Origin of the sequence: Pseudolactococcus plantarum (genome assembly GCF_002441715.1) — a bacterium.
GTDB lineage: Bacteria > Bacillota > Bacilli > Lactobacillales > Streptococcaceae > Pseudolactococcus > Pseudolactococcus plantarum.
Genome location: NZ_JXJX01000003.1, coordinates 1 through 184,329 on the forward strand (window position 1 = coordinate 1; position 184,329 = coordinate 184,329).

161 protein-coding genes, 1 tRNA gene and 1 pseudogene are annotated in these 184,329 nt (G+C 36.7%); 139 read left to right on the top strand and 24 right to left on the bottom strand.

What is annotated here, in order from left to right:
• Positions 1–280 precede the first annotated feature (280 nt).
• On the top strand, positions 281–2,104 hold the full coding sequence (locus tag RU87_RS02065; protein WP_068160581.1) for a DUF4365 domain-containing protein: 1,824 nt from the start codon (positions 281–283) through the stop codon (positions 2,102–2,104).
• A gap of 65 nt (positions 2,105–2,169) precedes the next feature.
• Here the strand turns inward: RU87_RS02065 and RU87_RS02070 are convergent, their stop codons facing one another.
• The 3 genes and pseudogenes from RU87_RS02070 to RU87_RS02080 form a co-directional block, all read right to left on the bottom strand.
• Positions 2,170–2,661, bottom strand: a complete 492-nt coding sequence (locus tag RU87_RS02070; RefSeq protein WP_068160578.1) for an AAA family ATPase — start codon at positions 2,659–2,661, stop codon at positions 2,170–2,172.
• A 187-nt stretch (positions 2,662–2,848) separates the two neighbouring features.
• A pseudogene (locus tag RU87_RS09970) lies at positions 2,849–3,194 on the bottom strand (ImmA/IrrE family metallo-endopeptidase); the annotation flags it as partial.
• Position 3,195: 1 nt separating this feature from the next.
• Positions 3,196–3,543, bottom strand: coding sequence for a helix-turn-helix domain-containing protein (locus tag RU87_RS02080; RefSeq protein ID WP_068160575.1), 348 nt, complete (start codon positions 3,541–3,543; stop codon positions 3,196–3,198).
• A gap of 1,036 nt (positions 3,544–4,579) precedes the next feature.
• On the opposite strand from RU87_RS02080, the gene RU87_RS02085 reads away from it, so the two are divergent.
• The 38 genes from RU87_RS02085 (at position 4,580) to eno (ending at position 39,230) form a co-directional block, all read left to right on the top strand.
• Positions 4,580–4,888, top strand: a complete 309-nt coding sequence (locus RU87_RS02085) for a type II toxin-antitoxin system RelB/DinJ family antitoxin (protein ID WP_068160574.1) — start codon at positions 4,580–4,582, stop codon at positions 4,886–4,888.
• Positions 4,881–5,225, top strand: coding sequence for a type II toxin-antitoxin system PemK/MazF family toxin (locus RU87_RS02090; RefSeq protein ID WP_068160572.1), 345 nt, complete (start codon positions 4,881–4,883; stop codon positions 5,223–5,225). Before RU87_RS02085 ends, RU87_RS02090 begins: the two co-directional genes overlap by 8 nt.
• 63 nt (positions 5,226–5,288) lie before the next feature.
• Positions 5,289–5,564: a hypothetical protein gene (locus RU87_RS02095; RefSeq protein WP_143471364.1), complete on the top strand. Its 276-nt coding sequence runs from the start codon at positions 5,289–5,291 to the stop codon at positions 5,562–5,564.
• Between the two features lie 372 nt (positions 5,565–5,936).
• Entirely contained in the window at positions 5,937–6,185 is a 249-nt protein-coding gene (locus RU87_RS02100; RefSeq protein ID WP_031367056.1) for a hypothetical protein, read from the top strand.
• Between the two features lie 123 nt (positions 6,186–6,308).
• Positions 6,309–6,620 (top strand): hypothetical protein, encoded by a 312-nt coding sequence (locus RU87_RS02105; protein WP_068160567.1) that lies wholly within the window; start codon positions 6,309–6,311, stop codon positions 6,618–6,620.
• Complete coding sequence (locus tag RU87_RS02110; protein WP_068160564.1) at positions 6,620–7,150, top strand: hypothetical protein; 531 nt, start codon at positions 6,620–6,622, stop codon at positions 7,148–7,150. Before RU87_RS02105 ends, RU87_RS02110 begins: the two co-directional genes overlap by 1 nt.
• 318 nt (positions 7,151–7,468) lie before the next feature.
• Entirely contained in the window at positions 7,469–8,767 is a 1,299-nt protein-coding gene (locus RU87_RS02115; RefSeq protein ID WP_197456613.1) for an FtsK/SpoIIIE domain-containing protein, read from the top strand.
• A gap of 304 nt (positions 8,768–9,071) precedes the next feature.
• Positions 9,072–9,272 carry a hypothetical protein gene (locus tag RU87_RS02120; RefSeq protein WP_068160559.1) on the top strand — a complete coding sequence of 67 codons (201 nt, stop codon included), beginning with the start codon at positions 9,072–9,074 and terminating at the stop codon, positions 9,270–9,272.
• On the top strand, positions 9,250–10,512 hold the full coding sequence (locus RU87_RS02125; RefSeq protein ID WP_068160556.1) for a replication initiation factor domain-containing protein: 1,263 nt from the start codon (positions 9,250–9,252) through the stop codon (positions 10,510–10,512). The genes RU87_RS02120 and RU87_RS02125 overlap by 23 nt, the downstream gene beginning before the upstream one ends.
• On the top strand, positions 10,505–10,828 hold the full coding sequence (locus tag RU87_RS02130; protein ID WP_068160553.1) for a hypothetical protein: 324 nt from the start codon (positions 10,505–10,507) through the stop codon (positions 10,826–10,828). The genes RU87_RS02125 and RU87_RS02130 overlap by 8 nt, the downstream gene beginning before the upstream one ends.
• Positions 10,829–10,905: 77 nt before the next feature.
• Complete coding sequence (locus RU87_RS02135) at positions 10,906–11,190, top strand: hypothetical protein (protein WP_068160549.1); 285 nt, start codon at positions 10,906–10,908, stop codon at positions 11,188–11,190.
• 45 nt (positions 11,191–11,235) lie between these two features.
• Positions 11,236–11,733: a hypothetical protein gene (locus tag RU87_RS02140; RefSeq protein WP_068160544.1), complete on the top strand. Its 498-nt coding sequence runs from the start codon at positions 11,236–11,238 to the stop codon at positions 11,731–11,733.
• Positions 11,734–11,814: 81 nt separating this feature from the next.
• On the top strand, positions 11,815–13,032 hold the full coding sequence (locus RU87_RS02145) for a conjugal transfer protein (RefSeq protein ID WP_068160543.1): 1,218 nt from the start codon (positions 11,815–11,817) through the stop codon (positions 13,030–13,032).
• 1 nt (position 13,033) lies between these two features.
• Positions 13,034–13,264 carry a hypothetical protein gene (locus tag RU87_RS02150; RefSeq protein WP_068160541.1) on the top strand — a complete coding sequence of 77 codons (231 nt, stop codon included), beginning with the start codon at positions 13,034–13,036 and terminating at the stop codon, positions 13,262–13,264.
• Position 13,265: 1 nt separating this feature from the next.
• The gene (locus RU87_RS02155) at positions 13,266–13,640 is read left to right on the top strand and encodes a hypothetical protein (protein WP_031367045.1); all 375 of its coding nucleotides are present in this window, start codon (positions 13,266–13,268) and stop codon (positions 13,638–13,640) included.
• Between the two features lie 4 nt (positions 13,641–13,644).
• Positions 13,645–16,128, top strand: coding sequence for an ATP-binding protein (locus tag RU87_RS02160; RefSeq protein WP_068160538.1), 2,484 nt, complete (start codon positions 13,645–13,647; stop codon positions 16,126–16,128).
• A gap of 21 nt (positions 16,129–16,149) precedes the next feature.
• Positions 16,150–16,323 (top strand): hypothetical protein, encoded by a 174-nt coding sequence (locus RU87_RS09610; RefSeq protein ID WP_156470241.1) that lies wholly within the window; start codon positions 16,150–16,152, stop codon positions 16,321–16,323.
• A complete protein-coding gene (locus RU87_RS02165; protein WP_068160535.1) occupies positions 16,320–18,737 on the top strand; it encodes a hypothetical protein in 2,418 nt (805 codons plus the stop codon). Before RU87_RS09610 ends, RU87_RS02165 begins: the two co-directional genes overlap by 4 nt.
• Before the next feature lie 112 nt (positions 18,738–18,849).
• Complete coding sequence (locus tag RU87_RS02170) at positions 18,850–19,908, top strand: phage tail tip lysozyme (RefSeq protein ID WP_068160532.1); 1,059 nt, start codon at positions 18,850–18,852, stop codon at positions 19,906–19,908.
• A gap of 3 nt (positions 19,909–19,911) precedes the next feature.
• A complete protein-coding gene (locus tag RU87_RS02175) occupies positions 19,912–20,427 on the top strand; it encodes a hypothetical protein (protein ID WP_068160529.1) in 516 nt (171 codons plus the stop codon).
• Positions 20,428–20,532: 105 nt separating this feature from the next.
• A complete protein-coding gene (locus tag RU87_RS02180; RefSeq protein ID WP_068160526.1) occupies positions 20,533–20,757 on the top strand; it encodes a hypothetical protein in 225 nt (74 codons plus the stop codon).
• 13 nt (positions 20,758–20,770) lie between these two features.
• Complete coding sequence (locus tag RU87_RS02185) at positions 20,771–21,973, top strand: tyrosine-type recombinase/integrase (RefSeq protein WP_156470812.1); 1,203 nt, start codon at positions 20,771–20,773, stop codon at positions 21,971–21,973.
• Positions 21,974–22,162: 189 nt separating this feature from the next.
• On the top strand, positions 22,163–23,056 hold the full coding sequence (gene miaA, locus RU87_RS02190; RefSeq protein ID WP_068160613.1) for a tRNA (adenosine(37)-N6)-dimethylallyltransferase MiaA: 894 nt from the start codon (positions 22,163–22,165) through the stop codon (positions 23,054–23,056).
• Positions 23,043–24,296: a GTPase HflX gene (gene hflX, locus RU87_RS02195; RefSeq protein ID WP_068160520.1), complete on the top strand. Its 1,254-nt coding sequence runs from the start codon at positions 23,043–23,045 to the stop codon at positions 24,294–24,296. The genes miaA and hflX overlap by 14 nt, the downstream gene beginning before the upstream one ends.
• Positions 24,283–24,945, top strand: coding sequence for a hypothetical protein (locus RU87_RS02200; protein ID WP_068160516.1), 663 nt, complete (start codon positions 24,283–24,285; stop codon positions 24,943–24,945). The genes hflX and RU87_RS02200 overlap by 14 nt, the downstream gene beginning before the upstream one ends.
• A gap of 7 nt (positions 24,946–24,952) precedes the next feature.
• Positions 24,953–25,846 carry an SPFH domain-containing protein gene (locus RU87_RS02205; protein WP_068160513.1) on the top strand — a complete coding sequence of 298 codons (894 nt, stop codon included), beginning with the start codon at positions 24,953–24,955 and terminating at the stop codon, positions 25,844–25,846.
• A 178-nt stretch (positions 25,847–26,024) separates the two neighbouring features.
• Positions 26,025–26,096 (top strand) — tRNA-Arg (locus RU87_RS02210).
• A gap of 211 nt (positions 26,097–26,307) precedes the next feature.
• Positions 26,308–27,243, top strand: a complete 936-nt coding sequence (rnz, locus tag RU87_RS02215) for a ribonuclease Z (protein WP_068160511.1) — start codon at positions 26,308–26,310, stop codon at positions 27,241–27,243.
• Positions 27,240–27,977 (top strand): SDR family NAD(P)-dependent oxidoreductase, encoded by a 738-nt coding sequence (locus RU87_RS02220; protein ID WP_068160508.1) that lies wholly within the window; start codon positions 27,240–27,242, stop codon positions 27,975–27,977. Before rnz ends, RU87_RS02220 begins: the two co-directional genes overlap by 4 nt.
• Entirely contained in the window at positions 27,974–30,199 is a 2,226-nt protein-coding gene (recJ, locus tag RU87_RS02225; RefSeq protein WP_068160506.1) for a single-stranded-DNA-specific exonuclease RecJ, read from the top strand. The genes RU87_RS02220 and recJ overlap by 4 nt, the downstream gene beginning before the upstream one ends.
• Position 30,200: 1 nt before the next feature.
• Entirely contained in the window at positions 30,201–30,713 is a 513-nt protein-coding gene (locus RU87_RS02230) for an adenine phosphoribosyltransferase (protein WP_068160503.1), read from the top strand.
• Between the two features lie 103 nt (positions 30,714–30,816).
• Positions 30,817–31,374, top strand: a complete 558-nt coding sequence (gene rpoE, locus RU87_RS02235; RefSeq protein WP_068160501.1) for a DNA-directed RNA polymerase subunit delta — start codon at positions 30,817–30,819, stop codon at positions 31,372–31,374.
• A 145-nt stretch (positions 31,375–31,519) separates the two neighbouring features.
• Positions 31,520–33,007: an endolytic transglycosylase MltG gene (mltG, locus tag RU87_RS02240; protein WP_068160609.1), complete on the top strand. Its 1,488-nt coding sequence runs from the start codon at positions 31,520–31,522 to the stop codon at positions 33,005–33,007.
• Between the two features lie 156 nt (positions 33,008–33,163).
• Complete coding sequence (greA, locus tag RU87_RS02245) at positions 33,164–33,646, top strand: transcription elongation factor GreA (RefSeq protein ID WP_068160497.1); 483 nt, start codon at positions 33,164–33,166, stop codon at positions 33,644–33,646.
• A 382-nt stretch (positions 33,647–34,028) separates the two neighbouring features.
• Positions 34,029–34,475, top strand: a complete 447-nt coding sequence (locus RU87_RS02250) for a CtsR family transcriptional regulator (RefSeq protein ID WP_068160494.1) — start codon at positions 34,029–34,031, stop codon at positions 34,473–34,475.
• 97 nt (positions 34,476–34,572) lie between these two features.
• A complete protein-coding gene (locus RU87_RS02255; RefSeq protein ID WP_068160487.1) occupies positions 34,573–37,014 on the top strand; it encodes an ATP-dependent Clp protease ATP-binding subunit in 2,442 nt (813 codons plus the stop codon).
• Positions 37,015–37,095: 81 nt separating this feature from the next.
• Complete coding sequence (gene hpf, locus RU87_RS02260) at positions 37,096–37,647, top strand: ribosome hibernation-promoting factor, HPF/YfiA family (protein WP_068160483.1); 552 nt, start codon at positions 37,096–37,098, stop codon at positions 37,645–37,647.
• A 257-nt stretch (positions 37,648–37,904) separates the two neighbouring features.
• Positions 37,905–39,230, top strand: coding sequence for a phosphopyruvate hydratase (gene eno, locus RU87_RS02265; protein WP_068160481.1), 1,326 nt, complete (start codon positions 37,905–37,907; stop codon positions 39,228–39,230).
• A 118-nt stretch (positions 39,231–39,348) separates the two neighbouring features.
• Here eno and RU87_RS02270 read toward each other — a convergent pair whose 3' ends face one another.
• Complete coding sequence (locus tag RU87_RS02270) at positions 39,349–40,311, bottom strand: asparaginase (RefSeq protein WP_068160476.1); 963 nt, start codon at positions 40,309–40,311, stop codon at positions 39,349–39,351.
• A gap of 150 nt (positions 40,312–40,461) precedes the next feature.
• Here RU87_RS02270 and RU87_RS02275 point away from each other — a divergent pair, with 150 nt between their 5' ends.
• Positions 40,462–41,376, top strand: a complete 915-nt coding sequence (locus RU87_RS02275) for a magnesium transporter CorA family protein (protein WP_068160473.1) — start codon at positions 40,462–40,464, stop codon at positions 41,374–41,376.
• 197 nt (positions 41,377–41,573) lie between these two features.
• Positions 41,574–43,874, top strand: coding sequence for a formate C-acetyltransferase (gene pflB / locus RU87_RS02280; RefSeq protein WP_068160470.1), 2,301 nt, complete (start codon positions 41,574–41,576; stop codon positions 43,872–43,874).
• Positions 43,875–44,021: 147 nt separating this feature from the next.
• On the opposite strand, the gene RU87_RS02285 is transcribed toward pflB, so the two are convergent.
• Positions 44,022–44,327 carry a DUF1827 family protein gene (locus RU87_RS02285; protein WP_068160467.1) on the bottom strand — a complete coding sequence of 102 codons (306 nt, stop codon included), beginning with the start codon at positions 44,325–44,327 and terminating at the stop codon, positions 44,022–44,024.
• A 238-nt stretch (positions 44,328–44,565) separates the two neighbouring features.
• Between RU87_RS02285 and coaE the strand changes: the two genes are divergently transcribed.
• From coaE to RU87_RS02325, 8 genes are all read left to right on the top strand, one after another.
• The gene (coaE, locus tag RU87_RS02290) at positions 44,566–45,144 is read left to right on the top strand and encodes a dephospho-CoA kinase (RefSeq protein WP_068160465.1); all 579 of its coding nucleotides are present in this window, start codon (positions 44,566–44,568) and stop codon (positions 45,142–45,144) included.
• A gap of 169 nt (positions 45,145–45,313) precedes the next feature.
• Entirely contained in the window at positions 45,314–46,519 is a 1,206-nt protein-coding gene (locus RU87_RS02295) for a multidrug efflux MFS transporter (RefSeq protein WP_096835798.1), read from the top strand.
• Entirely contained in the window at positions 46,509–46,655 is a 147-nt protein-coding gene (gene rpmG, locus RU87_RS02300) for a 50S ribosomal protein L33 (protein WP_082782121.1), read from the top strand. Before RU87_RS02295 ends, rpmG begins: the two co-directional genes overlap by 11 nt.
• Positions 46,656–46,896: 241 nt before the next feature.
• Entirely contained in the window at positions 46,897–48,156 is a 1,260-nt protein-coding gene (locus tag RU87_RS02305) for an FtsW/RodA/SpoVE family cell cycle protein (protein ID WP_068160461.1), read from the top strand.
• A gap of 101 nt (positions 48,157–48,257) precedes the next feature.
• Positions 48,258–51,671: a pyruvate carboxylase gene (locus tag RU87_RS02310; RefSeq protein WP_068160458.1), complete on the top strand. Its 3,414-nt coding sequence runs from the start codon at positions 48,258–48,260 to the stop codon at positions 51,669–51,671.
• 189 nt (positions 51,672–51,860) lie between these two features.
• Positions 51,861–52,757 (top strand): class II fructose-bisphosphate aldolase, encoded by an 897-nt coding sequence (locus RU87_RS02315; RefSeq protein ID WP_068160452.1) that lies wholly within the window; start codon positions 51,861–51,863, stop codon positions 52,755–52,757.
• Between the two features lie 366 nt (positions 52,758–53,123).
• The gene (locus RU87_RS02320) at positions 53,124–54,311 is read left to right on the top strand and encodes an MFS transporter (RefSeq protein ID WP_068160444.1); all 1,188 of its coding nucleotides are present in this window, start codon (positions 53,124–53,126) and stop codon (positions 54,309–54,311) included.
• A 163-nt stretch (positions 54,312–54,474) separates the two neighbouring features.
• The gene (locus tag RU87_RS02325; protein WP_082782120.1) at positions 54,475–54,594 is read left to right on the top strand and encodes a DUF4044 domain-containing protein; all 120 of its coding nucleotides are present in this window, start codon (positions 54,475–54,477) and stop codon (positions 54,592–54,594) included.
• A 48-nt stretch (positions 54,595–54,642) separates the two neighbouring features.
• Here the strand turns inward: RU87_RS02325 and RU87_RS02330 are convergent, their stop codons facing one another.
• The 3 genes from RU87_RS02330 to yycF form a co-directional block, all read right to left on the bottom strand.
• Positions 54,643–55,449: an MBL fold metallo-hydrolase gene (locus tag RU87_RS02330; RefSeq protein ID WP_068160439.1), complete on the bottom strand. Its 807-nt coding sequence runs from the start codon at positions 55,447–55,449 to the stop codon at positions 54,643–54,645.
• 142 nt (positions 55,450–55,591) lie between these two features.
• Positions 55,592–56,995 carry an ATP-binding protein gene (locus tag RU87_RS02335; RefSeq protein WP_425268478.1) on the bottom strand — a complete coding sequence of 468 codons (1,404 nt, stop codon included), beginning with the start codon at positions 56,993–56,995 and terminating at the stop codon, positions 55,592–55,594.
• 37 nt (positions 56,996–57,032) lie between these two features.
• A complete protein-coding gene (gene yycF / locus RU87_RS02340) occupies positions 57,033–57,740 on the bottom strand; it encodes a response regulator YycF (RefSeq protein ID WP_068160436.1) in 708 nt (235 codons plus the stop codon).
• Between the two features lie 216 nt (positions 57,741–57,956).
• Between yycF and RU87_RS02345 the strand changes: the two genes are divergently transcribed.
• From RU87_RS02345 to RU87_RS09615, 15 genes are all read left to right on the top strand, one after another.
• Positions 57,957–58,697, top strand: coding sequence for an amino acid ABC transporter ATP-binding protein (locus RU87_RS02345; protein WP_068160434.1), 741 nt, complete (start codon positions 57,957–57,959; stop codon positions 58,695–58,697).
• Positions 58,698–58,763: 66 nt separating this feature from the next.
• Positions 58,764–59,573, top strand: a complete 810-nt coding sequence (locus RU87_RS02350) for a transporter substrate-binding domain-containing protein (RefSeq protein WP_068160433.1) — start codon at positions 58,764–58,766, stop codon at positions 59,571–59,573.
• Positions 59,574–59,685: 112 nt separating this feature from the next.
• A complete protein-coding gene (locus tag RU87_RS02355; protein WP_068160430.1) occupies positions 59,686–60,369 on the top strand; it encodes an amino acid ABC transporter permease in 684 nt (227 codons plus the stop codon).
• Positions 60,370–60,383: 14 nt separating this feature from the next.
• Positions 60,384–61,052: an amino acid ABC transporter permease gene (locus RU87_RS02360; protein WP_068160428.1), complete on the top strand. Its 669-nt coding sequence runs from the start codon at positions 60,384–60,386 to the stop codon at positions 61,050–61,052.
• 251 nt (positions 61,053–61,303) lie between these two features.
• Positions 61,304–61,939 carry a dTMP kinase gene (gene tmk / locus RU87_RS02365; protein WP_068160426.1) on the top strand — a complete coding sequence of 212 codons (636 nt, stop codon included), beginning with the start codon at positions 61,304–61,306 and terminating at the stop codon, positions 61,937–61,939.
• Positions 61,939–62,802 (top strand): DNA polymerase III subunit delta', encoded by an 864-nt coding sequence (locus RU87_RS02370; RefSeq protein ID WP_068160421.1) that lies wholly within the window; start codon positions 61,939–61,941, stop codon positions 62,800–62,802. Before tmk ends, RU87_RS02370 begins: the two co-directional genes overlap by 1 nt.
• Positions 62,803–62,834: 32 nt before the next feature.
• Positions 62,835–63,605, top strand: a complete 771-nt coding sequence (gene ricT / locus RU87_RS02375) for a regulatory iron-sulfur-containing complex subunit RicT (RefSeq protein ID WP_068160415.1) — start codon at positions 62,835–62,837, stop codon at positions 63,603–63,605.
• Entirely contained in the window at positions 63,605–63,943 is a 339-nt protein-coding gene (locus tag RU87_RS02380; protein WP_068160414.1) for an initiation control protein YabA, read from the top strand. The genes ricT and RU87_RS02380 overlap by 1 nt, the downstream gene beginning before the upstream one ends.
• Positions 63,943–64,803 (top strand): 16S rRNA (cytidine(1402)-2'-O)-methyltransferase, encoded by an 861-nt coding sequence (rsmI, locus tag RU87_RS02385; protein ID WP_068160604.1) that lies wholly within the window; start codon positions 63,943–63,945, stop codon positions 64,801–64,803. Before RU87_RS02380 ends, rsmI begins: the two co-directional genes overlap by 1 nt.
• Positions 64,804–65,028: 225 nt before the next feature.
• Positions 65,029–65,865, top strand: a complete 837-nt coding sequence (locus RU87_RS02390; protein WP_068160411.1) for a transporter substrate-binding domain-containing protein — start codon at positions 65,029–65,031, stop codon at positions 65,863–65,865.
• A gap of 177 nt (positions 65,866–66,042) precedes the next feature.
• The gene (locus tag RU87_RS02395) at positions 66,043–68,199 is read left to right on the top strand and encodes a Tex family protein (RefSeq protein ID WP_068160408.1); all 2,157 of its coding nucleotides are present in this window, start codon (positions 66,043–66,045) and stop codon (positions 68,197–68,199) included.
• Complete coding sequence (locus tag RU87_RS02400; RefSeq protein WP_068160405.1) at positions 68,189–68,641, top strand: SprT family protein; 453 nt, start codon at positions 68,189–68,191, stop codon at positions 68,639–68,641. Before RU87_RS02395 ends, RU87_RS02400 begins: the two co-directional genes overlap by 11 nt.
• 7 nt (positions 68,642–68,648) lie before the next feature.
• Complete coding sequence (locus RU87_RS02405; protein WP_068160397.1) at positions 68,649–69,488, top strand: DNA/RNA non-specific endonuclease; 840 nt, start codon at positions 68,649–68,651, stop codon at positions 69,486–69,488.
• Positions 69,489–69,501: 13 nt separating this feature from the next.
• Positions 69,502–70,518, top strand: coding sequence for an adenosine deaminase (add, locus tag RU87_RS02410; protein ID WP_068160394.1), 1,017 nt, complete (start codon positions 69,502–69,504; stop codon positions 70,516–70,518).
• Between the two features lie 121 nt (positions 70,519–70,639).
• The gene (locus tag RU87_RS09615; protein ID WP_156470811.1) at positions 70,640–70,813 is read left to right on the top strand and encodes a hypothetical protein; all 174 of its coding nucleotides are present in this window, start codon (positions 70,640–70,642) and stop codon (positions 70,811–70,813) included.
• Between the two features lie 1,084 nt (positions 70,814–71,897).
• Here RU87_RS09615 and RU87_RS02425 read toward each other — a convergent pair.
• The 3 genes from RU87_RS02425 to RU87_RS02435 form a co-directional block, all read right to left on the bottom strand.
• A complete protein-coding gene (locus RU87_RS02425; RefSeq protein ID WP_068160385.1) occupies positions 71,898–72,272 on the bottom strand; it encodes a VOC family protein in 375 nt (124 codons plus the stop codon).
• A gap of 139 nt (positions 72,273–72,411) precedes the next feature.
• Entirely contained in the window at positions 72,412–74,109 is a 1,698-nt protein-coding gene (gene rnjA, locus RU87_RS02430) for a ribonuclease J1 (protein WP_068160383.1), read from the bottom strand.
• A 73-nt stretch (positions 74,110–74,182) separates the two neighbouring features.
• A complete protein-coding gene (locus RU87_RS02435; RefSeq protein WP_068160380.1) occupies positions 74,183–74,413 on the bottom strand; it encodes an RNA polymerase epsilon subunit in 231 nt (76 codons plus the stop codon).
• A gap of 195 nt (positions 74,414–74,608) precedes the next feature.
• Here RU87_RS02435 and tsaB point away from each other — a divergent pair, with 195 nt between their 5' ends.
• The 12 genes from tsaB to RU87_RS02495 all read left to right on the top strand — a co-directional run bounded on the left by tsaB (position 74,609) and on the right by RU87_RS02495 (position 86,058).
• A complete protein-coding gene (tsaB, locus tag RU87_RS02440; RefSeq protein WP_068160377.1) occupies positions 74,609–75,316 on the top strand; it encodes a tRNA (adenosine(37)-N6)-threonylcarbamoyltransferase complex dimerization subunit type 1 TsaB in 708 nt (235 codons plus the stop codon).
• A complete protein-coding gene (gene rimI / locus RU87_RS02445) occupies positions 75,276–75,857 on the top strand; it encodes a ribosomal protein S18-alanine N-acetyltransferase (RefSeq protein WP_231860424.1) in 582 nt (193 codons plus the stop codon). The genes tsaB and rimI (RU87_RS02445) overlap by 41 nt, the downstream gene beginning before the upstream one ends.
• Positions 75,858–75,870: 13 nt before the next feature.
• Positions 75,871–76,290, top strand: a complete 420-nt coding sequence (gene rimI, locus RU87_RS02450) for a ribosomal protein S18-alanine N-acetyltransferase (protein WP_068160598.1) — start codon at positions 75,871–75,873, stop codon at positions 76,288–76,290.
• Complete coding sequence (gene tsaD, locus RU87_RS02455) at positions 76,287–77,303, top strand: tRNA (adenosine(37)-N6)-threonylcarbamoyltransferase complex transferase subunit TsaD (protein WP_068160374.1); 1,017 nt, start codon at positions 76,287–76,289, stop codon at positions 77,301–77,303. The genes rimI (RU87_RS02450) and tsaD overlap by 4 nt, the downstream gene beginning before the upstream one ends.
• Before the next feature lie 69 nt (positions 77,304–77,372).
• A complete protein-coding gene (locus tag RU87_RS02460) occupies positions 77,373–78,107 on the top strand; it encodes a MurR/RpiR family transcriptional regulator (RefSeq protein ID WP_068160371.1) in 735 nt (244 codons plus the stop codon).
• Between the two features lie 161 nt (positions 78,108–78,268).
• Entirely contained in the window at positions 78,269–79,714 is a 1,446-nt protein-coding gene (locus tag RU87_RS02465; protein WP_068160368.1) for a 6-phospho-beta-glucosidase, read from the top strand.
• A complete protein-coding gene (locus RU87_RS02470) occupies positions 79,715–80,662 on the top strand; it encodes an ABC transporter permease (RefSeq protein WP_068160363.1) in 948 nt (315 codons plus the stop codon). It abuts the gene before it with no gap.
• A gap of 86 nt (positions 80,663–80,748) precedes the next feature.
• A complete protein-coding gene (locus RU87_RS02475) occupies positions 80,749–81,570 on the top strand; it encodes a carbohydrate ABC transporter permease (protein ID WP_082782125.1) in 822 nt (273 codons plus the stop codon).
• 34 nt (positions 81,571–81,604) lie between these two features.
• Positions 81,605–83,233: a sugar ABC transporter substrate-binding protein gene (locus RU87_RS02480; protein WP_197456610.1), complete on the top strand. Its 1,629-nt coding sequence runs from the start codon at positions 81,605–81,607 to the stop codon at positions 83,231–83,233.
• 36 nt (positions 83,234–83,269) lie between these two features.
• Positions 83,270–84,322 carry a GDSL-type esterase/lipase family protein gene (locus RU87_RS02485; protein WP_068160356.1) on the top strand — a complete coding sequence of 351 codons (1,053 nt, stop codon included), beginning with the start codon at positions 83,270–83,272 and terminating at the stop codon, positions 84,320–84,322.
• Between the two features lie 61 nt (positions 84,323–84,383).
• Positions 84,384–85,010, top strand: coding sequence for a DUF624 domain-containing protein (locus RU87_RS02490; protein ID WP_068160353.1), 627 nt, complete (start codon positions 84,384–84,386; stop codon positions 85,008–85,010).
• Positions 85,011–85,119: 109 nt separating this feature from the next.
• Entirely contained in the window at positions 85,120–86,058 is a 939-nt protein-coding gene (locus tag RU87_RS02495) for an ROK family protein (protein WP_068160350.1), read from the top strand.
• 52 nt (positions 86,059–86,110) lie between these two features.
• Here the strand turns inward: RU87_RS02495 and RU87_RS02500 are convergent, their stop codons facing one another.
• Complete coding sequence (locus tag RU87_RS02500) at positions 86,111–87,295, bottom strand: BaiN/RdsA family NAD(P)/FAD-dependent oxidoreductase (protein WP_068160349.1); 1,185 nt, start codon at positions 87,293–87,295, stop codon at positions 86,111–86,113.
• Between the two features lie 313 nt (positions 87,296–87,608).
• Here RU87_RS02500 and RU87_RS02505 point away from each other — a divergent pair, with 313 nt between their 5' ends.
• The 5 genes from RU87_RS02505 (at position 87,609) to RU87_RS02525 (ending at position 93,485) form a co-directional block, all read left to right on the top strand.
• Positions 87,609–89,195, top strand: coding sequence for an FtsX-like permease family protein (locus RU87_RS02505; RefSeq protein ID WP_068160346.1), 1,587 nt, complete (start codon positions 87,609–87,611; stop codon positions 89,193–89,195).
• Positions 89,196–89,200: 5 nt separating this feature from the next.
• The gene (locus RU87_RS02510; RefSeq protein WP_068160344.1) at positions 89,201–89,872 is read left to right on the top strand and encodes an ABC transporter ATP-binding protein; all 672 of its coding nucleotides are present in this window, start codon (positions 89,201–89,203) and stop codon (positions 89,870–89,872) included.
• Positions 89,865–91,262, top strand: a complete 1,398-nt coding sequence (locus tag RU87_RS02515; protein ID WP_068160340.1) for a PASTA domain-containing protein — start codon at positions 89,865–89,867, stop codon at positions 91,260–91,262. Before RU87_RS02510 ends, RU87_RS02515 begins: the two co-directional genes overlap by 8 nt.
• A 285-nt stretch (positions 91,263–91,547) precedes the next feature.
• Positions 91,548–92,897, top strand: a complete 1,350-nt coding sequence (locus RU87_RS02520) for a glucose-6-phosphate isomerase (RefSeq protein ID WP_068160338.1) — start codon at positions 91,548–91,550, stop codon at positions 92,895–92,897.
• Positions 92,898–92,996: 99 nt separating this feature from the next.
• Positions 92,997–93,485, top strand: coding sequence for a thiol peroxidase (locus tag RU87_RS02525; protein WP_068160335.1), 489 nt, complete (start codon positions 92,997–92,999; stop codon positions 93,483–93,485).
• Between the two features lie 45 nt (positions 93,486–93,530).
• Here RU87_RS02525 and RU87_RS02530 read toward each other — a convergent pair whose 3' ends face one another.
• Positions 93,531–94,727 carry a cation diffusion facilitator family transporter gene (locus RU87_RS02530; protein WP_068160332.1) on the bottom strand — a complete coding sequence of 399 codons (1,197 nt, stop codon included), beginning with the start codon at positions 94,725–94,727 and terminating at the stop codon, positions 93,531–93,533.
• A 286-nt stretch (positions 94,728–95,013) separates the two neighbouring features.
• On the opposite strand from RU87_RS02530, the gene RU87_RS02535 reads away from it, so the two are divergent.
• From RU87_RS02535 to RU87_RS02575, 9 genes are all read left to right on the top strand, one after another.
• Positions 95,014–96,720 (top strand): ABC transporter ATP-binding protein, encoded by a 1,707-nt coding sequence (locus RU87_RS02535; protein ID WP_068160327.1) that lies wholly within the window; start codon positions 95,014–95,016, stop codon positions 96,718–96,720.
• A complete protein-coding gene (locus tag RU87_RS02540) occupies positions 96,720–98,624 on the top strand; it encodes an ABC transporter ATP-binding protein (RefSeq protein ID WP_068160325.1) in 1,905 nt (634 codons plus the stop codon). The genes RU87_RS02535 and RU87_RS02540 overlap by 1 nt, the downstream gene beginning before the upstream one ends.
• A 244-nt stretch (positions 98,625–98,868) precedes the next feature.
• Entirely contained in the window at positions 98,869–100,134 is a 1,266-nt protein-coding gene (gene murA, locus RU87_RS02545; RefSeq protein WP_068160322.1) for a UDP-N-acetylglucosamine 1-carboxyvinyltransferase, read from the top strand.
• 191 nt (positions 100,135–100,325) lie between these two features.
• Entirely contained in the window at positions 100,326–102,668 is a 2,343-nt protein-coding gene (locus RU87_RS02550; protein ID WP_068160320.1) for a helicase C-terminal domain-containing protein, read from the top strand.
• A 12-nt stretch (positions 102,669–102,680) separates the two neighbouring features.
• Positions 102,681–103,106 carry a cell wall elongation regulator TseB-like domain-containing protein gene (locus RU87_RS02555; protein ID WP_068160317.1) on the top strand — a complete coding sequence of 142 codons (426 nt, stop codon included), beginning with the start codon at positions 102,681–102,683 and terminating at the stop codon, positions 103,104–103,106.
• A 223-nt stretch (positions 103,107–103,329) separates the two neighbouring features.
• The gene (locus RU87_RS02560; protein WP_068160314.1) at positions 103,330–104,508 is read left to right on the top strand and encodes a pyridoxal phosphate-dependent aminotransferase; all 1,179 of its coding nucleotides are present in this window, start codon (positions 103,330–103,332) and stop codon (positions 104,506–104,508) included.
• A gap of 92 nt (positions 104,509–104,600) precedes the next feature.
• Entirely contained in the window at positions 104,601–105,938 is a 1,338-nt protein-coding gene (asnS, locus tag RU87_RS02565; protein WP_068160310.1) for an asparagine--tRNA ligase, read from the top strand.
• Positions 105,939–105,953: 15 nt separating this feature from the next.
• A complete protein-coding gene (locus RU87_RS02570) occupies positions 105,954–106,835 on the top strand; it encodes a polysaccharide deacetylase family protein (protein WP_068160306.1) in 882 nt (293 codons plus the stop codon).
• 106 nt (positions 106,836–106,941) lie between these two features.
• Positions 106,942–107,328, top strand: a complete 387-nt coding sequence (locus tag RU87_RS02575; protein ID WP_068160303.1) for a RidA family protein — start codon at positions 106,942–106,944, stop codon at positions 107,326–107,328.
• A gap of 60 nt (positions 107,329–107,388) precedes the next feature.
• Here RU87_RS02575 and RU87_RS02580 read toward each other — a convergent pair whose 3' ends face one another.
• Both RU87_RS02580 and thiD read right to left on the bottom strand, forming a co-directional pair.
• Positions 107,389–107,979 (bottom strand): ECF transporter S component, encoded by a 591-nt coding sequence (locus RU87_RS02580; protein WP_068160301.1) that lies wholly within the window; start codon positions 107,977–107,979, stop codon positions 107,389–107,391.
• A 17-nt stretch (positions 107,980–107,996) separates the two neighbouring features.
• Positions 107,997–108,812 carry a bifunctional hydroxymethylpyrimidine kinase/phosphomethylpyrimidine kinase gene (thiD, locus tag RU87_RS02585; protein WP_068160298.1) on the bottom strand — a complete coding sequence of 272 codons (816 nt, stop codon included), beginning with the start codon at positions 108,810–108,812 and terminating at the stop codon, positions 107,997–107,999.
• 182 nt (positions 108,813–108,994) lie between these two features.
• Between thiD and RU87_RS02590 the strand changes: the two genes are divergently transcribed.
• The 6 genes from RU87_RS02590 to glmM all read left to right on the top strand — a co-directional run bounded on the left by RU87_RS02590 (position 108,995) and on the right by glmM (position 120,882).
• Positions 108,995–110,404 carry an aminotransferase-like domain-containing protein gene (locus tag RU87_RS02590; protein WP_068160295.1) on the top strand — a complete coding sequence of 470 codons (1,410 nt, stop codon included), beginning with the start codon at positions 108,995–108,997 and terminating at the stop codon, positions 110,402–110,404.
• Between the two features lie 123 nt (positions 110,405–110,527).
• Positions 110,528–113,353: an excinuclease ABC subunit UvrA gene (gene uvrA / locus RU87_RS02595; protein ID WP_068160292.1), complete on the top strand. Its 2,826-nt coding sequence runs from the start codon at positions 110,528–110,530 to the stop codon at positions 113,351–113,353.
• Between the two features lie 406 nt (positions 113,354–113,759).
• A complete protein-coding gene (nifJ, locus tag RU87_RS02600; protein WP_068160290.1) occupies positions 113,760–117,428 on the top strand; it encodes a pyruvate:ferredoxin (flavodoxin) oxidoreductase in 3,669 nt (1,222 codons plus the stop codon).
• A 166-nt stretch (positions 117,429–117,594) separates the two neighbouring features.
• Positions 117,595–118,482, top strand: a complete 888-nt coding sequence (gene cdaA / locus RU87_RS02605) for a diadenylate cyclase CdaA (protein WP_068160287.1) — start codon at positions 117,595–117,597, stop codon at positions 118,480–118,482.
• Complete coding sequence (locus tag RU87_RS02610) at positions 118,472–119,431, top strand: CdaR family protein (protein ID WP_068160283.1); 960 nt, start codon at positions 118,472–118,474, stop codon at positions 119,429–119,431. The genes cdaA and RU87_RS02610 overlap by 11 nt, the downstream gene beginning before the upstream one ends.
• A 95-nt stretch (positions 119,432–119,526) precedes the next feature.
• Positions 119,527–120,882, top strand: coding sequence for a phosphoglucosamine mutase (gene glmM / locus RU87_RS02615; RefSeq protein WP_068160280.1), 1,356 nt, complete (start codon positions 119,527–119,529; stop codon positions 120,880–120,882).
• A gap of 208 nt (positions 120,883–121,090) precedes the next feature.
• Here glmM and RU87_RS02620 read toward each other — a convergent pair whose 3' ends face one another.
• Positions 121,091–122,371 (bottom strand): 2-hydroxycarboxylate transporter family protein, encoded by a 1,281-nt coding sequence (locus tag RU87_RS02620; protein ID WP_068160276.1) that lies wholly within the window; start codon positions 122,369–122,371, stop codon positions 121,091–121,093.
• Between the two features lie 15 nt (positions 122,372–122,386).
• Positions 122,387–124,009, bottom strand: coding sequence for a malolactic enzyme (locus RU87_RS02625; protein ID WP_068160274.1), 1,623 nt, complete (start codon positions 124,007–124,009; stop codon positions 122,387–122,389).
• Between the two features lie 160 nt (positions 124,010–124,169).
• Here RU87_RS02625 and RU87_RS02630 point away from each other — a divergent pair, with 160 nt between their 5' ends.
• The 7 genes from RU87_RS02630 to RU87_RS02660 all read left to right on the top strand — a co-directional run bounded on the left by RU87_RS02630 (position 124,170) and on the right by RU87_RS02660 (position 133,192).
• Positions 124,170–125,075 carry a LysR family transcriptional regulator gene (locus tag RU87_RS02630; RefSeq protein WP_068160271.1) on the top strand — a complete coding sequence of 302 codons (906 nt, stop codon included), beginning with the start codon at positions 124,170–124,172 and terminating at the stop codon, positions 125,073–125,075.
• Between the two features lie 254 nt (positions 125,076–125,329).
• Positions 125,330–126,061, top strand: coding sequence for a gamma-glutamyl-gamma-aminobutyrate hydrolase family protein (locus tag RU87_RS02635; protein WP_068160267.1), 732 nt, complete (start codon positions 125,330–125,332; stop codon positions 126,059–126,061).
• A 2-nt stretch (positions 126,062–126,063) separates the two neighbouring features.
• Positions 126,064–127,461, top strand: coding sequence for an APC family permease (locus RU87_RS02640; RefSeq protein ID WP_068160262.1), 1,398 nt, complete (start codon positions 126,064–126,066; stop codon positions 127,459–127,461).
• Positions 127,462–127,513: 52 nt separating this feature from the next.
• Positions 127,514–128,653 carry a trans-sulfuration enzyme family protein gene (locus tag RU87_RS02645; protein WP_068160259.1) on the top strand — a complete coding sequence of 380 codons (1,140 nt, stop codon included), beginning with the start codon at positions 127,514–127,516 and terminating at the stop codon, positions 128,651–128,653.
• Between the two features lie 288 nt (positions 128,654–128,941).
• On the top strand, positions 128,942–129,982 hold the full coding sequence (pheS, locus tag RU87_RS02650; protein WP_068160256.1) for a phenylalanine--tRNA ligase subunit alpha: 1,041 nt from the start codon (positions 128,942–128,944) through the stop codon (positions 129,980–129,982).
• Positions 129,983–129,991: 9 nt separating this feature from the next.
• Positions 129,992–132,364 carry a phenylalanine--tRNA ligase subunit beta gene (gene pheT / locus RU87_RS02655; protein WP_068160253.1) on the top strand — a complete coding sequence of 791 codons (2,373 nt, stop codon included), beginning with the start codon at positions 129,992–129,994 and terminating at the stop codon, positions 132,362–132,364.
• Between the two features lie 45 nt (positions 132,365–132,409).
• A complete protein-coding gene (locus RU87_RS02660; RefSeq protein ID WP_068160251.1) occupies positions 132,410–133,192 on the top strand; it encodes a PHP domain-containing protein in 783 nt (260 codons plus the stop codon).
• A 92-nt stretch (positions 133,193–133,284) separates the two neighbouring features.
• On the opposite strand, the gene nox is transcribed toward RU87_RS02660, so the two are convergent.
• The gene (gene nox / locus RU87_RS02665; protein ID WP_068160249.1) at positions 133,285–134,619 is read right to left on the bottom strand and encodes a H2O-forming NADH oxidase; all 1,335 of its coding nucleotides are present in this window, start codon (positions 134,617–134,619) and stop codon (positions 133,285–133,287) included.
• A gap of 172 nt (positions 134,620–134,791) precedes the next feature.
• Positions 134,792–135,508 carry a trehalose operon repressor gene (gene treR, locus RU87_RS02670; protein ID WP_068160242.1) on the bottom strand — a complete coding sequence of 239 codons (717 nt, stop codon included), beginning with the start codon at positions 135,506–135,508 and terminating at the stop codon, positions 134,792–134,794.
• A gap of 168 nt (positions 135,509–135,676) precedes the next feature.
• Between treR and RU87_RS02675 the strand changes: the two genes are divergently transcribed.
• The 13 genes from RU87_RS02675 to argF all read left to right on the top strand — a co-directional run bounded on the left by RU87_RS02675 (position 135,677) and on the right by argF (position 151,798).
• The gene (locus RU87_RS02675; protein ID WP_068160240.1) at positions 135,677–136,549 is read left to right on the top strand and encodes a Cof-type HAD-IIB family hydrolase; all 873 of its coding nucleotides are present in this window, start codon (positions 135,677–135,679) and stop codon (positions 136,547–136,549) included.
• 137 nt (positions 136,550–136,686) lie between these two features.
• The gene (locus RU87_RS02680) at positions 136,687–137,676 is read left to right on the top strand and encodes a LacI family DNA-binding transcriptional regulator (protein WP_068160238.1); all 990 of its coding nucleotides are present in this window, start codon (positions 136,687–136,689) and stop codon (positions 137,674–137,676) included.
• A gap of 399 nt (positions 137,677–138,075) precedes the next feature.
• Complete coding sequence (locus RU87_RS02685; RefSeq protein WP_068160234.1) at positions 138,076–139,578, top strand: ABC transporter substrate-binding protein; 1,503 nt, start codon at positions 138,076–138,078, stop codon at positions 139,576–139,578.
• A gap of 377 nt (positions 139,579–139,955) precedes the next feature.
• Entirely contained in the window at positions 139,956–140,870 is a 915-nt protein-coding gene (locus tag RU87_RS02690; protein WP_068160232.1) for a carbohydrate ABC transporter permease, read from the top strand.
• Positions 140,867–141,715: a carbohydrate ABC transporter permease gene (locus tag RU87_RS02695; protein WP_068160229.1), complete on the top strand. Its 849-nt coding sequence runs from the start codon at positions 140,867–140,869 to the stop codon at positions 141,713–141,715. The genes RU87_RS02690 and RU87_RS02695 overlap by 4 nt, the downstream gene beginning before the upstream one ends.
• A 91-nt stretch (positions 141,716–141,806) precedes the next feature.
• Positions 141,807–142,694 carry an AraC family transcriptional regulator gene (locus RU87_RS02700; protein WP_068160226.1) on the top strand — a complete coding sequence of 296 codons (888 nt, stop codon included), beginning with the start codon at positions 141,807–141,809 and terminating at the stop codon, positions 142,692–142,694.
• A gap of 126 nt (positions 142,695–142,820) precedes the next feature.
• Complete coding sequence (locus RU87_RS02705) at positions 142,821–143,891, top strand: Gfo/Idh/MocA family protein (protein WP_068160223.1); 1,071 nt, start codon at positions 142,821–142,823, stop codon at positions 143,889–143,891.
• Positions 143,892–143,907: 16 nt separating this feature from the next.
• Entirely contained in the window at positions 143,908–144,621 is a 714-nt protein-coding gene (locus tag RU87_RS02710) for a ThuA domain-containing protein (protein WP_068160219.1), read from the top strand.
• A complete protein-coding gene (locus RU87_RS02715) occupies positions 144,618–145,586 on the top strand; it encodes a sugar phosphate isomerase/epimerase family protein (RefSeq protein ID WP_068160217.1) in 969 nt (322 codons plus the stop codon). Before RU87_RS02710 ends, RU87_RS02715 begins: the two co-directional genes overlap by 4 nt.
• 134 nt (positions 145,587–145,720) lie before the next feature.
• Complete coding sequence (locus RU87_RS02720) at positions 145,721–146,755, top strand: Gfo/Idh/MocA family protein (RefSeq protein WP_068160214.1); 1,035 nt, start codon at positions 145,721–145,723, stop codon at positions 146,753–146,755.
• Between the two features lie 238 nt (positions 146,756–146,993).
• Positions 146,994–149,012, top strand: a complete 2,019-nt coding sequence (gene treP / locus RU87_RS02725) for a PTS system trehalose-specific EIIBC component (RefSeq protein WP_068160212.1) — start codon at positions 146,994–146,996, stop codon at positions 149,010–149,012.
• Between the two features lie 67 nt (positions 149,013–149,079).
• Complete coding sequence (treC, locus tag RU87_RS02730) at positions 149,080–150,690, top strand: alpha,alpha-phosphotrehalase (RefSeq protein ID WP_068160211.1); 1,611 nt, start codon at positions 149,080–149,082, stop codon at positions 150,688–150,690.
• A 106-nt stretch (positions 150,691–150,796) separates the two neighbouring features.
• The gene (argF, locus tag RU87_RS02735) at positions 150,797–151,798 is read left to right on the top strand and encodes an ornithine carbamoyltransferase (RefSeq protein ID WP_068160208.1); all 1,002 of its coding nucleotides are present in this window, start codon (positions 150,797–150,799) and stop codon (positions 151,796–151,798) included.
• A 117-nt stretch (positions 151,799–151,915) separates the two neighbouring features.
• On the opposite strand, the gene RU87_RS02740 is transcribed toward argF, so the two are convergent.
• Positions 151,916–154,417 carry a cation-translocating P-type ATPase gene (locus tag RU87_RS02740; RefSeq protein WP_082782117.1) on the bottom strand — a complete coding sequence of 834 codons (2,502 nt, stop codon included), beginning with the start codon at positions 154,415–154,417 and terminating at the stop codon, positions 151,916–151,918.
• Positions 154,418–154,967: 550 nt separating this feature from the next.
• Between RU87_RS02740 and RU87_RS02745 the strand changes: the two genes are divergently transcribed.
• Positions 154,968–156,383, top strand: a complete 1,416-nt coding sequence (locus RU87_RS02745; protein ID WP_068160201.1) for a Cof-type HAD-IIB family hydrolase — start codon at positions 154,968–154,970, stop codon at positions 156,381–156,383.
• A gap of 147 nt (positions 156,384–156,530) precedes the next feature.
• Here RU87_RS02745 and RU87_RS02750 read toward each other — a convergent pair whose 3' ends face one another.
• Positions 156,531–157,877: an aspartate kinase gene (locus RU87_RS02750; protein ID WP_068160198.1), complete on the bottom strand. Its 1,347-nt coding sequence runs from the start codon at positions 157,875–157,877 to the stop codon at positions 156,531–156,533.
• A 207-nt stretch (positions 157,878–158,084) separates the two neighbouring features.
• Here RU87_RS02750 and RU87_RS02755 point away from each other — a divergent pair, with 207 nt between their 5' ends.
• From RU87_RS02755 to der, 11 genes are all read left to right on the top strand, one after another.
• On the top strand, positions 158,085–158,726 hold the full coding sequence (locus RU87_RS02755) for an HAD family hydrolase (RefSeq protein WP_068160195.1): 642 nt from the start codon (positions 158,085–158,087) through the stop codon (positions 158,724–158,726).
• 139 nt (positions 158,727–158,865) lie between these two features.
• The gene (locus RU87_RS02760) at positions 158,866–160,818 is read left to right on the top strand and encodes a GGDEF domain-containing protein (RefSeq protein WP_068160194.1); all 1,953 of its coding nucleotides are present in this window, start codon (positions 158,866–158,868) and stop codon (positions 160,816–160,818) included.
• A gap of 45 nt (positions 160,819–160,863) precedes the next feature.
• Complete coding sequence (rplI, locus tag RU87_RS02765) at positions 160,864–161,316, top strand: 50S ribosomal protein L9 (RefSeq protein ID WP_068160191.1); 453 nt, start codon at positions 160,864–160,866, stop codon at positions 161,314–161,316.
• Positions 161,317–162,678 carry a replicative DNA helicase gene (gene dnaB, locus RU87_RS02770; RefSeq protein ID WP_068160188.1) on the top strand — a complete coding sequence of 454 codons (1,362 nt, stop codon included), beginning with the start codon at positions 161,317–161,319 and terminating at the stop codon, positions 162,676–162,678.
• Between the two features lie 77 nt (positions 162,679–162,755).
• On the top strand, positions 162,756–163,025 hold the full coding sequence (locus tag RU87_RS02775) for a Veg family protein (protein ID WP_231860422.1): 270 nt from the start codon (positions 162,756–162,758) through the stop codon (positions 163,023–163,025).
• Between the two features lie 43 nt (positions 163,026–163,068).
• Positions 163,069–163,869 carry a phosphotransferase family protein gene (locus tag RU87_RS02780; protein ID WP_068160183.1) on the top strand — a complete coding sequence of 267 codons (801 nt, stop codon included), beginning with the start codon at positions 163,069–163,071 and terminating at the stop codon, positions 163,867–163,869.
• A 110-nt stretch (positions 163,870–163,979) separates the two neighbouring features.
• Positions 163,980–164,648: a tRNA (guanosine(46)-N7)-methyltransferase TrmB gene (gene trmB, locus RU87_RS02785; RefSeq protein WP_068160181.1), complete on the top strand. Its 669-nt coding sequence runs from the start codon at positions 163,980–163,982 to the stop codon at positions 164,646–164,648.
• Positions 164,623–165,075 (top strand): transcriptional regulator NrdR, encoded by a 453-nt coding sequence (nrdR, locus tag RU87_RS02790; RefSeq protein ID WP_068160180.1) that lies wholly within the window; start codon positions 164,623–164,625, stop codon positions 165,073–165,075. Before trmB ends, nrdR begins: the two co-directional genes overlap by 26 nt.
• Before the next feature lie 85 nt (positions 165,076–165,160).
• Complete coding sequence (locus tag RU87_RS02795; RefSeq protein ID WP_068160178.1) at positions 165,161–166,351, top strand: DnaD domain protein; 1,191 nt, start codon at positions 165,161–165,163, stop codon at positions 166,349–166,351.
• Position 166,352: 1 nt separating this feature from the next.
• Positions 166,353–167,240 carry a primosomal protein DnaI gene (gene dnaI / locus RU87_RS02800; RefSeq protein ID WP_068160176.1) on the top strand — a complete coding sequence of 296 codons (888 nt, stop codon included), beginning with the start codon at positions 166,353–166,355 and terminating at the stop codon, positions 167,238–167,240.
• A gap of 156 nt (positions 167,241–167,396) precedes the next feature.
• On the top strand, positions 167,397–168,707 hold the full coding sequence (der, locus tag RU87_RS02805) for a ribosome biogenesis GTPase Der (RefSeq protein WP_068160174.1): 1,311 nt from the start codon (positions 167,397–167,399) through the stop codon (positions 168,705–168,707).
• A gap of 58 nt (positions 168,708–168,765) precedes the next feature.
• Here the strand turns inward: der and RU87_RS02810 are convergent, their stop codons facing one another.
• Positions 168,766–169,725 carry a calcium/sodium antiporter gene (locus tag RU87_RS02810; RefSeq protein WP_068160172.1) on the bottom strand — a complete coding sequence of 320 codons (960 nt, stop codon included), beginning with the start codon at positions 169,723–169,725 and terminating at the stop codon, positions 168,766–168,768.
• A 278-nt stretch (positions 169,726–170,003) separates the two neighbouring features.
• Here RU87_RS02810 and rimP point away from each other — a divergent pair, with 278 nt between their 5' ends.
• The 6 genes from rimP (at position 170,004) to rbfA (ending at position 175,486) form a co-directional block, all read left to right on the top strand.
• Positions 170,004–170,477 (top strand): ribosome maturation factor RimP, encoded by a 474-nt coding sequence (rimP, locus tag RU87_RS02815; protein ID WP_068160594.1) that lies wholly within the window; start codon positions 170,004–170,006, stop codon positions 170,475–170,477.
• Positions 170,478–170,510: 33 nt separating this feature from the next.
• Positions 170,511–171,608, top strand: a complete 1,098-nt coding sequence (nusA, locus tag RU87_RS02820) for a transcription termination factor NusA (RefSeq protein ID WP_068160169.1) — start codon at positions 170,511–170,513, stop codon at positions 171,606–171,608.
• A gap of 27 nt (positions 171,609–171,635) precedes the next feature.
• Complete coding sequence (gene rnpM, locus RU87_RS02825) at positions 171,636–171,962, top strand: RNase P modulator RnpM (protein WP_068160163.1); 327 nt, start codon at positions 171,636–171,638, stop codon at positions 171,960–171,962.
• A gap of 8 nt (positions 171,963–171,970) precedes the next feature.
• Complete coding sequence (locus RU87_RS02830) at positions 171,971–172,288, top strand: YlxQ-related RNA-binding protein (RefSeq protein ID WP_068160158.1); 318 nt, start codon at positions 171,971–171,973, stop codon at positions 172,286–172,288.
• A gap of 134 nt (positions 172,289–172,422) precedes the next feature.
• Positions 172,423–175,068, top strand: coding sequence for a translation initiation factor IF-2 (gene infB, locus RU87_RS02835; RefSeq protein WP_068160156.1), 2,646 nt, complete (start codon positions 172,423–172,425; stop codon positions 175,066–175,068).
• A 67-nt stretch (positions 175,069–175,135) separates the two neighbouring features.
• Positions 175,136–175,486 carry a 30S ribosome-binding factor RbfA gene (rbfA, locus tag RU87_RS02840; RefSeq protein ID WP_068160155.1) on the top strand — a complete coding sequence of 117 codons (351 nt, stop codon included), beginning with the start codon at positions 175,136–175,138 and terminating at the stop codon, positions 175,484–175,486.
• Between the two features lie 131 nt (positions 175,487–175,617).
• Here rbfA and RU87_RS02845 read toward each other — a convergent pair whose 3' ends face one another.
• Positions 175,618–176,136, bottom strand: coding sequence for a DUF4865 family protein (locus RU87_RS02845; protein WP_068160152.1), 519 nt, complete (start codon positions 176,134–176,136; stop codon positions 175,618–175,620).
• A gap of 105 nt (positions 176,137–176,241) precedes the next feature.
• On the opposite strand from RU87_RS02845, the gene RU87_RS02850 reads away from it, so the two are divergent.
• Positions 176,242–176,979: a LysR family transcriptional regulator gene (locus RU87_RS02850; RefSeq protein ID WP_068160150.1), complete on the top strand. Its 738-nt coding sequence runs from the start codon at positions 176,242–176,244 to the stop codon at positions 176,977–176,979.
• A 49-nt stretch (positions 176,980–177,028) separates the two neighbouring features.
• On the opposite strand, the gene RU87_RS02855 is transcribed toward RU87_RS02850, so the two are convergent.
• Entirely contained in the window at positions 177,029–177,928 is a 900-nt protein-coding gene (locus RU87_RS02855; protein WP_068160148.1) for a diacylglycerol/lipid kinase family protein, read from the bottom strand.
• 168 nt (positions 177,929–178,096) lie between these two features.
• Here RU87_RS02855 and RU87_RS02860 point away from each other — a divergent pair, with 168 nt between their 5' ends.
• The 4 genes from RU87_RS02860 (at position 178,097) to RU87_RS02875 (ending at position 184,233) form a co-directional block, all read left to right on the top strand.
• Positions 178,097–179,443, top strand: a complete 1,347-nt coding sequence (locus RU87_RS02860) for an MATE family efflux transporter (protein WP_068160146.1) — start codon at positions 178,097–178,099, stop codon at positions 179,441–179,443.
• On the top strand, positions 179,385–181,352 hold the full coding sequence (gene ligA / locus RU87_RS02865) for an NAD-dependent DNA ligase LigA (RefSeq protein WP_068160144.1): 1,968 nt from the start codon (positions 179,385–179,387) through the stop codon (positions 181,350–181,352). Before RU87_RS02860 ends, ligA begins: the two co-directional genes overlap by 59 nt.
• Entirely contained in the window at positions 181,349–182,374 is a 1,026-nt protein-coding gene (locus RU87_RS02870) for a diacylglycerol kinase (protein WP_068160141.1), read from the top strand. Before ligA ends, RU87_RS02870 begins: the two co-directional genes overlap by 4 nt.
• Positions 182,375–182,913: 539 nt before the next feature.
• Positions 182,914–184,233 (top strand): MFS transporter, encoded by a 1,320-nt coding sequence (locus RU87_RS02875; protein ID WP_068160592.1) that lies wholly within the window; start codon positions 182,914–182,916, stop codon positions 184,231–184,233.
• The last annotated feature ends 96 nt before the right edge of the window (positions 184,234–184,329 follow it).

Sequence of the window (184,329 nt, forward strand, 5' to 3'; positions counted from 1 at the left end):
TAATTGGTAGTTATTAGAGGTGCCCTTAAGTTCATCAATTATGATATCGATTCTAATTTTTAAGGATAACATCAAAAAATTTTACAAAACAGTCTATAAAATCAAAAAGAGCTTCCCTCTTGATACAGAGATAAGAGAAAATATCTTTTTGATATCATATTTTAAAAAAAATTCAAAAAGCATTGTTCAACTTCGCTTTATTTTTGTATTACTTTATTCTAAAATAGGTTTGTAGAATATTTTTTTGATATGATAAATAAGAATATGAGGTAAGTTAAAGGTGGATTCTAATGCTATAGAGAATATTTCCGTTTCAAAGTTAAAAATGGTATTAATGCTAAATGACTACTTAAGCCCATTCATCAACGAGGGGGATAAGGAACCTTCATGGGATGGAAATATCTATCTTTATAACAAAAAAGGGAAAAAGAAAAAAGATATTAAAGGAAGAGTCAGTATTCAAGTTAAGGGGGAAGAAAAAAGTATCACAAAAAAAAGTGAGATAAAATATCCTGTTAGTGTTGTAGATTTAAGGAATTATCTTTCAGATGGTGGGGTTATCTATTTTGTTGTTTATGTGGATAAGCAAGGGAATAGTAAAATATACTATTGTGCAATGGAACCATTAAGGATTCAAGATTTTTTAAAAGAATTAAAAAGAGAGAGTCAGAAAACAAAGAGTATAGCGTTTAGAGCATTACCTGATGATAAAGAAAAAGTAAGAGATATTTTTTTTACCTTTCAGTTGAATAGTCAAAAACAGATAAGCTTTGTTAATACAAAGCCACTTTCTTTTGAAGATGTCCAAAAAAAATATGGTAAAGATGGTTTTGAAATTTCTTTTCATGGGTATGGGTTAAAAGACATTTCAGATTTTCAAGAATTTAAAAAGTATAACAACACTTATTTATATGTAAACGTTCCTGACTTGGATATTTCAATCCCTATGGATGGTCATGTATCAGACATTTTTTCCTATGAAGAGGCAAACATTTCCGTAGGAGTTAGCGGAAAAATATATTACGAGAAGGTTATACGTGAACTTCATGGAAAAAATGAAGTAATATTGCAATTATCTAAATGGATGAAAATAATCTTCAATGTCTCCAAAGTACAATTTAAAGTAGAAATTACATCTTCTCCATTCATTAAAAGTGCTGTAAGAGACCTTTCCTTTTTTTTGAATGCTCTTAAAGATGAAAATGTTGAATTAAACGGTACTCCTATTAAAATTATAGAGAGTACGAAAAATATTCAAGGATTTAACTACAAATATGAAGAAAAGAGACTTAAAATATTCAAAGATGTTGTTAAACTAATGGACTTATTTGGGATTGATGGCGATATTGATTTGACCAAAATGAGTGATGAAGAAAAAAATAATCTGGATATGCTGACAGCTGCACTGATAAATAAAAATCTAATTCGAGGTTTAAAAAATAATCTAGAAATTTTACAGTTAGTAAAAATTGAAAATCATAAATTTGCCTGTGTTTTTCAAAAGGTTGATAAAAAACAGGGAACATATAAAATCTTTGACATATTTGATTTCCCATTATTTTTACAATTTGAATATGAGGATGGTTTGATTTGCCCACTTCCTATAATTACACTCCTTGATTCTCAAAATTTGACCGAGATTACCAATATACAATTTGAAAAAATGCTACCTTCCTTTCAAAAAGTAGTATTGAATAGCTGTGTTTTAGATAATGCTAATCATTTTGCTCTAAAATTAATTGGAGCTGCTGATATTGTGGATAATACAAACCCAGATAAAAAAAATAAATTTCTAACAACTGCACAATCTTTTATTAATTGGATTCATAGTGTAGATGAGGATAGCCATTATTTTACGAAAGAAATTTTATTTCTGAATAAATTTCAAATAAATAAACGACTTAAGGGATTAAAGAAGCAAGAATTACAAGAGATATTGAGAATCGCAGAGAATATTGAAATGGATACAACTTTTCGATTTGCATCATACGTATTACTAGAAAATAAGATTGGAGCAGATATACAGCTTGAGTTACTATTAGAAAAAGACAAAGAAGAGTTAATGAGCTATCCAATTTGGCATTTGTATACAATGCTTAAATAAAAAAATAAAGTCTATCAGCAAGAACTGTAGACTTTATTTTATACACAAAATGTATCTTATTTTGATTAAGATAGTTTCAAATCATTTAGTATAAGTTCAAGTAAATTATCTTCAGATATATCTTTAGTGATACTTTTTTCATTTTTTATACCTAATAAATCTTTAGGAGTAAACCATTTTAACATATCTTCTGTATTAAAATCTACATTTTTTTTGGTTATATGTCTTTTAACCGTTTCTTCAAAAGATAAGTCATAATAATAAGCATACACATTATCTGCCATTGTTACATTTTCGCGTAACATTTTTCCATACTTATTATTGCTCAGTATTCCTTCTACAATTGTGTAATCACAATTTCGAATACCATACTTTATCATTGAATCTAATAATCCAATTGCTAAGTTATTTGGTTTGTCTTTAACCTGTAACATGGTTCGGCGTACATAATCTTGAGAAATTAGTAAGTTTCCTTCTCCTAATTCTTTATGTAATTTATTTGCTACTGTCGTTTTTCCACTTCCTGAGTTTCCTCTTAATACAATTATTTTTGACATATAGTATAGTATCTCCCATCAGTTAATTTGGATTTATAAACCAACATCTTTCTAACATATAATTATGTAAGGATATTTTAATATCAAATTATTAAATGATTTTATTCATAGAAATAATCTGTTTCATAGTAAGGAATTATACCAAATTTATCAGCTATAATGTTATTAAATTCATCAATTATAATANGATAGGGAAGATTTAAACTGTCAATAATTTTTTGATAATTTGTCTCTGGTGTAAATTCATATTTTTCATCTAGTAATTTCATGACTCCTTGTATCATATATTTGTTGGCTTCAAATTCTAGGTTATCGTTTTGAAAATGATTTGTGATATATTTGTCACAATCTCCATTAAGAAAGTGGGCTGTCTCGTGTAATAATGTGAGTGAAGTTTCTATTTTGTTTAATCTTTCGTCTATAAAGAGAATAGGTTTGTCATCTTCTATTCCAAAAAAGCCGTAACCGTCAAAAAAACCGTACTCAATATCTATGCCTAGCTCTTTAATTTTTCTAGTGATTTTTTTGAGCATATTATTTATTTTCTTGTTGCTCTCGTTCTCTTTGCCTTCTTTTTAAAATTTCTCTTATGACTTCACGGTCTGAGTCAGTCATAGGTTTACCGTCAAAAGACCTTACAGTATCAAGTGTTTTATTTAAGTCAGTTTCTAAAGTTCTGCTTTTAATATCTGTATTACCTAAAAGGTAATCAGTTGAAACATTGAAAAAGTCTGCTAGTGTTTCTAAACTTTTAGAGCTTGGTTGAGTTCTTTGTGCTTCCCATTGTGCATAACTACCACGGCTGATGTTTAGTTTTTCTGCTATTTTTTGTTGTGTTAGATTTTGTTCTTTTCTTAAAGATTTTAACCTTTCAGCAAACATTATTTATCCTCCAAAAAAATTATTTAATATTTTTATCAAAAGTAGTTGACAAACTACAAAAATGGTTATATACTTAGATTGTAGTTAAGTAACTACAAAACCTCTTGAAACAAAAGGCTACTTATTATAATATAAATAGCCGATTGGTTCAAGAAACACTATTCAAAGATTAGCTTGTAGGTCTTGATTATTTATCCTGCAAAGGAGACAAAACAAAAATCAAGTCATACAAAAATCAAACTTTGAATAATTGAACTTTGAAAAATAAATCATAATCATTGAGATAATGACCTACAATCAAATAATAAAACTTACACACTTTTATTATAACTGATTGTATAGCCGTTGTCAAAATGATGATGGCGGTGGAACCGTAAAAAGCCCATAGGGGATTGTAGAGTCCTCAGAACACTGCATAGACTTAGTGAGCCAAGACCTTGAAAAAGTGAGCCACAAAGTAAATCTCGGTCTATGTAGTAAACCTGTCTAACAAAGGAACGCATGGCGCTCGAAAAATGACTAAAAGTTTTTCGTATGAGTAAGATGTTAGCTGATCTATGAAAGTAGTTCAGCCTTGTATATAGCAAGTACAAACGGTGATAGGTTCAATTTTACTATGTCTTGAAAATGAAAGACTAGAGATTATATTGATTATAAATGTAACACAAAATATACGGTATCAGTCATTCTGATACTTTTTTAATTTTCGGATAGAAAGCACCTGCTGAACATCATACTATATGAATGTGCTTGTTTCTATTAAGTCAGGAAAACAATTATCAATGAGTACCAACTTCGGTATGTTTGTTTCTTTAGTGATAAAGAAAATAATTGTCAATGAGTATCAACTTAGATATGCTTGTTTCCTGTGAAAATGACAATAGACAATGTTTGTCTGTTGTAAACTGCTTATAAGTATTTTCCCAACTTTCCTTGTAAGTAGTTTAGAGCAGATGAATTTAAAAACAAATAAACACGTTTACTCACAAAAAGTACTCATTTGTGATATAATAATGTTAATTAAGGAGGGTATATCATGACTACGATACAAATTTCTACAAGAGTTGACGACCAAATAAAAGATATGGCTCAAAAAGTTTTCGAACGCCAAGGTCTGGATATTTCAACTGCTCTCAAAATGTTTATTACTAAAACAGCTTATGAACAAGAAGTACCACTATCTCTTAAAAATAGTGAAATAACTACTCCTTATCCTAGTGATTGGTTTAATGACGAAAGGATAAGTAATAGAAAAAAGATTACTGATCTGGCTTTCAAAAATTCTCAAGTTCAAAAACTAGACTTATCCAAAAAAGAAGATATAAAGGAATTTTTCAATGACTAGAGATGTCAGAGAGCATAGCATTATGATTGCTAATTTAGCATATGACGAGGGCAGGGAATTTGGTTCAAAAACCAGACCTGCTTTTGTTTTGAAATACGATAACGAGATTATTAGTTATTACAATATCACAAGTCAATTTAGTTCAAAGTCTGATTACTATCAATCTAAGTATTTTGAGATAAAAGATTGGGCTTATTCTGGCTTGAATAAACCGTCTTGGATTGATACATTTAAAATTAGGCAAGTTGAGGAAGAATATGTTGTGATAAATTTTGTAGGCTACCTATCTTCAAAAGATGAAGCAAGGTTTATAGATTTTTTGACAGGTATTAAATAAGTTGTTTTGACTAGAGAAATCTGGTCTTTTTTTGTTATTTAAATTGATAGGGGAATGATTAGCTTGATTACACAAGAACAAATTGAAGAAAGTGAATACCTTAATTCAAAGGTAGACTATTGGTCTGCTGAAGTTAATAGTAGTCGGTTTTCAACATATCCTAACGGTTTGGTAGTTGAAAGAGTTAGGTTTAGCGAGGAATATCAAGAGGTAGAAAGACAGCTTAATTTTTGGTTTAGGAGATTGAGAGAATTTAACAGTACTTTGACTAATAAGCAAAAAAAGGAATTGAATACAATATTTAGGAGAAAGAGACTTTTAAAAAAAATACTGACCTGAGCAAGTCATGAAACTGTATTAACTTGTGGAGGTATAGAAAATGTCAAACTGTTTTGGTTGGTTACAAAATATTATTTTTTCGATTTTGACCTGAACATGTCATAAACTGTTTAGCCATATATAAACGAGATTAATGACTGATTATATCACTTAAGGCTAGGACAGGGTCTTATATACTGTCTAATAATTGAATTAACTGAGATTGAAAACAAGGTATTGAATATCTTGTTTTTTTAGTGGCTTTTCTTAATGGTAAGATTATACGTTTACAATATCTAGCGTGTTTTTGGTTCAATGTATAGCAGGTTCAATCCCTGAAAGTTACATAAAATAAAAATTACGAGAGGTTAGATATATATAAAATGGTTGCTGATGAAGAATAAAAAAATTGAAAACATGACTAGAAAAGAGATTGAAGCACTTAGTGTTGAGGAATTAAAAGACGGTATGAGGTCTGTTTTTCGTGAAGCTGAGAAAAAAAGACGCTGGCAAGAAATAGATAATTTGGTTAAAAAAATAAATGGCTTTAAACCTGAGCCTATCAAAGAAGATGAGTTTTCATTTATATTCAATCATATTTTTAGTTCTTGGGTAAAACAATGGGAGGACGAGAATAAGTAAAATTTTGACGATATTGACCTAAGCAAGTCATTAAACTGCGTGTCGTGAAGTTAAACTAATCAAATGGCTGTGCTTCCAGTTCTTTTATTTTTGATTACAATGATTATTTTTAGGAGATAACATATGTCTGCATTAAAAACACTTTCAGTAAAGCTGGAAGAAATTGTCGAGGATAAGAAGATTTGGATCAATCCTAACCCGACTAAACTCAAGAAAACTATGACACAACCTGATTTGTTAGTCTATAGTGCTAGTGGTTTAGATGAGCCTAATTTCCGTGTGGTTGTACCTGCTAATAAAGGCTTTGTGCCTGACAGTCGTGTACAAGTGAAAGTGATCAAACCCAAACTAGGTGGCTTCATGTTTGATGAGGGTATTGCTGGTGTAAAAGATTCCGCTGTCATTTTTGCGGATAGTGTAGAGGAGATGAAATAATGGCAAAAGCAAAGAAAAAATATGGTCTTGATACTTTCAATAAGGAATATTCTGTTGATGTTGAAGCAACTTATGGCGGGTTAACTTATCTTGATACGATTGCTTCGGAACGGTTCAATTATGAAGATACTGAAACTGGTGCAATTTATGACAGTCAAGCTGAACTGGATAAAGAGCAACCTGATAAAAACTTACAAAAAGTTGAAAATACACATAAAATTGAGCAACTCTATGTGCAAGTTTATTCAGAAGTCCAAAAAGACAATATGGACATTCGTGTCCCATTAGACTTTGATGACACTAAATTCAAAATGAATGATCGCGTCCGTTTGACTGGTAAAGTTATTGCTCGATTACAAACTGGCACAAAACGTGTTGAAGTGACTACCGCAAATGGTAGAACTCGTCAAGAAGTAGTGCCTGATTATTATTTCACGGTCTCTTCTGAAGGCTTGGGAAAAGTAAGTGACCACTCAACTGCTCCTGCACCACAACCACCCAAACCAAAAGAAGAAAGTCAAAAGAAATAATCTTTGATTTTTAGGGAGTGGTGTTAAATGAAATTGTTAAAACAGATTTTCTATTTTAGAGGTATAAAAATAGGCAAAAAAGAAAAAGTAGTATCAAGAATGACGGTTACTTTTTTACTTTTGCCTTTTTTGCTTTTATTTGGACTTTTGACTTATCTTTTATTTTCACAACTGATTTCAAATTTATATTTCTTACTTGTTTACTTTCTTTTTGTAGTTCTGGTGAGTTTTATTGGTACTTTTATTTTGTATCGGTTGCTTCATATCAAATTTTGGTTTTTTAAAAAGCTATCCAATAGAAGATTATTATATCGTCATTTGCTAGAAAATAAAATTTACTACGCTGTAAAACGTAAAGATAGAACAGATAAAATTAAACTACCTAATGTCTATCTAAAACAAAATAAGTACACTATTGTGGTAACTTTTCAGTTAGAGGGTAGACAATTTCAAGATAAGTTTTTAAACATTGGCGGTGCTTTAGAAGTGATGTACTCTGCAGATATGATGGGTAGAATAGATGAAAAAGGCTATATTAGCTATGTTTATTCTGCGGACACTATCTTAGGTCGCATCTCAGCTAAAGATGTACGTGTGGTTGACAAAGGACTTATCCTTATGGAAGATGTCTTTTGGGACTTTGTGCATAACCCTCATCTGTTAATTGCTGGTGGTACTGGTGGTGGTAAAACGGTTCTCTTACGCTCTATTTTAAATGGACTGCTTAGAGAGGGTCTTGTCGAGATACTAGACCCTAAACAAGCTGATTTTGTTTCTTTAGCTGAATTACCAGTCCTACAGGATAGGGTGGTTTTTGAAGTAGCTGATATGATTAATAAAATTATTGAGTTTAAAGAAAACATGGAAATTCGTTATGCGACAATGCGTCAACTTCAAAAAGAAAAAAATCAAAAAGAGCTAGGAAATTTTCAAGAATATGAATTGAAACCTGCTTTTTTGATCATTGATGAGTTTCCCTCTTTACGTGCTATGATGTCAGAAGATAGAGAAATGATGTTAGAAGCTGAGCGGGCTATGGGAGCTTTAAAACAGATTATCTTGAAAGGTCGTCAAGCGGGCTTCTTTGCGATTATCGCAACTCAGAATGTAAAAGCTGATGATTTACCGTCCACCTTTAAAGATAATATCATGACACGTATTTCAGTTGGTCGTTTGTCTCAATTCTCATATGAGGTTATTTTTGGAGAAGAAAACAAAAATAAATACTTTAAGTATATTGAACAAATTAATGGCGAACGTGTTTATGGTCGTGGTTATTATGGTGTATTTGGTAGTCCTGCTAGAGAGTTTTTCTCTCCTGAATTGCCTGATGTTAAAGAATTTTCATTTTATGATGAGTTTGAAACTTTAGAAAGACTTGATTTAGAATTTAATAAACAAGATGTTGTGATTAAAACTTATACGGCTAAAGAACTATCAGATGAACTGAAACTTGATTATCGAGTTTTCAAAAAGTATAAGTCTGAGTTTGAAACGGCTGGTCAAGAATTTGATAAAACATTTAGTATGTCTGATTTAATTATGTTTGAAAGGGCAATTAGCTATAAGTCGAGTGGTAAAACTTACCAAGTAGCTATTAGTGAAGCTATATTATGAGAAAAGAATCAAAAACAGGAACCTTAGAGCGGTGGACTTGTCTGTGGAACGAGACCGTAAAAGACGTGGCGAAAAGCGGAGCCGTAAGGCGGAAGCGTATTGAGTGCGGTTTTTACGGTCTTGTTACGCAGTTACAAGACCTTTGCCTATGCCCGCAAGGGCATAGGCAAAACAGCTTACACCCCGAATTGTAATACGGGGTGTAACAATATAACCAACTTAACAAACTCTTTATTTAAAGGCTTCTAGGCAAGCTTGATTGGTTATATGGAAATCAAGAAAAAATTAGAAAATAGGTTTAAATATGAAATATTATGCGGTTGTTGTAAAAGGCGAGATGAGTATTTTTGATGAAGCATACGTGATTAGCGCTAATAGCTTAATGGAAGTCGAAAGTGATATTAGCACTCATTATTGTGGTAATAATTTTTCTTTAGCACACTATCAGATAAAAGAAATTACAGAAGAGGAATATTTGAAACATGACGATAGACGAAAATTTTGATTTAAAAGGTATTATGAAAAACTACCTTTTATCTCAAAAAGATGTAGGTAAGATAGTTGGTGTTTCACAAGTATTTATTTCTAATGTGCTTTCTGGAAAAAAGACATTAAGCTCTAAAAAGAAGCAAGTTCTACTTGATTATCTGAGTTACAATTCAAAATATGAACTAGAAACAAGTGTTGACTATCTGAGAATTAGACTTAAAACTTTAAAATGGTTTGAAGTGATTGAAGATTTACTCCTCATGGATAGTAACTTATTCAATATTGATGTATCAAGTATGCACAACTACAACATGAGCATGTCTTACGGTAGTATCCGTATTTTACGACATAGTGAAAATATTGATATGGGTACACTTGTAGAATTTAATGGTGGCGGTTGTCGTGAGTTTGAACAGGAACTCAAAGACCAAAATAGAACATGGAAGCAGTTTTTTCAAGATTGTTTCCATTTTTCTATGAAGAAAAAACAGGTAACTGATTTTGAAGATTTAGATGATTACTTAAAATTCACTCGTCTTGATTTAGCGACTGATGAAATGTATTCCAAAAAAGGTAACTATGACTTACGTAAACTTTATGACAAAATGTTGGCAGGTCAAATTCAAACACCTTTCAGGCAGTTTTCTTCAAATGAAAGTTTCTTATATCAAGACGGCGAGTTTATTTCAACTGGCTTATCATTGTATTTTGGGTCACGTAAAAGTAAGTCGATCTATATCAATTTCTATGAAAAAGATAAAGAACAGTCAATGGCACGTAATTTATATCTTGATGAAATTCATGAATTATACGGTTATAAAAACCGCTATGAGATAAGGTTATTTGGGGACAAAGCAACACAAGTTATTTTTGATTTCTGGTATAACGATATTCCACTACAAAATTTAGCAGGCCAAATTATCTCTCATTACTTGGATATTAAGGACGATACAGGTAATTGGGATATTGAATGGTTAGATGTTTTTGGTTCAGATAAGAGTTATGGCTTTGTCAATAAACCTAGGGAAGTCAGTTATGACCGAACACTAAAATGGCTTGATTCATCTGTTTTTGCTTCTTTGAAAAGAAACATGGAGATCGATAGATTAACTGGTTCTCGCAAAACAATGGAGCTGTTTGACGAAAAAGAACTTGATGAAAAAAATCAACATTTAGTAGATTCTATTGTTAAACAGAAAAAGGAGAGGGCATTTTATGACAATTTCCATGAAATGAGTGAACTTGAATATGACTGATTTAACATTATCTGATATTGAAAAAATCAATGAAGCACGTGAAAGACGATTGATTGAAACTTCTTTAAAGGCTAGTACCCAAAGTTTTCGTGGCAGTTATGAAGCCAAAAGAAAAATCATGATGAAAAATATCAATAGTGAAGCGTGTCGAATCATGCGTATCAAAATTGATATTTTGTGTGATCATAACTATTTGCGACATGACAGAAGAAAATTTAATTATGGACATCTCTATTATGGTTGGACTAAGGCCCAAAAACTGCAAGAACTCAAAAGGTTAAACATTGAATATGACAAATTACTCTATCGGGAGTAAGTGATTAAAATAATGATTGGGCGGGTATTGAACTTTTAAATAAACTAACTTTTAATAAAAGAAAAGAGGTATAACCTATGGCAAATGCAACACAAGAATATCCAAAAATTGACCCTAAAAAAACTAAACAGTTGATTAGTACTTTAGGGGAGCTGGTAGAAAAACACAATTTTGATGAAGCGTGGACGATTGCAGGACAGCTAAATAGTATTTTAAAAGAACAGGCTGAGAATTTAAATGGGGCTGAGTATAGCGCTTTAGAGGGTGTTATCAAGTCCTATTATTCTCTTAATGAACAATACAAAAAATTCAGTCAACGTACCTATGCTTTTGCACGTAAGGCAAATGATGTAGCGAGTTAATCTGAATGTGGGTGGTATTATTTTAATCAATAGAAAGAGGACAAAATGCAAATTAATGTTTATGAAATGATTGAAGATGATAAATTCTTCATCGGTAGTTATCCTGACAATTTTTCAAAAGGTCGGTGGTTTACTGTTGAGGAGCTTATTTATTCTAGTTATGAAAAAATTGAAGCTGAGTATTTAGATAAATACAATACTAACGGACAGCCTGAGTTAGAACTTGGTGTATTTGATGTAGATAATGCTTCTGGTCTATGGAGTGGGGAGTATGATGTTTCGTCTCTGATTGATAAATTACGTGAAATTGAGTCAACTGGATATTATGAAATTGACTTAGAGATTTACGAATTTACAGAAGAATTTTTTGAAGAAACTGGTATGTCAATTTATGATGTCGCACGTGCAGTTTATTTTGGTAATATCAAAGGCTGGAATGATGATTATATCGGTTTCAATGGTTACGGTAACTTTGAGACTTATTCTGAAACAGATTACCAGTCACAAATTGATATGTATGTAAAAGACTTAGGTCTTTTTTAAATTAAGGGGCGCAAATGTCAAAATTTGCGTTCTTATAATAGCAAAACAGAAAGGTTTGTTATATGAAAAGGAGTAAAAAAATTGAGTGAACAAGAAGAACTCTACTATGAATTAAGTGATATTGCGCATGAAATGAAAATCAGAGTAAGTGATTTAATTATAGTTGCTAAAGAGTTAGAGTTTGGTGAGGTCAAACCTGACGACTTATTTACTTTATCAGAAGCTAAACAACTCATTGCACGGTATGATGAAAAACAAAACGAGCCTGAAAAAGTGCCTGAGAAAAAAGACAAAGGTTTACTGAAAAAACTCAGAACTAAGAAAGATGAATTGTTTGCGCCTAAAGATGATAAGAAAAACAAGAAAACTGTTACTTTCATCAATAAGCCCAAGAAAAAATTCACACTTAAAGGTTCTGGTACTTTCAAAAGTAAAGTCCTTGTCTATGGCACAATTGGCTTATTATTGAGCTTGTCAGTTGGCGCAACAACTTTATCCATTATGTCACGGTCAAAAGCCTTATCTAAACCAACTGTCTCAGTTGTATCTGATAAGCGTATATTGAGTGAAACAGACAATAAAGTCAATGTTTATATGACTAGCTTTATTAATAGTTATTTTAACTACTCGTCACAAAATACTGGCGATTATTCAAAAAAATTAACTGAGTATTTTGGCGATAATGTCAATATGACTTATCTACCTGAAAATAAAAGTGATATGAAATTAGTATCAAGTACTTTACTTAAAATTGAAAACAATTTAGCTACATATGTTGTCAATTATCAAGTAAAAGAAAAACCAACTGATAAAAATAGTAAATGGTTTGATAAATCAGTAGAATTTAATATTCCGTTTGCTAGTAAAGCTGACAGATTTTATGTGTCAGACACACCTTTTGTGACTGCCCTAAGCGAGTTACAAGGTATCAACGCTAAAGAACAAGCTCTGACAAAGCAAACACAAGACTATACAGAAAGTGAAGTTAAAAAGTTTGGTACGTTCTTAGAAGCCTTTTTCACGGCTTATACAACTGATGATAAAACACTTGCCACTATGAGTGCTGATATTGTCGGTATAAAAGGCTATAAGTTTGATAAGTTACTCTACACTTACTATGCCAAAGGTACTTCTGGTACAACAACTGCTGTTGTGACAGTCTCTTTCAAAGACAGTCTCAATTCAACTCATAAAGAAAATTTTGAGTTGTCAATTAAGAAAAATGGGGATACTTGGTTTGTCAAAACATTAAACCACGGTGTCTCACAAGATTATTTTAAAGAAGAAAAGGAAAAATAAAATGACTAATATTTTAAACGCTGTCGCATTACTTATTCTAATCGGTGCTGGTATTGGTGCTTTGAAAGCCTTTGCGAAAGGCGATAAGACAAACGCATTAATGACTGGCTTAATAGGACTTACAGTGTCTAGTATTCTAAGTCCAACAACATTTGAAGCATGGAAAGTAGTGATTAGTTCTGTGATTTCTGGAGTTGGTAAACTAATTAACGGTATTTCTGGTGCTTTGTAATATGGAAGATAAAGAAAGATACCCTGATAGGGATACATTTTCATACCAATTATCATTAGAAGCACCCTCATATTTACCACCAATACCTTTGGTTGGCGAAAAGAAATTATCATGGGCTTTCTATTTGATTTTAGAGTTTACTTTGTCAATGCTTTTCTTTTGGAAAGTATTGTTTTTCTTTTCAGTATATTGGGCATTTATATTTTCGGCTTTAATTGCTTGGAACTTTGCTGACCCTGTGGCTGATTTAAAGATTGACGGTAAATTCTTTCATAGATATTTGTTTGATAAAATCATGTATTGGTTGATTTACGGTAGAAGAAAAAACACACATTACCTATCACAAGGTAATCTTATAAAGAAAATAAGGAGTTAGAAATTTGAATAAAAGAAATGGGATTGTTGCTTTTCACGGTAATTTGATGTTACGGTCAAATCTTGATGTCTATGCAATGTATGAAATTCCTGAAACGATTGTTAATACAGTAGATATTACACTAAAAAATGAGTTTAAGGACTTGGTAGCTGATACCTTATCTGATTTAGAAATTTTTGGTGGCTTTGAAGTCTCAACGATTCCATTTTCTACAGAAGCAACACATAATTATAAGTTTCTGGAACAGGATTTAGCAGAAGATACTAAACCATTTGGCTTATACCTTATGAAAAGACAAGCAGAAGAACTTAAAAAGCAAATTGGCGAAGTGTCTGAGGATAGATTCTTTTTAACCATACCGCTTAGAAATAATCATGTGTCGCTTGATTTTAAAGACGGTCTTAAAACAGCTATTGCTGATTTTTCAAATAGAGTAATGGCAACAATTGGTTCTGATGTTACTTTTGATGAAGATTGGTATGAACGATTTGAAGAACTCAATCATGAAATTTATCAAACACTGTTACCACTTAATGGCTATATGCCAACGAAAGACCAAACAATTTTTGTCAATACTGTTCAATACTCACGTGGTATGTCGGTTGATAAAGAACTTGAAGTAATTCAAGTTGAAAATAACATTGATAATTTTGGCAGTGCTGGTGTTAGTTTTGAAAATTATGGCATTTTAACTTTAAGCGACGGTGCGCAAACAACTTACTTAGCTATATTGCCGATTGCCATACCACCGTCAAACTTATCTTATAATCACTTTATCGAAAGACGGCGATTACTAGGTTTTGATACAGAGGTACAGACAAAAGCTGTCTTTGCTAAGAAGAATGGCTTTAATTCAATGCAACAACGTGCCAATCGTGCTAAGCAAAAACATAAAAAAACAAATGAAGATATTGCCATGAGAAATGGTATTGTCCGTGATGAAATTGGACAAGCAGAAGCCCTTTCAGAAGATTTAGTAAAAAAATCAAACCGTGGCGAAACTATTATCTCTTATCTTCAATCACTGTTTATCTATGATGATGAGTACGACCGCTTACAAGAAAAAATAAAAATTGTCATGCGGAATTTCAAAAAAATTGGTATTGAATTGGCACGTGCCAAAGACGACCAAATTTATCTCTTTTATAAACATAGATTGACTGAGCCTTTATTTGAGAACGAACGTAGATACTTACAAACAACCACAATGGCAGGTTTTGCGGAAAGTCTATTTTTTACTGGTCAAAAAGTAGGTTCTGATGTTGGCTTGTATATGGGTAGAGTAGATTCAAGATATGACCGTTGGTCTGGCGGCTATAAAGAAGCACTCCAAAATTCGAGAAATCTTGTCTATTATAATCTGTTACAAGCTAATAAGTTAGATGTTGAGGGTAAAATTAGCTTTGACGGTCTTGTAAAAGTAACAGGTCAAATGGGCATGGGAAAATCATTCTTTGTTAAGCAAACGTTCGTCATGAATAGTATTTTGAAAACAAAATTGCTTTACTTTGACCCCAAAGCAGAAGTTAGAAAACAATTCATGAAAGTTTTACATGAGTATGAAAGTCAAGGTATCTATCCTGAAATTTGTGACTATATCAAACAGATTAATTTTGTGACCATTGACGCTAGAAATTCTGAAAATCATGGTGTCCTTGACCCGTTAGTATTCTTGACAGGTCAAGAAGCTAAAAACTTGATTATTTCTATGATTGGCGAGTTTTACGATTTGAAACAAAATGAACAATTTGAAAAAGAATTGTTACAAACGATTGAAAAATATCTTGTCTTGCGTGAAAATGGCGAAAAAGTCGGTACTAAAAATATCATGGAAGCCCTCACGAAAAGTGATACTGACAGAGTGAGAATTACGGCGGAGTTACTACTTGAAAAAATGAGTAACTCTACTTTATCTCTTTGTTTCTCTAATGGTCAAAATAAAGCCATTAGTATGTCAAAACGTATTTCAATTATTGAAGTAACTGGTCTTGAATTACCGACAAGTGAAACAAGTATTACTGAAAATCAAAGACAGTCTCTAGTCGCTCTTTATGCCCTAGGTCAATTCTGTTACAAATTTGGTTCTGAAAGCAAGAAAGAATCAATTACTTTCATTGATGAAGCATGGTTCTTTAATATTACTGATGTAGGTAAAGAAATTATCATGAAAATCAGACGAACTGGTCGGTCGTTTAATAATTTCTTGGTATTCGTTTCTCAATCTCACAAAGATTCTAATTCAGAATTAGATGATACTGGTTTTGGTACATTGTTTAGTTTTAACTCTCCGACTGAGACAGATTTAATCTTAGATACTCACGGTATTGTGAAATCAGAAGAAACACGTAAATGGGTGTCTAGTATGTCAATGGGGCAATGTCTCTTTACTGACCCGTTTGGGCGTACTGAACGTATTACAATTGACGGTATTGTTTCTGAAATCAATCCATTGTGTGACACAATCGAAACAGAATTAGTCGCTGTATAAAGACTTGAAAGGAAAATATCAATGAAAAACAAAAAATCACTTGTGGATATGGTATTAGGTGTTGTCATATTCCTTGTATTCTTTTTAATGATGTTGAAAATGACTGGTCTTTATGAACCGTTCATCAAGACAATTAGATACTTACCAGATTTTCTGAAAGATATTGGTAATTCTTGGAAAGCGGGGCTTAAATGAAAAAGATTTTAGTTGCGCTAACCTTTTTAAGTCTGTTGTTTTGTGGTAGTCAAGCCTACGCTTTAGACACAGGTAATGCAGTTGTCACTAATGATACTATCGGTTCTGATAGTGTTTTTAAAGCACCTGAGTTTGTAACAAATGCCCAAGGCGATATTGTTAATACTCCAGAGTATAAAGCAGTTCTAACAATTATTAATGAGATTAAAAATCTAAGTAATCAAACACAAGGTAATAATGCGATTCCGATTACAGAAGAAACTTATCAAAAATATAATCTACTCTATCAAGGGGCTATTTCAAAGTTATCAAATGCGGGATATGATAAAACAAAAACTGCTTCTGCTATTACAACATTAAATAATGCTTATAATAGTGCTGTTTTAACAATGGCTGGTACAATTGATAGTTCAAATGATTATCAAGAAGCACTAGCTAAAGAAGCAGGTGCTATTAATGCAAAAGATATGTCAGCCTTATCAGCTTATACAAGTTATATGTATATTGAGGATAAAGGTTTTTTTGGTGCTAAAGAAGCGTTCCCTAAAATCATTAATTGGGTAGTACAGTTGATTTTTGCAGGTTCAAAATTGATGTTTCTATTAGATTCATTGATTTTATCGGCAGTATCTAATATTGATATTTTTCAGTATTTAGATGATTTTGTATCTAAAATGCAGGCTATTCTGCAAGCACTACTCTTACCTGTTATCTTTCCAATGGCTATGGTCTTTGTGGGTATTAGTGCTTTCAAAGATTTGTCAGAAGGTAAACCGTTTGGTAAGAAAATTCTAGGTGTTATACTTCGTATAGTTGTAGCTGGTGTTTTTTTCTTACCAGTTTCAAGCGGAAGTGGTGCATATAAAGGGACACATGTTATTACTCGCATTGTTTATGTGACTAAAAGTTTTACAGACACTTTTACAAGTTCTTTGATTAATAACTTATCAAAGGTAACAATCGCAAATGATACGACTGAAAAAACTTCTACAACCAATTTCACGGCTAATGTTTCAACGACAAATGATAAGGTGTCTGATCCTACAATTAATGCTTTGAAAACACAATTATTTAATGTCATTGTAAAAGAACCCTTTAAGGAAATGAACTTTGATACCAATAAGTTACCTGAAAATTCGGTACAAAGTGAACAAACGGCATTACTTGCAACAAAAGGCGATGCTGATTCGGTTAGTAAATATGCTAAGAAAAATAAAGAAGCTGGCTTCACAAAATTAGGGTTTTCAAGTATAGCCGATAAATTTATGGTTGCATTAGCTTCTCTGTTTAAAGGTTTTGTTTTAACTGTGATTACAGTTGGTACATTAATGTACACGTGGGTGTTACAGTTAATTGTTGTTTTTGCGATATTTGTAGCACCTATTATATTAGTCTTGTCTATTTTGCCACAATTTGAACACATGGCTGGTAATTTGGCAAAAAGAATCGTCGTGTTTACGGCTTTATCAGTATCTGGTCTATTAGGTGTGCAAATGGGGCTTATCTTTAATAGCTTTGTGGAAATGGCATTTAGAAATGTGTCACATTCATATTATATTTCAATTTTCATACAGTTCGCTTTGTATTTCCTTTTGTGGAAACAAAGAGATAAGTTGACTTCTCTATTTGATACAGCTAAGAAAAGTGTTTCTGAATTGGCAAAAGGTAGTCTTGATTCTGTCAAGTCATTACCAAGTCTGTCTAATGCCAAAAATCCATTTAACTTTAACAAAACACCTGCTCTCTCAACTTCTAGTGGTAGTCTATCAAGTAATGGTCTATCTACTCATAATCAAATGTCGAAAAGCAAAGTTGACGGTCTGAAAAAGGCAGGTACTGTTGGCAAAACGCTCACTAAAAAAGGTGTCAAAGGTGCTGTTAAAACAAGTGACAACCTGCGTTTCGGTCAAGATGAAAAAGCTAAACAACTTGCCATAGCTAAACGAAAAGAGACAATGAGCAACTTAAAAGGTAAGTGGGAAAATACAAAAGGTGCTTTTTCAGATACTAAACAAGCTCTGACTGATTCTAAAGATAAATTGAAAACTAAATTTTCAAGTTCTGTTGGTTTAATGCCTAAAAATGAAGCTGAAAAGAAACTTGCAAAATTTGATAGCAATAAACTACAACGTTCTGAAAATAAGGTTTTGAGAGATAAAACATCACAAGCTATCAATTACCAAAAACGAAAAGATGAGCTTAAAGGTAAGTTTTCGGACGGTATAAAAGCAGATATGCCAGCAAGAAAAGCCAGACAAAAAGGTCAAGTTGAACGTTTGAGTAAAGAGTTGTTTACTGAAAAGCCCCAATTACCGACTTCTGACAATAGTCAAAAACGAGATATTAAAATCAAAACCGCCAACGCAAAACGTGGTATTTTCGATAGCGGTATTATTGAGAGGAAAGGAAAATAATTATGAAAATTATCAAAACTATTTTTGTTGGGATAGTTGCTATCCCTGTTTGGTTTGTGGTTAGTTTATTTAAGAAAAAGTGAGGTAGCAACATACCTAGAAAGAAAATCAAATGAAAAAGAAAAAACATTTATTTCTGATAGGTATGTTTATACCTATTTTTTTTATATTTTTACTTGTCATTGTGGCAGGTGGCACTTCATCAAGTGCGGATAGTTTTTCGAGTTCTGCGGGTAGTCTAAACATCACATCAAAAGACCTAGCAAGTAAGGCTAATATCTCAGAAGAAAAGGCTCAAAATGTTATTGATATAGCTAACTATCTTATGAGTAAAGAACGCTTTAGCATTCAAGGTGCAAGTGGTGCTTTAGCAGTAGCTGAAAGGGAATCAAGTTTTGATCCAGAAGCTGAAAACCTTGGCGGTGGTGTTGCGGGTATCTTCCAGTGGTCGGGTTGGTCTAATAATGTCAATGGCAATCGTTGGTCTAAGGCTGAAAGTAGAACCCTTTCAATGGACGTTGAGTTAAAACTTGTGTCTACTGAACTAAACGGTGCATACAAGAAAACAAAAGACCTTGTGAGCGTTTCTACCGACCCTAAACAGGCGAGTTTAGACTGGTCACAATATTATGAGGGTGTCGCTTTAAGTGACGGTCAAACAAAGGCTGACAAACTCCAAGAGGACGCCCAAAAGTGGTATGACTTACTCAAAGATTATGTAGGTTTTAGTAGCGAAAATGGGCAGTCTGTCAATGGTGTGATGTCAACTGATGTGCCAAGTGGTTGGTCTATTGACACACCATTTAGCGGTCAAGCCTATAATGGCTCTGGTTCATATCCACAAGGTCAATGCACATGGTATGTGTATAACAGGGCTTATCAGTTAGGCATTAAGTTTGATAGTTTCATGGGCAATGGTGGCGATTGGGCAAGCAAGGCTGGCTATTCTGTGTCTCATGAGCCTAAACTCCATACCGCCCTAAGTTTTGTACAAGGTCAAGCAGGTTCTGACCCAACATATGGTCATGTGGCATTTGTAGAACAAGTCAAAGATGATGGCTCTATTTTAATTTCAGAAATGAATGTGACAGGTCTACCACCATTGACTGTTTCTTATCGTACATTTTCAGCTGATGAAGCTAAGCAATTTTGGTATGTAGAGGGGAAATAATCAATGAATTTAACAGAATTTAGAATGCGAGCGATGAATGATGAAGTCCAGATGATAGAGGACTTCAATTTTTTTGAGCAAAAAGTCGCAAGTTTTAAAAAAGACTTGTATCTATCGCCTTATGCCAAAATCAATGAAATTTTAGCATGGTGTGAGTTGCTCATCAAGTATGAAAAACAAATTGATTTATTGTGTCTTGAAGCAAAACAAGCGATACAAGATAAGTTGAATAAACTCAATCCTGATACAATTGAAAGCCACGCAAGTGTGGACGACAAGACAATCAGTGTCTGGTCTGATTATGTTTTAGAATTACTAGAATTAGATAGGCGCTATCAAGATGTTGTCTATAGTTTCTGTGTCTCTGTTGATAATTGTGTCAGATATTTAGTGTCTTATACTGATGAATTAGCAAAGTACGGTTTCAGCTTGCCACAAATTATGGTTAAAGTTCGAGACCTTGGTACATTTCACTGGTTAAACAAACAATCTAAAGCTCAATTATTGGGCTGTATTTAAATATTAGCGTACCTTTAGTTTAATTGTAGAACACTCACGATGTGGGCGGTGCATATTCGTTATATGCAAGGTATATAAAATACAAAAGAAAGGAGCGAAAGAAATATGGATATAAACAATTTTCCAGATAAACTTTTTACAAAAAAACAGTTGTTAGAAAAGTTTTTTCCTGCGATTCATAAGAGTACTCTTGAAAGATATATGCGAGATATTAATAAAAATGATGATTTCAAAGAAATAATTTCAAGACCAACATCACAAATGACTTTAATTAATGCTAAAGGCTTTTTTTTATATCTTAAATACAAAGAAAACCAGTTGCATAAATGAAATGGTATAATTAGTGTATTCAACTAATGATATACCAGAAAGGTGGGGTATATTGTTCTTTAAAAGATTGGATAATGGTAAATACCGTTATTATGAAAAATTCTATGATGAAAGTGAGGGGAAGTGGAAACAAGCAAGTGTCACTTTAACATCTAAAACTAGGCAGGCGCAAGGAGAAGCGAGACGAAGGCTTGGGGTTAAAATTGACAAAAAAATACTTGAACATGATGAAAGCTATAAGCAAAAACAGAAATTTCAAAAAATGACAGTCAGAGAAGTGTATAATGAGTACAAAATATTTAGGAAGCAGGAGTTGAAGGATAGTACATATGCTGTTCAATCTGTGATGTTAAATAGTGTTTTAAAAAACATTCTTGATGATTTGATAAATAATGTTTCTGCAAGTTATTTTCAAAGATACTTTATGTCAAGTCCTAATTCGTTGCGTTACAAAAAATCTCAAAAGTCTTTGATTAATTTGTTTTTTAAATATGTTTTAAAGTTAGGTTATATTGAATATAATCCTCTTGAACGTGTAGAATTGCCAAAACAAAGAAAAACTATTGAGGATATTCAAAAAAAACGAGAAAAATTTTTATCAATTGATGAGATGAAAAAATTCAAACAGTCATTTGAAGTAACTCCTCGTGAAGTCAGAATGAATTGTTTGATAGAGTTTATGTATTTGACAGGATTGCGAATTGGGGAAGCATTGGCTTTGATGTGGGAAAATATAAATTTAATTGATAGAAAGTTGTATATAAAATACACTTTAGATAAGAACTCAACAAGTATTATGGAATTTAAGCTAAACTCACCTAAAACGATTGATTCATATAGAGTTGTTTCAATTAATGATAGGTGTGTTGAAATTTTGAACACTATGAAGCAATTGAATACTGAGGTAAAAAGGAAAAATGAATTATTTGTATTTTTGAGCTTAACAGGTACTTTGATTAACCCTGATACATTAAATATATATCTAAAAAAAATAGCTAAAAAAGCAAACATAAAAAATAAAAAACCTGAAATGTTTTCAAGTCATATGTTAAGACATTCTCATGTTAGTTTGTTGACTGAGTTAGGGGTTCCTATTAAAACAATAATGGAACGTGTAGGTCATAAAGATGAGAAAACGACATTACAAATTTATACTCATGTTACTAAAAAAATGAAAGAAGATGTAGATGAAAAACTGAATAATTTGGAGTTGTGACGACTAACCAAAAACTAACCAAAAAGTTTGGTTAGCGTTACGTATCTTTGAATATCTATGTGCTATATTTCAATTTAAAGAGTGAATAGATTCATTTATATCAAGGTTTATGAGTATATATGAGTATCTATGAATACTTGTGTATGCTATAATTTAATCATAACAAAAAAACAGAAAAAAGTGAAAAAATTGAGAGATAATAAAGTGATTATTATTGCTGGACCAACCGCTATTGGTAAGACAGCTCTATCTATAGCATTGGCAGAAAAATATAATGGTGAAATCATTAATGGCGATAGTCAACAAGTTTATCGTGAAGTTCACATCGGAACAGCAAAAGCAACTAAAGCAGAACAAGAAGCAGTTAGGCATCATCTCATTGATATCAGAGGGGTATCAGAGACATTTAGTGCGTTTGATTTTGTAACAGCTGCTAACGAGGCGATTGCAGACATCTTATCAAGAGATAAATTACCAATCATCGTAGGGGGGACAGGACTCTATCTGCAGAGTCTGATAGAAGGCTTTCATCTTGGTGGGTCAAATAACCATGAAGAGATGCAAGCCCTACGCCAAGAACTTGACTTATTAACGGATGAAGCAATATATAGCCAATTAGCAAAAGAGGAGATAGAGGTGGCACAAGTGAATCGTAGACGTGCCATCAGAGCATTAGAATTATCTAGATTTTCAAATCAAGCAGAAAATAAAAAATCTGATTATTCTTTTTTGGTCATTGGCTTGAATACCGAACGTACCCGCCTTTATGAACGTATTAATCAGCGAGTGGATATGATGATGACAGCAGGACTATTATCAGAAGCTAAATTTTTATATGATGCATTTAGTGATGCACAAGTTTCTAGAGCAATCGGATATAAAGAGTTTTTCCCTTATTTTGCTGGTCAAGATACATTAGCAACTGCGGTAGAATTAGTTAAGCGAAATTCTAGACGATATAGTAAGCGACAAATTACGTGGTTCAAAAATCGGATGAATGTTTCATTTATAGATGTATTTTCTGATCATTTTGAAGCGGATGTCACAGGGAAAGTAGAAAGATTTTTAAATGATAAAAACTGAAGAGCTACAAGAGAGAGTTATCCTAGTAGGTGCTGAAACCTACGCTAACCAAGCGACATTTTCAGTCTCTATGTCAGAGTTAGCTAGCTTAGCCAAAACTGCTGGTGCGCTAGTTGTTGACGAGTTTACACAAAAGAAAGAACGCTTAGATGGTAAGTATGTCGTGGGGGTTGGCAAACTCGAGGATATTAAGCTGATGATAGAAAGCGATGATATCGATACAGTCATCTTTAATGACAAGTTGACACCACGTCAAAACGTTAACTTAGAAAGCTTTCTCGGCATTAAAGTCATTGATCGGATGCAGCTGATTTTAGATATTTTTGCACTTCGTGCTAGATCACACGTTGGCATGCTACAAGTAGAGTTGGCTCAGTTAAAGTATCTTCTCCCTCGTTTATCTGGTAGTAAAGGATTAGAGCTCAGCCGACAAGCAGGTGGGATTGGTGCAAGAGGTGCAGGAGAAAGTCAATTAGAAACTGATCGTAGACATATTAGACATCGATTGAGTATCATTGAATCTCAGCTTAAAAAAGCAGAAAAAGTGCAAGAAAATAGCCGCCAAAAACGTCAAGATGCTTCAGTGATAAAAATAGGTTTGATAGGCTATACGAATGCTGGGAAATCATCTATTTTCAATGCCCTAACTCAGAAAATACAATATGAAAAAGATGAGTTGTTTGCAACCCTAGATGCAACTACGAAAGAATTTTCTTTAAAAGATGAATTTATGGTAACGCTAACTGATACAGTAGGCTTTATCCAAGATCTACCAACGGAACTTGTTCAAGCGTTTAAGTCAACTTTATCAGAATCTCAAAATGTAGATTTACTCCTTCATGTGATAGATGCTTCAGATCCAGCACATACGATTCATGAGGATGTTGTTTCAGGTATCATGAAAGAACTGGGGATGTCTGATATACCAGTACTACCAGTTTATAATAAACTAGATTTAGCTGAAAATTTTGCACCGACGGTCTTGCCCAATATTCAAATTTCAATTAAAAATGAAACGGGTGTAGCAGTTTTAAGACAAGCGATTATCGATAAAATTAAGACATTATTTGTCTCGTTTGATATGACTATCCCCTATAGTGAAGCCTATCGGATTCCTATGTTGAAAAAAGTTGCGATCATTGAGTCGATCATCGCCCAAGATGAGGATGAAATATACCAGCTTTCTGGCTATATCTCAGAAAAAGAAAAATGGAGAATTACAAAAAATGAACTATATTGAACTGGCCATAAAATCTGGTGGTTTCATGGAAATGGACAGCGTATTTTTGAAAAATCGTTTAGCGTTATTACCAAGTCATGAAGCAAAATTAGCGTTTATTATGCCACCTGCTAGTGTCGTTAACGCCTATTTTTCAGAAATATATCAAAAACAAGGTGCAGATGCTGCTTGTGATTACTTTTTAACACTTTCTACTCATTTTGATGGGTTTTCGAGTGCACCTAGTTTTGCATTGGAAGGCAGTGAGCAATGCCCAACACTTAGAATTATAAGGTTGAATTTACTGGGCAAGTCGTTTGGATTCGTATTTGAAGATCCTAGCGGTCATGCGCTGGTCTTTAGTGAATTAGCTGATGAGGTGATCACAAATCAAATATTATTTGAGATTGCACAGCTTTTCCCACAATATGTTGTGATAGCTCAAGAAAATAAGATTCAGTTGCGTCAACTCGAGTTTGCTCCATTCACTAATCCAGTAGATATGAGTGCGCTAAGCACGAAAAGTGAAAATGATGCGTATATCCAAATTAAGACATTGAACACTGAGGATGGTCTCGCGCATTATGAAGAATTGAGTCAAGATTGCGTAACATCTGAAAAGATGTTACAATTTAAGGAACGAGAATTCATTTTTTATATAAGAAAGTAGGAAAAACATGGTTGCTATGACAATATTTCTCATTATCATTATTTGCTTGATTTTAGCAAGTCTATCTAGTTTATTCTTTGTTGTCAAACAACAAAGTGTGGCTATTGTAGAGCGTTTTGGTAAATTTCAATCGTTGGCACACTCAGGATTTCATTTCAAATTACCTTTTGGAATTGATCGTATCGCTGCACGTGTACAATTACGTTTACTCCAAAATGATATGAATGTTGAAACAAAAACACAAGATAACGTGTTTGTACAGATGACAGTTGCCACTCAGTATCGAGTGGATGAGCAAAATGTAACAGATGCTTATTATAAACTGATGAATCCAGGAGAGCAAATCAAGTCATATATCGAAGATGCTTTGCGTTCAAGTGTGCCTAAGTTAACATTGGATGAGCTCTTTGAGAAAAAAGATGAAATTGCGCTTGAAGTTCAAAAACAGGTTGCAGAAGAGATGTCAACTTATGGGTATATCATTGTTAAAACATTGATTACAAAAGTTGAACCTGATGCTGAAGTTAAACAATCAATGAATGAGATCAATGCTGCACAAAGAAAACGTGTTGCTGCACAAGAATTAGCAAATGCTGATAAGATCAAAATCGTTACTGCTGCCGAAGCAGATGCAGAAAAAGACAGACTTCATGGTGTCGGGATTGCTGAACAACGTAAAGCAATCGTTGACGGGTTAGCACTTTCAATTAAAGAAATGAAAGAGGCTGGTGTTGATATTTCAGAAGATCAAATTATGTCGATCTTATTAACCAACCAATATCTAGATACCTTGAACCAATTTGCAAATAACGGTAATTCATCTGTCTTCTTGCCAAGTCAACCAGACGGTATAGAGGATATTCGTACACAAATTTTAACAGCACTTAAAGCGAAAGCTTAAGCGTGAAAAATATAAAAAACATTCTGAAGAGATAAAGCATCTCTCAGGATGTTTTTTTGATGTAAGAGATGACCTGAAAACCAGTCATTAGCAACCACGTCATTACGCGTGTATTGAGATATTTTTTTGCCATTTTACTAAAAATCTGTTAAACTAAAGTAGTTGTCTAACAAAAATTCCGTCCTTAGTGTAATGGATATCACGTAAGATTCCGGTTCTTGAGATGGGGGTTCGATTCCCTCAGGACGGATTTTTTTTCTTTTATGCCTCCTCAACTTTGATAGATAGATTGTTGTAATAGGTATCTCTTATCAGGTTAAACATGATTAATGATTGTCAATGTCGCTGACTTTGACAATGACGTTTTTATCATGGGATAGTCAGTATCAAAACAAAGTGGACAGGTTTGGAGTTACAGAAAAACTCCTATTGTGTATTGGTTTAGTAAGCGAAAGGAAATCATGGAAATTCAATTTTTGGGAACTGGTGCTGGACAGCCAGCTAAGCAGCGTAATGTGACGTCAATTGCTTTGAAATTACTTGCTGAACGAAATGAAATTTGGTTATTTGATTGTGGAGAAGCGACACAACATCAAATTTTAGAAACAACGATTAGACCTAGAAAAATTACAAAAATTTTTATCACACACTTGCATGGGGATCATATCTTTGGCTTACCAGGTTTTTTATCTAGCCGTAGTTTTCAAGCCTCTTCCTTAGAAGATCAACAACAAGACTTAGACTTATATGGGCCTGTTGGCATTGAAAAATACGTCATGACTTCTTTAAGATTATCAGGTAGCAAGTTAAGCTATCGGATAAATTTCCATGAGCTTGATGCGAGTCATAGTGGCAAAATCTTTTCAGATGACTCTTTTGAAGTCCATATGTCACCATTAGATCATACAATTTTTTGTATGGGGTATCGTGTGGTTGAAAAAGATAAAAAAGGTGAGTTAGATGCAGAAGCATTAAAAGCTGCTGGTGTCCCATTTGGGCCACTATTTGGTAAAATAAAAAATGGTCAAGATATAGAGCTTGATGGTAAACTTATTAAAGCTGCTGATTTTATTGGGCCAGATAAACAAGGTCGTGTTGTGACGATTTTGGGTGACACAAGACAAACTGATAAGGCAGTTCGTTTGGCAATAGGTAGTGACTTATTAGTACATGAAGCGACTTATCAAGCAAGTGAGGCCAAGATAGCTAGAAATCATGGTCATTCGACAACTAAGCAAGCAGCTGAAGTTGCCAAACAAGCCCAAGTCAAACGGTTGTTGCTAACACATATTTCTGCAAGATATGTTGGACCTTTAGTCAGTCAGTTATTAAAAGAAACTAAGCAGACATTTGATAATAGTTTTGTGGTTAAAGATTTATATGAAGAAATAATATGATGATGAAAAATATGGTGATTACCGGTGCGACAGGGGATATCGCACGTGAAATCATTAATCAAGTAACTGGTTATAATCTGATTTTGCTATCACGTCATACTGAGAGTCTACAAGGGGTATCCGATTACCTGTATCAAGTTGATCTTTCTGATGAAACGTCAATCATGCAGACTTGTCAGGAGATTTCTCAGAAATTTGGCACGATAGATGTTTTAATCAATAATGCTGGGTATGGGATGTTTAACGACTTTTTATCTGAGGGTAACAAAGATATTCGACAGGTATTTGAAGTGAATGTTTTTGCGATGATGACAGTGACTAAAGCCTTCTTACCTGATATGATAGCTAAAAAATCAGGAAAAATCATCAATATCGCATCAATTGCAAGTTATATGGCTACCGCTAAAACAACAAGTTATGCGGCAAGTAAGTTTGCAGTTCGTGGATTTTCAAATGCGTTACGTCAAGAGCTATATACGGCTAATGTTGGCGTATTAGTTGTCAATACTGGTCCAGTCTTGACAAAGTTTCATGCGGACAATCCTGATTATTTAAGTCGCGTTGGTAAACATGCCGTAACAGCTGAATATGTTGCAAAAAAAATTGTTAACAACTTAGAGACGCAAAAAATGGAGTTAAATATCCCTTGGCAATTCAATATCAGTCGATTATTTGCCACAGTGTTTCCAGAGTTAACAGAGAAAATAACACGGAGGTTTTTCAATTTAAAATGATCACACCTACCTATGATTGGCAAGTTAATTTAGATGAGCCGACAACAGAATTTATTAAGTTAGCCAAAAAACAAAAGTTAGATGCACTCTCGGCAAAGCTGCTGTGGCAGCGAGGGATTAGAGAAGCAGACGCGTTAGTTAACTATCTAACACCGACGTTAGATATGTTGCATGATCCATTTTTATTTCATGGGATGCAAAAAGCTGTGAAACGCATTCAAGATGCAGTTGAAAAACAAGAAACGATTTTAATTTATGGTGATTATGACGCAGATGGCATGACCAGTGCCAGTATCATGAAGTCAGCACTTGATGAAATTGGTGCCGAAAGTTTAGTTTATCTGCCCAACCGTTTTACTGATGGCTATGGGCCTAATCTGGACGTTTATAAATACTTTATTGATAATGAAGGTGTCTCACTCATCATTACGGTTGATAATGGTGTATCAGGACATGCTGCAATTGCCCATGCTCAAGAAAATGGATGCGATGTGATTGTGACGGATCACCATTCACTACCGCAAACCCTGCCAGATGCCTATGTGATTATTCATCCAGAACATCCGGATGGCGCCTATCCTTTCAAAGCATTAGCTGGTTGTGGTGTTGCTTTTAAAGTTGTGTGTGCGCTTTTAGAGTATATTCCGTCTGAGATGTTAGATTTGGTAGCGATTGGGACGATAGCAGATATGATGTCGCTCACTGATGAAAATCGTACGCTAGTTAAGTTTGGTATAGAGATGCTTAAACATACCGAGCGTGTAGGTCTAGAAGCGTTAATCAATATCGCAGATCTTGATAAACAGACCATAACAGAGGAGACGATTGGTTTCCAAATCGCACCTAGATTAAATGCTTTGGGACGGTTAGATGATCCAAATCCTGCAATTGAATTGTTAACAGGATGGGATGAGGACGAGACGCGACAGATTGCTGAGATGATCGACGCTAAAAACCAAGAAAGAAAAGCCTTGGTAGCAGAGATGCTTTTAGCATCAGAAAAGCAACTAGATGATAGCCCAGTTCAGTTTATCTATCAAACCGGTTGGCATCCAGGTATACTCGGAATTGTTGCAGGGCAACTTGTTCAAAAAACGGGTAAACCGATAGTGATGCTATCAGAAGAAGATGGTGTGTTAAAGGGTTCTGCACGATCTATACCCGCTTTTAATATGTTTGAGGCTTTATCTCCTCATCGTGATTTATTTATCTCGTTTGGTGGACATGCACAAGCTGCTGGTATGACGTTTAAGTTAGCACAATTACCTGAAATTAAGTCTGTGATTACTGAATATATCCGTGATAATCAGATAGATATGTCTCAAAAAACACCACTCTTAATCGATGATGTCATTAACTTAGATGACGTGAGCTTGGATACAATCAAGTCTCTTGCTAAGCTAGCACCATTTGGCCAAGATAATGCTAAACCTGTTTTTGAGGTTAAGGATTATCAAGTGCTACAAAGTCGTTCTATGGGCCAGGATAATAGTCATCTGAAGCTGAAACTGCAACAAGATAAAACGAGTTTAGAAGCAATTTATTTTGGTCATGGTCGTGATGCCTTGGATTTTGAACAAGTTGCACCAGATTTGGCAGTAACGTTATCGGTTAATATGTGGAATGGCAATACATCTGTTCAATTAATGATTGTGGATGCTAAAGTGTGTGGCAGTCAGTTGATTGATTTAAGAAATAAGCAAAAGCAAACAACTATTCCGAGCGATGCCTGTATCTTTACGAATCAAGTATCAAGTGAGGAGACGACGAGCGATAGCTTGGTGGTTGAAGAAACGCCAACAGATATTGCTGCACTAGAGCGATTGAAGGTGTTAGTTACCACGCATGACTTTAACGCAATTTACTTTAAAAATCAGATTCAAGCTGACTATTATTTGACAGGTGGTGGCACGCGTGAGCAATTTGCCAAATTCTATAGAACGATTTATCAATATCCCGAATTTGAGGTGAGATATAAGTTAGGTAGTTTATCAGAATTTTTACATATACCTGAAATTTTATTAGTTAAAATGATTCAGATTTTTCAAGAGTTAGGCTTCATTACACTTGCCGATGGGGTGATGAGCGTTGATAAAACAGCAGTTAAGCGTGATATTGCTGAGAGCAAAATTTATCAAGAATTGCAAGAACTCGTTACCCTACAGTCGTTTTTTGCCTTATCACCAGTAGGTGATATTTATAAAAAATTGAAAGAGAATTAACATGGATTTAAAAAAATATATTGCAACAATTCCAGATTACCCAGAAAAAGGTGTGATGTTTAGAGATATCTCTCCTTTAATGGCAGATGGTAATGCGTATAGTTATGCGATTCGCGAAATTGTCCAGTATGCGATTGATAAAAAGATTGATGTGATTGTTGGCCCTGAAGCTAGAGGATTTATTGTTGGGTGTCCAGTTGCATTTGACTTAGGTATCGGGTTTGCACCTGTTAGAAAACCAGGTAAACTACCGCGTGAAGTGATTGAGGCTCAGTATGAAAAAGAGTATGGTTTTGATACCTTAACTATGCATGCTGATGCGATCAAACCAGGGCAACGTGTCTTGATCGTTGATGATTTATTAGCGACAGGTGGAACAGTGAAAGCGACGATTGAGTTAATTGAAAAACTTGGTGGTATTGTTGCCGGATGTGCATTTTTAATCGAACTAGATGACTTAAAAGGTCGTGAAAAAATTGGTGATTATGCATATAAAGTATTAATGCATTACTAAAATACATAAGCTTATGGTAAAATAAGAATAGTAAACGTGATAGGCCATCTATAAACGCCGTTTTTAGATAAGATCCTATACTTTGTTTGATGGAGATAAGATATTGAAAATTAAAGCATTTGCAAAGCAAGATTTGTCAGAACTTTCTATGATTGAAGTGGCACATGCCATGTTGGAAGAAAAAGGCAAGGAGATGGAATTTAATGTCCTTGTAAATGATATACAAGATTACCTTGGTAAATCTGATAGCGAGATTCGTGATCGGTTGTCGCGTTTTTATACAGAATTGAATACAGATGGTAGCTTTATTCCACTCGGTAATAACGTATGGGCTTTACGTTCATGGTATGCTATCGATGAGATTGATGAAGAAGTTGTTGCGCTTGATGAGTTAGACGATGACGGTGAGAGACCAGTCAAAAAACGTAAAAAAGTCAATGCTTTTGCAGCCGATGGTGTAGACATCGATTATAGTGATGATGATCCTGAAGATGACGATGCTTTAGATGATGAAGATGTGACTTATGATGATGAAAATCCAGATGATGAAAAGGATGAAGCAGAAGCATTTGACGCAGAGTTAGAAGAAGTTGATCTTGATGTTGAGACAGTTGATGGTCTTGAAGATGAAGACGATGATGAAGATGACGAAGAAGACTAAGTGTTTATAAAAAAGATGGAGAAATCCATGTTTTTTTATTAAATTCTTGATTTTCAAGGATTTTCGTGTATAATCAAATTGATAACTCTTGATCATGACAAAGCTCTGTTTTGTCATGATCATAAGAAAGTGGAAGAAAATTGATTTGAAAGATAAAGATACGCAAAATTTTGAGCGTGAGAGTTTTAAAGATAAGATTCTACGCGAATTAGAAGCGAGCAAACAAGTTTCAGACGAGGAAGTTGATGAGTTTGATCAGGTAAGTGACAACTTACGAGCTACAGATAACACACTTGACGAAAACAATATAGCCGATATTACGTTAAATGAATCTGATTTGATTCACAATAAAAGTCAATCTGCTTCTGATATCGATAAACTTTCAGAAGATGTTGTTGTTGAGGAACAAAAACCTAGGCTAGAGAAGAAGGCGGAAATGTCCAGAAAACCTAGAGAATCTCAGGAGAACCTAAAACGTTCTGCGAAAAAAGCCTCTAAACGTTTAGCTGGAAAAATTATTGCTGTTGTTGCACTTATTTTATTTGTAGTAGGCGGCGCAACTGCTTATTTTGGCTATCGTTATCTGAAGAGTGAGCTTCAACCATATAGTACAACTGATAAGACTATCAAGGCTATTGCTATTCCTAAAGGTGCTTCAAGCAAGGAAATTGGTGATGTGCTCCAAAAAAATAAAATTATTAAAAATGCGACTGCCTTTAAATATTATACAAAGTTAAAAAGTTTATATGGCTTTAAGTCGGGGTATTATAATTTATCTCCTAATATGACGTTGACAGATATTGCGAAAACGTTACAAAAAGGTGGAACTGAAAAACCTGTTGCACCTGTTTTAGGGAAGATAACGATTCCTGAAGGATTTACAATTGATCAGATGTCAACTAAAGTGTCAGAAAATGCTGAATCTAAATCAGAAAAAACACCATTTTCTAAATCAGATTTTCTAAAAGTGATAACAGATCAGAATTTCATTAATAAAATGAAAACAACTTATCCGGATCTTTTTGCTTCACTACCAGATCCATCATCAGGCGTTAAATATCAACTAGAGGGATATCTTTTCCCTGCAACTTATGAATATACCAAGAATTCAACAATGCAATCAGTTGTTGAAGAAATGATTGCGGCAATGAATCAAAATATGGCACCATATTTTGAAGAAATTAAAGCAAAAAATATGACAGTTAACGAAATTTTAGCAATTGCTGCTTTAACTGAAAAAGAAGCAAATAATGATGCTGATCGTAGAAATGTCGCACAAGTCTTTTATAATCGTATTAATGGCGATATGACTTTAGGTTCAAACATTTCAATTTTGTATGCTGAAGGTAAGTTAGGAGAAAAAACGTCTCTAGCAGATGATGCGGCTGTTAATACCAAGCTAGATTCACCATTCAACTTATATTTGAATTTAGGTTATGGACCTGGACCAGTAACAAATCCAAGCCTATCAGCTATTAAAGCAGCAGTCGAGCCTACAGCTAATAGTTATCTCTATTTTGTTGCTGATGTTACAACTGGTAAAGTTTATTTTTCAGAGACACAAGATGAACATGATGCCAATGTACAAAAATACGTTAATGATAAATTAACTAAAAATTCTAGCTCAAACTAAGTCTGTCAAAAAATAATAAATGGCTGACAGTAATTAACATATACTTGCCCAAGAAAGGAAGCAGTCTTACAAACTATATCGGATTAAACTATGTTGCAGTGATATAAAGGTAACAGTGATAACGAAATGTGATTATACGTAGACTCAATATTAATTATGGTAGAAACAAAAACATATCAAATGACCCGTGAGGGATTTGAAGAATTAGAAGCAGAACTAGATCATCTAAAACTTGTGAAACGTGCAGAAATTGTTGAACGTATCAAAGTGGCTAGATCTTATGGTGACTTATCAGAGAATTCTGAGTATGAAGCAGCTAAAGATGAACAGGCCTTTGTTGAAGGGCGTATCGCAACAGTTGAAACGATGATTAGAAATGCCGAAATCGTTGACAATGCAGGTGTGAAACGCAATGAGGTTGCTTTAGGTAAGACAGTCACTTTTGTCGAACTTGGTGAGAAAGACGAAGAAACATATAAAATCGTCGGTTCTGCAGAAGCTGACCCATTTAATGGTAAGATTTCAAATGAGTCACCTATTGCTGCAGCATTAATCGGTAAGAAAACAGGGGATGAAGTTGTGATTCCATTACCTGTTGGTGAAATAAAAGTGGAAATTGTTAAAGTCTCTACAAAATAATGCTGGAAAAGCACCATCATAAACAAAAGATTGTTTAATGTTGATGTGACCCACGAAATAAAAAAACTTTCAAATGTAAAAATTTGGAAGTTTTTTTTATTGTTAAGTTAAGATGTGTCAGTCAGGTATTGTGATGACGATGAGAGATGTTTAACCCTAGCCAACAAGTACTAATATTAGCAAAAAAAGCTGTAAAATGATACAATGGTCGAATAAGGTCAAAGTTATTTTGGCACATGATAATGGACAAAAGATTGTCTAGTTTTATCTAACCTAAGTCATAACAGACTGACTAATAACAGAAAATGACTCAACTGTAACGATCAAATGATAGTTGCAGTCAAGAAATAGATTGATGATATAGCTTGATGAGGAGGGGTTTATGAGAAATACATCAGATATGATTGAGAAGTATCTAAAAGAGCTACTGACTCAAGCTGCTGAAATTGAAATTAGACGATCAGAGTTAGCAGCAAATTTTGGTGTCGTTCCAAGTCAGATTAATTATGTGATCAAAACACGATTCACATTACCAAAAGGATTTGAAGTAGAAAGTAAACGTGGTGGCGGTGGCTACATTAGGATCGTTAGAATACAATACTCGGATGAGCATGAATTTTTAATGGATTTATTGAATAAAATACCCGAGAAGTTGACGATTACGCTGTTAAGAGATTTATTACAGCTACTCTTTAATGAAAACATTTTAGCTGAACGTGAAGGTAACTTATTTTTAGCAACTTTAAGTAGTCCTGTATTGACAGACTTACAGCGTGCGATTTTATTGACAACCTTAGTTCAGGGACTAGACAAGTGTTCAAACGACTAGCCCACCTCTCAGTCATACCAAACTAGCCGATTGGTTAAGTAAGCACAGTTAACCTATTGATCAAAAACGTAGAATATATAAAAGGAACAATTCATAAATGACATCAAATTATACACTGATACTGAATGAAATATTAAAAACAGCACGGATATATGCAGCTGGAAATGGTGCAGACTATGCGGAAACGCAACATATTTTAGCTGGTATGTTATCTATTAGTGATAGCTTTAGCCAAAATATTTTGACGGATCATGATGTGACACTAGATATGGTATTGGATGAGATCGAGCAGCCTGAATTACCAGAAAAAGCAAAAGAAATAACAGCTATCGCTTTTTCACCAAAAGTTAGTCGATTGCTTGATGAATCAGAGTTATTAGCACAGCAAAATAAGCTATCAGAGACTGGATCAGAACATTTGCTATATTGTATCTTAGTGGATGATGATAATGTTGCCAAGAAAATTTTAGAACTTAACAAAATTAAAATTACCGAAATCATCAAAGACTTGGTTGAATTAGGAAATATGTCTGTTAAGAAAATCAGCAGAAAAGCAGTCACGCCTATGGGCAAACGTGATGCAGCTTCGGGTGTATCGCCAAATAGTATCACACCAACTTTGGATTCAGTTGCACGTGATGTGACAGAAGATGCCAGGCAAGGTCGCATTGATCCGATGATTGGTAGAGAAAAGGAAATTGAGCGTGTCATCCATATTTTAAGCCGTCGGACAAAAAACAACCCTGTACTTGTTGGTGAGCCTGGCGTCGGTAAGTCAGCAATCATTGAAGGACTTGCGCAGCGGATGATAGATGGGAATATCCCGGTTAACATGCAAGGCTATAGATTGATGTCCCTCAATATTGCTAATGTGGTTGCAGGAACCAAATTCCGTGGTGAATTTGAAGATCGCATGACAGCCATTGTCGAAGAAGTTAGCCAAGATGCAAATACAATTGTTTTCGTAGATGAATTGCATACGATCGTTGGTGCTGGTGGCGGGACAGACTCTGTAACAGATGCGTCAAATATTATGAAGCCTGCATTAGCGCGTGGTGAGTTCAAGTTAATTGGTGCAACAACGTTTAATGAATATCAAAAATATATTGAAAAAGATGCTGCATTAGAACGTCGTTTTGCAAAAGTGATTGTTGATGAGCCATCATCAGATGAAACGATAGAGATACTTAAAGGATTAAAAGGTAAATTTGAAGCCTTTCATCATGTTAATTTTGATGAAGCAGCCATTAAAGCAGCAGTTGAGTTAAGTGTACGGTATATGCCAAGTAGACGCTTACCAGATAAAGCAATCGATTTACTGGATGAAGCAGCAGCAGCTGTTAAGATTTCAGCTAAAAGTAACTTAGCCCAACAAAGCGAGATAGATAAAAAGATACTCTCACTAGAAGAAAGTTTACAAGAGGCTGTTTTAAGTCAAGCTTTTGATGAAGCAAAAACGTTAAATCAAGACCTGCTCGCCTATGAAGCAAAACGTGAAAAAGTAACAAGCGATACCTATGTTGCATCAGTAAAAGAAAATGATATCTTTTCAGTTGTGTCACTTTTAACAGGTGTCCCAATTACACAGATGACTAAAAACGAGATGAAACGCTTAGTTAATCTAGAGAAACTGCTACATCAACGTGTCATTGGACAAAGTGAAGCAGTTGCCGCAGTAGCAAAAGCGATTCGTAGAAATCGTTCAGGTATTTCTGATGGCAAACGCCCAATAGGATCCTTTATGTTTTTAGGACCAACTGGTGTCGGAAAAACGGAACTAGCAAAAGCCTTAGCTGAAACTGTCTTTGGTGATGAAAACAGTATGATTCGCATTGATATGAGCGAATACATGGAGAAGTTCAATACTAGTCGCTTGATTGGTGCCCCTCCGGGATATGTCGGTTATGAAGAAGGTGGACAACTCACTGAACAAGTTCGTAATAAGCCATATTCTGTCGTATTGCTTGATGAGGCCGAAAAAGCACATCCAGATGTCTTTAATTTACTCTTACAAATTCTAGATGATGGGTTTGTAACAGACGGTAAGGGTAGAAAAGTCGATTTTAGAAATACAATCATCATCATGACTAGTAATTTAGGTGCAACAGCAATTCGCGATGATAAAACGGTTGGCTTTGGTGTATCTAGTAAATCTGTAGATTACATTGCCATGAAATCTAGAATATTGGAAGAATTAAAAAAACAATACAGACCTGAGTTTCTAAACAGAATCGATGAGAGTATCGTCTTCCACTCATTAACTGAGAAGGAATTATCTGATATCGTCAAAATTATGGCACAGCCGTTGATTAAGCGTCTTGCTCAAAGAACTATTACTTTGAAAATCTCAGCAAGTGCGTATCAATTAATCGCTAAAAATGGATTTGATCCTGAGTATGGTGCTAGACCAATTCGTAAAGCGATCGAAAAACAAGTTGAGGATCAACTAGCCGACAAACTGTTAACTGGGGAGATAACAGCGGGTAGTCAAGTCACTGTTGGTGCTCGAAACAACGAGATAACTTTCAAAGTGATTTAATCAGGAAAAAGGTTATAAATATTTGTGAAATGACTGATTTCACGGTATAATGAACTTATAAAAGATGAAGAGGTGACTATCATGATTAAATTTAACATTCGCGGTGAAAACATCGAAGTGACAGACAGCATCCGTAATTACGTTGAAGAAAAAATCAGTAAACTTGAAAAATATTTCACTGAGAATCAAGAGTTGACAGCCCATGTCAATCTTAAAGTTTATGCTGAAAAGACATCAAAAGTAGAAGTCACTATCCCTGCTAAAAATATCACACTACGTGCAGAAGATACGTCACAAGAACTTTACGGCTCTATTGACCTAGTTCAAGAAAAATTAGAACGTCAAATTAGAAAATATAAAACTAAGGTTCAAAAGAAACGTAATCACGTTGCAACTGGTAAAGCATTTGAAACTTTTGTTCAACTTGCACCAGAAGATGAGATTGATGAACAAAATATCGATATCGTACGCACTAAGATTATTGATTTGAAACCAATGGATGCTGAAGAAGCAGTTTTACAAATGGATTTAGTTGACCATGACTTCTTTATCTTCAACGACGCTGAAACAAATGCAACTAGCATTGTGTATCGTCGTGAAGATGGTAATATTGGGTTGATCGAAACAAAATAATAGTTAGGTTACTAAAGTAAATACTGTTAGGTAAGCATGCTCATAAAAACAGTCAGTTACGCTTGTTAAGCGTGTCAACTGACTGTTTTTTGTTGGTCTATAGGTATCCGAAAAAGAGGGTATTTATATAAATTGAAAATTTTCTGTAAAAAAACGCAAGGCGTCTATATTTTTCTTGAAATATCAGTAAAATAGTGGTAACATAAGGATGTAATTAAAAAAATACCATCGGGTGTTTAAAATTAAAGGAGACAAAAATGTCAATTATTACTGATGTTTACGCTCGCGAAGTCCTTGACTCACGCGGTAACCCAACTATCGAAGTAGAAGTCTACACTGAATCAGGTGCATTTGGTCGTGGTATGGTACCTTCAGGTGCTTCTACTGGTGAGCACGAAGCTGTTGAGCTTCGTGATGGCGACAAATCTCGCTACCTTGGTAAAGGCGTACAAAAAGCTGTTGACAACGTAAACAACGTTATCGCTGAAGCTGTCATTGGTTACGATGTTCGCGACCAACAAGCTATCGACCGCGCTATGATCGCTTTGGACGGAACACCAACTAAAGGTAAACTTGGTGCTAACGCAATTCTTGGTGTATCTATCGCTGTTGCTCGTGCTGCTGCTGATTTCCTTGAAGTACCACTTTACCACTACCTTGGTGGTTTCAATACTAAAGTATTGCCAACACCAATGATGAACATCATCAATGGTGGTTCACACGCTGACAACTCTATTGACTTCCAAGAATTCATGATCATGCCAGTTGGTGCACCTACTTTCAAAGAAGCACTTCGTTATGGTGCAGAAGTATTCCACGCTTTAGCTTCAATTCTTAAAGCAAAAGGTTACTCTACTGCAGTTGGTGATGAAGGTGGATTTGCTCCTAACCTTAAATCAAACGATGAAGGTTTCGAAGTAATCATCGAAGCAATCGAAAAAGCTGGTTATGTGCCAGGTAAAGATATCGTTTTAGCTATGGATGCTGCATCTTCTGAATTCTATAACTCAGAAAAAGGCGTTTACGAATTTGGTAAATTAGCTAACAAACCAGAAGAAGAGTGGGAACTTAAAACTGAGAAAGATATGATTGCATACTACGAATCACTCGTAGCTAAATTCCCAATCATCTCTATCGAAGATGGTCTTGACGAAAACGACTGGGAAGGTTGGAAAGAATTTACTAAAGCTCTTGGTAAGAAAATCCAATTGGTTGGTGATGACTTCTTCGTTACTAACACTGACTACCTTAAACGTGGTATCGCCGAAGGCGCTTCAAACTCTATCCTTATCAAAGTTAACCAAATCGGTACTTTGACTGAAACTTTTGAAGCTATCGAAATGGCTAAAGAAGCTGGTTTCACAGCAGTTGTTTCTCACCGTTCAGGTGAAACTGAAGATTCTACAATCGCAGATATCGCAGTTGCAACTAACGCTGGTCAAATCAAAACTGGTTCATTATCACGTACTGACCGTATTGCTAAATACAACCAATTACTTCGCATCGAAGATCAACTTGGTGAAGTTGCAGTATACAAAGGTCTTGATTCATTCTACAACATCAAAGACAAATCAAACTTCTAATTCTTTTAGAATTTTGTTTAAAAACACCGACCACTCATTGATCGGTGTTTTTTTATTTAAACTTTAAAAAAGAGTCTAGCTAATCATTAGCTAGACTTTTTGTGATCGATAGTTCTTTTTATCCCTCAATATAAGTCTTTAATTCATTGCCAGTCAGACCACTATTAAGAGCGATGAGTAATTTTAGCCGGGCTTTTTGACTATTAAGTTCTTTGACAAACATGACACCTGAGACAGCTAAGTCAACGCCGCCTCCTGCATACCCATAAACAGCTTCGGCGATACCATTAAAACATCTTGAAACAAGGACAACTGGTATCCCTATAGCAGTGAGTTCTTTTATGTGGGTAAGTGAATCAGGTGGCAAGTTACCAGCACCTAGTGCCTCAATGACAATCCCGTCAATAGTTTCCGGATTGATCAGCTTTAATAATTCTTCACCCATCCCTGCATAGGCTTTGATAATCGGGATTGTACCAGATACACAAGTTAACTCAAACCTAACCCGTTCTTCGGGTATTTGAAAATATAAAATATCCTGTTTGGTTAAAAGTCCTAATGGACCATGTGTGGGTGTTTGAAACGTTGAGACATTTTTTGTATGTGTTTTTGTGACGTATTTTGCCGCATGAATTTCATCATTCATGACAACGACAACACCTTTGCCGATACTTTTATCATTTGCTACGACTCTTAATGCACTCGAAAAATTATATAAACCGTCACTACCAATCTCATTTGAGCTGCGCATAGCACCTGTTAAAGCGATAGGTTTATCTTTAGGTAATTGCATCGTATCTAAAAAATAAGCTGTTTCTTCTAGTGTGTCTGTACCATGTGTAATAACAGCGCCATCATAGTCAGGCAATCTTAGTTTAAGTTCTTGATAGAGTGTTAGCATATGATGTGGTGTTATGTGTGGGCTAGGAAGATTAAATAAGTCTACACTAGTCACTTGCATATGAGTATCAGTCGTGAATTGTATATCATGCATGGGATTATGTGTGTCAGGGATGATTTGCCCATTTGCTTCATGCATGCTGATTGTGCCACCGGTATGAATGACTAATATATGTTTCATGTTTGTCTCCTTTTATCTAGTATAACAAATCAATCATGAATTTGTAGCTGAGATAAACGATAGCTTAATTATGATCAGATACGTTGTAAAGTTAGCCCAAACTGATAAGTTATTGCCTAGAGGTTGGATATATTTGCTATAATAATAAGTATGATTACAAATTATAATTTAGGAGACAACAAACTGGTTGCTGTAGACACTGATGGTGTGTTTACTATAGTGAATAAACCTAGTCGAGAAGAAATAGGTCAACTTTCGGCTGCCTATGATTTTCCCTTTGATTATATTGGTGGGATTCTAGATGATGATGAGAATGCACGATTTGAAATTGATCAAAATCATAATATGCTACTACTCTTACAATATCCAGCTACAGAAACAGATACGACGGAAGTTTATCCATTTTCCTTGATTGTGAATGCAAAAAAAAATAGTGTGATTTTGGCATTAAACCATCATTGTGACTTAAGCAAGATGTTAGACAGGCATTATGATCAAGCAGGATTTCAGCATGAGATTATTTTTCAAGTCATGAGCACCTTAGGAAAATTATTTCATGATTATTTATCGGCGTATAAAGGTAAAATGAAGCACTTGGAATCAGCGTTAAAGCAATCCCAAGAGAATAAACAAATTATAGAAATTATTCATTCTCAAAAAAGTTTGATTTATTTTGAAGCAGCACTAAAAGAAAATATTAAAGTTTATCAAAAATTGAGAACTTATTTAAGCAGCAATGATGAGAATGGCTTTTCAGATCGCATATTTGATATCTATGTTGAAGCGAGTCAGGCATTAACAACGACGGAAATTCAATTAAAATTGCTAGAGAATTTACGTGATTTGTTTTCAAATATAGTCTCCAATAACCTCAACATTATCATGAAAATCATGACAAGTGCAACATTTATTATGACAATTCCGGCAATTATTGCTGGTTTATATGGGATGAATGTCAAGTTGCCATTTCAAAATAATGAACATGCGTTTTGGCTGATTATGATCAGTGCAACGCTGATTTCATGGATCGTATTTCGCATTATGATAAGAAAACGTATGTTTTAGGTTTATTGTGAACTAATACACATAGCCTAAAAAGTAGTACAGAAAGACTCTAATAGACTTCTGTTACATAAAAGAAAGTCAGAAAACATTAATTTATACCTTGTGTAACCGCTTTCTGTGTGATAAAATTAACATGTAAAGTAAAACAGGTGGCCGATAGGTTCACCTCTCTAGTTGAAGTCAGGAGATGACATAACATGAAAACTGAAGTATGCGAAAACATTTTTGAAGAAGCTTGGGCAGGTTTTGAAGGAACCGATTGGAAAGAAAAAGCGAGTGTGTCTCGTTTCGTAAAAGCAAATCATAAAAACTATGATGGTGATGAGTCGTTTCTTGCTGGACCGACAGCACGTTCGTTAAAGATCAAAGAAATTGTTGAATCAACAAAAGATCATTATGAAGCAACTGAATTCCCTATGGATTCAGATCGTGCAGCATCTATTGCGGACATCCCCGCAGGTTATATCGACAAAGAAAATGAATTGATTTATGGGCTACAAAACTCTGAACTTTTCCGTTTGTCGTTTATGCCTCGTGGTGGTATTCGTATGGCTGAAACTGCTTTGAAAGAGCATGGTTATACACCAGATCCAACGATGCATGAAATTTATACAAAACATGTGACAACAGTTAATGATGGTATTTTCAGAGCTTACACTTCTAATATCCGTAAAGCGCGTCATGCACATACTGTAACTGGATTACCAGATGCTTATTCACGCGGTCGAATCATCGGTGTTTATACACGACTTGCACTTTATGGTGCTGATTTCTTGATGAAAGAAAAAGCAGCAGATTGGAATGCAATTGAAGAAATTAATGAAGAAAATATCCGCTTGCGTGAAGAAATTAATTTGCAATATCAAGCCATTGATCAAGTTGCTAAACTAGGTGATTTATATGGGTTGGATGTTCGTAGACCAGCGACAAACGTGAAAGAAGCCATCCAATGGACTAACATTGCGTTCATGGCAGCTTGTCGTGTGATTAATGGTGCTGCAACATCACTTGGTCGTGTACCGATCGTACTTGATATTTTTGCAGAACGTGATTTAGCGCGTGGTACGTTTACAGAATCAGAAATTCAAGAATTCGTTGATGACTTTGTCTTGAAATTACGTACAGTTAAATTTGCAAGAACAAAAGAATATGATGCCCTTTATTCAGGAGATCCTACCTTCATTACAACATCGATGGCTGGTGTAGGTAATGATGGGCAACATCGTGTCACTAAGATGGATTATCGTTTCTTGAATACATTAGATAATATCGGTAATTCACCAGAACCAAACTTGACAGTCCTTTGGGCTAAAGAATTACCTTATGCTTTCAAACGCTATTGTATGAGTATGAGTCATAAACATTCATCTATTCAGTATGAAGGTGTGAAAACAATGGCAGAAGATGGCTATGGCGAAATGTCATGTATCTCTTGTTGTGTCTCTCCACTTGATCCTGAAAATGAAGATGGCCGTCATAACATCCAATACTTCGGTGCACGTGTGAATGTCTTAAAAGCACTCTTAACAGGGATTAATGGTGGTTATGATGATGTGCATCGTGATTATAAAGTATTTGATAATGAAGCGATTACGTCTGATGTCTTGAACTATAATGAAGTTGTAGCTAATTTTGAAAAATCATTAGATTGGTTGACTGACACATATGTTGATGCTTTAAATATTATCCATTATATGACGGATAAATATAATTATGAAGCAGTCCAAATGGCTTTCTTGCCATCAAGACAACGTGCTAACATGGGATTTGGTATTTGTGGATTCGCGAATACAGTTGATACATTGTCAGCTATCAAATATGCAACAGTTAAACCAATTCGTGATGAAAATGGGTATATTTATGACTATGAAACAATTGGTGACTACCCACGTTACGGTGAAGATGATGATCGTGCAGATGATATTGCAAAATGGTTGATGGAACAGTATCATACTCGCCTATCAAGCCATAAACTTTATAAAGATGCAGAAGCAACTGTTTCATTGTTGACGATTACCTCTAACGTTGCTTATTCAAAACAAACAGGGAACTCACCAGTTCACCGTGGTGTTTTCTTAAATGAAGATGGCACTGCCAATCTCAGTGAAGTTGAATTCTTCTCACCAGGAGCTAACCCATCAAATAAGGCCAAAGGTGGTTGGTTACAAAACTTAAGAACACTTGAAAAACTTGACTTTAAATATGGTAACGATGGTATTTCCTTAACAACTCAAGTTTCGCCAAAAGCACTTGGTAAAACTCGAGATGAACAAGTAGAAAATCTAGTTGATGTATTAGATGGCTATTTTGAAGATGGCGGACAACATGTTAACTTGAACGTAATGGACTTGGCTGATGTTAAAGACAAGATTCTGAATGGCGAAGATGTCATCGTTCGAATCTCAGGGTATTGTGTTAATACCAAGTATTTAACACCAGAACAAAAACAAGAACTAACACATCGCGTTTTCCATGAAATCCTTTCTATGGATGTTTAAGTAGCAGTTGACTAACTTACATTAGTATATGACTGAACCTAAAAAGCTTATCTTTTGATAAGCTTTTTAGGTATGTAAAATCATAAATGGAATTGATGACAAGATGTTTGAAATCAAAAAAAACTTATCATGATAAGTTTTTTCTTTTTAAGTGCGTAAAATTGGATATGAAATTTCTAACATTTTTGGTTCATCAATGATTGAAATATTTTTAACATCAATGATTGACTCATCAAGCCGTTTTTTTAAGAAAAAGTTTTGAATACGTTCGCGTTCATCAAGTCTAATCGCACGATGTTTGTTAGTAACTAAAAGTTCATAGTGGGTTGCAGCCGTTGTAAAAATGGCGGTTGTATTACCAGCTGAATAAACCTCGACCGTTAAAGCATCGGTATTTCTGAGTTGCTCATCAACGAGGTGTCGAAAATTGTTAGTGACATTAATTATCTTCATAGGTTTCCTCCATTTATCTTTACTTCTATTATAGCACTTATTGTTCTAAAATAAAGGTTTGAAAAAATAATATGAACTTAAAATGAGTATTTGGTAAATATGTGCGTACATTTCAAGTAAACTAAGATGGTAGGTAGTCACGTATTAGATACCGGTTTATAGGTAATGATCGAAAAGTTGCTAACAATCAGACTGAGTGTGAGGAGATGTTAAAGCACTTTTGTGCTAAAATTAAGATATGAAGAAAATAATTGGTATAACAGGTGGTATCGCTACTGGAAAATCCAGAGTGAGCGCTTTTCTAAAATCTCATGGATATGAAGTCATTGATGCCGATTTGGTGGTAAGAGAGTTACAAGCAATTGGGGGACGACTATATCTTGCAATCTATGATACGTTTGGTCAAACATTTTTTTTAGAAAATGGTGAACTAGATAGAGTGAAACTAGGGGATGCTATTTTTTCAGATGAAAAAATGAAGGAAAGATTATCCGTCATTCAAGATAAAATTATCCGTCAGGAGCTTTTAGACAGGTGTCAAGCCAGTAAGGCGGATGTAGTATTTATGGATATTCCCTTATTATTTGAAAAAAATTATGCAGGATTCGATGAAATCTGGCTAGTTTATGCACCTAGAGAAACGCAGATTGAAAGGTTGATGAAGCGAAATAAGTTGTCTAGAGTAGATGCTATTAAGAGAGTAGATAGTCAAATGCCGATTGCGGATAAACGTGCTTTGGCGACACGTATCATTGAAAATTGTGATACAATAGACGTATTAGAAATGCAGTTAATAACCATAATAAATGAGATGTGACGAGTGCTATCAGGAGATAGTGTTCGTTTTTTAGACGCTAGATAACGTGTGACAGTCCATGACTGTTAAACAAAAGTACATCGCTACGCTTAATCAGTTTAAGGTAGAGGTTAGCTGACTTGACTAGGATGTGTGCGTCTCATTGAAATTATAGAAAGATGTGGCAATTATAGAAATAAATTGGAGACGAAACCTGTTGATTGCTTGGTTTGGTACTTTTTTTACCTCAGCTAGTATTTCACTTGTAATGCCTTTTATGGCCTTGTATGTGCAATCATTAGGTGTAAAAGGAAATGCTGTTGAATTATTTACTGGTTTAGCTGTGGGGATTAGTGCGCTTGCTAGTGGGTTAGTTGCGCCAATATGGGGGCGTTTGGCCGATCAGTATGGGCGTCGGATTATGATGATTCGTGCATCGATTGTGATGACATTTACCATGAGTGCTTTAGCTTTTGTACCAAATGTCTGGTGGCTGTTAGCTATGCGTTTACTTAATGGTATATTTGCAGGGTATATTCCAAACTCCACTGCACTTATCGCTAGTCAAATCCCAAGAGACAAAAGTGGCTATGCACTTGGTATTTTGTCAACAGGGATGATAGGTGGGTCGTTAATTGGCCCTTCTATCGGTGGTTTTTTTGCACAATTAGTCGGCATGAAGAATGTTTTCTTGATTACAGGTATTGTCTTACTGCTCGTGACCATCCTTACAATATTTTTTGTACAAGAAAACTTTACGCCTATTGAGCGAGTAGATTTATTAAGCACACGTGAAGTCTTCGATCGTGTATCAAATCGACATATTTTGTATGGCTTGTTCATTACGAGTTTTGTTTTGCAATTGACCGTTCAATCCGTAGCGCCAATCCTACCACTTTATATTCGCCAATTAAATGGTCATTCTGGAAATATATTTATGATATCAGGGTTTATCGTATCAGCAGTGGGAGTATCTGAGATGTTATCATCAGGAACTTTAGGAAAACTTGGTGATAAGATTGGTAGTCATCGGTTGATTATTATTGGTCTCATCTATAGTTTAATCGTCTATATCCCGATGGCTTTTGTCAAAACACCGCTACAACTTGGTGTGTTACGATTTTTATTAGGGTTTGGCTCAGGTGCTTTAGTTCCCTCAGTCAACTCTTTGCTATCTAAATTGACACCACCAGAAGGCATCTCACGTATTTTTAGTTTTAATCAGATGTTCAATAATTTTGGTCAAGTTGTTGGCCCGCTGCTAGGTAGTGCGATAGCCGGTTATATCAGTTATCAGGCAGTTTTTATCGCGACTAGTTGTTTTGTGTTATTTAACCTTATTTGGTCGCTGTTTAATTTTAGAAAGTTTTTAGGAGTCAGAAGTATTGCGCGTTAAAATAAATCTCAAATGTACTGGTTGTGGTCGGCAAAATTATATTTCTTCAAAAAATAAAGCGACCCATCCGGAAAAAGTAAGTGTTTTAAAGTATTGCCCAAATGAGCGAAAAGTGATTATACACATTGAAGCTTAGTCTTGTATAAAAGAGTCAAACCGAACATTATGTAGAGTTGTTAGAAAATTTCAACTTTTTTGCTTTTTTGATACTTTAAAAGATGATATAATATAAACTAACTACACTAGAATATTTGTACTAACAGGTGCCTATCAATTGTTATATTAGGTTATCAGCAGGTAGTAAAGGTAATCTGATCAACAAATATCGTGTTTTTATAAAAGGAAAGTAGCCAAAATGGTGGCTACACATATGGATAATGAAAGAACTTAATAAAAGACATTTTTTAAACTACTCTATCTTAATCCCTTATCTAGTCTTATCTATATTGGGATTGATTATTGTATTTTCGACGACAGTTCCTCATCAGATTGAATTGGGATTATCGCCCTATCAGTTATTTAGGAACCAAACAATTTTCTTCATTTTTTCTCTATTTATGATTGCAGTAATCTATAAAATGAAGGTTGAAAAGTTAAGATCAAGAGGTTGGTTTGGTATTTTGATTCCAATCATGTTAGCTTTACTATTTATAGCCAGGTTTTTTACACCAACGATAAATGGTGCCCATGGTTGGATTTCAGTTCCAGGTATTGGAACCATTCAACCCGCTGAATACTTAAAGCTAGTTTCTGTCTGGTTTTTATCTGCTACATTTGCAACTAAACAAAACAAGATTGCAGCCCAAGATATTGATGCCTTGTTTGATAGGCATAAATTTTGGTCAAATTTTGTGACTGGCTGGCGGTTTTGGGTTATCTTGATGATTGGTGCAGTGGTCGTGATGCCTGATATGGGTAATGCCTTGCTTATCATCATCAGCTCATCAATGGTTTTTGCTGCCAGTGGTATCTCTTATCGATGGACAACAGGCTTTATCAAGATATTTGGTGGTCTCTCATTGTTTGCTCTAGCAATTTTAAAATTAACAGGTGGTAATATTATTCCCAGTGTATTCTCATCAATTACCTATGTCAATAAACGTTTTGTTGCGTTTGCAAATCCATTCCAAGATACTGGAGATTCAGGCCACCAGATGATCAATGGTTATTATGCCATGTCTAATGGTGGTTGGTTTGGTAGGGGATTGGGTAATTCTATTGAGAAAAAGGGTTACTTGCCAGAAGCACATACGGACTTTGTATTTGCCATCGTGATCGAAGAGTTGGGATTGATTGGTGCGATGATCATCTTAGGCCTAATCTTTTTCTTGATCATGCGAATTTTTATGGTCGGTATCAGTGCCAAAGATCCTTTTAATAGCATGATGGCAATTGGTGTTGCGGGGATGTTCTTCGCGCAAATATTTGTCAATATCGGCGGAATTTCAGGGCTTATCCCATCTACCGGGGTTACCTTTCCTTTTCTAAGTCAGGGTGGTAATTCGCTGTTGACCTTATCTGTAGGTGTTGGGTTTGTCTTAAACATCTCTGCAGATGAGAAGAGAAGAGAATTAGCTGAAAAAACTGAAAAATATGATGTCTCTGATGTCTCAAGATTATCATTAGTAGAAAAGTAGATGGATAGATGAGTGACGTATTCGCTCATCTTATCTAGAAGCGTATAAAAAGTTGCAAGAACATAATATCTTTGGAGTTTAGAAAAGGAAAGGCTATATAAATGAAAAAACTACTAGTTGCCAATCGTGGCGAAATTGCTATCCGTGTCTTCCGTGCTTGTAGCGAATTGGGTATTTCAACCGTTGCTATTTACGCAAAAGAAGATGAATATTCAGTTCACCGTTTTAAAGCAGATGAAGCTTATATGGTCGGTCAAGGGAAAAAACCTATTGACGCTTATCTAGATAGTGATGATATTGTGCGTATTGCACTTGAATGTGGCGCTGAAGCTGTTCATCCAGGTTATGGTTTATTATCAGAAAATATCGAGTTTGCCCGTAAAGTTGAAGCAGCAGGCCTTATTTTTGTCGGCCCAACATTACATCATCTAGATATTTTTGGTGATAAGATTAAAGCTAAAGAAGCTTCTGTAGCAGCTGGTGTTGGCTCAATTCCTGGTACAGAAGGTCCTGTTGATTTAGAGGGTGCATTAGCCTTTGGTAACGAATTTGGCTATCCTGTGATGATTAAAGCTGCACTTGGCGGCGGTGGTCGTGGTATGCGTGTTGCGCATAATGAAGCAGAAGCACGTGATGGCTACGCTAGAGCTGCATCAGAAGCAAAATCTGCATTTGGGTCTGACGAAATTTATGTTGAAAAATATATCACAGATCCAAAACATATCGAAGTCCAAATTTTAGGTGATACGCATGGTAATGTGGTGCATCTATATGAGCGTGATTGTTCTGTGCAACGTCGTAATCAAAAAGTAATCGAGGTAGCCCCAAGTGTTGGGATGTCTGATGACTTACGTCATCGTATTTGTGAAGCTGCTGTACAATTGTGTAAACATGTCGGCTATGTGAATGCGGGAACAGTAGAGTTTTTAGTTAAAGATAATGAATTTTATTTCATTGAGGTTAACCCTCGTGTTCAGGTTGAGCATACGATTACAGAAGTTGTGACTGGGATTGATATTGTTCAAGCACAGATTTTAATCTCAGAGGGAGCAGATCTTCATAAAGATGTTAAAATCCCAGAACAAGATAAAATCCCGTTACTTGGATCTGCGATTCAATGTCGTATTACGACGGAAGATCCAGAAAATAACTTCTTGCCAGATACAGGTATCATCGATACGTATCGTTCACCAGGTGGGTTTGGCGTTCGTCTAGATGTTGGTAATGCTTATTCAGGTTATGAGGTAACGCCTTATTTTGATAGCTTACTTGTTAAGGTCATTACGAGTGCGACAGATTTTAATGAAGCGATTCGCAAAATGGATCGTTGCTTACGTGAATTTAGAATTCGTGGTGTAAAAACCAATATTCCTTTCTTAAGAAACGTACTCAACCATCAGTCGTTCATATCTGGTAATGCTAAGACAACGTTTATCGATAGCACACCTGAACTGTTTAATTTCCCACGTTTACGAGATCGTGGTAATAAAACAATGAAATACATTGCAAGTATCACAGTAAATGGTTTCCCAGGCATTGATCAAACGCCTAAACCTTATTATGATGCAACACGCATGCCAAAAGTTAAAAAAATTGAGACACTGACAACTAAAAATATTTTAGATAATGAGGGTGCAGATGCAGTTGTAGACTTTGTTAAATCAAGAAAAGAAGTACTTTTAACAGATACAACATTTAGAGATGCCCATCAAAGTCTTTTAGCAACGCGTGTTCGTACACAAGATATGAAACAAGTGGCTCAGGCAGTAGATGAAGGATTACCTAATCTGTTTTCATCAGAAATGTGGGGCGGTGCCACATTTGATGTTGCTTACCGTTTCCTAAATGAAAGCCCGTGGTATCGCTTGCGTGAACTTCGTAAATTGATGCCAAATACGATGTTCCAAATGTTATTTAGAGGCTCAAATGCTGTAGGTTACAAAAACTATCCAGATAACGTGATCGAAGAGTTTATCAAGGTAGCTGCACGTGAAGGTATGGATGTTTTCCGTGTGTTTGATTCATTGAACTGGTTACCACAGATGGAAAAATCAATTCAAGCTGTCCGTGATACAGGTAAAATCGTTGAAGCAACAATGTGTTATACAGGTGATATTTTAGATAATGATCGACCAAAATATGACATCAAATACTATAAAGATTTAGCAAAAGAACTCCAAGCGACTGGTGCACATATTTTAGCCATTAAAGATATGGCTGGTATTTTAAAACCTCAAGCTGCTTATCGTTTAATTTCTGAATTGAAAGATACGATTGATATTCCACTCCACCTACATACCCATGATACAGCAGGGAATGGTGTGATGATTTATTCTGCTGCTGTTGCAGCGGGTGTCGATATTATCGACGTCGCAACGTCTTCTATGTCATCAGGAACAAGTCAACCAAGTATGTCATCAGTTTACTATGCCCTTAAAAATGGCGATAGAACACCGCATTTAGATAATGATAATGCGATTCAAATCAATCATTATTGGGAAGATGTCCGTAAGTTTTATGCACCGTTTGAAAAAGGACTAACAAGCCCTCAAACAGAAGTGTATATGCATGAGATGCCAGGAGGGCAGTATACTAACCTTCAAGCACAAGCAACTGCAGTTGGGTTAGGCTTAAGATTTGATGAAGTGAAAAACATGTACCATACTGTGAATATGATGTTTGGTGATATTATTAAAGTGACACCATCTTCTAAAGTGGTCGGGGATATGGCTCTCTTCATGGTTCAAAATGATCTGACTGAAGCAGATATCTATGCTAAAGGTGAGACGTTGAGTTTCCCTGAATCAGTGATTAGCTTCTTTGCTGGTGATCTAGGTCAACCTGTTGGTGGTTTCCCAGAAAAATTACAAAAAATCATTTTAAAAGACAAACCGTCATTCAAAGATCGTCCAGGTTTACATGCTACACCGGTTGTATTTGAGGATGTGCTTGCTGAGTTAACTGAAAAATTAGGGTATAAACCTGCTCAGCACGAAGTATTAAGCTATATTTTATATCCACAAGTTTTCTTAGACTATCAAAAAATGCAAAATGAATTTGGTAGTGTAACCTTACTTGATACACCGACTTTCTTTAATGGTATGCGTGTTGGTGAAAAAATATCTGTTGAAATCGAGAAAGGAAAAGTATTACTCATCCATCTTGATAGCGTTTCTGAACCAGATAACGAAGGAAACAGAACGCTGTTCTTTAACTTAAATGGTCAAAGACGTGAAGTGTTGGTAAAAGATACATCGATTAAGACGACATCAGTGATGAATCAAAAAGCAGAACCAACCAATCAACATCATATTGGTGCAACCATGCCAGGATCTGTTGTAACTGTATTAGTTGAACCAGGTGAGAAAGTTGTCAAAGGACAGCCACTCATGGTAACTGAAGCGATGAAAATGGAAACAACGATTGAAGCACCTTTTGATGGGGAAATCAAACAAATTTTTGTTAAAGCAACTGAGTCAATCGCGACACAAGACTTATTAATTGAATTAAAATAAAAACCAAAAGAGCAGATCGTTTAGATCGCTTTTTTGATTTGTTTAGCCTTTTTTCAATAAGTCGTTAGTATAATGAGTAAATAATTAGCAAAAAAAGTGAAAAACAAAAATAAATACAATAAAACTAGAATAATTCTTCACAAAGTGGTATAATGAGTACGTAAAATAAATTTTGGAGGAACTTAAGAAATGGCAATCGTTTCAGCAGAAAAATTCATTCAAGCCGCTCGTGACAATGGTTACGCAATTGGTGGATTCAATACTAACAACTTGGAATGGACACAAGCTATCTTGCGTGCAGCAGAAGCTAAAAAAACTCCAGTACTTATCCAAACTTCTATGGGTGCGGCTAAATACATGGGTGGTTACAAAATGTGTAAACTCCTTATTGAAACTCTTGTAGAATCAATGGGAATCACTGTACCAGTATCAATCCATCTTGACCATGGTCACTTTGACGATGCGCTAGAATGTATCGAAGTTGGTTATTCTTCACTAATGTTTGATGGATCACACCTTCCAATCGAAGAAAACCTTAAACTTGCTGAAGAAGTTATCGCTAAAGCACACGCTAAAGGTATCTCAGTTGAGTGTGAAGTTGGTTCTATAGGTGGTGAAGAAGACGGAATCGTTGGTGAAGGTGAACTTGCACCTATCGAAGATGCAGTAGCAATGGCTAAACTTGGAGTTGACTTCCTTGCAGCTGGTATCGGTAACATCCACGGTCCTTACCCAGAAAACTGGAAAGGTCTTCATATCGATCACTTGACTAAATTGAACGAAGCGCTTGTAGAAGCTATGGGACACAATGTGCCAATCGTATTGCACGGTGGTTCAGGTATTCCTGATGATCAAATCCGTGAAGCGATCGCTAACGGTGTTGCTAAAATCAACGTTAACACTGAGTGTCAACTTGCATTTGCAAAAGCAACTCGTGAATTTGTAGCTGAATTCAACGCTAACGAAGCTGAATACATGAAGAAAAAACTCTTCGACCCACGTAAATTCTTGAAACCTGGTTTCGATGCAATTACTGCTTCAGTTGAAGAACGTATCGATGTTTTCGGTTCAGCTAACAAAGCATAATTAAGTTTCAAATATGATTAAAAATGCTTATCAGTGATGATAAGTGTTTTTTTTGATGCTAACGTTAGTGTAGCGAACAGCTTATGTTTTTGGGTTAAGTGATGTCAATCTTCTGATGATATGGCTTTGATATTTATCGATTTAAAAATTAAAATGTTTAAATAACACATTAAATAAAAGAAGTGCTATAATATAATGTATGGAAGTTAACTGGATTATTTCAGATAGCTAATGAAAGTGTTTTAACTTTTGGACACAAATATACTTAAAACTAGATGATTATCTGATTGAAAAGTAAGGATATCCAGTTGGATATTTTTTCTTTTGTCACATTAAAGTTAAAACACGAATAGAATTAGGAGAAATATGGAAGAAACAAAGCAACAAGACGTCAAGATATTTAATCAGTCTTTTATACAAATTTTTATGATCAACTTCTTTGTCATGCTATCCTTTTACAGTTTGACAGTTGTCATCGGTCCTTATGCCGTTAACCAATTAGGAGAATCCCAATCTGTTGCGGGTCTTCTCGTAGGTATTACTGTCATCGGCTCGTTAGTGGCACGCTTGTTAAGTGGTTTTATTATGCAAAAACTAAAGACCAAGTCTATTTTATTTTTAGGCGCAGCTATTTTATTGCTTAGTTTGATCAGCTATGTATTTGCTAAAGAGCTAAGTCTGCTAGTTGGGATGAGATTTATTCAGGGATTAGCGATCGGCTTAATTAGTACGGTTACCAATACAGTTGTCGTGCTTGTGATTCCTGTTGAGCGAAAAGGAGAAGGGATCTCTTATTTTAGCTTATCGACAGTCATTGCAACAGCGCTAGGGCCTTTTATCGCACTTTTGTTAGTCAATGCGATCGGCTATCGTTTATTTTTTATACTGGCATCATTAATTGGTGTCTTCGTATTGATGGCGATATTTTTTGTACATGAAAAAGTTGTTAATCTGCCTAAAAAAGCACAGCATCAAGCGATTAGTCTGAAACATTTTATTGAACCTAAGGCGGTACCACTTGCTGTTGTGATGTTAATTGCAACGATCTCATATAGTGCCATTCAAAGTAACCTAACCTTTTTTATGTCAGAGCAACACATGGCTAGCTATGCCAGTTTCTTCTTCTTGATCTATGCGGCATCAATTTTTATCAGCCGACCGTTTACGGGTGTTTTGAGTGATAGGAAAAATGAAAATTTTGTGACGTATCCTTGCTTAATTTTATTAATTGTAGGGTTTATCTTGTTATCGCAAGTTAGTGGGCCATTTATTTTTATCATTTCAGCTATCTTCATTGGTCTTGGGTTTGGTAATTTACAGTCTTCTATTCAATCGACAATCGTTAAAAATGCAGCTTTGGATAGAGTAGGTGTGTCGACATCAACGTATTTTATTTTGTTTGATTTGGCTTTTGGTGTTGGACCAGTGTTACTTGGTATCATTGCACCGATGATCGGATTCAAGGCATTATTTGAATTGATGTCCATCGTCGGAGTTGTTGCGCTCATCTTATATTATTTGGTGCATGGTAGACATGTATCGAAAACTTTATAGGAACATCGCCTATGCTATAACCTGATTGATGTGCTGAGGCTTTGGGTCTCAGCACACGGTGGATTAGCTGGTTTTTAAGCAATAACCCGTCTATGTAGCAATATCATCATCATCATACACATAAAGGCTTGAAAATTTAGTTATTTTAAGGTAAAATCGGAGTATGGCTTATAAAAAGAAACCAAAAACGACTTTTCAAAAAGTCGTCACGATTATTGTATGGTTGATGCTTATTTTAATTGTTTTCGCAGCAGCAGCAGCAGCTATATCGGTATTTATCTAACTTCGTCTTTTGATGAAGTTTTTCTTTTTGCCAAAATGCTTTGAAGGCTTAAATTTGATAGAGCGGGCTTGCCTCTACGTGACTAGTATCTAACACTTGGATGTCGTTTTTAATATCAACATCATGTTGCATTAAGGTATTTTCCATGGTCAAATGTGCGAGTTCTTTGAGGTTATTTTCTTGACTACGGTGACCGAGAAAGATTTTACTCGTTTGTCTACCAATCACAGAAAGTGCGGTGCTAGCACCATCTTCGTTGGATAAGTGACCGTGATCTGAAAGAATCCGTTGTTTAAGACGCCAAGGGTAGTTGCCCATTCGTAAAATTTCAACATCATGATTTGATTCCATCAAATAAGCATCTGCATTTTCGATGGTCCCTCTCATACGATCGCTAACATAGCCTGTATCTGTTAGCATGACAAAACTTTTGCCATCTTTCATGAATTTATAAAATTGTGGTGCAGCAGCATCATGGCTAACACCAAAACTTTCGATATCGATATCACCAAAAGTGAGGAGCTTGCCCATCTCGAAGGTGTTTTTTTGTGCACTATCTATCTTGCCACAACTCTCTCCGATAGCTTGCCAGGTCTCTTGATTGGCATATAGCGCCATATTATATTTTCGCGCGAGTACACCAAGTCCTGCGACATGGTCTTTATGCTCATGCGTAACTAAAAGTGTATCGACGTCGCAAAGACTTCTGCCAATCTCATTCATCAAGCCTTCAATTTTTTTACCTGATAATCCTGCATCTACAAGTATTTTACGCTCTGGTGTCTCGATATAGGTAACGTTACCTGAGGAGCCACTTGCTAATATACTATATTTAAATCCTTGATTTGCTGTCAATTTAGACTTCCTTACTAATTATAAAACTTGAAAAATAATGATAGATACGTTGATATTAAGGACTATAGCTGAGCATGGGTAACGGTTACAGGTAGCTGATGTCATACCTATAACGTTTTTGGTAAGTCTATCCTAAGTGTGATTAGTGATCATCATCAGGATGGTTAGACCAGCTGTTACCCTCATCATCATTATCTGTTTCGAGCGGTGCATATGGTAATACAACGGTGAAAGTTGTGCCGGTTTTACCATCAGATTTGGCCCATACAAAGCCATCGTGCATTTTTATGATATCGCGTACGATAGAAAGACCTAGACCACTGCCACCTTGATTTCGACTACGTGCCTTATCAACTCGATAAAAGCGGTCAAAAATTTTAGGGAGATCTTTTTTGGGAATACCCATCCCTTCATCAGAAATACGCAATAATACTTGTGTATTCGTCTGCTCTAGATTGACGGTGATTTTTCCGCCGTCTGGGCTATACTTAATGGCATTGTTCATTAAATTATCGATGACTTGCCCGAGTTTATCTGTATCTATTTCCATCCAGATAGGTTGCAGAGGAATCTGGCGAATGATCTTAAACTGTTTTTCATTCGTTTCTGTACTGCCAACGATTTGATCGAAGCGATTTAATTGATAATGTAGAAAAGCAATCAAGTTAATGACTTCTTTTTCGAGTACGATTGTATCAGAATCCATTCTAGACAAAGTAACGAGGTCTAAAATCATACGAATCATACGGTCAGTTTCTTTTAGAGAGACCTTGATGAAAGAAGGCGCGATATCTGGATCTTGTAATGCCCCTTCGTCTAATGCTTCGAGATAAGATTTGATAGAAGTTAGGGGTGTACGTAGTTCATGAGATACGTTAGATACAAACAGACGTCTTTCACGTTCGTTTTTTTCTTGTTCTGTTACATCATGTAAAACGGCCACAACACCGGATATAAAGCCAGATTGTCTACGAAATAATGCGAATTTAATCCATAAAGTAGTGAATTCACCCATATTATTTTCACAATCAATAGTGATTTCTGGTTCTGATTCTAGTAAATCACGAAAACTATAGTTTTCATTGATACCTAGCACATCAGTAATCTTACGAGATAAGATATCTTGATCTTTGACGTTCAGATACTCTAAAGCAGCAGTATTGGCTAAGACAATTTTACCTCTACGATCAGTTGCGATCACACCATCAGTCATATACGTTAAAATACCGTTTAATCGTGTACTAGAAGACTCCAGCGTTTCTTGTGCATGTTCGATTTTCTCGCCTAAATTGACAACTTTGTCGTACAGTCGATTAATTTCAGTATTACCACGAATTTGTTTGCGAACAGTGTAGTTTTTTTCTGTAAAATCATCAATTTGATCAGAGATTTGGTTGAGCCCTTTGGATAGGCGATAAGTAAAAAAGATCACGAAACAAAGTGAGATGACATAAAATGCACAGAATCGAGCAAGCGAATCACGTTGTGATAAAAACGCGCTTGTATTAAAGATAAAGAGACTTAAAAAAAGCAGTAAATGCAGCATTACTGCTTTGAATAAGATACTGCTTGACATAGGTAGTTTATTTTTCATTAGGATCACTCAAATAGTAGCCAACGCCACGACGTGTTACAACGTATTCAGGTCGACCAGGGGTATCTTCGACTTTTTCGCGTAATCGTCGAATGGTTACATCTACTGTACGAACATCACCAAAATAGTCATATCCCCAAACAGTTTCAAGTAAATGCTCGCGCGTCATAACTTCGCCGATATGTTTGGCAAGATAATGGAGCAATTCAAATTCTCTATGTGTGAGATCGATATGCTTGTCATTTTTATATGCTGCATATTTTTCAGGTGCAATAGAGATATTACCGATGTGGATATCTTTTTTATCGCTGTTAGTCGTGCTAGTTTCGATGGCGATATTAGACCGACGTAAATTTGCTTTAACACGTGCTAGCAGTTCGCGATTTGAAAAAGGTTTGGTCACATAGTCATCAGCGCCAAGTTCTAATCCGATGACTTTATCAAATTCAGTATCTTTTGCTGAGACCATGATAATTGGGACCTCAGAAGATTTACGAATTTCTCGCGCCACTTCAAGCCCATCTTTTTTGGGTAACATCAAATCTAGTAAGACTAAATCGGGTTGTTCTGTTTCAAAGATGGTTAAGGCTGCTTCTCCATCGAAAGCTGTTAAAACTTCATACCCTTCTTTTGTCAGATTAAATTTGACAATATCAGAAATTGGTTTTTCATCATCAACAACAAGTATTTTCTTCATATATGTGTTCTCCATTATTACTCTTATTATAGCTTTTTTTTGCTATTTCTACAATCAAAACAGGTTATCTATTAAAAAATCTAACTAATTTATGTTGAAAAAAATTTAAATAAATCGAAATAAATTGTTTGATAATTCTGACTTTTAATGTTAGAATAGATTCATGTTATAAGTTGTGACATAGGGAAAGAGAATAGATTAGATTAGGAGTTTTACATGCCACTTATAGAATTTAAAAATGCTGAAAAGTATTATGGTGATTACCACGCATTGAAAAACATTAATTTAGAGATTGAAGAAGGTCAGGTAGTCGTGTTGTTAGGACCTTCTGGATCAGGGAAATCTACTTTAATTAGAACAATTAACGCATTAGAAGGTATTGAAGCTGGACAACTGATTGTTAATGGTCATCACGTAGATCATGCATCGAAAAAAGACCTAGTTGAACTTCGAAAAGAGGTTGGGATGGTGTTTCAACATTTCAATCTTTATCCCCATAAAACTGTGTTAGAAAACGTAACATTAGCACCTGTCAAAGTATTGAAAAAAGAATTAAGAGAAGCGACAGTTGTTGCTGAAAAATTTTTAAAATTTGTTAACATGTGGGATAAAAAAGACGCTTATCCTGGTCAACTTTCTGGAGGTCAAAAGCAACGTGTAGCAATTGCGCGAGGTCTTGCAATGAATCCCAAGCTATTATTATTTGATGAACCAACCTCAGCACTAGATCCAGAAACGATTGGCGATGTATTATCTGTTATGCAAGGATTAGCAAAAGATGGTATGAACATGGTGGTTGTAACTCATGAGATGGGCTTTGCAAGATCAGTTGCTGACCGTATCATCTTCATGGATGCAGGTGAAATTTTAGAGGATACAACAGATGTTGCAGGGTTCTTTGACAATCCTCAAGAACCACGTGCCAAACAATTTTTAAGTAAAATCATTAATCATTAAGGATCGATGATTCGAGTGTTACGATCACACAGGTTAAGATAAGTATAAAATAAGGGAGTATATATTATGAAAAAATCAATTAAAATTTTAGCAGGTATCACAACTATTTTAGCAGCGACAACACTTGCAGCTTGTGGTTCATCGTCAAAAAATGATGCCAGCAAATCTGCAACTGATAAAATCAAATCAAATGGAAAAATTGTATTTGGGATCAAGCAAGATGTACCAAACTTTGGGTATAAAGATCCTAAAACAAATGAATATAAGGGTGTCGAGATTGATATCGCCAACAAAATTGCTAAAAAATTAGGTGTTAAAGCAGACTTTGTACCTGTTACTGCACAAACACGTGGCCCTTTGTTGGATAATAATCAGGTAGATGCAGTAATTGCGACATTTACAATTACTGATGAACGTAAAAAAACATATAACTTCACAACACCTTATTTCACTGATGAAGCAGGTTTCTTAGTGAAAAAAGATTCAGGTATTGATAGCGTGACAGATTTAAATGGTAAAACAATTGGTGTCGCACAATCATCTTCTACAAAAACTGGTCTTGAAGCACTCGCTAAAGATAAAGGCATTAAATTTGAGTATTCTGAATTAGCAGATTATCCAACACTAAAAACAGCCTTAACTTCAGGACGTATCGACGCATTTTCAGTTGATAAATCAATTTTATCAGGGTATGTAGATTCAAAAACTAAAATTCTTGGCGAAGGTTTCGCTAAACAAGAATACGGTATTGCAACTAAAAAGACAAATACTGAGTTAGCTGACTACTTGGATAAAGAGATCAAATCACTTCAATCAAGTGGTGAATTGAAAAAATTAACTGATAAATATGACTTGAAAGATGCATCTGCTAAGTAATGTTTAACTTGCGATTGCGAGCGATGTTTTAAGGATATGCTTATGCTATAAGTCTAATCCATAAGGGAACATCTAGTTTCGTGAATCATTTAAAATTTAAGAAAGGTTATATATGAGTCCTTTTGCTTTAGAACGTTGGCAGGCATTCTTTGCTGATTTTGGCCAATTCGCTAAGGGGTTTCTCTTCACGTTAGAAATTTCGATTGGCGCTCTAATCCTAGCCATGTTTTTAGGATTGGTTTTTGGATCACTCTCAGCTACAAGAAACAAGTGGTTAAGAGGGTTCAGTAGAATTTATGTTGAGGTGTACCAAAATACACCCTTATTGATCCAATTTGTTGTCTTATATTATGGGTTCCCACTCCTTAATAAGCATTTAACTATTTCTGCTTTTTGGACGGCTATTATCTGTGTGGGTGTTTATCATGGTGCTTACATCGCTGAGGTTATCCGATCTGGGATAGAAGGTGTGCCAAAGGGACAAACAGAGGCTGCTGAGTCTCAAGGGTTTACCTATGGCGATACGATGCGTTTGATTATTTTACCACAAGCCCTTAGAATGATTTATCCACCGCTGACCAACCAAGTTGTTAATTTGATTAAAAATACATCAACAGTTGCGATCATCTCAGGTGCAGATTTGATGTTCACAGCCAAATCTTGGTCATCAATGAATGTGAGTTATATACCAGCCTTTGTAGGTGTCGGCGTGCTTTATTTTGTACTATGTTTCCCACTAGCTACCCTAGCAAGACGCATGGAAGAAAAAAATAAAAATGCCTATAGTGTTGGGTAGAAAGGATAGTATTGATGAGTTTAGCGCAAGAAGCGTCACAATTATTTACCGCGACGAATATCCGTTTTCTATTCCAAGGGTTGGGATTGACAATTTTTATCGCATTCATTTCCATTGTCTTATCGACAATTTTTGGCACAATTTTAGCCGTTATGCGTAATGGTAAGAATCCATTTTTCAAGTTGATTGCCAGTATCTATGTCGAAGTGGTCAGAAATGTCCCTAACTTATTATGGATTTTCGTTATCTTCTTGGTTTTCCAAGTGAAATCAGTCCCAGCTGGTATCATTTCATTTACTGTTTTCACAACTGCAGCATTAGCAGAGATTATCCGTGGCGGTCTAAATGGTGTGCCAGGTGGTCAAACAGAAGCTGGAAAATCACAAGGATTTACTGATTTTCAAATTTTAACCAATATTGTATTACCCCAAGCGATTCGTAAGATGTTACCAGCTATTATTTCTCAGTTCGTAACAGTTATCAAAGATACATCGTTCTTGTATTCTGTAATCGCGCTTCAAGAATTGTTTGGTAACTCACAGATTTTGATGGGACAATATTTCCAAGCAGGTCAAGTGTTCATGTTATATGGATTTGTCGCTTTGATTTACTTTGTGATTAATTTTGTCTTATCACAGTTGTCTCGTAGACTCCAAAAATCGTGGGCAAATTCATTAGAATAAAAAGAAGAGCTGAACGGCTCTTTTTTTGTTAATAACTACAGTGTGTCAACTCAGCAATTGTCAGAAGTTTGTTATCTGAAAAAAGACTATCAGTTCGCTGAAATAAACTTGACAGTAAACACTCACGCATCTGCTCACTCACTGTTTGTGACGGTGCTATGTTGGTAAGTGGGTTACTCTCGTTTTGGGTGTGTCAAGCAATATTCGTTATTTACTGCCAAATATAGACAAAAAAATGATATAATTTAAGAATGAATAAGGGAATTTTGATCACGTTTGAAGGTCCTGAGGGTGCTGGAAAAACGACTATTTTGCAACATATACTACCTAAGTTACAGGCAAATGGTGTTGATATCGTAGCAACACGAGAACCTGGTGGGATTAGAATAGCAGAAGCGATTCGAGAAATCATTCTTGCACCTGAAAATACAGCAATTGATGGTAAAACGGAATTGCTGCTTTTTGCGGCAGCTCGTAGACAGCATCTTAATGAAAAGGTACTGCCTGCATTATCAGAAAATAAACTCGTTATCATTGATCGATTTATTGATTCGTCAGTTGCTTATCAAGGCTATGCACGCGGTATAGCAGTATCTGATGTTGAGATGATTAATCAGTTTGCGACAGATGGTCTTGTGCCAGATTTGACCTTATATTTTGATGTAGATACTGACATTGGTTTGTCACGTGTGATGTCTGGTAATCGTGAGATTAACCGACTTGACTTAGAAGCAAGGGAAATGCATGAGAAAGTGCGTGCTGGCTATCAAAAAATTGCTGAGCAAAACCCGGATCGACTTATAAAGATTGATGCTTCACAACCTATTGACGCAGTTATAGCAGATACCTTAAGTGTCATTAGTCGTCGTTTTCCGGAGATTTGCTAATGAGAGTTTCTGATTTTCAACCAGCACTCTTTAAACGGTTTTCACATGTCTTAAAAGCTGATAAATTGCACCATGCGTTTTTATTCTCAGGAGGCTTCGGGGCAATGGAGATGGCGTTGTGGTTAGCGCAATCTAGGTTTTGTCGTGACTTACAAGCTGGGTTACCGTGTGGAAATTGTCGGGAATGTCGCTTAGTTTTAGAAAACGACTTTACAGATTTGCACATTGTAAGGCCGGAAGCTCAGACGATTAAAACACAACAAATCCGAGAGTTACTCGTCACTTTTTCTCAGTCTGGTTTTGAGGGAAGTCGGCAAGTGGTGATTATTGATGGTGCTGAAAAGCTCCATGTTAATGCGGCAAATGCTTTGCTGAAATCAATAGAAGAGCCAGAATCTGAAATCTATATCTTTTTATTAACAGCATCAGAAAATATGGTACTAGACACGATTAAATCACGGACACAGGTGATCAATTTTCCAAGTCAATCGTTGATCATACAAAATGTTTTAGAGCAAAATGGGTCATTAAAAACAGATGCTATGATCATTTCAAACATCGTTTCTGATATGGATGATGCCAAAACATTAGCAAAAGATAGCCAATTTTTGGATGGGATTAAGACGGTCAAGAAGTTTTCAACCATGTTGGTAGATAGTCGATCGGATGCCTTTTTACAAGCAGCAAGCTTAGCACTTTGTTTTAAAGATAAAAAGTCCCAAGGACTAGCTTTTAAACTATTAGCGATCTTTTTGACTAAAGCGTGTCAACCACAATTAGTGGCGCAAGTGTTTACAGCACAAAAATATTGGCGTGCTAACGTGAATTTTCAATCGTGTATCGAAAAAATTAGTTTAGCATAAAAGATATGTTTGAAGTATAGAGAAAGAGACCAATGAATTACGAAATAAAGTTCGCTCATGGCGAAGATAATATTTTTGTTACAAGCGACAATCAATATAGTATAGCTGATCAAGTAGTGGTTAAAGTTGATAAATGTCGGATGATCGGACACATCACGCGTGAACTCAAAACGCCTTTGACGTGTGATGGCGTGATTATAGCAGCTGCAACTCAACTTGACTTGGATACTGCGGCAAAAGTTGCGCAAGACAGTGACAATGCCAAGGTCAGCATCAAAGCCTTGGTTAATCAACATCAGCTTGATATGAAAGTTATCGAAGTCCAATATACGTTGGATTATAAACGACTTTATATCAGTTTTACTGCTGATCATCGTGTTGATTTTAGAAAATTATTAAAAGACTTAGCTAGTACATTTAAAACCAGGATTGAGTTGCGTCAGATTGGCTCACGAGATGTTGCTAAGATATATGGTGGCATAGGTCCTTGTGGTAGACCCTTATGTTGTTCTGAATTTATGGGAGAATTTCCTAATGTCAGTATTAAAATGGCAAAAAATCAGGCCCTATCACTCAACCAAAATAAATTAAACGGACTTTGTGGTCGTTTGATGTGTTGCCTAACCTATGAAGATGATTTTTATCGTCAGGCTAGAAAAAACTTTCCAGATTTTGGTGATACCATCAAGACTGCTGATGGTGAGGCGAGAGTAATTGGCTTAAATATTTTAGGAAATACTGTCAAAGTCCGGATGGATAGCCTAGTACGAGATTATGATGTGTCAGAAATTGAGGTGGTTTGATGACGAATAAATTACCTTTTTTTGAGAATCTATCAGAACTTGAGGAAAGATTAGTTGCGACACTCACGCAAGTGAGTGATATCAAAAGTAATTATCAAAAAATATTATCAGAAAATACAAGTCTGCGCTTAGAAAATGCGCGTTTACGAGATCGTTTAGCTGAATTTTCTGAGCCGCATATCACTGAAAGTAAAAATGAAAAATCGAGTAAGAAAGTCCCGATGTCAAATTTACAAGAAATTTATGAAGATGGCTTCCACGTCTGTCGTGATTTTTATGGACAGCGTTTAGAACCAGGAGAGACATGCTTGTATTGTGCGGAGATTTTATATAGATGATGAATTTTCAGCAAAGTTTTAAAGGAGCGAAAGCTTTCGGTCAATTATTTTTGGTCCCTACGCCGATTGGCAATCTCGAGGATATGACGTTTCGTGCAGTTAGCACCTTGAAATCAGTGGACTTAATTGCCTCAGAAGATACTCGAAATACGCAAAAATTATTAAATCATTTTGAAATTTCAACACCTCAGGAGAGTTTTCACGACCATAACAGTGGATTAAAACTATCTAAAATGATTGACATTCTTAAGTCTGGTAAATCGATTGCACAAGTATCAGATGCTGGTCTGCCATCAATATCTGATCCTGGGCATGACTTGGTAAAAGCTTGTATTACTGAGGATATCGATGTGATTGCCTTACCAGGTGCTAGTGCAGGGATTACTGCCTTGATCGCATCTGGTATTGCACCACAACCACATATTTTTTATGGCTTTTTACCACGTAAAAAACAAGAGCAACTGGCTTTTTTAACGGATAAACAGCACTATCCTGAGAGTCAAATATTTTATGAATCCCCACATCGTGTCACGTCGACATTAACGAATATATTGTCTGTATATGGTGATCGAGAGATTACTTTTGTTCGTGAATTAACTAAAATTTATGAGGAGTACAGAAGGGGTAACATATCTGAGATAGTGGCATCGATTGATCAACAGCCTATAAAAGGTGAATGTTTGATTATCGTGAGTGGTGCACCAGAACAAGCTAGTGACTTATTATCAGAGTTGTCTAATGTGGCAGCTGTGCAAGCGTTAATTGATGCTGGTGAGAAAACGAATGTGGCCATCAAAAAGGTAGCCAAAGCACGTCAACTCATTCGTCAAGACCTCTACCAAGAGTTTCATCAACTCTAATTCTCGGTTTGTAAATGGCGTTATAAACAATAAGTATGTTTCTGTGTTTGATAACTGACGAGCTTGGAGATGATACACAAAACGTAAACATAGGACGGGTGTAGCTGTCCTATTTTATTTTTTTAGGTCGCCATACAATTTTTAAAAGGCCTAATTTTTGCATAATATGATACACTAAGTTTATGTTTGAATTATGAATAAACGATTAGAAGAGGTAAATCAGTTATGAAAATTAAAAAAATTGTCGCACTTACAACAGTAGGCTTACTTAGTATTGCTTTTTTGGCAGCATGTGGTAATTCATCTAAATCAGGCTCAAAAGCTTCAGATAAGGTGACGACGGTTACGATTGCACAAACTGCAGATTCAAAACCATATGCTTATAAAGATGGCGATAAATTAACAGGATTCGACATCGAGGTTTTAAAAGCAGTTGATAAAAAGTTACCAGAGTATAAATTTGATTATAAAACAGTAACTGACGAAGCGATTCTAACTGATATCGATGCGGGTCGTAGCCAGATCGGTGCTAACAATTTTGGTAAAACACCTGAACGTGAGAAAAAATATCTATTCTCATCACCTATTTCAGAAAATGTAAATGCTATTTTTTCAAGTACAAAAAATAACTACACATCAATCAAAGATTTGATCGGTAAGAAGACTGAAATTCCTGCAGGAACAAACTATGGTGCGATTTTTGAAGCATGGAATAAAGCAAATCCTGATAAAAAAATAAACGTGACTTATTCTGAACGTTCGTTAACAGATAGATTGGCTGCAGTTGAATCAGGACAAATTGATTTTCTATTTGCCTCAAAATTAGCTGCTGAAAACTTTGCTAAACAACATAATATTACTGTTGCAAGTAATATCCCTGATCTGAAAGACTACCCAACTTTTAAAACATATGAGTACTTTATTTTAGACAATTCTCAAGAAAAACTGCAAAAAGCAGTTAATAAAGAATTGAAAGCTCTTTATGAAGATGGGACGCTAGCTAAATTATCTAAAACATATTATGGTGGAGATTATGCACCATCAGCAGATAACTATAAATAATCTGTAGGGTTATTTTAGCCATAAAAACACGTATGACTCCTTAGGGACTTATACGTGTTTTTATATGAAAGATAAGCTACTCCTGATACGGCCTACTTAGCTATAATCGTGATGAATACACGCTTTTTTGCTGATGATCTGGCATAGATAATCCCTAAAATATGGTATAATGAAGAAATGGAAAATAAAGAACATATCAAGCAAATAGCTGATTTAATAGCCGTCTCACCCAAGCAAATCTCTCAAGTTTTGGACTTGACTGCAGAAGGTAATACTATTCCTTTTATTGCACGTTACCGTAAAGAAGTGACGGGGGATTTGGATGAGGTTCAGATCAAGTCAATTGTTGACGAACATGATCGACGGGTTAAATTAGACGAGCGTAAAGCCACAGTACTTGAAAAAATTGAAACGCTTGGCAAATTGTCTGATGAGTTACGTCATAATATTTTACAAGCAGATAAACTATCTGAGGTGGAGGAGTATTATCTACCGTATAAAACAAAACGACGGACTAAGGCAACGATTGCTAAAGAGCGTGGACTTTTTGGTTTGGCAAAACTTATCATGCAAAATGGTGATGTGTCAGGCAATGTCGCATCATTTTTAACTGATGATGTCGAAAGTAATGATGCAGCGATATCTGGTGCTCTTGATATCTTGAGCGAGGCAATTGCTGAAGATGTGAAGATGCGTGCCTGGGTATTAAATGAAATCAAACAACATTCTCGTATCGCAACCAGTGAGAAAGATGCTAGTTTAGATGAAAAAAATGTGTTTGAGATGTATTACGAGTTTTCAGATAAGCTCACAGAAATCCCCAATTATCGTGTATTAGCAGTAAACCGCGGAGAAAAACTTGGGGTATTAACTGTAAAATTTGAACATAACTGGGATAAACTAGTAGCTATGTTTGAGAATCGTTACAATGCTAAACAGAATGCTTATTTAAAAACGGCGATTCACGATGCCCTTAAATCAAAAATTGTTCCTGCTATGGAACGTATTGTACGTGCCGAGTTAAAAGAGCGTGCAGAAGATGGTGCGATAGAGACGTTTGGTAAAAACTTACGTAACTTGCTACTTGTTGCACCTTTAAAAGGAAAAATCGTATTAGGGTTTGATCCAGCCTTTAGAACGGGTGCAAAACTTGCAATCGTCGATAAAACAGGGAAAATGTTATTGACGACAGTTATCTATCCTGTTAAACCTGCCTCTGCGAAACAAATTGAACAGGCCAAAGTTGAGCTACATGACTTAATCACGACTTATGGTGTTGAGATGATTGCGATTGGTAATGGGACAGCTTCTCGTGAGAGTGAACAATTTGTTTCAGATGTCATCAAAGATCATCACCTCACTGTGAAATATGTCATCGTATCAGAAAGTGGGGCATCAGTTTATTCCGCTAGTCCTATCGCGCGTGAAGAGTTTCCGGAGTTGACGGTGGAAAAACGGTCGGCGATTTCGATTGCGCGACGCCTACAAGATCCTTTAGCAGAACTTGTTAAAATCGAGCCAAAAGCGATTGGTGTCGGACAATATCAGCATGATGTGTCTGAGAAAAAACTGACGGATAACTTAGATTTCGTTGTTGAAACGGTGGTTAACCAAGTTGGTGTAAACGTTAATACAGCAAGTGCCAGTCTGCTATCACATGTCGCTGGCCTAAATGCAACGATTGCTAAAAATATCGTGGCTTACCGTGAAGCAAACGGCATGATCAGCTCCCGTAAAGAAATTAACAAAGTACCGCGTTTAGGTGCGAAAGCTTTTGAACAAGCAGCTGGCTTCTTACGTATTCCAACGAGTGATAATATCCTTGATAATACGGGTGTTCATCCAGAGTCTTACAAAGTAGTATCACAGTTATTTGCTGAACTTGGTATCAAAGCGTTAGATGATGCAGCGCGTGAAAAATTAAAACAAGTTGATCTTAAACAGTTGGCAGATCAATTAGCTGTTGGACAGGCGACTTTAAAAGATATTGTATCAGATCTACTTAAACCTGGTCGAGACTTGCGAGATGAATTCGATGCACCATTATTAAGATCAGATGTGCTATCGGTTAAAGACTTACGAGTAGGTCAAAAATTAGAAGGTGTTGTTAGAAATGTCGTTGACTTTGGCGCTTTTGTGGATATCGGCATTAAAGAAGATGGCTTAGTGCATGTTTCTCGTATGTCTAAGAAATTTATTAAGGATCCATCTACTATCGTTGCAGTCGGTCAAATCGTGACAGTCTGGGTCTATCAAATAGATGAAAAACGTGGTGGTAAGGTTGGCCTATCTATGGTGGAATTAAAGGCATTGCCAAAAAAAGATGAAGACTAAAGATGATGAGTTATTAGCTTTTGTCAGATGGGTTTCTCAAGTTGATTTTGGTAAAGCTTTTGAACATGAGGCGAGATTTAATCGACGGTTAAAATCAACGGGAGGCAGATTTTTCCCAAAAGATTTACATCTAGATTTTAATGAGCGGATGTACGATCTCTTTTCTGAAGATGTTTTTCGCCAGATTGTACAACATGAGCTGGTTCATTATCATCTGTATAGAGCTGGTAGAGGCTATAAACATGGAGATGCTGAGTTTAAAAGCTTACTCTCACAAGTAGGAGGACTTAGATATGCACCCCCTTTACCAGATGTCAACTATCTAGTATATCAATGCCTATCATGTGGGCAAAGGTATCAGCGACGAAGAAAAATAGTTTTAAGTAAGTATCGGTGTGGCAAGTGTGGCAAACAGCTACAACTTATCAAGGAAAAGGGGTAGCTAATCTTTGAAAAAATCAGAAGAAAAACAACTTATTAAGGCAGCACAACACCTCTTTAAACGGTTAACGAAAACACAGCAGATCATTGCATTGCTTGTGGTTGCGGTAGGATTTGGGACTTATTATGTTGTCTCTAAATCAAGCAATCATCAAACACAGCAACAAGTGCAGCAACACCTACAACAGCAAGAAAAGGTTGTCACAGCGACAAACGCAAGTGAGTTTCTGAATTTGACTTGGGATGGCTCTGATACCTATTACGTTAAGATAAACGGTGGGAAATCAACTTTTTCTGCATCAGAGCTGACGCAGAATGACAAGACTGATTATTGGGTGAATTTTTCAAAACAAGATCAGCTAAACCGAGCTAATCAGGCAAATGCACGGTTGAGTTATACCCAATATATGAAGGTCAAAAAAATGAAGCGGCCAAGAATACCTTACAATCCAGTTGGATGGTATTACAATCATCGGTCAAATAATCAAGACATCACCTTCCATAATACGCCTGTGACCCTTTATAACCGGAGTCACTTGATTGCCTGGATGTTTTCTGGTGATGCAGGGAGTCCTAAGAACTTGGTTACAGGGACTAGAGCGATGAACTCACCTGGTATGCAAGATTTCGAGACCAAGATCTCTGATGTTTTATATCGTGATAAACTGCATGTTCGGTATCAAGTAACGCCAATATACCAAGACAGTGAACTGCTCCCACGTGGCATACATATGATGGCAAAATCAGTGGAAGACGATGGGAAGGTTTGTGATATAAATGTTTACGTGTTTAATGTCCAGCCCAACTATACGCTTGATTATACAACTGGTGTTGGTACAAAAAAATAAGTGAGGTAGAAGAATGAATTTATCGCATACTGAGTTAAATCAGTTACCAAAAATAGAATTGCACTGTCATTTGGATGGGTCGATTTCGATGGGAACGATTCGTGTATTGGCTGAAAAAGCAGGGATTAGTTTGCCTGATTCAGATGCAGCATTACGTGAGAAAATTACAGCGCCAGAAAATGCAGAAAGTTTGCTTGACTACTTGGCACCATTTGATTTTGTTTTACCGATGTTACAAACAAAAGAGGCACTTTCTTTAGCTGCCTATGATGTGCTCAAACAAGCTAAGCAAGATAATATCCGTTATATAGAAGTGCGTTTTGCACCGACACTCCACACAGAAAAAGACTTGACGTTATTAGAGGTCGTTCAGGCTGTAACAAAAGGTTTAGCTGATGGCGAAAGAGAGTTTGATGTGAAAGCAAATGCTTTATTGTGTGGGATGCGCCATGAATCTGCAGCCAGTGTTATGCAAGTTATCGACTTATTTTTAACTGGGGAGTTAACACATGTTGCAGGGTTTGATCTGGCAGGTGGTGAATCAGATGGGTTTGTAGGGGAATTCACTTCAGTGCTTGAAAAAGTGACAGCACATGATATTCCACTGACGCTTCATGCAGGAGAATGTGGCTGTGCACAAAATGTGATGGATGCGATCAAGCAAGGCGCAACACGCATTGGACATGGTGTAGCCATTAAAGATATGCCTGAAAAATGGGCTGAGTTGATCGATAAAAAAATTACTCTGGAGATGGCACCGACATCTAATATCCAGACTAAAGCAGTAGATAAAATAGAGAATTATCCGTTCAAAACGTTGCTCGATGCAGGTGTTAGAGTGACAATCAATACCGATAATCGAACTGTCTCTGGGACAACACTGACAGATGAATATATTAAGATTTCTGAGTGGTATGCACTAAAGGAATCTGAGTTCCGTCAAATCGCACAGTACGCCTATGAAGCGAGTTTTATGACACCACAACAACGCGCAGCACTGAAAGATGAGTTTGTGATAGATAACAAATAAGGCGTGAAGATATCACTAACATACTATAAAAAACGACTTAGAGTTAGGTATCTAAGTCGTTTTTATTTTTTATTTTAATTATGATTATTGTACCTGATATTTTTTAAACATTTTTATAAAGATGATGACACGTACAATTAACCTCTTCATTATTTTTTACTATACGTATACACAAGATTACCATCTACCGATTCCTGCCAATATTAAAGAAACGATGCAGGCACCAGAAATAGCAATGTATCTCGTTTCTTCTTTCTTATTTTTTGATGCCCAAAGTAATCGATTTCTCTCATAGATTACTATTAACATCAAAGCAAGTAATAAGGCGCAAATTGAGTATGAAATGCTCCACCATGGGCGATTAACAAGCGCATATTTTCCTTTGAACAACATATAGAGCAAACTATATATATAGCAAATCACATTTAACATGATAATTTTCACTCGCATATTCATCTCCTTTTAACAAATCATAATCATTGATAAATACATTTTTGCAACATATTTTATATTATTGACTATTTCTATAATTCAAAACGATCATCATGGCAACACAAAACATATTTACGACACTAATAGTGATTGATTGATAAAAGATAACGTCTATGAACAGTATTGCTTGAAATATGTTAATAAATAATTTTTCCTTATTAGCATGTGTGTCATGTCTATTTTTCTTAAAAACATATTGTTCAATAGTAGATATATGATAGAGTAACATTGAAAATATCAATAACAAGCTCAGATCGACTACAAAAGTCCAGTAACCAAGTTGTAAAAACAAAAAATAAAAACAAACTATCGTCCATAAGACAATAAGTGAATAGGTAAGCGTAGCCCTCATTAAATCCCCAATCTAAATATATAATATATCTCAAAATATATGCCTATCATTAACACTGCCAAAGTGTATGCTCGATGAAGTAGCTATGATAAAAAGCAGTTTGCATCATTCATAACTATCACCTAGTTGGTTGCGTCTAATCACTCGTTTCTTATCTTCAGTTTTGATTTATAAGTTAATGATAATTTCCGTTGATAGTTAAACAGCCTTAAATTACATTATACCATCTTTCAGAACTCTTTTTTCAATATGATAAACCATTTTAACTATCACTTGATCAAGCCGTCCATGCTTCTTATAGATAACAGCTAAGTCAGTTGTATACCAAAAAACGACTTAGAGTTAGGCGTCTAAGGCGTTTTTTTGTGAAAAGCATCATATAGTCTGTTTTTTATATCAATATGTTAAAAAGTGACAGGTGAGATATGCCTAAATTAAATCACTATAAGGGATTTGAATCATCAAAAATCAAACTGAGTGTTTAGATTACCCTAACTTTTGTAAGTGAGTGTATCTGACTTATGCTCTGTTTTGTTTACTGGTTTGCAAATAAACTTAAGAGATTTCCATCTATATCTTTTATAATCGCATAGCGTTGCCCCCAAAAAGCATCCCAAGGTGCTTTGAATGACTCATAGCCAGCAGTTACCATTTTGTTATAAAGTGCATCCACTTCGATAGTAGAGTCACATAAAAACGCTAATTCAATTTTATCTCCGACAGTAACCGGTTCATATCCATAAATACTAGTGACCATTTTGGCAGTATTCAGAGAAATTCTAACACCATTGTTATCTAGTTCTATATAATCCTCAGATGGACTATCAATCATTTTAAATCCTAATGTTTCATAAAATTCAACCGCTTTTTTAATATCTTTTGTGATGATGCCAATCATATCTAATTTCATGTTGCCAATCTCCTTTGCCATTTCTCTCTTGAAGTAGACTATTTAAATGTTGGTTATCTTAATTTCTACTTGCTGGTAGTAAGTGTTTATTATAAAAAAGGCTAAGCCACCACAGCTTAGTCTTTTAATGTCTCGATGTTTATTTTTTATCAGGTGTTAAGATCATCGGAATGACGATTGGTTCGCGTTCTAATTCACGATAGAAGAAAGGTTTAATCGCATCTGTCATCGCACGTGCGACGCTTGCTTCATTTGCATTTTCAGCATTCATCGCTTTACGGATGGCATTAAATAAAACACGTTGTCCAGAACGGATCAAATCACCAGATTCACGCATATAGATAAAGCCACGGCTTAGCATATCTGGTCCAGCAAGGATCATCTTACTCTTGAAGTCAACAGTTGCAACTGCAAGGACCACGCCATCTTCTGAAAGTTCATGACGATCACGTAAGACAGCATTTCCGATATCTCCGATACCATTGCCATCTACATAAGTATCTTGTGCATAGAAATGACCAGCAGGTCGTGCAGAATCAGCTGTCAGTGCTAGTACATCACCATTTTCGAAAATGAAACAATTTTCTTTAGGCACACCAGTATCTTGTGCGAGTCCAGCATGTATTTTTAACATGCGGTATTCACCGTGGACTGGCATAAAGTATTTTGGTTGGATGAGGCGTAGCATCAATTTTTGTTCTTGTTGCCCACCATGTCCTGAGGTATGGATGTTATTCATCTTACCATAGACAACTTTAGCACCAGCTTCTGAGATGCGGTTAATTAGTTGGTTGACACCGTGTGTATTACCAGGAATGGCATTAGATGAGAAGACAACAGTATCGCCCATTTGTAGGGTCACAAAACGGTGCATACCGTTTGCAATACGGCTCAAAGCGGCCATCGGCTCACCTTGAGAGCCTGTACACATGATGAGTAGTTCGTGTGGTTGATACTGGTTAACCTCACCAGGTTCGATGAATGTACCTTTAGGTGCTTTGATATAACCAAGTTCAATCCCGTTAACGATAGCCTTCTCCATAGAACGACCAAAAACCACGATTTTACGGCCTGTTTTCACAGCACCTTCAACGGCTTGTTGCAGACGGAAGATATTTGAGGCGAAAGAGGCAAAAATGATTCGACCTTCAATACGTTCAAATATTTTTTGGATAGATGCACCAACGACTTTTTCTGAATGAGAAAAAGTAGGAATTTCAGCATTAGTAGAGTCAGAAAGTAGTAATAAGACGCCTTCTGTCCCTAAAGCAGCCATGCGGTGTAAGTCAGCTGGATCTCCAACGGGAGTGAAGTCAAACTTAAAGTCACCAGTTGCGACAATCTTACCTTGAGGTGTATCCACTACCATAGCGATAGGTTCAGGAATTGAGTGTGTCGTTCTGAAAAATGACAGTTTTAGATGTTTAAAGGCAATCTCATCATCTGGTTTAATCTCGAATAATTGGGCATCACGTAAAAGACCATGTTCTTCTAGTTTGCCACGAATTAGAGCTAACGATAATGGTCCTGCATAGATCGGCACATTAGCTTGTTTTAGCAAGAAAGGAATCCCGCCGATATGATCTTCGTGACCATGTGTGATAAAGACACCTTTGATTCTGTCTTGATTTTCAACGATATAACTATAATCTGGGATAACATAATCTACACCGAGCAGATCATCTTCTGGAAATTTAATCCCTGCATCAACGATGATGATTTCATCTTGATATTCAACACCATAAGTGTTTTTACCAATTTCTCCAAGTCCACCGATCGCAAAAACAGCGACTTCATCTGGATTTATGGCTAAATTGGTGTAGCTATTGTTACTCATATATCTCTTTTCTATATTATATTTTTGAGTTTATTAAAAAACTTGTGATGACACTCACAAGTTGTAAGGTTGTTTAAAATGTTGTGATGTTAAAGTGTTCAGCTTCTCTTTCGTATTCAGCTTGTTCATCACTGATTGCATCAATAAATTCGACATGATACTCAGTATTATCGCGCATGATTTCGCGTGCTTGTATGACACCTTCACGGACGTCTGACACTGGTAACTCTAAATAAAGTGAGTGAGTTGTTTCGCGTTTAGGACTGCGTTTTTTTGTTTCTTGATAAAAGACTTTGAATAACATGTTTTTCTCCAATTCATCAGTTGATAAGTTTACAGGGGCACCTCGATTAGAGGTCGCATTATTGCAATTACTTATATTTTATCATAAAATGGTAATATACTCAACATGCACAACTGTAAAAAGGCGACTGGTTTTAGCGATTGTGTCACTAACCTAGTGATCGTGTGCAAAAATGACGGGAAGAGATAACGAGAAATGAAACGATTGGCTTTTGATACCTCTAGTCAGACTTTGTCTGTTGCACTGACAGAAGATACGACTTTACTAGGTAAGATAGATCTAAATATTAAAAAAAATCATAGTATTACCCTGATGCCGGCTATCGATTTTTTGATGACTAACGTAGGGTTTGCACCGAGCGATTTAGATAGCATTGCGGTGGCGAAAGGCCCAGGCAGCTATACAGGACTTAGAATAGCAGTAACGACAGCAAAGACACTTGCAAGTACACTTGGGATTGAGCTTATCGGTGTGTCAAGCTTAGCGGCAATTGCAGCCAATGCCTGTGTTAAAGGTAAAGTTATCGCATTGATTGATGCACGTAGACAAAATGTTTATGCAGGTATTTATGAGGATAAACAACTCGTGAATCAAGAACGTCATCTACCACTTAGCCAACTCTTATCAGAACTTTCACAAGAAAAAACGGTTCACTTTACTGGAGAGATTGATGGCTTTCGAGAGCTCATCTTGGCATCACTACCTCAAGCAAAATTTATCGAGAATCCTGAACGCAGATTACCTAATGCTTATCAGATTGCGTGTTTGGCAAGTCATGAAAAAGCAGTAGAGGTTGATTACTTTGAACCAGAATATTTGAAGAAAGTGGAAGCAGAAGAAAAATGGCTGGAGACACATGCACATGATGAAACAACTGATGCAAACTATATCCAAAAAATTTGAACAGCATTCGTTTCGAAAGTATCGGGCGTTTGATGATGTCGATTTGGATATTGTGATCGGGGATACAAGATATCGTATTGCTGAGCGAGAAGATATTGTCAGTTTTTTGACGATAGAACGCGACGTCTATGCTGGAGAAACACCTTGGACGTTTTCACATTTTGAACATGAAATCATGAAAAATGACCGTGCTATGTTTTTGACAGCAGAATCTGATGGTCGAATTGTAGGCTTTATTGGTGCGAGAATGATACCAGAAACAGCCTCTGTACACCTTTCAAATTTAGCTGTTTTGACCGCTTATCAACGACAAGGTATTGGTGCAAATCTCGTGATTGGGATGTGTGATTTGATGCAACTATTAGGTGCGGAGACGATTACCTTAGAGGTGATGAGAGATAATATGATAGCTCAAGCCATGTATCGTCAATTAGGGTTTGAAACAACAGAAATATTACCTGACTACTATGAAAATCAATTAGATGGGTTATGGATGGTCAAGAAACTTGGAGCATTAAACGATCGTTTTGATAAAAATTAGGCAAACAAATGTGATGAACACTGACGGTGACGCTTATGCTGCTATGGTACAAGCCATATTAGTTGACGTCTACGACAGTGCACCTTGGACATTGGCGCAAACTGTGTCTGATATGAATCGAGAAGAGACTAACTATTATCTAGCATTGGAGGCAAATGAGACTGTTATAGGCTTTCTTGCTACCTCAATCGTTATGGATGAGATAGAAATAACAAATCTTGCTGTCAGTCGTGCCTATCAACATCAAGGTATTGCAAGTTTATTGCTGAACGCATTACTAAATCAAGACGGTAAGTTTTTTTTAGAAGTTCGCAATTCCAATCAAAAAGCACGTCAGTTATATGAAAAACATGGCTTTGAGACCTATTTCATCAGAAGAAACTATTATCAAAATCCCAATGAAGATGCACTTTTAATGAAGAGAGAAAAATGACAGATAACTATATATTAGCATTTGAAACATCGTGTGATGAGACAAGTGTTGCCGTCTTAAAAAATGATCACGACTTATTAAGTAACATCATCGCTAGCCAGATTGAAAGTCATAAACGCTTTGGCGGTGTGGTACCAGAGGTAGCAAGTCGACACCATGTAGAAGTGATCACGACTTGTATAAATGAAGCGTTGGCAGAAGCTAACATTACCGCTAAAGAATTGAGCGCAGTAGCAGTTACTGAAGGACCAGGACTTGTTGGCGCACTATTAGTAGGTATAGCAGCTGCCAAAGCTTTTGCTTGGGCAAACCAATTACCGATCATTCCTGTTAATCATATGGCTGGTCATCTCTGGGCAGCAAGACAAGTCAAACCACTTGAATTTCCCTTGATGTCATTACTTGTCAGTGGTGGACATACTGAGTTGGTCTATGTTAAAGCGCCAGGTGACTATAAAATCATAGGTGAGACTCGTGATGATGCCGTAGGTGAAGCCTACGATAAGGTAGGTCGAGTCATGAAGTTAACCTATCCAGCTGGTAGAGAGATTGATGAACTCGCGCATCAGGGACAAGATGTTTTTGCATTTCCTAGAGCGATGATGAAACACGATGATCCAGACTTTGAATTTAGTTTTTCAGGCTTAAAGTCTGCTTTTATCAATACGGTTCACAATGCAGAGCAAAAAGGTGAAACATTAGATAAGAAAGACCTATCAGCCAGTTTTCAAGCGGCTGTTTTAGATGTTTTGTTGGCAAAAACCAAAAAAGCCTTAGCACAATTTCCAGTTAATATGCTAGTTGTTGCTGGTGGAGTTGCTGCTAACAAAGGTTTACGTGATCGTTTGGCTGTAGAACTGCTAGATGTTGATGTGGTGATACCACCACTTAGACTATGTGGCGATAACGCCGGTATGATTGCTTATGCCAGTGTATGCGAATATAATCAGCAACATTTTGCTGATTTAGATTTGAATGCACGCCCAAGTTTAAGTTTTGACCAATTAGCCTAGTGATAACTGATTAGATAACTTAATGAAGCGTAAATATCAAACAGTTTCTAGTTATAAGGGAGATACCTGATGTCATTTTTTGAACATGTTGATTTATCAAAATTATCAGAAACAGATCGTTTTATTTATAATTATTTGGCTGATAATAGAAGTAAAGTCCCTTATATGCGGATTCGTGAGATTGCAGAAGCTTCTCATACGTCTTCTGCCTCAGTGATGCGTTTTATTCGAAAAATAGGTTATTCAAGTTTTGTTGAATTTCGAGCTAATTTGAAATTAACGGCTGAAGAAAATCCCACATCACCAGATTTTTTTAATCGGCTTTCTAGTTTAAGTCAAGATCTGTTTCCTAAAAATATTGAGATGAAGCTAGAGATTGTGGCAGATACTATTTTAGATGCTGAAAATATTATGCTTTTAGGGATGGGAGCTAGCGGTGCGATATGTGATTATGCAGCAAGACGGCTTGCTACGATTGGTTACAATGCTTTTGCTTTAACGGATCCTACTTATCCAGTAGCGCAAAAACTTAAGCATACAGCCAATAATATTATTATTATTTTATCTGTCTCTGGTGCAACAAATGAAGTGATCGAGGTTGTAAATACGTTTAAAAATAAAGATGATTTTACGATTATAACGATCACTGCTGATGAGGTATCTATTTTGGCACAAATGTCAAATTATGTGTTACCTTATCAAACACCTAAGATTCGCCTGAATACCTATCATGATATGTCTAGTCAAATTCAATCCGTTTTTTTAGTAGAAGCCTTAATTCAAAAGGTGTGGGATAGAGAATAGTAAAAAAAACACAAGTGGAACGCTACGTTCCACTTGTGTTTTTTTTATCAACTTGTTGAATTCTTACCCAAATAGCAGAAAACGCTTACAAATTATTTTAAATTTGGTATGATAATGGTATTAAGTATAAAAAAAATAGTAAATTTAAGGAGGGGTTGATAATGAAAAAAGAATTGCCGAGAGAGTTTCTTTGGGGAGGTGCAGTAGCAGCACATCAGATAGAAGGCGCGTGGCAAGAAGCAGGAAAAGGTATCAGTATTGCTGATGTGATGACAGCAGGTAGTAACACTACACAACGTCAGATAACAGATGGTGTATTGCCCGATACATACTATCCTAATCATGAAGCGATTGATTTTTACCACAGATATCGTGAGGATATTCAGCTATTCAAAACCTTAGGTCTTAAGTGCTTTAGAACTTCTATTAGTTGGGCTAGGATTTTTCCAAAAGGTGATGAGACTTTACCAAATGAAGCTGGCCTGCAATTTTATGATGACTTGTTTGATGAGTTGTTAAAAAATGGGATTGAACCTGTCATTACCCTATCACATTTTGAAATCCCTTATCAACTTTATGAAACTTATGGTGGGTTTAAAAATAAAAAACTCATTGACTTTTTTGTCAACTATGCAGATGTGGTTATGAGACGCTTCAAAGACAAAGTTAGCTATTGGCTGACCTTTAATGAAATTAATAATCAGGCAGACGGACAACATAGCTTGCATACTTGGACTAACTCCGCTGTGCTTATAGAAGCAGATGAAATAGCAGAGGAGGTCATCTACCAAGCAAGTTTAAATGAATTGATTGCTAGTGCTAAAGTTGTCAAATTAGGCCATGAGATTAATCCAGCCTTTAAAATTGGTGCCATGATGGCTTATGTACCAGTATACCCATTTTCTGCAAAACCTGAGGATCAAATGGCAGCAAGCAAAGTCATGGAACGTCGTTATTTCTATAGTGATATCCATGCAAGAGGCGTGATTCCTAGTTATACCTTAAAAGATTGGGAACAAAAAGGCTATCAGATAGACTATACTGAGTCAGAATTGCAATCCCTAAAAGAAGGAACCGTTGATTATATTGGTTTTTCTTACTATATGTCTGGGACAGTGACGACTCAAAAAGAGGAGACAGTGTCTGGACATAAAATTCCTGATTTTCCAAATGCTAAAGTTGTTAAAAATCCCTATGTCAAGGCCAGTGATTGGGGATGGCAGATTGATCCAGTAGGATTACGGTATGTCTTGAATACCGTTTACCAACGCTATAATCTCCCATTATTTATAGTGGAGAATGGATTTGGTGCTTATGATAAGTTGAGTGATGAGGGACAGATACATGATGGTTACCGTATTGCCTATTTGAAAGCACATATCCAAGAAATGAAAAAAGCGATACTAGACGATGGTGTACCAGTGATAGGGTATACGCCATGGGGGATTATTGATCTAGTTAGTTTTGGGACAGGTGAGATGGAAAAACGTTACGGTATGATCTATGTAGATAAAGATAATGCTGGTAAGGGGACACTTGAGCGGCGTATCAAAGAGTCATATACTTGGTACCAAAAAGTAATTCAATCAAATGGAGAGGAATTATAGATGCAGGACACAAGCTATAAATTATCCTTAGCACAGCGTGCGACTAGATGGTGCAAGGCATTTACCTCACAATGGCAATTACAAAGCATGGCGATTTTAGGTGTTGTGTATATGTTGATCTTTAATTTTGTGCCTATTTATGGCTTAACCATTGCATTTAAAAACTACTCAGTTATCAGTGGCATAGGTGGTTCAGAATGGATTGGTCTAGAAAATTTCAAGATCATTTTACAAGATAAATACTTCTGGGAATCAGTGATTAACACATTTGGCATCAGTGCAATCAAATTATCTGTTGGCTTTGTTTTGCCTATCATTATTGCCATTCTCATTTTTGAACTTAAATGGACACCGTTTAAAAAACTGGTACAAACAATTACTTATTTGCCGCATTTTCTATCATGGATTATATTGGGTGGTATGCTAATTACTTGGATGAGCTCAAACGGCATGATGAACGACATGTTAGGTGCGATTGGTATTAAAAGTAATACCAACCATATGCTAGATGCCAATAAATACTGGGTAATCGCTGCGCTTTCAGATGTGTGGAAAGAGGCTGGTTGGGGCACAATTCTCTATTTGGCTACGATGTCAAAAATTGATCCCACCTACTATGAAGCAGCCGAAATTGATGGGGCATCCCGAATGCGTAAAATCTGGAGTATTACCTTACCCAGTCTAGGTAATATCTTAGCGCTGAATTTGATTCTTTCTGTTGCAGGATTATTTAACTCTAATTTGGATCAAACACTGGTGCTGATGAACTCACAAAATCAGCCGAAAGCTGAGGTGATTAATTCATATGTTTATCGTGTCGGTTTATCACAAGGCGATTTTGCCTATGCAACTGCTGTTGGTTTAGGCGTTTCTGTTATTTCTGTCATCTTATTAGTGGGTGCTAATGTTGTGACAAAAAAATTAAATGATAATCGATCTGTTTTATAAGAAAGGAGGTACCAGTGTCTCAACAAAATAAAAAGGGGAACATTAAATCAAAAAAAAGTGCTTTTGATTTCATCAATCTTATTTTAATGACAAGTTTTACTTTATTAATTGTAGTGCCACTATGGAATGTATTGGTCTCATCTTTTGCATCAACAGATGCATTAAACAAAGGTGGATTTGTATTTTGGCCGTCATCATTCTCACTAGATAATTATAGTCGTGTACTACAAGATAAAACCTTATGGTCTGCTCTGTTTATCTCAGTCAGTAAGACAGCGATAGGTGTTTTTGCGCATGTTAGTTTTTGTGCGATTGTAGCTTACGCTTTGAGTAAACGTGAATTGAAAGGGCGCTTTATTTACTCCTCTATGGGGATTATTACCATGTTCTTTACTGGTGGGATGATCCCAACCTATCTTTTGATTAAGTCATTAGGCTTACTCAATAGCTTTTGGGTCTATATTTTGCCAGCCATGTTTAGTTATTATGATGTTGTGATTTTGATGAATTTTTTTAGAGATGTGCCAAGCTCTTTAGAGGAATCTGCAAGAATAGATGGGGCAACTGATTGGGGGATTTTCTTTAAAATTATTGTACCACTATCTAAGCCGGCACTTGCAACCATTGCTTTATTTCATGGTGTTTGGCAGTGGAATGATTTTATGACAACCAAACTATATATTCAAAAAGAGTCTTTGTATCCTTTACAAATGAAATTGTATGAGATTATTTTGAAATCTCAAGCTGCTGCTCAAAGTGGCTTCAGTGGGCAGCTTAATATTCAAACATCATCAAAAGGTATCCAGTTAGCTACCATTATCGTTACGATGCTCCCGATTTTGGTATTGTATCCATTTTTACAAAAATATTTTGTGACAGGGACTATGTTGGGTGCAGTTAAAGAATAAGTCAAAAAGTGTTTAAACTATAAAGGAGATATATATGAAAAATGTTAAAAAAGTTCTAGGCTTATCTGTAACAAGTTTAGCAGTCGTTATGCTGTTAGGTGGTTGTGGCAGTAACAAAAAAGCGGAATCTAGTGGGGTTAAACTACCCGATGCATCTTATAAGGTAGACAAAAAAACGCCAGCATGGAAAGTTGATAAAAGTAAAGATAATCAGCTAACTTGGTATATTAATGCCGAATGGTGGAATAAAAAATATGGGACAGATTTAATCACCAAGCAGGTGAAAAAAGATCTGAATCTTGATATTAAGTTTATTGTTGGAGACGATACAAAATTAAATACTTATTTTGCCAGCGGAGATATCCCAGATATCGTGACCGTACTGGATGCTAATTCAGAAGTAGCTAGAACAGCAAATAAATGGGCATTGCCATTGCAAGATTTAGCCAATAAATATGACCCTTATTTTAACGAAGTGGCTAGAAAAGAAACATTAAATTGGTATAAACTAGCTGATGGCAAGACGTATGGCTATCCTAACTATTCCAATACCATGGCAGATTTTAAAAGTGGTGACATACCGACACACGAAACCTTTATTATTAGACAAGATGTGCTAGATGCAATTGGTCCTCAGGATTTTACGACACCTGAAGGATTTAAAGCTGGTATGAGGGCCATAAAAGCTAAGTTTCCAGAGTTAATGCCATTTGGCTTTAATGATATGTCGGGCGATGTAGGAGCACTTGAAAAAGTGGTGCAAGATATGTTGGGTGTACCGATTAAAACTAAAGATGATAAGTTCTATGATCGAAATCTCGATAATGATTATATGACTTGGTTAAAAACTTTCCGTCAAGTTCACGAAGAAGGTAATATTTCTGATGATAGTTTTACAGATAATGGAGATGGATTTAAAGAAAAAGTCAGTAGTGGTAAGTATGCAACCATCATGATGGGTGCAAATGTTAATTTAGGAAATAATATGCAAACTTGGTTGACTGCTAATCCAGATAAAGCATATGTTGCAATAGATGGTGTGATGTCTACTAAAGGGAATAAACCAACCTTACAACAAGCTGGTCTTTCAGGTTGGATGATTAACTATATCTCTCAAAAAACAAAAAATCCAGCTAAAGCAATCCAAGTATTTGAATATTTATTGAGTGATTATGGCGAAATTTTGACAAATTACGGGATTGAAGGGAAAACATTTAACTATATTAATGGTGATAAAAAATCAATAGAATGGACTGATGAAGCTGCAAAAATGCAATCTGAAAATCCAGACAAATGGCAAAAAGATTACCGTGTCGCAGAGTTCATTCAATTTGGTCATGATCGATTTAAGACATACAACAAAGCCTCAAATGTTAAAGCAGTTTGGCAACAACAAGCATGGGGACAAAAATATTTAACACCACAATTTGAGATTGAAAATATTGCACCACAACCAGGTACCCAAGAAGCAAGATCATTGAGTGCGATAGAAACGAAGTGGGATACAACCTTAGTCAGTTTGATTCGCGCCAAAAATGATGCAGAGTTTGACAAAGTATTAAATGACTATAAAGCATTCCAGGAAAAAAATCATATTGATAAAATCAATATGATTCGCGATAAAAATATTAAGAAAAATATAGGAAAATTAAATGACAACTAGACCTTTTCTAGTAGTTTATGAATGAAGTGATAAAAAATGACGAAACAAGATAAGCGGTGGCTAACTTCATGGAGTTATGCGCAAAGGGGTGTGGGGTTAGACATGCCTCAACTAAATGGTCAACTGATAACCTATCAGGTGATTATGAAACATAATGGCGATCAACTAAAGTTAACGTTGACGAATAGTTACAGTGACAAAACACAGCAAATTAAGTCAATATCAATTGCAAGTGATTCGGAAAAAAAGTTTGAATCACTAACGGTTGCCGGTAAGACTGCTTTTGAGTTGATGCCGAATGATATCAAACAAACTGATACAATCGATAAAAATGTCGTACGACATGAGACCCTCTATATCCAGATTTGCTTAGAAACGTCGATAACTGAGGGCTATAACCTCCTTGTAGGTGTGGATAGTCATGTAGGTACTGATGCTGCTACGATTGTTGGATTTGGTGATTCCATTACTGAACAAGGTTTTTGGATAAATCCCTTAAAACAAGGAGTTTATAAGATCCTAGGTGAAAGCTACAGTGTGGTTAACGCGGGTATCTCAGGTAATCGACTTTTAAGAGCGTTTGCAGACACTCCAGTATCTGGACAGTATTTTGGTCAGTCTGGTGTAACACGCTTTGAACGTGATGTCTTTAAGGTCAACACCAATGTTAAGGCGGTTATCATCGCTTTAGGTGTGAATGATTTACATCAACCTGGTACTGATCCCCTAATCCCGATAGATGAGCTACCGACTTTTGAAGAGATGGTGGCAGGTTATGAACGACTTTTCCACTTGGCACATCAATATCATTGCAAGATCTATGTCGCAACGATTAGTCCATTTATTGGCTATACAATTGATGTAAAAAATATCAAGAAAGAAACACTCCGTATGCGTTTAAACCATTGGTTATTGCATCAAGCTAAAGTAGATGGTGTATATGATTTTAATGATGTGCTAGTCTCTGATAGTGATCCAACTCAGTTAGCGATACAGTATGATTCTGGAGACAAGCTGCATCCTAGTGAAAAAGGTGGGAAAGCTATGAGCCAAATTATTGATGTTACAATATTTGAAGCGCTAATGTGATGAATAAGAAGTCAGTGAGATGATGATTCAAATCAGTTAAAAGTCATGTGTATAAAGATATATGAAAGAGGGGGTGTTTGATGTGCGTGGGTTATTAGCAGTAAATGGCATCATTTATCGGTATATGTTAAAGTTGTATGATTTGATTGTCCTAAACATATTATTTGTGGTGAGTAGTCTGCCATTAATCACGATTGGCGCATCGATAACTGCATTATATGATGTTACCTTAAATATGCAAAATGGTCATACTAGACAGGTTTACAGTGCCTACCTCGATAGTTTCCAAAAAAATATTAAGCAAGCAACACAAGTATGGCTAGGATTTTTATTGTTGATTGCTACAGCAGTGATATTGATTAGTGTAGGCCAAGGTAACGTATGGCTATCTTTGGTCTTACTAGGGTTCATAACTATCACAATGATGGCACTTATTTATATATTTGCCTTGATTTCAAAATTCCAGCACAACACATCTAGCATGATTAAAAATGGTGTCTTATTAGCTATTGAGCACACAGCATATTCAATTATCATGCTGAGTATTGCGGGGGTATTAGTGATTGGTGTCCCCTTATATATTCACTGGGCCGGTGTCTTATCTATGCTTTTAACATTTAGTTTAACAGCTTACATTCAGAGTTATTTTTTGAATAAACTTTTTCTAGAAGTGCTGAATAGAAATTAGTCATGGACTGCTGCTGTGTAGGAGGGATACCCATATATTATAAAGTGTTCAGTATGGAGTCACTAGATAAATAACAAGACGTTATAAGATATTGATTAGGAGGTGAAAAATGTATTATATTGGGTTCGATATTGGTGGCACAGCGATTAAGTATGGTCTTGTAAATCATACTGGTGAAGTATTTCATAAAGGGACTTTCCCAACAATTTTAGATGATGCCGATAAGATGATCAATCAAATGTCGGCAAAAGTTAAAAAAATTCAAGCTAATTATGAAATTCAAGGTGTTGGTGTTAGTATACCTGGCATTGTTAGTCCGGATGGGTATATGATTACCGCAGGATCTATCTTGTCACTATATCATATGCACTTAAAAAAACGATTAGAGTCAGCATTTGGTTTGCCCGTAACATTAGAAAATGATGCTAATTGTGTTGCGATTGCAGAACAATGGGTTGGGAATGCCAAAGGCGTAGAAAACTATATCGTGGTTACACTGGGAACCGCTGTAGGGTGTGGGATTGTGATTAATAATCAAATATATAAAGGGGCTCATGGTGCTGCTGGTGAAGCAGGATGGAGCATGCAAGAGAGTTTAGATTATACACAAGATTTGGAAGATAATTCTTGGAATTTTACGAGCGGTGTTATCGTTGGACTCTGTAGGCATTATCAACATGAGAGTGGCAAAACGATATCAGATGCTAGAATGATTCTTGATTTAGCGAGTCATGGAGACGAGATAGCTGGTCGAGTACTAGATCAGTATTATGACGATGTAGCTAAAGGACTACTCAACTTGATCTGTGTATTTGATCCAGAAGTTTTACTAATAGGTGGAGGTATTAGTGCTAATCAATCATTTTTGAGACACTTATCTCATAGGCTAGATAAAATCAAACTGCATCATAGGAGTTTGAACCGGTTATCCAATGATACGATAGCTCAAGTACAACCTTGTCTTTTAAAAAATGATGCAGGCTTGATTGGCGCCGTTTATCAGGTAATAAAAGAAAAAGAAAAAGAGATGAATAGATCCTCTCTTTGAATTAATAAAATGATTCTAAATGACAAGTTGATGTATGAGGCATCAACTTGTTTTAGTTAATACCTGCAACCCAGCCAGTAGCTAAGGCATAAGTGATATTAAAGCCACCTGTATGTGCATTGATATCTAACACTTCTCCTGCAAAATATAAGTTATCGATTGTTTTACTCATTAACGTTTTTGGCTTAATTTCTGCTAAATCAACACCGCCGGCAGTCACAAAAGATTTTGCTAGACTCATGGTGCCAGTAACTTTAATTGGAAGCTCTTTTATTTTTTCACTCAATAGTTTGAGCTGTTTTTCTGATAACTGCTTGGCCTTTGTTTCTAGCTTGATACCTGCATCAATGATTAAAAATTCTGCTACACGCTCTTGTAAAAGTGTTTTGAGCACATTTTTGATTGATTTGTCGCGTAAGTCGTGAATTGCTCTGGTTAACTCATCTGTAGATATCTCAGGCAAAAAGTCAATTGTGATGACATCTCCTGGTTGCACGAAAGTAGAGACGCGTAAAGCTGCAGGACCGGATAAGCCAAAGTGTGTGAACAATAAATCATGCTTGATCTCGTGTTTTCCGATATGAATAACGATTTCTCGTAGGGAAATCCCTTGTAGTTGTTTATGAGGAAAGTCTGTTGTTAAAGGACTTTCTGCTGGTTTTAGTGGTGTGACTTTAAGATTGAAATGCCTTGCGATTTCATGTCCATAGCCTGTTGAACCTGTAGAAGGATAGGATTTACCACCTGTTGTGACGATTAATTTACGGCAGGTAAAGCTTTTATCTGCTGTTTTAATTAGAAAGTGACCATCTACTGTTTTGGTTGTTGAGATCACCTCTGATTGTGTTGCAATAGTCACACCCAACTCAGTCATTTTGGCTTGCAAGGTGGCAATGATGGTTTGTGATCTATCCGTTACCGGAAACATACGACCATGATCCTCTTCTTTTAGCTTTGTACCATTATCTTGGAAAAACTGAATAATATCATGATTGTCAAATTGGGCAAAGGTACTATACAGGAATTTTCCACCATGTGGTATGCCAGCTAGAATGTCTTCAAGCGTACCATTGTTAGTGACGTTACACCGGCCCCCACCAGTCATGGCTAGCTTTTTACCCAGTTTTTTATTTTTGTCCAACAGGAGTGTTTGACGACCGTAAAAACTGCTAGCAATAGCAGCCATCATACCCGATGGGCCTCCCCCGATAATAATCGTATCATAATTTGTTTTCATAGATTTTATTATAACACAGTCTTTTAGACTATTTAGACTATCTGATTAAGGTCGTCTCATTTCTGCTCTTTGTGGTAGACAAAGCTCACGCTATTAAACAAGTTTTTATGTGGTTAGCTGGCGATTAAAACATAAAACAGTTTTAAAATATAAAAAATCTGTAAATGTAATATGATTAAAAAGAAAGAATTATGATATACTTTAACTAGTCGATCAAATATTTTATAGAACTGGCTTGAGAAATGGGCTGACATTCTAAACTTGTTAAGGTCATTTCGTAAGGTTCAAGCCATTTACAGGTAAAAGGAGACATATGAATTTTTTAAAACGCGCCATACGCTCTGTTACAAGACAAAAATCAAAATCACTTATCTTGTTTACAGTGATCTTTGTATTAGGTAATATTTTAGCCGGTAGTGTCATCATTCAGCAATCTACTCAGCATGTTGAAAAGACAACCAAAGAACAGATGGGGGCTGTCGCAACTGTTGGGATAGATTGGAATGATAAAGAGATACAAAAAGAATTTGAAAATCCAAGTCCTGATATGGAGACTAATTTAGAGGTTAAGCTGATAAAAAAAATTGGCGCTAACCCTTACATCAAGCGCTATGATTATTCTCAATCATCGGGATTTCAATCTAAAAGCTTAAAGCTCTTTAATCCTTCTGGAGATAAAAAAGATAAGGCAGACGATAAGACCGAGGATAAGACTGGTGGCTTCAATCCAATGGAGCAGTTCATTCCTATTCGTGGTGTACAGGATCCAAAAGTTATGGATATCTCACTTAATAAAATTAAGCTGGTTCAAGGTAGTGTATTTACTGAAGAAGATATCCAAAAAGGAAATAAAGTTGTTTTAATTTCGAAAGAATTTGCCAGCAAAAATGGGCTACATGTTGGTGATGAGATGACGATAGATCAGATTTTGATGTCAGCAGATATGAATGAAAATCAAAACGATACCAGTGACAAAGAAACATATGATACAAAAGTCAAAGTAGTGGGGCTCTACCAGGTATTAGAAACAGTACAAAAAAAATCTGGTAAGTCTAGTAAAGCAGATAGTGGTTCAGTTGTGCATGCTGCGTCGATGATAGGTAGTAATGGAGAAGACGGATTAGATTTTCAAATGTACAACACGTTTTATATGCCTAACAAAACCGTACACGAGATGAATCAAGGCTATATGCGGGTTTTAACTACTCAATCGCCTGATCTATTTTCTGGTATGAGTGATAAAGAGTTAGCAGAATCTGTGAAGCCATTTTATGTACCAATTTATCAACTAAAATCAATCGATGATCTCGCTAAGTTTAAAGCAGATACTAAACCTTTATTGCCTAAGTTTTATTCTGTAATGACCTCTACAGATAGTTTTGAAACGATTGCAGGTCAGTTTAGTAAATTGTCAAACATTGCAAAAGGCGTTATTGTAGCGGCGATTAGTTTGTCGATTATCTTGATTCTACTGATTGTGTTACTATTTATGCGTGATCGTAAACGAGAATTAGGGATTTATCTCTCACTTGGAGATAAAAAATCAACGATCATTTTACAGATTATGACAGAAGTGCTCACCATCGCAATTATTGCCTTGATGCTGTCATTAGTAACAGGTAAATTTTTAGGTAGTTTTGCCTCTGATGCCTTTTTACAATCAAATAGTGTTGCTAAAACTAAACCTGACGCGATAGGAGATATGATGAATCAAGACGCACTATTCAGCACAGGCAAGCGTATTAGTGCTGAGTCAGTGGTTGAAAATTATTCGGTATCTTTTACACCGTTCTATATCGTCACATACTTATTGGTTGGTTTAGCGACTGTTATGATATCTGTACTACTCTCAACGCTTTATATATTTAAATTAAAGCCTAAAAAAATCTTATTGGGGTGATGACTATGTCTATTATTGAAACACAAGCATTGAGTTATTTTTATCAAGATGGCGATATGCAACGTTATATCTTACGTGATATTTCTGTCAACTTTGAAATAGGGAAATTTTATACGATCGTAGGAGAGTCTGGATCCGGCAAAACGACATTACTATCGATGATTGCAGGTCTAGATAGTGCTAAAGCAGGAGAAGTCCTTTTTGATCAGCAAGATATAAGACAAATTGGCTTTGAGAATTATAGAAGAAACAAAGTGTCTATTATTTTTCAAAATAATAATTTAGTGCCATATCTCACAGCTGCAGAAAATGTATTGGTAGCGATGACAATTACAGATAACCAGTTACCCGAAGATCAAAAAACTGTTGCCTATAATCTTTTAGATTATATCGGGATCACACGGGATAAAGCTGATCGATTAGTCAGTAAATTATCTGGAGGGGAACAACAAAGAATCGCAATTGCTCGTGCATTAGCAACAAATAGTGAGGTGATTTTAGCTGATGAACCAACAGGAAATCTTGATGAGGAACGTGAGGGAGAGATTGTTGAGATATTTCAACGGTTAGCTCATGAAAATGGGAAAGCGGTAATCGTTGTCACACATTCACAAGAAGTGGCTAAAAAATCTGATATTACTTACCGGCTTAAAAAAGGAAACTTGACACATGAGTAATTTTTTATCTAATTTTACATCTGATAATTATCAAAACAAGAAACCCAAAGATCAAAAAAAATCATCTGATTTAGTAGACGGACAAGCAATAGGTCAGCAAGAAGCGTCTGAAGCGCTTCACAAAAAACAAGTTGACGAGAACACTGGTGAGGCAAAACAGGTGACACCCGGCGAAAAAACAGTTGCTAGTCCGACTGCTAAAGAGATGGCTAAACCAGTGAGTGATGACTTACTCGTTAAAGATACTGCTTTTGCAAAAAAGAAACTGTTAAAACGTCTCTGTTTTGGTATCGTCACTCTATTGATTTTGAGCTGCATTTTTGGATTTTACTATAATCAAACACATATTAAGTTACCTGATTTTACTGGTAAACCAGTCAGTACAGCACAAACGTGGGCCGATAAACATAAGATAACCTTAAATGTCAAACGCCTCTATGATTTTGATAAAAAAGTGAATACGGTCATCAAAGAACCAGATAAACATACAGTGATTGCAAAGAAAAAGGTTGTCAATTTGACTGTCAGTTTGGGTGCAGATCCTAAAACAAAAATTAAACTACCTGATTTTTCAAAACTCTCTTTAGCACAGGCACGAGTGTTTATTAAAAAAGAGAAACTGGCTAATACAATAATTCAGTTGGATTATTCAGAAACCATCGCAACAGATAGCTATATCAAACAAGAATTTGCGAATCAATCGCTCACCTCTGAAAATTTCAAGAGAGAAGACAACTTAACACTGTTTTATTCAAAAGGAAAAGAACCTGTTGTCAAAAATATTGATGTTCCAGATTTTTCAACGCAAACAAAAGAGCAGATAGACAAGTGGAGTATGGATAAAGGCGTCAAAATAGATTTCCAAACTGAGGGCAGTAATACAGTGGAGGCAGATAAGGTCATCGCTCAGTCAGTTGCAAAAGGGGAAAAAGTATCAAAAGCAGATATGATTATTGTTAAACGATCACTTGGTAAGCCGTTGATTGTTCCAGATTTTTCAGTGCTTAGTTTTGAAGAAGCAAGTGCTGCTGGAAAAGAGTTACCTGTTACTGTGAAACAAGTGTATAGTGAGTCCATAGCTTATGGTGGGTTTATCAATCAATCAACGCGTGCTGGCACCCAGTATTTTGCCAAAGATAATGTCCCGAATATCTCTGTAGCCTTTTCATTAGGTCAAGTTTATATCAAGGATTTAACTGGACAAACACAAGGCGATTTGCAGGCTACGTTCTATAATGAGTATACAGCTAAGGGCGCACCGATTACGTATCAAGTACGCTATGTCGATAGCAGTGAAACAAAAGGTGTTGTCGTTGGGCAAAGTTCTTTAAATGAAGCTGTCCCACTAAATAGTCATGTTATCGTGATGGTGAGTAACGGAAAAAGATAAATAGTGTTGAATCAGTAAAAAATTATCTTTGGATAATTTTTTTGCGGATTATGGGGGTGTAAACTGTCATGATGCATGCAAATAGCATGAAACAGATGATGTATCATAAGGGTTAAATAATTCTGGATAAATTATTGAGTAAATTCTTGAAAAAATACGAAAAACGCGGTAGAATAAGGCAGATTGATTTTTTAGTGAAAACGATATCAAGGAGCTAAAAAATTGAGTTAGCGTATTAGTGCTATTAGGAACGTGTGCGCGCACACGAATGATTAAGGAGAAACTATGTCACATCTAAAATTTGATTATAAAACAGCGTTATCTTTCGTAGGTCAACACGAGTTTGATTATATGCAGCCTGCAGTAACGGCGTTTGATGCCGCATTACGTGAAGGTACAGGTCAGGGAGCGGATTTTACTGGTTGGATTGACTTACCAAAAGAGTATGACAAAAAAGAATTTGATCGTATTCTAAAATCAGCAGAAAAAATCAAATCTGATAGTGATGTGTTGATTGTCATCGGTATTGGTGGATCATACCTTGGTGCCAAAGCGGCTATCGACTTTTTAAATAGTTCATTTGTTAACTTAGATACAAAAGAAAAACGTAAAGCACCACAAATTTTGTACGCAGGTAACTCAATTTCATCAACATACTTAGCACAATTAGTCGACTATGTTGCTGACAAAGATTTCTCTGTTAATGTGATTTCAAAATCAGGTACAACAACAGAACCAGCTATCGCATTTCGTGTGTTTAAAGAAATGCTTATCAAAAAATATGGCACTGAAGAAGCAAATGGCCGTATTTATGCAACAACTGATAAAGCTAAAGGTGCTGTTAAAGTTCAAGCAGATGCTGAAGGCTGGGAATCATTTGTTGTTCCAGATGCTGTCGGTGGTCGTTTTACAGTATTAACACCAGTTGGTCTTTTGCCAATTGCAGCAAGTGGTGCTGATATCCAAGCTTTGATGGATGGTGCAGCTGCTGCGCGTGAAGCATATAGCTCATCTGATTTGAAAAAAAATGAAGCTTATCAATATGCTGTACTTCGGAATATTCTTTTCCGTAAAGGTAAAACAATTGAAATCTTGGCTAACTATGAACCATCATTACAGTATTTTGGTGAATGGTGGAAACAATTAGCAGGTGAATCTGAAGGTAAAGATTACAAAGGTATCTATCCAACATCAGCTAACTTCTCAACTGATTTGCACTCAATCGGTCAATCTATCCAAGAAGGTAGCCGTAACTTGTTTGAAACAGTCATTAAAGTTGAAGAGCCTACATTAAATATCAATATCCCAACAGAAGCTGAAGATTTAGATGGTCTTGGTTATCTAGAAGGTAAAGATGTGAACTATGTGAATACAAAAGCATTTGAAGGTGTGTTACTTGCACATACAGATGGCGGTGTTCCTAACTCTGTTGTCACAATTAAAAAACAAGATGAATTTACACTTGGTTACCTCATCTATTTCTTCGAGATTGCTATCGGTTTATCAGGTTACCTAAATGGTGTGAATCCATTTGACCAACCAGGAGTGGAAGCTTACAAGAAAAATATGTTTGCTTTACTTGGTAAACCAGGATTTGAAGAGCTGAGTGCAGCGTTAAATGCGCGTTTGAAATAAATCAAAGTATTCAAAAATAAAAATATAAATGTGCAAGTCGTTTGAGTGTATACTCAAACGATTTTGTATTATAATGAAAAAAAAGAATGGAGAAGATAAATGATTATTACAAGACATGGTGAAGTTTTTGATGAGATTAATCCGCTAACAACTGGGGCAGCACCAGATTTTCAGTTAACTGATTTAGCTAATCATAAAGTGAAGTTATCAGAATTGGCTGATCCGATTATTATTAGTATTTTTCCAGATATTAATACGAGTGTTTGTGCTTTGCAAACAAAACACTTTAATGTAGCTGCTGCTGAGAATAAAGCAATCTCTTTTCTATCAATTTCAAATAATACACCTGAAGAACAAGCAACATGGTGTGCAGCAGAAGGTGTTGACATGACGATTTTATCTGATGCCAAAAATGAGTTCGGTGATTTGTACGGTCTATTTTTACCAAAAGCTAAATTATTGGCACGTAGCGTTTATGTGATTAAGTCAGGAGAAATTATCTATAGTGAAATCTTGAGTGAGATTACACAAGAACCCGATTACGATAAAGCACTTGCTGTTGCAAATGCAGCAATTGACACTAAATAAGCCATTAGTTTAACGCTTGATAGCAATAAAAAAAGCCTGATTTAATCAGGTTTTTTTCGTGAGTTGACGCGCTTGGCAATACCATTGTGTACGTCTTCGCCAGATACTTGTAACTAAAATTGTTTGTTTCGCTTCGTAGTAGTGATAGGTGACGACAAATGTTTTTTTAGATAGTCGTTGAGCTTTATAGCCAGCGATAGCTAATGGTTGCGGAACTTCATTTAGCTTGGTTTGTTTGGTAAGCTGTCTACCATCAAAACTTATTTCACTGAAGGTATCAGCTAATAGCTCTGGTGATTTGTTATTTAAGACTTGCTCTTCTAATCCCAAAATAATGAGTGCTAATGTTGAATCTCTTTCTTCATCGGCTAAGATAGCAGGTTCTACGTGCACATCGATATCAAATACATCGTAGTTTTGTTTTAAAGTTTCTTCGATATCCTCTGTTGCTGCATGGCTTTCAAACACAGATAAATCTGGAGACATTTCTACCACAACATCTAAAAAGATATTACTACCATATGTCCTACCCCGGATGTATTTAACCGCTGAGACTTTAGGGACTTTCGCGATTGCTTGTGTATAAATTTCTATTTTAGATTCATCAAAACCATCTGATAGTGAAAAGACTGCCTCAGCAAAAATATCATAAGCAGTTTTAAAGATGAAAACAGTGATGACAATCGCCATTAATCTATCAATAAAAGTCAGATTAAAACTTGCTGCAAAAATTGCGATAGACGTTGCGATAGACGAGACAGCATCAGCTAAATTATCTTTTGCCGCACTCATCAGACTAGAACTTTTAGCTTTAATCGCTAGCTTGCGATTATAAAAATAAATCGCAAGCATGACAGCCGCACAGGCTACACCAACAATAGAACCGACGAGGTCTACACGCGTTTTTTCATTACTTAAAATAGCTGTAACGGTATCTTTAAGGACAAAAAAACCTACACCAAACATGATAAAACTTGTGACTAATGAGGCAACAGACTCGATTTTCCAGTGACCGTAGGTATGATCATCATCAGCTGGTCTTCGCGCGATTTTTAGACCGATTAGCACGGCGACACTACCTAAAATATCTGTGATATTATTAAAAGCATCAGCACGCAGACTCTCAGAGTTCGTCATCGTTGCAAACGTTAGTTTGATTACAGACAAAATGACATAAGCCCAGATACTGAGCAGTGCCCCTCTTTCTGCTAACTTGAGATCTTGATATCTTGAATTATTCATAATCTATAGTATAACATATGGAGATGTATTTTTTTAATGTTTCGTACTTTAAAAAAGGAAATAATTTGATAATATGTTAGAATGGTTGGGGCACTTAAATTTGATGATTTAGGTTATCATGGTATTACGATATCTATCCCCTAAAAGCTAACAAATTGATGTGACATTATAAAAAAAGAGCTATCAGTCCGAGTAAGTTGTAGGGGCGGGTAGCCCTAATTTATTTAAAAGAGATATCAACTCCTATGATGAATAGGTAGGTGATGTAAAAGTGAAAGGAAGTAACATGCTAATTAAAGCAATCAAACAGTACAAATTCTGGGCTTTAGGATCTTTAGCGATGGTTATCTTAGTTGTTGGGACAACACTTTGGCAACCACAAATTTTGACGAAAGTACTTGAAGCTGTCTCTAATAACGATAAAGACAAAATTATGGGATATGGTATCCAACTCCTAATCATTGCGGCGATTGGACTCATCGCGGGTGTTATCAATACCATTTTTGCAGCAAAAATTGCCCAAGGCGTATCTGCTGATTTGAGAGAGCAGACATTTAGAAAAATTCAAAGTTTTTCTTATGCAAATATTGAAAAGTTTAATGCCGGAAATCTAGTTGTTCGGATGACAAATGATGTCAATCAGGTGATGAACTTGATTATGATTTTATTTCAAATCTTATTACGTGTGCCACTTTTGTTTGTCGGTGCTTTTGCATTAGCTATTCAAACTTTACCAAAACTTTGGTGGATCATTGTCGTCTTGGTCATCGTGATCATCTTGATTACAGGTGCTGCGATGGGTAACATGGGTAAACACTTTGGTGCTTTCCAAAGATTGATGGATAAGTTAAATGGTATCGCTAAAGAAAATCTCCGTGGTACGAGGGTTGTGAAATCATTTGTACAGGAAAAAGAACAGGCAGCAAAATTTGATGAGAGCTCAGATGAACTGTTAGGCCATAATCTGGTGATTAGTTATATCTTTTCAGCAATGATACCAGCCTTTACATTTGCCGCCTATATCGCGATTTTTGCAGCGATTTGGTTTGTTTCAACTTATGTGCAAAAAGAACCGAAAGATTTGGCCAGTATTGCCTCATTTATGACTTATATGATGCAAATTATGTTTGCGATTATCATGGGTGGGATGATGTCGATGATGGCATCGCGTGCATTTATCTCACTTAAAAGAATCGGTGAGGTTTTAAATACTGAGCCAGCCATGACGTTTAAAGATGCGCCAGATGTTGCTTTGACAGGTGATATTACATTTAATAATGTCAGCTTTACCTATCCTTTAGATGAGGAACCAACACTTGAGGATATTTCATTTAGTGTGAAAACAGGTGAGATGGTAGGCGTTGTTGGGGCAACTGGTTCTGGTAAATCTACACTAGCACAGTTAATACCAAGACTGTTTGATCCAAGCACAGGATCAATTACAATTAATGGGCATGATTTACGTGATTTAAATCGTGATAACTTACGCCATACAGTCTCGATCGTCTTACAACGTGCTATCTTATTTTCAGGTACGATTGCACAAAATTTAAAACATGGTAAAGTTGATGCCACACTTGAGGATATGAGACGAGCAAGTTCGATTGCACAAGCAAGTGAGTTTATCGAAAAAATGTCAGATGTCTATGAAAGTTCTGTTGAAGAACGTGCTACCAATTTTTCAGGTGGTCAAAAACAACGGATGTCTATCGCGCGTGGTGTGATTGGAAATCCTAAAATACTGATTTTAGATGACTCAACATCAGCTTTAGATGCTAAGTCTGAAAAACTTGTTCAACAGGCATTAGCAGGAGAACTTGCAGATACAACGAAAATTATTATTGCCCAAAAAATTTCATCGGTTGTACATGCTGATAAAATTTTAGTTCTAGACGATGGAAAATTAATCGGAATGGGGACACATAGAGAGCTCCTTGAAAGCAGTGACGTTTATCGTGAAATTTATAATACACAGAAAGGAAGCGAGGACTAATGGGAGAATACGGAAAAGCAATTAAATTTTTCTGGAGTTATTTCAAGAAATATAAACTATCCTTTGTCGTTATCACGATCGCAGTTATCGGGTCTACTTATCTACAAGTTAAGGCACCAGTTTTTATAGGTGATGCGTTAGCTAAATTGGTAGAATGGGTAACAGCTTATTTCCATCATGTGGGAGCTGAAAAGGTTGTCGCATCATTTAATGGGCATATTCCTTCAGAGTTACCACAAGCCATGGCTGAACAGATAGCTAAAAAAGGGTTACCGACAGATGTCACAAAATTAGTTGACTTGGCGAAACATGTGCCAGAAAAGACAGCATTTTTCGATGTGATGTGGAAATTGTTACTGGCTTACATCTTTATGACTGTTGGCATGTTGATTTATCAAATTCTATTTGGACGGATTGTGTCTCATTCGACGAATTCAATGCGTAAAGGATTATTTGGTAAACTAGAACGCTTAACGATTTCCTTTTTCGATCGTCATCAAGATGGGGATATTCTAAGCCGATTTACATCTGATTTAGATAATATTCAAAACTCACTTAACCAGTCACTCGTTCAAGTTGTGACGCAGGGTGCGATGTTTATTGGTGTGTTGATCATGATGTTCCGTCAAAATGTTGACCTTGCTTGGGTGACCATCGCTTCAACGCCGGTAGCACTTTTACTAGCAGCTGTTGTCATCAAGCAAGCTAAGAAATATATCGATTTACAACAAGAAGAAGTCGGGCATCTGAATGCCTATATGGACGAAAAAATTTCAGGTCAAAAAGTCATCATTGTTGAAGGATTAGAAGCTGATACGATTGATGGATTTGTGAAACAAAATGACAAAGTACGAGAGGCAACCTTTAAAGGACAAGTTTATTCTGGTATGTTGATGCCTATGTTAAATGGGATGAATTTCGTCAATTTAGCAATTGTCATCTTCTTGGGATCTTTGATTACACTCAATGATAAGTCATTAACGACTGCAGCAGCACTTGGATTAGTTGTGACATTTGTCCAATACTCACAGCAGTATTATCAACCAGTGATGCAGATCTCATCGTCATTTTCTCAATTACAGATGGCTGTTACAGGTGCTCGTCGTTTACAAGAAATGTTTGATGAAAAAGAAGAAGTTAGACCTGAAAACGGGGTCAAGTTTGATGAGATTAAAGACAATGTCTCAATAGAACATGTTGACTTTAGTTATCTACCAGGCAAACCTGTCTTAAGAGATGTTAGTATTGATGTTAAAAAAGGTCAGATGGTGGCTGTGGTTGGTCCTACTGGATCTGGTAAAACAACTATCATGAATTTGATGAATCGATTTTATGATGTAGATAATGGCAGCATTAAATTTGATGGGGTAGATATCAGAGATATCGATTTAGATACCTTACGTCGTGGTGTTGGGATCGTGCTACAAGATTCAGTGCTCTTTAGTGGGACAATCAAAGACAATATTAAGTTTGGATTTGATGCAACTGATGAAGAAGTGATTACAGCGGCTAAAACAACGCATATTCATGAATTCATTGAGAGTCTACCCAATAAATATGAGACGGTTGTTGATGATGATGAAAATGTCTTTTCAACTGGTCAGAAACAACAAATATCGATCGCACGTACGATTTTAACAAATCCTAAGCTTTTGATTTTGGACGAGGCAACCTCTAATGTTGATACAGTAACAGAAGCACAAATTCAGATGGCTATGGAAGCTGCAATCGCTGGACGGACGTCATTTGTGATTGCCCATCGCTTAAAAACAATTTTAAATGCCGATAAAATTGTGGTCTTAAAAGACGGTGAAGTTATTGAAGAAGGTAGTCATCACGAATTACTTAAACTACCAAATGGTTTTTATTCAGAGCTTTATCATAATCAGTTTGTGTTTGAGTAAGTTAGCGATCATTTTTTGATTTTTAATAAGTTACTGTCTCAATCAATCGTTTATATACGTTTGGGTTACCACATAAAACACTGTTAGTCATTGACTAACAGTGTTTTATTTATTTGGCTATCATAATAGAACGATTAGAGAACAATATGATTTTATTAGATTATTCTATAAGTCAAATCGTATTTTTTATGGTAGAATAGATAGGCATGGATTTTACATTTAAGAATTGGACAAGATTATAAGTATGAAAAAAATAGTAATTAATGGTGGAAAAAGAATTTCGGGAGAGGTGACGATATCAGGTGCAAAGAATTCTGTTGTTGCCTTGATCCCAGCAACAATATTAGCAGATGATGTTGTGACACTTGAGGGTGTTCCCGACATCTCTGACGTTGCAAGTTTAATCGATATATTAGAGATTATGGGTGCCAAAATTGAGCGAGATATCGCAGCAGGGACTGTGGTAATAGATCCTCGTGGGGTTGAGTCAAAACCACTACCTTATGGTAAGATTAACTCTCTACGTGCCTCTTACTATTTTAATGGCTCTTTACTTGGTAAATTTGGTGAAGCGACCGTTGGCTTGCCAGGTGGTTGTGATCTAGGACCAAGACCAATTGATCTACATATTAAAGCGTTTGAAGCGTTAGGTGCTCGCATGACATTTAAAGAAAATGCCATGCACTTAACAACTGATGGGGATCGTCTAATTGGTTCAACCATTTTTATGGATATGGTTACTGTCGGTGCAACGATTAATACCATGCTAGCAGCTGTTAAAGCTAAAGGCAGAACAATTATTGAAAATGCGGCACGCGAACCTGAAATTATTGATGTGGCAACTTTATTGAATAATATGGGTGCCAAAGTTCGTGGCGCAGGTACTGATGTGATCCGTATTGATGGAGTAGAAACCCTTAGTGGTGCGCGTCATACAGTCATTCCAGATCGTATCGAGGCTGGTACCTATCTAAGTTTAGCAGCTGCTTGTGGTGATGGTGTTGTGGTGAATAATGTCATTTATGAACATCTGGAATCTTTTATTGCTAAGTTAGAAGAGATGGGCGTTCAGATGATCGTCAGAGATGATTCGATAGAAGTCTTAAAATCAGAAAATCTTAAAGCAGTGACAATCAAAACAGTGCCATACCCTGGGTTTGCAACTGATTTACAACAACCGATCACACCATTATTGTTAATGACACATGGTCGTGGTAAAATCATTGATACGATTTATGAAAAGCGTGTGAACCATGCAGCTGAATTGGCACGTATGGGCGCAGATATCGTAGCAAGCAATGGTGAAATTAATTATCATGCACCAAATCAATTACAAGGTGCTGAGGTAGTCGCGACAGATCTACGAGCAGGTGCAGCCTTAGTCAATGCAGGTGTTATTGCGAGTGGCGAAACGAAAATTTCTAATGTAGAATTTATTTTACGTGGCTATGATAACATTATCGAAAAAATGACAGCGCTTGGCGTTGATATTAAATTAGTTGATGAATAATCTATAGATAAAAAACTATCTGAGTGCTGTTTGGCTTCAGATAGTTTTTTTAGCTAAATATGTTTAAAATTTGCGTCAACTATTCTGAGGGTTAAAGTTACCAATCACCATAAACGACGCAGTAAAAACAAAGCCTATTAGATAATATGTTATAATAGGATAACTTATCTTTTATATAGAAAATGACAGTAATGATGAAATATGCAGTAGTGGATTTAGAAGCAACAAGCGCTAGCCACACGAGTAAAATTATTCAAATCGGTATCGTGATCGTTCAAGATGGTCAGATTATCAAAACCTATCAGACAGATGTTAATCCCCATGAGGCATTAGACAGTCACATTACAGCGTTAACAGGGATTACGACAGCACAAGTGGCAGCAGCGCCTGATTTTGAACAGATTATGTCTGAGGTAGCAGAGCTATTAGCAGGGTGTATTTTTGTCGCACATAATGTTAAATTTGACTATAATTTGTTGATGCGTACCTTTGCCGAACATGGTGTCAAATTAGAGTTACCACGCGTTGATACCATAGAATTAGCGAGAATTTTTTTCCCAACATTAAACAAATATGGCTTGGGGTCACTTTCGCGTGTATTAGATTTAGTACTAGAGCGAGCTCATGAAGCAGTATCAGATGCTTATGCTACTGCTGAATTACTGATTAAACTTCAGAAAAAAATGGCAGAACTTCCAAAAAATGTGCTCACTGAAATTGCACGTCATGCGGATAGTTTGATTTATGAGACAAAAATTGTCATTTCCGAACAGTTGGCCCTTTTGGGACCTATTAAAGATGATCTGGTCAAAGTTGATCAGATTGCGACGCTAAAGCCCTACGTCTCTAAGAATAAAAATTTAGTAAGTGAGCAATTTAAAGAAAATTTGGCCTTACTTGATTTGGATGCACGGCCTAAACAGCAAGCTTTTGCTGATTTAGTGAGTCAACGTTTAGGAGATACTAGTGCATCATTTATAGAGGCGCCAACAGGTATCGGAAAAACCTACGCTTACTTGTTGACCTTATTAGGACAAGGTAAAAAAGTTATTGTATCAGTACCGACTAAAGTTCTACAAGAACAGATGATGCAGGATTTAGCACCGATTTTTAAGGATAATTTTGGCGTAAACTTTGTTAAATTACTTGGGACTCAGAATTATATTTCGTTAGAAAAATTTCGTCAGTTACTGGAAAGCTGTCAAGATGGCAAGAATTATGAAATATTCAAGATGAAAGTACTAGTCTGGTTGACAGAAACGAAAACGGGTGAGCTGGATGAGCTGAGCTTGACCATGACGAGTCCTTATTACTTAGATGGTATTCGACATTCAGGTCAGGTCTATAATGGGCAGCTTCATGCCGAACAGGATTTTTGGCAGTTGACACAACAACGTGTCAAAGATGCACAAGTTATCGTGATGAACCACGCTTATCTCGCTGAGAGAATTATGGATCAAACCGAGCTGTTTGAAGATAAAGTGTTAGTAGTTGACGAAGCACAACAATTATTTTCTGTTTTGGAACAGGCGCATCAAAAATCAGTCAAACTGGTAGATGAACTTGTGAAGGTGGAGACGCATGCCTCTCATTTACACAAACGTTTGGTAGAGAGTTTGACTTATCAGTTATCACGTCGACAACTAGATATCGAAAAAATTCGAATAGATGCAAAAGAACTGGGGCTGTCAGCGATTAGTGATGTACTAGTAAATCCGGATGATTTTGTTTGGGTGCAAAATCATGTCTTGAAGTCCAGTCCAAAAGACTTTTTAAATTTTGCTGCCATGATTCCAAAAGAAACTAAGACCTTCTTAATCGGTGCGACATTAGTGATGTCTAAAAAACGTGCGGTATTTCCGGAATTGTTAGGGTTTACTGATTATACATTTGATGTTATACCAGCAGAAAAACAAGATAATCAGAAAGTTTTTGTGGCAAGTGATAGTCCAGATTTGACAACTATATCAGCACAAGCCTATGCTGAATACTTGTCACAAGAGATACAACGGTTTAAAAAAATTGGGAAACCGATTGTTGTGTTATTTACGAGTCATGAAAGTTTGTCTTTAACTGCGCAAGCACTGGAACTTGCCGATATAGCTGTTTTAAAAGCTGAAAATCCTGGTGATGCGAGTCGTGTGAAAAAGAAATTTGATGAACATCCAGATGCTATTTTATTAGGTAGTAAAAAGTTCTGGGAAGGCGTCGATTTTGATAAACAATCTGAACTCATTTTAATCATTACCCGATTACCATTTTCAGTACCAGATGATATTTTGATTAGAAAGTATGCCAAACGTTTCAAGAATGCTTTCTATGATTTCTCAGTACCGCTTGCTACGTTACAGTTAGCGCAAGCATTTGGTCGTGTGAATCGGCGTCATGACCAAAAATCCGCGGTAGTTATTTTAGATAAGCGATTAGCTGGTAAGACTTATGCTAAGCAAATGGTTAAAAAACTATCCAAGGGGAATCATCTGATTTTTTCAAAAATTGATCAAATCAGCAGTCAAATTCAAAAATTTTTGTGATAAGGAGTAGTGATGAGAAAAAAAAGAATGCCAAAAGCAACTCAAATTTTGATTGGTGCCTTGCTAATTATACTGGCTATTTTGTTGAGTACTTTACTCATGTTTAGACAAGCGATGAGTCCTTATACGCGGGCAAAGACCGCAGCAATTAATTTAGCTAAAAAGAAAACACCAGTAACTGATGTTACCTATTTTGATAAGGTAACCACACAAACGACCACGTATAGTGTGATTGGACTGGATAAGCAGAAACAAACCTTAGGCGTTTTAATTCCTGAAAAAGGTGGCGACATCATTGTGGTGAATATGGCAGATAATCATAGTGACTTGACCCCAAAAACAGCAAAGCTAACTTTATATAAAAATCAAGTCGTTTGGGTGTCAAAAGATTTGATGCTATATGATTTTAAAACGGGTGATAAGGTAACAAAAAATTGATCGCGTCAAGGCATAGTGGATCAAATGAAGCAGTCCCTTGGATACAAATACTATAAAACAAGAAGCAAGGCGAACAAGTTCAGAGATGACCTGTTCGTTTTTTGGTAACTTTAAACGGCCACGATACCGATAAGAACGCTGTTTTTTTGATTATTTTTTGATATAATTTTTATTAGATCAATATTTTTGTATTTAGCCAAACAAATAAGGGAGAACCTAGAGTATGCAGCTATCAAACCTTGTCAATCAATTAGAAGAATCAGTTACATTAGCAGCGTCTGCACGTGCTAAAGCACTAAAAGCCGAAGGCCGTGACATTCTCATGCTAACGATAGGTGAGCCAGATTTTAAAACACCTGAAAATATCGCGAATGCGGCCAAAGCTGCCATTGATGCGGGAAAATCGAGTTTTTATACTCAGGCAAGTGGACTTCCAGAACTAAAGCATGCTGTTGTAGACTATTTTAAAACCTTTTATGGGTATGCGATAACACCAAATGAAGTTGTTGTGACAGCAGGAGCTAAATTTGCGCTCTATGCTTTATTTGCTAGTGTCTTAAATAGTGGTGATGAAGTCATTATTCCGACACCTTACTGGGTCAGTTATGCAGATCAAATTAAGATGGTCGGTGGCGTACCTGTATTTGCTGTGGGCTCACAAGCTTCTGATTTTAAGGTCACGGTCTCACAACTTAATGAGCTAAAAACAGATAAAACGCGTGTCTTGGTCCTTAATTCGCCATCTAATCCAACAGGGATGATTTATACAGCAGAAGAATTAACGGAGATTGGCAATTGGGCAGTAGCCAATGATGTGTTGATTTTAGCTGATGATATTTATGGTCGTCTTGTCTACAACGGCAATAAATTTACACCTATTTCAACATTATCAGAGGCAATCAAAAATCAAACCATCATCATCAATGGCGTATCTAAAACGTATGCGATGACTGGCTGGCGTATCGGATTTGCAGTGGGAGATCCTGATATTATCAAAGCGATGAGCAAAATTGTCAGTCAAACAACATCTAACGCATCAGCAGTCGCACAGTATGCTGCAATTGAGGCATTGACAGGTGATCAAGAGACGATTGAAACGATGCGACAAGCATTTGAGGAACGGTTAAATACAATCTTTCCATTAATCAACGAGATCCCTGGTTTTGAAGCAATTAAACCTCAAGGTGCTTTTTACCTATTTCCCAAGGTATCTAAAGCGATGGAAATGAAAGGTTTTTCTGATGTCACTGCTTTTTGTGATGATATTTTAGAAGAGACGGGTGTTGCACTTGTAACAGGTGCTGGATTTGGCGCAAATGAGAACATTAGACTAAGCTATGCGACTGATATTGAGACCTTGTTTGAAGCGGTTAACCGTCTCAAAGCATATATGGCAAAATAAAGTGTATCAGGATAGTAGTTGGCTGACTATTAGCCACTATACAAAAACATAACAACGCAATCTATGAGCAGGTTGAACAAAGGGATGGAAAAATGGAAAATTTCGTATCAATCATTGATGTGAAAAATTATGTCAATCAAGAAATTACAATTGGTGCTTGGGTTGCCAATAAATCAGGTAAAGGAAAACTTGCCTTTCTACAGTTAAGAGATGGGACAGCTTACTGTCAAGCAGTTGCATTTAAGCCTAATTTCATCGAGAAATATGGTGAAGTAGAGGGGCTTGCTAAATTTGATCAAATCAAGCACTTATCGCAAGAAACAGCTATCAAACTAACAGGTGTTGTCAAAGCTGATGAACGCAGTAAAATTGGTTATGAGTTAGACGTAACTGATATTGAGGTGATCGGTGAGTCAGTAGACTATCCGATTACACCTAAAGAACATGGGACTGATTTTCTGATGGATAATCGTCACTTATGGTTGCGTAGCCGTAAGCAACATGCCATCATGTTAGTGAGAAATGAAATCATACGTGCGACATATGAATTCTTTAATGAACGTGGGTTTATCAAAATTGATAGTCCGATCTTAACAGGATCAGCACCAGAAGGCACAACAGAACTCTTTGAGACTGACTATTTTGGACAACCAGCCTTTTTATCACAAACTGGTCAACTGTATGCAGAAGCTGGTGCAATGGCATTTGGTAAAGTCTTTACTTTTGGTCCTACGTTTCGAGCTGAAAAATCTAAAACACGCAGGCATTTGACAGAGTTTTGGATGATAGAACCTGAGATGGCTTTTACAACGCATGAAGCATCTCTAGAAGTCCAAGAAGCTTATGTTAAACATATCATCCGAGCTGTCATGACAAATCAAGCCTATGCTTTATCTGAGTTGGATCGTGATGTTACAGTCCTTGAAAAATACGTGACAACACCTTTTAAAAAAATTACTTATGATGATGCGGTTACGTTGCTACAAGAAAATCAAGCAGATAATGACTATGAAAAAATCACATGGGGCGATGATTTTGGCTCGCCTCATGAGACTTGGATTTCAAATTACTTTGGTGTGCCAACGTTTATTCTCAATTACCCTAAAGCCATCAAAGCATTTTATATGAAACCACACCCAACACGTGATGATGTCGTTATCTGTGCTGATTTATTGGCGCCAGAAGGGTATGGTGAAATTATTGGTGGATCTGAGCGGGCGACTGACTATGAGTATTTGAAAACTAAATTAGTTGAATTTGGCTTATCAGAATCAGAGTATGCTTGGTATTTAGATTTGAGAAAATATGGGAGTGTCCCTCACTCAGGATTTGGCTTAGGGCTAGAGCGAGTTGTGACTTGGATTACTGGTAATGAACATATCAGAGAGGCAATCCCCTTCCCTCGTCTATTACATAGACTAAAACCATAAGATGATGTGTGAATTATGAAAAAAATATTAGGAATATCATTAGTGACTTTATTAGTTGCCTTGGTTGTGACCTGTTTACTTTATTTTCCTTTTGGATTAGCGAAGCAGGTTGGTCATCAACCGATAAAACTTAGCAAACAAGCGGAAAATAAAGTCATCACAAAGGCTAGTCAGTCTGCCTCAACAACACCTGAAAAGCAAGAGGAGCAAGCAAAATGGGTTAAGTCAGACCAACCCATCAAATTTCCAATTCTTATGTATCATCATATTGCTGATGTTGTAGATGGTAATACCTTATTTGTCCCAGCTAGTGAGTTTAAGATGGAGATGGCGGCTTTGAAAAAGGCTGGGTATTATACGCTAAGCCCTGATGAAGCGTTAAGGGTACTGACAACAAATGAAAAACCGGCAGATAAAATTGTCTGGGTTACTTTTGATGACGGCTATAAGAATGCCCAACAAGCTGCCGCACCGATTTTGAGCGAGCTTGGTATGAAAGGTAGTTTCTTCATCATCACTGGGATGGTCGATAATGAAGATAAGATGACGCAAGAGTCGTTATTAGAGATGAAAAAAAATCCACTCATCTCTCTTGAGAGTCATACGGTTAGTCATATTGATTTACAATATGCAACGCCAGATGAGGCAAGTAGACAATTAACCCAGTCTAAGACATATCTAGATCAACTCTTGCATCAAAATACGTCTGTGATTTGCTATCCTTCTGGTCGTTATAATGATCAAACAGGTGATATTGCGACAAAAGCAGGGTATCAGCTAGGGTTAACAACTCAGCCTGGTCTTGCGAGTCGTGCTGATGGGTTATTTGCACTTCATCGTGTTCGCGTGTCATATGGTCAGACAGAGTCGAGTTTCATGAGTTTGATAGGCAACTAAAGCAAGTCTTGTAGCAAGGTCAATCTTGACTAAGAATTCAGGCATGAACATTGCCTATGATGCGCTTTTGTGATATGATAAAAACAAAATTAAAAGGAGTATAGAGATGACAATTGATATAATTTCAACAGATAAAGCACCTGCTGCTATCGGACCATATGTTCAAGGTAAAATAGCAGGAGACTTCTTATTTGCCTCTGGCCAAATTCCATTGGATCCTAAAACAGGAGAAATCGTTGGTAGCACAATCACAGAGCAAACAGAGCAAGTCCTTAAAAACATCAAAGCACTACTTGATGCTGCAAAAACAGATGTTGACCACGTTGTCAAAACCACTTGTTTTTTAAGCGATATGGAAAACTTTGTCCCTTTTAACACTGCTTATGCTAAAGCTTTTGGAGAAATAGTTCCAGCACGTTCTGCTGTAGAGGTAGCACGCCTACCTAAAGATGTTTTGGTAGAGGTTGAAATCATAGCTTATCTTGGTAAGTAAAAAAAAACGTCAATCGACGTTTTTTTTATTGATTAAGTTAGGGTGTAGCATAACGATGTGTTATTTGATGAACTTAAGTAAAATAACTTTAATAGGCTGGTATAAGATAGTGACTAAGATAATCGTTCCGATACCATTAATTGCTGTCGCAGGAAGTGATGTATAGGCTAGTAGTACAGCTGGTTTGAAAGAGACTCCTGTGACTATTGCACGAATGAGCGCGTTGATAAAATCAGTTAGTAGCTTGACGACTACACCAGATGAGACTGCAAGTGTTACTAACCAAATACGATCTGAAAAACGTGGGTACAGATATTTATAGACCAGTTGGATGGTTAAAGCAACCAATACATTACCAATGAAAACAGGAGGCATTTCTACAGCATATCCATTCATGATATCAAAAAGTGCAAGACCTACTGCACCAGAAAAAGTGCCATAACCAATACCTAGATATAGCGCAGCTAATGCAACGACAGTATTACCAACATGGAAAAATGGCGCGCCGATAGGTGCAAAAATACTAACATGTAAGGATTGGATAGCAATATAGGCTAGTGCTGCAAAAAGAGCTGCTAAAATCACTTTTTTTGTTTTATTTTCTGTGATCGACAGTGGCTGTGCGAGTGTTGTAGTGTGAGTAGGGATCATATCGTTTACTTCCTTTTTTAGATTAAGTGATTTCCATTATCGCGATAAGCACCATGCCAGATGTGACCAAGATAAGCATTAAAAGTTTCTCCAGATTGAATGGCTTGGTGAACGAATGTTTTTGCAGTTTGTACTGCTTCAAATGTAGTTAGACCCTTGGCAAGACCTGCTGTGATAGCGGCAGCGAATGTGCAGCCAGCACCGTGGTTGTTATTGGTATGGATGATCGGACTTTTGAGATATTGGAAGGTCTGTCCATCATAAAAAACATCTATCGCTTCTTGATCATCAAATCGTCTACCACCTTTAATGACAACATGTTTGGCACCGAAACCATGTATGATGACGGCAGCTTTTTCGATATCGCTCATCGTCTTTAACTCGCCCAGTCCAGATAGAATACCCGCTTCTATCAGATTAGGTGTTGTGATATCTGCGAGAGGTAGGAGTTGTGTTTGGATGGTTTCGGCATTTTCCGAAAGTAAGATACCAGCAGTTCCTTTACAAGCGAGTACGGGATCAATCACGATATTTTTTGGCTGATGTTGTGTTAAAACTTCTTTTACAACCGAGATTGTCCTGATATCTCCTAGCATCCCTGTTTTAAGTGCACTAGGATTACCTGCTGAAAAGATGGTATTGAGTTGTTTTTTAACCAAGTCAGGTTCGATTGTATCGATATCGTGCGACCAATTATTGTCAATATCCATCGTAACGATGGAAGTGATAGCAGTCATACCAAAAGTCCCGTATTCTTGAAATGTTTTTAAATCAGCTTGTAATCCAGCACCGCCTGTTGTATCACTTCCAGCGATTGTTAGAGTTTTTTTCATGTTAGCTTAATCCCTTTCTGAGTTGATTTATCTCAACCGATACCCTAAATGGATGCACCAGTTAACGATGTTTGATATCTAGTTGTGTTAGGCTTGTAATCTATTCTAGCATTTGGTATAGTAAATAAAACAGCCAATTGGATTGTATTTTTACCATCCAATTTTGGAAAGGAAGCTTGACTATGGACTGGAAAGTTGTCAAGGAAGATAAAGTCCCGATTTATTTGGGTATTATGAGATATATCATGCAACAAATTCAGACTGGTCAGTTACTACCTGGAGAAAAACTGCCGTCAGAAAGACAACTTGCTGAGTTGATAGGGGTCAACCGCTCTACTATTGTTCGTGTGATGACAGAACTTGAAGCTAAGGGAGTGGTGAATAGAAAACAAGGCAGTGGTACGATCATCAGTGATGACAAATGGGGGATGTTAACTGATCCTGTTGTCAGCTGGCATCAGTTAATGCAATCACATCCAGTTGACCCTCAACAAAAATTTATGAATCAAATTCAACAAAAGTTAAAAGAAGATACAGCAATCGATGCCTATTCTGGTGAATTACCGATGGCTTTAGTCCCTGCATTTGACTTGCCACAAACGAATTGGCGTGATTTTATAGAAGAAGATAAAAATCAAGATGAGTTTGGCTATTTTCCGTTAAGACAAGCCATTTCTGATATGATTCATAAAGATTATCAACTCTCTTTGTCAGTTGAACAAATGATGATCACCTCTGGTGGTCATCAAGCTATTTTTTTGATTGTCCAGACCTTGTTAAATAGTGGAGATGCTATTGCCATCAGCCAGCCGTCTTTTTTCTACGCCCTGTCTTTATTTCAGACGGCTGGTATCAGATTGTTTGGTGTGCCGATGGATAGTGAAGGAATGCGTGTTGATGCGCTAGAAGATGAAATATTGAAACATCGGATTAAGTTTGTCATGCTAAATCCCTCTTTTCAAAATCCAACAGGTATCACGATGTCTTTGAGACGGCGTCATGCAATTATCAAGTTATGCCGGATATACAATATACCGATTATTGAGGATGATGCCTTTGGGCTACTCTACTTTGAGCATGAGAATATGGCACCACCACTCAAACAACTTGATCCTCAAAATGTTATCTATATCGGATCTTTGTCAAAATTTTTAGGATCGACGACTAAGATAGGCTGGATCAGTGCCCCTCATGCTGTACTTGAGAGATTAGCTACTGCTCGTCGAGATTTAGATTTGACTTTGAGTATTTTTCCTCAGGTACTTGCAAAAGATGCGATATCTGATCCCTATTTTCCTGTGAAATTGGCAGCACTGCGTGCACAAATTAAAGAACGAATGGTGTACTTTTTAAACAAGCTACCTCATCAGCAGATAGCATGTTATCCTACAGGTGGATTTTATGTATGGGTAACCCTCAATCCTAAAAAAAATATCACCTTGCAACTCGCACACTTACTGGATTCTGGTATTTTATATTTACCTAGTTTTATTTTTGGTGAAAAAACGCCAGCGATTAGGCTTAATATCGCCCGATTAAGCTTATCTGAAATTGATCAGCTAGTTACTGTATTAGCGGATATGTTGGCTTGATGGGATGGGGGGATCCGGCTTTGGAAAAGTCAAATCAGCCATAATCAAGCCGATAAATGGTATAATGAGATAAAGTTTATGCAAGTTATTTAGTTAATTAAAAGAAAATGAGAAGAGGAAATAGTGGTACAAGAAAACATTGTCATTAAGGGTGCTCGTGCCCATAATTTAAAAAATATAGATGTGACCATTCCTAGAGATAAATTAGTTGTCATGACTGGTCTGTCAGGTTCGGGTAAGTCTTCTTTAGCATTTGATACACTCTATGCAGAAGGCCAAAGACGGTATGTTGAGAGCTTATCTGCTTATGCTAGGCAGTTTTTAGGGAATATGGATAAGCCGGATGTGGATAGCATTGACGGTTTGTCTCCAGCCATATCAATTGATCAAAAGACGACCTCTAAAAATCCACGCTCAACAGTGGGGACAGTAACGGAGATTCATGATTATTTACGACTCCTTTATGCTAGAGTTGGGACACCGTATTGTATTAATGGACATGGGAAAATCACAGCCCAATCTGTAGAGGAAATCGTAGATAGTGTACTCACCTTACCTGAAAAACAACGTCTGCAGATTTTAGCACCAGTAGTTCGCGCTAAAAAAGGACAGCATAAAAAAATCCTCGAAAAAATCCAAAAGGATGGCTATGTCCGTGTTCGTGTAGATGGTGAGGTGTTGGACGTAGCTGAGGTAGCTGATCTTGAAAAAAATAAGAAGCATGATATTGACGTTGTGATTGACCGAATCGTGCTGAAAGACGGTATTCGAGGTCGTTTATTTGACTCTGTCGAAGCTGCTTTACGCCAAGGTGATGGCTATGTCAAGATCGACACGATGGATGATCATGAATTACTCTTTAGTGAGTACTATGCGTGTCCGATTTGTGGGTTTTCTGTGCCTGAGCTTGAGCCGCGTTTGTTTTCATTTAATGCACCTCAAGGTGCTTGTGCAGACTGTGATGGTCTTGGGATGCGTCTTGAAGTGGATTTGGATTTAGTCGTACCAGATGGTCGTAAAACGATTCGAGAAGGGGCAGTAGTCCCTTGGTACTCTGGCACATCTACCTATTATCCTGCTATTTTAGAGCAGGCTATGACGACGTTTGGTGTGGATTTAGATACCCCGTTTGACAACCTAACAGAAGCAGATAAAACATTAATCTTTTTTGGTTCAGGAGAACGACTCTTTCATTTTTATCATGAAGGTGATTTCGGGTTAAGAGATGTAGATATGGCATTTGTTGGGGTTGTCCCAAATATCTTACGCAGATATGAGACAGGATCTGATAGTACAAAAACGCAGATGCGTGCTTATATGAATGAACTACCTTGTCAAACTTGTCATGGTAAACGTTTGAATGCGCAAGCCTTATCAGTGAAGGTGAATGGCGAAACAGGGTATGATATTGCTGAATTATCAGCATTACCTATCGGTGAACATCTCACAATTATCCAAAAGCTTACCTTGACAGAAAATGAGGAAATGATTGCACGGCCCATCATCAAAGAGGTTGGCGATCGCTTGAGTTTCTTGAAAAATGTAGGTCTAGATTATTTGAGCTTATCACGTAATTCTGGTACACTCTCAGGTGGTGAAAGTCAGCGTATTCGTTTGGCTACACAGATAGGATCCAACTTATCAGGTGTGCTCTATATCTTAGATGAGCCTTCTATTGGGCTACATCAAAGAGATAACGATCGTTTGATTGATTCTTTGAAAAAGATGCGTGATTTAGGCAATACCTTGATTGTTGTCGAACATGATGAAGACACAATGATGGCGGCGGATTATTTAATCGATATCGGTCCTGGTGCAGGGGATTTGGGTGGTGAAATTATTGCAGCCGGTACACCAAAACAAGTCGCAAAAAATAAAAAATCAATTACAGGACAATATCTGTCTGGTAAGAAGAAAATCGAGGTACCAAGTCATCGTAGAGCTATAGATGAATCAAAAGCTGTGACGATAACAGGCGCATCCGAAAATAATCTTCAAGATTTGACTGTTGCCTTTCCATTGGGTGTTATGACAGCTGTCACAGGTGTGTCTGGTTCTGGTAAATCAACCTTGGTTAATGCAATTTTGAAAAAAGCACTCGCTCAAAAACTAAATCGTAATAGTGATAAACCTGGTAAATATGGGACTATTTCTGGTTATGATAAAATTGAACGATTGATTGATATTGATCAAAGCCCTATTGGTCGAACACCTAGATCAAATCCAGCAACTTATACATCAGTTTTTGATGATATTCGTGATTTATTTGCCAACACGAATGAGGCGAAAATTCGTGGCTATAAAAAAGGTAGATTCTCGTTTAATGTAAAAGGAGGTCGCTGCGAAGCTTGTTCTGGTGATGGGATCATCAAAATTGAGATGCACTTTTTACCAGATGTTTATGTGCCATGTGACGTCTGTCGTGGTAGACGCTATAATTCGGAGACTTTGGAAGTTCACTATAAGGAGAAAAACATCTCTGAAGTGTTAGAGATGCGCGTATCAGATGCGGTATCCTTCTTCAAACATATCCCTAAGATTGAGCGAAAACTACAAACAATCGTTGATGTTGGGTTAGGCTATGTAACATTAGGTCAGCCTGCAACCACACTCTCAGGTGGTGAAGCACAGCGGATGAAGTTAGCCAGTGAACTACAAAAGCGCTCTACTGGCAAATCATTTTATATCTTGGATGAGCCAACGACAGGCTTACATACAGAGGATATCGCTACTTTATTAGGGGTGCTAAACCGTTTGGTTGATCAAGGCAATACGATAGTCGTGATAGAGCATAATCTAGATGTCATTAAGACTGCTGATCATATCATTGACTTAGGTCCTGAGGGTGGTATCGGAGGTGGTACAATCTTAGCCACTGGTACACCTGAAGAAGTTGCAGCAGTCACAACTTCTTATACGGGTAAATATCTGAAAGAAAAATTAACATAAGTCTTTAAGTGAATAACGAAGCTCAGAAAAAGTCAGAAAAGATGATACTTTTCTGGCTTTTTCTTGTATCCTTTTTTTAGTGAATGAGTTAGTTGAGTAGAAAGAATGACGTTTTGACAACATACATCTATAAAAATTGAGTCACTTTTGACATATTTAAGTCAAATTAAGAGGATAACTCAAATTTCCGAGATAAAATTGTTGATTTTTTCTCTAAAAAGTGCTTAAAAGTGGTAAAATGAAGCTATATTATTTTATCAAGATAGTATGATTGTGTGAAAAACTTGTCTTAGCCATGAAGATGATATAGTCATTTTCAGCATATGATAAGTCTTAGCAATCAAAAATTGAGGCTTGAACCTCAATGATGTATTAAAAAATTAACGAGTTAAAGAAAGAGGTAGACATGCGTAAAACAATGGATGGGAATATGGCAGCAGCACACGTCGCTTATGCGTTCACGGAAGTTGCATCTATTTATCCTATCACACCATCAAGCCCTATGGCTGAATATACGGACGAGTGGCAGGCAAGTGGACGAAAAAACATTTGGGGAGATACCGTTTCGATTTCTGAAATGCAATCTGAAGCAGGTGCTGCGGGTGCCATTCATGGTGCACTCAAGGCTGGGGCATTAGCGACGACTTATACGGCTTCTCAAGGCCTTTTATTGATGTTGCCAAATATGTATAAAATCGCAGGCGAACTATTACCAAGCGTCATCCATGTTGCAGCACGTGCAGTCTCAACTAATGCGCTAAATATTTTTGGTGACCAATCAGATGTCATGAGTGCTAGATCAACTGGCTATGTTATGTTAGCAGAGTCATCTGTACAAGAAGTAATGGACTTGTCTGCTGTGGCTCATCTTGCTACGATCGCATCATCTGTTCCGTTTATGAACTTCTTTGATGGGTTTAGAACCTCACATGAACTCCAAAAGATAGAGGTTTTGGCTTATGAGGATCTAGCTGATATGATCGATCAAGACAAACTTCAGGAATTTCGTGACAGAGCGATGAATCCTGATCATCCAACGATTTCAGGAACGAATCAAAACGCGGATATTCATTTTCAACAACGTGAAACAACCAATCAATATTACGCTAAAGTCCCAGAAATTGTGCAAGATTACATGGGAAAAATTAATCAATTACGTGGTACAGATTATGATCTTGTCAACTATTATGGTGCAGCAGATGCAACCGAAGTGATAGTGTCTATTGGCTCAGTTGGGGAGACGATTATTCAAACTGTTGACCATTTAAATGCGCAAGGCCGTAAAGTTGGTTTTCTAAACATTCATTTGTATCGGCCTTTTCCGAGCCAGAACTTTCTTGAAAAACTACCGAAAACAGCACGTAAAATTGCTGTGTTAGATCGGACGAAAGAACCTGGCGCTGATGGGGAACCGCTTTATCTAGATGTTAAGTCGGTCCTATTTAATCAAGCATCCGAGTTAACAGTGATCGGTGGACGCTATGGTATTGGTGCTAAAGATACAACGCCAAATCAGATTGTGGCCGTTTTTGATGAATTATTAAAACCAACACCAAAGCAACAGTTTACCATCGGGATTACAGATGATGTGACACATCTATCATTAGATGCAGGATTGCCACTTGATTTAACGCCTCAATCAACTTTTCAGGCGAAATTTTGGGGATTTGGGTCTGACGGTACAGTCGGTGCTAATAAATCAGCGATTAAGATTATTGGCGATCATACGCAAAAATACGTACAAGGTGCGTTTGCTTATGACTCTAAAAAATCAGGTGGTTTAACAGTTAGTCATCTGCGTTTTGGTGATACACCGATTAGATCTACGTATATGATTCAACAAGCTGATTTTATTAGTTTGTCTACTGCCAGCTATGTTCACCAGTATGATGTCTTAAAAGGACTCAAAAAAGGTGGAACTTTCTTAATGAATACCGTCTGGAGTGATGAACAGTTAGCACACCATCTACCAAGCCGTGTCAAACGTTTCATTGCTGAAAATGATATTGCCTTTTACACGATGAATGCAGTAGATATCGCACATAAAGCAGGGCTGGGTCGTCGGATTAACACTGCTATGCAGGTGGCCTTCTTTAAGTTATCAAATATCATGCCATTTGAGCAAGTTTTTGATATTCTCAAACAAGATGCACATGATAGTTATGCACGTAAGTCAATGAAAATTGTGGAGCAGAACTGGCAAGCGATGGACTTAGCAGTGGATGGTCTTCATCAAGTAGTCGTTCCTAAAGAGTGGGCAAATGCTCAAGATCCTAAGGCCGTTCAAGTAGCAGGTAATGCAACACACAAATATGTATTTGATATCGTTAATCATGTCAATGCACAAGAAGGTGATCAACTATCTGTTGGTAAATTGATGGAAAATGACATGGCTGATGGTCGGATGCCCTTGGGCACAACATCCTATGAAAAAAGAGGCGTCGCGCTTGAAGTGCCGGTTTGGGATGTTGATAAATGTACCATGTGTAATGAGTGTAGTTTTGTTTGTCCTCATGCAGCAATACGACCATTCTTATTAGATGAAGATGAGATGAATGAGGCACCAGAAGGCTATCTTGTAAAAGATTTTAGAGGTGCTGATGGTCTCATGTATCGCATCCAAGTCTCAGTTGAAGACTGTACAGGATGTGGGTTATGTGTTGAAGCCTGCCCGGCAAAAGGTAAGGCGCTAGAGATGAAACCTTATGAAGAAGTGAGAGCTGAAGCCGCAAATTGGGCTTTCTCTATGACGTTGAAGACTAAGGCAAATCCTGCAAAAGCAACCTCTGTCATTGGGTCTCAGTTTAATACACCGCTTCTTGAATTTTCAGGTGCCTGTGCTGGTTGTGGTGAAACACCTTATGTTAAATTACTGACACAGATGTTTGGCGATAGGATGATGATTGCTAATGCGACAGGGTGCTCTTCTATTTGGGGAGGTGCAGCACCTGTTAGTCCATACACGACAAATGATGCAGGACAAGGACCAGCTTGGTCAAACTCACTTTTAGAAGATAACGCTGAGTTTGGTTATGGGATGTGGACGGCCTCTCAAGCACGTCGGAGTAAATTAGCAAAAGATTTATCTAATCTCACCACCGAAGGTACTGTATCTGATGAGACAAAAGCGCTGATTGAAGATTGGATCGCACATAAAGACATCTCTGATGGGACAAGACAACGTGCTGAAAAGCTTAAAAGTGCCTTACAAGAGTTGGGACCTGAATTTGATAGTATTCGTGCAAGACAAGATCAGTTGGTTAAACCGATACATTGGATGATTGGCGGAGACGGTTGGGCATATGATATTGGCTTTGGCGGTATCGATCATGTCATTGCAAGTGGTGCAGATGTGAATATGCTGGTCATGGACAATGAAGTTTATGCCAATACTGGTGGTCAAGTCTCTAAAGGGACACCTCGATCAGCGATTGAGAAATTCTCAGCAGCAGGAAAAGCAGCTGCTAAGAAAGATTTAGGCTTCATGGCGATGACTTATGGTAATGTCTATGTCGCACAGATCGCTTCTGGTGCAAACAAAATGCAGACCATAAAAGCATTTGAGGAAGCTGAACGTCATGAAGGGCCATCGATCATCATCGCTTATACACCTTGTATCTCTCATGGGCTAAAAGGCGGCATGTCAGAAACACTTCGTGAGGCCAAAGAAGCTGTTGCGTGTGGATACTGGCAACTCTATCGTTATAATCCAAACTTGGAAGAGATGGGCAAAAATCCATTAACATTAGATTTCAAAAAACCAAATTTTGATAAAATGACAGAGTTTATGACGCAACAAGTCAGATTTGCTAGTTTGAAACGTGTTAAACCTGATGCTGCACAAGCATTATTTGATAAAACAACAGCTGATGCACGTCGTAAATTTATGCGTTATGCAAGAGTATCTGGTGACTTAGACAAGTTTTTGGCAAAAGAAGCTAAAGCTCAGGGTGAGGATATTGCCGTAACAACGGGAGTAAAAGCGGAACGTCCTAAACGTATTGCAGATCCAGAAGCCCAAGCAAGACGAGCAGCTAGACGTGCTGAACGCGCAGCAAAACGGATAAGTAAATAGTCATGTAAAAACATTGATCTTTTGGATTGATGTTTTTTTCTGCTATGGGTGACAAAACCAAATACTTAGTGGCGATTTTCTACAAGATTAGGTGATGAGATGGCTCATTTTAAGTTAGGTATCATTTTGTCCTGATAAAATAGGTCAAAAATGGTAAAATAAAAATATGAATGATTTCAATCAAATTTTTAATATACAATCTTGGCGAGAAATAATTCAATTAAATCTGACACCTTGGCGACTATTTATCGCTATTGTTGATATTTGTTTAATTACTTTCTTGATTTATAAAGCCTTGCGCAGTGTGCAAGGGACAAAAATGATGACATTAGTGCGTGGTGTGATTCTTTTTATCATGCTTAAATTTGTCAGTGGCTGGTTAGGGTTAGGCACTTTTGAGTGGCTACTTAATCAAGTCATCACATATGGTGTCATTTCGGGAGTGATTATTTTTCAACCTGAAATCCGTCGAGGATTAGAAACACTAGGTCGGACTACAAAATCACTTAATTTTGGTATTGCAGAACGAAATGTCAAAAGAACCAGTTATATCAAAGCCTATGAAAAAGCATGTAATTACATGAGTGAACGTAAGATAGGTGCTTTGATTGTCATTGAACAGTCGCAAACATTAGAAGAATTTGTCTCGACTGGTATCAAACTTGATGCAGACATTACAGCTGAATTATTAATCAATATCTTTATTCCAAATACGCCGCTTCATGATGGTGCAGTGATCATTCAAGGTGATAAAATTGCTGCCACATCTGCTTATCTTCCTTTAACTGAGGATGGTAAAATTTCTAAAGAATTTGGTACACGACATAGAGCTGCTATCGGGATATCGGAAGTATCAGATGCGATTACTTTGATTGTTTCTGAAGAAACCGGTGGTATTTCGATTACAGAAAACGGCAATTTCTATTCAGATATGAGTAAAAGTGAGTTTCATGATTTTATGATTAAACACTTAGAGGATAACAGAAAATCTTCTAAAAATCATACGCTGTTAGACAAACTACTTGCAAAGAGAGGTGATATAAGTGAAAAATAAAGATGTTATCATCTCTAAAATTATTTATATGTTGATCAGTCTTTTCTTTGCTATTATCTTATTCTTTAATGCCAATGCGGTTTTATTAAAGAATGCAAATGGACGAGGTAATAGTTCAGAAATGCATTCAACAACGATTTATGATATGCCGATAGATCTAAAATATGATAATAGTCGCTATTTTGTATCAGGATTTGATGGGACTGCAAATGTATATTTGACTTCATACAATCTGGTACGCTTAACTGCTGAAAAATCTGATGATACACGTAGTTTTCATTTGGTAGCTGATTTGAGCAAAGTCAAAGAAGGGACTGTTGAGGTTCCGATTAGAGTTGTCCAATTAGCCTCTGGTGTCAATGCACAAGTAGATCCAGGAAACATCTCGGTTACGGTAGAAAAAAAAGCGACTAAGACGTTTAATGTCACACCTGTTGTATCTGAAAAATTATTACCAGAAGGCTATAAACTAAAAGGGATGGCAACTGATAAAAAAGAAGTTCAGGTCACTTCTGGTGCTTCTATCATTACGCAAATTGATCGAGTAGAGGCATATTTGCCAAGTGATGTGATTCTTGATAATGATTTTACTGGAAAAGTATATCTCAGAGCAGTTGATAAGACCGGGAAAGTATTACCAGCTAAGATTTCACCGACTTCCGTAAAAATGTCAGTTGATGTTGATTTACCAAATAAAGATGTTCCTGTAGTAGGTAAAATTACAGGTAAAAAATCAAGTGACATGAAAGATTATACCTATAAGTTAGCCAAATCAACAGTCAATATTTCTGGTGAGCAAAAATATATTGATAATATTTCAAATATCACAGCAAACATTGATGTGACTGATATTAAAAAAGAAACGACGATTACAGTGCCACTTTCTGCAGATGGTGTGACCATTACACCAGATGAAATGCAGGTAGTCGTGACACCCGTCAAAAAATAAGTTATACTAGATAAGTTAGCATACTTTTATGTCACTTACATCATCTGGTAATGACCTATGTGAATAGTAATAAATAAATTTGAAAAGAGATAATAATGGGAAAATATTTTGGGACTGATGGTGTACGTGGAGAAGCAAACGTTGAATTAACACCTGAATTAGCCTTTAAACTAGGCCGATTTGGTGGCTATGTGTTATCACAACACGAAGTTGATACACCAAAGGTATATGTAGCAAGAGACACACGTATTTCTGGTCAAATGTTAGGAAGTGCTTTAATTTCAGGACTTTTAAGTGTTGGTATAGAAGTATTTGATCTGGGTGTGATTGCGACACCAGGTGTGGCTTATCTGGTTAAAAAAGATATGGTTTCAGCTGGCGTTATGATCTCTGCCAGTCATAATCCTGCCTTAGATAACGGGATTAAGTTTTTTGGTGGCGATGGGTTTAAACTAGCAGATAGCCAAGAACTTGAAATAGAGGAATTATTGGATGCTGAAACAGATAATTTACCTCGTCCATCGGCCCAAGGATTAGGGGTATTACATGATTATGGCGAAGCGGTTAGAAAGTATGATGAATTTTTAAAACATACTGCTGAAGGCAAGTTTGAAGGTCTTAAAATTGTCTTAGATACAGCTAATGGTGCAACTTATACAAGTGCAAGAACAGTTTTTAGTGACTTGTTAGCAGATATACATGTGATTGGGGAGTCTCCAAATGGCTTAAATATTAACTTAGGTGTCGGCTCAACACATCCTGAGAATCTAGCAAAAGAAGTTGTTGAGATGCATGCAGATCTAGGACTTGCCTTTGACGGTGATGGCGATAGATTGATTGCGGTAGATGAAACAGGTGCTATTGTGGATGGTGATAAAATTATGTTTATCATCGCTAAATATTTAAAACAACAAGGTAAATTAACAAACAATACGGTTGTGACGACTGTGATGTCAAACTTAGGGTTTCTTAAAGCATTAGCAGCAGCTGATATTGAGTGTGTGATCACAAGTGTTGGTGATCGCTATGTTGTAGAAGAAATGAAGCAAAACGGCTATAATTTTGGTGGAGAGCAATCCGGACATATCGTCTACCTTGATAACAATACGACCGGAGACGGTCAAGCCTCAGCTATTTTACTCGCTAAAGTCATGCGTGAAACTGGTAAAAAATTATCAAAATTAGCAAGTGAAGTTAAAATCTATCCTCAAAAATTAGTTAATGTTCGTGTCGAAAACAGCATGAAGCATCAAGCGATGGCAGTGCCTAAAATTGCTGAAGTCATTGCTAAAATGGAAGAAAAGATGGCTGGCAATGGTCGCATATTAGTTCGTCCTAGTGGTACTGAACCTTTGTTACGTGTCATGGCCGAAGCACCTACAGATGCCGAAGTAAATGATTATGTTGATACCATCGTAGACGTTGTTCGCGCTGAGATCGGTATTGATTAAGGTTGAGTCATTTGTTGTAAAGCATAAAAACCTAGATATGTATCAGCTACCATGTGATACACATCTAGGTTTTTTATGTAGGTGATTGTCAGTACTAAATAGAGTGAGATACTATATCAGAATCAGTTGGACATACAAAAAAATACTATCTCATTTGAAAAGGAGATAGTATTTTTGGAGTATGCATTATGAGCAATTTATATGCAGGTTAATGATAGAAAAATCTGATGAGTATACCACCCATAATTAAGACAATTGCACCACATAAGCGGTTCGCCATTTGTGCAAAAGCAATCATTTCCATGCGATTAGCTGCAGATAATACAGCAATATTACCTGTACCACCCATAGAGTTGTTGATCATACCAGCTCCGATAGCAGTTTCTACGGGATACATGCCAAGTACTAAACCTAGGAACCAACTGGTTAAGCCCATAGCGATGACACTTGTTAAACAGAGTACGACAAATTGCCATGAAAAAGCAGATGCAAGTGTTCTAAGGTCTATCAATGCTAGACCAATCCCTGCTAGTACAGCATGTGTTAAATTAGTCATAATCACTTGATTAAACATGCTAACAGACTCTTCTAATTTTTTCGGTACAGTGTTCGTTGCTTTGATGATGAAGACAATAATGATCATAAAAGCATATTCATGAATTTTAGGGAAAAAGTTATTCAGAATTGTTCCGACCATTAATAAAGAGAAAGCAAACAGCATACCAACACCGATGCGTTGTGCATCAAGAATGATTTTTGGTTTTTCTAGTTCTTCTTTTGTAGCGGAAATTAAGGTACCGTGTCCATTATATTTTGTCTTGGCAAATAATTTGGAAATTGATAAAGCCCCAATGATGGCGATAATATTACCAAAAGTAACGGCTGGTGCTAATTGAGAAAAGATGACGGATTGGTCACCATGAGAAAGGGCGTGTGCATATATTTGAGAAAGCGGTGTAATCCCTGCTCCCATACCACCTGCCATCATTGGCATTGAAACATACATAACAGAGTGAGCAAACCCTTTACCAAGTAGCATCCCCATCCCACCAACAGCAAAGAAGCCGACAACCATCGTCACCAAGGCAACGGGGATGAACTTAGTAGATGCTTTGATTAGTAGATTGCGATTCATCCCTAAGATAGAGCCACAAATAAGTGCGGCGATATAGAAATCTAGGAAACCGAATTGTCCACCCATAAATTTACCAACAGCGCCGATGACATGCGTTGGCACGATATGAAAGGTAGCTAGTAAGGTTGCACCGATTAAGGTAAATACAGATCCACCTCCTAGATAGGAGTTCATGATCGGTAATTTTTCACCTATAAAATACAATAAGTGACCTAGCGCAACTAATAACAGTGTAATCCCAACCATATTCAGTGGTAATTTACCTAATGCTGTGACGATGATTAGCGTAATCATGACAAAGGCATAAAGCGGTAGGCTAATGCCAGAAATTTTGATACTAGTTATTTTTTTCATGTGTGATTACGCCTCTTAATATTCTGGATACCATTTGAGCGCTCTAACTGCTTTAGCCATATCAGTTTCTGACGCTTTAGCGAGACCTTGTGCTTGTGCAGTCTTAGCTACAGCTTCAGCAACTTTGATAGAAACGTCTGCAACGTATTGGAATGGTGGTAAGACTGGTGCACCAGGTTGTGCTAAATCAACCATACCACTGAGTGAATGTGCTGCTGCACCAATCATTTCGTCAGTAAGTAATGATGCTTCTGATGCTAACATCCCAAGGCCCAATCCTGGGTAGATAAGGGCATTATTTGCTTGACCAATTTGATATTCAACACCTTTATAACTAATAGTACCTGAAGGGACACCAGTTGCGACAAATGCTTTGCCGTCTGACCATTCAATGACTTGTTGAGCTGTTGCTTCTAGTTTTTTGGTTGGATTTGAAATAGGGAAGATAACAGGACGTTCTGTATTTTCACACATTGCTTCAACGACTTCTTTAGTAAATGCACCTGCATGCGTCGAAGTACCAACTAAAATAGTTGGCTTAACTGTTTTGATGACATCAAGTAGATTTGTCATATCTCCTGCGTTAGCAAAGTCAGCACGGTTTTTAGCAAATGGTTTTTGAGCAGGTGTTAAATCATCCATATCATCAAATAAGAGACCTTGTTTATCAACCATAAAGAAACGTTTGTAAGCTTCCTCTTCAGATAAGCCTTCACTTACCATTTCTGCATGGACACGATTAGAAATACCTGCACCAGCAGATCCCCCACCGTAGCAAAGGTAGATTTGATCAGTTAATTTGCCACCTGTGATATCAAGTGACCCAAAAATACCACCGAGTACAACGATACCTGTTCCTTGGATATCATCGTTAAATGTTGGGATAACTGTTTTGTATTTATCTAAAATCGTTGCAGCATTTGAACGACCGAAGTCTTCCCAGTGTAAATACAATTTAGGGAACATCTCCTCAGCAGTATTGACGAATTTGTCGACAAAGGCATAGTAGCTATCACCATAAACACGTTTTTGGTGATTACCCAAGTACAATGCATCTTCTAAAAGTTCTGCTCTATTTGTTCCAGCATCAATCACGACAGGTAACACGCATTTAGGGTCTATTCCTGCTGCAGCTGTATAGATCATTAATTTTCCGACAGAGATATCAACACCTTGTGTTCCCCAGTCTCCAATACCAAGAATACCTTCAGCATCAGTGACAACAATTAAGCGAATATCACGATCGCCAGCAGCATTTTTTAATGTTGCTTCGATGTTTTCAGGGTGGTTAATATCTAAGTAGGCTGCATATTGTGTGTCTACAAAAAGACGGCTATAATTTTCGATTGTATCTGCGATTGTTGGGTCGTAGACGATTGGGTTAAATTCTACAATATGTTGGTTAAACAAATAATAGAACAAGGTACGGTTAGTATTGAAAATTTCCATCAAGAAATGACGTTTTTCCAAGTCTGATGATTTTGTTAGATAATGTTGATACGTTTGTTCTGCTTGTTCTTCTATCGTTTGAACGTGAGGGGGTAAGAGACCGATCAAACCAAGTTCTTGTCGTTCGCTTTCTGTAAAAGCAGTACCTTTATTTAAAAAAGGGTTGTTTAAGACTTCATGTGCACGCATTTGTACATCCTCCAATTAATATAATTTGTTTTGACTTCTTTACACCCTATAGTCTATACCTTATAAGTACTTATAGTCAATTTTGTCAGTTATGATAACTTTTGAGAATAACAAATTCGCTGATGAATGTGCTAAAATAATGGAAAAGGAAGTGGCGTATATGAATTTAAGAGATTTTGAGTTTTTTCATGCATTAGGAGAGGTATTGTCATTTACACAAGTTGCTCATCAATTTGGTGTCAGCCAACCAACGATTAGTCATGCCATGAAACGACTTGAGGCATATTATGACTGTGATTTAATAAAAAAAGATCCGTCTCATCGATTTGTCGTTCTGACAAAAGAAGGAGAAATATTAAAAACGTATGTGAGACATATATTATATGAATTCACAGTCCTACAACGGGCGATAGAACACGCCAGACAAGATCAAGTATATGTTGGGTTCCCACCCATGATTCGTGCAAGAATCTTGCCTGGATTGTTGACAGAAGAAGGTGCAGTAGAGCTGATTTCAAGTTTTGAGTTGGTTTCTGGAGGGTCAAAAGCACTATTACTTAAGTTATTATCGGGGCAATTAGAGTTTAGTTTGATCGGTAGTGTAACGCCTTTAGTACACCCTAATTTAACAGTAAAACAATTATATCAACGTGATTTTTATATTTTTGTAGCCAAAGAAAATCCGTTAGCACAAAAAAAAGAGATCTCATTTGAAGAAGCGTTAGATTATCCATTTGTATTACTAGAAAATGACTTTGTGCATACAAAAGCTTTTCAAAATTTAAGTGACAAATATAGAAAAAAAGCTCGTATACTATTTCGCTTTTCTGATGCCCATACGATTGGACAGATGGTTAAGTCAAATGTAGGGATCACACTCATGACCGATTTTCTACCTTTTCAAGACATGAAAGGGTTAGTCAAAATCCCTCTGGCTAGTGAAGATAAAGTGTCATTTTATGTCCAATATGCTTATTTAAGAAATGCAGTCCTATCAGATAAACTCTTGGTATTGATAGATATGCTAGATAAGTTATCACAAAAAGACCAATCAGAACCATCATAAACTAGTTTATAAAAGTCTAATACATCATTAGGCTTTTTTTGATATGGTTTACATTAGCTTTATCTCGTATGTGAGGGGCAAACTTTTGGTGACGTGTTTGGTCGTCGTTGTCGTAAAAAAGCTACTAGATACATCATTTATGTGTAGACGATTAAATATGATTATAATTTACATTAATTTACAGAAAATACTTGAAAAATGGGCCATAAAAGGATAACATTATATACGTCTGTATTATAGAAAGGAACTTTGAAATGTCAAAACCGATTATTGGCATCACCTCAGGTGTCATAGTTGATGAGGGAGGGATGTTTCCTGGTTATCGTCGTGTATATGCAAATGAGGATTATATTAGCTCAGTTGTACAAAATGGAGGCGTACCACTCATTATTCCTCTGAATACCAGTTTAGCCGTCATTGAACAACAAGTTGCAATGATTGATGGCTTAATTTTAACAGGGGGAAATGATATAACACCTCTCAAATATAATCAAGAGCCTGAGCAAAAATTAGGTGATTTATTTCCAGAGAGAGATCGATTTGAGTCTGAGGTTTTAAAGCTTGCTAAAGCAAAAACAGTACCGATCTTGGGTATTTGCTGGGGTGCGCAATTGATCAATGTGTGTCATGGTGGGAATTTGTATCAAGATTTAAGTTATCGATCTGAAAAAACATTAAAACATTGGCAGTCTCATAGTGCTGCGCAAGTCACTCACTCAATAGAGCTAGTTGAGGGATCTAAGTTGAAATCTATCATAGGCAGTGAAGACATTCTTGTGAATTCATTTCATCACCAGGTCATGAATAAGGTAGCTGAAGAATTTAAGGTAAGTGCAATAGCAAAAGACGGTGTAGTCGAAGCGATTGAATCTAAAACTTACCCTTTTTTAATGGGTGTGCAATGGCATCCAGAAATGTTGCATAAGTCAGTATCAAGTATGAATCTGATTTTCAAGGCCTTAATACGCCAAGCAGAAGGGAACTAAAGATGACTAAGAAAATTGGCTTTTGGTCAATTGTATTGTTAACCATTAACTCAATTATCGGCTCTGGAATTTTCCTATCTCCTGGTGCCGTCGTTGCTAAAGCAGGAAGTAAGACACCTCTTATTTATTTTTGTGCTGCTATATTTGCATCTGTTCTTGCGGTTACGTTTGCCTCAGCTTCAAAGTATGTATCAAAAAGTGGTGCAGCTTATGTCTACGCTAAAGCAGCCTTTGGCAGTAAGATTGGCTTTTATATTGGCCTAACACGCTACTTTGCAACCTGTATTTCTTGGGGTGTTTTGGCTACAGGGGTTGTTAAGATTCTCTTGACCTTATTTGGGTTTGATAGTGGGAATTTTATGGATGTAAGTATTGGCTTTGTGCTTTTTATGTTGGTCATGCTAGTCATTAATCTTTTAGGACCTAAGGTCTTTAAAATTATTAATAACACGGCAACCATTGCCAAACTATCAGTATTAATCTTCCTGATCTTGATAGGAATCTTTATTGTCATCTCAACCAAGACAAACCACTTTGCTGACATCAATAACTTGAAAAATGCAAGTGGTGCACCTTTGATTCCAAAAATGACATCATCCATCTTTGTCATGTCAACTATCGCAGCCTTTTATGCTTTTGCAGGATTTGAAACAGTCGCAAGTGGTGCTGGTGATATGGAAAAACCAGAAAAAAACTTGCCAAGAGCAATTCCTTTGGCTATCTTGATTATTGCGATTATTTATATCTTAATCGTTACAGTATCGATGATGATTGATCCAAAATCATTGATCTTAAGCAAACAAGTGATTGCTTTAGTTGCGGTATTTAGTCAACCACTGATTAAGAATTTGATTTTATATGGGGCTTTAATTTCGATGTTTGGGATCAATGTGGCCTATTCTTTTAATACACCACGTGCGTTAGAAGCCATCTCAATTGAAAAACAACTATCTCCATGGTTTAAGAAAAGAACAAAACAAGATTTTCCTTTAAGAGCATTTATTATCACGGCAGTGATTGCAATCTTAATTCCCATGGCATTTAATTATACTATGACTAGCATCATGGTCATCAGTTCAATCTCGAGATTTATCCAGTTTCTAATCGTACCATTAGCTGTCATGATGTTCTTTTATAATAAAAATAAAGAAAAAGTACTGGATAATGTGCAAAAGAATATCGTAACTGATGTGATTATTCCTTGTATTGGGCTAGTGTTGACAGCTGTGCTTTTAGCTAAGTTTGATTGGCTGGGCATGTTTACACTGATTAACGTGCATGGTGGACGAAGTCTTAACCTATTTGCGATCCTTGCCATGGCGATTGGCTATATTATCATGCCAGCTGTTGTGATGACACTAGAACTTAGCAAACAAGCTAAACAAAGCGCTAATGAATGAGCGGTATCCGTATGCGCTTATCAAAAAAGAGTTATCAAAGAGGGTTAAAGTAATGGGCATAAATACAAAATTATTACATGATTATCCAGTTGTTGATCCTTATACTGGTGCCTCATCTATTCCAAAGTATCAAACGTCGACTTTTAGTCAACAACACTTATCAGATCCGGATCAAGACTTTACCTATACACGTTTTGGTAATCCGACGATTGAAGCGTTGGAGAAGGCTTTTTGTAGTTTAGAAGACTCAACTTATGCCTTATCTTATGCATCTGGCATGGCAGCCATCTCTAACGTTTTGATGTTGCTAAAATCTGGTGATCATATTATTTTACCAATAGAAGTTTATGGTGGGACATGCCAATTTTCGACGTGTGTTTTACCTCAATATGGGATAGATGTTTCTTTTGTAGATATGTCATCTATTGAAAAAATTGAAAAAGAGATCACACCTGAAACAAAGATGATCTACATCGAAACACCTTCTAATCCACTTTTAAAAGTCACAGACATCAAAAAAGTTTGTGACTTAGCAAAAGCACATGATCTATTGGTGGTTGCAGATAATACTTTTATGACATCCCTTTATCAACAGCCTTTAAAATTAGGTGTAGATATTGTGGTCGAAAGTATTACAAAGTTTATCAACGGTCACAGTGATGTCTTAGGTGGGTTAGTCGCCACAAATAATAAAGACATCTATGAAAAACTGCAACTGTTCCAGAAAAACTTTGGTGGTATCTTAGGTGTAGAAGATGCGTGGTTGACTTTACGTGGCATGAAGACACTAGGACTTAGGATGAAGCAGTCTATCAATAATGCTGAGCAAATCGCTGACTTTTTAAGCACACACAAAAATATTAAAACAGTTTATTATCCAACGCTAAGGACTCATACTGGTTCAGAGATACATCAACAACAAGCTAAAAGTGGTGGTGCGGTTTTATCATTTGAACTTGTGAGTGAAGATAAGATAGATGTTTTTCTTGAAAAGCTGACATTACCTATCTTAGCAGTTAGTTTAGGTGGTGTAGAGTCTATCTTATCTCATCCAGCTACCATGTCACATGCTTGCCTGTGTGATGAAGAACGTGCAGCACAAGGTGTAAGCAATACCCTGTTTAGACTATCTTGTGGCATTGAAGATGCTGAGGATTTATTGGCAGATTTGGCACAAGCGCTAGAAATTTGATGTGATGCGATCGATTGTTTGAAATGATTTTTGATTTTGATATCTTGACATTGATCGGAAATTCTAGTATGATTTTAGGTATATTGAAAAGAGTAGCAAACTGATAACTTAACAGAGAAGATGGTCGTGTCTGAAAGCCATTTAGGGGAAAGTTTGTGAAGTTCACTTCATGGTAACAATTAAATAATGATAATTAAGCTAGGCATATTGTCTAGAAATTAGGATGGTACCGCGGTTTTCGCTCCTTTATGGGAAGTGATGCCGTGGTATTTTTATTGAAAGGGAATTATGAGCTTACAAGAAAAAATAGCTGAACTACGAAAGCTAGCGCTTGAAAAATTAGCAGATATTGCAGATGAAAAGACGTTAAATGAACTTCGTGTTTCTGTACTTGGTAAGAAAGGTCAGTTAACTGATATCTTAAAAGGTATGAAAGACTTAACAAATGAAGAACGACCAAAAATTGGTGCCTTGGCAAACGAACTGCGCGATGAGATTACAAGTCTTTTAGAAGATAAAAAAGCAGTCATTGAAGCTGCGATCATTGCACAAAAATTAGCTAATGAAACACTTGATGTGACCTTACCAGGGACTAAAGTGGCAAAAGGCAATCGTCATATTTTGACACAAACGACTGAAGAAATCGAAGATATCTTCTTAGGTATGGGATACCAAATCGTAGATGGGTATGAAGTTGAAACTGATTACTATAACTTTGAACGCATGAATCTACCTAAAGATCATCCAGCACGTGATATGCAAGATACTTTTTATATCACACCAGAAATCTTGCTTAGAACGCATACAAGTCCAGTTCAAGCTAGAACGATGGATGCGCATGATTTTTCAACTGGTCCACTAAAAATGATCTCACCAGGACGTGTGTATCGTAGAGATACTGACGATGCAACGCATAGTCATCAATTCCATCAGATAGAAGGTCTTGTGATTGATGAAAATATCGCCATGAGTGATTTAAAAGGGACACTTGATTTGCTTGTGAAGAAAATGTTTGGTGCTGATCGTAAAATTCGCTTGCGTCCTAGCTATTTCCCATTTACAGAACCCTCAGTAGAAGCTGACATCTCATGTTTCAAATGTGGTGGTAAAGGGTGTAATGTTTGTAAATTAACTGGTTGGATTGAAGTACTAGGTGCTGGTATGGTCCATCCAAATGTACTTGAGATGGCAGGAATCGATAGTAAAAAATATTCAGGATTTGCTTTCGGATTAGGACAAGAGCGTATTGCCATGTTACGATACGGTATTAATGATATACGTGGATTCTATCTAGGTGATGCACGTCTATCTGAGCAGTTCATTGGTTAAGGAGAAAAAATGCAAGTATCATATAATTGGTTAAAAGAATTAGTCGATATCGATGTGCCAGCTCATGACTTATCAGAAAAGATGTCGACGAGTGGGATCGAAGTTGAAGGGGTTGAGGTCCGCTCTGAAGGCCTCTCTAAGCTAGTTGTAGGCGAAGTCTTATCTACCGAAGCGATTCCAGAGACACATCTGAATATCTGTCAAGTAAATGTTGGAGAAGAGCTACCAACACAAATCGTTTGTGGCGCACCAAATATCAAAGCAGGTATCAAAGTGATTGTTGCCTTACCAGGTGCAAGAATTGCTGGCAATTATAAAATCAAAAAGGGTAAAATCCGCGGTGTTGAAAGTCTAGGGATGATTTGTAGTCTTCAAGAGATTGGGTTTCCTGAAAACATCGTACCAAAAGAGTATGCAGAAGGTATCTATTATTTACCAAATGATGCAGTCAGTGGTGATGAGATCTTTGACTACTTAGAGATGCATGATGAGGTGTTAGAGTTATCTATCACACCAAACCGTGCGGATGCTTTATCGATGCGTGGTGTCGCACATGAAGTTGCTGCCATCTATGAAGGCAAAACAGTACACTTTGATGAAAAAGTACTGACTGAATCTGATGTGAAGACAAGTGATAAGGTTTCTGTTACAGTTGAGTCAGATAGAGTGAGCACGTATACGATGCGCGTGATTGAAAATGTGGCAGTGGCCCCAAGTCCACAATGGTTACAAAATCGTTTGATGAGCGAAGGTATTCGCCCAATCAATAATATCGTAGATGTGACTAATTTTGTGCTCATGTATTTTGGCCAACCACTACATGCGTTTGACTATGCTAAATTCGAAGATAAAGCAGTTGTCGTACGTCAGGCTAAAGACGATGAAACAGTAACAACTTTAGACGGTGTTGATCGTAAATTGTCAAAAGAGGATACGATCATCACAGTCGCTGGGAAACCTGTCGCACTTGCTGGTGTCATGGGTGATAAAGATACAGAAGTATCAGCTAAAACAACAACGATTGCTTTAGAAGCTGCGATTTTTGATGGGACAACTATTCGTAAAACGTCTCAAAAATTTAACTTGCGTTCTGAGTCAAGTGCCAGATTTGAAAAAGGGATTAACCAAGCAGATGTGACAAATGCCTTAGATTATGCTGCAGCCATGATTGTTGAACTGGCTGGCGGTACTTTGACACAAGGAATTGTAGCTAATAATGACTTTACTGCTAAAGATGTGACGGTATCTATTACAGTAGATAAACTGAATCGATCACTTGGTTTATCACTTGATACAGCAGCTATCATCAGTATTTTTGATAGATTAGGTTTCACGACTGCTGTTACTGGCGATCAACTTGCTGTGACTGTGCCACCACGTCGTTGGGATATTTCGATTGAAGCAGATTTGATAGAAGAAGTTGCCCGTATCTATGGGTATGATAATATCCCTAACACATTACCGCAAGCTGGTAACACAATCGGGGAATTAACACCGGCACAACGTCTTTCTCGTGAAGTTCGGACGACATTAGAAGGTGCTGGTCTATCAGAAGTGATCTCGTATTCACTGACAACAGCTGAAAAAGCTGTTCAGTTTACAAAATTACCAGTGAAGCAGTTGACAGCTCTAGCGATGCCGATGAGTGAAGAGCGCAGTACATTACGCGTTAATCTCATCAGTGGGTTATTAGATATTGTTAGCTATAATCTTGCACGAGGTAACGATCGTCTAGCACTTTATGAAGTTGGTAAAGTATTTGCGACACTTGGTAATGAAACTGACAAACGTCCGACAGAATTACCACAAGTTGCCTTTGCATTAACTGGTAAAGACTATGATTTTTATGCGATTAAAGGGATAATTGAGGCCTTATTGCTTAAATTTGAACAGGTTCGTTTTGAAGCTGACGACTCTATTGTTGAGCTACATCCAGGTCGTACTGCACGTATCTTGATCGGTGAGACTGAAGTTGGGTTTGTAGGTCAAGTGCATCCAGTTATTGCTAAAAGCTATGATATTTTTGAAACTTACGTTGCGAATCTTGATTTAACTGCCTTGTTGCTTAAACAACCAGAACAAGTTATCTTCACTGATATTCCTAAATTCCAAGCATCTAAACGTGATATCGCGCTTTTAGTTGATCGTACGACGACTAACCAAGATATCTTAGATTTAATTCAAGGTAGCAAGGTGAAAACGTTGATTAAAGCAGATCTCTTTGATGTTTACACAGGAGAAAATGTTGCCTCAGATAAAAAATCTTTAGCCTATACATTAACTTTCCAATCAGCTGATAAACAATTAACTGATGATGAGATTACAGCTGCCGTGGCTAAGATTACTAAAAATATCTTGGCATCTGGTGCTGAAATTAGATAATAGAAAAAGCCTACACCTGTAGGTTTTTCTTGAAAGGAAAAAAAGATGACACACTATTATGATCAACACTTGCATACACATTTTTCTTATGACTCTGAAGCTAATTTTATAGATTACCTGGAAAACTCGAGCGGATATGTCGTGACAACGGAACATTTTGATGTCGCAAACCCAGTGACAGGTCAGACTGATGCACCTAATTACCAAGAGTACGCTACTGAAATTGAACGACTTAACAGACAGTTTGATAATCGGATTTTAAAAGGGATTGAAATCGGTTATTATCAACCACAAGAGCGTGAGATTTTAGACTACTTAGCAGATAAGACTTATGATTTAAAATTGTTATCTGTCCATCATAATGGTGAGTTTGATTATTTAGATGAGTTTGTTGCTGATATGAACTTTGATCTGATATTTAGTCAATACTTAGAAAAGCTAAGCTATGCGATCGATCGTAATGATGAGCTGCAAGCACATGTCTTAGCTCATTTTGACTATGGTATTCGCTTATTTGATGTGACACGAAAGGATCTGGAAAAATATGAAGCGCAGTTATTGGCTATATTTGAGAAAATGATTGCAGCAAATTTAGCATTTGAAATCAATGCTAAATCAACACATTTATATCATCATTTACCCTTGTATGCCTATGCAATTGAACTGGTCCAAAGACTGGGAGGGACCTTGTTTACTTTGGGTTCTGATGGTCACAAATTGGCACATTACCAATTGGCATTTGATGAGTTAAAAGACTGGTTAAAAGCACAAGGGATTACCCAACTGGTTACGTTTAAAGGTGGAGAACGTTTCTTTTGTGACCTCTAAGCCGTGATAAGATGAGTCATGACACCATGTGAGTTGATGAATGACGCATAAAAAAGCATCTGGATTTGATATAATCCAGATGCTTTTTCATATTATTTAGCTTTTAATGCAGCCATTGTAATGTAGTTATAAGGTTGGTTGAAATGTGGCAAGAAGAAGATATCTAGCAATTTCAATTTATCAATCGTTACATGTTCTTGAATGGCAAGACTGAACATATGGATATTTGCTGCAATATCTTCAGTAGATGCTAATTGTGCACCAACGATGCGACGAGTTGATTTTTCATAAACGATACGAATTTTAACAGAACCGTTTTCTTTGATGAAAGCAGGTTTTTGTAAGTCTTCGAAATCAGTGTATTCAACGTCGATATTATTTTTTGCAGCAGCAGCAACAGATAGACCAGTAGAAACCATGTTGAAGCCAAAGATAGAGATACCGTTACTACCTTGTACGCCGATAGAATCTAGTACTGTACCACCAATGTTATGACCAGCAACGATACCGCTACGAACAGCATTAGTTGCAAGTGCGATATAAGTAGTCGCTTCAAGTGCGTTTGAGTAAATCGTGGCACAGTCACCTACAGCGTAAACGCTATCGTCACTTGTTTTTTGATGATTATCAACAAGATAAGCACCATTTCTAAATGTTTCTAAATGTTCACTACCAAGATCTGAATTAGCAGTAAATCCAATTGCATTGATAACCATATCAACATCATAAGCTGCTTTATCAGTCACTAATTGGTTAACACGACCGTTATCGTCTGCTTTATATTCAGTTGCTAATTCACCAAAGTGCAGCTCAACTCCGTTTTCTTCAAGGTTTTTATCCATATGTTTTGTAAACTCAGGATCATAGTAAGAAGCAAGTGAAGTTGGCATTGCATCAAACAAGAGTACATTTTTGCCACGACGTTTAGCAGCTTCAGCAATCTCAACACCGATATAACCAGCACCGATAACTGCTACTGTTTTAACAGCTTCAGATGAGATGTCTTTATCAACAGCTTGCCCTTCTTGGAAAAGTTTCAAGAAGTGGATGCCATCTAAATCTTTACCAGGGATATTTGGCACGATAGGTTTACTACCAGTAGCAAGCACTAATTTGTCGTAGCTTTCTGATACTGATTCACCAGATTCATTATCAAAATGTACAACTTTGCCATCAAAATCAATATTTGTTACAGTTGATAACATATGAATTTTAGCGCCACGTTTGATGAAATCTTCTTTATTTGTGTAGAATAATCCCTCGTAACCATCGATTTGGCGACCTACCCAAAGTGCAGTACCACAGCCTAGGTAGCTCAAGTTAGTATTGCGGTCAATCAGGACAACTTCCTGATCAGGATAGTTATCTAAAAGCGTATTTGCAGCAGCGATCCCTGCATGATTTGAACCGATAATTACAGTTTTCATAGGTATTAAATGTCCTTTTCTTTTTTGACAATCCGGTATAGAGTGACTGAATAACGGATTGCTAATGCTGAAATAATGAATGTTTTAACACCTTTATTATAATCTAAAAAGAAAGCGATTGCAAAGGATTTGCACGAAAAAGATAAAAAAAGTGAGAAAACAAACGAAAAAGTCAGCGTTTTTGACGTCTTGCAAATTCAGTAAATTGAAATTTGTCTACTTGGTGATGACTGTCAGTATATTGGAATAAACTGGCATCTTGTAAAAAGACATGGCTTTTTACACTAACGATGTGACGATCTAAGGGATCTAAGTCTAGGAGTTGCGTGTCAGCTTCAGTAACGAAATCAATCGTAATTTCTTTTTGAGCGAAGGCGATATCGATATTGCGCTTGGTCTCAAGATAATGATAGAGTGAGTCAGCGACATCCTTACGTTTCATATTTGGGGCGATATCATATTTGATAAAATCACGGTCTAGTACGACCGACACCCCATCTATTTTTCTAGTTCGTAGTATATGCCAAACTTTAGTGCCTATAGGAAATAAAGTTGTAGCTGATAACTCACTATCAACAAGCACCGTCTCAAACGTCACCACACTAGTGACACTTTCAAACCCCAATGAGGTTTGTAACTCTTTATAACTTGTTAATCCTGAAATGGGAAACTTTAGCTTACTCGAAGCAATAACAACTGAACCACGTCCTTTCTGTTTTTGTATAAATCCGTTTTCTTCTAGTATATTTAAAGCCTGGCGTACGGTTGCCCTGCTTGACTTATACTTTTTGGAAAGATCATGTTCACTTGGCAAAAGCTCATTAACCTTAAAGGTATTGTTCTTTATTTTATTTTCCAAGTCATGGAGAATGATTTCATATTTCTTCATAAGTCAATTTTACCAAAAAATAGCAAAAATATGGTATAATGCGAGAGAAATTATATAAGAAAGCGCTTAAGTAAATAAGCGTTAGTGATGTTTGGTAATACCATAATAAAATAATAACGTAACGATTAGCACTAGGTGATAGCTTCACCGCAGTATGAAAGGAAAAACATGATTCAACTTATTGCATCAGATATGGATGGGACACTCCTGAACGAAAAGATGGAAATTTCTAAAGAAAATATCGCAGAGATCAAAAAAGCGCAAGCAGCAGGTATAAAGTTTATGGTTGCGACTGGGAGATCTATCGAAGAAGCGATGCCTATTTTAAACGCCGCAGGGATTACGTGTCAATTCATCACGTCAAACGGTGCACAGATATTTGATGAGGATGGACAAAATATCAGTACTGTAGGGATTGAAAGAGACGGATTAAGGCAAGTGGTAGCTATTTTACGTCGTCATCAACTGTATTTTGAATTATTTACCGATCAAGGCGGGTTTACAGAAAATAGTGAGGCAAGATTAACAACTGTTGCTCAGTGGTTAAAAAGTACATCTCCGACATTATCAGAAGCACAAGCACTTGATATTGCTAAAGCACACATGACAACATTACCCATACATGATGTTGCAAATTTTGATGAGGTTTTGGCAAATACTTCCCTAATGATTTTAAAAGTATTTGTAATGGCAAATATTGATACCCCTAGTTTGTTATCAGCGAAAGCAGAGTTATTGAAGATTTCAGGATTGAGTATTACCTCCTCTGGTGCTAACAATATAGAGGTAAATCATTGTGATGCGAAAAAAGGTCAAGCACTCACAAAAGTGGCTGATAAATTGGGTATTCCCTTAACTGCTGTTGCAGCATTAGGAGATAACTTTAATGATGTCAGTATGATTAACGCAGCAGGTGTTGGTATTGCGATGGGAAATGCTGAGGCGGATGTGAAAGCTATTGCTAGCTATACAACCCTTAGTAACATTGAGAATGGAGTTGCCTTGGCGGTAGAGAAATTAGTCACGGGTGAGTGGCAATAAAAATATGAGAAATAGGTTGATTTGACTAGCTTAACACTTATTGCTTATTTTTTATTATTTCCTTGAAACGCAACTCATTAACTTGATTCAGTCTAATCGTGTAACTCTAAAATAAACATAGATGATGAGGAGATAATATGACAAAAATAAGTGATGTAGCAAAAAAAACGGGTTATTCTATCACAACTATTTCTAGAGCGATTAATGATCATCCGTATGTATCTGATAAAGCGAAAAAGAAAATTTTTGATGCGATGAGAGAGTTGGATTATTATCCAAATAATGTCGCACAACAACTTCGTGGTAAGCGCACCAAATTAATCGGAGTGATTATTTCATTTATTACGAATCCATTTTTCACGCATCTGGTAGATGCAATTGACAAAACGGCTTTTCAAGCAGGCTATCAAATTGTTGTTTTACAAACTTTGGAAGAAGCTGGTCGTGAAAAAAAATTTATAGAAATGCTAAAGAAACATCAACTAGATGGGTTAATTATGACAAGTTTGGATGATGATAGTCCAGAAGTGTTAAAGCTCATCGAACAAGGTAAGATTGTTGTGTGCAATCGATATCTTGGCGATCAAAACATACCTGTTATCCGAATTGATGAAAAAAAAGCAACTTATGAAGCTGCTTATTATTTACTAGCTAAAGGCTATAAAAAAATTGCGTATGTCTCAGGTAATAAACAAAGTAGAATTCACAATGATTCAAGGTTTTTAGGTTATTTGCAAGCGTTAAAAGAATTCAATATTGAGATGGATTTAGCTCATTTGTTTTTGAGCAGGCTTTCTGTAACTGACGGTAGAAGTACATTAATAGACATGTTAGCATTAGGAGACAACAGACCTGATGCAATTTTGGTGATCAGTGATGAAGTTGCTTCAGGTATTTTAAGTCAGTGTCACGTCTTAAATATCAGAGTACCTGATCAATTTGCCATCATCGGGTTTGATGATCAGCCTACGGCAGAAGTGATGTATCCAGGTTTGACGACAGTTAGACAGCCTATCAAAGAAATGGGACGATATGTGGCTGAGGTTATGATTTCACATATAGAACATAAATCACTACCACAAGCTCCAGAACTCACGACAAAGTTAGTCATTAGAGGTACAACCTGATAAATAATAGTCAGATTTATCAAAAAAAAAACAAAATTTTCATATTTAAATATAACTTAATTTATAAAAATAAATAAATAAGAGTTCGATGAGTAAAAAAGCTCTTAAACCCTTGGCATGACTTATATTTTCATATGAAACAGCATAATATGAAAAGGGTTGACATACTAAAAAAAGTGTAGTAGAATTCAAGTATAAAGAAATGAAAGCGTTTGCTTTTTGGGAGGGAGTGCCGTAATATAGCTGTTTTTGGGAGTTGATGCTAAACATTGTGTCATACAACCACATGAAATGTTAAGTCATATTTTACATTAATTGATATATTTTATGAAAACGATTAGCATATTTATGTGTTGTATTATCATAATGACTAGTTTCACGTATGCTAGGAGGTATAGGATGAAGAAGTGGCAAAAGTTAGGTCTAGGTTTAGTGACAGTAACAGCTGTAGCAACGTTAGCTGGCTGTGGCAATGCTAGTTCTAAAGGTAGTGGTAGTGGAGATGATTTTCTATATGTATTTAATGGTAAAGGTGAAATCGCTGATCCACTAAAAAAAGTTGTTGAAGAGTATGGTAAAGAACATAACATCAAAGTCAAGACTTACACACTATCTGTAGGGACAACTAATGGAAATGAAGTGCAAACAACTGAGTTTAATTCCAAAACGCCGCCAACAATTTTCTCTTCAGGTACTTTGACAAACTGGGGACCAGATTCTGGTGATTACATGCAGGATATCAATAAAGTTGATAATTCAAAATTGAAAAAATTAGCAGATGAAGTTCCTGAAGCGCAACGATTGACAGCAAAAAATGGTGAAAATTTTGGTATCCCATATAATATTGAGGGGTACGGCTATCAAGTTGATAAAAATGTGCTAAAAGATTTGTTTGAAGGCGATACAGATGCTTTGGTAGCTGATCTTAAAGCAGAAACAAACTATGAATCATGGCAAGCATTTGTTAAAGCTGTTGATGCCTATATCAAAAATGGAACGGTATCAACTGTGACAGTTAATGGCCATCCTTACACATTCGCATCAGAGAAAAAAGGTTTAGCTAAAGAGTTAAACGGTGTATTTGTAGAGTCAGGAGCTGAACTTTGGACTTATCAAAACCACTGGGTATCTTTCCCATTAAATGCAGTATTTAAGAATGTATCAGAAGCGTATTATGCGAAAAAAGATGAGGGCATCAAAGATGCTAAAGCAGCGCTTAAAGCAGAAATCAAAGGTCTTGATTTTGAATATTCTTACATAGCAGGAAAAAATGGCCCTGTAAAACGTGGCCCTGACTTTATCGATAGTGCGACAGGAAGTTATGATGCGTCGCTTGCTAACTTCGTTGCACATAAAGGGTTATTTCTTAAACAAGGGAATTGGATCTATCCAAACTTATTGAAATTAGATAAAAGTATTATCAATACTATGGATCTTATACCAGTTAAATGGCCAGTTCAAGATGGTGATATAAAGGTTGCAGGTCGTGATGCTAAACTATTTAATACCACAATCCCAGCATTTGTACCTAACTACTTTATTATTAATAAACAAGTTAGTAAAAAACAACAGAAAATTGCAGCTGATTTCATTGTTTGGCTTTATACATCTGAACGAGGTAAAAAATTCCTTAAAGATGAAGCAGGCTTCATTATGTATAATGACTTGAAAGATACAACATCTCCAAACAAACTTAATAATGCGATTGCTTCATACGTAGCCGCTGGTCCTACTCTTGCCAATACATTTGATGGGACACCAGGATCATTTAATGATACGATTGGTGATTATTTGAAGAAAAATTATATGACTAAAGAAACTTGGACTGATAAAGATTATGATAATTATGTCAATAAATCAGTTAAGACTTGGGTAGATTTTAAAGAACAGAGTGGTCAGTAATTAGGCACGTTTCAAAAAAGGGCATTTAAGTTAGATTGCGCACTTTTGTTAATTGTTCACATGTCAAAATTGGTTTGTTGTCAAACTAATTTGTATAACAATAGCGACAAGTGTATCAGTCAAAACAGATTAAGACCGTTTTTGAACTTGTCTTATGTACACATCTCTAACTGTCATTTAATACCCGTATTGTAAACGCAATACGGGTATTAAATTCTAAACATATGTTGGGTAGATGTTGTGACTGATATTATGCTCAATCATCATGCACCTACAAGTAAGCGTAAAAATTGTATGTTATACAATTTTAAATCTAAGATAATCTGTTAGGTAAAAATCTAGCGTTTCAAGTGGGTCAATTATATGAGGTAAAATTTATGTCAAAATTATATAGAAAATGGTTTTTTCCATTTGTATTACCGGCTGTCGCAGTATTCTTGATTGTTGTGTTAATTCCTTTTGTGATTGGTATTTTTTACTCCTTTACGGGGTGGCGTGGGTCATTCTTCCTAGGACCCAATGGCCGCACGACCAATCCTTTTGAAGCATTTCTGGGGTTGAAAAACTATATTGCAGCTTTCAAACAAGAGTCTTTTAGATCAGCCTTCTTTTTCTCTGTTAAGTTCACAGTACTTGCAGTAATAGCTGTTAATGTCGTCGCACTGGCACAAGCACTGTTAGTCAATGCAATTGGAAAAGCTGTAGGTATTTTTCGAGCAACTTTCTTTCTCCCTAATTTATTGGGTGGCTTATCACTAGGATTTATCTGGCTCTTTATTTTCAATAATATCTTCACAAAAGTTTTGTTTGGCAAAGAAGGGTTAATTCCTATTAAATTTTTGACTTATATGACGGATAAAGATCCTAATAAATTGCTATTTGCCATCTTGATTATGGCTGTGTGGCAAATGTCAGGATATATGATGATCATCTATACGACAGGACTTGCCAATATTTCAGATGACTATTATGAAGCAGCATCAATAGATGGTGCCAATGCTTTTCAGAAATTTTTCAAGATTACCATACCTATGTTAATGCCTAGTTTCACAATTGTTTTCTTCTTAGTATTGTCTAGATGTTTTATGCTATTAGATCAAAATATCGCCTTAACGAATAATGCCCCACAAGGCTACAGGATGTTAGCGGCTCAAGTATTAAAGGTCACAAGTGATACAAATGGTAACTACGGTATTGCACAGGCTGAGGCAGTCATATTCTTCCTTGTGATTGCAGCAATTTCAATAACACAAACTGTTATTTTGAAAGGTAAAGAGGTGGAGATGCAATGAACCATTCAGTAGAAACAGTAGGTCAAAAAATAGGAAAAGTGGTCATGTTTCTTGTGCTATTGATCATGGGATTTGTCACTATTTTTCCAGTCGCGTTCATGTTAATGAACTCCTTTAAATCACAGTCTGAGATTGTAGATTCTCCTTTGGCTTTACCAAAAGAGATCACGTTCAAATATATTTCACATGCGATGACTGAAATTAATTTGTTACCATCTTTTCTGTTAACTGTAGTGATTACAGTAGTGGCTGTCAGCTTTATCGTTTTATTGTCATCAAGTGCTGCTTGGATGATGGTCAGAGTTAAGAGTAAACTTGCCATAATCATTTTGTTGGTGTTTACAGCTTCAATGTTGATTCCTTTCCAAGCTGTTATGTATCCATTAATTTCAATATTTGAAAATATGGGATTAAAAAACGTATCAGGCTTAATTATTATGTATGGTGGATTTGGATTAGCCATGTCAACTTTCTTATATCATGGGTTTATGAAAAGTGTACCAGCATCTTTAGAAGAGGCAGCGATTATAGATGGTGCCAATGTTTTCCAAGTTTATTTCAAAATTGTGATGCCACTGGTTAAACCAACAACTGTGACAGTCATTATTTTGAATGCGATGTGGGTGTGGAACGACTATCTACTACCTTTTCTCGTCTTAGGTGATTCAGAAAATAAAACACTTACTTTAGCGTTGTATTACGCGAAAATGAAAGACGGTCCGTACTCAGTGCCTTGGGACTTGATGTTCCCAGCCGTGTTAATTACAGTTATTCCGGTTATCATTCTCTTTATCTTCTTGCAAAAACAAATTATAAAAGGAATGGCAGATGGTGCAGTGAAATAAAAGTTACGCAATGCTTTTCTAGTAGATCGTAGTTAATGGAGTAAGCTTTTACACGTCAAGATTTGACTAACTATCGACAGTAGGAGGGAAGATGAGTAAGTATATTGAGTTAGTAGAATTTGATAGTCCAGTGAATTTGAAAATGTTTGAAAACGAAAATACATTAGCTAGTTTTCCTCATTTTCACAAAGAAGTTGAGATTATTTATGTCACAAAAGGATGTGTGAATATCGTTTACCAAGATGAGATAATTGAACTGCTTGAATCAGAGATTATCATTTTTCCTAGTGGCACAACACATGCTTTTCTCTCTTCACCAGATAGTGCAAGGTATGTTTATCAGTTTGATTTATCTCGCTTTGATGAACATATATTAGGTGTTAGTCAGGCGCAATTAGTTGATTTATTTGATACAGGTCAGATTTGTAGCAAATATTGGCCAAAGGAGTTGGTCATCAAAACAAGAGCGTTACTTGATAAACTGTTCGAGACGACTTATTCTGAGACGCTTGCAGTGAATTACTTTCAAATCGGCTATCTGATGCAACTTATTGGCTTATTTATTGAGGAACTGCCAAAGGAAATCGGTGAGAAGAAAATAGTTACACATCCAGAAGTCAAGTATAAAGAGGATTTGATTTTGTTGACTCAAATATTTGATTACATCGAAACACATTTTCAAGAGGATATCACGCTTGAGACAATCAGTGAGTTAGTTGGCTTTAGTCCCTATTACTTTACACGATTCTTTAAAAAGCATATTGGGCAGACTTTTATACAATTTTTAAGTGATTATCGATTGGATCAAGCGATATATATATTAAGTCAAGAGAGATTACCTATGATAGATGTTGCTGAAAAATCAGGTTTTTCCAGCGTCAAAACCTTTCATCATGTGTTTAAAAAATCGCAAGGGATTTCTCCACTACAATACCAAAAAAAATTAGCTAAAAAATATAAGCTAAAAAATATAAGCTAAAAGCCTAATATGATTTAGCGCAAAATCTGGGAATTTTTAGTTAAAGATTTGGGAAGTATTGAGACGAATAATTGATTAGAATAAAGATATAAAAATAAAACGCTTACATAGATATTGGAGGATAAAATGGTTTTTAAAGTAGGAATTATTGGCTGTGGTGGTATTGCTAATGGTAAACACTTACCGGCACTTTCAAAATTAGATGGTGTTGCATTAGTTGCCTTTTGTGATTTAGAGATAGATCGTGCTGAAAAAGCAAAAGTGGATTATGGGACAAAAGATGCAAGTACTTTTACAGATTATCAAGAGTTATTAAAATTAGACTTGGATGTTGTACATGTCTTAACCCCAAATTCATCTCATGCACCACTTACGATTGCAGCGCTAGAAGCTGGTAATCATGTCATGTGTGAAAAGCCAATGGCAAAAACTTCTGAAGAAGCAAAAGCGATGATTGATGCTGCAAATCGAACAGGTAAAAAGTTAACAATCGGCTATCAAAATCGTTTCAGAACCGATTCCCAATATCTACATACAGTCTGCGAAGCAGGAGAGCTTGGTGAAATTTATACAGCAAAAGCACACGCGATTCGGCGTCGTGCAGTACCAACTTGGGGCGTGTTCCTTGATGAAGCGGCACAAGGTGGTGGACCACTGATCGATATCGGCACACATGCATTAGATTTGACACTTTGGATGATGGATAACTACAAGCCGAAGTATGTTGTAGGCAATGCCTATCATAAATTATCGAAAACAAAAAATGCTGCTAATGCTTGGGGACCTTGGGACCCTGAAAAATTTACAGTTGAAGACTCAGCTATTGGCTTTATTGTCATGGAAAATGGTGCAACAATTTACTTAGAATCTAGTTGGGCAATCAATTCATTAGACGTTAAGGAAGCAAAAACGACTTTGATGGGCACAAAAGCTGGTGCAGATATGAACAATGGGTTATCTGTGAACGGTGAAGATCACGGTTTACTTTATGAGAAAAAAATAGAGTTGGAAACGGGTGGTGTTGATTTTTATGATGGTGCAGGTGATGATCCAGCATTTAATGAAGCGGAAAGTTTTTATCAAGCAATTGAAAAGGATACAGAACCACTCGTTAAACCAGAACAAGCTTTAGTTGTCACACAAATACTAGAGGGTATTTATGCGTCAGCAGCTACTGGTCAACCGGTATTTCTATAAGTATGGGAGCGTGAAAATGATTAAAGTGACGATTTGGAACGAGTATAAACATGAATTGATTGATCCTAAAGTTAGTGAGATGTATCCAAATGGTATACATGGACAGTTAGCTGAATTTTTACAGGATGAGTTTGAGGTAACAACAGCAACTTTAGCTCAAGCTGAACATGGCCTAACTGAGTCAGTATTAGCGAATACAGATGTCCTACTTTGGTGGGGACATATTGCTCATGATGAAGTTGAGGATGCTATCGTTTCACGTGTACATGAGCGCGTGCTTGATGGTATGGGCTTAATCGTGTTGCATTCTGGTCACTTCTCTAAAATCTTTAAGAAACTTATGGGAACCTCTTGTGATCTCAAATGGCGCGAAGATGAACAGCCTTGTCGGATTTGGAACGTTAATCCAGGGCATCCCATCACAAAAGGAATAGGTGAGTATATCGATCTTGAGATGGAAGAGATGTATGGGGAACATTTTGATATTCCAGCGCCAGACGAGTTAGTCTTGGTAAGTTGGTATCCTGGTGGTGAAGTTTTTCGAAGTGGCTGTGTCTATAAACGTGGGAATGGTAAACTCTTTTATTTCCAACCAGGACATGAAACTTATCCGAGTTACTATGACAAGCAGGTGCAAAAAATTATCAAAAATGCTGTAACATTTTGTGCACCAACAGGTAATGCTTATCCTAGTTATGGTCATTTTGAAAAAAAGGAGATTAAGGCATGAAATTAGGCGTATTTACACCATTATTTAACAATTTATCTTTTGAAGATATGATTGACGTCGTTGCAAAAAAAGGATTAGAAACGGTAGAGATTGGGACAGGCGGTAGTCCTGGTGATGCTCACCTAGATATTGATAAATTATTAGCCTCTACTGATGCACGCCGTGAATACTTGGCAAAACTATCAGATAAAAATCTTGAGATTTCAGCTTTGTCATGTCATCATAATCCAATTTCTCCAAAAGCAGATGTTGCTAAAGAGGCAGATGAACTTTTACAAAAAACGATTAAATTAGCTAGTTTAATGAACGTACCAGTAGTCAATGGGTTTTCAGGTGTCGCAGGTGGGAATGCAACAGATACGCATGTTAACTGGCCGGTATTACCTTGGCCTACAGAATATGATGACGCTTATAACTATCAGTGGGATAAAAAATTGATTCCTTATTGGAAAAATATTAACACGGATGCAACTGCTGCTGGTGTAAAAATTGGGATTGAACTCCATGGTGGCTTTTTAGCGCATACGCCTTATACGATGCTAAGGTTACGAGATGCAGCTGGAGATGCAATTGGTTGTAATCTCGATCCAAGTCACTTATGGTGGCAAGGGATTGATCCTGTCGCAGCCATTAAGATATTAGGGTCTAAAAATGCCATTCACCATTTTCATGCTAAGGATACTTATTTAGATCAAGATAACATTAATATGCATGGCTTAACGGATATGCAGCCGTATGATAATGTTGCAACGCGTGCATGGACTTTTCGCTCTGTAGGCTGTGGTCATGATCTTAAAGTCTGGTCTGATATTGTGTCAGCGTTACGTATCTATGGGTATGACTATGTGCTGAGTATCGAGCATGAAGATCCAATTATGTCTATAGATGAGGGATTAAATCGTGCGATCACAAACTTACGTTCAGTTATGATTCATGAGCAACCAGCTAGTCCGTGGTGGCTATAAGTCATACTTTAGGGATAGCTAGCTGGGCTGTTATCTGTACACGATATGACTAACAAGACTGAAGGGATAGCAAGTCACTTTGTTAGTCCTTAAGTTCACCAATACATTATGTAAATGAAATAAGAGGTAGGATAATGACAGCCATTAATTTTGTAATCATCGGCTACGGTGGTATGGGAAGTTATCATAAAAAAGAGTTGATGCCCGAAAACTATATTAACGTCATAGGCGTTTATGACATCTCTCAAACCGCACAAGACAAGGCACGTGAAACTGGACTTAAGGTTTATGATAGTCTAGATCTTGTACTATCTGATGATGATGTAGAAGCGGTGCTAATTGCGACACCAAATGATTCTCATAAAGCCATTGCTATTGCCGCATTACGCGCCGGAAAACAAGTCATCTGTGAAAAACCAGTTGCCATGAATGTGCTAGAGCTGGACGAGATTTTAGCTGTTGCTAAAGCAACGGGAAATGTCTTCATGGTGCACCAAAATAGACGATGGGATCCCGATTTTCTAGTGATTCGAGACTTATATCAAACAGGTAAAATCGGAGAGTTATTTCAAATAGAATCTCGTGTGCATGGTGCTAATGGCATACCAGGTGATTGGCGTGAACAAGCTAAACATGGCGGTGGTATGTTGTTAGACTGGGGTGTACACTTGATTGATCAGTTGCTGTGGTTAATTGATAGTCCAGTTAAACATATGGCAGCAGACTTTTCTTACATCTTAGGTAATGAGGTGGATGATGGGTTTATCCTGTATCTAACTTTTGAAAATGGCATAAAAGCCATCATCGAAGTCGGGACCTCTAACTATAGCAAGTTACCGCGTTGGTATGTCAAAGGATTAGATGGTGCTGCTAAAATAGAAGATTGGGACTTATCAGGAGAAATAGTGGTTGCCACCAACAAAGAAGGAGTGGTCGCACCAACACCTATTAAAGCAGGAGTAGGGTTAACGAAAACGATGGCACCACCTTCAGAGGAAGCCACAGTGACGTCTGATGTTACGCCAGTTTTACCTGATTTTGTATCATTTTATCAAAATTTTTATGAGGTTGTTAGAGAAGATGCCCAACCGATTATTAAGCATGAGGAAGTTCGTAAAGTATTACAATTGATTGACGACGTATTTGTCCTAGTGGGGGAGAGAAAATAAGCTAAAAAAATAATGACTTAGACATCAATTTTCATCCAAAAAAAACTCAGCCTGTGGTAGTAAACAGTAGGCTGTTTTTTTTTGTCATAAAGTTGCTATTAATTTTATTGCTAATTTTTTAAAGAAAACGCTTGCATTATTTTTTATTTGTGTTAGAATGAATTTACAAAGAACTTGTACGTACAAGTTTGTGATATTATATTATAAAATTTATTTTATCGAACAAAAGGAGACCCTCATGGGAAAATTTGAAAAACAAGCCGAGGAATTGTTAGACGCAATTGGCGGCAAAGAGAATGTCGCAGCAGTCACACACTGTGCGACTCGGATGAGATTTGTGCTGAATGATGATGAAAAAGCTGATAAAAAACGGATTGAGGCGATTTCGACAACAAAGGGTATGTTCACAAATGCTGGTCAATTTCAAGTTATTATTGGTAATGATGTTGCTGAGTTTTATAACGATTTTTCAGCAATTAGTGGCATTGAAGGGGTGTCTAAGGAAGCTGTCAAATCAGCTGCAAAGACAAACCAAAATGTCGTTCAAAAGATCGTTGGTGTCTTAGCTGAAATATTTACACCTTTACTACCAGCTATTATCGTAGGTGGTTTGATTTTAGGGCTCAGAAATATTTTAGAAGGTGTTCAGATAGAAGCGCTAGGGCAAGCTGTTGAAGGTGGTGTAAAAAAAGTCACAACTGGTGGACAGCCTGTATGGAACACAATCGTTCAAGTATCTCCATTCTGGAATGGGGTCAATAGTTTTTTATGGTTACCAGGTGAAGCGATTTTCCACTTCCTGCCTGTTGGGATTACATGGTCAGTTACACGTAAGATGGGTACGACACAGATCTTGGGTATCGTCCTTGGGATTACGCTCGTATCGCCACAGTTACTAAATGCTTATGCAGTTAACTCAACATCAGCAGCTGAAATTGCGAAAAACTGGACTTGGGACTTTGGGTTCTTTACGATGGAGAAAATCGGTTACCAAGCTCAAGTTATTCCTGCTATGGCAGCTGGTTTCCTACTTGCCTACCTAGAACGCTTCTTTAGAAAATATATACCTGAAGCAGTTTCTATGATTTTTGTGCCATTATTTTCTCTCCTACCAACAATTATTGCAGCGCATGCAATCATTGGTCCAATCGGTTGGAAAATCGGACAAGGTATTTCATTTGTTGTCAACGCGGGCTTAACTTCTTCTGTTTCTTGGTTATTTGGTGGAGTGTTTGGTATACTATACGCACCACTCGTGATTACAGGGTTGCATCATACTGCGCTTGCAATTGACACACAACTCATTGCAGATTATGGGTCAACCAATCTATGGCCTTTGATTGATTTATCAAATATTGCACAAGGTGCATCAGTATTTGCTGTTTATTTATTACATAAGAAAAACAAAAAAGAAGCAGAAATTTCAGTACCATCTACAATCTCTGCCTGGTTAGGTGTCACAGAACCAGCCATGTTTGGGATTAACTTAAAATATCTCTATCCATTTGTTGCAGCGATGATCGGTTCAGGTATCGCAGGTATGGTATCGACATTTATGGGTGTTCGTGCTAATGCGATTGGTGTAGGTGGTTTGCCAGGTATTTTAGCTATTCGTGGTCAAGATATGTTGAAATTCTTGTTACCAATGGCGATTGCAATCGTGGTGCCAGTAATCTTAACCTTCTTCTTCCGTCAAGCAGGCATTTTTAACAAACTAGACAGAGTTGGGGCTGGTGTATCAGCTGATGTTGATGCAGACGCGACAGAGACGCAACCAACTGGTGTTGCTTTGGGAACACAAGTAACTATCGTTAGTCCTTTAAAAGGAGACGTTCGCCCATTAGCAGACGCTACTGATCCAGTATTTAGTGAATGTGTCATGGGGCAAGGTGTCATCATCATCCCATCTGAAGGTGTTTTATCAGCACCATTTGATGGTGTGGTATCTGCCATTTTCCCTACTAAACACGCGATCGGTTTGGTATCTGATGACGGTGTGGAAGTATTGATGCACGTTGGTATGGATACTGTTAGTTTAGCTGGTAAAGGATTTGAAACTTTGGTAAAACAAGGTCAACAAGTCAAACAAGGTGAACACTTGTTAAGCTTTGATATTGCCTTTATCAAAGCACAAGGATTGGTAGTTGAAACACCAGTCATCGTAACAAATCAAGATAGTTTCCAAGTAGATACAATCGGTCAATTGCCACGTGTCATCACAAGTGGAGATGCAGTGATGCGTGCTACAAAAATTTAAAGACGACGATACAAAAGGGCTTACCGCATAGGACATGCCCTTTTGTGACTTAAAGGATTGATAGAAAATGACAGTTAAAAATAAAATAATTTATCAGATTTATCCAAAATCTTACTTAGATACGACAGGAAATGGCATAGGTGATATTCGTGGTATCATCTCAAAACTAGATTATTTAGCAGACTTAGGCATAGATATGATTTGGCTAAATCCGATTTATCCAAGTCCACAACGTGATAATGGCTATGATATTTCTGACTACGTAGCGATAGATCCTATGTTTGGGACTATGGATGAGTTTGAACTGATGATTGCAGAAGGAAAAAAACGTGGCATCTCGTTTATGTTGGACATGGTTTTAAATCATGTATCGACTGAACATGTCTGGTTTCAAAAGGCTTTAGCAGGGGACAAGTATTATCAAGATTTCTTCTTTATCCAAGAGACGCCAACTGATTGGGTATCAAAATTTGGTGGCAGTGCGTGGGCCCCTTTTGGCGATACAGGTAAGTACTACCTTCATTTATTTGATGTGACACAGGCCGATCTCAACTGGCGAAATGAAAATGTACGTCAAGCATTATTTGATGTTGTTAATTTTTGGCGAGAAAAAGGTGTTCATGGCTTTAGATTTGATGTGATTAATCTAATCGGGAAAGATGCTATTTTGAAATCAAACCCCGAGAATGAAGGTAAAGCAGAATATACAGATAAACCACTGACACATGAGTATCTTCAAATGATGAATCAAGCGAGTTTTGGACAGGATACAGATGCAATTACGGTCGGTGAGATGAGTTCTACAACGATTGATAACTGTATTTTATACAGTCAACCAAATCGCCATGAATTATCGATGACCTTTAATTTCCACCATCTCAAAGTGGATTATGCCAATGGTCAAAAGTGGACGAAATCACCATTTGACTTTCAAGCCTTAAAGACACTTTTCCATACTTGGGGTGAACAGATGAGTGATGGCAATGGCTGGAATGCACTTTTTTGGAATAACCACGACCAGCCACGCGCGATTAACCGATTTGTTGATTTTAAAAATTTCCGTATTAAAGGTGCGACCATGTTAGCAGCGAGTATTCATCTTAGTCGTGGGACGCCCTATATCTATATGGGAGAAGAAATCGGTATGGTTGATCCAGATTTTCAGTCTATAGCTGATTATGTAGATATTGAATCTAAAAATGCCTATCAAGCATTACTAGACAAAGGGTATACGGCTGAAGCAGCGTTTGAAATCATCCAAATCAAGTCTCGGGATAATGCTAGAACACCGATGCAATGGGATACAACAGAAAATGCTGGTTTTTCAAAAGGGACGCCATGGTTATCTGTAGGGAATCACAAAGAGATTAATGTTGAACAGGATAAAGATGGTGAAATCTTTCAGTTTTATAAAAAATTGATTGCACTTCGCAAGTCAGATACCTTAATCTCTCAAGGTAACTACAAAGCAGCTTATCAAGACTCAGAGCATATCTATGCGTTTATTCGTGAAGATGAAGGACGAAAACTTTTAGTCGTGAACAATTTCTCAAATCAAGTTGTTGATTTTAACTTGATGGCCGACTTTAAGCATCATCAAATTTTAGTCAATAATTATACAGATTACACTGAAAATAGCTTACAACCGTATCAATCAATTGCTTTTCTATGTGACTAATACTTGACAAATGTATAAATATACAATAAAATAGACTTATTATTCATATTGAATTATCTAAAATTAACTTTAGATAAACTTAGATATAGAAAGATAGGTCTATTTTATGTTTCAAGGACGGTCATTACTTAAAGAAATTGATTTTACAAAAGCAGAGTTGCAGTATTTGATTGATTTTGCGATTCATTTGAAAGCACTTAAAAAAAATCACATCCCACATCCTTATTTAGCAGGTAAAAACATTGCCTTATTATTTGAAAAAACATCAACTAGAACACGCGCAGCCTTTACTGTAGCAGCAAATGATCTAGGTGCGCATCCAGAATTTTTAGGACCAAACGATATCCAATTTGGTAAAAAAGAGTCTACTGCTGACACAGCACAAGTTTTAGGCAGCATGTTTGATGGTATTCAGTTTCGAGGATTTAAACAAAGTGATGTTGAAATTTTAGCTGAAAATTCAGGTGTTCCGGTATGGAATGGCTTGACGGATACTTGGCACCCGACACAAATGCTAGCTGATTTTATGACAATCAAAGAACAACTTGGTGACTATACCGGTAAACACCTTGTTTATATAGGGGATGGTCGAAATAATATGGCTAATTCTTTATTGGTAACCTCAGCAATTTTAGGGGTTGATGTGACAGTGATCGCACCAACTAGCTTACAACCAGAAACTGATATCCAAGCTATCGCGTTTGAAAAAGCAAAAGTATCTGGCAGTAAGCTTATCATTACAGATGACCTAGCAGCTGTAAAAGGTGCTGATATCATCTACACAGATGTTTGGGTAAGTATGGGAGAAGAGGATAAGTACGATGAACGGATTGATCTGTTACTTCCTTATCAGGTAAACGCCGAGCTATTGGCTAAGACAGAAAATCCAGATTGTATCTTTATGCATTGTTTACCTGCGTTTCATGATTTAGAGACACATACCATGCATGAGATTCATGACAAAAAGGGGTTATCAGCGTTAGAAGTAACAGATGATGTCTTTCATGGCAAAAATTCAGTAGTCTTTCAAGAAGCTGAAAATCGCCTGCACTCAATCAAAGCAGTTATGGCTGCTACTTTGGGTAACTTATTTATCCCAACAGTATAAAAAATAATAACTATCTTGCGGTTATCTTCTGAGCGTCAGTCATAGCAAGATAAAAAGCATATTTCAGATTAGAAATATGCTTTTTATTGATGGATTTTAAAAGGTTTAAGTTGTCTACTAGTTGTCTTGGGATACCTTTTTAGCGTTTGCTTTAAAGATAAATTTAAATAGACTAGATGATACATAGCTAACACTTTTCATCTGACTATGATCGACACTTTGGATGTATTTACCAATCAACTCAGATAATTTGGTTAAAAATCTAAAGATAGATTCAGCTGTAAAGAACAAAATGACTAAAAGTAAGATAGATGTTGGTGAAATTTTTGTTAGTGAAAATAGTTTACTAAAGAAAAGGCTAAAGATTAACATACCAGCAAATGAAGAACAAAATATAATCTGACGAAAACGGTTCATCGGTGAACTGATTTTAAATAGGACCATAAAGCCAACAACGATTAACAACAAAGTAGCAGTAGTTGAGATATCAGTTGGTGAAAGTTTGAAGATAGTACCACAAACAACTAATGCACCAACAATTAACATATCAGTTATCCCACCCGGTATCGCTTTACCTAAGACATTTAATAAGAAATTACCTTGAATGCGTTGTTTGTTTTGTTCAAGTGCTAAGAAAAATGAAGGTAAACCGATGGTAAATAGACTAATTAAAGTAATTTGTGAAGGTTGCAGTGGATAAGTTAGTGAGAAGATGACTGCAAAGATAGACATGAGAAATGAAAAGATATTTTTAACAAGGAACAGACTAGACGAGCGTTCGATATTATTCACAACGCGTCTACCTTCCATGACAACTTGTGGCATTTTAGAAAAATCTGATTCTAATAAGACAACTTGTGCAGCATGGGCGGTTGCATCACTACCTGATGCCATAGCAATACTACAGTCAGCTTCTTTCATGGCTAAAATATCGTTGACACCATCTCCGGTCATCGCAACCGTATTGCCATCTTTTTGTAGCACTTTGACGAACATTTTTTTCTGTTCTGGTGTCACACGACCAAATACGGTATGTGTTTTGACTGCTTGTGCGATGGACTCAACAGTCGTTAATTCTCTAGCGTCTATGTACTCATCAGCATGTTTGACACCGGCAACTTTAGCGATATGGCTAACCGTAGCTGGATTATCACCAGAGATGACTTTGACATCAACACCTTGTTGACCAAAATATTGGAAGGTTTTTTTAGCATTTGCACGGATCGCATTAGATAGTAAAATAAATCCAAGAGGCGTCACAGGTGCACTTAATTGTTTATCGGTCAGTGTGCCTTCGTACTTGCCAAATACAAGCACACGATAGCCTTTTTCAGCAAAAGGCGTAATATCGTTAGCATAATCCTCATACTGATCACGTAATACCATCTCAGGTGCACCGATAAGATACGTCCCTTCTTTAAAGGTCACACTACTAAATTTATCGACTGATGAAAAAGTCGTAAATGATAAGGGTTTTCGGCTGCTGGTATCTGTAAAATGAGACTTGATTGCTGCCATCGTGGCATTGTCCTCAGGCATAGCAGCAGCAAAATCACTGATGTAATTAGTTAATTCAGCTAGAGTTTGCGTGTCGTCACCGTTAGGTTTAGCTGAAATGAGTTTGTCTACGGACATCTTATCTTCGGTGATAGTTCCCGTTTTATCGACACATAATACATTAACGCGTGCCAGTGTTTCGATGCTCTTCATGTTGTGGAGCAAGACTTTGTCTTTAGCTAAACGTGTTGCGCTTAACGCTAGTGCAACGGTTGTTAAAAGATAAAGTCCCTCAGGAATCATACCTAGTAACGCGGCTTCCATCGTCACGATACTTTTTTGGATAGAATTGTTATTAAAGAAATAGCTTTGACAAAAAAGTGTGATCCCTATTGGAATAATGAAGATGCCGACCCATTTGACGAGTTTATTTAAAGAAATAATCATCTTGGATTGCTCTTCTTTATTGATCGTCTTAGCTTCATTGGTTAGTTTGGAGATATAGGAATCAGCACCTACTTTTTCTAAGCGAGCATAACAATCACCAGAGACGATAAAACTACCAGACATGAGTGTGTCGCCTTCGCTTTTAGGAACCTCATCAGATTCTCCCGTTAAGAGTGATTCATTTGCTTGGACAGAACCATGGACGACTTGTGCATCGGCAGGGATTTGATCCCCTGCTTTAAAGAGAACAATATCATCTAAAACTAAATCATCAGTAGCTACTTTGCTTGTCTGTCCGTCCCTTACTACTGTCGCATGAGTGGCATGTAACACGGTAAGTTTATCTAATATCTGTTTTGAACGAATTTCTTGGATGATACCAATCAAGATGTTACCGATAATGACCGGTAAGAAAGTCAGGTTATGATAAGACTGAACTAAAACCAACAGAATTGTAAAAACCAGAAAGATTAAGTTGAAATAGGTGAATGTATTTTCTTTTATGATTTGTGAAATTGATTTAAAATTGGTATCAACTGGTAAATTAGTCAATCCTTGCTGAATACGGTCATTGACCTGTTGGCTTGTTAAGCCAAAATCATAACTTGCTTGAATACGGCTGTAAGCGTTGGCATCTCTTTTAAGACTCGCATGAGTCTTGTCTTTTTTTAACATGGGACTCCTTCATTATTTTGTTAAATGTTTGATCATGATTTGTAGACCCTTTGTCATTAAGATAAAAAAGACGTCACATAAGCGCAATTTTTATATGCATATTAATGACTATAAATCATGGGTTTAGAGCACAGATAAGTAATTGTCCCCTAATTAAAACTGACAATCATTTAGAGAACTTTATCTAAAAGCTCAAGATTGACTTTTCTTTAATTGTAGCATAGTCTTAATGAAAAAGTGACTATTTTAATATAAAGGATTTTATTAGACTTGATCTATTGTAGGCGATGACAAGCGTTGTTTAGAGGCTATAAAACAAGGTGTTAACAGCACATTTAGCATTATTAAAGTTTGATTGGATAAAAAAATCAGACTTTTGTAGGATGCAATTATGACAGATAAGTGTATAATGGACTTAACGATATAACGCATCATTAATAAAAAAAACTATGTACAAAACTGATAAGAAAACAAGCAACACGTTTAAAAATAAGTCGCGTGACTAGTGAATCAATAAGAAATGAATAATAATAAAAATAGAAGGCTATCGATGAATATAAAGGCAGTTTTTTTTGATTTAGATGGGACACTTTTTACAAGTTCTAGAAATGTGGCAGCAACAACGAGACGTGCTATCGTTGAACTACATAAAAATAAAATTTTAGTTGGGGTTGCGACTGGTCGTGGACCGGCTTTTGTCTTGCCTTTGATGGAGACTTTAGGACTAGATTTTGCTGTCACTTATAATGGCCAATACATCTTTACGCCAGATGAAGTGCTCTCAACAACTGCTATCGATAAGAAGACGTTACGTCATATCATCGATTTTTCAAAGAAACATGGGCGAGATATTTCACTCGGTATGGCAGATGGGGTACATGGTAGTGGCTTACTAAAATTTGGGGAAACACGAACGGCGCAGGTTATCGCAAATATTTTGCCAAAACATGTGTCAAGTTTAACTAAAAATAGTTTCAAAAATATTGTGAGAAAGATAAAACCGCAGTCACATCATTTAACTAGCCATATCAGGCAACCAATCTATCAAGTGATTATGATCGCAACGAGTAGTGAGACAGATGAGATTATGGCACGTTTTCCAGATTTACAGGCCACACGTTCCAACCCATATTCTGCAGATTTGATCACTAAAGGCAATTCCAAATTAAAGGGAATTGAAAAAGTAGGACAACAATTTGGTTTTGATCTAGCACAAGTTATGGCCTTTGGTGATTCTGATAATGATTTTGATATGCTATCTGGTGTCGGGTTAGGTGTTGCGATGGGGAATGCCACGACAGGTATTCAACATATAGCAGACTATATCACAGATAACAATAATTCAGATGGGATTGCTAAGGCATTGGCGCATTTTGGGCTGATTAACTTTAAGCATGCGGATAGCTTTATTAGCAAAGATCAACAGTTTAACCAAGTCAAAGAATTTCACCGCGTGATGGATGGACAAACCCAAGAACTCCCACGTGTGTATCTGCCTGAGGAAGCTGGTTATCGTGCTAGCTTCAAAGTTGAGGAAATTGTGGAATTTTTATTTGCAGCCTCAAATCGAGACTTATCTGTGTTTGATGACTTGACTGCTCAGCTACATACAGCGATAGATACAGCAAGTCGTAAAGTGAAAGCTAAACCATCAGCAAATCAAGCTGATACGTTGGTTGATGAAGCTGATGCTTTATTGGACTTATTATATTTTACCTATGGGTCTTTAGTGTTGATGGGTGTTGATCCGTATGACTTATTTAATACGGTACATAAAGCCAATATGGGCAAAATCTTTCCTGATGGTAAGGCTCATTTTGATCCAGTCACACACAAAATTTTAAAACCAGATAACTGGGAGACGGACTTTGCACCAGAAGGTAAAATGAAGCAGGAGCTAGATAGACAAATTCGCGTTGCGATGAGTAAACTGAGCAAAACAAAAGACACTGATGAAGATGTCTGAACATAAAGCAATTAGTGGGAAAGTTATGGCAAACTGAGATAACGGGATAGCTTTTATTTCCCATTTTCAGCTGATAGGTATGGTGATGTCATATTAAAAAGCACAATTCTTAAAAGAATTGTGCTTTTGTTTTTTATGTTGTATAGGTTAGAAAAATTCAGCATATAAAGCTTTGATAGCAGCTGTTTCTTGATTAGTTTTGACGATAAACATGACAGATACTTCTGAAGATCCTTGGGATAACATCTCGATGTTAATGCCAGCAGCTGCTAAGGCATTGGCAGCGCGTGCTGTGACACCGATATGCTCATTCATGTCTTCACCAACAATCATAATGATAGATAAGTCTTTTTCAAAATGAAGGGTATCTGGGTGGAGGACATCAGTTGCTTTTTGCGTGATGTGTTGCTCGGTCTCTTCTGTTAAATAACGATTTCGGATGATAATACTCATATCATCGATACCAGTGGGCATATGTTCAAAGCGAATGTTAAAGTCTTCCAAAATTTGTAAGACTTTACGACCAAACCCAACTTCACGGTTCATCAGATATTTTGAAATATTTAGGGATGTGAAATTACCATCACCAGCAATACCAACAACTGGGCTACCTGCTGTTGTTCGATTAGCGATAATACGTGTACCAGGATGATCTGGATTATTCGTATTTTTGATAACAAGTGGGATATTAGCACGATAAGCTGGTAATAAGGCTTCATCATGAAGGACTGAGAAACCAGCATAAGCAAGTTCACGCATTTCTTTATAAGTCAATTCTGTGATAGAACTTGGGTTAGAGATGATACCTGGGTGAGCTGAGAATATGCCATCAACATCTGTAAAGTTTTCATACAACTCTGCGTGTACACCAGCTGCGATAATAGACCCTGTAATATCAGAGCCACCACGTGAAAAAGTACAGATTTGGTTATCTTCAGTAATGCCGAAAAAGCCTGGGATGACTAAGGTTTCATCATAATGAGTTAATGTTTCAATCTTCTTGTAACTTGATGGTAGTAGACGTGCATTACCAGGTTCAGGTGTCACGATAATCCCTGCTTCTTTTGGATGAACGTATCTTGCTTTAATGCCATTTTCACTGAAATATTCAGCGATGAGTTTGGCGTTGTTGTTTTCACCTGCTGCAAGAAACGTATCATATAAAAATTGATTATCGGTAATTGGTAATGTTGCAAGCGAGTGGATATCCTCTGAAATACTTGCCATGACAACACCAGGAATACCTAGCTCATCACAGATGCTTTGATAGCGGGCAATAATCCATTCTTGGTTTTCATGAACATCTTTTCCTGATGTGTAAGCTTCGTAGTAGGCGATTAATGCATCGGTTACTTTAGTATCCTTGCCATGTCGTTTACCAGGAGCAGAAACAACAACGAATTTACGGCGATCGTCAGTTTTGACAATATTAAGGACTTTTGTGAGTTGTTCAGCACTTGCAAGTGATGAACCGCCAAATTTGATAACTTTCAAAATAACATTTCCTTTGATTAGATTTTTTTAATGACTCGATTAGATTTTAATTAAGTTTTAAAGTATGATCTAACAGTAGTCAAACCGTTTAACAAATAAGAGATAACCTGATAAGTGACTTATGAAAGACCTGTTAATACACTATTTTAGCGAAAATTCAGAAAATTTTCAATACGCAATTTTTAATATTTTGGTAAAATAGGTCATATGAGTAAATTTAAAGTTATTATTTTTGATATGGATGGTGTTTTGGTTGATACAGAGAACTATTATTACACGAGACGTGAAACGTTTTTAACTAGTAAAGGTATTTCGATCAAACATTTATCACCTTTGGTATTTATCGGTGGTAATATGAAGCAAGTCTGGCAGATGATATTGGCAGACGATTACGATAAGTGGGATGTACCAGCCCTACAAGCAGAGTACATGCAATATAAACGTGATCATATAATCCCTTATGATACACTACTTTTTTCGGATGCCCCCATTATTTTGGAAGAATTGACGAAAAAAGGCTATCGATTGGGGCTTGCATCTAGTACTGCAAAAATAGAAATATTGAAAGCACTCGACATGACTAACTTAGCTAAGTACTTTGATGTAGTTTTATCTGGAGATGATTTTAAAGAATCAAAACCAAATCCTGAAATTTATCAAGTTGCCATGAAAGAGTTAGATGCTGCACCAACCGAAACCCTGATTATCGAAGATAGCACAAAAGGGATAACAGCAGGTGTTGCAGCGGGTGCAACTGTTTGGGGGATAAGAGATCACCAGTTTGGCTTAGATCAAAGTGGTGCAGTTGAACTCTTTGATACGTTAACTCAAATCAACGCAAGGCTATAAGGCACCTGTTTGCAATGGTAATCATATTTTGAAAATGGCTGATAATATGATAAAATGAACTATTATAGTATAGTTTAGTGATTAGGAATAAATAACCAGATGGTGAGTATCAACTGATGGTTTTAGGAGTAGGTGTGAAGTGAAACGTTTTGAAATGTTTGTACCATTAGCGATTATCATCTTCATGACCGTGGTTTATTTGTTTGAATTGTTAATACTACGGTTTGCAAATTTTCAACAAACAGAAATCGTGTTATTACTGATTGTGAATGTCGTGATTACGGTTGTTTTTCTAGTGAGTTCAAGAGCTGCGAATGCAAAAAATCTCGATAATATTCGTGCGCTCAATGATCTTGCTGAAAATTCTTTGAATGCAACGTTAGATACAATGCCTATCGGCGTCCTTCGGTATTCAGATAAGGATTATACGCCGGAATGGTTTAATCCTTATGTTGATATTATTTTTGCAAATGATGAAGAAAAATTACAAGCTGATAAAATTAAAGAAATTGTACAAGATATTGACGACCAAGGTGTCCAGTATTTGCCTGTTGGCAAAAAGAAATATGCCATTAAAATTGATCATCAAAAGCATCTATTGTATTTTATTGATGCGACAAGTGAAGTGGTCGCAAAAACGATTACCAGCGAAAGTAGACCGGTTATCGGGATCATATCAGTTGATAACTATGATGATGCGACTGACTTGATTTCAGATAGTAGTCGTACCTTGATCAACAATTTTATCGCAACAAAGATTGATGCAATTTCAAGTAAATATAATGTTTATACAAGTCGTTATAATGCCAGTCGTTACTATGTGTACACAAATTATTTAACGTTGAAAAAGATCATGGATGATAAATTTGAATTTGTAACGACTTTTCGTGAAGAAGCGACAGAAAAGAATTTCTCTCTGACACTGTCAATTGGGATGTCTTATGGGTTAGAAAATTTTTCTAAAATTGGTAGAACAGCATTAAATAACTTAGAATTGGCACTTGTCCGTGGTGGCGATCAGGTCGTGATCAAAGAAAATATTAATACGGCTAAACCGATTTATTTTGGTGGTAATTCAGCAAGTCATATTCAAAAATCTAGGACAAGAGCTAGAGCAATTGCAACAGCACTTAGAACGATTGTCAGAGAATCTGATAATGTGTTTGTCATGGGGCATAAGTATCCGGATATGGATGCATTAGGTGCTGCTGTTGTGACGAAAATATTTGCCAATATGAACAATAAAGAAGCATTTGTTGTGTATGACGAAAAACAGTTATTGCCAGATGTTGAACGTGCTATTGACAAATTAAATGAGTCTAAAGACGGCTTTGCCCATATCATCAGAATGGACACCGCTAGACAATTGAAGAAAACAAATTCTTTGTTAATTATGGTTGACCACTCAAAAACAAGTCAAACGATGGATTATGAGTTTTATAAAAGCTTTGCCAAAGTGGTTGTGATTGACCATCATAGACGTGACGAAGATTTTCCAAAGAATGCCTTGTTGACTTACATCGAAAGTGGTGCGTCATCTGCGTCTGAGTTGGTTACTGAGGTACTCCAATATCAAAATGATCAACCGCAGAAAATGTCAAAAGTAGAAGCTTCTATAGCCTTAGCAGGTATTTCTGTTGATACCAAAAACTTCTCTAAAGGCACAACAACGAGAACGTTTGAGGCCGCTTCTTTCTTACGCTCGCAAGGGGCTGACAATAACTTGATCAAAACCTTATTGGCAACTGAGTTTGATAAGTATAAAAAAGTCAATGAAATTGTATTGAATGCTGAATTTCACGATCATATCGCTTTTGGTGTAGGGCTTTATCGCAAGATGTACGATAATGTCACAACAGCTAAGGCCGCTGATACCTTACTTGATATGGTGGGGGTAGATGCAGCGTTTGCAATTGTGAATCATGAAAAAGGATATGTTGCTGTGTCAGCAAGGTCTTCAGGAGACTTCAATGTCCAACGTATCATGGAAAAATTAGGTGGTGGTGGGCATTTTAATAATGCAGCCGCCCAAGTATATGATAAAACCCCTAACGATGTTAAAGAAGAATTATTAGACTTGATCAACGGTTAGGTGCTGAGTAAAAAGTAAGTTAGTTAGGGTGTAAAAGGAGATAAAATGAAAGTTATTTTTTTACAAGATGTTAAAGGTAAAGGTAAACGTGGTGAGGTAAAAGAAGTACCCACAGGATTTGCACAAAACTTTTTAATCAAGAAAAATTTGGCTAAAGAAGCGACAGGTCAAGCAATGGCTGCTTTATCTGGACAAGTTAGAGCAGAAGAAAAGGCAGAAGCAGAGATTTTAGCAGAAGCCCAAGCACTGAAAGTTGAGTTGGAAAAAGACTCAACAATCGTTGAAATAAAAGAAAAAGTTGGTGCTGATGGTCGTTTATTTGGCGCAATCAATTCGAAAAAAATTGCAGATGCCTTAAATGATCAGTTTAAGTTAAAATTAGATAAGCATAAAATTCAATTACAATATCCTTTAAAAGCAATTGGCTCAAAAGATGTACCAGTAAAATTACATAAGGATGTTACAGCAACAATACGTGTAAAAATTTCGGAGAAATAAATGGCTGATATCGATGTGCTGAAAGCACCACCACAAGATTTACCAGCAGAGCAGGCTGTACTTGGGGCTATTTTCCTTGATAGCGAGCGGTTAATAGAAGTATCTGAATATTTGGTAGCAGAAGACTTTTATAAAACGTCGCATCAAATCATCTTTCGAATCATGACGCGTTTGCAAGATGAACGCAGCCCGATTGATGTCTTGACTGTTCATACCCTTTTAGATAATCAAGGAGACCTTGAGACTATTGGAGGGATTTCATATATAGCAGAATTAGCGGCCAGTACACCAACGGCTGCTAATGCTGTTTTCTACGCAAAGATAGTTTCTGAGAAATCACTCCTTCGTAAACTCATTCGTCAGTTGACTGATTCGGTGGAGCGTGCTTATTCTCAAGATGAACCAGCAGATGATATCATTGCGATGGCAGAAAAAGGGATTGTGGCTGTTACAGAAGGCAGAACACGATCTGGTTTTAGAAAAATATCAGAAATCATTGATGCGAATTACGATGAAATTGAGCGCTTGTCAAAACAAAAATCGACCGTTACAGGTATTTCGACAGGATATCCTGCGCTTGATGAGAAAACAACGGGACTTCATGAAGGTGAATTGATTATCTTAGCAGCACGTCCTGCAATGGGGAAAACTGCTTTTGCCTTAAATATTGCTGCTAATATTGGTAAGTTGGGACAAACAGTCGCGATATTTTCTTTGGAGATGGGTGCTGAAAGTTTAGTTAACCGCATGGTTTCCTCAGAAGGCTTAATCGATGCTTTTGCCTTGAGAACAGGTAAATTAACTGATGATGATTGGAGCAATCTAATTATTGCCCAAGGTCAACTCGCTGATAGGAGCATTTATGTTGATGATTCACCAGGGATAAAAATCACTGAAATTCGAGCAAGAGCAAGAAAACTGGCACAGGAAAAAGATGGCTTAGGACTTATTTTAATCGATTACCTACAACTCATCACGGGTACAGGTAAAGAAAATAGACAACAAGAGGTTTCTGAAATTTCTCGTCAACTAAAAGTGTTGGCTAAGGAATTGAAAGTGCCGATAATTGCCCTCAGTCAGCTCAGTCGTGGTGTGGAACAACGAGAAGATAAACGACCTAAACTATCAGACTTGCGTGAATCAGGGTCTATTGAGCAGGATGCAGATATTGTTGCCTTTATTCATCGGGAAGCTTATTATCAAAATCCAAATGATACAGAGGTAGAAATCGATAATAAGGCAGAAATTATTTTTGCCAAAAATCGTTCAGGTGAAACAGGTACAGCTGAATTGATGTGGGTAGGTCAATTTACTAAGTTTACCAGTATTGATACACACCATGACTCAGGGGGATACTACTAAAATATACTGTAGATTTTAAGAGCCCTTTCATGTTATAATAGAAATACTGTAAAAGTTCATCTAGGTGAATGAGAAGAATGCAAAGAAATGAGAATAAAATGGATAGCCAAGAAGTCGGAAAAATAATCGAAATCAAAAAAGAGGTAGCATTACACCTTGGTGAAGAAGTTGAAATCACAGATCATTACGGTCGTAAACGTGAGAACAGACATAAAGTAACCTTGACAGAAGTTTTTGATACACACTTTGTTGTAGAAAAATACTTACCTAGAGGTCAAAAAATTGTTGAATCTTATATGTATGCTGATATTTTAACTCAGTCTACATTGATCCACTATAAAGGCTAAACAGGGTGTTGAAAAATGATTTGGGAAGGAGGATTCTATCATCGTGATACAAGGAAATGATGTAGATTGGCATTATGTGCCTTTAAATAATTCATTTGGTCAGAATATCAACAACGTATTTTATGCTACGTTTGGTAATCAAAAAGCCTTTGTAAAAGTCAATGCAAGCCCGTTATTAGTGTCAATTTCACAAGTTGGTTTGACGCCAAAAATTATCTGGACAAAACGTAATAGCAATGGCGATATGTTAACGGCACAATCTTGGATAGATGGTCTTGTCTTAGATGCTACTGAGATGGGAGATATGCAAGTCAATCAGACACTTGCAACGTTACACCATAGCAAGATGTTGATAGAAGCCTTCAAAAAATTTGGTAATCATGTCACAACACCTAGGCACTTAGTGGATACGTTATATAAAGACGCACATAAGAGTTTATTAAACAATTCCTATCTATCAGGTATGTTATCAGAGTTACGTGAAGCAACTCCGAAGTTTGATCCTCAAAAAGCAGTTGTCGTTCATGGCGATGTGAATCATCATAATTGGTTGAAAAATGATCATAGCGGTAAAATCTATCTTGTAGATTGGGATACCGTGGCTTTATCAGATCCTTTTGTTGATGTGGCACATTTGTTAAGTCATTATATCGCACCAAATAAATGGAGAGAGTGGTTGTCATACTCAGGCTACCGAGTAGATGAAGAAGCTTATGCGAAAGTAAAATGGTACGGTATGTTATCGTTTCTAAAACAAATTAATGAGAATTTGTGGTCAGATAATTTACAAGCCGCTAATCTAGAAATTATCGGATTAAGAAATTTTTCTAATATTTTTAAATAAAGTAAAGAGGAGACTGGTGTCTCCTTGTTTCTGTTAATGGGAATTAATATCGCTTTTGAATTAACCCAAAGTAACATTGCATGATATAAAAGCATAGAGTAGGAGTAGAGATGCGCGTTAGAAATCGTAAGGGTGCACCAGAGATGATGGCTCAAAATACCCAATACGTCGTTGAAAATCCCGAAGCATTTAAGGGGAGATGGTCAGAAAAATTTGGTAATGAAAATCCTATCCATATTGAAGTAGGATCTGGTAAAGGTGCGTTTATTACAGGAATGGCACAAAAAAATCCAAATATTAATTATATTGCGATTGATATGCAATTAACTGTGCTATCTTATGCTTTAGATAAAGTTTTAGAGCTGGCACTACCAAATGTTCAGTTGTTACATGTAGATGGTAGTAGTTTGACGAATTATTTCGCTGATGGTGAAGTAGATCAACTCTATCTCAACTTTTCAGATCCATGGCCTAAAAGCCGTCATGAGAAGAGACGCTTAACTTACAAAGATTTCCTTAAAACGTATGAGATGATCCTTGTCAAACAAGGTCAGATACATTTTAAAACGGATAACAGAGGCTTGTTTGAATACTCTTTAAGTGCGATGAGTCAATATGGCATGACACTTAATCAGGTATGGTTAGATTTACATGCAGATGAAACGTTTGCTGAGCAAAATGTCAAGACAGAATATGAAACTAAATTTTCTGAAAAAGGTCAAGTGATCTATCGTGTGGAGGCACAATTTCAAGATGAAATGTCCAAAATGTCAATCTGAAGAATCTAGAGTTGTTGACAGCCGACAATCTGAGAATAGTATCAGACGGCGTCGTGAATGTGAAACTTGTCATAATCGCTTTACCACGTTTGAACGCATCGAAGAAATGCCCTTATTAGTCATCAAAAAAGATGACACGAGAGAAGTATTTAACCGTGATAAAATCATTACAGGAATTGTTCGCAGTGCACAGAAACGTCCAGTATCCTCAGAAGCGATTGAAAAAACAGTTGAACGTGTTGAGAGAAAAATACGTATGCTTGCTGAAAATGAAGTCAGTTCTGATGTCGTTGGTGAGTATGTGATGGAAGAATTGGCTGAACTAGATGAAATTACTTACGTTCGATTCGCTAGTGTCTATCGTAGCTTTAAAGATGTTAGTGATCTTGAAGAGTTGCTACGAAATATTACCAAAAAAAATAAATAAGCTAAGCCCTCTATCACTCGCTTAGACAAAACAATAGATGATACACTAGTCATGAATGTGAAACCTTATCATAAGAGGAGTTGCGATGAGACCAATTGATAAATTTACTTGTTATAATAGTGAAAAAATCAGCTTTGATGCTGATATATTTGTGCGCTATTATCAACCGTTGCTAGGCTTAAACGGCTTTGCGCTTTATCAATTTTTGCGTGCATTTCCTTCTCAGACAGGTAGACTATCTGAGCTATTAAATCAACTTGATTATGGTATGAATGATTTAGAAACTAGTATTGATAAACTATCAGCATTAAAGTTACTAGATATCTATGATGATCATGGGCACATTCATTTTGTCTTATATAGCCACTTAACGCCAGAAGTTTTTTTGTCGGATCCACTATATAAACAACTCTTAATCGACAAAATAGGCCAGACTGCAGTAGGCAAGCTGATGCTATCAACAGAAGTTTCAGGAAAGAAAACATCGAAAAAGTTTTCTGATGTCTATCGTGTATCAGAACTTCAAGAGCCCGAAACAGGTTTATCGACTCAAACGGGTGAACAAAAGTTAGATATGGGTGCTTTTCAAATCGCCATGCAGCAACAAGGTATCCATTATGTTGACGAAACAAAGGATATCTTGGCGCTTTATGCATTATCTGAAAAATTTGGATTAGATTGGTACCAATTATTCAAGATAGCAGAAGTGACACAAAATGTAGATCATTCAATGAACACAGCAAATATGTCACGTCGACTCATCACGCAAAACCAAAAGCAGCCTAAGCTAGTTGATTTTTCAAAAGCAGAACAAGCATTAATACGGACTGCAAAATCTGGCAGACCAGAGGTGCTACTAGCACAAATCAAAAAGCGTCGATTTGATGGGCATCCAACACAAAAAGAGAGACAACTTTTAGCAAGATTATCACGTGATGGCGTGTCTGATGAGATTCAAAATATGCTGATTATTTATTTTCTGGAGATTCGCGGATATTCTAATATCTCGGATTATATAGAAGAGCAAGCTAACCGTTGGAAAAAAGATAAAATTACATCTGCAGAGTTAGCAGTCAAATGGTTAGCAACGTATCAAAGTAAACAAGCTGAGAAAATCAAGCAAAAGGGACAACCTAAAAAGACGACTGCACCAGTAGGGAGTCAAACACCTGAGTGGTATGAACCAGCTTATAAAAATGAGACGAGTGAAGATCAACAAGCTGAACTTGAAAAAATTAAACGTGATACACTTAAGAAAATGAATGGAGGTGACTGAAATGGCTTTTGACTCTATAGCAGACGGCCTGGGCGCTCGTCTTGATTGGGATAAATATCAACAATTAACAGCAAAAATTTTAGAAAATCAAGAGGTTCAGGCCTTTATAGCTGAACATGACTTTCAGTCACTACAAATTAATAAATCTTTATCTAAGTTTAATGAATACGTGACCGAAAAAGCAAAGTTTGAGGCAGGTATTGAAACTAAGATAGCGGGTTATGAACCCATCTTATTTAATAATGAAGGATTTGCAGATGTCACTTATCGCGCAACTGCCGAAACATTAGCAAAAGAAGCCGATCTGAGCAAAAAACGACGTGTTAGGCTGATTGGTATGCCCAAAGATGTGATTAATATTTCTTGGGACGATGTCCTGTTAGATGATGCTAATCGGATCAAAGCATATCAGGCAGTAGCAAGTTTTATTTCTGATTATCCAAATCAGAAAGGTGTCTATCTCTATGGTCAGTTTGGCGTTGGTAAAAGCTATATGATGGCAGCTATGGCAAACGAATTGGCAGGAAAAGGTATTTCGACAACCTTAATACATTATCCGTCATTTATCTCAGAGAGTTCTGGTTTTGATGAGTTGAAGACCAAAGCCAATGAAGTCAAAAAAGTCGATGTACTCGTCCTAGACGATATCGGTGCAGAAAGTAATAATGATTGGATTCGAGATAATATCCTTCAAGTTATTTTGCAATATCGCATGCAAGAAAATTTAGCGACATTCTTCACATCAAATTTAACGATGGTTGAGTTAGAGCAGCACCTAGCGATGACTAAAAAAGGAGACGAAACATGGCCAGCTAAGCGTGTGATGGAGCGTGTCCATAAATTATCTGACGAATATCTCCTTGCAGGTGAAAATCGTCGTAATGGGTAACAGCTGTTTATGCTGAATTTTTAAAGTTTGCAGCATGATATGACAAAGATAAAAGTGCTATCTTAAAGATGGCACTTTTATCTTGTATATTTGTGTTATACTAGTAAATGAGTGCTTAGCAAGTGGACAAGCACGGTAACATAGAGGAGAAAATTAATGGCATTACCAACCGTAGCAATAGTAGGCCGACCAAATGTCGGTAAATCAACAATATTTAATCGAATCGCTGGAGAGCGTATCTCCATTGTTGAGGATATACCTGGTGTCACACGTGACCGTATTTATACAACAAGTGAGTGGTTAAATAATAAATTTGCCATGATTGATACTGGTGGTATCGAAATGGCTGACACACCTTTCATGTCGCAGATTAAAGCACAAGCTGAAATCGCGATGGATGAAGCAGATGTGATTGTTTTTGTCGTAGATGGTGAAAATGGTGTGACAGATGCAGATGAGTATGTTGCTCAGATGTTATACAAAACTGAAAAACCAGTCATCCTTGTTGTGAACAAAATTGATAACCCAGAACGTCGGATGGAGATATTTGATTTTTATAGCCTAGGCTTAGGAGATCCCTATCCAGTTTCTGCATCTCACGGTATTGGTACAGGGGATGTACTAGACGCAATTGTTGAGAACTTACCAGCAGATACTGAAGAAGAAAATCCTGATATGATTAAATTCTCATTAATTGGACGTCCAAATGTTGGTAAATCAAGTTTGATTAATGCCATCTTAGGGGAAGACCGTGTGATTGCAAGCCCGATTGCAGGGACTACACGAGATGCGATTGATACGAACTTTACAGATGCTGATGGTCAAGAATTTACGATGATTGATACCGCGGGTATGCGTAAACGTGGTAAAGTCTATGAATCTACTGAAAAATACTCAGTAATGCGTGCCATGCGTGCGATTGATCGTTCTGACGTTGTGTTGATGGTCTTAAATGCTGAAGAAGGTATTCGAGAGTATGACAAGCGCATCGCAGGGTTTGCACATGAAGCTGGGCGTGGGATTATCATTGTAGTCAACAAATGGGATACGATCGAGAAAGATAACAAAACACTTCAAAAATGGGAAGAAAAAATTCGCGATGAATTCCAATATTTAAGTTATGCACCGATTGTCTTTGTTTCAGCTGAAACAAAACAGCGCCTAAACAGATTACCTGAGCTAATTAAATCAGTGAGTCAAGCGCAAAGCATGAGAATTCCTTCTGCCGTATTGAATGATGTGATTATGGATGCGATTGCGATTAATCCAACACCAACTGATAAAGGCCGTAGACTTAAGATTTTTTATGCGACACAAGTTGCGATCAAACCACCTACCTTCGTTATTTTTGTAAACGAAGAAGAGTTGATGCACTTTTCATATGCTAGGATGCTAGAAAATCAAATTCGAAAAGCATTTGTATTTGAAGGGACCCCTATTCATTTGATTTCGCGTAAACGTAAGTAATCAAAAAAACTTCTGATATCATGATCAGAAGTTTTTTTGTTGCATTTTATCGCAGAACTTAGTTGAATAAGACAAACATATACCCTGCGAAACAAAGAATTAAGATACTGCCTTCTACTCGTGACAAGGTATTACGTTTGCCAAGATATGAAAAGACCCAAACAAGAAAAGTGAGGCCAAACAGAAACATCAACTCTAAGTTAAAGATAGGTAGGAAGCTTAAAGGATTGATAGCAGCGCCTAACCCGATGATAAGAAATAGGTTGAGGATACAAGACCCAATCAAGTTACCGATCGCAAGTCCTTCAGTTCCTTTTAGGGTAGCTGTTATTGAGGTAATTAACTCAGGCAAGGCAGTCCCCATCCCAACAATCGTTAGGCCGATGACACTTTCAGGGATACCGATTTGTTGTCCGATAATGGTTGCATTATCTACAGCAAAATCAGCACCAAATTTGAGGGCAATAAACCCTAGGACGATGTAGATGAGTGATTTTGGTAATGATATGTTATCTTCTATTTGATCTGCACGATGTTGCTTTGTGAGTTGAATGCGATGAAGTGATTTATAGGCTGGTACGATAAAGTAGACCACGCTCATAGCAATTAAGAGCCAACCTTCTAGTTTCGAGATGACATGATCAGTACCAATTAGTCCGTTCCCCATGAAAGCAAGAACAGCAGTCGCCATAACAGCAAGTGGTAAATGAATGTTTTTAGTATCTCGATCTAGATAAACTGGCTTAATCAAGGCTATAGTTCCTAAAATTAACCCTAGATTGACAATGTTGGATCCCAAAGCATTCCCAAATATAAGATCATGATACTCGTTTTTCGCCGAGGTAATGGTAATCATAATTTCAGGGAAAGAAGTGCCTAGAGAGACAATTGTCAGACCAATCACGACATCTGGAATTCGATATTTTTTTGCAATATTGCGTGCACCATCAACGAGCAAGTCTGCTCCGATGATAATCAATATAAAACCAAGTAGTACAAGTAATATTTTTATAACCATACTTCAATGTTACCATGTTATAGAATAATGTCAAAACTTTTAATCTGATAAATTTAATTTTGTAACCTGTACCTTGCGCTTATGTTAACAGTAATAGAATGATTAATTTTTAATGAATGCGTATAGTTTAGAGGTATTAGCCCCAAAACTTGCATTTTAGTCAAGGTGTGATATAATAATACTATAGAACATAGAAAGGAGCGCTCACATTGGGCGCTCCTGTTGTTTACTTAATAGCGATCTACAATAACCACATCGCTTATGTAGAAAGGAAATTAATGTCTACAAAAATTACAGAACTTGTTTTTGAACAGCTAGAAGGCAAGTTGCCAGAACCGTTTGAACTTGTTGATGTCGAATGGGCTAAAATGGGAGCAGATGATGTTTTATCTGTACTCGTTGATAAACCTGATGGGATTACCTTACAAGATACGGCTGATCTATCAGAAATTATCAGTCCTGAACTTGATCAGATCACACCAGACCCTTTTCCCTCGGATTATATGCTAGAGGTGGCAAGTCCTGGTGCTGAACGCCCCCTAAAAAAAGAGGCTGATTTTGAGAAACATGTTGGCGAGTATATCTTTGTCAAACTTTATCAAAAAATAGCTGGTGAAAAAGAATTTGTAGGGGATCTAGTCAAGTTTGATGCTGGTGTACTAACACTAACATACCTGGATAAAACACGACAAAAAACAGTTGACATTCCCTATACAAATATCGCAAAAGCGCGCACACAAGTTAAATTATAAAAATTAAATCAAGTAAAAGAAAGTTGGAAGCACATGAGTAAGGAAATGCAAGCTGCGTTCACCCTTTTAGAAGAAGAAAAGGGGATTTCACCTGAAGTTGTTATTGGCGCAATCGCAGAAGCTTTAACCGCAGCTTACAAAAAACAATATAATCAATCTCAAAATGTAACGATTGAGTATAACGATGCTAAGGGTGATTTTATTGTTTATTCAACACGTGAAGTGGTGGATGAAGTCTTTGATAGCCGTCTTGAGATGAGCCTTGATGATGCATTAGCATTGAATCCTCATTATCAAATTGGTGACAAGATTCGTTTTGAAGAGAAACCAAAAGATTTTGCACGTACAGCAGCAAACGCAGCTAAACAAGTCATCATGAACAAAATGCGTGAAGAATCACATACAATTATTTACAATGAATTCAAACGCTACGAAAATGAAATCATTCAAGGGACTGTAGAACGTGTAGATGATCGTGCGATTTTTATCAATCTTGGTAAAGTCGACAGTATGCTTGGTAAACGTGATCAAATCCCAGGTGAACGCTACCAAATTGGCGATAAAGTAAAGGTTTATGTTTCTGCTGTAGAGCAATCTAAAAAAGGACCTATCGTCTACGTTAGCCGTACACATCCTGAGATGCTGAAGCGAATGTTTGAAAAAGAGATCCCTGAAGTTTATGATGGGACTGTTGAGATTATTAGTATCGCTCGAGAAGCTGGTGATCGTGCGAAAGTCATCGTCAAATCTAACGATGCTAATGTTGATGCAATCGGGACTATAGTTGGTCCTCGTGGCTCAAGAATTCGTACTTTAGTTGATGAGTTACACGGTGAAAACATGGACATTATCGAATGGAATGACGACCGTGCAACGATGATCAAAAATGCGTTGAAACCAGCACAAGTAAGTGATGTCAGAATTGATGAAGCTACTGGTGAAACTGTAGTAATCGTACCAGATGATCAATTATCCTTAGCGATTGGTAAACGTGGTCAAAATGTTCGTCTAGCAGCACATGTGACGAATAATAAGATTGATATCAAATCTCAAACTAAATTTGATCAAGAAGCTTTAGAAAGTGAAACGCAACCCTTAACACCAGCTGTTTCAGATGACGTGCTTGATTAAGTCGCTAAGTAGTAGGAGGAAGTTTTGATGGTGAAAACAAAAAAGATTCCGTTAAGAAAATCAGTTGTATCCAATGCGCAATTTCCGAAAAAAGAATTATTACGGATTGTGTATAATAAAGCTGGTGAGATAAGTATTGACCCGACTGGAAAAGCACAAGGTAGAGGCGCTTATATTGCTATTAAAAATGAAGAAGCGTTGCAAGCAAAACAAAAGCGCGTGTTTGATCGCGTCTTTCAGACTTCAATTTTAGAGGCATTTTATGATGAGTTAATTCAATATGTGGACCATCAAGTTGAACGTAAAAAATTAGCAACAGTGACCTATTCTATAGATGAAGCACCAGAAATTTAAGGCTAAACATGACTGATATAACAGAAGTTAACAAAACTAAATTGTCCAATTCCTTAGGAATGGCAAAAAAAGCTGGACGAATTGTAACAGGTGAAGAACTTGTTATCAAATCAATCCAAGCAGAACGTGCTAGATTAGTTTTTGTCGCGCATGATGCGGCACCTAATCTTGTCAAACGTATTACAGATAAAACAACCTATTATGAAATTCCCATGCTAGACATATTTTCTTCAGCAGAACTTTCTCACGCTATCGGTAGTGATCGGAAAGTTATCGCTGTTCAAGATAAAGGATTTGCCAAGAAAATGGAGAGTCTTATGAAATAAGCAGAAAAAAAGGTATCATGAACAATTAATACCATAAAGATAGTCTTAATCTAACGCTGACTTAGTATTTTAGCGTTAACTGTTAGGCTAATGGTGTGTTCATTGTTAACCAGATGAAAAAGGAGGACATTGAATTGTCTGAAAAAAAACGTATTAACCAAATCGCCAAAGAGAGTGGTTTCACCAATAAAGAACTTGTAGATCATGCACAAAAAATTGGCTTACCAGTCAAATCTCATAGTTCAAGTATTGATGCTACGCAAACTAAAGCACTTTTAAGCTCTCTTAAAGCTAACGGCGGAGCGGATCAATCTGACAAACAAGTCACTAATCAATCAGAAAAAGTGGCCAATAAAGCAACTAGTGTAAGTGGTAAAAAAGTTGTAAGTGAAACAGAGACAGGTAACCGACCACTCGTTGTTGGTGGTAAGAAAGTGCTGTCAGATAAAGAAGTTGGTAGTGCTCGAGTTATTTCTGTTGGTGGCAAAACAGTAGTTCCTGAGAAGAAAACGGAAGCTGAAGTGAACGCAACACAAGAAACGCCAAAAAAAGAAGTGTCAGAAAAAACGCAATCAGTTTCTTCTGATAAAGCTGTTACTAAACAAGTGGAAAACAAGGTGGAAACAAAAACAGAAGTGAAAGTAGAAACGCCTAAAAAAACAGAACGCCCAGCCAATGGCGGTATCAAAGTGATTACACGTGCTGCTGATGTGAAGCCGAAAAACGGTGGGATCAAAGTAATCCAACGTGCAGCAGACATCGCACCAGCAGCAACAAGTCAAGGTAATACTAACCGCAATAAAAATAAAAAACAACGTAATAACACTGGTGCTAGTCAAAATCAAGGTCAAAACAACGGTGGCGGTAATCGTCAAGGTGGCCCACTTCGTGTTAATGATAACCGTAATCAAGTTAGAAATGCACGTAACTCTAACTGGAACAGCAATAAGAAGAAAAAAGGTAAACGTGGCGGACAACAGCCAGCACCACAACCAGTTGTACAACGTAAGTTCCATGAATTACCAGAAAGTCTTGTCTATACAGAAGGTATGACAATTGCTGATCTAGCAAAACGTTTGAAACGTGAACCAGCTGAATTGGTGAAAAAATTATTCATGATGGGTATCATGACGACGCAAAACCAATCATTGGATGCTGATACAATTGAGTTGCTACTTTTAGATTATGGTGTTACGCCTGAGAAAAAAGTTGAAGAAGATAAAACAGATATCGAACGTCTATTTATCGAAGATGGGTATCTCAACGAAGACCAATTAATCGAGCGTCCACCAGTTGTAACGATCATGGGGCACGTTGACCATGGTAAAACAACTTTACTAGATACACTTCGTAATTCGCGTGTCACAAGTGGCGAAGCGGGTGGGATCACGCAGCATATCGGTGCTTACCAAATCACCTCAAATGGTAAAAAAATCACTTTCCTAGATACACCAGGACATGAGGCCTTTACTAGTATGCGTGCACGTGGTGCTTCTGTAACTGATATTACGATTCTTGTCGTTGCAGCAGATGATGGTGTAATGCCACAAACAATCGAGGCGATCAATCACTCTAAAGCAGCTGGTGTACCTTTGATTGTCGCAATCAATAAGATTGACAAACCAGGTGCTAATCCACAACGTGTGATTCAAGAATTAGCAGAACATGGCGTTATGAGTCAAGCCTGGGGTGGAGAGTCTGAATTTGTTGAGATTTCAGCGAAATTTAACACAAATATTGATGAGTTATTGGAGACTGTACTTTTAGTATCAGAAATCCAAGAATTAAAAGCTGATCCGACTGTTAAAGCAATTGGTACTGTTGTAGAAGCGCGTTTGGATAAAGGTAAAGGAGCGATTGCAACACTTCTTGTCCAACAAGGAACACTTCATCAACAAGATCCTATCGTAGTAGGGAATACGTTTGGTCGTGTTCGTGCGATGGTGACTGACTTAGGTCGTCGTGAAAAATCAGCAGGCCCATCAAGCCCAGTAGAAATTACAGGTCTAAATGATGTACCACAAGCCGGTGATCACTTTGCTGTTTTTGAAGATGAAAAAACAGCCCGTTCAGTCGGTGAAGAGCGTGCTAAGCGTGCGTTACTCAATCAACGTAATAATACACATCGCGTTAGCTTAGAAAATCTCTTTGATACCCTTAAAGAAGGACAAATTAAATCAGTTAATGTCATCATTAAAGCTGATGTACAAGGGTCTGCTGAAGCACTAGCTGCATCTTTACAAAAGATTGATGTAGAAGGTGTAAAAGTAGATATCGTCCATAGCGCTGTTGGTGCGATTAACGAGTCTGATGTGTCTCTAGCTGAAGCAGCAAATGCTGTTATCATCGGATTTAATGTGCGTCCGACACCTCTTGCTCGCCTGCAAGCTGAAACTGATGATGTTGAAATCAGACTTCACAGTATTATCTATAAGGTGCTTGAAGAAGTTGAGACAGCGATGAAAGGGATGCTTGATCCAGAATTTGAAGAAAAAGTTATTGGTGAAGCGGTCGTTCGTGAAACCTTTACAGTTTCAAAAGTGGGTACCATTGCCGGATTTATGGTCTTATCTGGTTCAGTTAAACGTGATGCGAGTGTTCGCGTGATTCGTGAAGGGATTGTTATTGCTGATGGTAAACTAGCATCATTAAAACATTTTAAAGATGACGTGAAAGAAGTTAGAAAAGGTAATGAAGGTGGTCTCATGATTGATGGCTACAATGATATTGCTGTTGATGATACTTTTGAAGTCTACGAAATGGTTGAAATCAAGCGTTAAGCTGTTTGATTTGTGCTTTGATTCACTGATATTTTTAAATCCGATGTTTTCATGAAGGGAGAAAATCATGTCAAATACACACCGTAGTGACCGTGTAGCGGTTGAATTGATGCGTGAAATTAATGATATTTTGCGTTTGAAAATCCGTGATCCACGTGTACAAGACGTTAATATTTCAGATGTACAATTAACAGGTGATCTGAGTCAAGCAACGATTTATTATAGTTTGTTATCAGATCTTGCATCTGATAATGAAAAAGCTAAAACAGGCTTGAAAAAAGCAACTGGTGCAATTAAGAGTGAGCTTGCTAAGCGCATGACGCTTTATAAAATTCCAGATTTGACTTTTGCAAAAGATGAGTCTGTTGCCTATGGCGGCAAAATTGATGAGTTGCTTAGAAATTTGAATAAAGATTAATCAAAAAATGACTGATGCATCTAGATGATCAGTCATTTTTTTGTTTTAGATAAGGTAGTCAGTTTGATCAATATATCCGAGATATAACTTATTTGGCTTAGGAGATTGCTGTAAAAAATACACGCTAAACTTTAATTTGAAATATGTAGAATTTCTAAACACTTTTTATGTGTGTTTGGCTTGGTTTCATAAAAAGTATAGGTCACGCTTTGCCATTTATCAGGATTATAGATAACTAATTTCCCTGTTTCTGTTTCTGCCAAAGATAGGCTAGGCATCGACTGTTTTAAACTTTTAACTGGCAATATGGCACTTGCTTCTTCTGTAACAAATTTACTTTTAGTGAATTGTTTACTCAATAATATGTTTGAAGTTATACCAATTTCAATCTGTTGCCAACCAAAAGATGATAAAATATTATCAAAATATCCATCAAAAATAAATTTCGACATGCCATCTGTCTGTTTCCAAACGTAGAGCGGACAATAGCTATTAGTAAGATTACCTGAACTGATTTCAGAAATAAGAAATACTTTAAAATATAAGTCTTCAAATCCGTCCATTAAGTAACCGGTTCTAGTTACCCTCTCTCTGATAAGTGTCATGTCATAATCGGCTGGTAAATTAATTTCATATCTCATTGCTTGCATTGTTTTATTCTCCTTTTCTATTATAGTATAGACATTTTTATGGATCTTGAATACTATCAAAATATGATATACTAATATAAAAAAACGATAGGTAAATAGCTGATTATGAATTTTAATGACTTAACTATATTTATTAATATTTATGAAACAAGATCTCTTAATCAAAGTGCAATTAGTTTAGGCTATGCCCAATCTAACTTAAGCGTGCGTCTTAAAAATATAGAAACTGAGATGAATACACCGCTATTTATCAGGACATATAATGGTCTGATGCCTACTATTGCAGGAGATAAATTTTATGATTATGCAAGGCTAACACTTGAACAGTTCGAGAGATTTAAAAAAAATTTAAACATACAAGGCAGACTAGTGTTGATCTCAGAACTGTTGTTGCATTATGATATCCATAAGACACAACAACTTGATCTTAATCAAGATCAAATTATCATCAAAAAAACTTCTGATATAGTGCAAGAATCACAACTGGCCTTCTATCATGAAATTTTCAGCTTCACACAACTTAATCATTTACGTGGGGTAACAGAAATTCAAAAAACAATGCCAGTTAGTTATTTATTTGACAGTCAGCTGATAGGTGATAACTTTAATTGCTTTTATGTTAATCGTGATCAAAACTGTCCTTTTAGACAAAAGACATTGCATGATAACTCTGATGGGAAACATATTGTAGAGTTGGATTCTTTTGAAAATATTATCAGTGCTGTTGAGAGAGGGAAAGGGCTAGCCTTGTTACCGGATTATTTTTTAGACATAAAAAACTTGCAAAAATGGGATCAAAAAGCAGGCGAGATTAGGTATTATCATTATACAAAAGTTAATTAATCTATTATTGGTTGGATTGATGTCTAATGAATCATAAAAGAGCGGTTGATCAATTCATGATCAACCGCTCTTCTGTTGTAACATATAATGGTTTGTTGGCTTTAATGACAAAGGTTTCACCGTCAATTTGCATTGGTTGCTCTGACGTAGTAGATAGAGTATAGGTTTTGCCTATCTGATAATGTACATGCCTATTTGTGAAATGCTTTCCTTTAAAAACTTTTGGAATCAGTGCGACTATCCCAATTAGATTAAAATGATCAAGTTCGACTAAATGAATATCAGACTCTAAGAGAGAGCCTTTCGGTGCAAGTGGGATGCCACCACCGAAAAATGGATGCTTGGTCATCGTGAAAAGAAAAGCCTGTGTAAACTCAGTATGATTGACGGTAATGGAAAAGGGGCGTTTAGAGAATAACACGGCTAAAGCATTTAATAAATAGGCGAGTCTACCTAGTTTAATTTTATTTAATAGTTGCTTGACCTCTCCTTTATTTGTTGCAGCCACGATTGCAGCATCTAAGCCGATACCGATATTATTTACTGCGATACCGCTCATCTCTTGACTGTCATATTTTAGGACATGAATCGTTTGCGGGTTTGCCTGATGCAGCTTTTTGAAAGCCTTGAGTGGCTGATTTAGTGGGATCCCAAAAGCCCGTGCAAAGTCATTTCCTGAACCAGCAGGGATGTAGGAGAATGGTTGCTCGGGGGTCAAAGCGTTAAGTGCTAATGATAGCGTACCGTCTCCACCAATGATTAGCACCCTATCTAAAGGTGTCTTTTGAGTCATAATGACTTTGATCAGTCGTGCTTCATCAAAAGCGTGTTGTGTTTCAAACAACTCATAACTGATACCTTGTTGTGCCAAATAGGGTATCAATGCTTTTGTCACACGCTTGCCCTGTCCATTTCCTGAAAAGGGATTAGCTAAAATATAATATGTCATACTCAATAGTTTACCAAAATAAAACGTAGCTATGTTGAGAAACAGGTTAAGATGCTGTATAATAAATTTTAAACATCTCATTTATGAGAAAGCAATCACATCGTATAAACTAACTCACATCACAACTCTAAAACCGGTTAACCGGTTTTTATTTATAGAAAGTAACCCATGAATAAAGATACGCGTAAATTAATTGATTATGCTTTACCTGCTATAGGTGAAAATGTGTTACAGACAACAGTTGGCTTTGTTGATGGGCTACTCATCGCTAAGCTATCGTTAACAGCAGTTTCTGCAGTAAGTCTTGTGAATGGTGTCCTTGCCATTTATCAAGCCGTTTTTTTCGCTTTAGCTGTCGCAGTAGCTACAGTTGTCTCAAATGCCCACGGTGCCAAAAATACGTCCGAGGTAAGCAAGTCAGTCCAAAGTTCGTTTTTTTTAACACTTGTCACTGGGGTTTTGATTTCTGTGCTATCGTTACTTTTTGCACACCCTATTTTAAGTGCGATGGGTGCTAAAGGAGCTGTTTTACAACAAGGTATTGTCTTTTTTAAAGTCGTAGCAGGGACGAGTATCTTGATTGTATTGATGACGATTTTAGGGCAATTAGTCAGAACAGCCGGACATCCAAGAATACCTTTGAGAGTGAATATTATCGTCAACATCTTGAATTTTGTGTTGGATAGTATCTTGATTTTTGGGTTATTTGGCTTTCCTAAACTTGGTATATTAGGGGCTGGGATTGGTACAGTGTTGGCAAGATTGATAGGTGTCGGGTTGTTATTGCATCAGTTACAAAAAACATCACATGCCTTAGATAAAACTTGTTTCAAATGGCAACCTAGAATTTGGCAGTCTGAAATAGTGAGACGCGCGATTCCGATTATGGGTGAACGATTGATGATGAGATTAGGTGATGTGATCATCTTTATATTTCTGATTGGCTATGGTGCAAAAATATTCGCAGGCAATGCGATTGGTGAAACAATTACAGCTTATAACTATCTGCCTGCTTTTGGATTTGCAACTGGCGCTAGTATTTTAGTAGCACAAGCCTTTGGTGCGCAAAATACGCGTGCCATTCGTCGGTTAACCAAAACGTCTTTTTTGATTACTGCCGTCATGAGTACAGTACTTGGTGGGCTAATTTTCTTATTGTCTCCTATCATCCTACACTCTTTCACTTCAGATACTTTAGCACTTTCAGCAGCACATGTCGTCATTTTAATCTCGTTTGTCAGTGAACCAGTTGTCGCAGGTGTCATTATCTATGCCGCTACACTACAGGCAATGGGGGATGCAAAGACACCTTTTTATGCGACTATGTTTGGTATGTGGATCGTACGTATTGGTTTTGCCTGGATTTTGGGAACGATTTTAGGACTAGGAATTTGGGGTGTTTGGCTGGCGACTGTTTTGGATAATATTTTTCGGTTAATTGTGTTAAAATTGGTATATGAACGTCGAATTAGAAATCAAGAAATTAACAGAGCAACTGAATCAATATGCCCATGAATACTATACACTAGATAACCCATCAGTCGAAGATGCAGAATATGATCGGCTATATCGTGAGTTAGTGGGTTTAGAAAAAGATAATCCTCAGTTAGTACGTGCTGACTCTCCAACACATCGAACAGGTGATGTTGTATTAAGTGGGTTTGAAAAATATCGCCATGACTATCAACTCTATAGCTTACAGGATGCTTTTTCTCGTGAGGAACTGGAAGCTTTTGATGCACGTGTCCGTAAACAAATCGCGCAGCCTGAATATATTTGTGAACTGAAAATTGATGGCCTATCTCTGTCGTTGGTATACGAGAATGGGATGCTTCAGGTTGCTGCAACTAGGGGAGATGGTAGTATCGGTGAAAATATTACTGAACAAGTCAAGCGCATCAAAGATGTGCCTTTGGTACTAAAAGATCCGATTAATATTGTTGTCAGGGGTGAGGCTTACTTACCGCGTAAAAATTTCCAAAAGCTAAATTTAGCGCGTGAAGAAGAGGGACTCCCTGCATTTGCTAACCCTCGTAATGCGGCAGCAGGTACGCTAAGACAGCTAGATACTAAGGTTGTTGCAAAGCGTGGTCTGGCAACTTTTCTTTATCAAGAAGCTAGTCCAGCAACAAACGATACACAAGCAGAAGTATTAGATTATTTAGCATCACAAGGCTTAGTTGTGAATACACAGCGTGTTTTTGCAAAAAATATGACTGAAATTTGGGACTTTATCGAAAAGGTTGCCGCACAACGTGATACATTGCCTTATGATATCGATGGTGTTGTGATTAAAGTGAATCAGCTTAGTCAACAAGAAACATTAGGGTTTACCGTAAAATTCCCTAAATGGGCTATTGCTTATAAATTTCCAGCAGAACTTGCTGAAACAGAAATTTTGAGTGTAGATTGGACAGTCGGTCGAACTGGCGTAGTAACACCGACGGCTAACATGACGCCTGTTTTACTCGCGCAAACAAAAGTAGCACGTGCGACTTTGCATAATGTCGACTATATTAAAGAAAAAGATATCCGAATAGGAGATAAAGTTGTCATCTATAAAGCTGGCGATATTATTCCAGCGGTGCAGCGTGTCCTTTTTGACAAACGAGCAGAGCGTACGAAACCACTAGCTATCCCAACAGTATGTCCGGCTTGCCAATCAGAGTTACAACATTTCGAAGATGAGGTAGCGCTAAGATGTATTAATCCGTTGTGCCCAGCACAACTTAGAGAAAAATTAATTCATTTTGCTAGTCGCTCAGCCATGAATATCACAGGACTGGGTGTTGCTGTTGTGACACAACTTTTTGACAAACAACTCATTAAGGATGTAGCTGATCTGTATCAACTATCTGTTGAAGATCTTTTAAAACTAGATAAAGTGAAGGAAAAATCAGCAGAAAAATTGTATCAGTCTATCCAAGCTTCTAAGGAAAATTCAGTTGAAAAATTAATTTTTGGGTTGGGGATTCGTCATGTTGGTGCCAAAGGTGCCAAGATAATTGCTGAAAAACTGACTAATTTAGATCATATTGCTGCTGCTACGGTTGAAGAGTTATCTGCTATTTCGAGTATTGGTACAGTATTAGCTGAAAGTCTTACCAAATATTTTGCATTAGATGGGACGACAAAGTTATTAGCAGAACTTAAAGCAGCAGGTGTGAATTTTGATTATCTAGGTCCAGTAAAACGAGATGATGCACTACTATCAGGTAAAACTGTTGTATTGACAGGAAAACTGTCTCAGTTGACTCGTGTACAAGCTAAGGAAAAGTTAGAGAATCTTGGTGCAAATGTTAGTGGCAGTGTGTCTAAAAATACAGATATTGTAGTAGCTGGATCAGATGCAGGTAGTAAACTTACCAAAGCCCAAGCACTAGGTATCGAGATTTGGACAGAAGAGGAGTTAATTAACTTATGAAGACAAGATTAATTTATAATCCAACATCAGGTCAAGAAACAATGAAGAAAAACATTGCTGAAATTTTAGATGTACTCGAAAATTTTGGTCATGAAACGTCGACATTTGCAACGACTTCTGATGAAAACTCTGCTAAAAATGAAGCTAGAAGAGCTGCCAAGGCAGGGTATGAACTGATTATCGCAGCAGGTGGTGATGGTACCATTAATGAGGTGGTGAATGGCATTGCACCTTTAAGAAAACGTCCTAAATTAGCGATTATTCCGGCTGGTACGACAAATGATTTTGCACGTGCCTTAAAAATTCCAAGAAATAACCCAGTTGCAGCTGCTAAAATTATTGGAAAAAACCAGACGCTTAATATGGATATTGGGCGTGCGCAAAAAGATCATTATTTCATCAACATTGCAGCAGGTGGCTCGCTTACAGAGTTGACCTATAGTGTGCCGTCTCAATTAAAAACCGCATTTGGCTATCTAGCCTATTTGGCTAAGGGTGCTGAGTTGTTGCCACGGGTTAAAGCTGTACCGATTAAAATCACACATGATGAAGGTGTCTTTGAAGGCGAAATTTCGATGTTTTTTGCTGCGCTGACAAATTCTGTTGGTGGATTTGAACAGATAGCACCTGATGCCCAATTAGATGATGGCCTCTTTACGCTTATTTTGGTTAAAACAGCTAACCTTTTTGAAATGATTCGTTTGATTGGTTTAGTGCTCAATGGTGGGAAGCACATCGATGACAAAAAAATTGAATACATTAAAACAAGTAAAATTAAGATCCATCCCTTATCAAAAGATAAGATGATGATCAATCTTGATGGTGAGTATGGTGGCGATGCGCCCATCGTTTTAACTAATCTAAAGAATCATATTGAAATGTTTGCTAATCTTGATGAAATTAGTGATGATAATTATATCGGAGATGAAGCTGATTTAGTATTGGAAGCCGTGGCTAGTAAATTTGCTAAAGAAGCTGAGAAGACAAAAGAGGCAGAAGAGACAGAAGAGACACAAGACTAATCTGACACTGACACAACTTGTTTTAGTTTCGTGATAAAAGTTACTCCAGTGGTTTAAGGAGATGGCTTGGAAATTGATTAGCCGTACTAATATGTGCGCGGGTGCGACTCTCATACTTTTCTTTTAAACAGCTAGATACGTCTGCTAAATACAGCCATATCTAAACATTACCTAAGATTAAGTGGACAAACTGATGATACAAAAAAATAAAAATGAGAAAATAGTTTGTTAAGAACGTTGCGTTTTTTAATAAAATATGTTAAATTAATAGAGTATCAATCGTACAGATAGCACTTTGAATAGATTCATTGATCAACTAAAACGCGTATAAAATATGACTAACAGCGTTAGCATTTTGTTTTGTCTGTGTAGTGATCATGATATGTTTAATTTGCCGAAATAGAGGCGGTTTCTAGAAATAGAAATCCCTCTTTTTATTTTGTTTTGCGATAGCGTTACTGACTATAGTATTAAGGGGTGTAAAATTGCAAAAAGAAAAAGAAGTCAAACTAAGTTTAGCCGTGTTAGCTAGTGGTATTATGTCATTTTGTGGTGTTTTAATTGAAACGGCGATGAGTGTCACATTTCCAACATTAATGTCTGAATTCAATGTATCTACTGCAAGTATTCAGTGGATCACAACGATTTATTTACTTGTCATATCCATTACAGTGCCGCTATCAAGTTATTTGATCAAAAAATTCCCACTTAGATATTTGTTTATATTTGCAAATGTCATGTTCTTTGTTGGGTTACTATCAGATATGTTGGCCCCATCATTTGGTATTTTATTACTCGGGAGGTTCTTTCAAGGACTGGCGACGGGTATTGCGCTACCACTCATGTTTCATATCATTCTAACTTATGCACCGATACATAAGAGAGGCACGATGATTGGGCTTGGATTTTTAATTACATCGGTTGCACCAGCCATAGGTCCTACCTATGGTGGTATTCTGTCGACAAATTATACATGGCACAGTATTTTTTTGTTACTCATTCCCATTGTCGTTTTATCTTTAATCGTTGGGCTATATGCTATTCCAAAAATTCCGGTTAAAACTGAGGATAAATTAGATTGGTTAGGCTTAATCGGCATTACCTTGGTTTTTAGTGGGGCACTTTGTTTTTTGAGTAATCTTGAAACATTTTGGAGTTTAGCCTATCTGGCGATTACAGTCATAGGAGGTCTTATTTTCTACCGTGCTTCTAAGCAGAATACATCACCTCTGATTGATTTATCTTTACTAGGTAATCGTCAATTCAGACTGTTCTTATTTGCTTTTTTGATTTGTCAAATGATGTTGTTAGGTATTTCGTTTATCGTGCCTAATTATATTCAAATCGTAAAAAATGGTTCTGCTTTTGAATCTGGTCTGGTCATGATTCCAGGAGCTATAATAGGTGCTATACTCGCACCGATTTCAGGTAAAATTCATGATCTATATGGTGCTAAACGCCCTATTTTAATCGGTATCATCATTACAATGATTGGCTGGGGGATGCTAAGTACCTTCTTGGGGACAATCGGGTCTTTAGGTATTGTTTGCGGTCATATTTTTTATATGATAGGTATCGGACTTTGTTATAGTAACCTTATGACTGTAGGGATGAATCAAGTTTCTAAAACACTACAAAATGATGGTAATGCAATTTTCAATACCTTGCAACAATTTGCAGGAGCAGTCGCTACAGCAGTTGTTGCTGTAATCATTAATGTCGTGCAAAAAAATAGTCACCTACCATTACAAGCTTCTACAACACTTGGCTCTAAGCTTGCTATGTTCTTTATATTAGCTTTAATGGGTGTCGCTTTTATTGGCTGTTTACGGATATTTTCAAAACCAACACAATCTTAGTACATAAAAGGATATCCTGTCACTGACATAGACAGGATATCCTTTTACTTTTAAATTTGTTTTTCCTTGTGAAAAAAGTTAAAAAAGTGGTTGACA

What these genes read in the sequence shown, in the direction of transcription:
- RU87_RS02490 (WP_068160353.1), top strand. Translation starts at nt 84,384, where the DNA reads ATGAAAGAGGGGGTGTTTGATGTGCGTGGGTTATTAGCAGTAAATGGC.
- RU87_RS02710 (WP_068160219.1), top strand. Translation starts at nt 143,908, where the DNA reads ATGATTAAAGTGACGATTTGGAACGAGTATAAACATGAATTGATTGAT.
- rimI (WP_231860424.1), top strand. Translation starts at nt 75,276, where the DNA reads ATGATGAAACAACTGATGCAAACTATATCCAAAAAATTTGAACAGCAT.
- RU87_RS02070 (WP_068160578.1), bottom strand. Translation starts at nt 2,661, where the DNA reads ATGTCAAAAATAATTGTATTAAGAGGAAACTCAGGAAGTGGAAAAACG.
- RU87_RS02845 (WP_068160152.1), bottom strand. Translation starts at nt 176,136, where the DNA reads ATGCAAGCAATGAGATATGAAATTAATTTACCAGCCGATTATGACATG.
- RU87_RS02125 (WP_068160556.1), top strand. Translation starts at nt 9,250, where the DNA reads ATGACGATAGACGAAAATTTTGATTTAAAAGGTATTATGAAAAACTAC.
- eno (WP_068160481.1), top strand. Translation starts at nt 37,905, where the DNA reads ATGTCAATTATTACTGATGTTTACGCTCGCGAAGTCCTTGACTCACGC.
- RU87_RS02695 (WP_068160229.1), top strand. Translation starts at nt 140,867, where the DNA reads ATGAACCATTCAGTAGAAACAGTAGGTCAAAAAATAGGAAAAGTGGTC.
- RU87_RS02850 (WP_068160150.1), top strand. Translation starts at nt 176,242, where the DNA reads ATGAATTTTAATGACTTAACTATATTTATTAATATTTATGAAACAAGA.
- rplI (WP_068160191.1), top strand. Translation starts at nt 160,864, where the DNA reads ATGAAAGTTATTTTTTTACAAGATGTTAAAGGTAAAGGTAAACGTGGT.
- RU87_RS02100 (WP_031367056.1), top strand. Translation starts at nt 5,937, where the DNA reads ATGAAGAATAAAAAAATTGAAAACATGACTAGAAAAGAGATTGAAGCA.
- hflX (WP_068160520.1), top strand. Translation starts at nt 23,043, where the DNA reads ATGATAAAAACTGAAGAGCTACAAGAGAGAGTTATCCTAGTAGGTGCT.
- RU87_RS02110 (WP_068160564.1), top strand. Translation starts at nt 6,620, where the DNA reads ATGGCAAAAGCAAAGAAAAAATATGGTCTTGATACTTTCAATAAGGAA.
- RU87_RS02205 (WP_068160513.1), top strand. Translation starts at nt 24,953, where the DNA reads ATGGTTGCTATGACAATATTTCTCATTATCATTATTTGCTTGATTTTA.
- RU87_RS02305 (WP_068160461.1), top strand. Translation starts at nt 46,897, where the DNA reads ATGAAAGAACTTAATAAAAGACATTTTTTAAACTACTCTATCTTAATC.
- RU87_RS02555 (WP_068160317.1), top strand. Translation starts at nt 102,681, where the DNA reads ATGAGAAAAAAAAGAATGCCAAAAGCAACTCAAATTTTGATTGGTGCC.
- RU87_RS02460 (WP_068160371.1), top strand. Translation starts at nt 77,373, where the DNA reads ATGTCATTTTTTGAACATGTTGATTTATCAAAATTATCAGAAACAGAT.
- RU87_RS02120 (WP_068160559.1), top strand. Translation starts at nt 9,072, where the DNA reads ATGAAATATTATGCGGTTGTTGTAAAAGGCGAGATGAGTATTTTTGAT.
- asnS (WP_068160310.1), top strand. Translation starts at nt 104,601, where the DNA reads ATGGAAAATTTCGTATCAATCATTGATGTGAAAAATTATGTCAATCAA.
- RU87_RS02400 (WP_068160405.1), top strand. Translation starts at nt 68,189, where the DNA reads ATGAAGACTAAAGATGATGAGTTATTAGCTTTTGTCAGATGGGTTTCT.
- rbfA (WP_068160155.1), top strand. Translation starts at nt 175,136, where the DNA reads ATGTCAAATACACACCGTAGTGACCGTGTAGCGGTTGAATTGATGCGT.
- dnaI (WP_068160176.1), top strand. Translation starts at nt 166,353, where the DNA reads ATGGCTTTTGACTCTATAGCAGACGGCCTGGGCGCTCGTCTTGATTGG.
- RU87_RS02775 (WP_231860422.1), top strand. Translation starts at nt 162,756, where the DNA reads ATGCAAAGAAATGAGAATAAAATGGATAGCCAAGAAGTCGGAAAAATA.
- RU87_RS02170 (WP_068160532.1), top strand. Translation starts at nt 18,850, where the DNA reads ATGAAAAAGAAAAAACATTTATTTCTGATAGGTATGTTTATACCTATT.
- ligA (WP_068160144.1), top strand. Translation starts at nt 179,385, where the DNA reads ATGAACGTCGAATTAGAAATCAAGAAATTAACAGAGCAACTGAATCAA.
- thiD (WP_068160298.1), bottom strand. Translation starts at nt 108,812, where the DNA reads ATGAAAAAAACTCTAACAATCGCTGGAAGTGATACAACAGGCGGTGCT.
- coaE (WP_068160465.1), top strand. Translation starts at nt 44,566, where the DNA reads ATGAAGAAAATAATTGGTATAACAGGTGGTATCGCTACTGGAAAATCC.
- RU87_RS02575 (WP_068160303.1), top strand. Translation starts at nt 106,942, where the DNA reads ATGACAATTGATATAATTTCAACAGATAAAGCACCTGCTGCTATCGGA.
- RU87_RS02645 (WP_068160259.1), top strand. Translation starts at nt 127,514, where the DNA reads ATGGGCATAAATACAAAATTATTACATGATTATCCAGTTGTTGATCCT.
- pflB (WP_068160470.1), top strand. Translation starts at nt 41,574, where the DNA reads ATGAAAACTGAAGTATGCGAAAACATTTTTGAAGAAGCTTGGGCAGGT.
- tmk (WP_068160426.1), top strand. Translation starts at nt 61,304, where the DNA reads ATGAATAAGGGAATTTTGATCACGTTTGAAGGTCCTGAGGGTGCTGGA.
- RU87_RS02180 (WP_068160526.1), top strand. Translation starts at nt 20,533, where the DNA reads ATGGATATAAACAATTTTCCAGATAAACTTTTTACAAAAAAACAGTTG.
- RU87_RS02525 (WP_068160335.1), top strand. Translation starts at nt 92,997, where the DNA reads ATGATTATTACAAGACATGGTGAAGTTTTTGATGAGATTAATCCGCTA.
- RU87_RS02635 (WP_068160267.1), top strand. Translation starts at nt 125,330, where the DNA reads ATGTCAAAACCGATTATTGGCATCACCTCAGGTGTCATAGTTGATGAG.
- RU87_RS02510 (WP_068160344.1), top strand. Translation starts at nt 89,201, where the DNA reads ATGTCTATTATTGAAACACAAGCATTGAGTTATTTTTATCAAGATGGC.
- RU87_RS02085 (WP_068160574.1), top strand. Translation starts at nt 4,580, where the DNA reads ATGACTACGATACAAATTTCTACAAGAGTTGACGACCAAATAAAAGAT.
- RU87_RS02500 (WP_068160349.1), bottom strand. Translation starts at nt 87,295, where the DNA reads ATGAAAACAAATTATGATACGATTATTATCGGGGGAGGCCCATCGGGT.
- RU87_RS02345 (WP_068160434.1), top strand. Translation starts at nt 57,957, where the DNA reads ATGCCACTTATAGAATTTAAAAATGCTGAAAAGTATTATGGTGATTAC.
- RU87_RS02310 (WP_068160458.1), top strand. Translation starts at nt 48,258, where the DNA reads ATGAAAAAACTACTAGTTGCCAATCGTGGCGAAATTGCTATCCGTGTC.
- RU87_RS02795 (WP_068160178.1), top strand. Translation starts at nt 165,161, where the DNA reads ATGAGACCAATTGATAAATTTACTTGTTATAATAGTGAAAAAATCAGC.
- RU87_RS02495 (WP_068160350.1), top strand. Translation starts at nt 85,120, where the DNA reads ATGTATTATATTGGGTTCGATATTGGTGGCACAGCGATTAAGTATGGT.
- pheT (WP_068160253.1), top strand. Translation starts at nt 129,992, where the DNA reads ATGCAAGTATCATATAATTGGTTAAAAGAATTAGTCGATATCGATGTG.
- rsmI (WP_068160604.1), top strand. Translation starts at nt 63,943, where the DNA reads ATGAATTTTCAGCAAAGTTTTAAAGGAGCGAAAGCTTTCGGTCAATTA.
- nrdR (WP_068160180.1), top strand. Translation starts at nt 164,623, where the DNA reads ATGAAATGTCCAAAATGTCAATCTGAAGAATCTAGAGTTGTTGACAGC.
- RU87_RS02530 (WP_068160332.1), bottom strand. Translation starts at nt 94,727, where the DNA reads ATGAATAATTCAAGATATCAAGATCTCAAGTTAGCAGAAAGAGGGGCA.
- RU87_RS02860 (WP_068160146.1), top strand. Translation starts at nt 178,097, where the DNA reads ATGAATAAAGATACGCGTAAATTAATTGATTATGCTTTACCTGCTATA.
- RU87_RS02335 (WP_425268478.1), bottom strand. Translation starts at nt 56,995, where the DNA reads ATGCTGCATTTACTGCTTTTTTTAAGTCTCTTTATCTTTAATACAAGC.
- RU87_RS02540 (WP_068160325.1), top strand. Translation starts at nt 96,720, where the DNA reads ATGGGAGAATACGGAAAAGCAATTAAATTTTTCTGGAGTTATTTCAAG.
- RU87_RS02325 (WP_082782120.1), top strand. Translation starts at nt 54,475, where the DNA reads ATGGCTTATAAAAAGAAACCAAAAACGACTTTTCAAAAAGTCGTCACG.
- RU87_RS02390 (WP_068160411.1), top strand. Translation starts at nt 65,029, where the DNA reads ATGAAAATTAAAAAAATTGTCGCACTTACAACAGTAGGCTTACTTAGT.
- recJ (WP_068160506.1), top strand. Translation starts at nt 27,974, where the DNA reads ATGATCACACCTACCTATGATTGGCAAGTTAATTTAGATGAGCCGACA.
- RU87_RS02520 (WP_068160338.1), top strand. Translation starts at nt 91,548, where the DNA reads ATGTCACATCTAAAATTTGATTATAAAACAGCGTTATCTTTCGTAGGT.
- RU87_RS02690 (WP_068160232.1), top strand. Translation starts at nt 139,956, where the DNA reads ATGTCAAAATTATATAGAAAATGGTTTTTTCCATTTGTATTACCGGCT.
- RU87_RS02810 (WP_068160172.1), bottom strand. Translation starts at nt 169,725, where the DNA reads ATGGTTATAAAAATATTACTTGTACTACTTGGTTTTATATTGATTATC.
- ricT (WP_068160415.1), top strand. Translation starts at nt 62,835, where the DNA reads ATGAATTACGAAATAAAGTTCGCTCATGGCGAAGATAATATTTTTGTT.
- RU87_RS02165 (WP_068160535.1), top strand. Translation starts at nt 16,320, where the DNA reads ATGAAAAAGATTTTAGTTGCGCTAACCTTTTTAAGTCTGTTGTTTTGT.
- RU87_RS02465 (WP_068160368.1), top strand. Translation starts at nt 78,269, where the DNA reads ATGAAAAAAGAATTGCCGAGAGAGTTTCTTTGGGGAGGTGCAGTAGCA.
- RU87_RS02515 (WP_068160340.1), top strand. Translation starts at nt 89,865, where the DNA reads ATGAGTAATTTTTTATCTAATTTTACATCTGATAATTATCAAAACAAG.
- RU87_RS09610 (WP_156470241.1), top strand. Translation starts at nt 16,150, where the DNA reads ATGAAAAACAAAAAATCACTTGTGGATATGGTATTAGGTGTTGTCATA.
- RU87_RS02140 (WP_068160544.1), top strand. Translation starts at nt 11,236, where the DNA reads ATGCAAATTAATGTTTATGAAATGATTGAAGATGATAAATTCTTCATC.
- RU87_RS02875 (WP_068160592.1), top strand. Translation starts at nt 182,914, where the DNA reads ATGTCATTTTGTGGTGTTTTAATTGAAACGGCGATGAGTGTCACATTT.
- pheS (WP_068160256.1), top strand. Translation starts at nt 128,942, where the DNA reads ATGAGCTTACAAGAAAAAATAGCTGAACTACGAAAGCTAGCGCTTGAA.
- RU87_RS02320 (WP_068160444.1), top strand. Translation starts at nt 53,124, where the DNA reads ATGGAAGAAACAAAGCAACAAGACGTCAAGATATTTAATCAGTCTTTT.
- RU87_RS02550 (WP_068160320.1), top strand. Translation starts at nt 100,326, where the DNA reads ATGATGAAATATGCAGTAGTGGATTTAGAAGCAACAAGCGCTAGCCAC.
- RU87_RS02090 (WP_068160572.1), top strand. Translation starts at nt 4,881, where the DNA reads ATGACTAGAGATGTCAGAGAGCATAGCATTATGATTGCTAATTTAGCA.
- der (WP_068160174.1), top strand. Translation starts at nt 167,397, where the DNA reads ATGGCATTACCAACCGTAGCAATAGTAGGCCGACCAAATGTCGGTAAA.
- RU87_RS02485 (WP_068160356.1), top strand. Translation starts at nt 83,270, where the DNA reads ATGACGAAACAAGATAAGCGGTGGCTAACTTCATGGAGTTATGCGCAA.
- RU87_RS02870 (WP_068160141.1), top strand. Translation starts at nt 181,349, where the DNA reads ATGAAGACAAGATTAATTTATAATCCAACATCAGGTCAAGAAACAATG.
- RU87_RS02830 (WP_068160158.1), top strand. Translation starts at nt 171,971, where the DNA reads ATGACTGATATAACAGAAGTTAACAAAACTAAATTGTCCAATTCCTTA.
- RU87_RS02175 (WP_068160529.1), top strand. Translation starts at nt 19,912, where the DNA reads ATGAATTTAACAGAATTTAGAATGCGAGCGATGAATGATGAAGTCCAG.
- rnpM (WP_068160163.1), top strand. Translation starts at nt 171,636, where the DNA reads ATGGTGAAAACAAAAAAGATTCCGTTAAGAAAATCAGTTGTATCCAAT.
- RU87_RS02470 (WP_068160363.1), top strand. Translation starts at nt 79,715, where the DNA reads ATGCAGGACACAAGCTATAAATTATCCTTAGCACAGCGTGCGACTAGA.
- RU87_RS02855 (WP_068160148.1), bottom strand. Translation starts at nt 177,928, where the DNA reads ATGACATATTATATTTTAGCTAATCCCTTTTCAGGAAATGGACAGGGC.
- RU87_RS02705 (WP_068160223.1), top strand. Translation starts at nt 142,821, where the DNA reads ATGGTTTTTAAAGTAGGAATTATTGGCTGTGGTGGTATTGCTAATGGT.
- RU87_RS02570 (WP_068160306.1), top strand. Translation starts at nt 105,954, where the DNA reads ATGAAAAAAATATTAGGAATATCATTAGTGACTTTATTAGTTGCCTTG.
- RU87_RS02135 (WP_068160549.1), top strand. Translation starts at nt 10,906, where the DNA reads ATGGCAAATGCAACACAAGAATATCCAAAAATTGACCCTAAAAAAACT.
- RU87_RS02745 (WP_068160201.1), top strand. Translation starts at nt 154,968, where the DNA reads ATGAATATAAAGGCAGTTTTTTTTGATTTAGATGGGACACTTTTTACA.
- RU87_RS02740 (WP_082782117.1), bottom strand. Translation starts at nt 154,417, where the DNA reads ATGTTAAAAAAAGACAAGACTCATGCGAGTCTTAAAAGAGATGCCAAC.
- RU87_RS02640 (WP_068160262.1), top strand. Translation starts at nt 126,064, where the DNA reads ATGACTAAGAAAATTGGCTTTTGGTCAATTGTATTGTTAACCATTAAC.
- RU87_RS02700 (WP_068160226.1), top strand. Translation starts at nt 141,807, where the DNA reads ATGAGTAAGTATATTGAGTTAGTAGAATTTGATAGTCCAGTGAATTTG.
- RU87_RS02580 (WP_068160301.1), bottom strand. Translation starts at nt 107,979, where the DNA reads ATGATCCCTACTCACACTACAACACTCGCACAGCCACTGTCGATCACA.
- RU87_RS02425 (WP_068160385.1), bottom strand. Translation starts at nt 72,272, where the DNA reads ATGAAATTAGATATGATTGGCATCATCACAAAAGATATTAAAAAAGCG.
- RU87_RS02315 (WP_068160452.1), top strand. Translation starts at nt 51,861, where the DNA reads ATGGCAATCGTTTCAGCAGAAAAATTCATTCAAGCCGCTCGTGACAAT.
- yycF (WP_068160436.1), bottom strand. Translation starts at nt 57,740, where the DNA reads ATGAAGAAAATACTTGTTGTTGATGATGAAAAACCAATTTCTGATATT.
- RU87_RS02620 (WP_068160276.1), bottom strand. Translation starts at nt 122,371, where the DNA reads ATGAAAAAAATAACTAGTATCAAAATTTCTGGCATTAGCCTACCGCTT.
- dnaB (WP_068160188.1), top strand. Translation starts at nt 161,317, where the DNA reads ATGGCTGATATCGATGTGCTGAAAGCACCACCACAAGATTTACCAGCA.
- RU87_RS02755 (WP_068160195.1), top strand. Translation starts at nt 158,085, where the DNA reads ATGAGTAAATTTAAAGTTATTATTTTTGATATGGATGGTGTTTTGGTT.
- argF (WP_068160208.1), top strand. Translation starts at nt 150,797, where the DNA reads ATGTTTCAAGGACGGTCATTACTTAAAGAAATTGATTTTACAAAAGCA.
- greA (WP_068160497.1), top strand. Translation starts at nt 33,164, where the DNA reads ATGGTAGAAACAAAAACATATCAAATGACCCGTGAGGGATTTGAAGAA.
- RU87_RS02590 (WP_068160295.1), top strand. Translation starts at nt 108,995, where the DNA reads ATGGACTGGAAAGTTGTCAAGGAAGATAAAGTCCCGATTTATTTGGGT.
- RU87_RS02275 (WP_068160473.1), top strand. Translation starts at nt 40,462, where the DNA reads ATGATTACAAATTATAATTTAGGAGACAACAAACTGGTTGCTGTAGAC.
- RU87_RS02220 (WP_068160508.1), top strand. Translation starts at nt 27,240, where the DNA reads ATGATGATGAAAAATATGGTGATTACCGGTGCGACAGGGGATATCGCA.
- RU87_RS02355 (WP_068160430.1), top strand. Translation starts at nt 59,686, where the DNA reads ATGAGTCCTTTTGCTTTAGAACGTTGGCAGGCATTCTTTGCTGATTTT.
- tsaB (WP_068160377.1), top strand. Translation starts at nt 74,609, where the DNA reads ATGAAACGATTGGCTTTTGATACCTCTAGTCAGACTTTGTCTGTTGCA.
- RU87_RS02685 (WP_068160234.1), top strand. Translation starts at nt 138,076, where the DNA reads ATGAAGAAGTGGCAAAAGTTAGGTCTAGGTTTAGTGACAGTAACAGCT.
- cdaA (WP_068160287.1), top strand. Translation starts at nt 117,595, where the DNA reads ATGAATGATTTCAATCAAATTTTTAATATACAATCTTGGCGAGAAATA.
- nox (WP_068160249.1), bottom strand. Translation starts at nt 134,619, where the DNA reads ATGAAAACTGTAATTATCGGTTCAAATCATGCAGGGATCGCTGCTGCA.
- RU87_RS02350 (WP_068160433.1), top strand. Translation starts at nt 58,764, where the DNA reads ATGAAAAAATCAATTAAAATTTTAGCAGGTATCACAACTATTTTAGCA.
- RU87_RS02200 (WP_068160516.1), top strand. Translation starts at nt 24,283, where the DNA reads ATGAACTATATTGAACTGGCCATAAAATCTGGTGGTTTCATGGAAATG.
- RU87_RS02370 (WP_068160421.1), top strand. Translation starts at nt 61,939, where the DNA reads ATGAGAGTTTCTGATTTTCAACCAGCACTCTTTAAACGGTTTTCACAT.
- RU87_RS02255 (WP_068160487.1), top strand. Translation starts at nt 34,573, where the DNA reads ATGACATCAAATTATACACTGATACTGAATGAAATATTAAAAACAGCA.
- treP (WP_068160212.1), top strand. Translation starts at nt 146,994, where the DNA reads ATGGGAAAATTTGAAAAACAAGCCGAGGAATTGTTAGACGCAATTGGC.
- RU87_RS02155 (WP_031367045.1), top strand. Translation starts at nt 13,266, where the DNA reads ATGGAAGATAAAGAAAGATACCCTGATAGGGATACATTTTCATACCAA.
- add (WP_068160394.1), top strand. Translation starts at nt 69,502, where the DNA reads ATGAATTTATCGCATACTGAGTTAAATCAGTTACCAAAAATAGAATTG.
- RU87_RS02080 (WP_068160575.1), bottom strand. Translation starts at nt 3,543, where the DNA reads ATGTTTGCTGAAAGGTTAAAATCTTTAAGAAAAGAACAAAATCTAACA.
- tsaD (WP_068160374.1), top strand. Translation starts at nt 76,287, where the DNA reads ATGACAGATAACTATATATTAGCATTTGAAACATCGTGTGATGAGACA.
- RU87_RS02475 (WP_082782125.1), top strand. Translation starts at nt 80,749, where the DNA reads ATGACAAGTTTTACTTTATTAATTGTAGTGCCACTATGGAATGTATTG.
- nusA (WP_068160169.1), top strand. Translation starts at nt 170,511, where the DNA reads ATGAGTAAGGAAATGCAAGCTGCGTTCACCCTTTTAGAAGAAGAAAAG.
- rnjA (WP_068160383.1), bottom strand. Translation starts at nt 74,109, where the DNA reads ATGAGTAACAATAGCTACACCAATTTAGCCATAAATCCAGATGAAGTC.
- RU87_RS02480 (WP_197456610.1), top strand. Translation starts at nt 81,605, where the DNA reads ATGAAAAATGTTAAAAAAGTTCTAGGCTTATCTGTAACAAGTTTAGCA.
- RU87_RS02360 (WP_068160428.1), top strand. Translation starts at nt 60,384, where the DNA reads ATGAGTTTAGCGCAAGAAGCGTCACAATTATTTACCGCGACGAATATC.
- glmM (WP_068160280.1), top strand. Translation starts at nt 119,527, where the DNA reads ATGGGAAAATATTTTGGGACTGATGGTGTACGTGGAGAAGCAAACGTT.
- RU87_RS02675 (WP_068160240.1), top strand. Translation starts at nt 135,677, where the DNA reads ATGATTCAACTTATTGCATCAGATATGGATGGGACACTCCTGAACGAA.
- RU87_RS02625 (WP_068160274.1), bottom strand. Translation starts at nt 124,009, where the DNA reads ATGCGTGCACATGAAGTCTTAAACAACCCTTTTTTAAATAAAGGTACT.
- RU87_RS02680 (WP_068160238.1), top strand. Translation starts at nt 136,687, where the DNA reads ATGACAAAAATAAGTGATGTAGCAAAAAAAACGGGTTATTCTATCACA.
- RU87_RS02270 (WP_068160476.1), bottom strand. Translation starts at nt 40,311, where the DNA reads ATGAAACATATATTAGTCATTCATACCGGTGGCACAATCAGCATGCAT.
- RU87_RS02130 (WP_068160553.1), top strand. Translation starts at nt 10,505, where the DNA reads ATGACTGATTTAACATTATCTGATATTGAAAAAATCAATGAAGCACGT.
- nifJ (WP_068160290.1), top strand. Translation starts at nt 113,760, where the DNA reads ATGCGTAAAACAATGGATGGGAATATGGCAGCAGCACACGTCGCTTAT.
- RU87_RS02435 (WP_068160380.1), bottom strand. Translation starts at nt 74,413, where the DNA reads ATGTTATTCAAAGTCTTTTATCAAGAAACAAAAAAACGCAGTCCTAAA.
- RU87_RS02720 (WP_068160214.1), top strand. Translation starts at nt 145,721, where the DNA reads ATGACAGCCATTAATTTTGTAATCATCGGCTACGGTGGTATGGGAAGT.
- rimP (WP_068160594.1), top strand. Translation starts at nt 170,004, where the DNA reads ATGTCTACAAAAATTACAGAACTTGTTTTTGAACAGCTAGAAGGCAAG.
- rnz (WP_068160511.1), top strand. Translation starts at nt 26,308, where the DNA reads ATGGAAATTCAATTTTTGGGAACTGGTGCTGGACAGCCAGCTAAGCAG.
- RU87_RS02560 (WP_068160314.1), top strand. Translation starts at nt 103,330, where the DNA reads ATGCAGCTATCAAACCTTGTCAATCAATTAGAAGAATCAGTTACATTA.
- RU87_RS09615 (WP_156470811.1), top strand. Translation starts at nt 70,640, where the DNA reads ATGATGACACGTACAATTAACCTCTTCATTATTTTTTACTATACGTAT.
- RU87_RS02630 (WP_068160271.1), top strand. Translation starts at nt 124,170, where the DNA reads ATGAATTTAAGAGATTTTGAGTTTTTTCATGCATTAGGAGAGGTATTG.
- RU87_RS02715 (WP_068160217.1), top strand. Translation starts at nt 144,618, where the DNA reads ATGAAATTAGGCGTATTTACACCATTATTTAACAATTTATCTTTTGAA.
- murA (WP_068160322.1), top strand. Translation starts at nt 98,869, where the DNA reads ATGAAAAAAATAGTAATTAATGGTGGAAAAAGAATTTCGGGAGAGGTG.
- treC (WP_068160211.1), top strand. Translation starts at nt 149,080, where the DNA reads ATGACAGTTAAAAATAAAATAATTTATCAGATTTATCCAAAATCTTAC.
- RU87_RS02250 (WP_068160494.1), top strand. Translation starts at nt 34,029, where the DNA reads ATGAGAAATACATCAGATATGATTGAGAAGTATCTAAAAGAGCTACTG.
- RU87_RS02230 (WP_068160503.1), top strand. Translation starts at nt 30,201, where the DNA reads ATGGATTTAAAAAAATATATTGCAACAATTCCAGATTACCCAGAAAAA.
- RU87_RS02395 (WP_068160408.1), top strand. Translation starts at nt 66,043, where the DNA reads ATGGAAAATAAAGAACATATCAAGCAAATAGCTGATTTAATAGCCGTC.
- trmB (WP_068160181.1), top strand. Translation starts at nt 163,980, where the DNA reads ATGCGCGTTAGAAATCGTAAGGGTGCACCAGAGATGATGGCTCAAAAT.
- rimI (WP_068160598.1), top strand. Translation starts at nt 75,871, where the DNA reads ATGAACACTGACGGTGACGCTTATGCTGCTATGGTACAAGCCATATTA.
- RU87_RS02535 (WP_068160327.1), top strand. Translation starts at nt 95,014, where the DNA reads ATGCTAATTAAAGCAATCAAACAGTACAAATTCTGGGCTTTAGGATCT.
- RU87_RS02105 (WP_068160567.1), top strand. Translation starts at nt 6,309, where the DNA reads ATGTCTGCATTAAAAACACTTTCAGTAAAGCTGGAAGAAATTGTCGAG.
- RU87_RS02380 (WP_068160414.1), top strand. Translation starts at nt 63,605, where the DNA reads ATGACGAATAAATTACCTTTTTTTGAGAATCTATCAGAACTTGAGGAA.
- RU87_RS02285 (WP_068160467.1), bottom strand. Translation starts at nt 44,327, where the DNA reads ATGAAGATAATTAATGTCACTAACAATTTTCGACACCTCGTTGATGAG.
- RU87_RS02505 (WP_068160346.1), top strand. Translation starts at nt 87,609, where the DNA reads ATGAATTTTTTAAAACGCGCCATACGCTCTGTTACAAGACAAAAATCA.
- treR (WP_068160242.1), bottom strand. Translation starts at nt 135,508, where the DNA reads ATGAAGAAATATGAAATCATTCTCCATGACTTGGAAAATAAAATAAAG.
- RU87_RS02660 (WP_068160251.1), top strand. Translation starts at nt 132,410, where the DNA reads ATGACACACTATTATGATCAACACTTGCATACACATTTTTCTTATGAC.
- hpf (WP_068160483.1), top strand. Translation starts at nt 37,096, where the DNA reads ATGATTAAATTTAACATTCGCGGTGAAAACATCGAAGTGACAGACAGC.
- RU87_RS02150 (WP_068160541.1), top strand. Translation starts at nt 13,034, where the DNA reads ATGACTAATATTTTAAACGCTGTCGCATTACTTATTCTAATCGGTGCT.